Below are 230,686 nucleotides of genomic sequence, written 5' to 3' on the forward strand. Positions count from 1 at the left end.
ATCCGCCATTACAGAGCAAATGGCAGCAAGTTCTCAGGAAATCAATGCTTCAATAGAAGATTTTGCAGGGTTAACAAGGGAAACTGCAGTGGCTTCAAAGCAAGTGGCACAATCAACCGATCAACAGGCGAAATCCATGGAGGACATCTCCTTCTCAACCTCCTCGATGGTAAAGCTCGCTAATGACCTGGAAACATCCGTTGAACAGTTGAACAGTTTAACGCGTAATATCTTGAAACACTATTCTATTACTATATTAAGAAAGGGATTTTGCATTTTTGCAAAATCCCTTTTTATTTACTTAGTTGATTTTAGTTTCAAATCACCTTCATAAGGTATATGTTCAACTGTTATCATTATTTCTTTTCCATCTATATCTTTACCCATTCGTTTATAAGTGAATTTATTTTCATTAAGCTCTGTAAGTTCAAGAACTGCGCCATACTTATTTTCCCCTTGTGAAACATGGGCTCTTATCTTATTTCCATGAACAACATCGTAATAGCCGTAATCACCACGGCTTTCACCGGTTTTAGCATCAAAAAATTCATACTTATTTGTTTTATCATCATATTTTGCCAGTCCTAAATAATTCGAGTTATATCTTGATACATCATTTCCCTTTTCATCCAATGCCACTGTTCCTTGCCATGTGGTGCTAGATAAAATTTTGTCTCCATCAACGTCTGTATCTACTTCCCCTGTGTAAGTTTCCAAAGTTTTATCTGGATCAGTAAAGGAAAGTTCTGTTTCAGTATAAGGAATATGATCAACAAACACTTCTACGTCATTACCATTAGCATCTTTACCCATTCTTTTATAAGTAAACATATCCTTATTCAGTTCTGTTATTTCAACAACGGCTTGGTAACCCATTGATTCTGAAATTAACACTCGCATCTTCCCGTTGGTGATAAAGAAAGTTCCTTTATCACCACGACTTTTTTTTGTATTTTTATCAAAAAATTCATATCTCGATGCTTCATCGTCATATTTTGCTAGACCAATAAAGTTTGCATTCTCTTTTGTTAAGTCATTATTATTCTTATCATAAACTTTAGTTCCTTGCCAATTCGTGCTACTAAGAATTTTAGTCAATTCCTGTCCTGTGGTTAACTTATTTTCTTGTTTACTCTCTTTAGATGTTTGTTCATGCTTCTGTGCACTAACATTTTCTTGTGCGTTTGTGTTACATCCTGTTATGACCAATGTTAACCCAAGTAGTATAGATGATGAAATTTTTGCTTTTTTGTTCATTTTTTCGTCTCCTCATTATATTGTGGTTTTAATTTTGTAATGCAATCGACATTACAAATTAGAAGTATCAGCGATCTGGTTATTTTGCTCCTGCTGATAGTAAAATTTGTTCAATCTCTTTAAATCCTTTCTCACGGGCATGTTGTAAAGGGGTCACATTATTATTATCAGGAATGTTTACGTCTGCCCCATGATCTACTAGCAATTGCACTGTTTGCTGTTGTTTTCCATCACCATTATTCAAAATGATAGCTTCTAGCAAAGCTGTCCAACCGAGATCATTTACATGATTCACATCAATATCAGTTTTAGTAAGCAGTTCTTTAATAACTTCAACATATCCATGTTCCGAAGCAGGGATTAAAGCCGTTCCTCCATAACGGTTGGTTATAGACGGGTCCGCACCTGCTTCAATGGCAAGTTTAAGTATATCTACATAACCTTCAGCACCGGCATACAAGAAGGGGCTATTTTTCATGTCATCCTGAATGTTGACGTCTGCACCCGCTTCAATAAGGATTTTTGCAGTCTTTACATCATTGTTATAAGTCGCAATCATAGTGGCGGTTCGCCCTTCCGAGTCCTGTGTATTAATATCTGCACCCTGCTCAATCAAACTTCTTATTCTTTCCGTTTCTTTTCGTTCTACAGTTTGAATCAGTTGTACATCCATTCCCTTTCCTGTCTCCTTTTCTTGTTTATTTAGCTCTACTTCGTTATCTAAGGCACAGCCTTGAAGGATGATAAGGCATCCGATGACAATCGTTAACCGTCTCCACATGAAACACACCATCCTTTCTCACTTTTGTACATCTTCTGCCCCAAAAGGATTTTCCGTCATTTTGATGTACCAAAATGGCTTGTTCCAAAAAGCTTTTTGAGGTAGCATGAGGAATTTTTCTCCCTTTTATTTTTAGTTGCTTACTTATTCCGTCTTCATTATTTTAGTGCTTAATCTTAAACTCCCTCTAAACAATTTCTTAAAAAATGATTAACTTATTAATAAAATTTCTTAATGTTTATAAAAAAATCCCGCCACCTTCGTGACGGGTCATGAAACATACTATTTAAACATTAAAGCGATACCCTGCTCCCCAAACGGTTTCCAAAAATTTAGGATGTGCAGGATCTCTTTCAATTTTTTCACGTAGTTTCCTTATATGGACGGTGACAGTCGAAACATCTGCAGCCGATTCCAATCCCCAAATATTTTCATAAAGCTGTTCTTTGCTTAATACTTGATTCGGATGCATGACAAAAAACACTAACGTATCGAATTCCTTTGTAGTAAACGGGACCACCTCTCCGTTTATGTGAACTCGGCGTGCTGACTTATCTATTGAAATTCCATGAACATAAATTGAATTAGATTTGGGGTGACTTCCTGATAAACGTTCATAACGCGCTAAATGCGCTTTCACTCTTGCAACTAGTTCACTTGGACTAAAGGGCTTTGTAATATAATCATCTGCCCCTAGACCAAGCCCCCGAATTTTATCAATATCTTCCTTTTTGGCGGATACAAGCAATATAGGGATATTTTTGACAGCACGTATTTGTTTGCATATTTCAAATCCATTCAACCCTGGAAGCATGATGTCCAAAATGATTAAATGATAATTTCCTTGAAGGGCCTGTTGGAGACCTGCATCACCAGTATGTTGAATATCGACACTAAAATCATTAATTTCCAAATAGTCCCTTTGCAATTCAGCAATACTGACTTCGTCTTCAATAAGTAATATCTTTTTCACATTTCCTCACCTTTCTTTATGGAAAAGAAGACACTTGTACCTTTTCCTATCTCGCTAGTAGCCCAAATATCTCCTCCATGCTCGCCGATAATTTTTTTTGCAATCGCAAGTCCTAAACCACTTCCACCTGTCAGAGAATTTCTAGATTGCTCAGCACGATAAAAGCGGTTAAAAATATAAGGCAAAGCAGAAGTTTCTATTCCATAGCCATTATCTGTTACTTGTACGACTACATCATATAGTCCTTCATGCAGAGAAATGGAAATGTGTTTTTCATCTTTATTCATATACTTTACACAATTGCTGATTAGGTTGGCCAATACGCGTTTTAGTTTCTCTCTATCCGCTGTCACGTATATCGGTTTATCAAGCCGTTGAAGTTCAATCTGGATTCCTTGTTGAAGTAAATCCAGTTGAAGTTCATCTACGTAGTCTTTTAAATATTTATCTAGTCTGACCGTTTCAAAAGTGAATGGTTCCTTTTTTAAATCCAGCTTGGAAAATAAAAACAATTCATCTATCAATGAATCCATATCTCTTGCTTTTAGGTATACAGTCGATAAATACTTGTCCATTTTCTGTGGGGTGTTTGCTACTCCGTCTTTTATCCCCTCAACATATCCCATAATCGAAGTGATCGGTGTCTTCAAATCATGAGAAATATTAGAAAGAAGTTCTTTGCGATTTTCCTCATACTGAAGCTGAAGGTTTACGGACTCTTTTAACTTTTTTCTCATTTCCTCAAACGCCCTATTCAATTGTCCTATTTCATCATTCGAAGTCGCTTTGATTTCAAAGTTTAAATCTCCTGATTTTATACGCTCTGCGCCTTCTTTAAGTATTGAGATAGGTTTGATGATGCTTCTTGAAACTAAATAATTTAAAAGTCCAATAATCATTACAAACAGTAATAACAATAGCGCGAATAAAATGGGAAATGACTCGCGGGTCAGCTCAGCAAAGGAACTTGCCTTTCTCAATACAAAAATACTTCCTTCACTTTTATCAGAAAAATAAAAATCAAACTTCACATATGTGAAAAAAGTGTCTTTCATTTTGATTGTGTCCCGCGTATTGATGTTCGTTTCTTCGAACACCGGAAGTGATTGAACCAAGCCTAGCTTATCAAGTGTAGGGGAAGTATACTCAATGTTATTTCCTTTTCTAACGACAATCTTAATATCTCTATGTTCAATCTTCTCCAGCTGTTCTTCGTTCAGAAGCTGCTCTGGATTATTTTTTGCCAAAAGCTTTAAATCGAGAAACACACTTTCTTCTACTGCAGTCAAAGGTTTTTGGAGATAAGATTTTTTGTATAAATGCTCTATCGATTTTATATCACCTGTTATTGCAAAAGTAAGTAAAAATCCAGCTGCTAAAAATAAAGTGATGGAAATAAGAATTACGCCAACGTAGGACAACAGAAACCTCATTTTAATTGACAAATAATTTCACCCCATATTGATCTCTCGTTTACTCTTTTATAGAATAGTTCACCGTTTATTCGTTGTTCTTGCATGAAAAATGTTTCCCACGAATTTTACTTACAACTTAAAAAAACCATATCACACAAATCTTAAAATTTTCTAAAATACCTAGAAAAAATCTAATCTATTGTCGGTCTACAATTTTTTATTTAAAAACGTTCCAGTTGTTTTCTGCTGTACGGATAGCAGCTTTCAATTCAGTAATGCTGATTTCTTCGCCGCCAAGGTATTTTTCCATAAGTCTTCATTAACTTCTGCCATTCCCTCAGTAAAATTATAAAAGGGATTCGGGATGAGAGCATTCCGAACCCTATATTGTCTTTAGTTTTTTATTTAAAAAACGTTCCAGCTTGATTTCAGAAATCCGCTCCTTTCCGCCGACTGTCTGCCAAGCCGCATCAAAGCAAGCGTCTGTGGGGTCTCGGCTAGCCAGTTATTCGGCAGGAGTGTCGCAAATTTCTTCAATCTATTGAGGTTTCATCCCATATAAATGAGTAAAAAATCATGGCGTATAACAAAGTCTACTTTTAAAATCACGGTTTAGGTTTATACCATTCGGGACCTCCCTACTATAGATAAATTCGAAGAAAAGCCAATTTACCTACAGTTTTTTACTAAAAAACAGAACAATTGATTGGAACAGAAGGTACGAAACTCATGCGGAAAAAGCGAGTCCAAGGGAGACCCCGCAGGTACAAAGGCGACGAGGGCTGCCCCCCCGCGGAAAGCGAGTGCCTGGAGTGGAAATCAACTATCAGATTTTAAACCTTAAAGAACGTTCCAGATTGATTTCAGAAACTCGATCCCTTTCCTCCGACTGTCTGCTAAGACTACTTGATGCAAGCGTCAGTAGGGACTCAGCTAGAAAGTTTTTTGTTAAAATATTTTTTAATTATACCTTTTATAATAATGATATTATTTATAAATTATCCAAGAATTAAATAAAGCTGCATTTCAGTATTTGATAAATAATAACTATCCCTTCATTTTGATGTATTTTCTTCACAAAGATACGAAATTAATTAAGCGAGAAACCATTATCACTCACACGGAAAAGACCATGTAGCTGCTTTTTAGTAGTTTACTATTTAGTCCAGTGTTTGTAATACATAGAGAAAAAGCGAACTTTCTCCTTAAGGAAAGTCCGCTTTTTACTTCTACAAATTTTTTAAGAAAGTTCACCTGTTCTTCTCATTCATTTGGTGAAACGATCATTTGGTCATCCAATCTAATATCGTCAATCGACCAAAACCAATTATTTTTCGCATTATGCATTCTCCATTGTAATTTCATAGAAGAAGCATCTTCAGGAACCTTAATCGATTTTACTTCATATTTATTCAAAACATGTCCATTTTTATTATCCGAATCAGCTTTATTGTCATAAACGAGAACTTGTTGTTTTTCCCCATTATCAAAGACAGCAGTTACTTCAGCTGTTTGCGTTCCTTCTTGTTTATAGTGAGATGCAAATCCTAAGTATAGATCTTTTGCACCATCAACTTTTACAGAAGGTGAAGTTAATGTACTATCAAAAAAGCCTTTTGATTATGGATTTAACCGCATACCATGCTTTTTCTGCATCAGCGAAAATACGATCGCGAGCTTAATGAATAATAGTTTGGTAGCTACTCAGTTTGAACCAAGACAATTTCGTCAATAATCGGAATCTCTCTTTTTAATAAAGATAAGAGAGTGTCATCAATTGTATTGTCGATTTCACAAATCGTTATTGCAGCACCATTTATTTTGGAACGTTCATTGGCCATACGGGCTATATTGAACCCTTTTTGATAAAGAATATCCGATAATTCGGCAATAACCCCTTTTTGGTCGGAATGGCGAATCACAAGTGTTGGCCGTTCCCCTGAAAATTTAAATGGATACTCATCGAATTCCTGAACCTCCACTTTACCTCCGCCTAAAGAGCTGGCCAAAATCTTAACAGTACTTGTGACCCCTGTCAATTCTACGAGAACGGTATTCGGATGATAGCTTCCAAGCACCCTTTTCGTGAATTCATATTGTAAGCCTTTTTCTTCAGCAATTTTTTTTGCATTTGGAATGCCATCATCCATGGTAGATAACCCAAGAACACCGGCTAATAGAGCCAGGTCTGTTCCATGGCCTTGATAGGTTTCGGCGAAAGAGCCCATTAGCGAGAACGTTGCATATAATGGATATTCGTTTAATACCTGGCGGGCAATATTCCCGATTCGGACAGCCCCGGCTGTATGAGAACTCGAAGGGCCAACCATTACGGGACCGATGATTTCATACGCGCTTTGGTATTTTGCCGGCCCACAGCCACTAGTTTTTCCGCTTAGAATCTGCTTCTTTAATTTTTGCCCGGTCGGAGTTCCGGCAAGACCGCCTATCCCGGTTTCTCTCAACGATTCGGGCATTTGCTGTCCGACTTCATGCATCACATGAATCACTTCATCCGGTGGAATGACGCTGGCTATCCCAGCTAAAGCCATATCTGCAGCAGCTTGGGCGGTAATTGCATGTAAACCGTTGCGGATGATGCACGGGATTTCCACCAACCCAGCAACTGGGTCACAAACCAACCCCAGTGAATTTTTCAAAGCAATTCCGACGGCATTTCCAACCTGCATTGGTGTTCCACCGGCAAGCTCTACTAGGGTGCCGGCTGCCATTGCGGTTGCTGAACCGATTTCAGCTTGGCACCCGCCGGCTGCCCCTGATATCGAAGCTTTATTTGCAACAACTAAGCCGAGGGCAGAGGCAGTGAATATTGACTGTACAATCTGCTCTCGGGTGAATTTCCCGCTGTCAAGTGCATGAACGAGGACAGCTGGCAAGATTCCCGCTGACCCAGCTGTTGGGGTCGCCACAATCCGCCCCATTGCAGCATTTACTTCTGATACCGCGAGCGCATTTGCTGCAGCATTCAATGTCCTTGGATTGACAAAGGAATTCCCGTTTTGGGCATACTGATAAAGACGGTTTCCATCCCCTCCCGTTAAACCAGTACGAGACATGACTGGACTCATTGTACCTCTGCGGACAGCCTCCTCCATAACAGTAAATTGTTCCGACATTTTTTCGATAATCGTCTCCCTGGGATAACCTTTCTGGTGTACCTCTGTTTTTATCATCAATTCCGAAATCGATGTTTTCTCCTGCTCTGCTCGTTCAATTAACTCTTTTAAATTAGTAAAAGACATGTGATCACTCCTGTACAAGAAGAAGGTCCCCACGCCGCAAGCATAAGAACCGTTCCCGTTTTTCTTTTGTTTACTTCTGTCCAAAATATTCTGCAACAACAGCTGCCATTGCTTTTGCCGCGATGATAAGGCTGTCTTCATTAATGACAAATTTAGGATGATGGTGAGGATAAACAGGACCATCCTCCGGCTTTGCTCCAACATAAAACATACTGCCGGGAATCTTTTGCAAATAGTAAGCAAAATCCTCTGACCCAGACATTGGCGGCGTTTCCACTAACGCTTTGATTTCAGGAATTTCGGCCTTTTTAATCCCATTTACAACCAGTTCTGTCATGGTTTTATCATTCACTAAAACAGGGTAATCATGTGAATATATTAAGTCATAGGTAATGTCAAATTCTTGAGCAAGCCCCGCCAAAATTCGCTTGAATTCCGTTTCCACTTTAGCACGAACTTCGCTGGACATGGTTCTAACATCTCCTTCAAGTTCCACGCTGTCCTTAATAACATTAAATGATCCCTTTCCATCAAACGAGCCAATCGTTACTGTCGCCATATCAAATGGATTGATTCGGCGACTGACAATCGTCTGGGCTGCTACAACAAAGTGGCTTGCTGCGACAATGCTGTCATTGCTTGTATGCGGCATCGAACCATGTCCGCCTTTTCCTTGGATTTTCACTTTGAAATACGAGCGTCCGGCCTGCATTTCTCCAGCACGATAAGAGACTTCCCCGGTCACCGATGGGGACATAAGGTGAATACCGAATATACTATCCACACCTTCTAAACATCCATCTTCAATCATGGCAATTGCTCCACCAGGAGGCGTTTCTTCCGCAGGCTGATGCAAGATAACAACGTTTCCTCTTAATTGGTCTTTTATTTCGATTAATGCTTCGGCCAAAATCATTAAATAGGCAGTGTGTCCATCATGACCGCATGCATGCATAACACCTGGATTACTCGATTTAAATGGTACATCTGCCTCTTCCGTAATTGGCAGACCATCAAAATCAGCACGCAGGGCAACTGTTTTACCTGCGAGTCCGCCTTCGATTGTCACAACCACTCCATATCCGCCAACATTTGTCCGTATTATTACATTTTTATCTTTATAAAAATCTGCAATGTATTGAGCAGTCTTTTCTTCTTTAAAAGATAATTCAGGATGTTGATGGAGATATCTGCGTATTTCAATCATTCTTTCTTTTTTCTCTTCAAGTTTTTGCAATAGTTGATCTAACATCATATTCCCTCCTATTATTTTTCTGTTTTAACGGTAAGTATAACTAGACCGCATATTACAACGGCTATTGCCAAGGTGATAAATACGATAGAAAACGATCCACCGGCCATAGAAATTAAAGCACCGAATGCCATTGGAGCAATAAAGCCCCCAAGCGTTCCACCCGTATTGACGACTCCAATGGATGACCCAATTACTTTCTCAGGTAAAATCTTGTGCGGCCAAGAGAAAATCCCCACAAAGATCGTGGTTAATAAAAATGTAAGCACATATAAGAAAGCAATGGAAAGGGCCAATGAATTTGAAAATACTAAACCAAGAAACAACAAGGATGAAATAACTGAACAGCACATTAGCAATAACTTTTCCTTGCCAGCAAAATATTTTGTTAATAATACACCTGCAAATATGGAGGCTAGCGTTCCTCCAATAGCGTTCACTGCCAGGATTATTCCAACCGTACTAATGGATAGTGAAAATTTTGTCTTTAAGAAAGTTGGCAGCCATGACATATTTCCATAAAAGGCTACATTCGCAAGCAGCATAGCAACGAATAAAATAATTACATTTCGATTGGAAATCACTGATTTAAAGCTAACTTGTTTCTTTTCAGTTTTCGTTTTGGCAGTTGGGTCGCTATTAGGTACCATAAAGGCAACCAAAAGTAACGAGATGGCAAACATTGTCCCCAGTGCATAGTAGGCATAATGCCAATTCAAGTCAATCAGCCGTGCCCCAATTACAAAAGCCAAAATTCCGCCAATTCCACTCGTTGACAAAATGAGCGATTGAACAAAAGTCCGTCTTTTTTTCGGGAAATTTTCGGCGATTCCTTTTGAACAGCTTGGAGGATAGCCTGCATGGCCAATACCAGCCAAGAAACGAATCAAAATAAACATCAATAAGCTTCCAGCAAGGCCAAATGCAAATGAAAATATTGTAATAAGCGAAAGCGAAAGCATTAGTACCTTTTTATATCCAATCTTATCTGCGAGCCATCCCCCAGGTATCTGCATTAACGAATAACCAAGGAAAAATAAACTCATTATCAAACCGGTTTGACTTGTTGTTAGATGGAATTGTTCTGCAATTGGGATAATTGCAGTCGAAATCATGTTTTTGTCCATGTAAATCATGGAATAACCAGCCATTAAAGCTGTAGTCAACAAAACTCCACGGGTATTTTTTTCCTTTGATACCGAAAGTTTTGCTTCGCTTTGCTTCTTAATCGTTCCTTGAGAAACAGACATAAAAGGCTACCTCCGAAATAATATTTATGTAATCGCTTTCTTGTCTTCATTATAAATATTTTAAGTATTGAAAACATTCCAATCATTGTCGAAAACATACCCCTTCATTTGCCCTTTTTCAATACTTGGCTTAACCGGACAACAAAAAAAGACCATTAAGTTTTAACCTAATGGCCTAATTTCAAAGAGATGAATGGCATTTAACGTCAAAGTGGATTGTAAAAAGAGCTCCGAGTCAATGTTTTCCTCATAGATTTGCAAATCTGGATAAGCTCGCTGCTTGAGATACGTAATGACCTCTTGGTCATAGATATACTGCTGATTGAGATTGAGCCAATTAAAGTAAAATGCACCGTTATTTCTATCGAGAATGTGTTTGCGAATTTGATAAGTGCCAGAAGGCAGCCCTGAAATCATGATTTTCTTTTCCTTGGTTAAGGAGCTCAAAAAGAAACTTTCGACAGAATAAGTGGGATTAACATAGGAATTGTTATAAATAGCTAATTGGTACCCTTGTTTCCCCTTCGTCAGTACAAAGTCCTCACCTTCAGCTAAAATCTCTAGTCCAATTTTTGCAATTAATTGCATGTTAAAAAACGCAGGACGCTTTATTTGATAATAATAGAGCAGGGCAATTCCATTCATTGAAATATTTTCATTATCCATATTACTTTTTTCTAATGAATGGGTATCAATCCAAAAACCCAAACCGGAAATCTCTTTTATAACATCAAGCATGTCTTTAAAAATGAGAGCTGATCGAAAAAAAGTTCCACTTAAATTTACTGTATTACCGTATAGTGTATTCCAGTTTGTCATGTAAATTGGTTTGCCAGCCAAGCCAGCTGATGAAAGGTTTGCTTTTAATTCAATACAAGATTTCTTTATATAATCTTTTACTCCCTTAAAGGAACTGTTATCCATATCGGTAAAGTCAACTTGTTCATTTGGATTGCAGCTAAAGCAAACCAGGTCAATTTGATCACTTTGCTTTAAAAATTCATTAACAGGGACTGATAATCCTTTTTCTAAGGAAAAAGGCACATGAACTCCGACTTTTGCGGTGGAAGCCCGCTTTTTCACAGTTTGAAAGTGTTGTTGATAAAAAGTCCTTGCTGTTTGATCCCACTCTGAGAAAACCAATTCAAATTGCCATTTCCCGACAAAGGCATCGTCAAAATAACTGACAGCGTGCTGTAAAAATTCATCTAACATCTTTATATAATCCGGGCAGCTTACGACTTCCTTTTCAATCTCCACACTAATGAATGGAATTAAACCCAGCCTTTGAAACTCGTTAAATAACGCATCGATCTTATAATACGGCCCTCCTATTTGCAAAAGCGGGTCGATTGTCGTAAATGTGGGGGAAAATAGGTTCGTGAAATAGGCATAATCAAAATGGAGCTGCTCCTGAATAAGCTTTAATTCTGCTTGGACCTCTTCATTTAAGGCATATTCCAGCTGTCCAATCACCAGTAAACGCTGGGCTTTATCCCGAACAAGAACAGGCTCTTGCGGCAGGTTGATATGTACCGCCGAAATTCCCGATTCTTTCACCGTAACATTTTGGTCCTTTTGCGAAATATACTTGCTCAATTCAATTAAAAAGTCCGGCGAATTCACCAAGGTATATTGTTCGCTTAAATTATTTACTTCCTGTAATGGTTCTTTTTTGTGAAGACCTCGATATTCGGCAGGTGTTTGATTGTACATTTCCTTAAAAGCCTTGTTAAAAGCTTTCACATTTGGAAAACCATTATTTAACGAGACTTTCATAATATTATGATCGGTATATAACAGCTCATGAACAGCTGATTTCAAACGGATTTGTTTTACATATTGTGAAAAACTAACACCAACAGCCTGCTTGAAATAACGAGACAAATAATATAGGGATAGATATTGCCGTTTGGCAATCTCTTCAAAAGACATCTGTTTGCGATAATTTTTTTCAATAAAAGAAAGAATATCCCTAATTCTTTCATCCTTTATTTCAATAAATCGATTCTGCCCGAGATGTGTGGTTTTGAAATTCCGAATAAGGAGTGTAACTAACTTGTAAATCTGGCTGTTGATTTCAAGTTCACTTCCATCCTGCTCTTGGTAATGTGCGATCAATATTTCAGCCATGAGTTGACGGATTTGATCAAAAAGAAGATATAACCCGTTATCCTCTTTGGATGAATGGCAGTCGAAATAACACACATGAATATCCGGATAAAGCTGCTCGATGGAACCAAGGGGAATTTGCAGCAATAGAACTACATTGTCTTCATGCCCCTTTACGGTATGGACATCATTAGAATTAATAAGCAGAAGATCATTTTCCGCCAAGTGAATGGAATCTTGATTGACCATAACCTCAATTTCTCCCCGGATCACGAAAAGAATTTCAATTCCTAAATGGATATGCTGTGAGTGATGGCGAATATTTTGCAAACTGATTTGGTAAGAATCTTCTATTACTGGTTCAGACATGAACATTCACCTTTTTTACTGGGATTTTACCACTGCCCATCAAGCTTTAGCAAATCAATATCAAATGCTATTTTTTAAATATGATGGTAAGAATGGTTTTCTAATATTTGTAAGAAAAAGCCACAACTCCCCGCTTATTGAATAAGCGGGGAGCTAAAAAACAGTCACATATAAAAGTATATGTAATAGGTTTTTCATAACCAGTGTTTTGGATACTGTCTTGTTTGAAATAAATTATTATAAATCATCGATATAAAAACTAATAATAAGGTTCCTATTACAATCGGAATCAGGAATCCCCAACCAGCTTGAGAATTGATTGAAACAAGGGCACTAGCTGCTGCGGGGGGGTGAACGGTTTTTGTAAAAGTCATTATAATTAATACAATAGCTAATACTAGACCGATAATGAATAGGCTTTTACCAAAGATGCTCCAAATGAAAAGGGCTGATGTTGTAGAGATTATATGTCCTCCAATAACATTACGGGGTTGTGACAAGAGACTTTTATGCGCACCAAAAACAATAACACAGCTCGCCCCAAGAGGAGCTAATGCCATTGGATATCCTAAATAGACAGCTATAAAACTAATAATGATAATGGCAATGAGTCCACCTATAGCTGAAACAAAGGAATCCATATAATCAATTCTGTCTTTTTCTCTAGCTTCGCCCTTCATTTTCTTAAAATATGCAGTTAAACCTGCGTTTTGTTGATTACTCCAACTTTTTTCAAGACTTTTTTCGAATTCCATAATTTATGTTTTCCTCACGTTTTCTAAGTAAGTCGACAAGTCGACAGGGTTTTTTATATATTGATATCTTACAGGAAAACAATGAATTTTTAAATATATATCTGAATTTTCATTGTTCGTTTCCCATAAAACAGTTAACAATCCCCCCTTAGTCTGTGAAACTTTCATTATAGTTTGTTATTTTATTGAGGATTTGCCGTTATTAAAGAATATAGATTAGTATCAAATGAAACATCATTTTGGTACATATAATTTCTCAATATCCCTTCTTTTTTGAAACCTAAATTTGTCAACAACTTATTGGATGCTTTATTTTCAATAAAAACAATTGCTCCAATACGCGTTAAGTCAAGCTCTTTAAAACCATAAGAAATCACCTTACTGACAGCTTCTGTTGCATAACCGTTACCCCAATAATTTGGTAAAAGTGCATAGCTCAGTTCTGCTCTCTTGTGTTCATGAGACCATTCTTGAAATCCAATTGTTCCGATAATGCCATCCTTCCCTTTCAATGCAATTCCCCATTTAATTCCATGTTTTTCATCGAAATTCTTTGAAAAATTCCTAATGATCTGCTTCACCTGTTCTGTATTTGTTAATGGAGTTTGCCCATAATATCGTAATACCGCTGGATTGGAAAAACATTTTAATATATCTAATGCATCACCTTCAACCAATTCTCTCAAGACCAACCGTTTAGTTTCTAATATAGGAAACATTTTTCCACTCCCTTTGCTAAAACTAGAGCTATTTCGTTCCAGAGGCGCACCTCAATTACACCCGTATGTACTACCCTGACACATATCAGATTTCCATTTTTAAAAAAGGTCAACCAGTATAAACCGGCTAACCTTATAATTAAGAACGCACCCATTTGCTTAAAAGAGCTTGATTATTATCTTGTTTCATTTATTAGGATTTGCTATTATGTTCCATAGTTATTATGACATTTCCCTTCTTGTGTCCTTTCTCTACATATCTATGGGCTTGAACTATTTCTTCAAACGCATAATATCTGTCAATGACCACTTTTAACTTCCCCGCTTCAACAAGTTCTTTGAGGAAGTTTAGAGCTTCGGGGGTTTCAGGTGAATTTTGACTCAATATCAGCTTCTTGCTGGTTGTCAATTTAGTCCATAACATTCGAACACCGGGTACCGGTACGGTGACATTTAGATAGGTTCCGTCCTTCTTCAGCGATTTCATACAAGCTGAAAACGGACTCTTGTTAACCGCTTCAAAGATAACATCATAGGTCTCACCATCTCTGGAAAAATCCTCTGAAGTGTAATCTATAACCTCATCGGCTCCAAGAGATTTTACCAATTCTAAATTCGCGGTACTGCAAACCCCTGTAACTTTTGCTCCGTAATACTTGGCAATCTGTACTGCATAACTTCCTACACTTCCTGAAGCACCATAGACAAGAACCTTTTGACCGCTCTGAATGTTAGCCTTTCTAAGATAAAACAATGCTGTACGTGCCCCAATTGGAATGGCTGCGGCTTCCTCAAAAGATAAATTATTGGGTTTAATGGATACTGGCCCGTCTTCATGCAGACACTTATACTCTGCATATGCACCATAACCCATTTGGGAAGCTGCAAAAACCTGGTCACCTTCCTTAAACAGCTTGACTTCTTTACCTACTGACTCAACTTCCCCAGATAACTCCAAGCCCAATATGGATTTTTTTGGACCACTAAAACCCATTATTATCCGGGCAGGCAGCCAAACAGAGAGGGGAACTGTAAAGCTCCGTGACCGAATATCCCCCATTGTTACGGTTGTCGCTTTTACTTTTACCAGTATTTCATTTTCCTTAGGAGTAGGTTTTTCTACCTCTTTCAGTTGAAGAACGTCGGGGGGACCGTACTTGGTGTACACGATTGCTTTCATTAATCCTCCTCCAATTCGTTATATTCACTTAATATCTACGAATCTTCAATAACTGTTCATGAACTCCCTCAGTTTAATAAAGAATAACCTAATTGCCAAATAATGACAATCCAAACTAAAAATGATGTTAAATGGAATTCTTGAATGTTATGTTATGTTATGCTTTTCACTTTCATTGCATTATTTCGGATCCTATCCAAAAAGCGGCCACCTTAAAAAAAATCTCCTTATACGCTTTTACATTAGCATACTCGCCTTCATTTATCTTCATGCCTCTAACAAGAAACTCAGCCACCTTAGGACGCGTAAACTCAAGTATTCCATCTTAACATCAGCAGGTATATCATCTTTTTCGTTTCACTGACAAGAGGATGCAAAAATAGTCCATCAACGGATTCCAATGCAGTTTTTTGCAAGTATTATTCACGGTCTCTTTTTTAAAAAAACGAAATAACGGCAAATGTTTCTCCTATTTCTCGATTATTTCATTAAGTGGATTCATAAGTTGTATATGGTTATGTTTGTTACCCTTTTTAATGTCATTTTTTGAAATTATACGAAATCATTATTGATTGAACTCACTCCATTCTATTAAAAAAGCTATATGTCCTTGTGAGGACATATAGCTTTTTATCATTTTTGGAATTGTAATTGATGCAGATTGGCAAAAATGCCCCCCTGCTTAAGTAAGTCATCGTGACCGCCCTCTTCAGCAATTCCTTCTTCCGTAACAACCACGATCTTATCAGCGTTTCGAATAGTTGCCAATCGATGTGCGATGATTAACGTAGTTCTATTTTCAGCTAGTTCAGTAAGAGCCTGCTGAATTATTCTTTCCGTCTCAGTATCGAGTGCAGAGGTTGCCTCATCGAGAATTAATATTGGCGGATTCTTCAAAAACATCCTTGCTATTGCAATTCGTTGTTTTTGTCCCCCCGATAATTTCAAGCCGCGTTCACCTATTTGAGTTTCATAACCCTCTGGAAGTCCTTCAATGAAAGTTTCTAAATGGGCTTTCCTTGCGGCTTCCAGAATTTGTTCATCCGATGCGTCAAGCATTCCGTACGCAATGTTCTCTTTTACAGTTCCTGTGAAAAGAAACACGTCCTGCTGGACAATGCCAATTTGTGAACGCAATGACTTTTTCGTCATCTCACGAATATCTATTCCATCAATGGAAATTGTACCGGCATTAACGTCATAAAAACGTGGAATCAATGAACATATGGTCGTTTTCCCTGCTCCTGAAGGCCCGACAAAAGCGATAGTTTCACCCGCATTAATAGTAAGATCAATACCTTTTAAAACCGGCTTTTTGTCTTCATAGTTAAAAGAAACGTCTTTAAAGGAAATATCACCTAAAAGGGTACTTACCGCTATTGCATCCTTTTTATCCACGACATCAGGTGCGACATCTAGAAGTTCCGTAAAACGTTTAAAGCCGGCCATTCCTTTTGGATAGAGTTCCATCAACGCACTGATTTTATCGATCGGCTTAAATAATACGTTAACGTATAAGACGAATGCAACCAGTTCACCATAAGATAGCTGCCCATGAAAAGTTAGCCAAGCTCCCATCACCAACACGGCAAGGGTCATAAACCTCGTCATCATGTAAATGCCTGAAAGGCTAAAGGACATTACCTTATATCCAAGAAGTTTCGCTTTACGGAATCTGCGATTATTCGTAGAAAATCTTTTCATTTCATATGTTTCATTAGTAAAGGATTGGACAACCCTCACGCCTGAGACACTATCTTCCACACGCGCATTTACATCTGCAACTTCTGTATACATTTTCTTCCAGGCTTTATTCATCTTTAAATTACTTATGACAATTAATAAAACGAGGAACGGTAAAATACAAACCGATATGAGTGCCAGTTTCACATTGATTGTCAACATAATCCAAAATGCGCCTATAAAAGTCATAAAGGCAATGAATAAATCTTCGGGACCATGGTGAGCAAGTTCACCAATATCGAACAGATCATTGGTTATGCGACTCATAATATGGCCGGTTTTCGTGTTATCAAAAAAACGAAAAGATTGTTTTTGCACATGCTCAAATAATTCTTCACGCATATCAGTCTCGATATTGATACCCAATTTGTGACCCCAATACCCCACGATAAACTGTAAGAAGGTACTAATTATATAAAGGAGGAACAAACCGACACTTACCGAAACAATTGCAGACCAATCGTCGCCAGGCAGCAGTGTATCTATAAACCACTGAACAGCTAGCGGAAATGCAAGTTCAAGTACAGCCACGACCACTGCACTGAAGAAATCAATAATGAATAACCGCTTATGCGGCAGGTAATATGAAGCAAAACGTCGAATCATCAAATTTTTCTCCTTTTTTACATATATTAAGGAGTATAATTCCATATTCAATATTCAGCAAGCATTTCAGAACCCCCATGTTCATATTATGGTAAAATCATCTATATACATCAGCCCAACCCGGCTCTTGCAATCTATTAAATTAAGGAGTGAATCCAGTGTAAAAAAATAACCATTCTTAATATCCATGAACTTTATTTTCGTAAAAGGATGGTATTCATGAAAAATACATCTTTTCGATGCCTTTGGATCGGTCAGGCGTTTGCAAATCTAGGGGATATATTTTATGTAGTCGGGTTGATTTCACTATTATATACCTTGACGGGATCTGCCTTTTATTTGAGTTTGCTTCCGTTCACTACAACGATTTTTCGGTTTATCAGCAGTTTACTTGCCCCCCTTGTCATCGACAGGTTTCCTTTAAAAAGAATCCTTGTACAATCTCAATGGTGGAAAACTATCTTACTCGTTTGCCTAGGAATCTATATAACAAGTTTCAATTATGGTTTTTCTGTAGCCGTCATTTTCTTCATTGCCTTGATTTCATTATTGGATGGAGTCGCTGCCCCGGTCAGCGCAGCTTTGGTTCCTCAATTAGTACCAATAGAAGAACGGATGAAAGCGAATGGTTTCTTGAATGTGATCACCCAGACCATCTTTGTAGCAGGATGGCCACTAGGTTCCGTCTTATTGATAAGTACCAACAGCAGTTTCATTATTTGGCTTACGGTCATGCTTTTTGCCGTTTCAACAATCTATACAATGAGAATCGAAATATCAGAACAAACGACGGACTCTGTTGCTCCGTCAAACTGGGGTTCGATTAAATCCGGATGGGTTGCGATTCGCCAAATCCCAACTATCCGTACCCTCATTTCCATTGATTTTATAACTACTTTAGCTTCAAGCGTGTGGGTGGCTGCTGTTATCTATATATATGTGGAACAGAACCTGCAACTTGGTGAGGAGTGGTGGGGATATATTAACACGAGCTACTTTGTCGGCATGATTTTCAGTGGGTTGATCGTCATCCGTTTTGCCAAGTTACTAGAAAAATATATTGGATTCTTCATCACTTTCGGGCTATTTCTCAGTTCACTGCTGATCCTGCTTTTTGGAACTACCAGTATTCCAGCTTTGGCTTTGCTGCTGGCATGCTTGTACGGCCTCCCAGAACAAATCCGCGAAGTGATCTACACCAAGCTATTCCAAGACCATGCTTCGGAAAAGACACTTGCAAAAATTTATGCCGTTTGGGGAGCTGTCATCAATCTTACATTTGCCGGCTCTGTCTTACTATTAGGCTATATAATGGAAACATACAGTGTCAAAACAACGTTCCAATTTTCTTCCACCCTGATTTTCCTTGCCTTTCTTTATGCAACTTTTAAAAGGAACGACTTACAAGGGAAAAAATCTGATCAATCACTGTCAAGTCAGTCATCTAATATTCCTAGATGATGCACTTCTTTCGATTCACCATAAAAAAGGAGCCTTGGTTTTCCATGGCTCCTTTTTTATGGTTTCAAGGCCCGTCGAACAATATTGTCTCTCTTTAAAATCTTGCTCGGTGTGATTGGCTTGCCCCTGATAAAAGTTGCACAACCAAACGAGGGAAAAAAATATATCACACTTCTTTTCACCGCCTGCACCCATTCATTCTATTTGATAATCCAGATATTCTTATCTATAAACACCCAATTCTGCGGGAATTCCAAACCAATCTGCCAATAAGTTGCACCTATCAGTTCATATGCATCAATCATTTCATATTTTGCGCTTATCGATCGAATATCTTCAAACCAAACGACATGGTTCGAATTCTCACTTCGATAAGAATAGGTAGGTGAAGCCGCTGAGGTGTCAAAAGTTATTTCAGCGCCAGTTGCAATGGCAAGATTTTGGGCATTTTTAGCTGATAAAGCTTTCGTCTCGTGGCTTGGTACTATCCAATCGTATCCATACATTGGAAATGCCGACTGCAGTTTATACTCAGGTATATTCGACAAAGCATAACGAAGAACCTCGCCCATCCACCAAAGTGGGGAAATGGGTTCAGGCGGTCCAGTTGGATACCCATAATCAATGGTCATCACGGCAACAAGGTCGGCTGCCTCTCCGATCCCCCGATAATCATGGCCGCCTACAATTCGATTATCAGGATTATCCGCTGTTTTTGCATGTACGTTCACATGCAGGATCAGTTCGTTCAACCCCTCCTTTAATTCTTTTAAAAAAAGCACATAATCGGAACGCCTGGCAGGTGGGATGAATTCGATGTCCATACTGACACCCCCATAGCCTTTCTCTTTAACGAAATTCAGCATACTATTGATTAAATTCGCTCTGTATACTGAACTAGCAAGGACATCACCCGCCAAATCAGCATCAAAATCACCACCTTGAAAGTTCCGGATCATCAATAGCGGCTTCACCCCGGTCTGCTCGCATTTCGCGATAAGTGGGAGATCATCACCATCAACGTATGCATTTCCTTCCTTTGTAAACGAATAAGCTACGATGGCTAAATAGGATAATTTATCACCATTCTCCTCAAGAGTTTCAAATACTACTCCACCTGAAGTCGGGAAGGCAAAACCCAGCGTAATCAATTGATTTTTGTAATGAGACGGAATCAATAGTTCCGTTCCGACTATTAGCGAGTTTGCAACGATTCCTGGATTTGCCTCCATGATTGCCGCTGCACTCGTTCCAAAACGACTGCCAATTCCAGTGAGGGTATCCTGACTTTTAATTATATACCTTCGATTCACCGCTTTTTCATCAGGTAAATACAATGCCAGGCCAGGGACCAAAGCTGTTGATTCCAATCCGTTGACTTCAATTATCCTCGATGGGTCAACTTTATTTTTCGTGGCAATTTCCCAAAGACTGTCACCTTTTTTCACAATAATGATCGTCATTCAAAACCCTCCAAACTCCCTCCAAAAAAGTTTATGTTATTCAGGTTATTGGATAGAACGAATTATCACATTTCCTAATGATGATATCCTGGTTTTTTAGACGTTATTTTAAATGGTATAAGGATAACTAAAAAAAGAGGCTGCCCAAAGGGACAACCCCACGCTATATGCCATCAGTTGATTTTTCGTTTCACATACTCCTATGCATCAAAGTAAATTCTTAATATCGTAGAACTTCCCATTCTCCAAATCTTCCGCTTCAAGAAGCTGTAAAAGTTTATCTGCCACAAATTCGGGGCTTCTTAACATGCCCTTCTCTTTATATTCATGAAATTTGTCTCGATTGGAAAAGTCCCGTTCTTCTGCAGACCGGATTGTTCCTTGCATCTCCGTATCCATTACACCTGGTGAAAAAGATATGAGGGACGTAGGGAAAGACGTTTTATCCTGTTCCAACCCTGCAACCCGTGTGAACATTTCTAGCCCCGCCTTAGTGCTGCAATAGGCTGCCCAGCCATGATAAGGTTTTTTTGCTGCACCTGAAGATATGTTGACCATTACCTTCTTTCTGTTCCAGTCCTTTGTCTGTTTAACGAATTCATCAGCCAATACGATAGGTGCCATGAAATTCACCCGCATGCTTGTTTCCAAATTTACCATACCAAGGTTTCCTACCGGCTTTATCGGTTCAATGACACCTGCATTATTAATGAAGTAAATGTCACTTGTTTCATCGACAGCAGCAAGAATTTCATTGACTAAGGAAGGTAACTTTTCAGTTTCATTCAAGTCCATCGAAATAAATGTAAGTTTCGTCCCGGATTGGTCAGCCATGTTCTGCATTTCAGGATGGGTTGTACGGGAAACTAAAATGCAATGATCACTTGTCTGCAAACATCCTTTGGCGATGGCAGCACCTAAACCTTTTGAAGCTCCTGTGATTATAAACGTTTTCACGGCCTTTCCCCCTTTTACGGATATAAACTATTGTACCAAAACGGAGTTCGGAATGGCCTCACCCCGAACCATGATTATAAAACAAGACTAGGTTATACTTTATGATTTTTTACTGTTTAATGAAATCAACATTGGATTGAAGAAATTTGCGACACTCCTGCATAATAACTGGCTAGCCGAGACGCCGGAGGCGCTGTCGGCTAGGAGTTTGGCAGACAGTCGGCGGAAAGGGAGCGGATTTGAAAACACCGGAAACCTTTTCAAAGAAAAAAACTGCAGTCAAACTCGCTTACTTCGAATTTGTCTACAGTCTGCGCGGCCCATATAGTAATGGTCCGCTTATTTTTAAAATTATAATATGGGTGATACCAGCCTTGCAATGGACTCTTTAAAACGAATCCATTTTGAACGCTTTTCAAAATCTTCAATTGTAAGTTGTCTGCATACTTCGACATCCTTATAAAAAATCCTTGTCAGTGTTTCGGCCATTCCTTCATCATAAATGAAGGCATTGACTTCAAAGTTCAGTTTAAAACTTCGGACATCAATGTTAGCTGTTCCCACCGAGGAGACCTCTTCATCCACCACGATCATCTTCGCATGAATAAAGCCGTTATCATAGATGTATATCTTTGCTCCCGCTCTTAATAACTGCCCTGCATTGAAAGTTGTTGCCCAATAAACGAAAAGGTGATCAGGTTTATTGGGAATCATGATTTTCACATCTAACCCTGATAAGCTGGCAATTCGGAGTGCATCCAATAAACTTGCATCCGGTATAAAGTAAGGTGTTTGAATGAGAATCGATTTCTTTGCTGAAGAAATTAATTTAATATAGCCATTTTTAATTTGTTCCCATTCAGAATCCGGCCCACTTGTCACTATTTGCATATCTATATTGCCTTGAGGTTTTACGATAGGGAAATAATGAGGCTGATAAGTTATATCATGGTGCTTTGATGCCTGATTCCAATCCAGGATAAAACGGGTTTGAATGGCTTTGACAGCCGCCCCCTTTATTCGAAGGTGTGTATCACGCCAAAAACCGAATTTTGGATTAAGTCCTAAATACTCATCTCCAACATTAAAGCCTCCAACATACCCTATTTCCCCATCTATGATGACGAGCTTTCGATGGTTACGGAAATTCAGCCGTAAGTTTATAAATTTTAATTTGGATGGAAAGAATGCCTCCACTCTTCCTCCAGCCTGCCTAAATTCCCTGAAGAAACGTTTAGTCATCCCTCTAGAACCCAGCTCGTCATAAAGCAGCCGAACTTTGACGCCTTCATTCGCCTTTTTAGTCAAAGCTTCAATGAATCGTTTACCCAGGCCGTCCCTTTGAATGATGTAGTATTGTATATGTATATGGTTTTCGGCCGCTTCAATATCTTTAAAAAGCTGGTCAAACTTATTTTTTCCTTCAGTAAAAATATCGACTTGATTATCTTCAGTAAGCACGGCATCATTGTTCCGGAGATGCATATAAATCAAATCACGGTAATTACTTGAAGAAGCATTTCGAAAAGGAAAATGATCCGTTGAAAGCTCTTCCATCTGTTTATCAAGGATTTCTTCAATCCCGATTTTCTTCTTGTCCTCCCATTGGAATAAGTGGGCGTGTCTTAAACTCGTACCAAAAAGAAGATATAAAATAAAACCGACTACAGGCAGAAAATATAACACCAATAACCAAGCCCAGGTCGTGCTCGCTTCCCTTCTTTCAAAAAATATGACAACCGTGGCAAATAAAATATTTAGAATGATGACGAGGCCGAGCAAAACCGATGTAACATGCGTAAATTCCATAGTATACCCTCACTCAATTTTTATCCCTTTAAGGATACCATGCAAATTCTTTATATCAAAGGATTTGCTTATCAGAAATGTAAACAGAGAATTCACAAAAATGGACCTCTTCCTGTAGAGGCCCATTTTAAAAAAATCCATCCACCCCTGACACTTAAAATTCTCAGATTGGTCAGGTCGTCTTATAATCATTGCCTTAAAAATTTCAATTCAACAATAACAATAAAATATAATTGCTTACCGGCTTTTCACTAATAAATTCACAGCTTCTTTCACTAGCTCTTCGGGATTCTTTTCTCCGGTTTCATTAGCCTCCCTGACGCATTCTACAAGATTGGAACTTACTATTACTCCAATTGTCCTATCGATGGCAGATCTAGTGGCAGATAACTGCGTTACTACATCTCTGCAATCTTTGTTTTCCTCCATCATTTTCAATATCCCACGAAGCTGTCCTTCAATTCGCTTCACTCTATTTTTAACTTGCTTATCATATTCCATGTGAGGCCTCCTACCCTGCCAATTACTTATGAATCCTATCCAGACATCCATCATAAAACCCATTCAGTTTGAAATGATTGCTTAATAAAAATCTTACAATTTATAATACATACCACTAAGGTATAATTGTCAAGTGCCAATATCCAATAATGATAGCTCCAATATGTAATGTCTATTTTTGTACAAGGAGACTTTGTGCAACTGCCTCAGAAAATTCGATCGTCATTTGGGGAACGTAGGTTTTTAACAAAGCATTGACGATAGGGGCTTTGGCTCCTTTTGCCGTAATCGCCAGACAGCCAGTCATTTTAGTCTGCCCAATTCCGCACTGTTCTGCTAAAAAATATCCATGTCCGCCAAATTTTTCATTTATTCCCTTTAATTTAAATGTTACCTTATCGGGTTCCATCCATTCCAATATATTCACTTCAAGTTTAATTTTCTTCTTCATTAATCCCAATTCGCTTTTAAACTCCCAAATAAGTGTCCCCTCATTTATCATCTCATGATTAATATATCCTGGGACAAGAGGTGCCCAACGATCTATGACACTGACAAATCCCCATACCGTTTTTATTGAAACAGGTAAAATGATACTATGCACACCTTCTGACAAAGCAGTTCCCCCCTAATCATTCTCCTTACATCTTTTTAATGTATGGCTGAACAATATTGATTAGAACGGTAAGATCAGATTTTTAACCCAATTTTCCCGGTGGTGCTGTTTTATATACAATAAACCATGAAAAGATTATAACAGCTCAGCACGTTATATAGTTATGGTTAATGAAAGATCTCCAACCATCAAAGAATCGCCCCTCGCAATAAAGGGACGATCCTTTTTTGTCGTTATACTTATTAATCTGACGCAAGTTCAACAGTATACATTTTCAATCTTGGATCTGGGTTAATCCAGGCGCTTTCAAACACGAAGACCACTTTATAATTTTTGTAATCGGTATAGGTGACATAATACATTCCTTCTTGCTCCACTTCACTTACAGGTTCACCAATCAATTCCTTCAACATGGATAATTGAATGGTTTGCAATTGCGGATCAAAATCATCAATGGCGGTAATCGTCTTTCTACCTGCTGATCCGTCATAGAAGAATCGAACATTATGTGACCAATAATTTGCCGCAACAGTACTTAAATCTTCCGGTGAACCCCAGGCTTTTTCCACTTTCTTCAACGAATCACCTACAGAGAATGGGCCACTGTTAATGGTTTGCTGGGATTCATAAGCTAAACCCATGATCTGCCGAATCAAAAGGTCTGGCGTGGATTGTGATGTTAATGAATCTGATGAAGCAAAAGCGGCCTGCCCACTAAACATGAGAATTGCGAGCATTAGAAATGTAACCCTTTGGATAAAACGATTCACTTGTTTCAAAGGTATCCTCCCTTTCCACCTGGAAATGACTAATTACATTATTTTAAATATCTTAACAAATATGAAAATTGCGTATGTCATTCCATTTGGTTTTACCTTTACTATTAATATTCATTGGAACTCCGGACACATACCAGTCATTCAGAAAAAACCTTTAAATAAATATAAAATCCGATTAAGCCAATTCAAGAGAGCCACATTTAATTAAATATTTATCCTGATTAAAACTGGTCCTAAAAAGGACTTAGTTAGCTTAACTTGATGTCGACGGTGCCTACTTTGTATGGGCACAAAAAAATGTTGACAGCGTTTTCTTATGAAGATAGTATAATTATTACAAGTTAACGATGGTGGAGATTTGGAGACTCATGCTTTAATAGGACCTTTTAAACAAAAAGGTTGCTATTTTGGTATGAGTTTTTTTATGTGTCATCATCAATACTTTACTTAATTAGGTTCAAAAATATCATATTAAGGAGGAATTGGATGTTCAAATTATTTAAGCCTGCTCTACCCGTTGAAAGATTACCTGAAGGAAAAATAGATTCTGAATATAAGAAACTCAGATTACAAGTTTTCATCGGTATCTTCATTGGTTATGCAGCGTATTATTTAATTCGTAAAAACTTTTCCATGGCGATGCCATATTTAAAGGAGGAGGGCTTTACAACTGGAGAGCTAGGTCTTGCATTATCAGCCATTTCGATTTCATATGGGATAAGTAAGTTTGTAATGGGAACTGTGTCAGACCGAAGCAATGCAAGGTATTTCTTGCCAGTAGGTTTGATACTTGCTGGAATCGTCAGCTTACTTATGGGTCTTGTTCCATTTTTCACATCATCCGTTACAATTATGTTTATCATGTTATTCATTAATGGATGGTTTCAAGGGATGGGATGGCCTCCATCAGGACGAGTACTTGTTCACTGGTTTAGTGTGAGTGAAAGAGGAGGGAAAACGGCAATATGGAATGTTGCCCACAACGTGGGTGGTGGCTTAATGGCACCATTGGCGATTGCAGGTGTCTCCATCTTTGCAACTTTAATGGGTTCTTCATATGCAGGTTATGAAGGGATTTTTATACTACCTGCTCTAGTTGCCATATTAATAGCAATCATTTCATTTATCTTAATACGTGATACACCACAATCAGTTGGATTACCACCGATAGAAGAGTATCGTAATGATTTTCCAAATAAAATGAAAAAAACATTTGAAACAGAATTGACTACAAAAGAGATATTATTTAAATATGTATTAAATAACAAATGGGTCTGGGCGATTGCGATTGCAAACATCTTTGTTTATTTCGTCCGATATGGGGTACTTGATTGGGCACCAACCTATTTAAGCGAAGAAAAAGGCTTCAACATGGATGAGTCCAGTACGGCTTATTTCTTATACGAATGGGCAGGCATTCCGGGAACTTTATTATGCGGTTATATCTCGGATAAAGTTTTTAAAGGACGTCGAGGACCGGCCGGGGTTGTCTTTATGCTAGGAGTATTAATCGCAGTCCTTGTATACTGGTTTAACCCTGCAGGCCACCCAATGATTGATATTATTTCCCTAATTGCGATTGGATTCTTAATATATGGACCTGTAATGTTAATAGGTCTGCAAGCACTGGATTTAGTTCCTAAAAAAGCTGCAGGCACTGCAGCAGGACTGACTGGCTTATTTGGATATTTAGGTGGATCTGTAGCGGCTAATGCTATTATGGGATATGTAGTTGACTTTGCAGGCTGGGATGCAGGTTTTACATTAATAACGATTTCTTGTGTTCTGGCAGTAGTGGTATTTGCATTTACTTGGAATGTTCGTGGACAGGAAGTAGTAAAGCGCTAAAACAGGCATATTATTGAGCTCAAGCTTCCCCATTCACCCTAGATATATTCTAAGGGGGATGGGGTTTCTATAATAGTTAAACCCCTCCATGATTAGATCAACAATAAATAACTGAATATTCAGTTATTTTAGTCCCCGCAAGCAGTTAACGGATGTTTGAGGGAAATTTCATTTTAGAATGTATATAATAAATGACTATGCCTTTATACCAACGGTCCTAAAGGCATAGTCATTACATCAAAAATCATATAGATTAATGTTTTCTACTAATATACTGGTTATTGCCGATCAAAAAGAGAAGCTCCCGCTATACCGGGCTTTGTCATCTCATAAGGATTTAGAATCAGATCCAATTCTTCTTCTGTCAACACATCATATTGTAAACAAAGTTCGCGAACTGATTTGCCTTTTAATATCGCTTCACGCGCAATACGTGAAACCACTTCGTACCCAAGGTGCGGATTGACTGCTGTAATCACTCCAACACTTTGTTCGACATAATCTTTTAAATGTTGCTCATTAGCTTCAATGCCTTCTAAACAATAATCTGTAAAGACATTGAAAGCATTGTTCATAATGCTGATTGATTGCAATAAATTGAATACAAGTACTGGCTCCATTACGTTCAACTCTAGTTGCCCTGCTTCTGATGCTAAGCAAATCGTATTATCGTTCCCGATCACTTGGAATGCGACTTGATTAATTAATTCTGGCATTACTGGATTTACTTTTCCTGGCATGATCGATGAACCTGGTTGACGAGCTGGAAGTGTGATTTCTCCTAATCCCGCTCTTGGTCCTGAAGCCATCAAACGTAAATCATTAGCAATTTTAGACATATTCATCATACATACTTTTAATGAAGCTGACACTTCAGTATATGCATCCGTATTTTGGGTTGCATCTACTAAATGTTCTGCTCCTACAAGCGGCAAGTTACTGATTTCAGCTAAATATTTAACAACATTTTCAATGTAACGCGGATCTGCGTTCAATCCCGTTCCCACTGCTGTTGCTCCCATATTCACTTCATATAAATGTTGACGTGATTGACTGATTCGTTTTATATCCCGATCCAACACGCGACTGTATGCCTCGAATTCTTGACCGAGGCGAATTGGCACTGCGTCCTGAAGATGTGTCCGTCCCATTTTGATAACATGATCAAATTGTTTTGCTTTATTCTTTAGAACCGCACTCATCTTGGTCATTGTTTGTAACAATTGCTCCAAAAGTCGTAGTGTTGATAAATGAATGGCAGTTGGAAATACGTCATTCGTTGATTGCGACATGTTAACATGGCTATTTGGACTAACATGTACATAATCACCTTTTTGGTGTCCCATAAGTTCTAACGCCCGGTTGGCAACGATTTCATTAATGTTCATATTCATCGATGTACCCGCGCCGCCTTGAATTGGATCAACGATGAAATATTCATGCCACTTTCCATCGATCACTTCATCAGAAGCTTTGACGATAGCGCTTCCAATACCATCATATAACCGTTTGGTATCCATATTTGCTAAAGCGGCTGCTTTTTTAATCATGGCTAGTGCACGAATCATTTCTTCATTGACTTTGTAACCTGTAATCGGAAAATTTTCTACAGCACGTAGAGTTTGTATTCCATAATAAACATCTGCTGGAATTTCCTTTTCCCCAAGAAAGTCTTTCTCGATTCGGTATGTTTTCTCTTCTATCAACATTTCCTCTTGCCCCTTTGTTTGTTCTATAATGTAATGTCCTCTGCAATCGGTGTTTCCATCATTTCCTTCACTTTTTTTGGATCCCGTGTCTTGGCTAATATCCACATCAACTTAGGAACGATGGCTTCTGTATTCATATTTCTAGAACGAATGATGACATTCTTGTTTACTTTTCGTCCCACTTCGTAAATATCCATATCTTCCCCTTCTTCTAAACATTGGGTAGTGATGACTACGGATATTCCACACTCGACCAACTCATGCAATTTCTCTAAAATATTTCTTCCTTGAAATGGAATACCGCCGCTTCCATAACTTTCAATTACGATTCCCCGATATTGATTTTTCAGGAAATCAAAGAATTCAGGCTTAATACCGGGATGCAGCTTAACCAAAGCAACATCAGTACATAGGGAAGCATCTAACTTAGCTTCCTTTTTCTTTGGTGAATGAACTGGCTTTAAATACTCAATTTTATCTTTGAATATGGAAGCAATATAAGGATAGTTAATACTTTCAAACGAATCATAGCTTTTCGTTCTCAATTTAATGGCCCTAGTACCCTGGATGACTCTACCATCAAAAACAACATATACTCCTCCAATATCTTCACAAGCAAACCGAATCGCATCAGAGATATTTCTTTTGGCATCTGTCTTTTTGAAGGCAATTGGGATTTGAGAACCTGTAATCACAATTGGTTTCCCTAAATCTTGTAACATATATGAGAGCGCAGCTGAAGTGTAAGCCATTGTATCTGTTCCATGGGTAATCACAAAGCCATCGTAATCATGGTAGTGCTCATGGATCGATTGTGCCATTTCTGTCCAATCTTCCGGCTGCATATTTGTACTATCAATATTCATCAAAGGCTTACTATCAATCTGACATAGTAAATCCAATCCCGGTAGGTGACCTAAAATTTCGTCAGCTTTCATCTCTGGAACCAGTCCATTTTCTCCTTCTAACGATGCAATTGTACCACCTGTTGTAAACAACATCAACTTCTTCATTTTTGAATTCAAGTTCTCCAATATACTACCCCCTATAAAGCCTCCTGTTTCACAATCATTCTAATCATCTCAGAAAAGGATATTTTAGTTGAAAATGTACATGTTACGCGTACACCACATGTTATTATAGTCATGTTTCAGAGTGAAATCAAGCTAAAGTTATTCATTACGCGTACACTAATTTCAAGTAAGATGTTATAATGGATTTATATAAAAGGAGAGTAACAATAATGATATTAAATAGATTAACTACATTAAGGAAGGCCAAAAGGTGGTCTTTGCAATATACCGCTGACAGACTCGGAATCGCCAAGAGTACCTATGCAGGTTACGAATCGGGCCATCGCCGCCCTTCATTAGAAACGATTAAACTATTAGCAGGCTTATATGATACATCCACCGATTACATTCTAGGTCGAGTGGATTATCCAGCCTTTCTGCCCAAAGATATTTCCACAGAGTCACCTCAAGTCATGGAATTAACGGATCTACCAAATATGGAGCTAGCTGTCGATGGAATCTCTCTTTCTGAAGAAGAAACGATTCAATTCATCGCTTTTATTAGAGCTAAACGAGAAGTGGAAATAAATCGCGATAAACAAAACGAAACATAGCAGACATTGCGCTTATGATTGGTATATGGGCAACGAACCGTATTTCATCAGCAGGTTCATTTTCACGATTTACCTGGCATGATTTATATTTAAAAATCTAACTTGCCTGAAAATTTTCAGTGTTTTTAAACAGTTAGGATAAGTCGGCCTGGTTTTGAATAATCGTTAAGTTCGCCCTGGTTTGACGATACCCATAATCATTTCTGGATGACAAGAGAATATGTAGTTATATTTTTACTTGTCTTAGTAGCTTTGGGAATTCTAATTCTGTCCCAAGACTAGAAATTTCAGTTTTATTTATTATATAGAAGAAAGTCAACTTATTAAATGTCATCGAACATCATTATTCTGTTTTCCACTATTACTTACTTCTATTGCCTTCAAGGGAAGATTGATTTAAGTTTAAACTCCGATTTTTCCTCTTGATTTATTGCAACGAAAGAAAAAACCATTGCAAAACTCATGGTTTTCCCCCGTATCTAAATGAAAATTAAGCCAAGAACAAGAAGCAACATGAAGAGGAAGTTAAGTCTTTATTTCATGTGCTTCTTATATTGGAATGCGAAATTTAATAATCTTTAAAGGAATGGAAAATTGCTCAATATAATGTCTCAACAGATATACTGCATCTCCATATATTAAGGCATCTCATCTTCTTTTTCCCGATTTTTGAAAGCTTCATGTGTGACAATATCCTCAATCTGCTCATACTGGCGGCTGTGTTCCTTCTCTTCGCTAATTCTATTATTGGGTAAATTTCCTGGATGTCCTTTTTCTTTGTGATTAAAATTTTTACCACGACTCATTACTCATTCTCTCCTTTCTTTTCATTGTTTGTATAGTTTCCCCCAGCACGAAAAAAATATGATTTAATTTCTCTTTTCGCTATTTTTTGCAGCACGATTCTTTTTTAGCCGAACTGCTTAGTGACAAAAAAAGAAAAGGTATGAGTCAACATAAAACGATCCTTCACTCCCGTTCTCGAGCGACTAACTTCTGAAGCGGCAAGAATTAATAAGCAATTCGGCCTTTTCACTCGAATCAGAATAATGAGCTCAAAAAGAACAGGAACCGCCGGATTATGACGCTTCCTGTTCTTTTTATTTAAGGGTTTCTCCACTACTTACATACCTTATAACAGTTTGATAACAGTAAAAGGGCTAGGAGGATACTACCACGGAAGGTCGCCACTTTCTTGAAATGTCTGCAATATGATGAGGTTCAGTTCTGCAACATCCTCCAATTAAACGTGCCCCAGTATGGTGCCATTCTTCAGATTTCAAATCGAGACTGTTACATGATTCTTGGCCATGCCATGTTTTAGTTTCTGGATTATATGATTCACCAGAATTCGGATAAACAATAATCGGTTTATGCGTGTTTGCACGCAACACCTGTATGGCCTCCGTGATACCTGTAACAGGAGCACAGTTGATGCCAATTGCTGCAATTTGCTTACTGTCCCCAAACAATCTCGTACACTCCTCCAGCAATGTACCGTCACTTATCGCTTTTTCATTTTTCAACGAAAAGGATAGCCAAGCATAGACTTCTGGATAATCTTTCAATAATGAATGTAATATTTTTGCCTCTTGCAGGGAAGGAATCGTTTCAAATGCTAAAATATCAGCTCCTGCTTCAATCAAAGCCGATATTCGTGAGCGATGAAATGCCGCTAAAGTTTCATCTGAAACTCCATAGTTTCCTACATACTCTGAACCATCTGCAAGATAAGCCCCATAAGGTCCAACTGATGCAGCAACCAATGGTTTAGGTCTAATCGTTTGATATTCTTCCTTCCAAAATTCATCTCTTGCTTTTCTTGCAAGTAAAACCGTTTTCCGGATTAGATCCAAAGCCTCTTTTTCTTGTATTCCTCGTAGGGCAAAACCTTCAACTGTTGCTTGGTAGCTTGCCGTTATCGCACAGTCAGCACCAGCACGAAAGTAGTCATAGTGAACCCGATAAATCACTTCTGGATTTTCAAGTAATACACGTGCAGACCACAGGGGATCGTCCAAATCACACCCATGCCTTTCAAGCTCTGTAGCTAAAGCTCCATCCAAAATCATGACTGAATGATCTCGTAAAATTGCGTCAATTGGGTTCATTTTATTCTTCATGATCTACTCCTCTTTTCTTTATAGTTTGTGTCAGATAATAACTTCCATAGCAAAATAAAATAAACGGAATGCCACAATATAGTGCAATTCTTTGTGTAGGATCAAATGCAATTCCGATGCAAGAAGCAAGACATAGCATAAAAGAAACGATTGGTACGAGTGGATATAATGGTGTATGATAAGCCAAATCATTTACTGAATTTCCATCTTTTATAAATCGTCTGCGAAATAGAAACTGTGACGCACTAATACTCATCCAAACTACAACCACGGCTAGTCCAGAAATGGATACAAGCACTATGTATACAGTATCCGGTGCAATGATACTCGAGAAAAGGGCTAAACCACCGCCCACCATACTGAAAATGACTGCATTTACCGGAACACCCCGTTTTGTCAATTTTGCAAATATTGGTGATATAGTTTTCTTATCTGCAAGTGACCAAAGCATCCTGGATGAGGCATATAGTCCTGAGTTTGCAGCAGACAAAATGGCAGTTAATATAACAAAGTTCATAATATCCGCTGCATATGGCACTCCGATCCGTTCCAGAACTGTAACAAAGGGGCTCTCTGATACACTTGCATCCGAAATAGGCAATAATGCGGATAATACAACGATGGTTCCTACAAAAAAGATAATCAATCTCCATAATGTCATACGGATTGCCTTTGGTATCGTTTTTTCTGGATTCACAGTTTCTCCAGCTGCAATTCCGATTAATTCAGTTCCAGAAAATGCGAAATTCACTGCGAGCATCGTCATTAGAATGGCAAAAGCGCCATTCGGAAATAAACCTGCACTTGTAAAATTGGAAAATAACGGAGCAGATTGTGAATTAATTATTGGAATAAAACCTACCATTGCCGCAGCTCCCAGAATAATAAATATCACAATAGCAAATACCTTTATAGACGCAAACCAGAATTCGGATTCAGCGAAAAACTTAACGGTCCACACATTTAATGCCAAGACCAAAATGGCAAATAGAGCACTCCATATCCAGACACTTATTGATGGAAACCATCTCTGCATCAACAATCCTGCAGCCGTGAATTCCGAACCTAGTGCAACAGTCCAAGTTAGCCAATACAACCAGGCTACTGTATACCCTGTCCCTGGTCCGATGTATTTGGCTGCGTAGCTATGAAACGCACCTGTCTCGGGCATATGTACTGCCAGTTCACCTAGACATAGCATGACTAGATAAACCACTAATGCTCCAATCAGATACGAAAGGATGGTGCCAAACGGGCCAGCCTGGTGAATCGTATAACCTGAACTTAAGAATAAACCAGTTCCAATCACCCCGCCAAGCGATAGCATTATTATATGCCGTGCTTGCATTTGCCTTTGAAAATCATGCTTCCTTTTGTTCTCCATTCTTACTCTCCTTAATCTTGCATCCAGAAAAAACGAAAACGCACTCTAAAAAGAGTGCGCTACTGACAAATAAACACGTACGGTCTTATCTATCAAGGTTTCACCCTCTGGAATTAGCACAGTGTCTTTTTAGACCTGTTGCTGAGGTTTCATTGGGCCAGTCCCTCCACCTCTCTGGATAAGAAATTATTTTTTTATAACTTTATCAATCTATGAAAAATTTGTCAAGTTTTGTTTCGGTTGTAAAGACTTTCTTAAAATACTAACAATCATGGCACTTCCAGAATTAAAATGAGATGATTTCTATTTTTGGAACTGTCGCTCACCGTATTAAAATTGATGATAAAGCTAACCCGGATATTTTTGGTTTAAAAAATGACGACATCTTAAAAGATGACGCCATTTTTTTCTTTTCCCTTAAGGACGTTCTATTTCAAATAATTCTCCTAGTTTTGTATAAGTATGACCCGCTAATCTTGCTACAGGTTTTAGCCCATTCTGGTCAATTCGCCCATTATGGTAAATATCTTGCTCTATATGATAGCAGACTATTTTCCCTATCAATAAATCACAACCAGGTGTATTCTTGGAACCTGCCAATGGTATCGCATGCTCTAATGTACATTCAAAGCGTACCTTCGCTTCTTTCAATCCAGGTACGGATACCTTATCACTAACAGCTGGCGTGAAATTAGTAAGACCCAATTCACTTTCGTCAGATGGGAGTTCCTTGGCCGTTCGATTTGCATCAGCAACATTATTTTCATCCGTGATATGAACAACGAATTCACCTGTTTGAATTGCATTTCGGGCTGTGTCCTTTGAAACTCCTTCTTTCCGTTGAACAGAAATGGAAATCATCGGAGGATTGGAACTGACTATGTTGAAAAAGCTGAACGGCGCTATATTGATCGTACCGGTTTCGGATTGTGTCGTAACCAGGGCTATAGGTCTCGGTATAATGCTTCCAGTCAAAAACTTATAATTTTCCCGTTCAGTCAGACTTTCAGGATTAACTGAAATCATCTTCATTCCCTCTTTCATTCTTATATAAAGTTCTTATGAAACCATGAACCTGCTGCCTCGACCTCTGAACGTGTTAACTGATGACCGTAATTTTCCCAGTGAACATCCACCTTAGCACCAGCTTGCAGTAAAAGTTGATTAAGTTCATCAGTTTCTTCTGCGGGGCAAATCGGATCGTTTTTACCTGCAGCAATAAATACAGGTATATCCGAAAGGGGCGGCAAAGCAATCCCACGTCTCGGCACCATTGGATGATGAAGAATCGCTCCCTTTAGTGCCGCTTCGAAATGGAACATCAAACTTGCGGCTATATTTGCACCATTAGAATAACCTAATGCTACCACTTTGTCACGATCGAAGTCATATTGGCCGGACGCTAATTCCAAGAAGTCATAAAGCTCCTTCGTACGGAAGATCAAATCTTCTTCATCAAAAACCCCTTCAGCTAAACGGCGGAAATAACGAGGCATTCCGTTTTCAAGTACATTTCCCCGTACGCTCAATACAGATGAACCCGGTGAAACCATTTCCGCTAACGGCAAGAGATCTGTTTCCGTTCCTCCAGTGCCATGTAAAAGCAAAAGTAAGGGTGCTTCCGGATTACTTCCTTGTTGAAAAATATGCTTCATCATTTATCCTCCTCTAGTACTCTCGGCAAAGCCGGCAGTAACGTTTTCTCCATGATCTCCCTTTTTTCTTCCAGCCATGGCGGCAGCATTAATTTACTACCCATCGTTTCCTTCGTTTCATCATGAGCAAAGCCAGGTGGATCTGTGGCAACTTCAAAGAGTATGCCTCCATCTTCCCGAAAATAAATGGCATCGAAGTATTGACGGTCTTTAAAGGGTGTCACACCATAGCCATGGTTTGCGATATGCTCTCTCCATTCTTGATGATCTTCATTATCGATTGCACGCCATGCAAGGTGATGGACAGTTCCCACTCCTATTTTCCCATTTGGCAAAACCGTTTTTTTAACATCTATCAAATTTCCGACGTCCGATGTGGATTTGAAGCGAATGTAATCGCCCTCTTCCCCAATCATTTGCAGGCCCATCACTTCCTCTAATAGATTCATCGTTTTGATCGGGTTTGACGTCAATAATACGGCACCGCCGAATCCCTTGACCGCCTTATCGGCTGGTACACCGCCGAATGACCACTCGCTATTTTTTCCTTCTTTACGCTCAACCAGCTCAAGTTGCAAACCATGTGGGTCTTGAAATTCCAAATATTCCTCACCGAAACGTGAAACCTTTTCAAAATTTATGTTAAATTTACCCAAACGCATTTCCCAAAAGCCCATTGACCCTTCCGGAACGGCATATATTGTAACCCCCACTTGTCCAGAGCCAATTGTCCCCCGGTATGCTCCTGGCCAAGGAAAGAAAGTGATGATAGAGCCCGGTGAACCTGATTCATCTCCGAAATATAAATGATAAGTGCCTGGATCATCGAAATTAACGGTTTTCTTCACCATACGCATTCCCAATACTCCAGCATAAAAATCCACATTTTCTTGAGGATTGCCTACAATTGCGGTTATATGATGTATTCCAGCATTTTGCTTTTTCATGCCGATTACTTCCTTTCCCGTTGATTAATTTGTTGATTTTGTATGCAGTGGTTTTAAATTCGATTCAATATCCTTTCTTTTCGGTTCTAAAAAAGGCGGCAGGGCAAGGTTCTCACCTAGGTGCTGCTCGGCTTCATCCACTGCAAAACCAGGCCCATCAGTAGCTAGTTCAAATAATATGCCATTCGGCTCCCTGAAATAGAGTGAACGAAAATAAAAGCGGTCCACATATCCCGAGTTCACGAATTTCGATTCACTGATTTTCTCTATCCATTTTCTCAATTCTTCTTCATTATTCACACGGAAGGCAACATGGTGTACTCCACCCCTCCCTAACCTTTCCCGAGGTATGTCATTCCTTTCTTCAATATGGAGTTCCGCTCCTGTTCCTCCCTCACCTGTCTCGTAAACGACAATCGGGTTTTGCCCCCTAATTGATGATGGGTATGTGCCTAATTTCCTAAATCCCAATACCTCGGTAAGAACACTTTTTGTTTGTTCAATATTGGGTACAGTAAGTTTTACTGGTCCTAATCCAAGGATGGAAAACTCTTGCGGTACCGGGCTTCCATCCCACGGTAATCCTCCTTGAACGCCGTTATTATCCTGATCGGAAACCAGAAGAAGCCTCTGCCCTTCAGGATCTTTAAAAGAAAGCACCTTCCTTTCAAAACGGCTCGATATTTCATCATGTTCAACATTAAATTCCACAAACCTTTTTTTCCAATATCCTAGCGCTTCATCATCTCTCACCCTTAAAGAAATTTCTGAAATGCTATTGTTTCCCTCATGAGTGCGGGCAGCATTGGGAATTTCAAAAAACGTTAATTCCGTCCCCGGTGAACCAATTTGATCTCCATAAAATAAGTGATACATACGAACATCATCTTGATTCACCGTTTTTTTGATTAATCGCATCCCTAAGACTTTTGTGTAGAATTCAAAGTTATTTCCCGCTTTTGCTGTAATAGCCGAAACATGATGTAATCCTTTTAATTCCATCCGTACCACTCCTATCTTTATAAATTTACCCTTACGTTGATGAATTAATCCGCAAATAATATCTCGAATTCAAAGTATTTAACCTAGCACAATACTTTTAATGCAAATATCTTGAATTAAAGATAAACGACAGTGATATATTTGTCAACCATTTTCATTCAAATAATTTCAGCCGTATTCAAATAAAAAAATCAGGTCAAAATAAATCGGAATATAGAAGAATGGGAGGTGTGATATATGGTTAAAGATTTTTTTAGCGCAATTGAAGATAGACGCTCTTATTATTCCCTTAGCAAGGAACGTGTTGTCCCTAATAAAAGGATTAAAGAAGTTATCGATCATGCCGTTCAATATTCCCCTTCAGCTTTCAACTCCCAAAGTGCAAGAGTGATTGTTTTAACTGGTCAAAGCCACGACCTATTATGGGATATCACGAAAGAAACATTAAAAAAAGCTGTCGGTGACAAAGATTTTGAAAAAACTGAAGAAAAAATGAAGTCATTTATAAATGGTTATGGTACGGTTTTATTCTTTGAAGACCAGGCAATTATAATTAGGCTTCAAGAACAATTCAAAACCTATTCCGAAAACTTTCCGATTTGGTCGAACCAATCGTCTGCCATTTTACAATTTGTCGTATGGACTTCCTTGGAAATTGAGGGTTTTGGTGCAAGTCTTCAGCATTATAATCCTTTAATCGATGATGAAGTGAGAAAGACATGGGATATATCACGCGATTGGAAACTCATCGCACAGATGCCTTTCGGAAAACCCACTGCAGAACCTGGCGATAAAGACTTCTCACCACTTGAAGAACGAGTGAAGTATTATCAATAATACAATGGGGGCTGGTTCTACATACCGAGCCAGCCCTTTCATTTATTTCACTTTAGTAATCCGGAAATGATGCAAAAAATTTTGAAAATACCAATGACGCAAAGCCTATATATTCCAAAACCGGCATGATTTTGATATCCTCACTGGCGTTCAACATGTACATTTCACCCCCCCCTAGTAACCTATTGAATTGGTGAAGAACGCCCTGGTAGCCATTCTTTCAAATAATATGGGAGTACACCGGAATATTTTTTAGCAGCATGTCCACTTTTTATTAGGCTATATGTCTTATCTTTACATGTTAAATGCTTCATTACCGGATAAATCATTTCCTGTGGGACCAATCGATCATTCTTACTCGCTATTACCAAAACACTAGCATCAATTTTCGATAGCTTAGCTTTTTTTCCCCTTACCTTAAATCCCCCATTAACCAAGCTATTTTTTATCAAAAGGTCTTTGGTTAATTGTTTTGCGGCTGCTCCGGATAATGGTACATGCCCATTAACCCAAGCATTGAAGCGGCGCCAATTTTGAACATATTCATCATCATCCGCTTGATTCAATAAAGATAAATATGGTGATATATAGATAGGAGATGTAATTAACCGGATTCCATATTTAACTGCACTGGCTGGGATCGTTTGATAAATATCAATCGTATCGTTAAAATCCGCGGTACCTTCTTTTAACGCTTCCTGCCATTGATCAAAAAATTCTGAGGCACTGAAATCTACCGGTGTAGCGGAGAGGATCAAATTCTTGATTGGCTCGTCTGCAATGGCAGCATATATTGCGGCTATTGTACCGCCGAGGCAAAATCCCATGACTGTAATTTCTGATGCTCCAGAGTGGCGTAATGCACGCTGTACTCCTTTTTGAATATAATCGACGATATAATCTTCGATCGATATTTCACCATCTTCAAAGCCCGGACTTCCAAAATCAAGCAAATACACATCAAAACCTTCATTACCAAAAGATTCTATTAAACTATTCCCGGGGGACAAATCAAGAATCAAAGGAGTATTGATTAGTGAATATATAACAAAAACCGGCACATCATATTTTTTTTGTGCTGATGGATAATACCAAAGTGTTGATTTGTTTTTTTTCCACACCGCTATTTTCGGCGTCAGTCCCATTTCAGGCATTGGCTGATTGGGAATATCCATAAAATTTTTCCATTTAGATATGGATTCGGATTGATTTTTCGGCACTTTCCGCTTAGACATTTGAATTACCCTGTCCAAGTGAATCGAACTCAGGTAACTGCGAGCTTAACAATAATGAGTTATTTATAAAATCCGATAATCTTTTTTTACGCCCTTCCATTTCATTGGATTCCCGACTTGACTTCTTTTTCTTACTGCGCGATGAAAAAGCATTGCGTTTATTACTAACTGAAGAATTACCTCTGACGTTCCCGCCCCTATCCTCTACAAGTGTTGAGACCAGCTCTTCTAACCTATCAATTTTTTCTTCGAGCTGGATGACTAATTTCGCTACACTCGCTACATCTTTTTTTGTTGGATAATTCATGATGATGGACATTCTTTCTGAGGCTTCCTGCATTCTATTTATTCTTGGAATCTGCAATCGGGCATTGTCGCTTACTGCTTCTATTAACTCACGATTATTTAGCAAATCCTGAATTTTACCATTAAGCTGTCGCTCTTTTTGTGCGCCTAGTAATTTAAGCCCTTTATAAAAATTTGATTTTCCCGCCATATATTTCTTCCTTCCTTCCTCTTCCGTTTACACTAATGCCGATATTCCACCGTCTATGATCAAAATATGACCAACCATATAGTCAGAAGCCTGTGAGGCTAAAAATACGGCGGCACCCTTTAAATCATCCTCTTCGCCAAACCTGCCAGCCGGAGTTTTACCTAATATGTCATAGTTAGACTTTTCAAGAATTTTCTTTGTGATTTTAGTCGGGAAAAATCCAGGTGCAATTGCATTGACTTGGATCCCGTATCTAGCAAGTTTAACTCCTAAATCCTTGGTCATTGTAATGATGGCACCCTTACTGGTGTTATAAGCTATCGTATCCAATAGCTCAGGAAACGTCCCGCCAAGACCTGTCACCGATGCAATATTTATGATTTTCCCGGAATTTTGCTGCTTCATGACCTTCGCTACTGCCTGTGAAAACAGGAATGTACCTGTAACATTAACATTCAATACTTTTTCCCACTTATCCTTGGGAAGATCCAAAAGCGGACCTGACCAGGACGTACCGCTATTATTGACAAGAATATCAATTGTGCCGAATTGAGCAACCGTTTCCTGGACGACATGGTCAATGGCACTCTCATCCGTGATATCGCATTCAAAGGCAACGGCATTAACACCCATCGCTTGCAAGTCTTCACATACCTCCTTACATACAGGAAGATTTCGTGAAGCAATGACTATATTTGCACCAGCCTCCCCCAACGCCATGGCGATCTGTTTGCCCAGTCCTCTGCCGCCGCCGGTAATGATAGCCGTTTTATTAGTCAAATCGAACATATTATTCAATGTAGTCAACTTTTCAGCCCTTCCTTAATGAAGTATTATTTATATAAAACCGTCTATATCATTATAGAAAAGCCTATCCAATATTGTGCTTAAAATAGCCTAATGCCTCTGCCTTTTGTTTCAACAACATGTATCCTTTATATCAATAATACCATTACGTTCGAATGCTTCGGTGGCTGGCGGAAATTTGCCCTACCAGGAACTAATTCTGCTTAGCGGTAGAATATTTGTTCGATTAGCTACTTATTCACGCCGTTTGCCGGACTAATCGACTGAGTGAGCAAAATCGGATACTTAACCTGTTTAATCGTTTACACTATAGAATAGTAAGGAGGTTAAAAAAATGACGATACATCACTTTCATTTAACCGCGGAATGGCCCGGCGGCAGAAATGATATCGGCACGATTCATTCAGGGAATCTTCAAACACAGATAAGTATTCCTACTGATATGGAGGGACCAGGGATCGGCACTAATCCCGATGAAATGCTGCTTGGGGCGGCATCGACCTGCTATATCATTACCTTTGCTGCCATGTTAGAGCGAGCCCATATAGAAAAGCTGAGCTTGACCATGCAGTCGGAAGCGTTAGTGGATGTTACGAATGGTGTATTCACCTACAAGAAAATCATTCATCGCCCTGCACTCATATTAGTACCGGGTACTTCTGAAAAAGTGGTTGAAAAAGCGAGGAAACTTGCTGAAAAAGCTGAAACTTCATGTATGATTTCTAAAGCGATCAAAGGTAATGTAGCGGTGGAATTGATTGCGACAATTTCCATAGCATAGTACCCCGAACAGAAAAAGTGCCTAACCCCATATCGGTTTAGGCACTTTTTGAACTATTGAATGGCGTTCACTTTATTTTCAACCTCGCGGCACACTTCATCAGCCGTTAAACCATTTGCCTCAATGATAGACGCTTTTAATGAAGTATCGCTTATACCCATCATATTACTTTCCAAACCTGTTACCACACAACAATCCACGTTTTTTGCGTCAGCTTCTTGTTTAATCTCCACAACATCAAAACCTTTTTCACGAAGTGCTTCCTGAATATTCGTTAATGATTCTTCAACACCGATTTTTGACATCAACACACACCTCCTCTACCCTCTAACCTGTCCTTTTAACCTGCAATATATGTATAGGATGCAAAGGAAATAGGGAAAGTAATATCGAGGTGATAAACATGAATGGAAAAAACAAGAAAGATGCTTCACAAACTCGTTTAGGTTCTTCTCAGGTAGAGGGGCAAGGTACCACTACGAAAGAAACTGGTTCCTTCACTCAACCCTCTTCTCATAAAAAGCAAAAGCGTACATGATAAAAGAGAATCCTAAACCACCATGGAATACGCAAAAAAACGCTTGGTTTAATCGCCAAGCGTTTTCCTCTGCATGATCCTGTGCTATTTTACTTTGAAGATCGGGGACTTGTCTTATATATTTTGCTTCCTGATTTCCCTTTGGATCTTTAGATCATTCAATTGATCTTCATCAATTTTTTTTGAATCCATTTTTGCTTTATCGGCTCCACCTGGGTTTATATCACTTGCCCTTAAATTATTATTGAGAGCTGCTTGCTCGTTCCATTTGGTCATCATGATCTCCTCCTCAGTCCTTTATCCTTCCCAAACCTAAGAATATTCATGAATACACCCCATCATTTATTGCAAAGATAGGAATGGAGGTGGTTTTATTGGAACCAAACAAACCCGGTAATAAGAATATACCGGATTTTAAAGAGTTGAACGACCGTATCATCAGAGAATCATCACAGAGTCCCCGTTTAGTGATTAAAACAAATTTGGATGCAAAGAATGTAAAGGATGAGAATCCTTATGCCGATCGGATTAACAGTGAAGGATTTTCTGATTTTTTTGAGGAATAAAACAAACCACTTTGTACAATTTGGACGTTGATTTCCACTCCAGGCACTCGCTTTCCGCGGGCGGTCCGGGAGCCTCCTCGGCGCCTTTGCGCCTGCGAGGTCTCCCCTGGACGCGCTTTTCCCGCAGGAGTCTCGCACCTTCAGTTCCAATCAACTTTGTTTTAAAATTTAGATAAAATCCCTTTTGTCTACAAAATGAAACCGGCTTAATAAGCCGGTTAATCTTAAAAATATTTTTTCTTCCAAAAAATGAATGCCGTCGTGCCCGCCAATGTGATGGCAATTAATAATGTAAATATGAAAGCAAACCGATTATGTTCAAATGGCAATTCCACATTCATTCCGTAAAAACTTGCCACCATCGTCGGTAGCGTTAAAATAATGGTCACTGAGGTTAGAAACTTCATGGCATTATTGACATTATTGGAAATGATCGAAGCGAATGCATCCATCATGCCGCTAAGAATGGATAGATACACTTCTGCCATTTCGATTGCCTGAGCATTTTCGATGATTACATCCTCAAGTAATTCTTTATCTTCTTCATACATTTTCAAATAATTAAAACGGAGGATCTTATCAAGCACTACCCGATTGGATTTCAATGATGTCGTAAAATAAACCAGGCTTTTTTCCAAAGCAAGGAAAGTATATAATTCTTTATTTTTCATGGACTGATGCAATTCACGTTCTGCTTCATTAGTCATCTTGTTAATCTGTTTCAGGTAACGTAAATAATAGGATGAAATCTCAAATAATAATTGTAAGGCAAACCTTGTTTTCTTATTGGTGAAAAATCCTTTGATCTTATTGTTTTTGAAATTCGCCAATATCGGTGTTTCTTTCAAAGATACCGTAATGAAACAGTCTTTGGTAAAGATCATACCTATGGGAATCGTTTCAAAGATCGGTAAGTCGGCTTCGTCCCTGGTCAAATATGGGAAGTCGACAATAATTAAAACATTATCATCCTCTTTTTCGATTCGAGGCCTTTCCTCATCATCCAGCGGATCTTTCATGAAATTGATCGGTAAATTCAAAGTCGTGCATATATAATCTATTTCAGCTTCAGTGGGCGCGACAATGTTCACCCAGGAACCTTTTGTCATTTCCTCGATATTGTTTAGGTGACGGTTTTCATCCGTCTTATACATTTCAATCATTTCTTGACCTCCTCTTCTATAGAGAAAGCCTTATTTACCTTCTTCGAGCAGATACTCAGGGAGAATAACAGTCTCGACTTCTAGCATCATATTGGCTTCCTCTTGCTTTCTGGGTTCAGGATCATAAGAACTGCTGCTCACTCGTATCCACTTCCTTTCGATTCTTTAATCTTAATCCTTATTCATTTAAAGCACAATAAAGAATTTAATACCTTGAATTCCTGTTTTGAATTCGCAATTTTCTGATATCCCAAGATTGAAAAAGATAATAAAAACTACCACAAAAAAAACGCTTGGGTCCCCCCAAGCGAGTCTGATTATTTTATACATGCTTAACATTATTATAATAGTGAACACCATACATGGCGCCTTCATCTACCATTTTATTGTCTTCATGATCATATGGATCAGGGTGACCTGCCTTTTCAATTACAGGATCCAGCTCTGAAGCCGTCCTATTCCAAAAGCCTACTGTTTTTGCTTTAGCATTGGACCATATGTCCTTCACTTTTCCTCTGTTCGTTTTATTCGATAAGAATGAGACTCCGGCAACTCCGACTCCTAGTAATACCACGTTTCTTCCTAATGCCATCATTACCTTCCCCCTTATTTATTGGCTTGCTATATATATACCCTACGCAAGTTATTATAAACCTTTATTTATATGGTGGAATTTGATAAAAGAAATTAGGTTTCATTATTTCATTGTTATATGGCTTATGAAAAACGTGTGTTGTGGCTGGAGACACCGGTGGAATTAACCAGGTCCAGTCCCCCGTTACTTTCCGGTCACAAGAGAGTTCTTTTTCTTCGAATTTCTTGAATTGTTTAGCTGCTGTATGGTGATCAACAATGCTGACTCCGTGTTTTTTAAACGAATGAAGGACTGCTTCATTCAGTTCGATAAGGGCTCGATCTTTCCATAAACTCGAATCACGTTTAATATCCAAGCCCATCCTCTCCCCGATTGCCGGTAACATATTGTAGCGTTCTTCATCAGCAAGGTTCCTGGCACCAATTTCCGTACCCATGTACCACCCATTAAATGGTGCAGCTGAGTAAGTAATACCGCCAATTTCCAGCCTCATACCAGATATGATTGGAACTGCATACCATTTAATTTGAAGATCTTTGAACCAAGTCAGTTCTGGGTGGGTGATTTGAACTTCTTTAACGAGGCATTCAGGTATATCATGAAAACTAGGGGTTTTTCCGTCCAATTGGAATACAAGGGGTAAAATATCGAAATGTCCGAATTTCCCTTCCCATCCTAATGCCATACATTGCTTGGTGAATTCTATTGAACTTGAATCGCCGATTACGCCATGTTCCGTCTCATATCCTGCATACCGAATAAGCTGATGATTCCAAATATCCACTTTTCGATCATGATCTTCCTGTTTGAAAATTGTAATCACAGGCCTGATGCTCCCATTATTCGTAGCATATTCGATATGATCAAAGAGAGCCGATACAATTTCTTCTTCGCTTTGAATCATCCTTTTATCAATCACCCTCAGCGACTCCCAAAAGAAGCGCCCAATGCATCGATTGCTATTACGCCAAGCTAATTTAGCACCATAAACCAATTCTTCATATGTATGTTCATATATGCCTGTTTCATTTATTTCCTTTTTAATTTGTTCGATCCTGCCATTTATGTCCTCTTCAGTTTTCAATAATTCCGGGTAACTTGTCCTGATAAAGGATACGGCCTCTTGCAGTAAATCACTCATCTTTCCCACGGATCCTTCCATTACAAAACTTTAACTTCAATATTAAAATAACATATTTTTCATGGTATCTCTAAAAAACACAATTTTTTAAAGCGCATTTTTAAAAAAATGTGGCAATTCCGAGGCAGATACTTTTCATAATACTTAAAGTAAGCTCATAAATTTCTTATACTATAACATCTCTAGTAACTAAATAATTATCGGTAAAGTTGTTACATATGAGGTAAATGCATTATAATATATTAATAATGAGGTGATATGATGAATAATACGACACTTTGTCCACGATTTGAAAAAGGAATGCAAATCTTGAGTAAACGCTGGACTGGATTGATTGTCAATCAATTACTTAATGGCCCTCAACGGTTTTGTAATATTGAATCTGCATTCCCGATAAGCGGCAGGATTCTTTCTGAACGTTTAAAGGACTTGGAAATTGAAGGTATTGTTAAAAGGGACGTATATCCAGAGACACCGGTCAGGATTGAATATTCTTTAACTGAAAAAGGCAAGGCTCTCGCGCCGGTAATGAACGAAATTCAAAATTGGGCACAAGAATGGCTCGAACCGATACAGAATCAATGATATAAGCATTAAAGAAAGGGAGGAAGGTCTGCCAGCTGCGGACCTCCTCCTTTTTTGTTTAAGCGCCAGCGACTAGTGGTATATTTTTTACATATAGAATAACACTAGGTTTATTCCTAATTTATGGGCGGTGAATTCATGAAACAAGCAGATTGCATTATTATTGGTGGAGGTATAGCCGGTATTCAGGCAGCCATCCAGCTCGGAAGATATAAACATAATATTATCGTCATTGATTCTTCTCAAGGGCGCTCTTCCATTGCCAAGGCTTACCATAACATTCTTGGATGGCCGGAAGGGGTTAGCGGCAAACAATTAAGGACGCTTGGCAGACAGCACGCTGAAAAATTCGGTGTCGAATTCTTGGATGATACAGTGACATCTCTTGAAAAAAAGCAGGACAAGTTTTTTATCCAAACAAAAAATAACAGGGAATATCAAGCAAAAATGATTTTTCTTGGTACCGGCATAACCGATAACATTCCTCCAATCAAAAACATTTATCCAACCCTTGGGACATCCACATATATATGCCCTGACTGTGATGGGTATGAGATCATGGGTAAGCAAACTGTTGTCCTTGGAGGCGGAAATACGGGTGCGGTCATGGCGCTTACTCTATTATATTGGTCAAAAGATATCATTTACGTAAATCATTTGAAATCTAAAATTGATGATGTGTATAGGGAAAAGTTAAAGGAAAATCAGATTCCCGTAATCGAAGAGGAAGTTTGTGAGGTTCATGTTGATGCCAAACAGCAGTTAAAAGCCATACAATTAGTATCTGGTAAAATTATCGAAGCTGAAAAGGCATTCACGGCGTTTAAAGGGAACAAACTTAATAATGACCTAACATTACAATTAGGTGTGCAAGTCAATGAAAACAATCATGTCGTGATTCATCCCCGGACTAAAGAAACGAATATTAAAGGGGTCTGGGCAGGCGGCGACCTCGTTGCCCATTCCGAACAAGTCACCATTTCAATGGGGGATGGGACCCAAGCAGCGATTTGGATTCATAAGAGGCTGTTGGGACAGCCACTACCATATGATTGACAGACTAATTGAAATTTAAAAGGCGACCTGTTCACCAGGCCGCCCTTACATTGGTATTTATAAACTTTTCCACGTTAGCCTTCGATTCATATCTAAATTCGCTTCCTTCCCTTAAAAACTTTAACCAAAATGAGAATGACCGCGATGATAAGCAAAATATGTATAAAGCCTGCAGCCACTTTAAAAACTAAACCAAGAACCCATAATAATATTATTAATCCAATGATTGTCCAAATCATGATAATCCCCCTTTCTTCCCTTCTTTAAAAGATTTTTATTAATAAGAAGTTAAAACAATATTTTCTGCTTACATTTAAATTACCCATATCTTTCTGTACCAAACCCTTACCTAATTTTTTTACATAAAACTGTAAATGCTGTAAATGATAATAAAGAAATAAGGAATCTTCCATATTGAAAACATTCACCATAAGGAAGAGACTTTCAGGTTTTAAAGGTTCTACAGCTCTTAATAAGACAGAAAAAAAACAAAAGAAGGAGTCGATCATTCATGAAAAAGTTTTTAGTCATCTGTTTGACAGCCTGTTCCCTATTTTTAGTCAACCTGAATCACCCGGCTGCAGAGGAAAATAAAGCAAAACCGGAAAGTGTACAATTTACTGACGCTCAAAAATCGGAAATCGCTAAGATCCAAAAGCAGATACTCGCTGACAAAAAGAAATTGATCGAAAAATATGTCGAGTATGGTGCGCTTTCGAAAGAAGAAGCCGATAAAATGGTTTCACATTTTGAAAAACATTATAAAATGATGGAAGAACATAATTTCCAAATACCGCCGCACCGCCCACATACACGACACATGCAAAAATAGTTGTAAGTTTTTTTCATATAGCCTGATAATCCGACCTGATGAAAAGGTCGGATTTTTTTCATTACTTTCGTCCTTGATAAATAAACATTCCGCGTTTACCATTTACTAAAGGATTTATATTTCTCTTTAGCGAAATACATAACTATGAGAAATGAAAGGGTGAAAAGGATGAACAAAATAGGTATTACAGCAAGAGACTTATTTCACTTGAAATCAGTGACCGATCCAAAGCTATCACCGGATGGCAGCATGGCGGTTTATGTCCAAACCAGAATAGATGAAAAAACGGAAAAATATATTTCCAATCTGTTTATGTTCAGCCTGATTACGAATGAAACAAAGCAATGGACGTTTGGGGATAACCGTGATACATCACCAGCCTGGTCCCCCGACGGAAAGCATATCGCATTTATATCAGACAGATCAGGTAAAAAACAAGTCCACATTATTGGGAGCATTGGAGGGGAAGCACAACAGCTCACCCATTTCGTTAACGGTGTATCAAAGCCTATTTGGTCTCCTTGCTCCACCAAGCTGCTGCTTTCTACCGGGTTAAAGGAGGGCGAAAACCTTAATACGGTTAAGGAAAATGATCTATCCAAAGAAGTTAATAGGTATGACCGGATTAAGTATAAATGGGATGGGAGAGGCTATTTTGATCAGTTATATCAGCAGCTGGTTATAGTGGAAATTTATAAGGGAGAATCCACATTGCTAACGGAAAACAATATTGATCATTATCCCAATGCATGGTCCCCAGACGGTCAGCATATTGCATACATAAGCGGGGATGCAGAAAGAAGTGATGATGAACTTTTTTCCGATATTTTCATCATGGACCTTGAAACGAAATCTTTAGAGAAGATAACGGATGGTACAGGTTTCTTTAGGGATCCGAAATGGTCTCCAAATGGGGAATATCTATCTTTCATTGGCCATAATAAAGAATTCGCCGGTGCCACCTTTTCGAATATCTGGTTATATTCCATTTTTGATCATACGACACAGTGTTTGACAGATGGATGGGACGTCCAAATTGGAGATTCCGCAATTGGGGATTTCCAAATCGGAGCCGTCGACCCAGGTATTTTATGGACAAATGATAGCCAAGGATTTTACTTTTTAATAAGCGATTACGGAAATACCGGAGTATATTATGGTTCGATTGAAGGAGCTATGTATCCATCAATCCTTGACCCGCAGCATATATATGGTCTGACTATTGATCCCGAAAGCCACCGTGCTGTCGTGGCCATCAGTACACCTGTTCATCCCGGCGATCTCTTTGCTTATAACCTTACCAATGGCGATAAGGAACAAATCAGTTTTGTTAATGAGGAATTTTTGAAGGATAAACATTTGTCCATGGCTGAACCCATTACTTTTCCATCTGTTGATGGACTTACCATCCACGGCTGGATCATGAGACCGACCGATTTTAATGGTAATCAAAAATATCCACTCATTTTAGAAATCCACGGCGGTCCGCATATGATGTATGCCAATACCTATGTACATGAATTCCAGACACTGGCTAATGAAGGGTATACTGTATTGTTCACTAACCCGCGGGGGAGTGTAGGATATGGCCAAGACTTCGTAAATGCCTGCCGAGGCGATTATGGAGGCATGGATTATAAGGACTTAATGGCTGGAGTGGATCACGTTTTAGCTACGTATGATTTTATAGAGCATGAAGATTTAGGGGTATCCGGAGGAAGTTATGGAGGGTTCATGACAAATTGGATCATCGGACATACTAACCGCTTCAAAGCCGCTGTGACTCAGCGTTGCATTAGTAACTGGCTAAGTTTTTATGGGGTCAGCGACATTGGCTATTATTTTACAGAGTGGGAAGTAGGCGGTGATATCGTTAACTCTGCTGAAAAATTATGGCAGCACTCTCCTTTAAAATATGTTTCCAATGTGAATACCCCTTTACTTTTACTTCACGGTGAAAAGGATTTCCGCTGTCCCATTGAACAGAGCGAGCAATTTTTTGTCGCTTTAAAACGGCAAAATAAAGAAGCGTTACTTGTTTCCTTCCCAGATGAAACTCATGAGGTATCCCGAAGCGGATCTCCAAAAATGCGCCTGCAACATGTTGAGGAAATCAAAGGATGGTTCAATAAGTATCTTTAAAAACAAAAACTCTGTTAGCAAAAGCTAACAGAGTTTTTGTTTTTAGTGTTGAATTTGGTCTCTGTCCTCGGAAATTGAACTTAAAGCATTTCCCGCCATTGAATTTGTCTGATGGTGTACAGCAAGATCACCTAATGCCACGACTCCGACCAGCTTGTCATTCTCAATGATAGGGAGCCTTCTGATTTGTTCGGTAGCCATTAACTCCTCAGCTTCATCCACTGACATATCAGGTGTGCCTGTTACAAGGTTGGTGGAAATGACATCTGTAATTCTAGTCGAATTCGGCTTTTTCTCGGCAACACAGCGAATGACGATATCCCTGTCTGTAATGACACCAATTAAATGGTTATTCTCCAATACAGGAATAACACCAACATCATCATTCTTCATTTTGACTGCTGCTTCATATATATTATCTTCAGCAGTGCAACAGTCCACGTCTGTTGTCATGATATCTCTTATTTTAGCCACGAATATCCCTCCATTTTTCATAAGTTGCTTGTTTATTTTTGACTTCTGAAGAGAAATTATTCATGAAACACGTTCACGCTTCATTCCACATATTTCCCATGATCCGGTTTAGCTAATGAATCGAATTCCTTTGCCAGCTTTGATAAACCCATTTCCAGTTCTTGCCCTTCAACTGGATACCCGTGACCCGTTATGGCAACAGCAGGCTTCAGACTTTCCAATGACTTTACCGATTCTTTGGCAGCCTCCCAATCGGTTGTCAAATACCGCGGCGGTCCTGATATTTCTTTCTCCTGAGTGATAACCTTGTATAGGGAATCTTGCCTGACATTCACAAAAGCATCTCCAGCAATCAAACTTCGGTCACTTTCGCGGAAAAGTGAAATATGTCCTTTTGAATGGCCAGGGGTGTGAACCCATTTCCAATCGCGTAGCCCGGGAACACTATGATCATCAGGCAATGGCTGAACTTTTTCATCAAGGTTGATCCCCTCATTCGGAAATATCCATGAAATTTTTGCTACCATCCCCCCTTCAACAGTTGGATCCGGTTCGGGATAATTTTCCTGTCCCGTTAAATAAGGCATTTCTTTAATGTGGGCATAAACAGGAGCCTTCCAATACTCCATTAACTCAATCAGTGCACCAACATGATCGAAATGTCCATGTGTCAAAATAATGGCAGCAGGCGGATTTTGCGGTCCGTAGATTTCTTCAGCAGTTTTCTTTATTACCTCTGCTGAACGCGGCATCCCAGCATCTATCAATACCCATTTTTCATCTTTGGGTGACCCTACAAAAATTACATTAACGATTTGGGCGGACAGACAATATATATCCTCATTTATTACCTGTATATCTCCACTGGAAACTGAAGTCATTGGCATCAATTTTTCATTCAAATGATTATCTTCCATTTATCATCCTCCTAATTTTGAACATACTGTTTTAAAAAGGATACCCTGTACAAGTAAATAAAAAACAACCTATAATTTATATAGGCTGTTTCTCAGTATACATCCCTCCGGGTAAACACTGTAAAAGATACAATTAAAGCAAGAGCCCACCAAACGAGCAGGGTAATGACAGAGGATAATAAAGTCATCCCCTCTATCGGTGGAGCCGTACCACTAATATAAGCAGTCAACTTCAAATTCACCATAAAGAAATATTTCGCTGATTCCCATGATGACACCATATTGTTCAATATAGCCCCGGAAATCAATGCAGCCAGCATGATGCCCATGCCTGCAGGGGTGCTTCTCACTAAAACCGAAAGCATGAAAGAAAGGGTCCCTACAACCACCGCCACCAGCCAGACAAGTCCTAAATCCATCAATAGGAATTTCCATTGTTCAACTAACCTAACTTGACTGACATCCACATCAGCGCCCTTCAATTCGAATCCGGTTATTACGGGGGCGTCCCATCCTTGATACCCGAAAACGATTCCTGATAAAAGGTAAGACAATAAGGCGGTCATCGCCACGATAATCGAAACCGATAATAATAATGTTACATATTTGCTCAATAAGATTTTCCAGCGCTCCACTGGCCTTGTCAGCAGAAGCTTGATCGTGCCTTGCCCATTTTCGGAAGAAACCATATCACTAGCCACAATCATGATCAACAGCGGAATGAACAAATCAATTGCATTTTCCAAAAACATGCGTGTAAAAGTGGCTGCGCCTGGCTCTGAGGGGTTGATATCATGATCAAGATAATATTGCTGCTGCTTCAGACTTACTTGCAGCTGTTCACGCCACTCATCCAGCATCCTATTCGAACCCAATCGATTTTGAGTATCAATGATTTGCTGCTGAAGCGCTGCACGCCAATCATCAGTTCCCAGCTTCTCCCGCTGCTCTTCCACTTGTTTGTATTGGGCATATGTAAACATCAGCACTAAAATTCCTACGATGATACCGATTATGATTAGCCGTTTCTTTGCCAACAACTTCATCATTTCATTTTGAACCAAGTTATTCAATGCCTGCACCTCCGACACCGGTAACTTGCAAAAACAACTCTTCCAATCCCGGGAGCTTTCGATTCATTTCATGCACCCTCACCCCTGCTTGATTAAGTGCAGCATTCCATTCGGGTGTTTTGAGTTCATCATAAGCTGTAATGATAAATTTTTGATCCAGGGTAATATCGGTGAAGCTGCTAAGAATTTCCGCTCCCTTTTGAATAGGTTCCACACGCCAAATTATTCGCTCCTGCGTGGATAATAAGTTTTCCACTGTATCCGTTTTGATAATTTCCCCACCTTTAATAATTGCGACCCGGTCACAAAGTTGCTGTATTTCACCTAATAAGTGTGAAGAAACCAGAACACTCATGCCTTCTTCTTCAGCCAACTTTCTGATGAATTGTCGCATTTCACGGATTCCGGCAGGATCTAGACCGTTAGTCGGTTCATCCAAAATTAACAACTTAGGGCTGTTCAGCATTGCCTGTGCGATTCCTAAACGCTGCCTCATACCTAACGAATAGGTCTTCACTTTATCGTGAATTCTCGCTTGCAGACCGACGAGTTCAACAACCTCGATCATTCTTGTTTCGTCAACTTCAGGTAACATTCTTGCAAAGTGGAGCAAATTATTCCACCCGCTCAAAAATGGATATAACTCTGGGTTTTCAACAATGCAGCCCATTTGCTTCATTGCCTTCGTAAATTCCTGACGAACATCATACCCGCATATATGGATGGAACCCGAGGTTGGCTTAATCAAACCGACCAACATACGGATCGTCGTCGTCTTACCTGCTCCATTCGGTCCTAAAAAGCCGAAAACCTCACCTTCATTCAACTCAAAATCTATTCCCTTAATAATCTCCCTTTTGCCAATCTTTTTTTTCAAGTCCCTAACAGACAATGTCACCTGTTTCATCGTTCCACATCCTCCCATTTTATTAGAGGAGCAACTCTATCAGCAATTAAACGATACCCCTTTTTATTAGGATGAAATTTATCTGAATACAAATACTCATTTACAGACAATTGGAATAAATCAAATGTTGGAACGAAAATTGCATTTTCATAAAGAGCAACAACTTCTGCCGTTTCATTATTCCAGTCCCGTACGATGCGGTTCGTATCAAAGTCTTCATCCAAATCTATAAATGGATTATATAGGCCAAGCAACAAAATGGTAGCTGTATCATTAACTTTATTGATATCTTTAAAAATTTCATGTAAATTTCCCAAGAAATTCTTTTGTGATACAGATACAGCTTCACGATCATATTCAAGCAGGGTCTGCCCTTTTTGAAATAAATCGTTACCCCCGATTGTAACTAAAATAACATCAGCTGCCTGGATTTGGCGCTTCACTTCCGGTTGTTTCACTTGCTGTACCAATTCTTTAGACACTTGTCCATTAATTCCGAGGTTATGAATGATTGGTTTTCTATTATATTCACTCTTCAAATCTTCAACAACAAGTCCAACGTAGCCTTTGCCTGTTTCATCACCTGTGCCACGTGTCAATGAATCACCAATCGCCACTACGGTAAAATCATCAGGAAGATCATTTTTAATGGTGGTTTCTTCAATTGCTTCCGTATCGGAAGTTCCTTTTACATAATGGTCAATAATCGCCCATCCAAGGCAAAATAAAAAAAACAGTCCGATAAGAGCTGATACGATGGTAGTAGCCAACACTTTTGGTTTGCTCAAAAACACTCATCCTTCCATTCATTCTCTATCTTCCATTAAATCATATTTTTTCCAAAAACGAAAAACTGATTGATGTGGTTAAAATTACCAAATTTCCTTACCCCAATCGTTAACAACATTTCTTTTATAAACTGCGCTCTTCTCCTTTTTCAATAAAAAAGGCAGAAAGGGATTAAATGAGTCCCATTCCGCCTTTTTTGAATTACTGTTTAATCGTTTCTTGACCTCATGGAATTCCCTATGATTTTGTCAGCTCTTTTTGACCAATAGGTTGCAGGCAATGGCCCGGAAATATTTTGCCAAACACTGAAGATGGCACACGGGACGTCCGCAAGGGATAACATTGACTTCTGACAATTAACCTGTCATTTAAGCATGTTTAAGCTATTTATCATTAAAGGAGCCGTTCCCAAAAACCTGTACATGTACAAGTAAAAAAAGACCTTTTCACCGTGGAAGGTAAAGAGGTCTCTCGCTTTGAATAAGAAAAAATTTCCAAAAGATATTTTCCATCATTTTTCTAATATTCCTATGGATTTTCCCATTACTTTTAATTTTTTATCTAACCTCATGAGCCATATTGTAAGCAGCATCCCAATCAGCGTGAGTAAACCATAAAATAAATAGACCGCATATATACCTGATTTATCCAAGATTATCCCGCCGCTGAAGGTACTGAACCAGTTCCCCAATCCATTGCCAATGGCGGAATAAAGCGTTATTGCTGTTACTGTTATACGTGCAGGGACAACTTCCCTGATATATTGTAAAGCTGCTGGAATGAATAAGCCAAGTGAAAACCCTTGAATGATCGAAGTCACATATACGGTAGCCAAAGTGGGTTCTGTGAAGTACAAAACCCAGCGGACCAACGAAGCCGTTCCAGCCAATAAGGTAATTGGCAGCAGGCCTATTTTATAAATCCAAGTACCTGCCATTCTCATAAAGGGTATTTCCGATAATACAGCTAAAAGGAACGCAATGCCAATGCCTGTATATGTTCCGCCTCTTGCCTCTACAAACAAACCATAGTATACATTATTTGCAAGATTGGGACCAAAAAGCAAGAACGTTATAGCAAGAAAGATAAGAAAACGTTTCATAGTAATCAATTCTTTCATTCCACCGAAAAGTTTCACCTTTCCCCCAGGTGGCTCTTCGGGCAAACGAAGAGCAAGACAAGCCGCGATCAACAGACCGAAGAAAAAGGCATAAAATATAACGGAAGGGCCCATGAAGGATTCAGATAACTTTCCCATTACAAAAACGGCCACACCGTAACCAAGAGATCCGAATAAACGGATTTTCCCATAATTCGATTTGATTTTTGTTGTATATTGAAGAGTGATGCTATCTGAAACTGGTATTATCGCACTTTGAAAGATAGCCAAAGCGATTGCGACGGATACTATAAGTAAATAGTGCTCGAACAGCAAGTATCCTAAACCAAATACACCAGCAAGCAACGATGTCATTGCAAGTATTTTGGCTGGTTTCCCACTCCAATCACAGACAATTCCCCAAAAAGGTTGAAAAACGATCATCACTATCGGTCCAACAGACATGATCGTACCTATTTCAATACCGGACAAACCTGCCTCATTGGCCAAATAAACGCTTAATAGCGGTGTTAAACTTCCCACTGCAAAAAAAGAAAAAAGGTAAAATACCTTCAAGCTAATAATATTGACGTGCTTTTGTTTTTCCAAATCCAGTTCCCCCATGCAGACATCTTCTACAAAGTGTTGATTTTTTTCATTACTTCCTATTTAGTCATTTTAAACAGGAAGCACGATTTTAAAGATTGTACCTTTATTGACCTCACTCTCAACAAAGACATTCCCCAAATGGCTTTCTATAATTTTAAAGCTGATCATTAGACCTAACCCATTACCAGATTTTTTCGTTGTGAAAAATGGTTCTCCTAGTCTCTTAAGCTGTTCTGGCGGCATTCCAATTCCTGTGTCGATAATGGATATATGCACTTTATCCTCTTTAAGTTCAGTGATGACTTTTATGAACCCACCATCAGGCATAGCTTCCATTCCATTTTTTATGAAGTTCAATATGACTTGTTTTAATCGATTCTCATCACAACGAACGAGGATCTCTTCTACATTACAATCCGAAATCAGTGTGATGTTCCTCTTCCTGGCTTCAAACTCCGTCAAAGATACAACGTTTTGAACGATCGGCACAAGATTCTTCGTTTCCAATATCAAGGCCTGTGGTTTGGCCAATTGTAAGAACTCTTCAACTATCTCATTCACACGATTGATTTCGTCCATGATTATTTCTAGATATTCTTGTTTATTTTCGTCCGTTTCATCCAATTGTAAAAATTCCGTATACCCTTTCATGGAGGTGAGCGGATTCCGTATTTCATGTGCCACCCCAGCAGCAAGCTGACCGACAGCGGCTAATTTATCCTGCCGATGGAGCATCTCTTCCGATTGTTTACGCTCAGTTATGTCATATCTAAGTGCCAAAAACTGAAATGGCTTTCCTTCTTCGCTGAAAAAAGGAACAATTGTTGTATCGACCCAATAAAAACTACCGTCTTTCGCCTTGTTTCTAATTTCACCTTTCCACACTTTCCGTTCATGGACGGTCTTCCACATTTGTTCAAAGAATTCCTTTGAGTGGTATCCAGAATTAACTATCTTATGGGTATGTCCTATCAATTCACCTCTTCCATAACCGGAAACCTCCGAGAACTTTTCATTCACTTCGATTATGACTCCTTTATAATCGGTAATCGCCACAATCAAGGATTGGTTGATTGCATAATGCATATCTTCCAGTTCCTTGATTGACCCCTTTAAGGCATTTTCTGCTATTTTACGACTGGAAATATCCGAACGGATGGAAATATATTGATATGGTTTACCCTTTTTCATAAAAGGAACGATAGTTGTATCCACCCAATAAACATTACCATCTTTAGCTCGATTGCATATTTCACCATTCCATGTTTTTCCTTGGGTGATCGTCAGCCATAAGTCAGTGAAAAATTCTTTTCCATGATAACCAGAATTGATGATGGAATGATTTTTCCCTATTAGTTCATGTTTTTCATATTGTGATATTTCCAGGAATTTTTCGTTAACGTATGTAATGATTCCTTTTGCATCCGTGATGGCGACAATTGCCGATTGATCTAAAGCATAACGGATATCGCTCACAGTATTATCACTTTTTGCCAACCGCCGGCCTACGATCGTACTTGAAGCTATCAAGCTGGCAAGGATGAATAATGAAACAAAGCATGTAAGATAAAGCATAAATGGAGTGAGTGGAACAAATTCACCCGTTTCACTTTTCGCGTTCATGGGCAATACTCTCAAAAAAAGATAATAGCCTTCAATGATTGCCCCACTCATCATGAGTGTACTGACTGGTTTTAGCGAAGATTGACTTAATTTATTAAAATAAAATAATATTGCAAGCGCTGCTACGAATAAAATAAAGATACTGAAAAGCGTACTAAAGACCGACAATGGGCTAAAGTGCAAAGAGTGGTTTAATGAAGATGTTCCCATTATATAGTTAGATAATATGGCCATCGTAAACATAAAGCCGCAAAAAACGATTTGCAGCACTTTTGTTTTATACGATATGGCTAATAACCCAACCCCTGCGAGAGCAATCGCCAATGCTAACGAAAAAATTATTGTAGAAAATTTGTATGCTGCCAATCCTGAATTATCGAGGGTGAATATGATCACAAAATTAAGTGTCCAAATAGCCACTCCCATAGAGCAGCTGCACCCTATATACACCAGACGTTTATATTTCTCTATCGTCAATAATGTTGTCAGTAAATCCAACGCCGTATAACACGCCATTATTATCAAAAGTACTGCAATCATAAAGAGGACAGGATTTGATGCCACTATTGAATGTTCCATTTTTTTACTCTATCACCTCAACCGTTCTATTCTCCTATATTGTAATGGAAATCCATAGTACCTCAAAGGTTTTTTATTTCCTAACTCCTATATATTTTACACACTTATTCTTTTGGTGCACCCCTATCTCAAGAAAATGCAGATTTCTTTCATAAAATCAATAAAATGAGAAATACTATTGTTTTGTATGGAGTAGAATAGGAATACATGTAATGACAAGCTTTCACAAATCCCTGCTTCATCATTGCGGGACATTATCAATAAAAATAATTATTCAGGAATATATTAATCAAGAATGTTAATTACTTTATTTAATTATACCTATACGTTTATAATTAAATAGAACTTATATATAGAGAGAAGGAGTGGGGGGCATGATTATGTCAGACCTAGCGGGTGCAAGTACAACAGAAATTATGCAAAAGAAGACCCAGCATAAAAAATTAACACTGAGACAAATATTACAGAGAGGTCTATTAATTACAATCGGTGCGGTTTTGATGGCTGTCGGCCTCGAGATTTTTTTAGTGCCGAATAACGTAATCGACGGGGGCATAACGGGTATATCGATTATGTTATCTTACATCACTGGATGGAAGCTCGGTATCTTTCTTTTCATTTTGAATCTTCCTTTCTTTTTTATCGGTTATAAACAGATCGGAAAAACCTTCGCATTATCTACTCTTTATGGAATTTTAGTCCTTTCCATTACCACTACATTGCTTCATCATGTACCAGCTTTCACTCAAGATATCCTCCTAGCGTCCGCTTTCGGCGGAATGATTCTTGGCATTGGTGTTGGAATGGTCATTCGATATGGCGGCTCATTGGATGGTACAGAAATACTTGCCATACTCGCCAGCAAGAAGCTTCCTTTTTCCGTTGGGGAGATCGTCATGTTTTTTAATTTATTCATCCTTGGCAGTGCGGGCTTCGTTTTCTCGTGGGATCGTGCCATGTATTCGATCATAGCTTACTTCGTGGCATATAAAACGATGGATATCGTCATCGCAGGTTTGGACGAATCCAAATTTGTTTGGATAATCAGTGATGAATTTGATGATATCGGCCAAGCCATTATGAATCGCCTTGGACGGGGCGTAACCTTTTTAGCTGGCGAAGGTGCTTATTCTGGTGATGATAAAAAAGTCATCTTTTGTGTAATAAACAGGCTTGAGGAAGCTAAACTTAAAGAGATAGTCAAAAGCTTCGATCCATCTGCATTTCTTGCCGTAGGGGATATCGCGGAAGTTCGAGGCGGTCGATTCAAGAAAAAAGATATCCACTGATCATTCACTTGCTTTTTGCCGCATCCGATTGGCAAAAAGATAAAAAAAGCTGAAGGGGGAATCCCCTTCAGCTTTTTTTATACAGCCTTAATAGTTTCTTGGATTGTTGATTGCTTGAAGCATTCTGGTGCCGGGTTTCATCTCGCTGCTACATAGCGGACAAACGTGTTCATCATTACTTGTAAAGTTATCGCGAATCCAACCTTTGCAATCTTCTGATGTACATTCCCACACCTTTGTTTCTTCAGGAATGATTTCTTCCGTATTATTTCTTCTATACATGTATCTCACTCCTTAGAATTGAATTGACTCCGTCCTGAATAACAGATCACAAGCCATAAAGATAAAAGAAGAATAGATGGCGTTTAATCTAAATTGTGAGTAAATACCCATTCGCAAATCTAAGTTTTGATAATTGTCCTTTCATCCAAACTTTTTGAATGGGAAGAACTTGAGATTACGACATGAATTTTTAATATCTCTTTATCCATTATACCATATATATGCTTTATATATTTGAGTAAAGATTCTAAATAAGAAATGATTCCTTTAATGTCTGTTCTAATCCAGAAAATAAAACACAGTCCCTGACTTACCCTTCAAGATAATAGAGACTGCGCTGTTTAAGAATCCATTCCATATGGTTCTTCCTGCTCATTCGGTGAACATTTCAAAGCGAATTGAGCATGAGAGTAATTTTTAGTGCCAAAACCTAAAACAATGAAAGCCCTGCCTCTCTCCCATCCATACGGTTCCTAGACCGTGCCTGCGAGAATCAGATAAAAGCTTGTAAGTACATGTTTATTAATTAAAACCGTCCGTAATTCCAATTGGGTACATTAAATTCCAAAAGATAAATGGTACATAGAAGTAAGTTAATGAAGAACAGAAATGGATCGAGGAAAATACTTGGTGATTACATGTATTTCTTTTTTCTAGATGTGTTTAACTTGTTTCTACTTCATCATGAAAATGATGAAAAATTATTTTATTAATAAAAATGTTACTTTAAATTACCCTCCAGTGCATTCTTTTCATAACACTGAAATTTAATAATACCATACATATTTTTATATGTAAAGCATTAATCGAGAATGAAACCACTCCGGCATACTTCTTTCTTAAAATAAAAAATAAAGAGGCTATGATTCACCTCTTTTATTTAAACGCATTATACTCATTTTCAATTTTTGGAAGTTCCCTAACTTCCTCAACTAATTGACTTCCACACATTGGGCAATCATAGTTTTCCGAGGCAAAGTCTTTTCTCATCCAACCATTGCAATCTGCTGATCCGCACGCATATACTATCGTATCTTCCATAACGATTTCTGGTTCCTCTGAATTCTTTTTACCAAAATACATGAGCAACCTCCTCTTTTTATATATAGACTCTGATTATAAAGGCGCGAAATTTCACCTTTTTATCATTCCTAGTATACGCATTAATCCAAATTCTTATTTATTCAATGAAGAAATTAACAAAAAAACCTTAACACCTTTCGTTTTCCAACCCTGCTTTAACCAAGATCGCTTTAATCATGAAGTAGGAAATATGCTCAGGCAGTACTTCTTTTAGTGGTTTCAATTTTTCAGAATCCAATTGTTTCGCAGTTTCCAAAACAAGATCATACTCTTTATCCAAGAATATCTCTTCCCATTTGATTTCCAAGTGTTCTTCTGCACACTTTAATAAATGATTTTCAATTGAAATGGAAGACAGCCCTCTCAATGTCCCAATTTCCTTGATTGATTTGCCTTCCTGATATAAGCGATAGCTTTCTAAGTGAGATGGTTTAGTAGCTCGCTTTACCGTTTCCTTTGTAACCATAGTATTCGTTTCTAATTCAGGATGTGCCTGTACATACTGGGAAATCCCCTGTAAGAACATGGATCCGAAGCGTTCAAATTTCTGCATGCCTACACCTTTAACTTCCAGGAATTCCTCTTCCGTCCTCGGCAGTTTGAGGGCCATATCTTTTAAAGATGCATCGGAAAAAATAATGAATGGAGGTACATTTTCCTTACTTGCCAATTCTTTTCTTAACTGTCTCAACTCTTCGAACAACCCATGATCCGCACTGATGCTGCTTACTTTTTTTATTTCCTTACGCAGAACTTTTTTCTGTCCCAATAGCACTTCCCTGCCAGCATTGGTAACCTTAAGGACCGGAAACTGCCCGCCCGTCATTTCGATGTACTGTTTCGCAGTCAGGAAATCAATGAAATCACCTACATCCTTCGCAGATTGATCATTGATGATTCCATAGGTTGAAAGCTTCTGGAATCCGAACTCTTCAATTTTCTTATTGCGTGATCCCGTAAGCACTTGGGAGATCATCGTTTTACCGAATCGCTCACCCATCCGTAACATACATGAAAGGACCATCTGTGCCTGTGTAGTCACTTCAACAGAGTCACGTTTGTCTGTACAATTTTCGCAATGACCGCAATCTTCAGGGTTTTCTTCTCCAAAGTATCGCAGAATGAAGGCTTGCAAGCACCCCTCGGTAAAACAATAATCCTTCATTCTGTTCAATTTCTTCAATTCCTGGGATTGCCACTCCTGCGAGGGATTTGATTGATCAATCAAGAAACGCTGTATCTGCATATCCTGAGGGGAATATAAGAGGATACATTCACTATCCAAACCATCCCTCCCTGCACGGCCCGCTTCCTGATAATAACTCTCCATGTTCTTTGGGGTTTGGTAATGGATGACGTATCTAACATTAGACTTATCGATTCCCATCCCAAAGGCAGAAGTCGCTACCATCAAAGGAACGTCATCACGAATGAATTGGTCTTGCTGTTCCGAACGGTCTTGTTCATTCATACCAGCATGGTATCGACCTGTTTTGAATCCGGCTTTAATAAGCTTGGCATACAAGGAATCGACTTCTTTCCTAGTGGCTGCATATATGATACCCGATTCATTTTTATTTTTCTCTAAATAGCGCATTAAAAACCGGCCGCGATTTTCTTCTTTCACAACGGAAAAGAACAGGTTATCTCTGGAAAATCCCGTTGATATTGTATGCTGCTTTGATATTCCGAGCGACTGACATATATCATCGGTCACATTCGGTGTGGCCGTTGCCGTTAATGCCAGGACAGTCGGAGCTGATGGCATGTTTTTCAATAAGGTTTTGATCTTTAAATAGCTTGGTCTGAAGTCATGTCCCCATTGAGATATACAGTGAGCCTCATCAATGGCAACCAACGAAATTTCCACATTAAATAGATCCTGTTGAAATGCAGGATTTTCCAATCGCTCAGGTGCCACATAAACCAACTTATATCTACCGTGCTTAATATCATTCATTCTATTGGATGATTCTAACCCAGAAATGGAGCTATTAAGAAATGTGGCATCAATCCCATTTTGTTCGAGGGCATCTACTTGGTCCTTCATCAAGGAAATAAGTGGGGATATCACGAGTGTTACACCTGGTAACAGAAGGGCTGGAATTTGGTAACATATTGATTTACCACCGCCAGTAGGCATGATTCCCGCTGTGTTTATTCCTCCCAATACCTGTCCGATAATCTGTTCCTGACCTTTTCGGAATGACTCATAACCAAAGTATTCTTGTAAATAATCACGTGCTTTTTTCATCAAATTACTACTCCTCCTCTTTACCTTGTAAGGATTTATAAGGATCTATTTCTTTCATTGTACCTGCTTTTCCCGTGAACCAAAAGTAAAAGCAGACACATTATGTCTGTGTCTGCTTTTTTCTATATATAAACATGTTTTGCATGGTTTAATTAATTCAGGATTTGAACTTTAACGTTTTTAACGCCCCAATTCACGGCATCTTTTTCGTTAGGTACAAAAATGTCCACTCTATTCCCTTTGATGGCACTGCCTGTATCAGCTGCCGTCGCGTAGCCATAACCCTCTACATAAACTTTAGATCCAAGCGGAATGACTGATGGATCGACGGAAATCACTTTTGCATCAGGATTAGCTTTCAAGTTAACTCCTGTGGCTGTTGTTCCGCTGCAGCCTTGACAATCAGCCGTATAGGCAGTTGCTCTGACAGTGATCTCTTTTTCGATTCCTGCTTGATCGTTGGACTCATTTGTGTCTGCTTTTTCTGATGATTCTGCTGGTTCCGATTGTTCTACTGGCTTTGTTTGTTCAACTGGTTCCGATTGTTCTACTGGCTTTGTTTGTTCAACTGGTTCCGATTGTTCTACTGGCTTTGTTTGTTCTGTTTTTTCTGCTTGTTCTACTGGTGCAGATTGCTCTGATTTCTGCGCAGGCCCTACACTTGCAGCTTCGACTTTGTTAGCTGCAGGTTTAATGACCATGTCTTGACCAGGATGGATTGTATCTGAATTTAAACCGTTCCAAGATTTAATATCATTTACTGCTACATCATATTTGTCTGCAATTTCCGATAATGTGTCCCCTGACTTTACTTTATAATGCTCTTCTTGAGAAATATGTATGGTTTCTCCGGCATAAATCATGTCTGAAGACAAATCGTTCCAAGACTTAATATCTTCTATTGATACTTTATAAGTTTGAGATATCCCCCATAATGTGTCTCCATCTTTCACTTTGACATCTTCTGCTTGTACCGGAATTGTGAATGCACCGGATATTGCAGCCGCTGCCGCTAACGATAAGATTGATTTTTTCATATGTTGTTACCTCCTTGTGAGCTACTTTATAAGCTACGAGTTAAATCTTAACATAGTTTTTTCCTATACAAAGAACAAACAGATAAAGAATAGATGACAAACATCACAGTAAGATAACGGGACTATAACAATAATTTATAATATTCTGAAAAAACATCATTTTCCAGAAAATTTCCTTTCCAGACCAGGGGAGTCATATTATGCATTACCCAGGCATAAAAATTAAAGGCTATATCTTTACAAAGGAGGTATTTTTGTGACTCGCGAAAAGACATTTACCTTAGTTAAGTCATATAAACCTTTCCATAGTAAATTCGATCCTTGCCCGCCTATTGGGAGAAAGTACTTCAGGACACCTCCTAATTTGTATATTACTTTTCAACCGCCGAATTTGGAGCAGTTCACACCGGAGGAAGCTTTGAAATCCGGTACACTTTGGAAATTCTTTTATGATTTTTATGATAATCCATATCGGGAAAGGGAGACATAAATGAATAAGAAACTGGATGATGAATATTATCAGTTGCTTGAACAAATACAAGCTGCGGATTTCGTACTTGTCGAGTTGACTCTTTATTTGGATACACATCCTAACGATCAGCAAGCATTACAGCAATTCAATCAATTTCATGAATACTCCAAACAATTGAAATCGGTTTTTGAGCCTAAATATGGTCCATTATTGGGTTTTGGAAACAGTCCAGGCGGTGAAAATAAATGGGAATGGGGCCAAGGCCCTTGGCCATGGCAGGTATAAGGAGAGATATCTATGTGGGTTTATGAAAAGAAGCTGCAATATCCAGTTAAAGTAAGAGACTGTAATCCTCAATTGGCAAAATATTTAATAGAACAATACGGGGGTGCTGATGGCGAGTTGGCTGCAGCACTCCGATACTTAAATCAACGATATACAATTCCTGATAAAGTGATTGGCCTGCTTACGGATATCGGAACCGAAGAATTTGCCCATCTGGAAATGATCGCCACGATGATTTATAAGCTTACAAAAGACGCCACCCCTCAGCAGATGGCTGCAGCAGGCCTAGGTGACCATTATGCCAATCATGATAGTGCCCTTTTTTATCATGACGCAGCAGGAAATCCATTTACTGCCACATATATCCAAGCCAAAGGCGACCCTATTGCAGATTTATATGAAGACATCGCCGCTGAAGAGAAGGCCAGAGCAACCTATCAGTGGTTGATCGACATCTCGGATGATCCTGATATCAATGATTCACTCAGGTTTTTGCGTGAGAGGGAAATTATCCATTCGATGAGGTTCAGGGAAGCTGTGGAGATTTTAAAAGAAGAAAAAGGTAAAAAGAAGTTTTATTAATGAAATTCACAAAAAAGCAGCGGAGAAAATTTAAAGATATATTAGATACAGGAGTATGGATAGTAAGGAATGATATTCCTACTGTCTTACATTCCATCTATGCTTATTAATCAGCTTTGTGTGTTCAGAAAACCATTCTAAGCGATTTTCAAACTTTCTAATGATGATTGATAAGCTAATTTTGTCTAAGGCTAACTCTAACTCATCATCTATCTATTTTTTTATATAAAGAATTCCATAATTGCGTAAACCTGTAAACCTTTTAACCTATAAACGTTGATATAGTAGGTTTTTTATAGGTTTACCTTTAAGTTATTAGAAGTAAATTCAGCGCATTGGTATTCCCTGACTTTCTTTGAGTGTGGGGTGTTGAGAAAGTATCTTGCTGAAAAGATCGAGACTTATCTTTTTATTCAGCTACCAAGCCAAGTGAGTATCCAAATGTTTTAAAAATTTCTGCTGGAGTTTTGTCACCGAATCTGAAATTTATGGGAATAATAAACTCTATCATCAATTAAAAAAAGAACTTCGAATAAGAAAAACATAGGGAGATTTTAGTCTTCCTATGTTTTCATTCATATTATTTATCTGTTTGTTTTTGCTTCTTTTTCAAATACTCCGCACGTATTTTTTCAAGTTGCTGCTTTTTATCAAATTTGGCAGGCTTCTGTTTTTCATGAAACTTTGTCACAGCTACCTGACCTTTGTAATCCAATTGATATTTTCCCACTTTGTTCACCTACTTTTCTTGTCTTTAAAGAGAATCTATTCAACAAATATAATATACCTTATTTTACTGAAGTAAACCTTTATTGTTTTTTTGCAAAGTCTTTTTACTACTTGTTTTAAAAAAATCTACATCCCCAATATTTTTCTCCAAAAAATCACCCCTTGTTATTAACTTTTCTACTTATATCTGCCTTAATCCAAATATTACCTTATTCAATTAACCTACCCCTATAGTTTAATTACATTTCTTCACAATCTTATAACGACATTAACATAAATATCCATTTTTTTGTTTAGGAGTCTTATTCCATTAAATGGCCCGATTGCGGAACAAAAAATTCCTGCATATCAAATACAGGAATTTTAATCAAACTTTATTGTAAATTATCTAATTTTTTTACAAATTATCAGACTTTATTTTAAATCAACACCTGTAACGATAATTACTTGATAATTATCGTTACAGGCTTTTATTATCAAGCGAAAACGGGCTCTATATATTTTTAATTAAAACCCGCTGCCTTTTTCATTTACGGTCTGAAGAATATGTCCATCCATCTTCCTGGTAAATCTTTTCTTCCTTCATCAGTTTACCGAGAGCACGCTTGAACGCTCCCTTGCTTAAACCGAAGTGAAACTTGATATCATCAGGTGGCGTTTTGTCGCCATAAGGCATTGCACCGCCGCGATTCATTAAATAAGTGAAAATGACATCAGCATCTTCCCCCATTAAATCTTGTTTAAAGGGGATTAAAGAAACGTTAAGCGTTCCATCTTCTTTACTATCAATGACGCGCCCTTCAACTAATTCACCAAGACGGGGCTCTTCCTTGCGTTCACTTTCGTGTATGAAACAGCTGTATCCTTCTTGTGAAATAAAGAAAGACCCAACCATAAGCAAACGATAGACATTTCCCTTAATACTGGTGTTTCGGACTCCTTTTAAAGGAGCTGTCACTGCAATCTCCTGAATTACATCTTCCGTTGCAAGTTTACCAAACAGGCGGTCATTACGATCTGTCTTAAGGGATACATATAGACGATCACCAACCTCAGGCCATAAACGATCAATATTCGGAAGGTCGTCAAGGGATACAAGAATATCTTTAGAAAGACCGATGTCCACAAAAACACCCAGTTTCCTTTTCACATTGACAACTTCCGCCCAGCCATACTGATCAATCTGAATTTCGGGTATCTTCATTGTCGCTGTTAGCCTTGCTTGTTTGTCATGGTAGATGAACACAGTTACTTCATCCCCAAGCTCAAGTTCCGTTCCTTCACTCATTTCATTATGATGAAGTAAGACATCTTCTGAACCATCCGTTAAAAACCATCCGAAATCAGCCTTACGTTCCACTTCTAACTCTACAGCCATGCCGGCCTGAATTTTTTGCATGTATAAAAATCCTCCTGTAACTTACCTTTACCTACAATTGTACCCAATTATTTATTTTTCCAACATATTTGAATTTATCATTTTTTTGTTGTTCTGTATACCTATTACGGTTTTTTATTTTTTAGCCTTCGTATTCTTCATGAGATGCCTGCGGGATCAGAATCTGCCCTTGTTTACCGTTACTTAACATTGGCTCGGTTTATACGGTTTAACTAAATAATCCTTAGCTCCCAAGGAAATTCCCTTCTCCCTGTCGTCAAGTGCGGTCGAAACAAAAACGGGAATCTCATTCAAGTCAGTGGATCCCTTTAATTCCCTGAGGATCGTCCAGCCGTCCATCTTCCCTCTTCAAGAAGGATATCCAGTACAATGGCATCCGGAGGTGAGGTTTTTAGCTTTTGAAATGCCTTTCTACCACTTTTGAAATAGCTGACGTGGAAGCAACTGTCCATCAATTCATATTTTAGCAGTTCCGCCAAGTTAATATCATCTTCAATGATCATAATTTCATGGCTCAGTTTACTTGACTGTCCATCATTGTTCAGCCCCACTTCTTTCAGGGTTACTCTAGGTAAGGATCTGGTAAATGTAATTCCATGTCCATTATTGGAAACCACAGTAACATTTCCGCCGTGTGACTTTATGATTTCATCAACAATGGCTAATTCAAGGCCCGTTCCACCAATCCGCCTGCGATCTGAATTATCGACCCTATAAAATTTCTAGAATAAATGCGGCAATGATTCTTTTGGGATATCTAAACCCTCATCATGGATATCTATGGAAAGCATATCGTCCCAGCTATATACACGGACAGAGATCCTGCCCCCATCCGGAGAATATTTGATAGCATTGCTTAACAGGTTGGAAAAGGCTTGTTCGATTTTTAAGCGATTCCCTAAAATCATCAAATCCTTAGTTTCGATATGGAGGCGAATATCATGCTGTGCTGTATTTATTTCGGAAATGTTCAATTACCTTTTGAATTAATGGAATGATATCCACATATTTTTTTTCATATATCTGTTTACCGGACTCCATTTTTTGAACATCCAGGAAATCATGGATAAGTGCGGTAAGCCTTTTTGCTTCATTTGATTGAATGCAGAAAACGGAATATCTCTTGAGCCGGAATGGCCTGTCCTACATCCAGCTCTAGCCAATCAGAAAGTTTGTTTTTAATATTTCCCAAATAAGCTATTTTTTCATATTTACAAGATTCACCTTATTATCACTTAACCCTTTCTTCCTTAAATGATACTATGGTTATCCTATTCCTATCTATTTTACCAATGACTTTTTAACTACTCAACTCGATTAAACCTTCATTAATTAGGTCTAAAGTATATAATTTCAGGAATATTTTACATCATATAGGTAAGTCTATAAATAGAATATTGCCATCTTGCACAATTTATTTAAAATTTGTCATAAAGTTTACTAATTTACCTGACTAATCATCTAAACCCGCAATTTCAAACTCAGGTATTTCGGTGATATAATTTAATGATCAATTGAAAGGAAAAAGAAATCATCTATGACAAAAAAATTGTATTACACTTCAGCCAAGACTTCCGAATGGAATACCAAAATCCGAGAGACCTTTGAAGAAAATGGCTTTTACTACATCACCCTTGAAGAAACTGCTTTTTATCCCGAAGGGGGCGGCCAGCCTGCAGATACAGGTAAAATGGAAGGAATCACCGTTCTTGACGTTATAAAAGGCAATGATGGACAGATTCTTCATAAGACGGAGAGACGGCCAGATTCAGAGATCGTTCACTGTGCACTTGATTGGTCCCGCCGCTTCGATCATATGCAACAGCATAGTGGCCAGCATTTACTCTCTGCTGTCTGCAGGGAACTGTTCGACTCTAATACGGTCAGTTTTCACCTTGGAAAAGAATATTTAACGATCGATATCATGTCAGGATTTCAATGGACTGAAGTACATACGGCTGCTGCTGAAAAGCTAGTTAATCAATATATCATCGAGAATCGCGAAATACTTATCTATTACGTGACTAACGAGCAATTACAGACACTTCCTGTCGTCAAAATGCCTAAAGTTTCAGAGAATATCCGTATAGTTGAGATAGAAGGGATTGAATATAACCCTTGCGGTGGAACCCATGTAGGGCGTACCGGTGAGATTGGCTTAATAAAAATTTTCAAAGCTGAGAAGCAGAAAGAACATACCCGTCTCTATTTTAAGTGCGGCTTCAGGGCATTGGACGATTATTCCGAAAGCCTAGGCATTCTTTCAGCATTATCGAATAAGTTCAATACCGGACGTACAGAGATACTGAATAGGGTGGAAAAACTGGAAAATGACTATAAGCAGCTGCTATCGGCAAACGAAAACTTAAAACTTGAAAATGCAAACTTTCTTGCTGACTCCCTGCTTGCAGAAAATGCCTGGGGATTCATCTCTCATATTTTCGAAGATAGCTCAATGAAAGAACTGCTTTACCTTGCAAGTACGATTGTAAAAAAGGAAAAGGTTACCGTATTATTAGCATCACGTAAGGAGCAAAAGGTCATCCTTTCACACAGTGGGGACATCCCCTTTCATTGCGGACAATATTTTAAAGCGGAACTCAGTTCGTATAATGGGAAAGGCGGAGGGAACGAACAGACTGCACAAGCAGGTTTTGCGTCACAAAATGACTTAATCGCATTTTTCCAATACACAGTTGAAAATTTAGGCCATCATCATGGTGCATAGAACTTCTGCGAAATAGTCTATGCTCACTCGTAATGAATTGGAATTTATTTTTTACGGAAATAAGAGGTTTCATCCTATATAACCCAGGAAAATTCATGGAGTATTACCAAGTCTTGTTTTAATATATGATAATCTTTCCCTCGAAAAAATGGTAAAAGGGATTGAGACCATTCTGAACCTCATTTTGTCGAGAAACTGGAGAGAGGACAAATTAAGTCCTCTCTCTTTTTATTCTTCTATTTTCAATTTCGCTAATCCGTGTTCTTCAATATGAAGATGATATTTTTCTTCGAGTTCCATGATACGTTTAAACGCTTCCTCATGATTGTATTCATGGTTTTCCGACTCCTCCGCGAACTCTTTTCTAGCCATATGATAGGCAAGCTTATCCCTGAACACTCCTTCTTCATACTTATCTATGACTTCATGAAGTTGATCCTCCAACTCCCTGCTCAAATCATAAATTTCATATTCCTTCACAAACTGTACACCCTCCATGCCGAAATCTTTGGCAAAGGAATTGAGATACTGTTCCATCTCACTGAATTCTTTATTATCTTCAGTATCGGAAGCAACCCAATATCCGTACTGTACCATTTTGAATAATGTTTCATACTGTTTCTTGGTAAAATTGATTTTCATTGTCCATACTCCTTTTCCCGTTTCTTTACAACAAAAAGAATAAACCGCAAAGGAGCAAAAGTCCAATGCGGTTTATTCTCAATCCAATATTTCCGTTACAGAAAAATAAGCTGCTTTTTCCGTATCTACGACATAATGGCAATCGCCTTTAACTAAATTATAATAACGGTGCTTTTGAATATTTGAAATCATTTGAGTTGAGTCATCGCCTTCTACCTCATGCTCTATTTCTTTGCCACCCGGAAAATAAAAACCAACTTTCAATTTCATCTTTCTCATCCTTCCCTTCATCTGGTTGAATCACTCTTTTAATTCTTATCCTTTCTCATGCAGTTATAAACATAAATTAAATGCTTATTCCCTTTTTCCATGATATTCTAAGGAAAAATACGAAAACCAGAAGGTGTTTTTATGAAGATAAGGAAAGCTGTGGAAGAAGATGTAAATGGAATAGCAAATGTACATATAAACAGCTGGAAAACGACTTATAAAGGAATCCTTCCGGATCAATATTTGTTTTCCTTGAATCCGGAAGCCAAAAAGAAAAACTGGCTAAGAAATTTAAAGATGCTGCATAATGCCACCTTTGTAGCGGAAAACGCCAATGGAGAAATCATCGGTTTCGCTGCCGGCGGACCTGAACAAACGAATGATCCGCATATTCAAGGTGAAGTATATGCCATTTATTTTTTAAAGGAATACCAAAGACAGGGATTCGGCCGAAAAATGATAAAAGCGGTCATCCATGAGCTTATGAAAATGGAACATAGGAATTTAATAATCTGGGCATTAAAGGATAATCCTTCATGCGGTTTTTACAGAGCCATTGGCGGTCAAGTGATAGCTGAAAAAACCGTTAAAATGGCAGGCATCGAGCTCATCGAAGTCGGTTACGGGTGGAAAAATATTAAGGATATCCTTTTGCATCTGTGAGCATATCCCAGAGGATGGTTACATTCCCCCCGTCCCCCCTCATGCCTCTATAAGGAAAGCATTTTTCTCATTACCTAAAAAATAAAGCCGGTGCAATGGCCTTGTCATTGTTACGTACAGCAGTTTGATATCAAGCTCATTTCCATGGCAATATGCTTCCTCCAGGGATATTGCAAATACGACATCGAATTCGAGACCTTTGGCTTGATAGGAAGGAACAATCAACGTTTTATCTTTAGGGATGTTTCCCGCTTCATCTATTAAATGAAAACCTTCATGAATTCCACTTAGTTTCTCGTTTGCCAGTTTGCAATCTTTCATCGTTTTGGCAATAATGGCAAACGTTTTAAAACCTTCTCCTTTAAGGCTTGTGATAAGTTCGATAAGCCCTACTTCCCAACCTTCCTTTTCAATGGAAATGAATTCTGGATCCTTGCCATGACGGACTACAGGTTCAACTTCCGGGAAATCGTATGTTAACAACTGAAGTATTTTATTAGCTCTTTTCATTATTTCAACAGTTGTTCTGTAGCTTTTTTGTAATTCAGTATACGTCGCCCGAGGGAAAATACGACTGTGAACCTCTTCCCAAGTTTGAAGTCCGCGGTATGAATGGATGCCTTGTGCAAGATCGCCTACAAGTGTAAACATATCAGTATCAACTGCCGTCTTGAGTGCCTGTAACTGCATGAAGCTATAATCCTGTGCCTCATCAATGACGACATTTTTTGCTTTGTTTTCTTTATCGACACCAAAAAGCCGCTCCTGAAGATATAATAATGCTCCTAAGTCCTCCATCTCATAACTTTTAGCTGAAAATAATTTATGATTATACTCACATAAAACTCTGGCATCTTCGACATTTAGTTTACCGTTGCTGTAAGAGGCGAGACGTTCTGGATCTTGGTATAATTCCTGATAGTAATCCAGGAGATCTTTACTTTTGAATTGCTTAAAATAGCCTTTTACAGAAGAACGGATCGCCTTTTTGATCTGTCCTATCCTTTCCTCTTTTTTATCGAGGCATTTTGTAACAAATTCCTTACGTATGACTGGATCGATATTTTTATAGAGAGCTTTTTCAATTTTGGCATCATAAAGGTCAACAACACGTTCAAGCATTGTTTTCTTTTTCAATTTCACTTCATTTTGTAAAATGGCCTTCAGTTTGTCCAGCCTGCTGTATAACGGTAAATACCAATAATCCTCTTCCAGTAACCTAATGAACTTCTTTTTGGAATAGAGGCGATATTTATCACAATAAAAATCAGCATTCGGATGAAATCCACTGAAAATATCCTTTACATATTCGTCCAATATATATTTAAAGACAGGGGAGCCCTTCAGTCCTGATATCCAGACGGCTGATTTAATTTCTTCATCATCCTTTTCCAGCAATCGAGTTAATTTATCATCCGCTACAAGCTTCACTTGCTTTCCTATCGCTGCCTGAACATACTCGGAAAATGTGAATTGTTTTACTTTTTCAACACCCAATTCAGGTAAAGCTTCAGATATGTAATCAATGAAAACCCGGCTAGGAGCAAGAATCATTAATTGTCGCGGATCGAACAAGTCTTTATAGTGATAAATGAAATAAGAGATCCTATGTAAAGCAATTGTAGTTTTACCACTGCCAGCTGCACCTTGGACAATGATCGGTTTATTCAAATCTGCACGAATGATTTTATTTTGTTCTTCCTGGATCGTAGTAATGATATCCGTCAATCGATTGCTGGAACTTTTAGATAGGGATTCCTGCAACAATTCATCCGTTGTTGTCAAATCAATGTCCCTTATCTCCTCCAAGACACCTTCTTCTATCATAAGCTGTCTTTTTAAAGTGATGTTCCCGCTGAATGTTTCCCCTTCCGCTTCATACTCAATTTCACCAATCCGTCCCTCGTAATAAAGGTTTGCAATCGGTGATCGCCAATCGACGATGATCTGTTCCTGGCTTTCCCTCTGATAAAGCGATGTTTTTCCGAAATAAAGGACTTCGCCACTATCACTGTCATTCCTTTCATAGTCCACTCTTGCAAAGTAGGGCTTTTTACTTGCTTTGCGTAAACTTTCAAGTTCGGTTTTCGACATCTCAAAAAAGTTGGCCGTCGTCAGCAACTGAGAATATAAGCCTGATTCAGACCAATCGGCATCACCAAAAGCTTCTTGCATATTCCGCTGAAATTGATCTTTGCTTGTTTCTGATGTTTTGATGACTACATCCATATAACGTTTCGTAAAATCCAGCCGCTGTCGTTCCTGTTCAAAATCAGGGTGATTTCCCAATAAAACCACTTCCCCTTCCTTGTTTATTTATCAAACTAAAAAAATGCCGATGCTAAGACGAAATGGACATTTATACTACCAGAAAAGTCAATGGTTGACAAATCTGGAGACATAGAATTATATAGTTGAAAGTTACCTTTCCTGTTATTTCATATTTAAAGAATAAACCATAAATTCCAGATTGGATTTGACTATAATATTTCGGCTTATGAAAGAGCATTCAAAACGCTTTCAAGAGGAAAATATTATTTCCAGAAATACCGAAGATGAATATATAATATTTACATCTTGGAAAATGTCATTACAATCCTGGGAGTAGGAAGTTTATTTTTATTTCATCAGTGGATATCACTTTTACCGATGGCATGATGTTAATGGCAATTATACTATTCTCTTTATTCATAATGATATGCAGTGAGCTTATTGTATATCAAAAAGATGTCAAACCCATCAAACAGGCCATGGAACAAATGAACCCTTCCCTGCTCTACCTACAAACCGCCTATAAGACTGCACAAAAGTTTCCGTTGTTAGCATTCAGGCGAACCCTGATCGTGCATTACTTAAGGGCAACCAGACCTAACGAGTTACTTCTTATTATATTTATATATTGGGAAAAGCTGAATTCAGGCACTTTGGTGCTATTGGATTGATCGTTTGTGTATTTATGTCTGTGATGCACGCTTTAATTGACTTTTTCTTATCCGTGAAAGCCGTCCGCCCTATAATGATCGAACTATCCATGTGGGCAGAAACCTTGTACGGGAAAATGGAAAACTACAAAGTAATGTTTTTATAGGCATAAAACAAAACTACGGGCAAGATCAATTTTCCTGACTTTTTTCCTATACTATTATTCAGTTTGTTTTTAATAGTGATTCTAGATGAAAGAGCCGCATCCTTTTAGGCGGAGTTTTCCGTAACATCGGGACTATTTTCTTCATTATCATACTTATCGTTATTGGAGGAGTATATCTTCTTACCGATCATATCCTAGCACCCATCCCTACTCTAAAAAAGGCATATCAACTTTTCAAAATGGGAAATTTCATGCTCTCGATCATTCATCTTAATCTTTTATTTGAAAAAGTTGGGATACTGGGTCATCTTTATTTGATCGTATTCCTTTTCAGTTAGCTGCCCTGTTTTTAAAGGTACCTTTCTTCTACAATTGACATCAATTCTTAACATAAATTACGCTAATTTAATGTTTTATTGGAAACTCACATTATATACTTAAATTACAATTAAATAATTTTTAAAGAAAGTGGGTACTGTCATGGAAATAAATGAAAGACAGCCAATGCTATCCCCTAAATTAATCCATGAACTTGAAATTTTATCATCCAAAACAAATATGCCTATCTCCGAATTATTAGAAATATCTGTAGTATCGCTGCTAGAAAAAGTGAATAATACCAAAGAACTAAATGTTGGACTTAATAATAAGGAAATGATTTTAAGAAATAAAATCATCATTAATCAAAATAAAGAGGTTTTGAATAACCAAAGCACTTGACCATATAGGTTAAGTGCTTTTTGGTTCCTAGCTGCCACTTATTTAATGCATAAATATTCTATCGTGGTTTCTAGTGAAATATAAATCCCTTAATATGCCCGCCAAGAAAGTAATCATCAAAATTCCCTGCATTCTTTAACAAATCATAACGGTTTGAATGTGTATTTTCGCATAAAAAAAAGCAGCTATTAAACTGCTTCAGTTTGTAGACAAAAAGGTTTCGAAATGGTTCGAATTGCACCAAGGTTGATCTTGATGAATAGTATCATGTTTAAGCATCCTTATCACCATCACCCATTTTAATCCAAAAAGACTGTAGGTAAAAGGAGTTCTATCTCCACACTCGCTTTCCAATCAAACGTTAGAATTTTTACAAACCCTTAAAAAACTGTAGACAAACTTGATTTTCCAAGTTTGTCTACAGTCTGAAACAGCTATTATACTGCTTAACAATTAATCATGGTTTATTTGATGTCACGTATGTACCTGCAATGAAATCATGTATCGCTCTATGATCTTTCCTTATGCCGACCATGAATGCACTAACAATAAACCCTATCCCTAATGTAATGGCATAAACCAAAGCAGCAACTAGATACCTCAATAGCATTGTGCCTATGCCTAATTTTTTGCCGTCCATCCTTACTATGCGTATTCCCATAATCCTTTTACCCAATGTATAGCCATACCATAATATCGGGACAATCATCATGTAAAGAAAGTTGAAAAACGTTGAAAAGTTTTCATTTTCCCAATCTCCGGTAATCAACCCGAAAATTATCGCTAATGGTAAAGATACTATTATGCCATCCAAAAATCCTGCAAAAAAACGTTTCCAAAAGCCTACTGAATCGCTCATATATAATCCTCCTGTTGCGTTAGTTACAGTTACCTATATTACCAATTATAAGGTTGTTGCGTAATAAGTCTTTATACCTATATTTTTCTTCAACAAGAAATACTACTTACATTTTTGGAGACAATTTATAAACAAAATTAAATGCTGGTGTAATTTTTGCTTATAAACGTTTGTTTTTGCTAATCTGCCTTTAATTTTCCTAAGAAATAAGATACAATTTAACGAACGGCATTTAAAAAAATTATTGAACATAAACTGCTGTTTGTGTGAATCAGCGTAAAACTAATGAAACAAAGTGTTGGACACGTTGAAACAAAAGTATTTTGGAGGAATGTAAATAAATGATTACAGTAAATAATGTTGGTTTACGTTATGGAGATCGTAAACTGTTTGAAGATGTTAATATAAAATTCACGCCTGGTAACTGCTATGGCCTGATAGGTGCGAATGGTGCGGGTAAATCCACTTTCTTAAAAATCCTTTCCGGTGAAATTGAAGCTCAATCCGGTGATGTCCATATGGGACCTGGCGAACGCCTTGCCGTTCTAAAACAAGATCACTTCGCTTATGAAGAGGAAGAAGTCCTTAAAGTTGTCATTATGGGACATGAAAGATTATATGAAGTCATGCAAGAAAAAGATGCCATCTATATGAAGGAAAACTTCACGGACGAAGACGGAATGAAAGCGGCCGAACTTGAAGGTGAATTTGCCGAATTAAACGGCTGGGAAGCTGAACCTGAAGCTTCAATCCTCTTAAAAGGTCTTGGCATTGCAGAAGACCTGCATACAAAGAAAATGGCTGAATTGAACGGTGGCGACAAAGTTAAAGTATTGCTTGCACAGGCATTATTCGGTAAACCGGATGTTCTTTTACTGGATGAGCCTACCAACCACTTAGACTTAAAAGCAATCAAATGGCTGGAAGAATTCTTAATCAACTTTGAAAACACGGTTATCGTAGTTTCCCATGACCGTTACTTCCTTAACAAAGTTTGTACACATATCGCGGATCTTGATTTCGGTAAAATCAAAGTTTATATCGGTAACTATGACTTCTGGTATGAATCAAGCCAGCTTGCCCTTAAACTGACTCAAGATGCCAATAAGAAAAAAGAAGAAAAAATCAAAGAGCTTCAAAATTTCATAGCTCGATTCAGTGCCAATGCATCCAAATCGAGTCAGGCGACATCCCGTAAGAAATTATTGGACAAAATCAGCTTGGATGACATACAGCCATCTTCGCGCCGCTATCCTTATGTCGGCTTTACACCTGATCGTGAAATCGGGAACGACCTGCTTCGTGTAGATGGAATCTCGAAAACGATCGATGGGGTAAAAATATTGGATAACGTTAGCTTCACGATGAATAAAGGCGACAAGATTGCATTTGTCGGTAAAGATGAGATCGCTAAAACAACAATGTTCAAAATCTTGGCAGGTGAAATTGAACCGGATAGCGGCTCATTCAAATGGGGCGTTACGACCTCTCAGGCATACTTCCCTAAGGATAATGCTGAATTCTTTGAAGGTGTCGATTTAACTCTTGTCGATTGGCTCCGCCAATATTCTCCTAATGACCAGAGCGAAAGTTTCCTGCGCGGTTTCTTGGGCAGAATGTTATTCTCTGGTGATGAAGTCACGAAAAAGGCAAGTGTACTTTCAGGGGGCGAAAAAGTCCGCTGTATGCTTTCCAAAATGATGTTAAGCGGTTCGAACGTCCTAATGCTTGATGAACCTACTAACCATCTGGACTTAGAGTCGATTACGGCATTGAACAACGGTTTGATCAGCTTTAAAGGATCCATGATCTTCTCTTCTCATGATCATCAGTTCATCCAAACTATAGCGAACCGAATCATTGAACTTACACCAAAAGGTACAGTCGATAAGCAAATGAGTTATGATGAGTACCTTGAAAATAGCGAATTGCAAAAACAAGTGGCTGAAATGTACAAATAATACATTTATGAAAGCACATCCTGATTGGATGTGCTTTTTTCGTTCCCGATACTTGCTATTTGCATTTATTTCATACTATTAATGCATTGAAGGTATAAAAAACACATTGCAATAAATATAATAATATTCCCCGTAAGATGATCACTGAATAATTTCATCGATAAAAAGGTATATTGGTAAGGAAGGAGTGAGTTTAAATTGGATGGTCATACAGTGAAAAATATTTTTGATGATACAGGATACCTTTTTTTATATGATAAATTCAGTTATCAATTTTATGTATCCGGATTGTTCGACTTAGTGGATCAAGAAAAAATAATCTCGGATTTTTTAAATACTTATGGCTTCGATGATAAAAATCCTCTCTTTTTTGACGACTTTTCCTTTTACTTTAATTGTTTTCATTATTCCCAACAAAAACAAAAGATGATAAATTACTTAAAAACCGAGTATGACGAACATATTTGTTAAGTATAAAAGGCCCGGTGAATTAATCCGGCCTTTTTTTAAACGAGTACTATTCAAAAAAAGGTAAGAGCAAATAAGTGCTCTTACCTTTCTTCATTTTATTCTTCACTGTTACTCTTCCCTGCCTGCTGCCATATTCATGTTCGCTTCGATATTCTCCTGGTTGATGGTGGAAAATGGTGAATTTCGCTTTCCTGAGAAATTTTCAAGCAAGTCTTTGACATCAGTTCCTGAAGATGCCTTTAATGACTCCTGAAATGTTGACATTAAATCCATTACATATCCAGTCTCTAAAAAAAGAACTGACAACTTTCTCTATTACATTCTTTTTGCTCCTAAATATCTTTTCTTCCAATAACTATTATCCATAGAGGAAATGCTTACACCATTTGATGAGGAGCTGTGTATGAATTTATTACCACCTATATAAATACCAGCATGTGAGGCACCAGGTTTATAGGTTTCATAAAAGACCAAATCTCCAACTTGTGGTTTGGACACCTTTGTCCCCTTTTTATAGATTTCCGATACCGTTCTTGGTAAAGTGACATTTGCCCCTTTATCGAAAGCGTATTTTAGGAATCCGCTGCAATCAAAACCTTTTGGTGTAGTTCCACCCCATACATACCGTACATTCAAATGTTTTTTTGCTTCATTCACTATCGCAGAAGATTTATTGCTTAAATTAGCTACGTTGGATGTCTGCTTTTTTACCCCCAAAGCTTTATATGTATTCGGACCTACAATACCATCAGCTTTTAAGCCTTTACTTTTTTGGAACTTTACGACTGCACTTTTAGTAACGGTCCCAAAATATGTAGTTGTATTATAACTCTTAAAATATTCTTTTTTCTTTAGAACCTCTTGTAATTGTTTTACTTCTGTATGAGTCATTCCACTTTTTAATGTACGATCGCCCAATGCAGCATTACTAACCAACGGATTTGATAGTAACAATCCAGACACTACAAAAGATGCTATAATTTTTTTCATTTTCTCCCCCGATAAAATCTCTTTTTTTATAATTCTATCATCTTTAAGTGACACACATATTTACCTAATTTTACATTATCATTACAAATTTATACATAAAGTGTGCATTAAATACAAAATATCTAAAATATACCTAACGTTCCCGAAAAGTATTAAGACTATGGACTATGGTTCATTTCTGTACACTTCAAAGATGTGTTCGATTTTTGGAAAGTATACATCATCACTTTCTGTTAATCCAATAGTCCTCGGGATTGGCTTGTTTAATTCTTCGTTTGTTTCCGGTATACGCCGGCTCCATGTATTCCTGCCAATCCCGGTTTCACAATAGTGAGGTCACAATAAAATTTCCTGAATTTCACATATGGATATTCGGATGGGACAATACTTGATGGTGAAATAATCGTGACTGATCTACATGGTAAGCCTGATTTTGAAGCAATTATCTTTTTCTAATACTGGAAGAGTGATGAGACAACTGTCTATTCTTTATTTACATATAAACAAAGATAATGTAGTAGTTATAAGATTTTATAGCTCACAAACACCGTTCAAATAATTTTGAACGGTGAAGTTTCTATATATCAAATTTTTTATTTCAAGTCGGGGTAGCGTCAGGAAAATGCGGATTTACAACGTTAAGGAAATTACCATATTAAAAAGCCCAATTTCTCAACATTTATATTTGAGAAATTAGGCTTTTTTCGTTGCTCCGTAAAAGCGCCCTTTTATTGAATAAGAATTTTCTTCAAATCGAGACGGATTGGCATATAACGTTTTCGCATTCACGAACCCTGCGAGACTTAGAACGAAGTTCTTAGGCTCGCAGGGTTGTCGCCTGAATCTGGCTTCCCTGTTTCTTCTCCTGGCGACCAAGGGGCTCGGAGAGTCCCGCAGCGTGAATGCTGTGTTATATGACGTACCCGACTTCTTCGAGATACTTTCACACTGCTTTTCTGTTTCAATTTTTACTTCAGTAATGTATATTTCAGTAAAGGCTTTTTATAAAACGTCACTTACTTATTTGTTACCGAGTTGTTCCGCCAAACCGATTAGAAGTCCTTCGGTTCCACGAATGTAGCAGAGCCGATACGAGTCCTCGTACTGAACCACTTCGCCAACGAGCTGAGCACCATACTTAGTGAGTCTGGATACCATTTCGTCAATGTCTTCAACGGTGAACATGACGCGTAGATAACCGAGGGCATTTACAGGAGCAGTCCGGTGATCTGATATAGTAGGTGGGGTGAGAAATCGCGAAAGTTCAAGTCGGCTGTGGCCATCTGGGGTAACCATCATAGCAATCTCTACGCACTGAGAACCCAATCCGGTTACGCGACCAGCCCATTCACCTTCGACAGTGGCTCGCCCTTCGAGGTTCAGGCCAATCTCCTCGAAGAAAGAGATTGCGTCATCAAGGGATTCTACAACGATGCCGACATTGTCCATTCTTAGTAATTTGTTTTTTTCCATAGTTTTATCTCCTTATGTGTAAAAATTTATTATCTGATCATCTTCATAATTATTCTATTAAAAAGTTACAATTCCTTCCTAACAAAAAACACCTTGTCACAGTTCATGACAACAAAGAAAAGTCACAGTATGGGAAAATGTGAAATTGGGTTTTCGGGTATTTGTTAAGAACAACACTTCGTAAACCCTCTACTATTGGAATATTCGTGAACCTTATTTGGTGAATGCCATCATGTTCAAATAGTTTCTAAAAATTCGATACCGTAGTTGCTATTCGATAAAACAACTTCGACTTCCCCACAAAATATTCCTGCCCTGTACTCCATTAAATGGCCCTTTAATGGAATAAGGAACGATTATTGTTTCCCTTCCGTCAGCTTTCTATATAATGAAGCCCTAGAAACATTTGTAATTTCACAAATTTAGGACGGGGTTAAAAATATAGTTGTTTAATTTTTGATGTAAGATACTTCACTACACTAAAAAATATAAAGTCCTTTAAAAATCTAAGTTTTATGACTTTTAACGATTTAGGTCTTGATACTTGAAAAACGGTGCAACTTTTTTCAAAACTACAATATTTTCATTTGTGAAAATTAATAAACTATGTGTCTTAACGTGTGATTTCCTGAAATAGTACCGTAACCACTCAATAGAGATTAAAGAGCCGTCCAGCCGCCGTCAATAACCAATTCAGATCCTGTCATAAAGCGAGATTCATCAGAGGCTAGGAAAAGCGCACCATAGGCAATATCTTCTGGTTCACCGAAGTATGGAAGTTGTGTATATGTTTTATAGTAAGGGAGCGCGTCTTTCATCGTTGGTTCTGTCATCGGTGTGACAACGATTCCTGGGTGTAATGAATTGACGCGAATTTTATCTTTTCCATATTCAACAGCGGCTGATTTTGATAAGACACGAAGTGCGCCTTTTGCTGCTGTATATGGGCTTGTACCAGCCATACCGACAAGGCCGCCGATTGAAGAAATATTGATGATTGAACCGCCGCCTGCTTTTTTCATTTCAGGGATAATATATTTCATTCCGATTACGCAGCCATTTAAGTCAATATCCAAAATTTTATTCCATTCATCCATTTCCATGTTTGCAATTGTTTTTGGTGATGAAACGCCTGCATTATTAACAAGGACATCGACTTTTCCGTATAATTTTACTGCTTCCTCAATGACAGATTTCCATTCCTCTTCAGATGTAACATTATGTTTAATCGCGACAGCTTCGCCTCCATTTTCTTTAATTTCCTTTACGACTTGATTCAAGGGTTCTATTCGAACATCTGTAGCAATCACTTTTGCTCCTTCTTTTGCAAATAGTTTTCCTTCGGAAGCACCCATTCCCATCGCAGCTCCAGTAATGATCGCCACTTTTCCGCTTAATCGGCCCATATATAAACACCCTTTCATTATTTAAAATTAAACAAAAAATACTTTACTTACCAATCCATTTTTACAGAAAATACCAGAAGAGTATATTGTCAAAACATATTCGATTCGGTAGACCAGGTCGCATTCAAGTAATTGAAAATCCCTCCTGAGATGTAAAAGATTCAGGAGGGATTTCTTAATAAACCTTTTCGGGAGATATGCAAAAATCCCCAACTTGAAGCTTCCTCGAGAACAATTAACCTTTAACCTTTTTTTACAAGAGAATGACGATTTAGTACATATTTAACCGCACCAATATATTCGGTCAGTGCCCTTTGACTTACTGCAGCGGTTGGCACAACACCTTCAAATCCGTGATAACAACCAGGATACAGATGGAATTCAACATCAACACCAGCCCGACAAAGGCGGGTTACGTAATCGAGTGTTTCATCACGAAATGGATCTAATTGTCCTACACATGTATAGGTGTAAGGCAGACCTGATAAATCAGTTGCTCGCGCTGGGGCTGCATACTCGGATACATGATCTGTACCATTTTCACCATTTAAGTACATAGTCCAACCTTTTTGATTCAAATCATAATTCCACACCATATTACCTGTTATTTCTATACTAGATGGTGAATTATTACGATCATCTATCATTGGATATAATGGCATTTGGAAACATAATTCGGGACCTTTTCGATCTCTTGCAAGTAAAGTAAGTCCTGCAGTTAATCCGCCCCCAGCACTTGCCCCCGCTACTCCAATCCTAGAAGCATCAACCCCTAATTCAGATGCATGTTCAGAAAACCATTTCAGTACTGCATAACAATCTTCTAATCCTGCTGGGTAAGGATGTTCTGGAGCAAGACGATAATCTACGGAAACTACTATACAATTCGCTTCTGTCACAAACCGTTGGCACAAAACATCATCCCCTTCAGGAATACCAAGAACATAACCGCCCCCATGAATCCATAATAGGCCAGGTAAAACACCATTTTTTTTATTCGGTTCATATATTCGTATCCTAACGTCAGGTTGATCCCGTGGACCCGGCACCATTCTGTTAGAAATTGAAACAGACTCATCAATGGGGATTTCAATAGATTGCGAGATAAGCGCCATCCCCTGTCTTGTTACCTTAAGATTGTCCAAATCAAGCGGCGGAAATAATTCAAGTGCCTCTCTTAATTCAGGATCAATTCTATTTTTCATATATCCATACCCCCTAAATCAATATTTTTTCTATTTGAGCTTATTCAGAGAAATGCAATGTATACGATTACAATTCATTAAACTATTTACTTCTCCAAAAAAATTATGCTGTTAATCCACCATCGATTGTAATAATAGAACCATTCATATAACTAGCTTCTTCTGATGCCAAAAAGCAAACAACATTAGCTATTTCCTCAGGTGAAGCAGGTCTTCTAAGTGGACCATTCTGCTCAGGGTTATTTATATCCATATGTTTCGTCATATTTGTTTCGACACCGCCTGGACAAATAGCATTTATCCTTATCCCTTTTGATCCATATTCTACTGCGGCCGTTTTCGTTAGACCTACTACCCCATGCTTGGACGCGGAGTATCCGCCTAAATAAGCTGTGCTTTGGACGCCTGCTGTCGAAGCTGTATTGATGATCACCCCAGATTGTTGCTCCTCCATGACCTTTAATACATGTTTAAGTCCTAGAAAAGCACCTTTTAAATTCACTGCTATCACTCGATCAAACATTTCCTCGCTATAATCGGCTAATAGGGTTGGTTTACTTAGAACGCCAGCATTATTAAAAAACACATCTATTCTTCCATACAGATCCTTTACAGTGGAAACATATTTTTCTACATCAGAGTATTTCGATACATCTGCTTGAATAAAAATCCCTTCACTTCTACTATCCTTTATGAGACCAAGTGTTTCTTCTCCTCCTTTTTCATCTAAATCAACAACAACAACGCACATTCCCTTTTCTGCCAATTTCAAACTTACAGACCTGCCTATGCCATTTCCAGCTCCAGTAATTACCGCTACACCATTTTTTAAAGACATTTATATACTCCCTTTCTCCGATAAAACATCTTTAATAGACAAAGTAAATCCATTGTACCCCGAAGCAGCAACTTCATTACACTTGTGCTTATATGTGTCAAATCCCCCAAGATAAATGAGGAAACTCCGTGGTTTACCTGCAATATTTGCACCGGTGTACCAAGAATCAGTTTTCACATAAAGAGTCATTTCCGCAACCTCTCGGCAATGCTTGCTCCAAGCTTCTTCTGCCTCTACCGTTGGTTCGAAAATTTCCACATTATGTTCACGCAGGTAATCTAAACAATCGGTAATCCATTCAACATGCTGCTCAATCGCTGTTGGCATATTTACTAATACGGACGGACTCTCAGGCCCCGTAATCATAAAGAAGTTAGGGAAACCGGCAGTTGCAAGACCGAGATAAGTTCTTACCATAGAACCTTCTTTCCATTTTTCCTTAAGTGACACTCCATCTTTGCCACGTATATCAATTTTAAATAATGGTCCTGTCAGCCCGTCATAACCGGTAGCAAAAATAAGGATGTCGAGTTCATACTCCTTTTCCTTTGTTCGAAGCCCTTTTGGGGTAATCTCTACGATTGGCGCCTTCTTGACGTCAACTAACGTGACGTTTTCCCTATTATAGGTTTCATAATAATCGGTGTCCAAGATTGGACGTTTCGTGCCAAAATAATAATTTGGAAGCAGCTTTTCAGCGATTTCAGGGTTACGGACGATTTCTTTTATTTTCGACCTTATAAAATCAGCAGCGGTATGATTCGCCTCCTCATTAATAAAAAGATCGTTATAAGCGGATGTTAAAGCATAACCCCCTTCTTCCCAAGCCTTTTCATATACCTGATGACGTTTTTCCGGTGGATCCGAGAGAGCTGAGATGGTACGAATTTGGATTCCATTACCCGTTGGGGATTCGCGCATCTGTCTTTTAATCTCATTGAAGTTTTCTTTCGTTTGATTAATAAACTCTGGAGCATAAGGGTGGTTTCTGGCTGGTATTGTATATTGTGGGGTTCTCTGAAAAACAGTTAGGTGATCCGCTTCTTTTGCAATAACAGGGATTGCCTGTACACCACTTGAACCCGTGCCAATTACCCCAACCCGCTTTCCTTTAAAATCCACCTTTTCTTGAGGCCATTTGCCGGTATGATACCACTGTCCCTTAAAACTTTCTAAGCCATTAAATTTAGGTAGATTGGCAGCAGAAAGACATCCTGCGCCTGAAATGAAATACTTTGCAGTCACACTTGTACCATCATTCATTTGAACCTTCCATCTGTTACTTGTCTCATCGTAATGTACTGCAGAAATGCGTGTATTAAACTGAATGTCCCGACGCAAATCAAATTTATCTGCTACAAAGTTAAGATAACGTAAGATTTCCGGCTGTTCAGGAAATCTAGAAGTCCAAGTCCACTCTTGGTAAAGTTCTTTAGAGAAAGAATAGTTATAATAAATACTTTCGATGTCACAACGTGCTCCAGGATAACGGTTCCAATACCATACACCACCTACCCCGTCCCCGGCTTCATAGACACATGTAGAGAAGCCCGCCTCTCGTAAACTATGGAGCATATATAAACCAGAAAAACCAGCTCCTAGAACGACTGCATCCAAGTAATTCACTTGATTTGTTGACATCATTTACCTACCTCCCCAATTTTCAATCAAAATGAAAATAACATCTTACCTGTTTTGTTTGAAAAATTCCCCTCCTTACACCAAGACTATACCTTTTTGAAATGATTGAATATTCCGTATTTTTAGAGTATAATATCCCTAAAAAAGGGGAGGTTTTATGGTTTCTTACTCTACCATTCAAGAATCTATTCAGGGGCTTGGCTCTATTTCAAGTCACGAGGAGCAGCTTTTTAAAATATTAGAGATTTACATGGAACTCTTCCCTGTCCAAAATTCTTATTTGCTAAGATACTCTCCTCTAGGTCATCTTGCTGAAGGAGTAATTTTCCTCGATTCAACCGGGGGTGTACATATTGGTGAAATTCGTGATGATATTCGTTCTATTCCCATTATTTTTTCAGCTATTAGTGAAAAGAAAGCAAAATTTTGCAAAGGGCTTGAATATCTTAAACAAATGGGCACCAAATATACCATTCCATCCAACTTCAATTCCCTGTTAGTTGTTCCGATTTGCTTTGGTTCGTTTGTCTTCGGTTATATATGCAGCTCAGATTTTGAAGAAGGTACAATGATAGATGATCAACTGCTATCATCTTTTACCCTTTATGGGAAATTAGTTGGAAAAGTCACCGCTAATTGGAATAATGAAGAGGGAATGCAATTCCTAAGTCGGAGAGAATTAGAAGTAATGAGAAGGATATCATATGGAGAAAGCACAAAAGAAATGTCTGATCATATGAAAATTAGCGAATTAACGATTAATCAATATGTAAAGACAGCGGTTAAAAAGCTCGGCGCAAATAATCGTTCACATGCTATTGGAGAATTATTTAGAAAAGGAATTATTTCATAGCGTTAAATTGAAAGCGTTTTAATTAATCTATAAGAAGGGGTACCATCACATTCCCCTCAAGCTAATTGAGCAAAAATATGCCCAATTGAAGAACCACTGTTAAGTACTCACATACACTACAAGTTTTACAAGTAAAGTAACTTAAAAAACAAGTCTGATGACATCAGACTTGTTTTTATTAGGTATAATAAGAAAATTATTTCGAAAGGAATGAAACCGAAGGTTGATGACCACCAGCTGACCTCTCTACTTCATGAAAGAACTCTAATAAACTACCTTAACCTTCAGAGTGTTTGATACTAAAGCTCTTACGATATGGTTTTCCTTTATCTCAAAATGCTTGGACCTGACTTTCCCCTTTTGAAACATCCAGACCAATGACTTAATTTATACTTTATCTTCGCCTAAAATATTAAATTAGCCGGTATCTCCTTATGGCTCATTGTAATGTCATAGGTCCGCTTGTTAAACGGGATCGTTGTCCCAACTAGCCTGAAACATGTTTATACAAGGAGGGGATGAACAGTTTAGCTGACGGGATTAAGTCCTACGGGTACAACGTTCTACCCCGAATACCGTTATAATATGACCCTATAAAAAAAGTCAACCAGAATATCCGGCAAATCTTATATGACAAACGGGTGCAATAGTTTAAGAACCGAGCTATCTTTTAAGGCTTTCAATTTAGTAGTTATTTTGCACTTATTTTCCCTTTCAAAAGTGTGTTCAGAAAAGGGAGAGCTTTGTAACAAATAATATTCTATAAAATTAGGAACTTATTTATGAACCAAAATACCAGATAGCTAATAGTGTTTTTTAATTTAATCCAGCTTTCAGGCCAAATTATGGAATAATTCCTTCAAATAAAGTAACTTAATAACTAAATTATTATATTGGAAGCATACAGATAGCCAATAATTATTTTCATTAGAAAGGATTGAAATAGTATCGAATTAAGACATTTAGAATATTTTTTAATGGTCAGTAAAGAACTACATTTTACAAAAGCAGCTGAAAAATTAGGAATTTCGCAACCAACTTTAAGCCATCAAATTAAAATGCTTGAACAAGATGTAGGCTATGCACTTTTTAACCGTATTGGTAAGAGGATTGAACTTACTAAGGTGGGAGAAATCGTACAACAAGAAGCATTGAAGATTCAAAATTCCTTACAAAGTATATCTTCTCAAATTAAAGCACTTACAAAAGTAGAAGTCGGGGAATTGAAAATTGCTGTGTTACCAGGAGAAATAACTGATTTGGTATCCACTTTGTGTATTAAATTTAACCAATTGTATCCAAACATAAAAGTGTTTGTTCAAAGTACGGATCAAGTGGAAAAGGCTGTTTTAGAGAATCAAGCTGATTTTGGTATTGGTTTTGAATTCAATCGCTATGATATGTTGCTGGTGACGAAGTTGTATGATGAAGAATTTTACCTGATTAGTAATCAAAGTAATGGAGAGCAGAAGGTTTCATTTTCCGATGTTTTAGACAGTTCTCTTATTTTATTTCCAAATAACCATCAATGCAGAAAAATACTTGATAAAACGAGTCTTGAAGTGGGCAGGCAGTTAGAACCTATTGTCGAAACGTCTAGCATTGAATCTATCTTGAAGCTCGTTCGAAATGGGGTTGGCCGCAGTTTTGTTTCGCGTACATTATATGAATTTTATGATACAGAGGATTTATTTTTCCAACGTATTGAAAAACCATCTTTGACTAGATCTGTTTATCTCGTAATGAAAAAGAATTGTTTTATCAATTATGCAGCACGTAAGTATATTAAGTTATTATTATGTGAAATCGAAAGGCTGCGTTTTCATACAGAAAAAGATGAGATAGCTTCTTTGAAAAGTTCTATATTATAGTTTTTATCTATTATTATCATAGAAATGAATGAATAGATAAATGATAAATTCCTCTTTACAATGAATACAAGTTCATGAGGATGAGAACTATCAAATTGTAAAGGGGATTTTCAATTATGTTTCAAGAAGTAGCAGGTATTAAAATTCCAGATTCTCGATTGGCTAGAGAAGCAGCAGATCTTTTACGCGAGCATGGGGACGACTTGTTGTGGAATCATTCAAATCGTGTGTTTTTATTTGGTGCAGTCAACGGAAAAAAAATGAAGCATAATTATGATTTAGAGCTGCTATATGTTAGTGCATTATTTCATGATTTAGGCTTAACAAAAAAATTCAGTAGTCCAGATTTACGATTTGAAGTAGACGGTGCAAATGCAGCGAGAAGCTTTTTACAACAGTATCAAATTCCAGATGAGTTGATTCGTCTTGTATGGGATGCTATTGCGTTACATACGACACCTGGCGTTGCAGAACATAAAGAGTCTGAAGTGGCACTACTCTTTTCAGGTGTTGGTTTAGATGTGATGGGAGATGGCTTTGAACAATTCCCTGACGACTTGCGTGAAGAAATTATAAAAGCCTTCCCACGTAACAATTTCAAGAAGGACATTATTCCAGCGTTTTATGAGGGCTTTAAGCATAAGCCAGAAACTACTTTTGGCAATATGAAGGAAGATATTATTGAATACTTTAGACCGGAATATAAAAATAAAAATTTCTGTGATTGTATTTTGCATTCACCATGGACAGAATAGGGAACAAAGATGACAACGTAACAACGAATCGTGGTAGAAAGTTTGTACCAAAAGGAGATGTCAACTAAGGAAGCTACTAACTTAATTAATGATGGTATGGACTTTAAAAAAGATTGATTTTTTTGATGAATCCATGTAGATTCTTGATGAAAAATAAAGCACACGAAAGCCACAGAGGCGCAGTTATTATGACAACAAATCCTGGCTGCCTATTACAGATGAAATTTGGTATTGAACGTGAAGAACTCATCCAATCAATGCTTGCCCTTCATCTAATTGATCTTTTAGCTGAAGTTGCCGGATCGGGTTATTAAATTCCTTCATATGTTTGTTTTCTATTGGGCAAGGACTCCAGCCCAATAGAATTTTTAGTAAATAAGGGCTTATCATTTTTAAAACGTATTCCACACTTTTTGTTGAACATTGTATAACCGTATTTCACAGATGTTTCAACTCCCTCATAATGTTTTGAATAGCGCGCTCATCTACACCGCCATAGAAGGATATTTCAGCGTTTGCCGTTTTGATTTTGCAAATGCCAGTTAAGGATCAAGTAGATCGTAAAGATTTTTTATTTTCGGCATGTAATGTAACGGGGACAATCGTTAATTTTTGTTGCGGCATAGGAAAAGCACCTCCTTTGATTGATACAAGTATCGTACCAGGAGGTGCTACCGTATTTAATATGCGCTTTTTAATGGGGACTTACCTTTAACCGTTGTTTACGACCCACTATCTAACTGTTTACGCTTAAAGATATAAGTTGTCCTCTATCCTCCAAAACTCAGTTCGAGTGAGTGGCTAACTCTTATTCGGCGGGAATCCCACCCGATATATGTCAAAACCTATGCTCGATCGCTCTGACAGGCACCGGATGCTGATCCTAACTAGCAGCCGAATCTATGTGAAATTATCGAAACCAAATCCACCTATTCAATACTTTACCACACTAACTGGAAACTTCAGCTGAGTGGGGTCCTGACCTCAATTTTGTATTTTGTTTGGGAAGTATAATTTTCGCCTGCTAAAAGAAGAATATCTCCAAAATCTTCAAACTCAATCGCTCCTGGAGCAGCTTGGGTTTCAAACGTTATTCCGCCGTGTTGAATTAATTTTTCTCCGTGCATAAGTGGCACACCTTTCACAAAGTTTGCAGTGTAAATGACAACCGCAGGCTCTTCTGTATATACCTCTACTGTTATTTTCTGGTCAGGACTAATTAATTTGGTTGCAGTTTGATCAAGTCCTGAGCACGTAAGGAAGAATGGATGGTCGATTCCTTGAACCTTTTGAACTTCTGCGTCAATGGCTTCAAAGGTTGATTTTAATTTCTTTGGGATTCGAAAATCATAAGGCGTGCCAATTGTGCTTCGCTTTTCCCCAGTTACCGTGGTATCTTCATTTACTGGTGCAAATTCTTCAGAAAAGATTTGTAAGAAATGATCATCGATTGGATTGCTGGGATGCCCTGTTAAGTTAAAATAGACGTGATTGGTCGGATTAAAAATTGTGTCTTTATCACTATTTGCTTGATAGCTAACTGACAAAATATTTAAGTTGTCTAATGTATATGTCACACTTACTTTCAAATTCCCCGGAAAACCATTCTCGCCATCAGGTGAGTGGGTTGAAAAGATGATCGATGCACTTTCATCCGTCTCCTTCACTTCATATTCCCAGATTTTTTCATCGAATCCAGGGTTGCCACCGTGTAATGTATTCCCTAATTGATTTACAGATGTTTGGTAACGTGATTCACCAATTGAAAATTCGCCATTTTTTATTCTTCCAGCGACTCTTCCTATTGTTGCTCCATAATATGTTTCTTTTTTGTAATCCTCAATCGAGTCAAATCCCAATACGATATTATTACGACCCGTTTCCGTTAGGACGAACAGATTGACGATTCTTGCACCAAAGTTTGTAACTTCTATTCTTACTCCATGATCATTTTCTATAGTAAACAGAAAGACTTCATTTCCAAACGAGCTTTGTGATGCTTTCATTTTTTTCGGATCCTTCCCTATTAAATTCCTTCATATAAATAAAAGCTAAAACACCATGAATTGCAAAAAAAGTTCAGCAAAACATTTTTAATAGTTGAAAAGCCCGAAGTTGCAACTTCGGTCTTAAGAAAGGGAATCATATGAGTAAATCAACATGTTCATGATGTGTATGTGTAGAACATAATTACAGAAGTATTTTCCCTTATGACCCCCTGATTTAAAATGCATGCTTAACTCTCCGATTTGCGTATAGCTTCTTTGAATTCTGCTCCAAATCTCATAGGTCCAATTTAAGCACTTTTTCCCTTTGCTTGTCTACTTTCTCCAATTTTTTCAATTTCCTCCAAAGTATGACCTCGAGTTTCAGGAACGCATGTCCGGATAAATAAAACACCAAGTAAACAAATAGCACCAAAGATTGCAAAAACAGCTTCTTGAGACATCGAAGCGGTCATGATTGGAAATAGCAATCCAACCAAGAAAGAACCAATCCAGTTAAATGATGAAGCTAATCCTGACGCACGTCCGCGAATTACCAGCGGGAAAATTTCTCCAACTATAACCCAAGTTAAAGGAGCCCACGTGAATGAATAAAGTGCTACATAGATACTTAAAAAAACAACCATCATCATCGGATTTGCATTAGGAATTAATAAATTCAATATTGCCGGCAAAATAAAGGATAGCCCCATAATAGTTCCGCCTATTGTTAATAAAGTACGGCGATTAAATTTATCAGCAATCATAAGGAATATTAATGAACCTAGTACGAGAATAACCCCTTGAATAATTGGCCACATCAATACTGAGCTGGCTTCATGCCCTGTTGCTTTTTCCACAATCATAGGAATATAATAAAAAATTGCGTTTGCGCCCTGGAATTGTTGAAACGCAGCAACACCCACACCAGCAATTACTAAATAACGGTATTTATTACTTAAAAGTGTACCCCATGATGCTTTTTGATTTACCTTTGCTTCCTCTTTAACAGTTTCTTGAATTTGTGTTATTTCAGAATCAATTTGTTCTTTTTTAGAGCGAATATAGCCCAACACCTTACGAGCTTCATCAATTTTATTGTTCTTAATTAAAAAACGTGGTGATTCGGGTAACCTTGACACTCCAATAAATAAGATCAAAGCAGGTACGGCAGCCAAACTAAGCATCAACCGCCATGCCATTGTTCCTGGTAAGTCTTTCAATAAATAAGCGACAATGTACGAAAGCAACATTCCAGAGACAATCATTGTTTGATTAATTCCTGACAGACGTCCACGTAAACGTGCAGGCGCCATTTCCGACATATAGGCTGGGACCAACGCAGAAGCAGCACCAACAGCCACCCCTAATAAAATCCGAGCAACAATCATAAAGAGGATCCCATTATGAGGGGATATTCCTGCCAAAATGGATCCAACAGCAAAAATGATAGAAGATATTAAAATCATTTTGCGCCGTCCTAAACGATCAGAAAGTTGTCCGGCCATGGCACCTCCAAAAATAGCTCCAAACATCAACGAAGAGGTAATCCAGCCAATAGCACCAGGGTTGTTTTGAAGGTTCCAATCATGTTGCAGAAAAGGCAAAGCACCCGTCATAACGCCGATATCATAACCGAAGAGAATGCCTCCAAAAGCCCCAAAAAAATAAATGAATCCACTTGAGATTTTCTTTTCATTAACCATTAAAATTCCCTCCTCAGGTTTTAAAATTATATTTTTAAAAAATCCCACTACTAAAAATATTGATTGCTTTTTAAGAAAATAATAATAGTGTTTTCAAACCACAAAAACATGCTAGTTTATTCATCCTAAAAATTATTTTTAGGATGAATTCTGTGTCGTTATTGTGCTATTAAAACGCTTTCATCTTTTTCCTGAAAACCACGAACACGCTTAAGAATAAAGGGATCATACTAATGGTTACTATTTTCATTCCTTCAACTTCTGGAGTACCTATTTTTTCCCTCCTAGGAAGCAGAGCCTCCTTGGAGGGGAGAGACATTACTTGATAACTACGTATTCCAAGCCAACAAGTTTTGCATACGTTATGATTTGGTCTGTTGTTAAATTCAATGAAACAACTGTATGGTGACCGCCACCATTCTCAAGCCAAGCTTTCACTCCATCTTGGAAGTTTGGCTTCACTTCCCAAAGTACCCGGGCCACTGGAAGGTTTGGTGCTGGAACAGTTGGCTCAAATGCAGAAACTTCATTAATCAAAAGTTTATAGTTTGTACCAAAGTCAGCCATGGAAACAACGACACCGTCTCCTGCTTTGCCGTCGAATACTAAACGTGCTGGATCTTCACGATCACCTATACCTAATGGAAATACGACAATTTTTGGTTTGTTACTTGCTAAAGATGGGTCGACTTCAAGCATATGTGATTGAAGGATTGATTCTTGTCCAGCAGCTAATTCATATGTGTAATCTTCCATAAAGCCAGTTGATTGGTTATGGCTCATCACTTTCAGTAAGCGATCAAGTGCTGCCGTCTTCCAATCTCCTTCACCCGCAAAGCCATATCCTTGTGCCATCAAACGTTGGACGGCAAGACCAGGAAGTTGTTTAATCCCATATAAATCTTCGAAGTTCGTTGTGAAGGCCGTGTAACCACCATCATCAAGGAAACGTTTAATCGCAATTTCATAGCTTACCTGTACCTTTACGCTTTTCTCCCAATCTTCCCTACTGTAGGTACCATAATCAAATTCATAAAGGCCTTCGTATTCCGCAAATAAAGCATCAATTTCTTCATCAGTAACCGCATTTACATATTGAACAAGGTCTCCGATTCCAAAATAGTCAACTGTCCACCCAAATAGGATTTGCGCTTCAACCTTATCCCCTTCGGTTACTCCAACGTTACGCATGTTGTCTCCAAAGCGAGCGACCTTAATGTTGAAGCTTTCGTTATAAGCAACCGCTACGTCCATCCATTGTGCAATTTGCTGTCGCACTTCAGGGCGTTCCCAATAACCTACAACAACTTTATTTTGTTTTTTCAAACGGGCATTGATAAAACCATATTCACGGTCACCATGAGCGGATTGGTTTAGGTTCATAAAGTCCATATCAATCGTTGCCCAAGGAATACTTTCATTGAATTGTGTAGCTAAATGAAGCAATGGTTTTTGTAATAATTTTGTTCCACGAATCCACATTTTTGCAGGTGAGAAAGTATGCATCCAAGTGATGACACCGGCAACTTCGTTACGATAGTTGACTTCTTTCATGATGCTTGTGATTTTATCTGCACTAACAGCTAAATCTTGCAATACAAGTGGATAAGGTAAAATACCGCTTTCATTTAATGCATCGGTTAACGTTTGTGCATGCGCCTTGACCTCCGCTAACGCTTCTTCCCCATATAGTTGTTGTGATCCTACGACAAACCAAAATTCCTTTTTTTCTGTTGTTAACATAATAATCCTCTTTTCTTAATTCTAATGGTTTGATAATTTGATAGAGTTAATCTTACTTTTGACCGTAATAAGCATATTTTCCATGTTTTCGTAAATAGTGTTTATCCAATATATTTTGTGGTAATTCTTTTGCAAAATGATTTAATTCCCGTGTAAATAAATTCATTTTCGAAACTTCATCCAATACCACACTATTCATTACGGCGGATTTTGCATCTTTGCCCCAAGTAAACGGACCATGACCATGAAGTAAGACACCAGGAACGGCTAAAATGTCTAACCCACGCTCTTCAAAAGTTTCGATGATTAACTTCCCAGTCTCCACTTCGTACCCACGATCAATCTCCTCTTGTGTTAGGTAGCGGGCACATGGGACGGATCCGTAAAATGTGTCTGCATGAGTGGTCCCCATCGCTGGAACATCAAGACCTGCTTGAGCCCAGATTGTCGACCAAGTTGAATGAGTATGCACAATGCCGCCGATTTCTTGGTAATACTTATAAAGTACTGCGTGAGTCGCTGTATCTGATGAAGGCCTCAACTCTCCTTCAACAATATTGCCATCTAAATCAACAACAACCATATCACTGGCTTTCATCGTTTCGTAATCAACACCACTAGGTTTAATAACAAATAAACCACTTTCACGATCAATGGCACTTGCATTTCCCCATGTATATTTCACGAGTCCATATTTAGGCAAGTCCAAATTTGCTTGAAATACCTCTTCTTTCAGTTGTTCTAACACATCAATCCCTCCAGTTTTCCACTCATAACATCAAATTGTCTACAGCGGCCTGCTCAATCACTAAACCCTTCCTGTATCTTTCAATAAATGCTTCAAATCCTTTAACATCTACTTGATCAGGATAAATTTCTTGCCCATCAACCTCTTCGAATACTTTTTTGTCGAGGAAGTCTTCTAAACTTTCTTTTTGATCTTTATTCATCATGTAAGATGCAAGAATCGCCATTCCCCACGCGCCGCCTTCTCCTGCTGTTGACATAATTGATACTGGAGTATTCATTGCAGCGGCAACAATTTTTTGTCCAACAAGAGGGGTTTTAAATAAACCACCGTGAGCCAAAATACGATCAATTGCAACATTTTCTTCCTTTGTCAAAATACCCATTCCGATTTTCAAAGCACCGAAAGCAGTAAAAAGGTGAGTCCTCATGAAGTTTGCTAAATTGAAATGACTCTCAGGCGAGCGAACAAATAATGGTCGCCCTTTTTCTAATCCTGTGATATTTTCACCTGAGAAATAACCGTAGCTAAGCAAACCGCCACCATCTGGATCCGCTTCCAAAGCCTTATTCAACATTACTTCAAATAATTTATTTGTATCAATTTTTTGTCCCATTGCCTCAGAAAATTCACGGAACAATCCCAGCCAAGCATTGAGATCACTTGAACAGTTATTCGCGTGAACCATTCCAACTGGACTTCCGTTTGGTGTAGTTACCAAATCAATTTCTGGATATACTTTTGAAAGTTCTTTCTCTAGTACAATCATGGCAAAAACGGAAGTTCCTACTGAGACGTTTCCGGTACGTTTCCTCACACTATTCGTAGCAACCATTCCAGTTCCAGCATCGCCTTCTGGTGGGCAAATTGGGGTGCCTGGTTGTAAATTTCTTGATCTATCCAGGATTTTCGCTCCAATTTCGGTTAATTCACCCGCTTGCTCGCCTGAAATGTAGACTTTAGGAAGAATCTCTTTTAGCTTCCAAGGATAACCTTTTGTCTCAATTAAATCGTCAAACTGCTTGACCATTGATTCATTGTAATCTTGCGTTGATTCATCAATTGGGAACATGCCTGAAGCATCTCCAATGCCAATTGCTTTATTACCAGTCAATAACCAGTGAATGTATCCAGCCAAAGTCGTAATACAATCAATGCGAGGCAAATGTTTCTCTTCATTTAATATTGCTTGATAAAGGTGAGCAATACTCCATCGTTCAGGGATATTAAATTGAAATTGATTAGTTAATTCTTTTGCTGCAACACCAGTTGTTGAGTTACGCCAAGTTCGAAACGGAACAAGTAGCTCCCCTGTAGTGTCAAAAGCCATATACCCATGCATCATTGCAGAAAATCCAATAGAACCTATTTTTCGAATTGTAATTCCGTAATTCCGTTCAACTTCTTGCTTCATTTCACTATAAGCTGTTTGCAGACCAGTGATAATATCCACTAAGTTGTACGTCCAAATTCCATCTTCCAAGAGGTTCTCCCACTCATAACTTCCAGATGCGATTGTTTCATAACGATTATCAATCAACACCGCTTTAATACGTGTGGATCCAAATTCGATTCCAAGTGAAGTTTCTCCGTCGTTAATCGCTTGTTTAATTTTTAATCGATTCGTTTGCACGTTAATCCCCCTTCTGGCAGCGCTTTCAATAAAAGGAGGCGCTTAAATTTATTAACAACCATATTATATTTTTTGTACGTACATTTGTCAACAGTCAATATTATTTATACTTACAACTCTCGAGAAAAATCCTCCATCCTCACCTTGAAATTAGTAAATTAGTAATAAAGGAATTTATATGACATAAAACCTAAATGGTAAATAGGGAGAATTTATAACTTTTCAATAATTTATACAAAAAACTTAGGTGATTTGTTTTAATTCATTCAAAATTATGTTAAAATATGTCCGCACAAATATTTCAAGCAAATAAATTAGAATGCAAACAACTATGAAAGAAGTGAGGTTTAATGAAACCAAAGTATCAGGTAATCATTGATGATTTAAAAAATAAAATCCTTACAGGTGAATATAGTGTAGGGGAACAAATTCCTACTGAAACCGCCATGCAAGAAATGTACAACGTTAGCCGACACACTGTACGAAAGTCCATTTTAGAATTATCAAACGAGGGATTCTTAAGAAGTGAAAAAGGATCTGGTACATATGTTAGTAACCAATATCAATCAAAATCTGGTGGCAATTCCAAAAATAAAACGATCGGTGTAATCACGACCTACATTTCTGATTACATTTTCCCTTCTATTATCCGCGGAATTGAAAGAAGATTGAATGAAGATAATTATTCGTTACTATTAGCCAGTACAAATAATGATGTCGAACAAGAAAAAAAGGCCTTGGAAATGATGTTGTCATTTGGCGTGGATGGTTTGATAATTGAACCTACAAAAAGCAATCTATACAATCCCAACATCGCTTACTACCTATTGTTTAAGGAACAAGAGGTTCCATTCATCATGATCAACGCTTATTATGAAGAATTAGAGGTTCCTTTCTTTTGCCTAGATGATGTGCAGTCTAGCTATCTCGCAACCAAAGAATTGATTTCGAAAGGACACACCCAAATTGGAATCATTTCGAAAATGGATGATTTACAAGGAAAGTATCGAATGAAGGGATATATAAAAGCACTTGGAGAAGCCAAATTACGCTTTCAACCAGAGCATTTGCTTTCGTATACTACAGAAACTAAGCTAGACCTATACACGAACCTGAAAGGGTTCCTAAATGAAAATAGAGACGTGTTGACTGCCATTGTTTGCTATAACGACGAGGTAGGGTTGGAAGTGGCTAATGTATGCAGACAACTTGATATTTCTATTCCCGAACAATTATCAATTATTGGCCAGGACAATTCTTATATTGCGAAAAATGCTAATATCAAACTAACGACATTGACACACCCACAAGAACAAATGGGACATGATGCAGCTGATTGGGTCATTAAGAAATTACAAGGAAAGAAGGATTTACCAAACGAAACCTATTATCAACCAGTGTTAATTGAAGGAGAAACTGTCAAAGAGTTAGAAATACAATAATCTTAGTGTGTGATCATTCACTTTATTAATGGAATTAAAGGTTTTTGGGAATGTTTGTCTAATTCTTATAGGTAACCAATCATACCTATGTGGAGGTAGTCAAATGATGATTTATCTTCCCCCTTTAGTTGTATAAAAAAAGAGCTGTTCATCACAGCTCTCTAAAGAACTAAACTTAAAGTCACCGGATCCTCGCGCAGTTCCCTCAACACCCGAATGGGAAACTAACTTATTTTTATAGAGATTACTTTTAATATTATATATTCTAACGAGGTTCATGGTCTTGAATATGACCTTCTTCCAATAATAAAAAATTCATATTTACTACAATTTGGTAAAATGATTTAGAGGATAAGGGTAGTTAATCATGAAAAAATATTTAGGGGTTATTTCGTTTGCTTTAATTATCTTGATTATTTGTTTCTTTCCTGGAAATATAATACAAGTAATTAATCCTGAAGTAACAACTTTTCGTGTAGTGATGATATGTGGATTTCGAGTGATAAATCGATTAAGAGAACCGATGTCGATATATCAGTTCTCTAGTGAAAATTTTTTTCTATATTCTCTTTTTGTTACATGAGAAGAAATTTATAGTGGAATCAAAAAAGATCAGTCCCTACTGAAACTTCCCATTATTCTTTCTTATCATTACTCTCTTGGTTATTCTTTTCTGAAATTCGTCTTTGTTTGGCTTTCGTCTCAGCATTCACATGGTTTGCATCATTTCGTTTATTTTTTTTAGAACCTCTTGCATCATTACTCATACTTATTCACCTCCTACGGCAGCTTATATACGTATGTTAGCTTACTCTTGCCTCCAAATTTTATACTCCTCACCTGGATGTGGGACATCGCTAACTAGCAAAAAGGCATCCCGTACAGACCGCGGACAACATTATTTCAATCACATAAAAAGAGCAAACCCGTTTAGAGTCCACTCTTGTATGATTTAAAAATATCCCCATCAAAACTTGTATCCTTTCGATGTTCAAATTCAAATTTAATTGCACCCTATTCACTACGTGATAACCAAAAGAGGTCCTCGTGCGGGTAGCACTACAGACTGTATAGAAAGGAAAGAACCCTTCTTTAAATAATTATTCCTATTTCATCCTCTTCATGAAAGAGTGTTTTTAAAAAAGCGCTTCCACCTTCTGATTGTGCTTCTAAAGGAACGTTAAAGAAATGTGATAACGTAGCTGAATTTAGAAGTTCTTCCTTGTTTCCTTGAGCATATACTTCTCCATTTTTTAATAGAAGTGTTTTATTGAATATAGGTAAGATTTCTTCAATATGGTGTGTAACGTAAATCAAAGTTAGCCCATTTGCTGAAATAAAGAACCTTCTTCGTAGTTCATCTGTTCGAATTTCCACATACAGTCTTCCTTTCGAAGGTTACATGTATAGACTGCACCATAAACCGGATTCTCTATAGTATCTTCAGTTGGTCTAAAAGGTTTCAGACGATACATTTTTAATATAGCTTTTTCTTTCTTTATTTCAATTCCATGTGGTTCTACTGCATGATGAAAAGTAGGTCTACCTGAACGGGAAATTTTTAACTGACTAATAATAGTCTTTCGTCCTTTAATTTCACCAATAGGAACCATATTTATCGTAGCATCCTCAGTAAATATATCGTTAAGCAAACTAAAGTCTCCTTGATCAAAAGCCCAAGCATAACGATTAAAAGTTGCTACAACTTCTTCCTCATCATAATTACTCTCTTCAGATTCATGAATAACTCTCCAGGGGGCTTCTAACTCACTAAGAATTTTTGGATTTTCTGTATTTGGAGTCCACCCTAAAGTACGACGTGCAGGTTTCCATTTACTTGTATACGGACTTGTGCCATACTGCCAGTCTAGGTCAAATCGTAGGTGAGCGATTTTCCAACCACTTTCAGTCAGTTTATACGTATTAACATAGTGTCCTCCAAACCAAAATGGATTCATTTGTCCATTATTCATATGAATAAATAAGCCTGTTAAATAATTGCTTTGCTGACTCAGTTCTTCCTTTATTGCTATATTTTCATTAGTTACTTAATGTCGAACAATATCTGGGGTCTCTTCTTTATTTAATAGGCCATCTATTATAGCTTATACACCTTCAAATTCCCCATACATGCTAAAGCTTGCTTTGGCATTAGGAAGTAGAAGTTCTCGTAAAGTTAAAGTATTCCCCTCTTCAAGGGCTTTTGAAAACTTAGAAAATACTTCGCTAATAGTAGCACGATTTATACTTGTATAGTTCACTACATTGTGAGTTATAAACATGAAAATAGAACCTCCATAAGGGAAATAATAAATAAACTTCTTTATTTAAGTTATAAAATTTTAGTTTTCTGAATCCAAAAATCATGTAGTCTACTTGTTACTTTGCCTCTTCCTTTTCCAAATTTATCGGAACCCTTATCAGGTCCAAATGCACATTTAAGAAATTCAATAATATATAATCTTCTCTCTGTAATACAATGGATATCCTTTTTATAAAACCACTGATCAATAGTATTATAGACACCTCGATTTATACCAAAGTTATCTTCACAGTATCTAAAGAAATGCAAATCAGTTTTATTGATAATTTTCTTTTGTAACTCATCCATATTAATACTCCTTAATACTATTTACTCGAATGTCAGGATAAATTCAGAAAAAGATAATCATAATTATCCTTTTCTAAACTCTGTGTCTACTCTATTTAGGAAAGAGTTTTAATCAGATGCCTTAAATGGATAGGAAGAAAAGTTATATAGAAACAACACTAAATTATGAAAAATAACCTTTCCCTTTTCCTAATATCTAACGTATCGATATTTCTCTTCTTAATGCTTATATCTTACTCATGCAAATCAACTATTTTAAGATAGCGCTCTCCACTATCATGAAGTTTTAATTTGTATTGTACAGAAGAACTTAGAACCTCTCCTTTTATAACTCTTTTCCATGTTGCTTTAATTTCAACTAACACTTGATTTTCACTCACCGTTTTAGTGTCAATACTTTCTATTTGATAGCGGCCATATTGTGTTTGAGCTGATAACTGTTCCATGAAATTAGTCCACTCTTCAAAATTTTTTACATCCTTACTTTCAGAGAAAATAAAAGGCTGTCCATCATTTACTAATAATTCTTTAATTCCTTCAGGATTAAAAGTTTCACGTAAATAAATCCATATATATTAAGGAGTGAATGCGATTTTCCTGGTATGAATCAGCAAATACTTTGTTAGGGGTATGCTCAGCAGGAGTTTTATTTATGATTTTAAAAAGAGCTGAGTTATCTTCAGTGAACGTTACCAGCGTCTGATAATGAATGATTGCTCCCCCTATTTGGTTATCTGCCTGAATTACTTGATATGTCACTTTCATTCTTACTTCAGCTAAATCCTCACTTAATGGATTATAGATAAACTCTGTAATAAAATGAGAATCTACTTCCTCAGGGATGTTTGCCACCCATTCAGCCGCAGAGTTTCTTCAATCAGCTAACAAGTATGAAGAAGCATGTAGAATCTTTATATCATCACTTAAAATTTCTAATTGTCTGCTTACATTTTTATTTTTCCCTTCAAAGTAAGCAAACCAACGATGTGCAATATCACGTGCAGCATGTTCTCTAATTTTTTCTCGAGAAGAAATATCCATTTGATGACCCCTTTCTTAACATAAGGTTGGTACAATATAAGGCAATTTTAACTAGTTATTGGTTAGATAAGTTAAAAGCCTCTGCTAATAACTCAATTGACTTCATTCGATTATGGGCTCCAGAAATATTAGGTAATATGGTTATTTCATTCGTGTCATAAAGCTGAGCTAGTTTTTCAATTTGATTTTTCACATTCTTTGCATCCCCAACAAGTACACGATTTCGATTTCTCGAAATACGTTCTATTTCATGTGGACTATACTGATAGTCCATCGCTGTTTGAATAGATGGATAAGAAGTTGGTGTTTGTAATGACTCAGCTTTGAGAAGCCACAAATCAAAAGCCTTAGCAATCTCTTCTGCCTCTTCATTTGTTTCAGCCACAACGGCAAATACCCCGATCATTACTTTAGGTTTTTCAAATAAAGAAGATGGTTTAAAGTTCTCTCGATAATGTTTAACTGCGGTTAAGCCATCTCCAAATGGATTAATAAAGTGTGCGAATGTAAATGCAGTGCCATTCTCGGAAGCGATCCTTGCACTGCCTCCACCAGCTCCTAAAATCCACATTTCTGGTTTTGTATCAATAACAGGCGTAGCAGTCAATTCATTAAAACGATGGTCTGCTGAAAACTCATCTGTTAAAAAACTTTTTAAGTCTACTACTTGCTGCTCATATGGAAGAGGTCTTGATTTTTCTTCGTTTAAAGCATAGGTTACTAAACTGTTTGCTCCAGGTGCTCTCCCTAGCCCCAGGTCGATACGATTCGGATACAATGCTTCCAACATGCGAAAGTTTTCAGCTACTTTATACGAACTATAATGCGGAAGCATAACCCCTCCTGAACCAATTCGAATACGCTCAGTTGATGCTGCTAGATGCATCATCAACATTTCAGGATTGCTACCAGCAAGTGATAACATTTGGTGATGCTCAGATACCCAAAATCTTCCATAACCAAATTTATCAGCTTTCTTTGCTAATTCAGTTGTTTGAATTAACGCTTCACGTGCATTACTTCCTTCATCTATTGGAGAATAATCCAGTATGTTTAATGAAATCATTATTTTCCACTCCCTTTTTGACTAATATTAATTGCTTTACTTTTTGTTGATATGGTTGCATTCAAAAAAAAGCTTATTTTTATCTATATTTAAATGTCAGCATAATCAATATAAAGATGATTATTGAAGCAATATTCTATTCAATCTTTCTTGACGCTTCCCCTGTAAGTGAAAGACTGTTACATCACAATTACCTATTTAGTTAACAAAATTAACTGCATGCGCGTTGAATTGTTTTTTATAAAAATATTTAGATAATGGTAATTCGTTTTACTATCTACTGCTAGGGATTAGTAATAAAAAGTATAATTCTCTCCTTTAATTGCATGCGCATGCATTGATTAATTTTCACTATAAAAAGTCAAATAGATAAAGCTCAAGAGGAAGTTAATTCTTAATTATCCCTTATTTTTACCGTGTAACCAGTAAGCAGTGATGAGATATAGTAAATTGCGTTAATACTCAAAATATGGCCTAAGGGTAAATAAGACCAATTCAATTGGAAAATAGAATAAAACCTCAGTGGTAATGCCTATGATTTCTGACCAAAATCATTATTTTTCAAAAATAGTTATGACTGCTTATTAAAACTATTTAAGATTTTCAAATTAACTTTAATGTCACTATTTTGACGCGTCTTTTCAATTCTTCTTCAAACGATTCTAATACTTCTTCAAAAAATTGTTCCCCTTTTTTAGTCATTGTTGTATAAACACCTCGTCTATCGTCTCCATATCCATGACGTCTAATTACTCCACAGCTTTTTGATTCCATTCTAACTGCAAGTCTAGACATAGCACTTTGGCTTAACCCAATCATATTTTGCAACTCTTGAAGGGGTAATTGTTTTTCAGGTGTTTCCGCAAGAAATAGTAATACATAAAATGCTTTTAAAGCAAGCTTATATTTCGTTTGAAGAAAATGTTCAAGTTCCTTTGAAACAGTATCATGAAATTGTGTGAAAGATAACCAACTTTTTATTAATTCTTCTTGTTTATTATTCATTTAAAAATCGCCTACCTTTTTTTAATCAATTTACTTGATCATATTCCATGAGGGTTTCAATAAATAGAAACTAGTTTAATAAGAGGGATTTTCCAAACTAATATTTCTAAAAAAGGATAATTTCAATACAATAGTTAAACCTGCTAATATTGCAAACAACATACCACTTAGTAACAGGCTTCCAGTTCCAAAGTGAGAAATAAACCAACCAGCTAAAGATGAGCCTATTGTTATTCCAAAATTAGAAAATGACATGTATAAACTGTTACCAAACTCAGGTGCATCAACTGTTTCTGTACTTAACCAGGTTTGACTAATTATCAAGCCTCCAGAATGCACCGTTCCCCATACAAAAATTAATACAATCATAGGTATTGTATACATACCAGCGAAGTTAATAAATCCGTACACGATAAGGTAGATAATTGGATATAACATAACTGTACGCAATAAATTTTTTTGCAGTAAATTACTGAACAAGAAATTACCTACTAGTCCAAACAACCCAAAAAGCATTAATAAAATACTTATCCAAGCTCCTTGCACATGACTAATTTGTGTCACATATTCAGCAAAATAGCTATAAACAGAAAACATAGTAGCAAAAACAAACATTACAGTTAACAAATTTAACCATACTGGTAGTTTACCTAAAATAGAAAATTGTTTTCCATAAGACAATTTCTCGTCGACTGGCATAGTCGGCATAAAAAAAGCAATTCCTAAGAAAGATACTGCACTCACTGATGCACAAAATAAGAAAGCAGTTTGTAAAGAAAATTGATCGGCTAACAAGGAAGTTACAGGTACGCCTAACACTAAGCCTAATGTAACTCCTGCGAACACTTTAGCACTTGCCTTTCCCTTCTGTTCAGAAGGAGCTAATTTTACAGCGACTGAAATAGCTAAAGAAATTAACAATGCAAGAAATAATGCTGGGATTATTCTAAATAAAAGAGTTAATCCAAAGCTTGAAGAATAAGCATTGACTGTATTTGCAATAGTTAGAATGAACATAATAAATAATAATGATCTTTTACGGTTAAAACCTGAAACAATTAACGTGACGAAAGGTCCGAAAAGCGCTACAACTAAAGCAAATATACTTACTAATATACCAGCTTGCGATGTTGTAATTTGAAATTTCTCTGTAATTTGTGGTAGTACACCTACAATACCCATCTCATTTGTTATGGCAGCAAAAACACTTAAAACTAAGATAAATATTACGACTCCATTTTTTTTCATTTTAAAACTCCTTCACATTTCTAAAGTTCGATAAATCAAAATTGAACGTAAATGAAATAATTTTATTAAAAAGAATAAAAGGTCCCTTAGTACGCACAGTATTTTACTTTAGCAACTTTTCATTTCTTCTCTCTTTTCTTCCTTTAACTAACTCCACTCATTACCCTAATCATCTGGTTCTTTGCTCACCCTCATATAGTTAATGTGCATGCGCATGCATTTATATAGATTTTTAATTATTTTTAAAATAGTCTTTGAAATCTCATTATTTAATTGAATTTAAAGCGTCTTTTATAAATTAATTTCCATTTTTCATAAAGTAACTTTTTGTTGAATAAGTACACTTGCAACATCCTGGCTTGGCGAGTAATTAGATATTCATTAGGGTCACCTTTTAATTCTACAGAAACATCTATTTTTCCAGTTGGTTTATCATTTAACAACGGACCAGGATGGATAATTGTATAATCAAGTAAAGATTGTTTCACATAGAAATCTAACACATGCTTTGCTACATCATAAGGTCTCATTTTCTCAATTGCCTCATCAGGATTTAAATATTAGTGGCACTTAATTGAACAAAATGCTCAATATTAAATTGTTCGGCAAGGTTTACAGCTTTTATTGCTCCCCACAAATCAAATATTATTGTCTTGTCAGCGCCAGTATTTCCACCTGAACCGGCTGTAAAAATTACAACATCCATGTCTTTAAAGGCATGAGTAATATCATTTTATATATATATATCTAGAAATATAGATGTATATTTTTAAAAAAAAGCACCTCCCTTTTATAATTCATTTTGAACATATTCAGTAAATTGACGAATGGTCTTCTCGTTTCGTCGATAATACGTCCACTGTCCTACTCGTTCAGATTCTAATAACCCAGCTTTTTGCATGGTTAATAAATAACCAGAGATCACAGACTGCGCCATTCCAGCCTTTGCTTGTATATCTCCAACACATACCCCAATTTTAAAATCAACATCTTCAGGAATATGACACTGTACCTCGAAATGCTCGGCGGGATTCTTTAGCCAATGTAAAATTTGATGACGTGTTTCGTTAGACAAAGCTTTGTATATTAATAAAGGTTCCATAGGTGTTATTATATCTATTTTTATAGATATGTCAATATAATGCTCATAATATCTTGATAACATGTTTTTTAAGCTGATTAAAAATCAAAATAGTTTTGAAAAGTGTGCTTTTACGAAAGGTTGCAACAATGCTATACCGCCAATTTCGGAAATTTTATACACTAAGAGAATTCCAACCTGAAAAGTCGATCTCCTCTACGTTAAGGAATCCGTTAGTGTAAGTACAATCCTTCACAAATTCTAATAATATAAAAATGAGCTACCTTAGTAGCCCTATATAAAAGAAACTTTTAACTGCAATTCTTCTGCTAAGATTTCAAAAAGGTCTCTTCTCTTTGGATACTATCATTTCTTAAGTACAATCTTGACCGAATTGTTCTAACATAGTCATTATTGGAATTAATTTCTCTCCCTTATCAGTAAGAGAATATTCAACCTTAGGGGGTACTTCAGGAAAAACCTCTCTTTTAATTAATCCATCTGCTTCTAGTTTTCTTAACTGTTTCGTTAATGAACCCTGTGAAATTTCATTTAAGATATTCTTAATTTCTCCAAAACAATATGCTTTATCTTTAAGAAACAATAAAATTAATAATTTCCAACGCCATGAAAGAATATGCTGTACATAAACAACCCCAATATGCTCCTCATATTCGTCGAATTTTTCTATCTCAAACCCCTTTTCACCTTCCTTTTTAGCTAAATCAATTCCTTCTCGTTGGCGCATTCGAATCGAATCAAATCACGTTCTAATTGATTAACTCCACCCATGACAGTCATTAAAAATTGGCTATATGGATTATTTTCTGATAAGTCTAACGTTAGAATCACCTTCACAGAACCGATTTACATAGTAAAGTTTAATAAGGAAAAGCATAAATACCCCCTAAATCACAAAAAGATTCAGGGGGTATTTTTATGCTAAGCGAAAATCTTCTCTTAGGAGATTTTTGACTTCTATACTTCCTGTTAGCCCACCATGCAGCGCTGGTCGTGCGCTGCATGGTGGGCTAACAGGTGCGTTAGTTGTATAAGACAAGAGCTCCCCGAAGATCCTATGCTTAGAAAATTCGGTGTTTTATTTTTCGTGCGTTTTCCCCAGTTTTTTCATCTAGACCACGATTAGAGCTGTTCAAAATAGCTATCAATCACCCGTTTGTAAAAGTACACTTTTACAGACTTTAAATATATTGCTACTAACATTTTGAATAGATCATTTAGGTCCTATGTAAAGAAGATGTTTAGACATTTTCTAGTCTGAACATCTTCTTTTCATTTTTCACATCAAAAGAGGCTAAGAAGGTCCAAACGTATGAACCTGAAGGCTCACTTCTTTGCAGATCCTGATGTTCCATAATCTTTAATAGTTAATTTTACATGGTAGTTGATCGGAATTTCACTAAATGTTTGGTCCCAATCCTTTTTGACCTTCTTCCATACTCTAGGATGCTCAATTCTCAATCGATTTCCGAAGCCAGCAACGTCGACTCGGTATTCTTTTTGCATTTTTTCTACTACATTCCTCACCAAGCGTTTCACTTCTTTTTCAGAAGCTTTTTCTGCTTTTTTTAGAAATTCATTTTTAAAAGGATTTCCCGAAACTACCCAATTTTCAGATAGCCTTCCCTCTGATTCAATGTTTACATCAAAAGAGATGTTGTTTCCTTTAACTCGAGGTTTAATACTGCTTTTCATAGATTCTATATCATACACAATCAGTTGACCAGTCTCTTTATCAAAGCTTTTCACTAAACCTCCTTTCCCCTTACCTGTTATCCATGTTACGCCCTCTAGTTCTTCCTCATTCAAAAAACCAGTCATTTTGTTTGTCTTCCCTTTAATTATGGCAGCTCCCGCAAATTTGACTTCTCCATTTACTGATATTACATTTTGCAAAAGAAAACTGGATTCTGATTTGATCTTGCCGTCCAATTTATTAAGCGACATAGGAGGCAAAATCCTCGTTGTTCGATATGCATTGTCTACAATACCAACCAGACGAAACGCTGGAATTTCTCCTGCTGCCTTTGTTTCTAGTGTGTTGCTTGCTCTTCCTTTACTAAAGAGCACAATACAGCTTGGTCTAATATCATTATCGCGAAAAACTTGATCAAGTAATTGTTCCAAATTAAACGATCGTGCAAGATCTTCACCTATAACAATCACTTTCATATGGTGACCGGTTATGGGTTGTTCACTTCTCAATGATAATTCACGAGCCATTTGAAGGACGGAATTTCCCGTTTCAGAAACATTAACATAAGATTTCTTTTGTGGTCCGGCTTGTTTAGTTGTTGAACTTGCTACTTGTGGAGTGATAAGTTGATAGGTTGAAGTAATCAGGTCTTTTCCCTCCTCTTGTTCATTTAACTCTTTCTCAATGTTGGACTTCTTGCCTTTATCGAATGCCACACCTATACCTAAACTTTGCTCTTCAATTTCATGACTGCTCCAACATCCTGTAAGAGACAAGAGCAAAAGAACGGACAGGGAAACGAAGAGAAACCGTACATTGTTATCTGTTTGCTTCATGATTTTTCCCCTTTACTTTTGAGATAATGAGTAGAAGTAGAGGCAGTAAGCCAAATAAAAACAATGCAACATTACCAATGAAATCCCCAAGTTTAAATGCATCATTGATATTTTTGGGAATCATAGCAATGAGGTAAATAATCGGAAGTAAGCCATACATAAATGGATGAATGCTCTTTTGGAAAAGTTGGGACAGACCCAAAGAAGCTGCATAGTAGCCAACGGTAAAGCAAGTAAACATTTTCATAATCCATATCACAAGTAACAAAGATTCAAACCGTTCAAAAATCAAACCAGAGACTTCATAACTGCGTATAAGATCAATCGTCGGCCATGTTCTCGTGACCACTACATCGACAGATAACGCGCCGATGACCATCACGGCGGTTATCACGTAAAAAATCAAGGGAATAAAAACTCCAACCAGGACGACTTTTACTGCTTTATTTGGTTGTTTCATAAATGGTAAAAGCAGCAACATGATTTCAGGACCTGTAAATGCGAGAGCCGTTGCTTTTACCCCTTTTAGTACTGGAATAGTTCCCAACCCTAATACCGGGCGTAAATTATCGATCTCAAATAATTTGAAGCCCATAAAGGCAACTAGTAAAAAAAGAATAACCGCAATTGGTAAGATAATTTCAAACAGACGTGCGATCGGATTTATGCCACCCCGGATTAGATAAAGACTTATCCACATAAATGGCATCATGATGGCCCAGGATGGGGTACCTTCTAACAAAAAGTAACTTGTTACTTCTGCTAAGGAACGGGTATGAAACCCAGCGATTGTTAAAAAATAACAAATGATAAGTAGACTAAGTAATTTACCCACCCATTTTCCTACAATTTCTTGGGTGTATTGATAAAAGGTTTTTTCAGGAAACTGTTGGCTTAATTTGACCATGATCACCCCTGCTATCATCGCAATCAGGCCACCTAAAATAACGGTTATCCAGATATCTGGTGTTTTCACCTTCTCCGCAGATGTTCTGGGCAAGGTGAGAATTCCGGTTCCAAGTATAAAATTGATAACGATTACCGTCGCTTGTGAAGTCGTAATTCGGTCTTTTGGACTAACTATCATCGCTGGTTCACTTCCTTTCATAAGGAGCTATCCTTTACGTGTGGGATCTTTCGTATTCATCATCTTCGGACGGCGTTTCATCATCATAAGTGGCATGCGAACCATCAGGTCTTTCCACTCACTTAAGCGATAAGGAACGGCTGGACTCAAATAGGGCACACCAAAGCTTTTTAATTTCACTAAATGACTGGTCATGAAAAGAATGAATAGAATGACCCCGTATAATCCTAATATGGCAGCACATAGCATAGCTGGAAAACGCAGAATCCGTAATGTAATCCCAATACTATAATGCGGAATAGAAAATGATGAAATAGCGGTTAAGGCTACTACAATCACCAAAACAGGGCTAACGATCCCGGCCTGTACAGCAGCTTCCCCAATGATTAAACCGCCGACAATTCCCATTGCGGGACCGATTGGCTTAGGTAAGCGGAGTCCTGCTTCTCTCAAAATTTCGATGGCTATTTCCATGAATAATGCTTCGATAAGTGCTGGAAACGGAACCCCGGACCTGGTTCCGATAATGGAGATGGCCAGTTTGGTCGGAATCAACCCTGAATGAAAGGAGATAAAAGCTATATACAAAGAGGGTGTAAAAAGGGCCAGAATAGCTGCGAGGTAACGAAGCATACGAATGAATGTGCCAGGAATCCACCTTTCATAATAATCTTCCGGTGATTGTAACATCATGCTTAAGGTAACCGGAACGATCAAAGCGAATGGCGTCCCATCTAACAAGATGGCCACTCGACCTTCCATCAAAGCAGCGATCACGCGATCAGGACGCTCTGTATTCTGTACCTGCGGAAAAGGACTAAGGTAATTATCTTCAATAAGTTGCTCTACATAACCTGATTCAGGAACACTATCAATATCGATTTTCTTAATTCGGCTTTCCACCTCTTGAACTAATTCGGGATCAACAATATCTTTTATGTAAGCGACAACTAAGTCTTTTTTTGAACGCTTTCCTACTTGGAATTTTACTAACGATAAATTCTCAATTTCACCACTACCCCTTAAAAAAGATGTATTATCACTCAATGATTCAGTGAAACCAACCCGTGGACCTCTGACTAATGCCTCTGATACTGGCTCTTCAATAGTCCTTGTTTTAAGTTTTGTTGTTCCAACGATTAGCGCATCCAATAATCCATCAATTAAAATGGCGGTAGAACCAGTTAATACTTTTAATGCTAACTCTTTAATAGAACTAACCTCTTCTATCTCACTAATAGATAACACTTGATTTTTTATAAATTCTTTTGAAATGCTTCCTTTGACGTAAGGTAGTTCTTGTTTATATTCAACTGTAAAATCCTCCATCAATGACTTCATAATATTTTTATCAATGAGTTCTTTGTCTGATAGTCCTTCTACAAAAACAATGGCAGCTTGAATACCGGTACGTCCTATAACAAACTCTCGAAAATGCACATCCCAATTATGACCAATTTCTTGTTTAATTGCTTCTAGATTTAAGACTAAGTCGTCTGTAAACTGATCTGTTGAATCTTGAGATTTAGATTCTTGTTTATCCTCATTTTTAGTAGCTTGTTTTTCTGTTTTTCGAACCTTTGATTTCCATCTTCTCATTCTCATCACACTTCCTCTGATGTACGGATCCAATTAAACAATCGTGAGATAACATACGGAATAAAAAATACAATAAAAGCTTGCATAAAAACTTGCCAGTCTGGAAGGTAGGAAACTATCGTTTTCCACATTTTCATCACCCTATTCATGCCCCATATCAACAGCTAACATCAGGAGCAAACCTATAAAAACTGTTATTATTTATTTAATAAAAAAGTTCATAGTCTCTCTGATAGCATTATTACCATGTCTGAAAAATTTAAACTAATCGGAATTAGGTAATCACGTTCTGGCGGGTGTCAGCTAAACCAGTACAATGAATGTTTATTTGAAATAATTCCTTCTTAGCCTTTTCCTTATTTTTAAGCGACCATATAATAATTCCGACCCAATAAATTGCTAAGAATATATAACTTGAAGTATCCATAAAATCACCTCTTATAACAATTTTCTTTAATCACTGTTTAACTATCATTCTTTCATTAATCTGCCCCGTTTTTTCAATATGAAAGGATCGCACCCTATAGATTAATTAACGAAGTGAATTAGTGGTCTTTTTTTTAAATCCTTTAATAGTTGTATAAATAGGATATAACAACAAGAAAAAGGTTGCCGCAGCAACCTCAATTATTGAAGTACAAGTCCTCTCTTTTCTATTTTTTGATAATGTAAAAGTTTATTTCTCATAAACAATAGGGACTAGATCCATCCCCACCCTTTGAGCTGCAATATATCGTCTGTAACCATCCTTAAGGATATCTTTGTATCCTTATTAATCGTAATGGGTTCATTCTAAGCAGCCTGTCCGTTTAACATGATTTAAGACTTGCTGTGTTTTTTCAACACTCGGATTCGAATTTAAAAAATCTTCCGTTACAACAATCTGATTTAGTAAAATAAACTCTTCTGTTTCTTCTGGTTTCATTTTTATTTTCACCCCTATCTGGAGTCTAATTATATACTTTATTCACCTGTTATAAGACAAAGTTAATCAAGCTGTTCTCACTTTCTTCGTCCTCCAACATTAAAGCAAGCAATCTATTTAACATCAGTCAGATTATCAGAAGCAAAAAAATTAAAGGATCAATGAGCTAAGCTCACTGATCCTTTATTAAATATGTATCCAACACGAGTACGTAACGATCTACCTTGCACTATTATGAATAGTTGATTACCTATTTATAATCTTTCGACCATAAATAAACAGTTCACCACCCATAATAATGGTTCGTTCGACCATATAAAATACCTGTACACCCGTATACAACCTTTCGGCTGTATAAGAACGTTAACTTTAATTGAATCGTTTGCTCAATGGAGTCTTCGGCACTCGATATGATCTTCGCTCGACCCTATATGATAAGTTGGGACCTTATGACAATAATATCTTCTAGAGATACGACTTTCATAAAACCTTTCTTTACCATATAAAATCTTCCTCTGATTGCATAAGATTATTTATTTCTAAATCACCTATATACAATCTTTGGCTGAATTATATAGATCCTTTTTAGGATCTATATAATTTCGGGCTCAACAGTTACGTACTCGCTACCTATATAATGAGCAAGTTCAGCCTAATATATACGGTGTTGTAAGGGATTATTTTTGTCTGTTATTTGTTTATTGTAGTGAAAGTATTATTATTGTAAGAATCATACTTTCAAAAGGCCGCCAATTGGCAGCCTTCTTATGGCGCTAACGCACCCGTTAGAAGGAATGATTCAATACTCAACTATATTTAGCCATTGACCAGCAGGTTTATCATTTATCTCAAATAAATTGACACCAAGCTCTTTTAATACTGCCGTTTCTCTAGCAGCACCACATGCGAATGCAAGGAAACTCTTCTTTCTTTTTATTGCGATGTCCCCTGTAACATTTTAAAAAGTCGGCTCATCTATTTATGAATATTTTCATTTTTGGTTATTAAGAATGCAGGCACATCCTACTGGACATCATTACACAACTGACCGATTTTCTCGACTTCCACAACGACCACATCCCCCGACTTGATCGGGCAGCTGCCAGATGGTGAACCCGTGGCCAAAATGTCACCGGGCTCAAGTGTCATCACCTGTGAAAGCCAGCTGATTAGAAACGGAATGCTTAGAGACATTTCATTGGTATTTCCGTCTTGGACAACGCGGCCGTTTAAAGTGGTCACAATCCGCAAATTAGTGGGATCTACCCCGGTAACGATGCACGGCCCCAAAGGTCCGAATGTATCAAATCCTTTGCCCCGCGTAAACTGAGGATCTTTTTTTGTAAGATCTCTTGCTGTGACGTCATTAAATATCGTGCAACCAAATACATAATCAAGCGCATCTTCTTCTTTGATGTTTTTTCCGCGCTTTCCAATGACCAGTGCTACTTCCCCTTCAAGCTCCACTTGATTGGATAGCTCGTTTGGAGGAAGGATAATTTTCTCCTTGTCTGCAATAAGCGAAGATAATGGCTTTAAAAATAGAAATGGTTCTACAAGGTTTGCCTCTCCCCCTGTTTCCTTTGCATGACCTGCATATGTCCAGCCGAAATTAACAACTTTCGAAGGTTTTACAGGTTCCAGAATTTTTACGTCACTATATTTCAGCTCTACCCCGTCATACTTTATTTCCTTGTTGACAAGTTCAGCAAAACTGCTAGAAAGTTGTAATATCATCTCATCCTCAACAATACCGTAATGTATTTTGCCCTGTTGATTCTGATAGCGAACTATTTTTTGTGTTTTTTGTAGCACATGCATGATGAATAAACTCCTTTGATGAGTAAGATATACTTACCTCAGATAATATAAAATTCGGCCCTCCTCATAATCGCAAACAAGCCCCCTGTTGTCATATTCTAATCCTCCATATCATATAAAATCAGCACTGCTATCAATCCATAATCCCTTTATTTCAAAGTAAAGGTTCAATCTCTCTCAATCAAAAATTGTGCACAGTGTAAAGTCAATAGTTCATTTAGTCTATAAGTGATTTCATCATCGATTATTTGTTTTCCGTGAAAGCTTTTTTCTGTAATGAAAACATATTGTTGAATAATATGAGCCTTCATATAAGATAAAATTGGTTTTAATTGCTGTTCTGCCATCAAGAAATGCTTAGATGTTCCTGCTGTTACAACTATTCCCACGACTTTGTTGCGAAAGGCATTAGCTGGTAACAGATCAAATATATTTTTCAACGTAGCAGGTATAGATGCTTGGAAAGTTGGTGTCCCTATTATAATAGCATCTGCTTTCAAGATTTTTTTGATGACCAAACTTGTACCCCCTTCATATTGAAGATAGTTTCTGCCGTCACTGAAATGAATATAATAATCTGCTAGATTTACTATTGTAAATTCTACTTCAGGGTAATCTCTATGAACTTGTTCCTCTATATATCATAATGCTGTGACGGTTTTTGAACCTACAACTGAACCCGATAACCCTAATACTTTCAATTTCTACACCCTCTTTAGTCGTTTAATACATATTGGATATTATGGATAAGATAAAAGTTAATTGAGATGATAAACAATCGCCATTTATATAAATAGTCGAGGTACTGTTCAATGTGCACTTTTTAGCTTAATAAATTGTTTGTATATAATTTGGAAATATTTAGTCAATCAAACTTAACTTTATTTACTTTCTATAGTAAAAGTTGAAATTGTGTCAATGAACACTCTAGCATGGTCGATTGCCTTTATTGCTGTTGGAGCAGAAAACGCAGCATCCATACTTTCTTTGTCCTTGAACCAAAACTCTACAATCCCATCAATTGGAAGTTCTTCGTGTGGTACAAATTTACCTGAAATACTTCTATTAATGACTAAATTTTGCGTATAGCCTAAGGCACCCGGAAGTGTATGTGGAACCATTTCTGCATGCACCTTACACCACTCGTATTCGAATTTTTCCGGACTAACGTCAGCTGGACGTCTCAAAATTTGCATCATCTTATAAATACCTTTTTCTTGTGCTGTAGGTATAACTATGTTTTGCTTTGTTACAACTGATTTTAATTTACCCAAGTCATCAGTATTATTTAATGCATTGATTGCATTAGAGCTTAAAGCTTTCTCTGCTGATGACTGGTCATCAAACCATATTTTAGAGAAGGCATCCACCTTTTCAGAGCTTCTAGGGTAGTCTTTGTTGCCAAGACCTGATGGTTGTGTAGATTCTACCACATAATTTTGTTCGTACTTTTGAAATCCACTCATCTGGGACATATTAACCTTATGGTCATTTAAGTGTTTACGGAAAGTGTCAAAGGAAACCCCATCTTTTTTATTAAATAAATCTATTCTTGCAATCATTGTTTACATCCTTTCTGTTTTTAAAGATCTCAACCGTTTAAAATATAAATAAGATAAAAAATAGGCCTGCTATTCACAGTACAGCATTAAGCTGCTAAACATTATCTCCACACCAATTTCTAGTTGTGAGCATCATGGCTAGTATGGGCTTTAAGTTATCGACTTAAACCTTAACTCTTTCAAATACGTTACCCTCGTTGTAAAAGAACTTCTCAAATTTCCACTTACCGTCAATCTTACGTAAGTTGCAATCATAAGTGGCACTAAAAAAATTACGGTTAATCGTTTCTTCTGTAATGTGAACTGGAGTGCGTCTAAATATTTTCATACCTGCAACATCCCCATACACTTCTATTTCATAGTCTCCAATTGCATGATGTGAAGAAACACGACCTGACCTAAAAGTGGAAATTGCAGTCATTAATTCTCTCTTATTATCGATTTTCCCAATAGGAACTAAATTTGCTTCTATTTTTTCTGTAAATATGTCTTTCATAAGACCGATATCATGATCAGTAGCCCAAGCATACTGTGTATAAGCATCTAATATTTGTTCCTCATCAGAACCTAACTCATCCGATTGTGGGAACACACGCCATGGTGAATCTAATTCGCTAATTATCTTGGGAAGTTTCATGTTTGGTGACCATCCAATGGTTCTGCGAGGTTCTTTCCAATGCTTAATAGCTGGGTTTGATCCTATTAACCAGTCCAGTTCAAATCGTAGATCAGCAATTTTCCAGCCTTCATCTGTAAATTCATATGAGTTCGTAAAGTAACCACCAAACCAAGCTTCTTGGTTATCTTCTTCTAATGTATCTGCTACAAAGCCAGTTAGATATGCTGATTGTTTCCCTATATTCCCTTGTGTAGCAGTATAGTTATTTGAAATAAAGTGTTTAACAATACTCTTCGAAACTATTGGGTTGGACAACCCTTTAATCACTTCCTGCTTACCTTCTAAATCACCAATATTACTAAAACTTAACTTCACATTATCGGACAATAAGCCTTCTATTGGTGAGATGTCTCCAGCTTCCATACCTGATGAAAATTGCGCGAAAACTTCTTCTATCGCAGCCCTTTTTATTTGTTTTTTCATGTTGTCTTACATCCTTTCTATTTGAATGCTTCATAGCTCAATATATTAATCACTACACCGTATCTAATGCACTGATCTTCAAATAACTCTCTGCGGTGTCCTGTAGAGAAATATTTATTTTTTTCTCTTCAGTTAAGTCACCATTAGTACCTCTAACAGTTAACCCTACAGTTAGATTCACCCTGTTCATTTCATCTACAGAGATTGTTAGATTATTTTTTAGTGTTTCATACGCAAAGGTATTCCATTCTTTCCAGATTGATTCATCAAGACACAATTCATAAATGTTCTGATATTGAAAACCTTTAACAAGAAATAAAAGTCTGTTAACGAAAGCTTTTAAACGATTATCCTTAAACGAGTCTTTGTAAGTGGTACTAGGATTTGGATGGATAGGCGTCTTTTGGATAATTCTAAATGTCGCCTCATTATAATTATCAAATACTACAATTACTTTGTATTCAATAATAGCTCCACTTAACGTTTCATCAGGATTGACTATTTGATAAGCTATCTTCATGGTTCCTTCAGCTGTTTTATCATCAAGATGTTTTAAATCTAAGCTTTTTATAAAATGAGAACCCGTCTCTTGCGGGAGATTCTCTAACCAAAGTTTAATTGAGTCTAGTCCGTCTGCGAGCAAATACCTTCCTGCATGTATCAATTTAATATCTTTTTCAAAGATCTTTAAGTGGCTCTCCATGTCATTGACATCACCTTCAAAAAAAGCAAACCATCGATGTGCAATCGTTCTTACAGCATGTTCCTTTATTTGGGCTGTAACTTCATCATTCATCATTTTCCCTGCTTTCTTTCACTATTCTTTAAGTCCAAATTCATTCGCTAGTAAGCTGATAGCTTTTTTTCTATTCTTAAATCCAACAATGTTAGGCAGTATAGTTATTTCGTTTGTGTCATATAAATCGGCTAACGCTTCAATATCCTCTTTAACTTTCTTAGGGTCACCCCAAACCACTCTGTTACGATTATGCGCTATTCGTTGCTGCTCATATATTCCATACTTTTGCTCTGCAGCTTCTGTCAATGTCGGATAATACACAGGAGGGTTAGCTGATTCGCTTCTTAGAAGCCACAAATCAAATGCTTTTACAAGTTCTTCTGCTTGTTTATTTGTTTCAGCAATTAATGCAAACACCGCAACCATAACTTTAGGTTTTTCAAGGATTGTTGAAGGTATAAAATTATTTCTATACTCTTTAACAGCTTCTAATCCATCACCAAAAGGATTAATAAAATGAGCAAAAGTAAATCCAGCTCCATTGCTTGCAGCTATTGATGAACTTCCTGTGCTGCTTCCCAAAATCCACATTTCCGGTTTTGTTTCGATTATAGGTGTAGCTACTAAACCATTAAATCTATGATTCGGGGGTAATTGATCCGTTAGAAGCCCTTTTAAATCTTCAATTTGCTGTTCGTAAGACAACGGTTGTGACTTTTCCTCATTTAAAGCAATAGTTACCAGACGATTTCCACCTGGTGCTCTCCCAAGTCCAAGATCTATACGATTTGGATACAATGCTTCTAGCAACTTTGCGTTTTCAGCAACTTTGTATGAGCTATAATGGGGAAGCATGACCCCGCCAGATCCAATCCGTATTTTCTTCGTCGAAGCAGCTAAGTGCATCATGAGCATTTCCGGATTACTACCTGCTAGACCTAAAAGTTGGTGATGCTCGGAAACCCAAAACCTTTTATACCCTAATTCTTCAGCAGTTTGGGCCAGCTTGGTTGTTTGCAACAACGCTTCTCTACCATTACTGCCTATATCAATTGGAGAATAATCTAATACATTTAATGAAAGCATTTTTTTTACCTCTTTTTTTAAAATTTCTGTGATCATTCATAGCTGAAATTGTCTTAAAAATGTACAGGATACACAGTTATTATCCTATTCAATTATGCATGTGCATGCATAATTGATACTGACAAACAGGTAATATTCTCCTGACCTGTTTGCGATAGATACGTCAAAAATTACTCGCTCGTATAGTACGCTTCTTCAAGCGTTACCTCAAATGTTTTTAACACATCATGAAAGAAAGCTTCCCCACTGTCTGTCATTGTTGTATAAACCCCTCGTTTGTCGTCACCGTAACCATATCTTCGAATGACACCACAATCTTTGGATTCCATTCTTGCAGCTAAACGTGACATAGCACTTTGACTTAATCCTACTTTGAGCTGCAACTCTTGAAGAGGAAGTTGCCTATTAGATGATTCAAACAGGAACAAAAGTACGTAAAATTCTTTCAAAGAAACTTTATGTTTTTCATGCAACTTTTGTTCAAGATCCTTAGAAACATTGTCATAGAAATACGTTAAGCCTATCCATTTATTGATCAGTTCGTTATTTTTTTCTGCCATATATATGCGCCTTTCGCTAAGATGTTAGTGCTAAAACGTATATGACGCTAAGCCCCTTTGCTATATTAAAGATTTAATAATTTAATACTTCAATGCAAGCGAAACTTCCTAAAAGGCATTTGCAAGGTTTATCTATCAGTTCAATTTAAGCGCTTCTTTTATATCGGTATCACCACTTTTAATAAAAATCGATTTATTCTTAAGACCTTCATTATCAATTGCTTGAATCAGTACAGATGCAACATCATTACGCGGAATTTGATAATTATTTGGGTGTTCTTCTAAAGAGAGTGATACCTTGATTTTGCCAGTTGCTTCTTCATTTAACAACGGACCTGGCTGTATAATTGTATAATTAAGCGATGACTGTCTAATGTAACGGTCTGATATGTGTTTTGCTACAGCGTATGGTCTAAACTCTTTTACTTCTGCATCTGGATCCGGACTATTTGTAGCACTTACTTGAATAAAATGCTTTATGCCTGATTTCTCAGCTATATCAACAGCTTTCATAGAACCCCATAAATCTACAAGAATTGTCTTATCGGCACCGGTTTTCCCTCCGGATCCTGCTGTAAAAATCACAGCTTCTACATCTGAGAAGGCGTGAGAGATATCCCCTTCTAAGTCGCCAATCACAACTTTATCAGCCCCAAGATCCTTGAGATCAAATGCTTGTTTTTCGTTTCGTACGAGTGCGACAGACGTGTGTTCTGTGTTTTTCAATTGTTGTATAACTTGTTTTCCAACTTGTCCATTCGCTCCAATTACCAAGATATTCATTGTATCCCTCCCTATAATGCATGCGCATGCATATATATATTTTATTATTTTTAGAAATAGTCTTTGAAATCTCATTATTTAATTGAATATAAAGCGTCTTTTATAAATTAATTTCCATTTTTCATAAAATAACTTTTTGTTGAATAAGCACAATTGCAACATCCTGGCTTGGCGAGTAATTAGATATTCATTAGGGTCACCTTTTAAGTCTACAGAAACATCTGTTTTCCAGTTGGTTTATCATTTAACAACGGACCAGGATAGATAATTGTATAATCAAGTGAAGATTGTTTCAAATAGAAATCTAACACATGCTTTGCTACAACATAAGGTCTCATTTTCTCAATTGCCTCATCAGGATTTAAATATTAGTGGCACTAAATTGAACAAAATGCTTAATAATAAATTGTTCGACAAGGTTTACAGCTTTTATTGCTCCCCACAAATCAAATATTATTGTCTTGTCAGCGCCAGTATTTCCACCTGAACCGGCTGTAAAAATTACAACATCCATGTCTTTAAAGGCATGAGTAATATCATTTTATATATATATCTAGAAATATAGATGTATATTTTTAAAAAAAAGCACCTCCCTTTTATAATTCATTTTGAACATATTCAGTAAATTGACGAATGGTCTTCTCGTTTCGTCGATAATACGTCCACTGTCCTACTCGTTCAGATTCTAATAACCCAGCTTTTTGCATGGTTAATAAATAACCAGAGATCACAGACTGCGCCATTCCAGCCTTTGCTTGTATATCTCCAACACATACCCCAATTTTAAAATCAACATCTTCAGGAATATGACACTGTACCTCGAAATGCTCGGCGGGATTCTTTAGCCAATGTAAAATTTGATGACGTGTTTCGTTAGACAAAGCTTTGTATATTAATAAAGGTTCCATAGGTGTTATTATATCTATTTTTATAGATATGTCAATATAATGCTCATAATATCTTGATAACATGTTTTTTAAGCTGATTAAAAATCAAAATAGTTTTGAAAAGTGTACTTTTACTAACACAATAAAATGACTTTTTTCGAATGCCCTTACAAAAATATCTAGAGATTTTTCACTTTTAGGCTAGGCAAATTAAATGATTGCCTGTTCCCATTTAATCTATTTGGAGAAGTTTTGGTCGGTGCTATGATCGTGCAAGAGCTGTTGCTGTTGTTATAGAAGTACGTGATTCTTAATTTAAAATCATTTTATTGTAATGTTCCGTATTCCATATATAATTATATATAGATAAATATTTTGAATATTTTAACAAAAATAAATTTCTTATTACCTTACCTAGCTATTATTTAATTTTCCTTTTTAAAGCGTTTACATAAGGAGGCACAAAAAGAGCATGGCAGGATTTAATCTTACAACTAATCAAAAAAGGGTACGTAAGTCTTGGGAAAATTTTATAAATGATGGTGTTGTCGATAATCAGCTTTCTCATTATATAACGCAGTCATGGATCTATAGTAAGCAGCAAAATATAGATCCGTTTATTTCTAGTCACCCTGTTGACTATAATAGTTATGAAAATTACGTAAACAATAACAATTTATTTTTGAGTACAGCTGACGAGACTATTGAACAACTTAAAAACTATTTAGAATCTTCTTCTTCTATTATTGAATACTTTAACTCAGATGCTATGTTGCTAAAAGTTTTTGGTGATCATTCACTTAGAAAGCGGCTAGAGATGATTGGTATCGCTCCTGGTGCAATAGCGAATCAACAATTAATCGGTACAAATGCTATTTCATTAGCCTTAGATCATGATCGGCCTATATTTGTCTCCGGTGCCGAACATTTTTGTGCACTTTTTCATGACATCAGTTGCTTTGCCATTCCTATACACAATAATAAAACTAACAAAATTATCGGTGTTCTAGATATTACTGGACCTCAAGAAATATTTACACCTCATACGTTTGGTTTAGTGCAGGCTAGTGTGTACGCTATTGAGGAAAGATTAGAGAAACATTATCTAAAACAAGAATCCACATTAATAGATTACTACATTAGCCAATTATCTCAAGGTGCTAATTCTATACTAGCTATTAATAAGGATGAACAAATCATCCGTTGTTCTGAACAAGCTCTTCTCCTTTTAGGGAAGAGTTTACAACAGGAGCCGACTAGAAATTTAGTTAAAGCTTTAGGATTGCTAAATCTCAAAAAATATATGAAAACGAATGAACCTGAAATTGAATTTTATGATACATTTCCAAATGGCCTGGAAATTCGTATTATTTTAAAACGCGTTTGGGATAACGGTGAGTTTATTGGTTGGATTTTAAAAATGTATCCTATAGGAAGAAAGGCAGACAAACTCATACAAAAAAAAGCTTCTTCTTTTGATGAATTAATTGGAAGCAGCCCATTTTTCCAAAAAGCAATTCAAAAAGCAAAACAAGTAGCTACAAGTCAACCCAATATATTGATTTTAGGCGAAACTGGTACAGGAAAAGAAATGTTTGCCAGAGCAATACACCAAAAGAGCGAAAGGAAAACAAAACCATTTGTAGCGGTTAATTGTGGTGCTATTCCAAAAGAATTAATTGGCAGTGAACTTTTTGGATTTGAAGATGGTGCTTTTTCAGGTGCTAAAAAAGGAGGACAAAAGGGAAAATTTGAGTTAGCCAACAAAGGGACAATTTTTCTCGATGAGGTCGGGGAACTACCATTAGAACATCAAGTTTATTTATTAAGGGTACTACAAGAAAAAGAGTTTTATCGTTTAGGTGGGAAAAATCCCATACCTACCGATGTGCGAGTGATCGCTGCTACAAATGTAGATCTCCTCGAAGCAGTAAGTAAAAAGCAATTTCGTGAAGATTTGTATTTTCGATTAAACGTTGTTAACTTAAGGCTCCCAACTTTAAGCGAACGCGGAAAAGATGATATTATCCAGCTCGTGAACTATTTTCTAACCCTATATAATCATCAAGAACAAAAAAATGTTTCATTAACCAAAGAAGTATTAGAGTATTTAGGTACTTATCCTTGGCGTGGAAATGTAAGAGAACTTGAAAATAATATCTATCGATTAGTTGTATTAGCTACTCAGGACACAATCGCTTTAGAGGGTGTTCTTGATATGTTAGATGATGATAAGCACACTGTAATGCCAACAGAAAATAAGGGTGGTTTACGTACTATCGATGAGATAGAACGAAAAGAAATTTTACGGGTTCTTCATTACTATAATGGAAATCTTACAAAAACAGCAAAAGAACTGCAAATTTCTCGTGCTACGCTATACCGTAAAATGGAAAAATACAGTATCACCAAAGGACAGGTTATCCAATAAAATAACTTGTCCATCAATTTTATGCCGGACTTTGAAGGTTGTTTAAGTCAAAAATCTTCCTAAACGATGGACAAGTTATTTCGCTTGATTTAGAAATTAAGCAACACCTGAACAGAATCAAACCTTCACATTTTACAGCATTCAAAAAACTTTCTCATTATCATAGAGGTGAGGAAATTGAACAATAACTGATTCAGAATATATTTGAAGATGCTCATGAATTAAATGTTTTATTTAATACAGCACTTTCAACTTGCCCTGTAACAGTATTAATGGAGGTCATATACGACCTCCATTAATACTGTTATGCTATTTAACACTTTAAATTTTTGAAAAATAGGCAGCGATTATGCTTACTAAAGTAACAACCCCAATAAAGGCCATTGCCATTGTTACACTTCCTGTTGTATCAATAATTATTCCTAAAATAGGTGCAATGACCAGACCTCCGATGTTTGAAATTGTGACAATAAAACCACCGGTCTGATAGGTTGCCTGAGGTTGGGATAATTCTGGAGCCCATGTCCAATAAGTTCCACCATAAAGAGATGCTGCAGTAAACATAATACAGAGGTAAATAGTCAAGATGCTATTGGGTACTGTAGGCAATAATAAAATCAAAGTACCTGCTAAAAGAGCTCCTATCACATTTGTTTGATATCTTTCGCTTTTGAATACTTTATCCGAAAGCATTCCTCCGATGGGTGCTGCTACTAATTTAAAGAAAAATGTGGTTCCTAAAATTGAAGATGCTACAACCAAACTTAAGCCTCTAGATTGCTCTAGATACAATGGTAAAGCATAAGTTAGTCCGTAGAGAGTTACTGCCGTACCGGCACCGTAAATGCCTGAAAACCAAACACGACGGTTTCTCATTACTTCTTTCATATTGCCCGGCTTTGGTAAATGATCGAACCTCGTTGATTTTTTATTTTCTGCAACAGGTGGAAGAAAATCATCCATGGATTTGACAAAAGGATAGGCCTTTTGAAAGTCTTTCACCGTAAAGAGAAATAGTAATACGCTAACGAAGCTTGGAACGAAAACCATCCATAAATTAGCCATTTGCCAGGTCATTCCACTTTGCAGGAGAATGGGCCCAATAAATGAAGCTAAAGTAAATCCGATACCGAGGAACCCCATTAATATACCCGTTGCAAGACCACGTTTATTTTTAGGGAACCAAAGTGATGCATGGGCAGCAAGAGTAGAATTCATTAACCCCCCTGTACATCCTTGAAGAAGCTTTAAAAAGAGAAGACCGCCAAAAGCTTGACCTACAACAGGCAGCAGCAAAGCTGAAAGAATATTTATAAGCATACCGATCAAAACAATCTTCTTAACGCCGATTCTTGCAGCCCAATTCCCTGCGAATATTGGGACCACAGTAAACGTAAACATAAAAGCTGTTGTTAAAAGTGAAAGCTTTGTCGCACTAATTCCCCAATCTTGTTGGATAATAGTTCCAAACACAGAGGTCATAGCTAAACTGATAAAAGATGTCATAAAGCATAGTAAGCTTACCACCAATACCCACCAACTGTATAATGGGGTTTTCTCTAATTGAATAATCAGTTCATGCTTGTCCGTGTATTCGGGAGTTGCCACTTGTAAATTATTATCCACACAATCACCCTTCTTTCAGCAAGTTAATCCAATGCATAATTCTTTAGGAACTTTTTTAACATTTTCATCCATTAATCTCGAACTTTCTTAAAAGGCGCCTAAAGGTTTTAATTTTAAATAATTTGCTTTATGAATTCCTAAACATCTCATCTTCATCTACCTAAGTTATTCAAATATCTGCCGCTATCGCCATTACCGTGTTAAAGTTTCTGACCGTCTTGTAATAAATGAAGTACCCATTCTTATCAGCTTTCCAAGCTTTAAACAAAGCTACGTTAGCATAAACGGCTTTTCTAAAACGTACTTTACATTATCAATCCACTTTACTACTTTTCATCACCCGAAACGGCTTCATTAGTACCTGCTTCATTTTTCAAATCAACAGCTATCACTTTAGCTCCTTCATTAGCAAATGCTTGAGCTTTCCCCATTCTTTGAGCAGCACTAGTATTAAAACTACTTGTGCAGTGAATCTTCTCATAATTCATAACTCTTTTTCTTAATTACTTGTTATTGTGCGGTATAACCACCATCAATAACTAAATGTGCCCCTGTAACAAACTTCGATTCATCTGACGCTAAGAACAATACGCCATATGCTACATCTTCTGGTTCACCCAGACTATTAATTGGATGTTTCTTTACCATTACTTTTTCATATGCTTCGAACCCGCCTTCACCTCTTGATGCAAATTCTTTAACGAGAGGCGTTAATATTGTACCTGGATGAACGGAGTTTACACGAATTTTGTCTTTTCCATATGTAACTGCATCTTTTTTAGTCATAATGGTCACGGCTCCTTTTGCAGCATGATATGGAGCAAGTTCATGAGATCCTACTAGTCCATAAATGGAAGAAAAATTAACAATGCTTCCTTTTTTATTTTTCTTCATATACGGAATGACATGCTTGGTTCCAAAGAATACCCCTTTTACATCTACCGCAAATACATTATCCCATTCTTGCTCTTCCACTTCATGAGTAGGCTTATCGATACCAAGAACCCCTGCATTGTTGATTAAAATGTCAATTTTCCCAAACGTTTCATATATATTTTTGAAAATGATTTCCACATCACTTTCCACAGCAACATTTAATTTCCAAAATTGTGCTTGTCCACCGTTCATTTGAATCTCTTCAGCAGTTTTTGTTCCTAATTCTTCATTAATATCTGTAACTGCTACTACTGCTCCTTCTTTAGCAAATAATTTTGCTACAGCCTGACCCATGCCAGTTGCAGCTCCTGTAATAATTACTACTTTATCTTGTAAACGACCCATTTTTATTTCCACCGCCTGATTTTTAAATTTAGGACTTTTTATTTCATGCATTTTCCTTTTCAATATGAAATTACAATTCAAATTCCCTTACAACTTTTTCAGTTAGTCGTACTGTGCCACAGGCCATATTCTCAGCTTTTTCTCTACTTTCAGTGGATGGCAATTACATTATAATCATGGCCAAGGTATGCCCAGGAAGGCTAATTGCACGAATTTCCTGCTCTCCATAAGGAATTATATATTTGATACCGCTTACAAAATAGTCTGAAGAAAAAGAAGTTATGAGCCTTCTTTCTTTCAGCCTCTAATTGGATAAAGTAGGTCAATTCTTTTTCTTGGACTAGGACTTCTGTATCTGTTTCCGCAAAAAGACACGCATTCCCTGCATGATTACAATGTAGATGGCTAGTGTCCAGATTCAACTGTTTTAAGCGTGATTCGAAAAAATTCTTCATCCGAAGGATTATACTCTGCTCCATCCTGCTATTCTTGAGGCCATTTTTCCTACCAGTTTCTCCAAATCGATGCATCAAAAAGTGTTTTACCATTCGGATAATCAAACGTAAGTAAAGGAGGGACATACGTACCATTCACATGGTTTCTCCTTGTTGTGATCATTTATCTTCCATCGGTTAGCAATGCATCTTTTTCTAATCCTAAAGCTCCGCATTAAAGTGCTTTTATTTAATTATTTTCCATATTATTAACTCCTTTCTCGTAAACCCAAAATGAAATCACTCACCTTTTATATTGCAAATAACGTGCCAACATAAAAAAACATTAAAAATGCTTATTAATATGGGATAAATAATTAAAAGGGATAAAGTTGAATAAACATAAGTTAGTATAGTACGTATCAATTTAATACAGTTGTTTAAAAACTGTCTCAAATAAGAAGGGAGTGTCCAGTATTGAAACATATTTTTGTCATTATTTCGACCTAAAAAAATTATTGTGTTAAGTAAAAAGGATTATTGCAGCTTGGTTTCGGATAAATGTGGCTTATCATTACTTGCTCGCCGCTATTTCCAAATCGTTCAACTGATGAACGGTCCAATGTAATCGTATGTATAATAAATATTAGATGCCGCAAGACATTCATTAATATAAGGTAACACTTTAAATCTCAGATTAAGTTACTGTCTAGATCTTTTAAAACCGTACGTAAAAATGCATACCTCAACTAAAAAATTAAGTGAGGTATGCATTGATAATACTAAATTATTTTATTAATATTTATTAAACATTCAAATTGCATAGCCGTTCCTACTAGATGAGGCACTTAAGGAGGTGTTGAGCATGTCCTATTGGAAAGGGACACGTTCGCAACTGCTTTAACCGAGCCACTGCTGACGAACCCACCCCTCAGTCCACTGCGATGCCTGGTGGATAACGCCGCTGAGTTCCTTAAAGTACCACTTTCCATTAATCTTGACGAACTGATCAACATAGTTTCCAGTTAAGATGACGGCGTCCTTTTGGGACCTGTCATTTTCACGAATAATGCTGCAGAGGCATAGCAGATAAAACTTGCCGGTAGCACTATTTCCATCCGAAGCCACATCGATTTCGGGTGCCAAAACGTAGTGCAAAGCCCAAACAATGTCCTTAGCCAAAGCAGTGAAATGTTTCTTCATCTCTTCATGACCAGTAGCCTCGCCCCCAACACCCGTTACGATCCAATGTCCATCATCGGTAAATAAAGAAGCAATCCCATCCGGATTATATTGGTTATCGCAGTAGCCTGCGTATTGGTACTTAAGCTGTTTGATTGCCTCGATATCCTCAAGCCGGGTCAGTCTTTGTTCCAGGCTGAGTTTTTCCCCTGTTAATGATTCGTTAAAATTTGACATTTTTGATGTTCCCTCCCTCTAATGATTTCCACTTTATTTACAATCAAAAAATTAGATTGTTTAGATTTAGAAGACTCGATGAGTTTCTGTCGTGAAAGTCGTTATTTCTTCTATAAAAATTTTTGCGTGGTTTATGGCCTTCAGCGCAGTTGGAGCAGAAAAGGAAGACTCCATACTATCTTTATCCTTGAACCAAAGTTCAACGATCCCGTCAACAGGCAGTTCTTCATATGAAACTGATTTACCACCGATACTTCGATCGATGACCAGGTTCTGCGTATAACCTAAAACACCCGGCAGTGTATCCGGAACCATTTCTGCATGAACTTTACACCATTCATGCTTAAATTTCTCAGGACTAACCCCTGAGGGACGCTTGAGAAGTTGGATCATCTTATAGAACCCCTTATCGCTTACTGTAGGTACCACTATATTCTGCTTAGTTACAACTGTTTGTAAGTCTGCAATAAATTGCTTTCCATCGTCAGCGAGTTCCTTCATAACATTTGATTTTAAAGCAGTCTCCATTGAAGACAGGTCATCAAACCAGAGCTTAGAAAAAGCGTCTATTTGATTATAGTTTCTAGGATAATCTTGGTCACCAAGCCCAGTGGGCTGTGTAGACTCACCCACATGATATTGTTCGTACCTATGCAATCCTGGAATCTTTACAACGATCTGACCATGAACCTCCAGATAATGATTTCTGAAAGTTTTGATAGAAAGTTCCTCTTTCTTTCGTAAAATACATATACTTGCGATCATATGGCACATCCTCTCTATAATTCTCAAAATATTTCATAAGAGAGGTACATAAAAAAAGCAACTCTCTTACCCTTCCTTCGCAGTTACTTTATACTCTTTTCCCATATCCTTTTTCTTCTGGGACTTTACAAATAAAATAAGAATAGCGGCAATAAAATAAACAATAGCTATAAATCCCATTCCACCGTTAAGTTCACTTCCTCCAGTTTGACTAGCTTTAGACATTAACGCACCTACAACTACCGGTCCTATAAATCCCCCTAAATTCCCTACAGCAGAAAAAACACCTGTTAATCCACCAAGTAAACCGGAAGGTATTAAATCCGATAATGATGAAAGATAAACGGCCGATGCCGATACTGCACCTGTTACTGCAATAGTAAGGAATAAGATGGTCAGCCAGAAGTTTACGGTAGAAACAACCAGCAAAAGTAGAATCGATACTCCTGACATGGTTTGAAGAATCGCTAACAGCCCTTTTCTATTTCTCCATTTATCATTTATTATTCCTACTGCAATCATTCCTACCGTAGCTGCTATCCATGGCAGCATAGAAATAAAACCAATCGCTGTATATCCTAAACTTGATGTTTTTTCTATAATGACGGGCATCCACATAAAAATACCGTAATTTCCAATTACCATCCCCAGCCAGGCCAATGTTGTCAAAATAAAACTTGAATTCAACGCTGCCTTCCAGTATGTTTTCTCTTTTACAACTTTTTCTTCTTTTGCCTCTCTATCTAATTCGGCTAGAAGATATAATCTTTCTTGTTCAGAAAACTTTTTACTTGTTGCCCACTTCGGATGGTCTGGCACCACAATATAAAAAACGATAGCAAAAATAACAGCTGGAATTCCTTGGAGGATAAACATCCATCTCCAGCCCGGAAGTTCCGCCCAGTTAAGGGAGGCGACCATATATCCGGAGACAGGGGACATCACTAAGGGAGCCAGTGCTTGATAAAGCATGAAAGTACTGGTTGCACGCCCCCGCTCTCTTGCAGGAAACCAGTTATTAACCAGAACATACATTGTAGGAAGCATTCCGCCTTCGGCTACTCCCAGTAAAAAACGCATAATGATAAATATAGTAATATTATTTGCAAAGCCTTGCAGAGAGGAAAACACACCTAACAGTATACCTAGAATTAAAATGTTTCGTTTCGCACTTTTATGACTGGCCAAGTGACCTGCAGGAACTTGTAAAATCATATAACCAATAAAGAAAATTCCTGTTATAAAACCGCTTACCGATGAAGTGACAGCAAATGATTCTTCAATTCCAGATAAAGCGAATGAAATATTTGTTCGATCCAAATAAGCAAACATATACATCACTAACATCATTGGCGCTATTACCTGCCAACGATAACTTTTTAATATCCCTGTGCCTATTGAATTTTCATTTTCTATTTGCATCAAATTTAACCTCCTAATACAAGCACTTTAATAGCATTTTGCATTAACATAAAGGTAAGTAGCAAATTAGCATGAGTGTTCAGTTTTCGCGCAGTATCTTTGAAACCGATTGAGTCCACAATTTGATTAATTTCGTTATCAGGAAGTTTTGTGGAATATTATTCATAATCATCAGGTATAATAGATTAATTTCCCAATCTATTTTTCTAGTTCATTTACATTCTCAGGCGACAGTTTAGCAATATCCACTGTTTGCTCAACAGGCACTAGTCCAAATACTTCTTCTTTGCGCAAACAATAAGAAATATCCTCAAACAGCCTTTTTACGGAAGCGCTTTCAAGACATAATATATTTCCCCCAGGTTCAATATTTGCCTTTTCATATTCTCCAGTGAGCTATTGAAATAAAATTCTATAATACATTAATCAATAGTAAGTTTTATATACTACTGACTATTCTTTAATGGGCATTAATGTCTCTCTCCCCGTAGCCCATCTTTTTCCTAAGTCATTGTCTTTTTTCTTGGGTAACACTTCTTTCCAAGCCATACTATATTGTCTTGCAGATTCAATAGAAGTTCCTAAATCTCTCGCTGCTTGCAATGGCCAAAAGGGATTTCTTAACAACTCTCTAGCAATAAATACTAAGTCTGCTCTATCATTTCTTAATATTTCTTCTGCTTGAACTCCATTTAATATAAGACCAACTGCACCTGTTGGTATACCTGAAGCTCTCTTAATTTGTTCAGCTAACGGAACCTGGTATCCTGGATATGATTCAACTTTATTTGGAATAATAGCTCCTGAACTAACATCAATCAGATCTACTCCCTGTTCCTTCATTTTCTTAGAGTAGTAAATATAATCTTCTATTGTATTGCCGTCCTTATGATATTCATTTGCAGAGATACGTACAAACAATGGTCCATCCCAAACACTTTTTACTTCATGTATTAATTCTCTTAAGAAACGATACCTATTTTCTCGTACACCTCCATATTCATCAGTCCTTTTATTTGACAATGGAGATAAGAATTGATGTATCAAATATCCATGTGCGCCGTGTAATTCAATTACATCAAACCCTGCTTCTTTAGCTCTCAATGCTCCTTTCTTAAAGTCATTAATGATTCTCTGAATATCCATAGCAGACATTTCTTGAGGTACCTTCATCCCCTCTTGTGGAAATGAGATTGGAGATGCTGAAATAATAGGTCCAGGTACTATTGCCTTTCTGCCAGCATGAGCTAGCTGAATCCCAATTTTCGCATCATTCTCGTGTACTGCCTTAACTATTTCTTTCAATCCCGATACATGCTTATCATTCCAAATGCCTAAATCTGTTACCGAGATTCTCCCTTGAGAGTCAACTGAAGTAGATTCCAAGAAAATCAGTCCTACTTGACCTAGCGAGCGACTCACATAGTGATGAATATGAAAGTCATTAACTTTTCCATCCTCATTCATTGATGAATGCATACACATCGGTGACATTACAATCCGATTTTTAAGTATCAAATTTTTGATTTGATAAGAAGTGAACAACTTACTCATTTTTTCCCATCCTTTCGAATATCTTTAAAAATAGAGTTGAGAATACACTTTTGCGAATTCTTACGCTTTCACCTCCTTAAAATATTAAATTTTGAATTTTCTGAAATTTATTACGAAAAATATAATAATTTTCCTCTATTATAGATGAGACTTTTTTCATTTCTGATGTTTAAATGTTTGTCAAAATATATAACAATTAACAACATGAGACCAACTGGTCATAAAGATTAACACCTAACACAGTGTTTAAAGATACTATTGATCCAACTGACAAACCAAAATTACTACCATTCATTTTTGAATGTTACAGCGCAAGCAATTTTCCCTATAACTGCAATTTTCTGTAAAACATTTTTTTATATTTTTTGACGTTTAAAACTTCGGGTTTGACAAAACAACCACAAGTAAAAACAAATCTGCTAAAATGGTATTTCTTTAAAAAACAGATTCGAAAGTTGTGGCCATATTTTTTTCTAGTATTAACTTACATAAATCCCCCCTTTCAATTTTCAGTGTTGAACCGATCACCAACTTAGTGTTGAAATAAATGTGAGAAAAGAATTTGCATTATGTTTTAATCCGAATTATTCAGTGAAACTCTCTGAATAATTCGGATGATATTCTATTGAACAATATTCAAATAATTCCCTTTTAACTCTTAGACCAGTTTATTTTAATTTCTCAACTAAAATGAGACATGACCCCTCTAAGAACTATATTTTTAATCTGCGTGAATTCTTCCATTGTGTAAGCCGTTCCTTCCCTGCCAATTCCGCTTTTCTTATATCCACCGAATGCGCTGCAATCTGGTCTGTAACAATTTCCACCGTTTATGGAAACCATTCCAGCTTCAATTCGATTTGCGGCTTCCATAGCTTTATAAATATCCTTCGTAAATACTGCTCCACCTAATCCAAAAGAAGAACTGTTTGTAATCTCTATAGCTTCATCGATACCTTCAAAAGGTATTAGACAAAATACAGGGCCAAATATTTCTTCATCTTTTGCTATATCCATATGTTTACTAGCTTCTAAAACTGTTGGTTCAACAAAAGCATCCTTCCTCTTTCCGCCCAGAAGTAGCTTAGCACCATTAGAAACAGCGTTGTTTATTTGACTTTCAATGTGTTCTGCGGCTTTAACATTAATAACTGGACCAATATCACTATTATTATCTAGTGGATCTCCGTATTTTTTAATAGATACAACTTCAATTAATTTCTCTTTAAACTCATTAAATCGTGATTTTTCTACTAAAATTCTTTTAGTAGATACACATACTTGACCATTTCCATATAACCTTCCCATTACTGCATGCTCTAAAGCTAAATCAATATCAGCATCTTCAAAAACCGTAAAGGCATCATTTCCACTTAGTTCTAAGAAAGTCCTTGTAATATTTTTGGAAGCATTCCGAGAAATGATTTCTCCTACTCTACTACTCCCTGTAAAACTAATTGCGTTAACTTGAGGACTCTTTGACAAATAATCTCCAACTACTTCACCATATCCTGTTACAACTTGCAGAACATTGCCTGGGACTCCAGCCTCTAACAGCATTTCAGCCATGCGAATACAAGTAAGAGAATCATCCTCTGGTGGTTTTACGATTATTGCATTTCCTGAGGCTAAAGCAGCTCCGACCTTCTGTGCGAAAAGTTCTGCTGGAAAATTAAATGCTAAGATACCAACAATAACTCCTAACGGTTCCCGTTTTGTTAAAAGAAAATCACTTTCTAAGCCAGGTTGAATGTCTAGTGGAATAGTTTGTCCAAATAATCTTTTTGATTCTTCAGCAAATCCTTCAAAAATCCTTGCAGCTGTCGCAAGTTCATTTTGTGCATGAGCAAGAGGTTTACCGCTTTCTACACATAGTAGCTGTGCTAATTCTTCAGAATTGCTTCTTAAATTTCCCACAAATTTTTTAATAATATCTACTCTTTTATAGGTAGGAGTAGTGGACCAAATCTTAGCTCCTTCTAAAGAGGCCTCAATTGCTTCTTGTGCATCTTCAATTGTCCCAGCAGGAATTGTGTCAATTACTTCCATAGTAGCCATGTTTAACGTTTCAATTACGATGTTATTAGATGCATCTTTCTTTTGACCGTTTATTAACATTTTCATATTAAAAATCCGCCCTTTTCATTAAATTTTGCATTATTTCATAAGCTCGCTCTTAAAACATTAATTTATTCCCAACGGTTAAGTACACTTACTCCAGCTGAACTAAAATCTCCCATGGACATTAAAATTTCCCCAGCTTCTTTAAGCCCTACAGTGTTTGTGATCAGTGCTCCTGGCTTTAAAATATTACTCTCAACCATACGTAACATATCTGGATAGCGAGAAATTGGCATATTAGCAGAGCCAATTACTGAAAGCTCACTAAGGACGATATTATCAATTGGTAGTGCGATCATACCTTTTTCTTCTTTTGAAGTTAGCCCAACTTGTAAAAGACGTCCTCTTTTTCTTAAGCTACTGATTGCATTTTGACAAGTCAATGCTATCCCTAAAGCATCAACCGCGACATGTACCCCACCCTTTGTAATTTCCTTAATTTCATTTACTGCATCCTTTTCTTTTCCATTTATAACAACAGACGCCCCCAATGATTTAGCTAGTTTAAGAGCTTCGTTATTAATATCAACCGCAATTACTTTTGCTCCAATAGCCGATGCTATGTGGATTGCTGAAAGTCCAAGACCTCCACAACCATGAACTGCAACCCATTCGCCTGGACTTACGCGAGCTTGATCGATAATTCCATGAAAAGCAGTCATAAATCTGCAGCCTAGTCCAGCTGCCTCTTCAAATGTAATGCTATCAGCTAAATGTATAAGATTCCGATCTGCATCTGGGATATGAACATAGCGACCATATCCACCCCAATAATTCGTTCCAGCAAATACTACGTTATCACATACATTGCTATAACCACTTTGACAATAATCGCATGTGCCATCTCCATGTGCATGAGGAACAAGAATTCTATCACCTTTTTTAAATTTCGTAACATTTTTACCTACCTCTTCAATTACACCTGAAAACTCATGGCCCATAACATGTGGAAGTTCTAAGTTTAATCCAATCCAATCCCAGTCTCCCTTCCATAGATGCCAATCGCTTCGACAAATCCCATTAGCCTCTACTCTCACAATTACACCGTTTTCAGTCAGTTCCGGATCTGGCAGGTTCAAAATTTCTAAATCTTTACTAAATTCTGTTAATGTTAATGCTTTCATTATCTTTTCTCCCTTCATTTCACTAAATTGAATTACGAAAATTAATGTAATATGATTTTGTATTTATTAAACAATTTGATGTGTTTGCACAATAAAAGTAGTAATTTCTCCGATAAAAGTTCTCGCATGAGCCATTGTTTTTTGTCCAGCTTCAGAAGCAAATGCAGACTCTAAACTTTTGGTATCCTGGAACCAAAGTTCAACGACGCCATCAATTGATTCATCTTCATAATTTACCGACCTGACTCTTTCAATATCTCGTTCCAAAACATAGTTCTGTTTATACCCTGCAACACCAGGCATTGCTTTCACAAGTTGAGAATGAACTTCTGCCCATTCACGTTCGAACGTCTCGATATCTATATCTGATCGACGTTTGAGAAGTGACATTCTTTTAATGAGCGGCTTGTCATTGGCAACTGGTATTACTTCATTTGGCTTCAATGAAATTAATTGCATACCTCCTATGAAGTTCTGTTCATCTTTGGCAAGTGTATTAACGGTGTCGGCTGTAAAGCTGCGTTTCATAGACGACAAATCATCAAACCAAAGTTGAGAAAAACCATGAACAGAAAGAGAACTTCTAGGAAAGTTAATGCCCAATTGTTCAGAATCAATCACATGATTCTGCTGATACCTTTGTAACTCTGGGATCTTTGCGGCAATTGGACCATGGACTTCAAGCCAATGCTTTCGGAATTCCTCGGAATTAAGTTTTTCTGACTTCCGCAAAATACCCATTCTTACGATCATATTGTTTCCCCCTCACCATATTTCAGCTAACCTTCAATGTTTTCGTGAATTTATTGCGCCGTATATCCACCGTCAATTACCAACTCACTACCTGTCACAAACTTGGATTCGTCTGATGCCAAATAAAGAGCACCATAAGCAATATCTTCAGGTTTTCCGAGTTCTGGCCAAGGAGTTTTCTTCTTTAAAGGATGACCGTCATCCGTCACTAAATCATTACTCATAGGTGTTTCAATAACACCAGGGTGTATAGAATTCACTCTAATATAGCTTTTGCTTAATTCAACTGCAGCAGCTTTACTCATCAACCTTACTGCTCCTTTCGAAGCGTGATAGGCTATAGAGCCTTCACTACCTACTAAGCCATAAATAGAGGAAATGTTTATAATTGATCCACCACCTGATTTTTTCAATAGCGGTACAGAATATTTCATACCAAGGAAGGTTCCTTGAGTATTTACAGATTGAATTTGTTCAAACTCTTTTAAAGAAGCGACTTCTAATCCATTCCTTGAAAGAATACCAGCATTATTGACCAATATATCTAGTTTTCCGAATTTCTCTATTGCAGTGGCAACAACATGTTCCCACTCTTTTTCTGAAGAGACATTTTGTTTGATAGCAACGACTTCTCCACCGAGATCTTTTATTTCACTCTCAGTTCTACTAAGACCTGTTTCATCTACATCAGTTATAATTACTTTTGCTCCATGCTTAGAAAATAGCTTAGCTTCTGCTTTTCCTTGTCCACTGGCAGCACCTGTTATAATAGCTACTTTATTTTCTAATCGCTTCATTAGGGTTTCTCCTTTCTTCCAAACTGCAATCTTGTAATTTTACGGTATTAACAAGTCAATATCCAAAGGGCTTTTCATGATACAGGGTAAACGCTTTCAGAAACTTCTTTGGATTACTACATATTTATGAAAATTCTGTATGTTGCTGTTGCCTCATAGGAAATTTTTTTGACTTCTAAGAGTATCTATACATCGGAATGCTTTGTCCTTGTTCACTGATCTATCGCTATATGCTTAATACCCATCTATATTCTTAAAGAAGGAGAAGACATTTTTCTTTTCATTAATAGAACAATTTCTCCTTCTGAAACTAGTTCTTTACGTTGGTTGTAGACATAAACACTACGGGTTAACACGCCTCTATCTTTTTTTGAAGTTTCTTTCTTTTCTTTAACAACAAATTTTGAATAAATTGTATCTCCTGGAATTACTCCTTTTTTAAAGGTCCAATTAATCTCCAAAAGACCAAGAGCTGTGTTATTAACATTCCCCATCATTGCTTGTAACCCCGTAACTACTGAAACAGATAATAGTCCATGGGCCACCCTTGTTTTAAAAGGGGTTTCTTTAGCAAATTCCTCATCAATATGTAGTGCATTGAAATCACCAGACAGACCTGTGAATTGAACAACATCAGTTTCTGTAATTGTTCGACGCGGAGAAATCATTTCATCACCTAGAGAAAAGTCATCAAAGTAGAGTTCCATTTATTTCGCTCCTTTTAGAATAATGGTTTTCAATAATAGTACTGATAAATTAAATTGTTAATTCCTTACACAAAGTAATATAATTATCAATTTACTAATTTATCATTTATTTACATATAGGTTAATTCTGAATGTATACGCACAGGGGTATACATTGACTTGTGATTATATTCTTAACATGTATTTGAAATCCAACAAGTTATCGCCCTGTCCAAACAGGATCTCTTTTTTCTTTGAATGCTGTAAGCCCTTCTTTGTAATCCTTTGTTCGACTTAATACAACAACTTGATCGCGCAAATATGTCAAAGACTTCTCATACTCCATGTCCTGAATCATATACATTGCTTCTCGTCCGTAACTAAGGGCTACAGGGTTTTTTGTTGTTAATTTCTCTGCAAAGTTATATACCTTTTCTTCAAAGTCTTCGTCGGTAAATACCTCATTAATTAATCCTATTTCTTTTGCCTTAGCTGCCTTTATACGATCACCGGTATACATTAATTCTAGAGTTTTTTTGTAACCAATAGCTTTTACCAACGGGGCACTAATCATCATCCCCCATAAACCTACATTTATTTCTGGGGCACCAAATTGAGCAGACTCTGTTGCATATGCAAGATCACATGAAGCTGCCAATCCCAATCCCCCAGCTAATGCATATCCATTTATTGCAGCAATAACAGGTTTATTTAATTTATGTAAAGCAATTAAACAATTCTTATATTTTGTAACATGATTTTTAAATTCAATGACACTATCTTCGTCACTATCCATCCCACCAAGATCTGCACCAGAACAAAAGGATTTTTCCCCTGCTCCAGTTAAAACTACAACTTTTACTTCATCATCCTTTGATAGCTCCTCACAAATACGCACAAATTCAAGCATCATTGCTCCGGAGAGTGCATTATGAACTTTTGGACGGTTTAATGTTACGGTGGCTACGCCATTACGCATTTCCAAAATAATGTCATTATTTTTAGACAATAAGATCACTCCTTAATCTAATCTTCAATATTTGTATAATTTCATAATGTGTTTCACCTTGAAAATAACAACTATTTACAAGGTGAAACTGTTTTCTCTTACATTAGAGTTTTGAATGAATTAAATAATTATTAATAAAATTGGTGGTCGTATTTCCTAATTTGTACTCAGGATGATTAATAATTTTTTTCAAAATAGGAATATTAGATTTAATACCTTCGATCTCATATCCTTCTAATGCATCAATTAAATTATTAATTGCCTCGTTTCTATCTCTTCCTTTTACAATCAATTTTCCAATCATCGGATCGTAAAATGGTGTTACTACTGACCCTTCTTCTACTGCCAATTCGTGACGGATATTTTCACTGTAAGGCAACTTAAATTTAACGATTTTACCTGGGGACGGGAAAAAAGTGTCAGGATCTTCAGCATAAATTCTAACTTCAATAGCATGCCCGTTTAATTCAATATCTGATTGACTAAATTCAAGAAACTCTCCATTTGCTATTTTAATTTGCTGCTCTACTAGATCCAATCCTGTTATTTCCTCAGTGACAGGATGCTCAACTTGCAACCTAGTATTCACTTCTAAGAAATAGTAATTTTTTTCTTCATCCATTATGAACTCAACGGTCCCTGCATTGCTATAACCAATTGCTTTAGCAGCTTTAACGGCCGCTTCACCCATTTCTCTTCTAGTTTGATTATCAATAAATGCAGAAGGCGCCTCTTCAACTACCTTTTGGTGACGTCTTTGAATTGAACATTCCCTTTCCCCAAGAAAAATAGTGTTCCCTTCATTATCGGCTAGAATTTGAATTTCGATATGTCGTGGATTTCCAATTAATTTTTCTAAAAACATAGCACCATCGCCAAAAAAATCAGCTGCGCGTTTTTGACTTCCACTAAAAGCCTTCTGTAGTTCATCATTATTATTAATTACTTGCATTCCAATTCCGCCCCCCCCAGCGGATGCCTTAAGCATAAGAGGATATCCAAGCTCATTCGCTTTTACTTCCGCCTCTTCTAAAGCAAACAGAGGCGTACTATTTCCCGGAACAATAGGAACTCCTGCTGCTTCCATTGCCCTTCTTGCTTCAATTTTGCTACCCATTTTTTCAATCACATCTGTAGATGGACCAATAAAAACCATCCCATTATCTTTGCATACTTTAGCAAAGGAGCTATTTTCCGACAAAAAACCATACCCTGGATGAATTGCATCCACATTTGCCTTTTTTGCTACTTCAACAATTTTATTTACATTTAAGTAGCTTTCATTAACCCTTGGTCCACCAACCAGATAAGATTCATCAGCTAGTTTGACATGAGGTGCTTCTGCGTCAGCTTCTGAGTAGATTGCAACAGCCTTTATACCCATTAAATGACAAGTCCGAATGATTCGTGAAGCAATTTCGCCACGGTTTGCAATTAAGATTTTTTTAAACATAGCGCTCACCTTTCTATATCATGGATTATTTTAGCTTTAAAATTACATCTCCATCACTAATAAAATCGCCCTCATTTACAATAATTTCTTCTACTTCACCTTCACTAGTGGCAGTAATAGGTATTTCCATTTTCATTGATTCTAAAATAACAACCTCTTGATTAGCACTAACCTTATCTCCTTTATTCACAACAATTTTCCATACACTTCCTGACATATTTGATAAAACTTCCATATTATCACCTCGTAAATTATTAAAATATCGATTGAATTTTTTCTTGTTTATTAACAAACCATTCTTTCAATTTAAACTTTTTTACCTTTCCATTTGAGGTCATAGGAAGATCCGTGTCTTGGATAAATTTAATATATTTTGGGACTTTAAATTTGGCCAAATGATTTGAAGTGTAGTCAAATACTTCTTTCTCACTTAATGAAACTTTTGACTCAAGTACAATCCAAGCCAACCCTACTTCCCCCATTACCTCATCAGGTACACCAATTACATATGCTTGATTAATCTTTTCATGACTGGTAAGTACATCTTCTATTTCTTTAGGTGCCACATTCTCTGCACCTATTCGATATATTTCTTTTATTCTTCCTGTCAAAGAAATGTATCCAGATTTATCAATGACAGCTAAATCTCCAGTTTTAAACCAGCCTTGTTCGTCTAAGGATCTCGCTGTTTCCTCGTGTTTCTTATAATATCCACTTGTGACCAACGGGCCTTTACATACCAGTTCACCTTCTATTCCGAAGGATTGATATTCACCAGTATCTATATCTTTGACTTTAAAATGAATACTATTACCATTCAAATCACTTAATCCGACATGACCGCCTGGAATAGCTCGGCCAACGTATTTGTTGAGATAAGAAATATCATCAGTTGGGTGAGTTTGTAAAACTCCAGCTGCACATTCTGTCATCCCGTAACCAGTGATTAATTCTTCAATGTTTAATACTTCTTTTATGTCTTTCCACATTTTTGTAGATACCTCAGCACCTGCACAATACATTGCTTTTAAACTAGAAAGATTACGGTTTTTTTCCCTCTGTGCTTCTAATAACCTTAAGCTAATTGTTGGTACGCAAAGAATATCATTAGCTTTATGTTCCTCAATCATATCTAATGCATGAGATTCATTAAAATCAATTTGGGGAATTAATGCCCCTCCGACCATACTTACAGCAATGAAGCCTTCAATGTAACCAAAGCAATGATAAAAAGGTATCGGTATAAAGATTTTCCTACCCTCTTGAAAACCACGATTAATACAACTACCTAGTGCACTGCGCCATATCATATCATGTGTAATAAGAGCACCTTTTGGGAAAGAAGTTGTTCCAGATGTATACATAATATCTGTAACATCATTTACCTCTCCCTTTTGTACACTATTTACTGTCTCTTCTACATGAGCCTTCTCTGTAGAGGATAATAAATCATAAAAATCTATTGTACCTGGATATTTTTTCCCCTCTGGCGAATAAACAATTATTTTCCTAAGATTCGGAAATTCTTCAGATTGTTCCCCCTTGAAAACCTCAGGACATAATTCTTGTAACATTGAAACATAGCTTAATTTATTCCATACATCTAAGGTAATAATATAAGAAGAATCTGACTGGTTAATTAAATATTTAAATTCTTCTTTTTTCAAACGATAATTTAATGGGACTAGAATGCCTCCAGCAGCAGCCACACCAAATTTTGAAAGTATAAATTCTGGGTGATTCGGAAAAATTAATGCAACGTGCTCATGACCTTGTAACCCCAGGTTAATTAATCCTGCCGCCAATTGCTTGCTTTTTTCCTTTACATCGGAGTAGGTCCAAGTCTTTTTCTGACTAATAATGTAATCATTATCTTTATATATTTCAGCCATGCGGAAGAAAAATTCATGAACAGGTTCAGGAGTCCATTCTTTACTTTTCTCCTCAAATGTTTGTTTTCTATTTATAAGAGAATCCATTTTTATCCCCCCCCCAATTAATTCTTTTTTATTGGTATAGCTTAACCCCTTCTAACCACTGTTTTCTTTTCAGCAATTCCTTCTAAGACATTTCTGTTCTCACAATAAAGTTCGTATCGATTTATAAGATCTTTCCGTAGTCGATCACCCGGGACAACATCATCAATAAACAATTGTGAAGCAGGGCTCCATACGTTGATATCACTATTAAACTTTTCACGTTGATCTAAAATGAATTTCTGACGTTCTTCAGGATTTTCAATTGACTGAATTTTATTAAAGTACATAGCATTAACAGCTGCTTCAGCACCCATTATAGCCGGCTGAGCTTGCGGAAGTGCTATGCACGCGTCTGGTTGCATAGACGCCCCTGACATTACCACATATCCAGCACCGTAAGCTTTTCTTATAATTACTGAAATTCGTGGAACGGTCGCATTAGCAACTGTTGATAGCATTCTTGCACCTCTACGAATAATTGCTTCTTTTTCTACCTTACTTCCGACCATAAAGCCCGGTAGATCAACCAAAAATAGTAAAGGGATATTATATGCATCACACAAGGAAACGAAATGAGCAGCTTTTTCGGCTGATTCCGGGAAAATAACCCCACCTTTAGCTTTAGATTGATTGGCTACAATTCCAACCGCTCTTCCGCCGATTCTACAAAAACCAGTGATCATCTCTTTAGCATATAGTTCTTTAAACTCAAAGAAAGAATCAGCATCCACAATACGGTAAATCACTTCATACATATCCATTGGAACACGTTGATTTTCTGGGACAATCTCTTCAATACTTTTACCTGGGACCGGCTCAATGGCTTCTTTTAAAGGCACTGTATCTCCCCAATTTTGAGGCATATATTCCAAATATTGTTTCGTGGCATCTAAAGCTTCCTGTTCAGTTTCAACTAACATATCACCTAATCCACTAACTTGGTTATGCATTCGGGCGCCGCCCATCTCTTCCATTGTTACCTTTTCTCCCGTTGCCATTTCTGCCATTCGTGGAGAACCTAGATAAACACTTGCGTTTTTATCTACCATAACAACAAAATCACATAATGCTGGAAGGTAGGCACTACCTGCGGGCGAAGCACCAAAAACAAGTGAAACTTGTGGAACAACCCCCGAGATTCGCGCCGTATTATAAAAGATTTTGCCTGCATGTCTTCGATCAATAAATGTATCAAATTGCTCATTTAAGCGAGCGCCCGCTGAATCAATCATATATATTAGAGGGATTTTTCTTTTTTCCGCAAGTTCCTGCATTCGCATAATTTTTTCTATGGTCTTGGTACCCCAAGTTCCGGCTTTTACAGTTAGATCGTTAGCAATGATCGCAACAGAACGGCCATTTATTTTAGCAACAAGGGTAACTACGGCATCACCAGGTAAAAACTGTTCATCATTACAACGAGCAAATACTCCATCTTCAATCTCCATACTGTCCTTATCAACTAAATATTCAATTCTATCACGAACAAACATCTTTCCTTGTGCTTTTAATTTCTCATAGTAGGGACGATTTGATGACGTTTTTATTTCTTTTAATTTCTCATATACTTTACCGTCTATTGACGAAATTTTTGTTTCTTTCGAATTTTCAAATATTTTATCATCTATTTTTTCCATATTAAATGCCTCCTGATACTTCTTAATTGAGTAGTTCACTAGATCCAAACAGACCTCTTAACTTAGTCGACTTGTATTTTCAGAATTTATTACTTCTCTCAGGTTAAACTAAGATATTATGTCTATAAGAGGATAGGGTTCTTCCTTTAGCCACCTTGCTTGGAAGTTCGCGACCGAGTATTTTTTCTGCTTCTCTAGTTACCTCGACAAGTTTTTCCAAGTCAATACCGGTTTCAATCCCTAGCTCATGACACATATGAACCAGGTCTTCTGTAGCGATGTTTCCAGCAGCACCCTTAAATCCACCGAATGGGCACCCTCCTAATCCACCTACCGAAGCATCAAAATAGCTAACTCCCATTTTCAATCCAATAAAGGCATTTACTAATCCCATACCTCGAGTGTCATGTAAATGCAAATTAATCTTTTTATCTGGCCATCTATCTTGGACTTGTCCGACAAGATTCTCGACAGAAACCGGATTGGCCCACCCGACTGTATCCCCAAGAAGGATATATTCTGGATCAACACCATCATCATTGGCTTTTTTTATTGCTCGGTCGATTAATTTAATTACATGCTTTGGATCAACGTCCCCTTCATAGTTACAACCAAAGGCTGTCATTACAGCAAGTGTGCTGACTGGAACATTAAACTCTCCCAGAACAGCAATACGATCTTTCATTTCTTCAAAGGTTTCTTCTATCGAACGATTTGTGTTCTTTTTTGAAAACGTTTCGCTTGCAGTTATGCTAATTACGCCTTCCAAATCAAATTTACCTGTAGCTTGAGCTCTCTCAATTCCTTTAGAATTAAGGTATACGCATTGGTACTCTGTACCTGGGCGTCTTTTAAATCCTGCAGCCACCAACTCTGCATCAGCCATTTCTGGAACCCATTTAGGACTCACAAATGAAGTAACTTCAATCACAGGAAGGTTACATTCGGACAGTAAATCAACTAATCGAATCTTATCCTCAGTAGCTACAGGCGTCTTTTCAATCTGCATGCCCTCACGAGGCCCTACTTCACGTATCTTTACTTTTTTAGGAAACGGCAATTATATTCCCTCCTATGTAATCTATTCGTTGATCTATGTCATGCTTTTAATGGAAATTCAATTCAATTCAAGCGATGCAGTTACTACCTCTTTTTGCTTTAAAGCCTTTAATACAATGTTGAAATATCAATATTAATATTAAATATTTTTCATTATGACCTTATAAATTATTTAGATACTGTTAGCTATTTTAAGTTGACTACAATGTTTCTTGGATTACGCGCAGTCAAAAACTCTACTGGCTCGAGATTGCTCACATTTCGTTCAATATGCGGCAAAAATGTAGGGACTCTAAGGAAATCGCCAGGGTTAAGTTCTTCATAGGTTTCATAATTTTCACCATATAAGATTTGAGTTGTGCCGCTAATAATGAATCCCGCTGTCTCCGCCTCTCCATGATGGTGTGCTCCAGAATCCTTGGACGGTTCCCCAGTTACACGTCCAATCCAAAGATTTGGTGCCTGAACAGCGGTTTTCCGAGGCATGTTTTTCGTTTGATTAGTTAAATCATTTAAGTCTGATGCTCTTACGATTGAAACCCCTTCCCCATCTTTAATATCTTTTGGAATTTCAACCTCTTCGTTTTCATCTACATTTACTACCTGGTAGTCCGGAGCCATTGTTGTAACAATATCAAGTGATTTAGTGCTGCTTGCATTTTTATAGATGTACGTGTGATAAGGTGGTATATAAATGAAATCACCCTCACTCAACTCTACAGAATTCCCGAAGTTTTCCCCGTAAAAAAAGATCCCATTCCCTTTTAATACATAATGAACAGTATCGGATTGTTCATGGTGTTGCGCACTAGATTTAGCATCGGGCTCAAATGCCGTATGGCCCATCCATATTTTTTCTCCAACAACACCCGTTTTTATCGAAATGTTCAAATGTTTTGTTTTTTCAACTGTTAAGTCCTTCCTTCTTTTAACCCCGAGTTTACTGTTATCTATTTTATGATCCAACATATTTTCACCTCGTTAAAGTTATAATAATTCTAAAATAAAACTAAGAATATTAGGTTAACCTTTTATTAAAGGACATTTTCCGCAACAATTTGGTTTTTGATGCCTCCAATTTCAGGAATATGTACTTCTACGACATCTCCTTTTTTTAATAACATTGGCGGGTTTTGTTTCAAACCTATGCCTGATGGTGTCCCCGTGAGAATAATGTCTCCAGGCATTATTGTCATTGCTTTTGAAATGTCAGCAATAATTCTATTTATAGGAAAGATCATAAGGCTTGTATTACTAGATTGAACAGTTTTACCATTGACTTTACAATAAATATCCAAGCTTTGAACATCAGTTATTTCATCTTTTGTTACGAGCCACGGACCTAAAGGACAAGACTTATCCATGCTTTTCCCCATAAACCATTGACCACCATGAGATTGCTGAACATCCCTTGCAGATAAATCATTCGCACACATATATCCGAAAATATAATCGGAAGCTTCTTCCTCCAAAATATGTTTTCCTTCACGTCCAATGACAACAGCAAGCTCTGCTTCATAATCTAATTGATTGGTGAAGTTTTCAGGATAAGGAATGTCTTCATAAGGACCAGCTACAGTGCTTGTCGCTTTTGTGAAAATCGTCGGTTTATCCGGGAGATTAATATCTTGACGGGTACGTTCATTAAAATGCTCTAGGTAGTTCCATCCCACACAAATAACGTTTCTTTCCAATTTAGTTATTGGTGATAATAAATTCTCACTTTTTAACACCTTTTGTTCAGGGTTAGAATTTAAGATCTTGTTAATTCTCTCTATTCCTTCACTACCTGCTTTAATTATTGATAAGACGTCGGGAAATTGGGCACTAACATCAATCACTTTTTTATCTTGGATTACACCAACACTAATTTGATTTTCCTTAAGGTAAGAAATTATCTTCATTTAGAAACATACAGCCCCCTTTTCTTCTAACACATATTTTTTGCAGGTCCCTTTATCATTTCTTCTGTTTTTATAAGGTTGTAATTCTCCGTGTCTCACTCACAGCAAACTCATCTAAGAAGAAAGCTTGTTGTTTCATCCTTAAAATTTCGAGCATTGTGCTTCAAAATATTTTTTCTGCTATCGCATTACATTTTTGCAATAAAGCCCTATAAATCTCTTTACGTTCTGCCTTGGAAAGGTTAATGTGATTGTCATTTTCCTTATACGATGACCCCTCGAGGCCATTCTTACTGGCAGCCTCTCCAAATCGAAGCATCAAAAACATTTTGCCATCCCGATGATCAATAACGTAAATGAAGGAGGGATATGCGTACCATCCATGTTGTTTCTCCTTGTTGTAAACATCTAATTGTCCAGCAGCTAGCAATGCATCGTTATATAACCGTAAAGCACCGCATTGAAGTGCTTTTATTTAATTATTTGCCATCCTATTTACTCCTTTCTCGTAAACCCAAAATGAATTCACTAACCTTTCATAATGCAATTAACGTGCCAACATCAAAAATGCTTACTAAAAAGGGATAAAATAATTAAAAGGGATAAAATTGAATAAACATAAGTTAGATAGAATGTATCAATTTAATACGATTGTTTAAAAGTTGTCTCAATTAAGAACGGATTGACCAGTATTAAAACATATTTATGTCATTTCTTACCTGAAAATAAAGTCTAGTGTTACGTGAAAGGGATTACTGCTAAAAAGAAAACAAATGAAAACACCTTTACGTAACGGACTGGCTATCGATAAATCAAAAAAAATCAACCAATAAAAAACTGGCTAATCTTAATTTATGCACCCGTTAAGTGCATAGCTACTTACAGTATTTGATATGACCTATAGACCGGGTCCCCATTTTCCAATTTTCAGAAATCCATTTTCACAGTAAAATCAAATCTTCCAGCTCAAGTTGAACTATCTTTTTCTGGAGAAGGATAAAGCGAGAAACATCAACTAATTTCGTCTGGTATGAAAGCAGAACCTTCATAGCTATCTATTTTCCATAAGGAGAGGGTTCTGGAAGGTGTACCCTTAGTTAGTTCGTGAAAAACTTGGTGTACGTAACTGCACTTTAAAAATCAGTTCCGTTCCCTTTGCATTTGTAAGCTTTTTATCAATTGGTTCCAATACCATACAAATAACAAAAGTTAAGATAAAAAAATACCCAAAAAAAATTGTTTCATACTTACGCCTATTACAATTATTTTGGTTTTTTAACCTCATTTCATTTTTCTTTTCCAAAAATAAAAACACCGCGGGAAACGGTGTTTAACTCGGATCGTTAAGTTCGGGTTAAAGCCCTGAGTAGTCAAATTAATTATTGTCACAAGAGGGGCACCCCGAAGTCTTAAGAGGTTTTAACAGCAATAACATCATTTACCTTGCCGTATCTTTATGAAAGGCCTTCGAAGCTTTGTTAAAGTAGGTATTATCTAATTCGAAACCAATAAAGTTCCGATTTAGATTTATAGCAGCTTGTCCTGTTGACCCTGAACCCATAAAACAATCTAATACTGTTTCACCTCTATTAGAATGTGTTGCAATTATTTTTTCGAGAACAGCAACTGGCTTTTGATAAGGGTGAAATCTCACTTTTCCACTAACTATAGGTGCTTCATAAGAAGCCTTATCATAATAAGAATTAAAAGTTCTTCTAGTCCCTTTAGTATAGGAAATAAAATATTCTCTTGAGTTTGACAAATAATTTACTTTTGCATTAATGGGGACCGCATTCGTTTTCTCCCAAATTCCCATTCTTTGTTGTTTCAACTTCAGCTTATCTGCAACTTTTGATATATCTCTCATTTAAAAATATCGTAAAAAATGACCATTGTTCTACCTGGAACTAGTACTCTTTTGAATTCTTATCGCTTCGCTGATTAAAAATCCACTATTATTTTACTAATTTTCTTTTTATTCCCACCAAAAACAGAAGCTGATAAATTACTTAAAAACCGAGTATGACGAACATATTTGTTAAGTATAAAAGGCGATAATTTTGATCCTGCCTTTTATTTAAACGAGTTCAATGTTTGATCATTTTTTTACAATACAATAAATTGACGGCTTCAATACATGATGCGATTCTTCATTAAGAAGGATCGCTTTTTCTTTGCGCATAATCTTAAGGGAGAGCGGGTTTCAAACACCGATTGATAGTTGGAATTTAAAGACTAACGACTCATTTACAAACTATTCAGTTAAATACATAATTAGGAATATTATGAAGAAGGAGGGATTATATGTATAGAAAATCACTAACAGTACTATTAGCTGCGGGTATGGTTCTATCAACTGGTACAGTATTTGCACAAACAAACGGAGCAACAAATGCCCAGTCTGACACAGCTTTTGATAACAAAGTTATCAAAAAAATTAGTGCGGACAATATGTATAATACGATTGCCTATCTATCAGAGCAACCGAGGGCTGCTGGTACACAAGGGGAGCTCCGTGCAGTCAAATACATAGAAAGTCAGTTTAAGATTCTTGGTTTTGAAACAAAGGTTCAGCCTTTTCCCATCTATGATACGGTGCAAAATGTAAAAGTGAAAATTGGTGACAGTGATTTAGGAGGAACACCGCGTGCCATTAGCGGCAGTATCAGCGGGAAGGTAACGGCCGAACTTGTTAATGTTGGTAAAGCAAAGCCAGAGGAAATTGGAGAAAATGTATCTGGGAAAATTGCACTAGTTGAACGTGGGGACATTACCTTTGTTGAAAAGGTTCAGAATGTCCTAAATAAAGGAGCGGTTGGCGTTTTAATGTACAACAACTCACCATCAGGAAATAATTTCGGACAAGTATCAGCGGGGCAAAATATACCTGCTGTAGCCATTACCCAAGCCCAAGGGTTAGAGTTGGTCGAACAGCTTAAAACTAAACAAATCACTTCCACTCTGGAAGTGGGTAAAGCTGAAAGAATCGAAAAGACATCCTACAATGTCATCGCTTCCCTAAAACCAAAAGCCAATAAGGATAATGGCCAAATCGTGACTGTTGGAGCCCATCATGATTCAGTCCCGGGCGGCCCTGGTGCAAACGATGATGCTTCGGGTGTATCAGCTGTGCTGGAACTGGCAAGGATCCTGGCCAAAACGCCAATTGACACTGAAATTCGCTTCCTCACGTTCGGATCTGAGGAAAGAGGGCTCGTTGGATCATCCTTCTATGCAGATTCCCTTCCCAAAGAGGATGTAGACCGCATGGTGGCTCACTTCCAAATGGATATGATAGGCGGACGTGATGCTGGCGAGGATAATCCTGCAGGTGGTTTGATTATGTATACCATTGATGGAATGAAAAACCTTGTGACGGACCTGGGTTCCTCAGCAGGGGCCAGAACGATGGATGTTGCGATTCCTTATGGACAGCTGGGCAGGAGTGACCACCAACCATTCCATGAGCTTGGCATTCCATCCGCTTTGTTTATCCATTCCCCTGTAGAGCCTTGGTATCACCAGCCTACAGATACACTGGATAAGATATCGAAAGAAAAATTGCAGCAATCAGCTGAAATTGTCGGTGCCAGTGTGTATCAAATTGCCCGTCCGGAAACTCCGGCATTAACAAATGCACGTGTAGCTCCTGGCACGGTAGACTATGATTTTGATGACCGTCCGGTAGATTAAATACTTCATTGTACAGAATTACGAGATTAATAATGGATCTTGGAGAAAATCAGGAGGGTATCTGAGTAGTTTACAGATGCTCTCTTCTTTTTATCGGCCAGCGCCTCGTGCTTAATTTTTTCACTATTTCTAAGCTCTAAGTCTAATGAAAATCCTATATGAAATTTTCATTGCCCATTAAAGGGCCCTTAATTTGAATAACATCTATTTCTTTAACTGCATAAATAATGCAGGATCTAATTAGTATTTAAGTCTTTCTCCAAATTTTTAATTTATAACCAGCTCTTTCTTGCTAGCATCTACTAAACCAAGCCAACAAGAAGAAGCAACAGATTGTATATCTGTTGCTTCTTCTTGTATGACCCTATTGCTCTTAATGGTCAAATCTTCAATATTATTTATGTTATTTAAATATTTATTTGTCTTTTGCACCAGCTTTTATTTTATGTGATGAACAGTATGATTTACCTTTTACTCTTCCTTGCTTGCTGCCATATTCATGTTCGCTTCGACATTCTCCTGATTGATGGTGGTAAATGGTAAATTCCGCTTTCCTGAGAAATTCTCCAGCAAGTCTTTGACATCAATTCCCGAAGATGCCTTTAATGACTCCTGCAATGTTGCCATTAAATCCGTTGCATACCCAGTCACTTTATTAGCCCCGCCATTCACACCGCTTCCACCTGTATCCACTACAGTGATCTTGTCAATATTACTAAGCGGGCTTGCCACTTGTTTTGCATATTCCGGCAGCATTTTCAAAATCATGTCCATTACGGCCGCTTGACCGAACTGTTCAAAAGCTTCAGCGATCTTCTGCTTCGCTTCTGCCTCTGCTACCCCTTTTAACCGGATAATTTCCGCTTCTGTCGTACCTTGTGCCCTTTGTGCGTCCGCTTTAGCAAGACCGTCCATACGAACACGTTCCGCTTCCGCTTTTGCCATGGCTTCAATTTTATACTTATCGGCATCCGCTTCTGTAATCTGTTTCATCTTGTTAGCGGAGGCTGCCTGCTCTACTGCATAACGGTCGGCATCCGCCTTTTTCTTCACTTCTGAATCATATTGCTTTTCACGGCGAAGGATTTCTTTTTCCTCCAGCTCAATTTGCTTCTGCCGCTCGATGATCCTGATTTGCATTTCCTGTTCTGTTACATCCTGTTTAGATCTGGCCGTTTCAAGATCGTAAGCTTGGTCAGCTCGTGCTTTGGCAATATCCTGTTCGCGACGGAATTCCGCAACCTTCAGCTTGTTGATTTTCTCGGCTTCGGCTATTTCAGTTGCCCTTTCAAGTTCGGCACGCTGTGCTTCCTTCGAAGCTTCGGCACGCTTGATTCGCGTTTCTTTCTCTGCTTCAGCGGTAGCTATATCGGCATCCCTCTTCACTTGTGCAATTCTTGGCTTACCAAGGGATTCAAGATATCCATTTTTGTCACGAACATCTTTTATTGTGAATGATACGATGATGAGTCCCATCTTTGCCTTATGAATAATTAGTTTATTGATTATTGTTACAAAGCGTTATTATAACAGGATTATACTTTCTTGATTCTTCAATATTATAGTTTTGGCATATATAATATAAACTTTTATTTTGAACTCTAGTAGTAAGCTTCGGAAATCCTTCTAGTTGTTGTCTAGATGTGAAATTACTAATTGAAATATTATTTATTTTTTTGATACTGCTAGCAAAAGGCTTAGAACATATAAAATCAATTGAAAACTATAAAGAGGAATTGTTACCCTATATTTCACCGTTTGGATGGGAACACAAAATTTAGGTGAATGTTAGTTTGACTCCTTTCATTCCCCAGCAACAAATGCTTCCCGCCCATTAAGAATATAGGTAAGACACTGTGAGAATTATACGGCTGTCGCAGTTCTATAACAATAAAGTTATTTAAAAAGATAGAATTTACTTGGATTTCATTTCTATCTTTTAGATTTTTCTAGATATAATAAATATAAGAATAAAAGCCGATTTTCATCGCAGAAAGTCGGCTTTTTCTACAATCTCATCTCTATCTTAATATATATCCCTTAGCGTACAGAGGTATTTGGCTATATTTATGTCGAAAGCTACTTAGCGTACAAAATTCCCGAAAAGTTGGCGGTATCCCTATAAGCATATTCAACAAATGGATGGATTTAGTTCAATAGTATTTAAACAACTTTTTTATCAATGTTGATGGAATGAAAAGGATAGAATAATATAATTAAAATAACTTTAAAGAGCCTTACTACATATGTAGTAAGGCTCTTATTCTTTTACGCCAAAATTGAACGATATTATTATCTTAATACACCGTGAACTTCCATCATCCCAATGCCTTTTTCTTTATAAAGTAATGCGTTGGTTCTTACTTAAATATCACAAATAAATTCAAATAGAATTTCTTCCCTCCATTTCAATCAATAATGTATTCATTTTATTAAAATATATAATTTTAGATATCGAGGGATAGTATGTCAATGTCAAGATAATTATTAAGGAGGAACAAAAATGAATGTAGAGTTATTCATGAATGATGCAACTGATAATTTTTCTACTGCTAGTGGTAAGGAGACTCATTATAATGATACTTGGCTTGGAGCAAAGAATATGATACACTCCCCATCATCAATAGATAGTGATGGAAATGCAGATGGATTTATGCGAATTAATGGTGAAGGATCTGGAAGCTTTATAAATTCTTCTTTAGAAAAAAGATATACGATTAGAGAAGAAGAGTTTGGTTCACTTCTTTTAAATCAGTCAAACAGCAAAGTATATAAATTAGATCCTGAGAATACCTGACTAAAAAACATCACTGTATTTGGTTTTAAAATCAAAACCTTCTTCAAACTTATTGCGGGCATCCTCTAGTAATTTCTTATGCTCGGATCTAGCATAATTTCTTTGATGACATTGAGGGTTATGGTTAATCTCTGAGAACAGTGTTTCATACTGGTTTTTGTTGAAGTTTTTGTAATATGGCTCTATACAATATTCATAAGCAATATCCGCATATGCAAAATGGCCACTATGGTAATAATGACTAATCATTAAATCATAAAATTCCTTTAATACATTGTACTTCAATCCCAATTCAGATAAGAACTTCACATCCTCTTTCCCAAAGCGATAATAATGTATATATGGCTGATTAAAATACATATGAGCTTCCCCATGAAATTTGTTATCTAATTTTTCAAAATGGTCATAAACAGATTCAGATAGAAAATGGGATTTAACAATTAATTTATCATGACTTTTTATTCTGTTTTCAAGTAATTCTTTTGTGTGAACCTTAAATAACTTATATATATTAGGATATTTTGAAAGGAAATCTACTAACTTATTTAATATGTTAAGGTTTTCATCTAAAAACTCACTAAAAAAGCTATTTTCCTTTTCAATAAATTTTTCTAATAACATTTGATTTTTCTCAAATATTATTAGTAAGACTTTATAGTTTATTTCTCTATTTTTCATTTCAAGTTCATTATCATTTTTAAAAACTGATTTCCATAAGTGTTTAAAAATATATTCCGTTAATTCAGCATTAAAATGCTCTAAGAATTTTGACTCAATATATGAAGTTAATCTGTCATCATTTGGAAATTCATCTTTAATTCTTGCTACTTCCTCCATAAAAGGTACGAAGATTTTTTTAGTAAAAATCGGGCTTTTCGTCAATAATCCATCTAACATATTTCTCATATGTGATTTAACTAAATCTTCGTGGGGTTCATAAAGTATATCCAGTGAATTTAACACTGGGTGTGCAGAAAGGTTTCTGTCCTTTTTCAAAGCTAATATATGCGTGTAAACATCATTTTCTAAAATTTTTGCTTCCTTAAAAGACTTTTCAACCAATTCATTCTCCCAGTCAGGCGAAACCGGATTATCTTCTTTATCTTGATTTAAATCAGACAATATTTTTTTAGCCTTTTCATCACTGTGTATATCTCTCAAATCATAAAGCTTATAAATTAGGTCACAAACCACTACTGAGTATAGCATTACTACCGATGATCTAAAATTTTTGTTATTATATGAGCTCATAACTTCCTTAAAGTATGCTTTAGTTTTATGATGGTAGATTTTTTCTATTTGTTCTGGTATTGAATATGGCAAATTAGCCACTACCTCTCCAATGGTTTATTATTAGGATTTTACTTGATTATAATTTTTCTTGATTTTCTTTGTTATAGAATAATATAAAACTTAATTTACTTGCTTCTTTTTTTCTTGTTGAAATTGATAAGAGCTTATTACAAAGAATGTAAAGGTTTTAGCTGCATTTACTGCCAATTCCACGTGATGTTTAGATGGTTTATACTCACGTGCATGTGAATCACTTGCTTTTGTTCGGAGTTGGCCAAACTCCAATGACTATACTATTGAGTCCCGTCAAAATTTGCTTTAAAGAATCATTCATGCCTTTAGTGGAAGATCAAAATTCATCTGCTTCTTTACCCGATTATACAAATTACTTATATCACCAGTATTTTTTCCCTTTTCCCTATTGTTTTCTCTTCTACAGATAGCAATACTTCTTCAACTAAACTTCTAGCATTTGTAATAGCGCCATCGTAGTCATTATTTAGTATTTTATTATCACACTTTAAAATTTGTTGATTTAAAAACTCTGTTGATAATACATTTAATTTTTCTTCTTTTATAATAATCTGGGCTGCTTGTAAGTCTTTAAGTTTATATTTATTCTCTTCCCTTAAGATTTCATATTTATCAAATTTAAGATACTTGTTCCAATGCTCAATTATAAGATCCTGAGTGCTATATTCTTTCTCATGATTTTCAAAGTACAAACTTTCATCAAGAGAATAGTTTATAAATTCTAAAAATCGCTCTTGTGCAAGGATTTCTCTTAGCTTGTCTTCAGTGTACTGCCACCTAGAAGGGAAGCCTCTTCCGTATGTGTCATTAAAACCAAACTCATTAAAAAAATCTACCAATGTATATCCACTTCTATAAAATGATAAATCATTGTCTCCCGATATAGTCTCTGCTATTACTTTTATTGTTTTTTCACGCAACTCCATAAGTTCACCTCTAAATTTTACTTCGTATGGAATATTATACAATATTCGTGATATTAGATATAATAATTGGAATCTTTGCCTGATAAGAAAAAATGGGATTTAGTAAGATATATAGAATCCCTTGTTCCTCCAAGTATTGAATAACAGGAGTATGGTAATGCCCTGTAGATTCTAAAATGACCATAGGCATCTGCCCTGTCACCTCTTCAACCTCTTTTAAAAAGTCTAAAAAATGATCTAACTCCTCTTTGATATGTTTTATTGAAAAATCTCTTGCCATACGGTTTAGATTGATCTAAAAATGCCTGAACTTGACTCTCTCCTCTTACCGCATCCAGACCAACAACTGGATTCATTGTTTTTTCCTCCTCTACTTACTAACCAGTACCCCCTAGTCCTCCATGTAATGTCATAGCTTCGCTTGTTATACGAGATCTACGTCCCAACCAGCCTCAAACATGTTTCTAAAGTAGGGGGCGGACAGTTTAGTTCACGGGATCAAGTCCCACACACCCGTACGTCCTACCCTGGCTACTGATATAATAGATTCTATTAAAAAAAGGTCAACCAGTAAAATAAACTGTACCCTATAGAGTAGACACTAAAAAAAGGTCTGCTCTGTAGGGTACTTTTATGTATAATGAAAAAAACGGGAGAATCGGAGAACAATTAAATGCCAAAAAAGCTCTTTACTGAGAAAGAAATAGAAATACTATCTAATAATCCATATGTTAAATATCTATAAGTTCAAAGGGTGTTACATATACAGACGAATTTAAGAGGATTTTTATAGCTGAAAATGAAAATGGTAAGTTGCCAATGCAGATTTTCGAGGAGAATGGTTTTAATATTGAAGTCATAGGTATTGTCAGAGTACAAAGGGCAGCCTCCAGATGGCGTACTGCTTATAAAAAATCAGGAGTATTGGGACTTAGGGATACGCGTAGTGATAATTCGGGGAGACCAACTCAGAAGGAGCTTTCTCTAGAAGAATAGAATGCTAGATTAGAAGCACAAAATCAATTGTTGAGAGCTGAGAATGAGTTACTAAAAAAGTTAGACATGATGGAAAGGGGGATGAAGAAAAACGAGTAAAAGTCTCTGCTGAACAGAGTTTTCTTTTAATACGTTCAGTAATAGAAAAGTATCTACTTAAAAATATGGTGAGTTTCTTATGCGAAATTGCGGGAGTTTCTCGCTCTGGTTTTTATAACTACTTTTCTTCACAAGCTCAGGAAAGAAGAGAGCGAAGAGAAGAAAAAGACTTGATACTTAAGGAAAATATTTTAAATGCTTTTCATTTTAAACGCCGCAAAAAAGGTGCACGCCAGATTAAGATGACGTTAGAAGGACAGTTTCGAATTACATATAACTTGAAGCGAATCCGAAGGATTATGAGGAAATACAAGATTGTTTGTCCTATTAGAAGAACCAACCCTTATCAGAAGATGTTGAAAGCCACTCAAGAACACACCATTCTGCCGAACTTATTAAACCGAGAGTTTAAACAAGCAATTCCAGGAAAAGTATTACTTACTGATATTACATATTTATATTATGACAATAGACAAAAGGCTTATTTATCCACGATTAAAGATAGTTCAACGAATGAAATACTTGCCTATAATGTGTCTAGCCGAATTACATTAGATTTAGCTACAGATACATTAGTAAAGTTAACGAAGAATAAACGAGTAAAGTTTGCCGAAGGGGCCTTTATTCACTCTGATCAAGGAGTACACTATACTAGTCCCACTTTTCAGAAACACGTAAAAAAACTAGGACTTGGACAATCCATGTCTAGAAGAGGAAACTGTTGGGATAACGCTCCCCTAGAGTCCTTCTTTGGTCATTTCAAAGATGAAGCCTATATTAAACCTTGTAATACTATAGAAGAACTTAAAAAGGAAATAAGAAGTTATATGACGTACTATAACAATTTCAGATATCAATGGAACTTAAAGAAGATGACTCCTGTTCAATACAGAAATCACCTTCTCCAAGTGGCATAACCTTTTTTTAAAATGTCCTTTACATAGGGTACAGTTTAAAAACTGGCTAACCTTATAATACGAACGCCCCAGTTAGTTCCATAAAGAAAAGGATTACCACAGCAATCCCCTTGTAAACTCAATAATCCGTTACTGAAGCAGAGCAGAATTAGTTGTGAGCAGTGTTTCGTCTATACCAATCCTCTAATGACATGTCTCCAAAGTATCCCTCAAAGTCCAATCTTAAAGGAGCAACCAATTCAAGAGCATTTCCGTCTGGGTCATCAAAATAAATAGCTGCGTGAGCTTGTGGATTGTTATCAAGAACTAAAGGTTGTTGTTCTTCAGTTAAGTCAAAGGTTGTACGAATTTCGATTCCTTTACTATTTAACCAATCTTTTGCTGATGTCATGTCCTCTATATCTATTTGTAAAGCTACATGTCGTATTGAAGGATGGTACGGAATTTCTACATGGTTTGTTTTCCAAAGACCAAGCCAACTTTTACCTTTCTCAATCCAGAAGAAAGCTAATTTATCATTTTGATATGCAATTTCTAAATCTAACTTTTTATAAAATTTTATTGAGTTTTCAAGATTACTTACAGGTAAATGTGCCTCGTAAAGACCCTTTATCTTTGCTCGTCCCACCTCGTTATGATATCTATAAATTCCTTATATTTACTTTATCATACCAATATTTGGATTCTCCAGATATAAGCCTGAATCAAGCTACATTTATAATCGTAGTTTTTGAGTTAAATCAGAATTTTTTTGAACTATTCTGCCCCGTTAGTTGCATAAGAAAAAACCAAAATCAATGATTGATTTTGGTTTGCCATTTTTATAAACATTTAAACTTTTTTATAAAGGCTTCAATAGATAATGGTCCATGTTAATAAACAAATTTTAATTTTAGTTACTACCTAATAATACATCAACTGTTACAAATTCATAGCCTTCTGCTCTTAATTGGTCAATCATTTGGGGAAGTGCCTTCACTGTTCCTTCTAATTTAGGATTTTGGAAATTGTGCTGCAAGACAATTCCACCGGGTGATTTATCCCTATTCAAAATTGTCATAATTTCCTCTGCGGATGTACCACTCCAATCGAGTGTATCTACTGACCAAAGAATATTTTTAAATCCTAGTTTTTCAAATACAAGGGCATCTGCAGGTGTAAAGTCGCCATATGGAGGCCTAATTAATGTAGCTTTTACTCCTGTTACTTTTTCAATTATTTCGTTAGTAGATTTAAGTTGTTGAATAACCTGGGACGTATATAGTTTGGAAAGTTCCGGATGATCCCAAGAGTGATTTGCAATGGTATGTCCCTCGTCTACCATTCGTTTTGCCAATTGTGGAAAATAGGAAACTTGCTCCCCAACAACGAAAAATGTGGCAGGAACACCTTTTTCTTTTAATATATCTAAAATTTGAGGTGTAATAAGTTTGTCAGGACCGTCATCAAAAGTTAATGCAATTTGCTTTTTGGTTGTTTGGGCTTTTTCGTAAGCGATAGGCTTATTCGCTTCTGGCGTGTTGGTCTGAATAAAGGTTCTGTAAATCTTTGGATCATAGGTAACTGTCATTCCCAATTTCTGTGCAGTCACTAATAACGGAACATATGGCCGGCCATCAATTGTGGTTGTTGTCGTAGCCAGGTACTCACGGATCCATTTGTTTTTTCCCTTATCGTAATAGTCCATATATGCTTTATCTAATGGCAGGGCAACAATATTATTTCTCTCAATAGCGATAGATTGATATTTTTCATTCCGGTCAACAGTAGCACCTGTATGCTTGAAAAATATATCTGGTACCATCAAACGGCCATTTTGCATATAATAGCTCGTCTTAATAAGCTTTCCATCGACAGAAATAGAAGCGTATGATACTGTTTCGGCTTTGGCTGGCGCTACACCAAAAAGGCCTGATACGATGAAGGAAATCAGATTTGGTTCATACCATGTTGGCTTTAGTATCTCAAAATCTTTGTGGTCTTCCAAAACAACGTATAATCGTGTTATCATTTCATCTAATTGTTCTGGTACAAACCTTAAAGACCATACTACAGATGAAAAGATAACCATTCCAACATAGATAGAATAATGCAACCAAAAATCATCGGGAACATTATTATCAAAATATCCTTCAATTTGTCCAATTGAAAATGGAACACTTAATTCTCTTTGAAATAATGCTACTTTTACATAGTCATGAAGTGGGTCTCCCCAATCAAAATTATTAAAATCCATTACGCCAGCGTATTGCTTATCCTTCACAATGATATTTTCTAGATGATAATCATCATGCTGAAAGTGATTTGAGCGATTTTTTATATGCTGCTTATTCTTCTCAATAATGGGTACCGCTAGCAAAACGCGGATTTACAACGTTAAGGATATTCCAGTAATAAAAATCCCAATCTCTCAGTGATATAAATGAGAAATTGAGATTTAATTATTATAGTGATAGGTAAGCTTTTGAAGTTATTGTTGCTTTGTAAAAAAAGTTTGATTAAAAATGCTCGATAAACGCTGATTTATCGCTGTACTAATAAATCCGTTTTGAAAAAAGATTGATGAAAATGGATTCTTTTCTTGGGAATCGGTGTGCAATTTTTATAAAAAAGTTCGATCAAAATATTTTATAAACCCTGATATATCAATGTTTTCTTTATATCTATCCTTCTAAAACGATTTATATTTTTTCAAAACAGTTAAACTTTATTTTAAATTAACACATGAAGGTATTTTGGAAATATATCCGATGATATAGTGTATAAAGGATTTCCCTTGCTAATTAAATATGTAAGGTTTAGCTGTAAACAGTTCAGATGAGTTATTTTCATTTGAATTATAGGATATTTGGGTAAAGGTCTACTGTATTGTTAAGAACTTTATTTCTTCATCCTAATTCCATTACATTTGAAAATCCTTCGCTGTTCCAGTTAAGAACTTTTTATAGTTAATCAATTATTTTAATCTTGTCAGGGGTATTTATTTATAATTAATGGTTATTTATTTTTGGTTGAGTTTTTAACATGATCGTTTATTACAGAAGCAATTTTCATGAAGTTTATAAAATCTTCTGTCGAAAATTGATTGAGTCTACTCAACATTTTCCCATATTCTAATTGATCAAGTTCTTTGTGATATTTATAAACTTGTTTTCCCTTATCTGATAACTCTACGATGACTTCTCGACTATTAGTTGGATTTCTATACTTTATAACCAAACCTTTTTTTAATAATTTATCCACCATCTGAGAAATAGCACCTTTAGTTTTGTTAGTAAGCTTTGCAAGGTGAGAAGGACTAACTTTATTTTTTTCCCCTATTAAATTAATGGTATGTACCTCAACCATATATAATTCATCTTCCGTTCCATATTTACGAGGTATGCTTTCATATGCACTCGTACTACGAGAGACTTCATAAATAGATTCTATTAGTTCATTAAAAGCTTCTTCTCTTGTCTTCATACATTTCATCCTATCACTTTAGTTATTTACCCCTCAGTATACTATACCTATTTATTTTTATTTGAACATGAACAATATATCAACATATCTAAACATTAACATCGAACTGCTTTAAGGGCCCATATTGAAATTGACACCCTATAGTTTAGGTGCTAAACTATTCAACGGAAATTAATTAATTATTTAGAAAGGATAAGTTAAAGGTATGTCTCTTAAACAATTTAGTATCTTAATATTGCTAGCTAGCCTTTTTGGTGCATCATTTTTATTCATGAAAATAGCCTCACCTTCATTAGGTCCTTTATTTCTTATTGAAAGCCGTGTATGTATTGCAGCGATCTCACTAATCATTTTTGCAAAGTTACTAAAACAAAAGATAGAAATCAAACATAAATGGAAAGAGTTAATGGTTTTAGGTGCAATTAATGCAGCCATTCCATTTGTTTTAATTGCTTACGCTGAATTAACCCTTTCTGCATCACTTGCTGCAATTATTAATTCTACAACGCCTTTGTTTTCAGTAATCATATCTATTTTATGGCTTAAAGAAGGTAAAAATATGCGAACTCTTTTTGGAATTATTATGGGGTGCATAGGAGTAGGAATTTTGGTTGGTTGGAGCCCTATTCAATTAGATGTAAAGGTTATATTATCAATAGGAGCGATCTTTTTAGCAGCTTTATTTTATGGAATAGGAGGCGTATATAGTAAAGTCGCTTTTGAAAATATGAAGTCTTTTGATTTAGCTATTGGACAGCAATTAGGAGCCAGTATTGTTTTACTGCCTTTTGCAATCAGTGATATTCCTAATGAGTTACCAAGTATAACTGTTACTATTTCTGTTTTAGGATTAGCCATATTTTCTACAAGTATTGCTTATCTCCTCTATTTCTATCTGATAAAGAATATAGGACCAACTAAAACCGTTAGCGTAACCTTATTAGTACCAATATTCGGTATAATCTGGGGTGCTTTATTTTTAAATGAACGAACTACCTTAAGCACTTATATAGGCTTAATTTTAATATTGATAAGTATATTCTTAGTATCTAATACGAAACAGAAAATATCTAATATATCAGAACAAGTAGTTAAATTTAAAAACTCTTCTTATATAAAATAAGAACTAAAAGTACAAAAAGAGTTCTTAAAAGAGTGCCCTTTTTAAGGATTCGGTGCAAAAATTCAGCTGACTTGAAACTAATCTTTAAAGTCAATTTAATAAGTTAAATATATTAATCTACAATGATATCAAATGTTTTTTATTTAGAAAAGGGGGATTGTATATGCGTATTTTAGTATTAGGAGCTGGAGGAGTCGGCGGTTATTTTGGCGGTCGTTTAGTTGAAAAAGGAGAAGACGTTACTTTTCTCGTACGTAGTAGACGAAAACAACAGATTAAGAAAAATGGTTTAGTCATCCGTAGCGTAAACGGAGATTTCTCTTTTACACCTAAAATAATAACAAAAACGGATACTGTAGCTCCATTTGATGTAGTGTTATTTTCAACAAAAGCTTATCACATAGAAGAAGCAATAAACGATTTGAAACCATTTATAGGCGAGAAAACGGTTATTATACCACTATTAAATGGTATAGTTCATCTATCCCCATTAAAACAGGCATTTGGTAGCGATAAGGTTATTGGAGGTTTGTGTTTTATTGAAACAACATTAAATGAGGATGGAGATATTGTTCAAACAAGCGTTGCTGACCGACTTGTATTTGGTGAAATAGAACAGCCGGATACAGATCGGATAAAGCAGATTGCTGATACATTTAGTGGTACAAAAGCAAATTTTGTTTTGAGTGATCATATTGCGCAAGACATGTATCACAAATATTTAATTATTGCTGTTGTATCTGGCGTGACTACACTTATGCGTGCACCAATGGGACCAATTCGTGAAAGCGATGGGGGACAAGCCTTTATTCAACATTTACTCGAAGAAATAACACAGATTATGAAAGCAAGTGGGTCTCCGATTGCTGATAATATTGTAGAAAAACATATGCAGACGATCGAGGAACTTTCCTATGATATGAAATCCTCTATGCTACGTGATATGGAAAAAGGCTTGTCCATCGAAGGAGAGCATTTACAAGGATATTTATTAAAATTAGCAAAAGAGTTCGGTGTAGATGCATCATTGTTGAAAGTCGTTTATCAAAATTTAAAAGTATATGAAAAGATGCTGTAAGAAATAATCTAAAGTAGCTTATTTCATTATCAAGACTAAAGGTGAAAATTTATTGATTTTAAAAGGTCCTCAAATATTAGATATGTATAATATATGCCCTTGACTTTGAACCTTGCAGGGTCGTGTTTCTCCTGGATAGGGAGCAGGTTACCTTAGCTCCAACACCTATCAAGGTTACACGACCCTATGTGAAAAAACATTTTGAACCTAGATATTTTTTTCTGGCAATTGGCATCTTAATCGCAGTGGTTTCACCAATATTTCTATTGATTACTCCCCAAGCAATAGCAGATGCAGTTCATTATAAAACAGGGATTTGGCAAGTCTTTGTACCAGGAGTGAATTTTGTTGTTTATGGTATGGTTGTTCTTTTTTAGTATTAGCAGCTCTTGTTCTCTTTTTTTTTAGATATTAAGAAAGTTTCTATAATTCTATGTAGTTTTTTGATGTTGTTGAGTATATCTTCCTTTTATGTAGCTTCTCAATCTTATAAATCATTATCAAAAGATTCAATTTCATATTCTACCCTTTTATCTCTGAAAGAATATACTTATTCATGGGAAGATGCGGAGAATATTAATTATTATGAAGGAAATGATGATGAATTTTCAGAATACGTATTCTTTTTTAATGATGGAAATAGCTTAAGTTTAAGTGAAAATGGATATATTAAGAAATTAAAATTCATGATAATTATTAAAGCTGAAGATTTAAATATAAAAATGGAGAATATTGATAAGGATTAATCTAATCATTTAAACTACTGGATAAGGGTTAGGAATTACATAAATGGGTTATTGAAATCCTTATCTCCTTTAGTGAACTATCCTGCCTGTTAGCACAATAAGCAATACTTATCAATAATGCATAAAAATTAGCCTCTATACGGGGTACCGCCAACAAAATGCGGATTTCGCTAAGGAAATTTCATTACTAAAAAGCCCAATTTCTTTGTATTAAAATGTAAATTGGGCTTTTTAATATTTGAATTTCCTTAACGTTGTAAATCCGCATTTTCCTGACGCTACCCCATTGCCATCAAGTTAAAGTTTTGTAGTACCCCCAGAATGAAATTTTGGACTTTCTTGTAACTTATAAGCTCAATTTATCGTTTTTTTTGGGGGGACCTATTTTCTTAGCTTGATGGGCATGGTACCCCCAAAAGTAAAAATTGATATGGATGAAGTGAGAACAGTTGCAAATAACTTAACTAAAGAAAAACAAGTCGATAAGGTACAATCACCTAAAGTCTTTTCAGTGAAGGGTGTTCAAGAAATAGCTAGAAAAATTAAAGAACAAGAGCAGAATAACGACAAAGATAAGAAACGCTCTCAAACTCTTTCAAGATAATTGATTCCAAAAAACGATAGCCGTATTTTACGTCTATCGTTTTAATTTAATATCAAAGTAAAGGAGTGTTTATCTGAGGAAAGTTATAATGTTGTAATTAACTTTCCGTCAGAAAAGTACCCGGAGACAGCTGAGCATATAGAAGATGCCATTGCTGATGGAAGTTCCAATATTTGTACCATTGATAGAAATGGAGCAGACGAGAATCGTGATGAATCTTTGGAAAATATTCAAACTAGAATGGGATATGATCGTGATGAATACCCAATGGCCATGTGTGAAGAAGGGGGAGCGGGAGCAGATATTGAGTATATAACCCCATCAGACAATCGTGGTGCTGGCTCGTGGGTATCTCATCTTTTAAGTGACTATCCCGATGGTACAAAGGTTTTATTCGTTGTAGAGTGAATTCAGTAGAAAAGTTATGAGAGTCTTGCTACATTAGATTAAGGCTCTTTATTAAAAAAATCTGATGACTGTATTCCTCTTTTATTTTTTACTAAGCTACCACTTGTTCAAACACACAAAAAAAGCACTCCTCTTGAGTGCCATTTTTCAATTTAGTGGTCGGAACTGGCCTTTAACCGTTCAGACTAATAAGCTGCTACATAGTAGAATAATATAGAGATAAGGAATGTGAAAGATAAGGTAAACCAAAAAGTGTTCTTCGTATAATCTTCCTTATTTAATTTAATTTTTTGTAGTATAGAAATGAAATTTAGACATAAAATAATACACCATACTGGTGTAGTTAAAAATCCAAAAAAGTCTAAGAATATGTTCATAGAAGCAACCCCTTATATAACAAAGATAAAGAAAGGATAGCATAACTATCCTTTCTAAGCAAAATTAGGTGTTACCGAAGGTGAAACTATATTCAACATAGATTTCATCTCCAGATTGTAACCACTTGCTTGGAATATCCACAGAAACCGGCCCGATTGACGCACTTAAACCTGAAATATTGGTATATGTATGGAAATAAGTTGTTTGTACGTAAGCAGGTTCTCCTTTTTTGGATTTACCCACCCGCACTTCTCTACTCATATTAATATTTTGATAGTCGCCGCCACCTAATGATACAGTCACATATTGACCGTAGGCTTTCGGGCTTTTCATACTCAATTTTTTGTCATCAAAAGTCCAAGTTGTACCGCCTTTGCCGTCAGCAATCTCTTTTCCTTGATCCCAAAAACCTGAAAATGTGTCAGCTTTAGCAACAGCTTCCTCACTCCAAGCGGACCCTAAAATATCGGTCTTAGTGCTTAATGGTGTATCATTCCAATGAGCATTTGAAACGAATGAGTATTTATACTGAGTACTAGTGGAACCAAGATAAATCACTTGTTGGGTTAGCTCCAAATCGCCCTTAATTTTTGTTTTAATTCCGTCTTTCGGCAAAGCAGCCATTAAAGAGATTCCAGAATTTTGTTTCACTTTTGACGGATAAACATTCTCGATTTCTAAAGACTCTCCTGTTGCTTCATTGTAGGTTTTTAGATCTTCAATCTTTTTTTGCGTTATGAGTTCTTCATTCTCTTCAGTGTATTCCGTTTTTGTACCATCGAGTGAAACATAATAAGACTTCTCTTCCACTTCTACTTCATCAACGACCTTACCGCCTTGGCTGGCCATATAGACCTTTTCTTTCTTCGACATATCATCCAAGTTTTCTTCTTCCAAGCCAATGGCATCTAGTACACTATCCAATTGATTTTCAGATAATAACTCAGCATTTTCCACAGGCTTAACTCTACCATCTTTCTCATAGTTGATAACATTCGTGTCAGCATACGCACCGTTCGGTAATAAAGCGGTTGTCAATAAAAATAAAAATGCTAGTATAAAGATATTTCTCTTTTTCTTCACTTGTTTTCCCCCTTTTCTTATAGCAATATAAGAGTATCATTGTTAACTAACAAAAAATACCACTATAATAAAATAATGTAAAAATATGTATAATTACCTAGATTATTCTCAGTTATTTCGTCCTAATAGGGGTACCGTCACATGCCCATCAAGCTAAGTTTAAACAATACCTTCAAAAATGAAAAAACGCTATGCTTATCGTAAGAAGTTTACGAGAAAGGATGGTGTTTTTTTATGAATCCTATCGTCTCCAGTGAACTGACACTTTTTGCGAAAGAATTACAACGCTTTCTATCTCCATTAGTCCTACAAGAAACGGCCAAACAGATGGGCTTTGTACAGCGATCTAGTAAGTATCAAGCAGCTGAACTCATCGCCCTTTGCGTTTGGCTCAGCCAAGAAGTCGCTAGTACATCACTTACACAATTATGTAGTCGTTTAGAGGCTTCGACGGGTGTACTAATGAGCCCAGAAGGGTTGAATCAACGCTTTAATCCAGCAGCTGTCACATTCCTCCGAGAAGTCTTTACTTCGCTGTTAACACAAAAACTCTGTTTAAATCAATCACTTTCTTCAGACATGATTTCTACTTTCAAACGTATTCGGATTTTAGATGCGACTGTATTTCAGCTACCTGATTCCTTTGCTACAAATTATCAAGGCTCTGGAGGGAGTAGTAATACTGCAGGGGTGAAAATCCAATTGGAATACGATTTATTAAGTGGCCAATTTTTAAACGTACAACTAGGACCAGGAAAGAACAATGATAAAACATACGGTACAATTTGCCTTGAAACTGTTGAGAAAGGCGATTTATGCTTACGTGATCTTGGTTACTTTGATTTAGGAGACTTACAAGCCATTCATGATAAAGATGCTTACTATATCTCGAGATTAAAGCTTAATACACGTATTTATATCAAGAACCCTGAGCCAGAATTCTTCAACAATGGCACGATAAAAAAGCAAACAGAATACATCAAGCTTGATATGGCACAAATAATGTCCGGTCTAACCCCTGGTGAAACGATGGAAATCCCCGAGGCATACATTGGCCAAAATCAGAAGCTTCCAGCACGTGTTATTATCCATCGTTTAACCGATGATCAAACACAAACACGCCTTATAAACCAAGCAATACGAGAAAAGAAGAAAGGCATTGTCATGAAGGAGAAAAGTAAGCACTTGATGGGGATGAATGTCTATATCACGAATTCATCGCCAGAAGAAGTTCCCACTGATTATGTCCATTCCCTCTATTCCCTGTGTTGGCAGATTGAGATTTTATTTAAAACATGGAAGTCATTCTTTGAAATCGATGAATGCAAAACAATCAAAAAAGAACGCCTAGAGTGCCATTTATACGGCCAACTTATTGGCATTCTCCTCTGTTCTTCTACCATGTTTCAAATGCGACAGCTTTTGCTTGAAAAGAAAAATCAGGAGTTGAGTGAATACAAAGCGATTTATATGATTAAAGATTACTTTCCGTTATTGTTTCAAGCAATAGCAATTGGTTCAGAACAGCTTTTGAAAATTCTTCATCGCCTTTTTCAGCTACTCAAAAAGAACGGTCGAAAATGCCATAGGTATAAGAAGATGACTGTCTTTGATATTCTAGGGGGTGTGTATCAAACGACGGTGAAGGATAGACAAGCTGCCTAGCAAAAAATATCGCTTTTTTAAAGGTTTCTTTGACATGCCTAATTTCCCAGTACTGGGTAGTTTTGAATCAATATTATTTGGCTCTATTAATTTATGTTGTTAGCTTGATGGGCATGTGACGCTACCCCTATTTGAATTAATCGATAACATACGGGGAAAAAAAGTAAGATTAAAATCACTAAAAGATACATGGCTAGATTTATCAGAAGAGAATCCATACAGCCAATTCTTAATTACGGTAATGGCTGGTGTTAACCAATTAGAGCGAGATCTTATTCGTATGCGACAACGTGAAGGGATTGAGTTGGCTAAAAAAGAAGGAAAGTTTAAAGGTCGATTAAAGAAGTATCATAAAGATCACGCAGGAATGAATTATGCAGTTAAGCTATATAAAGAAGGAACTATGACTGTAAATCAAATTTGCGAAATTACAAATGTGTCTAGAGCTCCATTATATAGAAAGCTATCAGAAGAGAACAAATAGTCCTTCCTTACCCCATATTCCAGAAAAGGGCCATTAAGTCGAGCAAGATTAGGGTCAATGATGGTTATAACTTGAGTAGAATATAGCAAATAAAAAGGAAGAATCTACATTTTCCAAATTGCAATAAGCCTGCTTTTAAGGATGTCCATAAATGCCTTCATACACCCAAAATAGAGGGCTTTCGCCCCCATATAAAATTTCAGATTTCTACTCTATTAAACTTGGGGCATTAAGCAATCTGTTTTTATACCGCTTACCTTTTGCAACATTTCGCATATTCTTTTTAGTCCCTCTGTCAAAATGGATCTCGGACATGCCAAATTAACACGAATATAACCATCTGAATTGGCGACAAACATATTTCCTCCTTCTAGAAGCACCCCAGCGTTGTTGGCAAAATATAAAGGCAAATTTTCCTCGTCTGGTAGATACGCACTAATGTCCACCCATGCTAAGTAAGTGGCCTCGGGAATACTAAATACAGCTTTAGGTAAATGGTGCTCTAAATATTGCTTGGTAAATTCAAAGTTGCCATCCAAATAATCTTTTAATTGTTTCAGCCATTCATCACCATGCTCATATGCAGCCAGCGTTGCTGCAATGCTCAGCGGATTTTCAAAATCGTAGTGGCGTTCCTTCCATGCAGCTCTAATTTCATCTTTTGGAATAATGATATTAGAGAACATTAACCCAGCCATATTAAATGTTTTGCTTGCGGACATGGCAGTAATGATTCTATCTGTTTCTGGGAAAACCTTTGCCAAAGGAGTATGAACCATTCCATTACGAAGCAAGTCACAATGAATTTCATCGGAAATAATCGTTACATTATTTTCAAGGCAAATGTCGCCAAATTTCTTTAATTCTTCTGGTGTCCACACACGTCCTGATGGATTATGAGGATTACAGAAAATACATAAGGTGACTTTTTCATCTTTCGCTTTCTCCTCTAAATCATCGAAATCGATTGTATAATATCCCTCTTTGTTCACTAGATCAGAAGTTACCAGTTCAATATTATTAAATTCTGCAGCATACTTGAAATATGCATATGATGGGGTAACGATTAAAATCTTCTCGTCTGGTTTGCTAATATATTCAATCAACTCAAACAAGGCGGGAATAATACCATGCGAAAACACCAAGTGCTCTTGTTCGAAGTTCCAGTTATAATGCTCCTTCGTCCAATTCGAGAATGCACGATAATAGTTTGGATCAAATACTTTTGTATAGCCAAAAATCTGCTTATCCGCACGGTCTTTGATCGCTTGGATAACTTCAGGAGGTGTAGCAAACTCCATATCAGCTACCCACATACGAATAAATTCTTCATCTTTGTAAGGAAAAACCATGTCTTTTGTTGCTTTAAAAATATATTCCCTAAAGCCATCTGTATTCATGGCATTTGTGCCTCTACGTTCAATGATTTTGTCAAAATTGTATTTCATTTTTTCCACTCCTTATCAATACTAGTATTTTTCTCATTTTTTCAATAGAAGGAGGACCTTGAATCTCCCTTCAAAAAAGGCCTTCGCTTCGATATTTTCACCAAGATTCTAAGATCGGAGAAAGAATTAAAAGTACTCCAATAAAAGCAATTAGGATTAACGATGGTTTCCTATATTTTGCTAAAAATGGCACTTTACATACTAAATAAACAGGTATGATGCAGGCAACTAGAGCGATAATTGCTCCATAGTATTTTAAAAGTAGTAGTATCGGCAGATTCAATGCAACAACTGACCATGCAAGAAGGACCGCAAAAACAAGAATACCAACGGATAATACTCTTTTATTAATGCGCTCTTCTGGCATAAAACGGCTAAGGATATTAATGGCTATCCCCTGGCATGATTCCTTGAAACCTAGGAATATACCGAAGAAAGCAGTCATGACGGCAAAGATATTCAAGACAAAGCTAAAAACTTTAATCATGGCGCCATCATTTCCTTGTGCCGCCATCGCAAGCGCGGAAATGTTTTGCTCAGCTGCTATGGCAGCCTGTTCATGTGACATTGCAAGGTTGAAGGATATCGCATAAAAAAAGACCGAAAAGAACAGAACCCAGAAGGCGATTTTCATAGTCCGATGTGCTTTATAACGAGCCACCTCAATAGATTTATTATGCGAACGATAAGAAATAACCATTGGACTTAAACTTTGGACAAATATGATGGAAAATACAGTAAACGGCATCATGATAATGGTTTGCTTCACTATGTAACCAAGGTTCGGAAATGCCCCGATATTGGCAATATCCCAATGTTGAATCATAATAATTCCCAAAAGAACCACCACAGCTAACTTGACAAGTACCATGCCTGTAGAGATTTTAAAAAGTACCTTTTCGCCACGGGATGCTAATGCAACCAGAATACAGAGGAGCACTAATCCATAAAAGGGATTGGTTGATAATACCATATCAGTTACACCGAAGGAGTGTAAAAAGGAGGCACTATCATTTGTTATAGCTATTGAATATGAGAACAGTCCCACTACAATCATCAAAAAGTATAAGATTCCTAATAAGAATCCCCAGTTTTTTCCTAAATATTGGCCAATAACACTGGGATAATCCTCACATTTTGGTGATACTACCAATGTATTAATAAATAATTTTTGTAGCAAGTATAAAGCAGGGTACGCAATTGCTGACGATATTAAAAATACCCATATCCCAACCAAACCAACTTGGACAGGCAAAAATACAATCCCTGCACCGATTGCCATACCAATACTCATAATGATCCAGCCCCAATCGGTGCTGTCAAACTTTGTCGCTGCTTTCCATTCTGCTTCGGTCATATCTTCTCTTTTATTTTTTGCTAAGGTAAGTTCCTCTTCCGGTTTAACTATGCCCATTATGAATGAAGCCTCCTTCTTCCGGTTTGTAAAAAGGATTTTTTGGAAATTCCATTTTAAGGGTTCTAGTTTTTATCAATCTATTATTCTGTCAATCTTTAAATATTATCTCACCTAATAAAGCGCTTACAAAATAGGATGTAAATCAATGGAATCTACCTTTTCTACAAAGTTATAAAAGGTTTGTAATGATTAGGGAAACAGTAAAACCATCTTGACATCCTAGAGTTGGGCAATTTACTCAATTTCTACTAATGCACCTTTGGGTAAAGCAGCAACGTGAAACGCTGATCTTGTAAGGTAAGCGCCTTCAAAAACGCGAGTATAAACCCCATTCACTGTACCAAAATCCAAATATCCGCAAAACATTCACCTTATAATCAAGGAGCTTGAAAAGACTCAAACCTAATTATAGGAGGTCCTTTCATTTTCAAAAGGACTTGTCATAATTTCAACTGAATTTCGGGATCTTTTTTAAAGATATCTTGATAAATGAAAAGTTGATTTAACGCAAAGCTAATGAATAACTATATTTTAATTTAGCTTTCCTGGAAAAACAGCAATAGCTTCTATCTCACAAAGAACACCTTTTGGCAGCTCCTTAACCGCAACACAGCTTCTGGCTGGCTTTGATACAAAATACTTTGCATAAACTTCATTAAAGGCTGCAAAATCAGCCATATCTGTTAGGAAACACGTTGTCTTAAATACATGTTCAAATCCACTTCCTGCCTCTTCAAGGATCGCTCCTACATTACGGCAACTCTGTTCCGTCTGGTCTTTAATAGAATTACCTATCGTTCCATCTTGCGGATTTACTGGAATTTGACCGGATGTAAATACAAATCCATTCACAACAAAACCCTGTGAATATGGTCCAATTGCTCCTGGAGCTTGTGCTGTTTCTATTACTTTCATCATTACTTTCCCCTCCTGTATTGTGATAACTTTTTACAAAATGATTATCTCATCCAAAAAGAGGTTAGACAAAAGAGTATAGTTCTATTAAGATGAAACAAAGCGATTATTTTGTTTCCTCACAATAAACAAATGACCAAATAAATAACGCTTTTCTAAGAAAAATATAAAATCCTCTTTTTTTAAAGCGCTTTACATATTTTAAAGAAACAGTATAGAACATCAACCATTCTCTTTATTAGTCGTTAATCATTTAACCTGGAGATGATAGATATGAATAAAATTAATCAGGAAGTGGGAAAAAAAATCAAAGCCTTTCGCAAATCAAAAAATATGAGCGTTCAACAATTCGCCGATGTCATTAATAAAAGCAAGGGAACTGTTTCTAAATATGAAAGTGGAGATATCTCAATTGATGTAGTAACACTTTATCAGATTGCTGGTGCTTTGAATATTAGGGTGGAACAACTTCTTTATTATGATCTTAGACAAGCCTCCAGTTTGAATACCATTCCATCAACTTTCTTTAAAAATTCCAACCGACTTTTTTCATATTGCTATGATGGCAGAAGTAAAGAATTGATAAGGTGTGTAATGGACCTTTTACCTGAGCCAGATACAAACCGTTATAAAACCATGTTCTATATGAACGTTAGGAGTTTTGAAAGTTATCAAGAATGTGAAAATACATATTGGGGGTACACCGAGCACTACGATTCGATTACCACCATTATTTTAAAAAACCAGGCAACCCCGATCGAAAATATGACGATTAATATTTTGGCGTCTTTTTTGGAGACTGAAAAGAAATGGGGCTTAATGTCTGGGGTTTCTTTCCGTCCGTTTATGCCGATTTCCTTAAAAATGCTCTTTTCCAAAATTCCATTAGTTGAAAATCAAGAATTAATTAATGAACTTAAGATTTCCAAAGATGATATACGAATAATGAAAATATATAACATGCTAGCGATTACATAGAGGCCTGATTGCGGTCTATATCGGAAGGATTTTTAACGATTTAATATGATAGAGGTATAAGACAACTTTTTCAACTGAGAGTTGAGATTTTTAACAAAAAACAATATTACCATTGTTATAGGGGCATCAAGCGCATTTACTATGAAGTTTTTCTCTTGAATTATTGTCCCTAAAACGAATGAGGCCTTTTACTATAGCGTTGTAATCCCAGGTAAAAAGTCTGAATGAGTTAAGTAAGATGGATACTGTAGAAATTGAAGTGGAGAATAACTTTCAAACGATTATTCGCTCGGGAAAAGCTGAATTTAATCTAAATGGACTGGATCCTGAGAAATATCCACATCTTCCGATCATTGAAGAAGAAAATATTTTCAAACTTCCAACGGACCTTTTAAAGACCCTTATCCGCCAAACCGGCTTTGCAGTGTCCACGTCAGAAACACGCCCCATCTTAACAGGTGTAAACTTAAAGGTATTAGAGTAATTTTCATCAATTGTTTCTGGAGAAGGATTTCCTGAAATTTTGCATTCATACAATACCTTTACTGCATACCATTCCCATTCATTGGACATTTTTTTCCGAAGCCTTTTTTTCATGTTCCCCCTCCTAATGAAAGTCACCTTGTCTTATAAAATCTATTATATATTAAATTTCTTATGGAACTAACCTGCCCCGATAGTTTCATAAGAAACTTCTATGGCGGCGATCCTCGCCACCACCATCTACCACGAAAATCTAAACTCAAAATAGAGTCTAACCCATTAACCCCTTGACAATAATGGATGATAACAATACAACCAGGCTGAACTTTTTTTGGTGGATCTTAAGGAAGATACCCTGTATAAGAAACTGGTTGTGACAGTATGGAAGAACCATTTAGTGTACAGCTAGTACGTATACAAAAATTTTTGTAACAAATCCCCTGTCATATGTATTGTTAATCTTTTTTTGAGGTGATTTCTCCTATGGAAGCAATGATTGAACGGTGTGCTGGCCTAGATGTACACCAAGAAACAGTAGTAGCCTGTGTAATATTTGGTCCATTAGATAAAAAGCCAAAGACCTCTATTGAAACATTTTCAACTACAACAACGGGACTCCTCGCTTTAAGTGATTGGCTCGCTACCCTTCAGGTATCCGATGTTGTGATGGAAAGTACCGGAGTCTACTGGAAACCAATATGGAATATACTCGAAGGTTCTTTTCACCTTGTTCTGGCCAATGCCAGACATGTCAAAAATGTTCCAGGGCGTAAGACTGATGTGAAAGATGCCGAATGGCTTGCCAAGCTTCTAAGATGCGGACTTATTGAAAGCAATTTTGTTCCACCGGAGGATATTCGTGATTTACGAGATCTTACTCGTTATCGAAAAAAATTGATTCATCATCGCACCTCAGAGCAGAATCGCATTCACAAAATTCTTCAAGATGCTAATATCAAGCTAACATCCGTACTATCAGACATTTTTGGTGTATCGGGACGCCGTATCCTTGAAGCGATTCTAAACGGTGAAAAAATAGAGACCGATGGTCTTCGAAAAATGGTGGATTGGCGAACAAAAGCAAGTATTACTGACATTGCCAGTGCAATTAATGGTCGTATTCGCCGTCATCATCGTGATATGTTGCGTTACCATTGGGAGCATATGAGTTATTTAGAAAAAGCCATAGAAGAATTGGAAAAACAAATCGATCAACTCCTGTCCCCCTATCGTAAAGAAGTAGAATTATTGGATGGAATACCTGGTGTGAACAAAGCTGCCGCAGCTACTTTTATTGCAGAGATGGGCGTTGATATGTCCGTATTTAAGTCAGCTAAACATCTTGCCTCTTGGGCTGGTGTGAGTCCTGGAAATTACGAAAGTGCTGGTAAAAAAAACGAGTAAAACCACACAAGGTAACAAAGCTTTGAAAACGATGGCTGTAGAGTGTGTACTAGCGACATCAAGGCAAAATAATCGAATTGCTTCACATCGAAAAAGGATTACCAAAAGGCAGGGAAAAATGAAGGGACGAATCGCTTCTGCTCATTTACTACTAACGATTGCTTACAACATCTTAAAAACAGGGGAACCCTATCAAGAACTAGGCTCAAATTACCTTGAAGAAAAACAAAATAACAAAGAATTAAAAATGATCGAATACCTAAAAAAGAAAGGCTATACAATCAATCCATCTGAACAACAAACTGCATAACCAGTTAAATTAACGACATAGTACATTTACGTCCTTCAAAAAAATTAGAATATGGTGGGCTTATTTAAGTATGGCCTTTCACTAAAGTGTTTTCATACAAAAATGCTGCCTTAAAGACAGCTCCAATCTTCAGCTAACGCACCCGTTAGTTTAAGTAGATTTCTTCACAAACTTGTTCTCTTTAAACTTCATTTATTACAGGAATGCTGCCCCTTAGTTCCGTAATAAAAAGGTTACCGCAGCAACCTCCGTTAAGTTACTAAGCGAAAAAATTTAGAAAAATTTATTCACTAATCAATAATTCTGAGTATAGTTAGAGCAGTAATCAATGAATCCTAATCATAAATTACTATTGCGTGTCTTACGCTTACAAAAATGCATCGCGAACTAAACATTCCCGTTTTCAGGAGCGTTTCTTTTGGGCATTGTTAGCGGTTTTTGGAACATAAAGCTTCTCTCTTTGTCATTAATATTAAGCTCTTTTTCTTTCATAGATTTGAGGTGTTGAAAAAAGTGGAGATAAAAATTTTAGTTGTAAAACAAAATAAGAAAGGCAAATTTTATACAGTTAAATTTGAATTAAACCGAGATAATAACATCACTAAAAATTGGGCTACAATTGCAAGAAAAGGTAATAAATATATCTTTAATAGTGTGATTTACAAGATTGATCCGGAGAAAGCTGTGTTTTCTAAAAAAACGGTAAAATCACCTGACCCAGAGTTCTATTACAATGCGTCCTTGACAGAAGAGGTATTTAATTTAATATTAAAATCTCAAGATTTTACAAAGTACCGAGAAAAATACAATATAAATTTTGATTTAATTAAAGTATATGACAGTAAGCAAATAACAGAGCGAGAGGAGAACCTTAAGAATATTATTAAAGTAGCATTAGAAAGAGATGATTACATTGGTGCGATTTGCAATGCTGGAAAATATTATATCCCTTTGTTTAAAATGGATCCTGGTTGGCATATTCAATCATTTCTCCCCAATGGTGATGAGTATAATGATTATTTAAAATACATTGGTTTTGATAAAGAGGCTGAAATCATAAAACATTTAATTTGGGTCATAGATCGTTTAAATAATGCTTCAAAAAACGTGTATGCGGTTAAAAATGAAAGTTTTCTAGAAACTATAGTTACCAATACAGGAGTAGAAGAAGAGTTTGGTTCTTTGTTTGGCTGGGACTTACCAGAAGACACGATCTTTTATGATGAAATTTTCTATACGGAAACGATAACTAGGCTTGCAAAAGAAATGTTGGAGAATAATGAAGAAGAAATTATTGAAGCTGCTTTAGTCGGGAATCCAGATGTGTTGGATGAAAATATAAGTGAATATTACATTGCTGATAGTGTAATTTACGATGATGAATCTTATTTTGTCGATAAAATGTATGATTTTGCACTCAACAAAGCATCCTATATAGCAAAAATAAAACAAGATTTCTCTTCATATCTGGATCTTAACACGTTAGATAAGAAGGCTCGATCAAAAAAATCACGGCTTTAAACACGCGGCTAAGTTTAGGATTAGCGGCTAAAAGAATTGATGGCCAATCTGCGCGTTAATTACCTAACAAAATTAAAAACTTATTCTTCTAAGTTAAAAAGCATTGCTAACAGCAACGCTTTTTTTAATACTTGATATTATAGCCAACACCAATAACAAAGAGGGATAATTCTTCACACCCCTCTACTTTATATATTATTGAAATTCCATATCTTCTTAGCTATGCCCGCAAGATACACACTCCTTATATTTATCTCTTCGAAGGTCCATTTGTCTTCTTGGCAAATTTCTTTGGTTAACATTATGATGGATTGCTCATATTTTTTTTTCTTTTCAAGAAAAGGATAATTAGAAGCAGTAATATTTAATTCGCTCCCAAGCAGCGTAAGGTTCCCAATTCTATTAACAAACATTGAGTATTCAGAAGCTCTTGTCCCTAGTTCTTTTTGCCAAGAATTTTCAATGATTTTATTTCTTTTCCTTAGTAATTCCCTTGGCATAATATGTTCGATGTGAACATCACTCCGACCACTTATAGTTTTTTCTCTTGTGTTGTTTGTTAGAGCATTTTCTATCATTTCTAAGATATATTTCGTTTGTGCTGACCTTGTAAAATCCCGGTTCTGGAAGTTTAAATAGAATTCAGTATCAGATGGGGTTCTCCTCTTAAGATAATCAACAATATAAGAAACTGGCATTTCTTTATTGAACGATTCTAAAGCCAAATGATTGTAAATTCTATCAATGTCTCGTGTTGAAATATTACATATACTTCTTCGCAATGTAAAAACTTCAATAGCCTCCAAAATTGATATCAATTGCTCTTTATTAAGATTCTCGGAGAGACACTTAATTAGAAGGGGGTAGCTGGTAGTTGCTTCTATACGCACTAACGTATTTAGCCGATCATCCACCTCCTTTATGCCTAATAATCCATTATACAGCTTTAAATACATTTCAGATTTTAACCATATATCTTCAACTAAACTCAATAAATTATCATTTGAATCAATCAACTTTTGATATTTCGAATAAAGTTTAGGTATTGGGACTACACCATATTCAATAGAGAACAAATAATGTCTAAAGAAACGAACCTTATCGTGTCGGACCGACTCAATATCCTCAATATTTTCAATGATACTATCCCAAATATCAATGCATTCATCCAACATTGATTCATTGGCTGAAAATTTACTTAGTAAATAATTTTTAATCAAATCAACGGACGAAAGGGATAATCCGCGGTTATTTAGGGTCTCAAAAAGCCTGAACGCGTCATAATATGAATCAGTAACCATTAATACAAGATCCAATGACCCCAATAACTTTGTATAGATGTGCTGCCATTGCAGTTTACTATCCTGTAACTTTTCTAAAAAGAAATTATAAGCTTGAATGATTTTTTCATTTTTTATTTCTTCCCTTTTAATACTTTTTTCAACTAATTTTTTGAATAATTTGTTATCCTTCCTTCCTAATATTAGCTTGGCTTCAATTTCATCTATTGTAGAACTTTTTAAAAAGTAATTATTTATATAGGCCGCTCGATCCTTGTCAATTTTTTCTGCTAAATCACGAATTGCAGTTAAAAGTATTAGAATTGTTGTAATTCGTTGTTGTCCATCAACTACCTCAAAATACCCAAAACCTTTTTGCCGTTCTTGGCTTATGGTAATGATAAACCCCAGAAAATGTGTTTGGTCACCATCTAATCTGATTAAATCTTCCCATAGATCATTCCATTGATCTTTACCCCAATTATATGGCCTTTGATATAAAGGTATTCGAAAGACTTCATTAACACTCCCTAATAACTTTCCAATACTGAGTCTTTTTGTATCTATTGACATTTTCTCACCTCCAAGAACAACTTCTAATGTTCATTATAGTCATATATGAATATTTTTAAACGTAAAATAGTCAACTTCGACTAATTGCGTTTTTTTAATAACAATTTTGCTATGATGTTTCCACTTATATAAATAAAAAATTCTTTTTTTATAAACAGTATTAACGGGGGATTTATTATGATAAATTTGGGTGAAAAATTGAAAACTTTAAGATCAGCTAAAGGTATATCTAGTACCCAACTTGAACATTTATCAGGAATTAGTCAGTCCAATATTAGTAAAATAGAAAGGAATGCTATATCTCCAACTATAGAAACACTTCTAAAAATTTCTGAAGCGTTAGAAATTAGCATTATTGATATATTTGAGATTAACGATGATACGCCTAGCGATTTGGTTAATCTAATCAATACAGCAAAAAAGTTATCCTCTGATCAACGGCAAAAGGTTACTGAAATGATCCAATCTTTTTTGAAATAGCTATTGTAGAAAAGTGAGAGAAAATGTATAAATAAAAACACCGTAAATTGAAGTGAACCCAAAAAGTTAGACACTTTATTTGGTTAAGCAACCTTGAGGGCATGAACCCGGTAATCAACCGGGCTCATGCCTTTTAATTTCACCTTAATTCGTTGGTGATTGTAATAATAAATATAATCTTCTAGTTCTTGTTTAAAATGCTTCATGCTGTCGAACTTCTGTAAATAAAGCAATTCGGATTTTAATAAGCCAAAGAAGTTTTCCATGACAGCGTTGTCGAGACAATTTCCCTTCCGAGACAAGCTTTGTGTAATCGCATGTTTCTTCAAGGTATGTGAATATGGTTTCATTTGGTAATGACAGCCTTGATCCGAATGAAGGATGGGTGAATCTTCCGAATCCAATCGCATTATGGCTTGGTCTAACATCTTGGAGACTAAAGGGTAAATAGGACGTGATTCGATATTGTAGGCGATGATTTCTCCATTAAATAAATCAAGACTGGGCGATAAGTACAACTTCTCACCGTTTAGATGAAATTCCGTCACATCAGTGACCCATTTTTCATTTGGCTTTGTTGCCTTAAAATTTACGCTCGAGAATATTGGGTGCAATCTTTCCAACCTTACCTTTGTACGAACGGTATTTTTTCAAACGTACCAGACACTTTAACCCCAGCTCATTCATCAATCGAAGCACCGTTTTATGGTTAATCACAATGCCCCGATTATGTAATTCTAAGGTGATGCGTCGATATCCATATCTCCCTCTATTCGTCTGAAATATCTCTTCGATGACAGACTTTATCTCCACGTATTTATCCTGACGCTCGAAGGCGTTTCTCCAATAATAATAGGTGCTCCGTGCGATATTCGCGACAGAAGTAGCTTTAAATTAAATTCTCCCCTTAGTTCGTACACTACTTTCGCTTTTTCTTGCGTTCTTACGATTCTCTTTCCTGAACTAAGGCTTTCAACTTTTTTAAAAAGGCATTCTCCGCACGCAAACGCTCATTTTCAGCCTTTAATGCTTCTAATGATCCTTCTGCTAGTGGTTTCTTCGTTTCTTTTTTCATGGATGGACGCCCCTTTTTCTTTGGTTTAAGGGCGTCTACTCCTTCTGCTTCACATTGTTTTTGCCAAAGTAATAGGGTAGAAGGTGACGGAATATTGAAAACCGCAGCAGTTTCACGGAGAGACGTCCCCTGTAAGTTCATATAATCAAGTACTTTCAGTTTATCTTCTACCGTATAAGTTGTATAGCGTTTTACAAATGCACTCTCTCCATGAAATTGGTACTGTCGAATCCAAGTGTTTAATACTCCAGAGGTAACACCAATAGATTTAGCTATGCTTTCCTGTCCCTCTGTACCTTCAATATATCTTTGTACGGCTTGTATTTTCTGTTGTGCTGTAAATTTGGACAAAAAGAAACTGCACCTCCAATTGTTAGATGTGTCTAACAATTGGGGTGCAGTTCAAATTAGCGGTGTTTTTTTTTAGTTATACATACAAATAGCCCAAGTGTAATTAATTACGTTTCCTCTTCAATTAGAGAATCTAATAGTTGCATAACTAAACCTGTAATGCACCCCACAAATTACCAGAAAACAAAAAGGATCCCATAAGGCAGACTATAATGAGTATGGAATTTCATACTTAATACGTGAGTAAGCTATCAATTGATAAAACAAAATCACCTAAAAGTTCTACTCTTCACTCTGTTCTTTCTTCTTTATAAAACTTTATCCTCGTCATTCCTTTCTGATCAGCTGTTAACATCACAAGTTATCAGGTTAGTAAGTAGATAAGCAGGTTAATGATTGTTTTTGAGTTATAAAAAGTCTTTGTTAACTTTTTAAGTATTTAATTTCAATCCCCTATTCCCCCATTTTTAGCTAAATGTATGATTTATCCTTACTATTTCTTTGCTTTATTTCTTTAAAATGGAATCAATCCTGAAATAGTTTATTCTACAACCCTTTTTTTTTCTCCAGCTCTATATCATTTAATAGATACTCATAGAATGTATCCTTATCAAACTGTTTCAAGGTTTTCACTTGGGCTGCTAAGATGTGCATAAGAATCCATCTTGTTTTGTCGCTCAAATTATTTGAATAACATAAAGTTTGTTCTAATAAATTACGAAACAAATAATACTGAGCCGGTATGCTCAATTCCTCTACTTTGTTTATAAATTGATCTTTCCAATCATCTGCTGAATTACTAAAAGTCATTTTATTTTTCCCCCATCGATATTTTCTCTTAGCTGACTAAGGTCTATGAATTAAATTCTATTTTTATCTAAAAAACAAGGGATACTAGAAAAAGTCATTCAATTGAAAAGACCGATCTATTCCTCATGTAAGGAATTCTAAATTTGTCTATCCCACACTATGAGGCAGTCTCTCCACTCTAAGACTTGAAAGAACAAAGAAGTCTAGGTGGAGAATAACTAACCTTAAAAGTCCGGTTGAATTAAATACTAGTAGAGGCTGGAAGAAAACCCTCTAACAAAAGAGTTATTTTATATGTATTATACGCAAGATTCTTTTAACACTCTTCATCAGCGAAGCCAAATTGTATTATTTAGTAATTCCAACTTGGTCAATTTCAACATCTACAGTTGATTTAAATTTCAATTTGCATAAATGGTTTCTCTTTTTGAGCACTAATTTGGTGAATAAGTGTTTCTAGATACCATCTCCATTACCTCTGCCTCCCCAAGAAAACTCATTACCAATATGTATAGGAAATGCCAAGTATCTTAACAGTGATATTTGTTTCAGAATTCTAATCTGTCCTATTTGAATGAAATAAAACTGTATCTTTTCATCAGTTCAGATTTTGTTTAAATATAAATATACTCACTTGAAAGGAGAGGAGTATTAATCTCATAAATGGATTGACACTACAAAGAGGAAAAAGTAAATCATTTAAATGAATGGTGAACATTGTTTCACGTCAACTACTATTACTAGTTTAAGGTAGTTTTAGAAAGTAGAGTAAAGTCATTATTTAATTTTAAAGGATATATATATATGTGGTTTAAGAGAATGACAATTGAAAAGGAATCACCCGAGGAGCTTGGATACGAAAAAATCAAGTATAATTTGTCGGAGAGCTCAATCGCTGATCGTCGTTTCGCTGATTTAGATTTTACCTTTGAAAATCTCACCATCTTTTATGGGGATCATAGCGGCAAAAAAGAACTCCGGGAAATAATAGCCCAAGAACACTATAATATGGAGGCGGATCAGGTATTTATCACCAATGGTGCTTGTGCGGCATTGTTTATTATACACTCAACCCTTCTTAATCCGGGTGACCATATATTAGTAGTAAAACCTAACTATGCTACAAACATTGAAGTTCCAAGATCTTTGGGAATAACCACTAATTTACAGAACCTCAACTTTGAAAATAACTTTGAGGTTGATACGGATGAATTAAAAAGCTTAATGACACCGGAGACAAAGATAATAAGCATCACATATCCACATAATCCAACTGGAGTCATGATTTCCGAGGCTAAGCTGAACGAACTTATTGAAATTGCTGAAGAACACGGTTGCTATTTGGTAGTAGACGAAACCTATAGAGATTTAACCATTGGAGAGAAACTGCCAACTGCAGCCTCGCTCAGTTCGAAAGCAATCAGTGTTGAATCGCTATCAAAAGCTTATGGGCTGCCGGGAATCAGAATGGGTTGGCTTACTACACGAGATAAAGATTTAAAAGAGGCCTTTTTGGCAACTAAAGAGCAGATATCCATATGTAATTCGGTGTTTGATGAAGAAATTGCTTATCATGTCTTTAAGAATAGGGACAGGTTCTTGGAAAGTACAAGAGCGGATAATCTATTGAAATTCAACATAGTGAAACAATGGATGAACGAACAGGATTATATTGAGTGGGTTGAACCGCAGGGAGGAGTGATTTGCTTCCCAAGGATAAAATCTGATGTAAATATTGATACAAACGAGTTCTATAAGGTTTTATTTGAAAAGTATGGAACTTTGGTGGGTGCAGGCAGATGGTTCGAAATGAGTGATAGGCACTTTAGAATCGGGTATGCTTGGCCTACTGTGGAGCAGCTAAAAGGCGGATTAGAAAGTATCATTAAAACCATTGAAGGACTAAAAGAGTAAGTTATCACACGCATTCCATGCTAATTCGAGTTTCCATAAAATCATCAACTATGGAAACTCGATTTTGAACTATTTATTCAAATACTAAGTTGCATCCTTCAGATATGTTTTCCCCTATATTTAAACCTGATTCTTATCGAACGGAATGAGTCGAGGTTTAGATACATGAAAAGACAGCAATGCTTCCTTGATGAAGCGCTCGCAGCCTTTTTTGTCACCCGTTTTACTGAGAAAAAAATTAGGAATCCACTGCACGATACAGATACATCCATTGACCATTTACTTTGATATACGTTCATCGACGCACCAAGAGTCATTGCTTATAAGTACGCCGTACTCTTTCATCTAATTCCGATCTGTAATGATGAACCCGCGCATAATGTTGAGTGAGTCATCGATACGCCACGTGCTTCCATCGTCACCAGTAATTTACGAAAGCTCAAGTAGTACCGTAGATACCATCTCTCTGTTCACAAAATCATGTCAGGCTGATAATGTTTCCACTTAAATAAATTTTATTTTCCCATAACTAATCATCGGCCTTTTTTAAATTAATAGTAACAATGTGTCCATGATTTAGAGATTAATTGTAATTATCTTGGAGTTATTGTACCAGAACCCTTTTTTATAAGCCGCCAATCAATTTCAATATCTCCTCTTATTCTTTGAATAAGATTTAAAACTAATTTCTGTTCTTCAATATTAATACTCTGAAGAGCTGTTGCATTAAAGTGTTTCTCTTTTTTTTCTATCAGTTTATATATTTCTTTTCCTTTTACTGTAGGGAATAGTTTTTTTATTTTTCTATTCTCCTTATCACCTACTCTTTTTATAAATTCATTTATTTCTAACTTTTTTATAGCGCGAGCTGCTGTAGTTCTGTCCACTTTAATCACTTCAGCTATCTTTTCTTGAATTATTCCAGGGTGTTCACAGATTTGAATGAGATACAAGTACTGTCCCCTAGAAAGTTGAAAATCTTTATATACTATATTACTGAGTGCATCTAAACATCTTGCAATAACTTTAATCTCTTCAATAATTCTTTCCATAATTCTTCCCCACTTATTTTTTCAAAATAGATTTATATGGAGCGTAATCTAGTATTGCTCTCTCTTTATCCAAAATAAGTCATATAATAAGACATTATTAATGCTAAAAATCTATGAAACTCTGAGATTTATTTAATTTTGATGTCCCTTTTAACAACTTTTTAGTTTAGTGTTTTTTCATAATTTGATAATACTCTATCAAGCTTAACCCTTTATCGAATTGTTCTTTACTAGCTGTTAACAGAGGAACCTTTGAATAACTTCACTTTTGTTTCTACAGAAATAAAATAGTGCTCCCTGCTCTAAAGAAAAAATCTAAAATTCTATTCATAGCATCACCATCTGTTTTACCTGTATTAGGATTAATAATTTCATTTCTAATCATTAATCCTAACCCAGGAATACGCCAATGATTTTTTATTCTTTAGGTTTTTCTAATTCCAAATAAATTCTCTTCTTTGTTTTATCTCGAGAGTTGCTAAAGCATCTGACAAATAGGATGATCTTTGGCCATTGTATTTAAAATTTCTTTAAGATAATTTTAAATATCAATTATTTAAATGTTCGAAGGTATTCTGATACTTTTTGAAGCCCCTGTTCTAAAACTTCTGTTTTGCAGGCGTAACCGATTCGAACATGACTTTCTATATCAAAACAAGAACCAGGCGTGAGAAATGCACCGTTTGCTTTGAAGAGGCCAATACAAAAATCTTCTGAAGAAACAGGAAGATCATATTTAAGCATAGCAGTTGTACCAGCACGTGGTTTAACATAAGAAATTAAAGGTTCTTGTTCGACCCATGCGTCTAAAATAGTTAAATTTTCTTTAATTATTTTACGATTACGATCTAAAATTTTGTCATAATTCTTCAAAGCATGTACTGCCAAAATATCATCTAACATACCACAACTGATCGTTGTATAATCACGATGTCTAAAACACTCGTAAATTACTTCTTTTGGTCCGGCTATCCACCCAAGTCGTAAACCCGCTAATGAGAGCACTTTTGACATACTAGATGTACTTATACCTTTTTCGTATAAATCTACAATAGAAGGAACTACTAGATCGTCTTCTTGTAATAACCTACGATATACTTCATCACAAAGGATATAAGCATCATAAGAACGAGCAATCTCTACAATCTCTTCAAGCATTTCTTTTTCGATAATAGCGCCGGAGGGATTGTTGGGATTATTAATTATAATCATTTTTGTTTTTTCATTCACTAAGGATTTCAGCTCATTTAAATCCGGTAAATAATTATTTTCTTCTCGTAAAGGCAATAAGTCTACAGTTGCGCCAAATGATGTAGGAACTTCATATAATTGTTGATATGTTGGATGGACAGCAATTACATGATCGCCTGGTTGGATAAGAGTATAAAGTAATAAAAAGTTTGCACCAATGGCACCATTTGTTACTAGTACATTATCAGCATCAAGAGATTGATACTGATTTGCTACTAATGTTCTAAAGTCTGGAGAGCCCTCAATATGCCCATACGTTAATCTGTTCTTGCCCAAATCAACTAGAAATTTTTCTGGATCCGTTCCATCTATTGAGATTAATTCGTTTACTGTTATCGAATCTACACAAGTCTCTGCAATATTATACACAGCTTCCACTTCGTATTCATTCATCCATTGTTCAACTGCAAATGTTTTAATATTCATAATAAATCTCCTTTGTATATATATATTAAAGTGTTGTAATAAGACCAAGTTTCTTTTCAGTTGCTTGTTCTAAAAGATAGTTAGCTGTTAATAAATCTTGTAAAGATATTCCCGTACTATCAAAAATCGTAATATCTTCATTAGTAACACGACCGGCAACCTTACCTAAAATCACACTACCTATTTCTTCCTCAATTTGATTCGTTGCAATAAGTCCTTTTTTATACGGAATTTCAGTCTCACCGACACTAATGGCTTGACCCACATCGTCTACAAACACTCTTGAGTTAACAAAAAGGTTTTCATCAATTTCTTGCTTACCTTCCATATCTGCACCTATACACGATATATGCGTTCCTGGTTTCACCCATTCTTTTTTAATTATAGGTTTACGGGCTGGAGTTGCAGTGATAATGATATCAGCTTGTTCTGTTGCTTGTTGAATATCTTGTGTTGCTTCAAATGAAATGTTAATTCTTTGAAGCATTTGATTATAAAATTCTTCATCTATAACTTTATAAGGAGCAAGAAGTTCCAATAATTTATCCTTAATCGATTTACAAAAATCATTAGCATGTTCAAAAGAATTAGCGTTGTAAACAGTTACCTTTTTGATATTCTCCATACTCATCAAAGTAGCTATAATTTGGTAAGGTCCTAAATGTCCTGAACCAACCAAAACGAGATACTCTGAATCTTTTCTTGCCAAATATTTGGCTCCTATACCTCCAGCAGCTCCAGTGCGCATCATAGTAATAAACTCTCCACTCATGATACCTAGCGGCGCTCCTGTACGACTATCCAACACTAGAACTGTCCCTACAACGGCCGGAAGGTTTTTAGAAGGATTGTCCCCAAACCATGAAACTAATTTAAGACCAAAGATATTAGCACCTACTAATTCTCCTGACTTAATATCCATATCTGCTTTACCAGGTTTAAACTCATGAAATACCATCGGAAATAAAGAAGCCTCGTCTTTCTCCTTCAACGTATAAGCTCTTTCTACCAACTCTATTGCAGTTCTCATGTCTAATAAATCTTTAATATTTTCCTGATTTAAAACTCTAAATGGGAACAAAGTTATTTCCTCCTTTAATTTTTTTATCTTCAAAGTAGTTGCCACTACTAAGTTCCAATTAAATCTATCACAGTCTTAACAAAGTGAAAAATTGATTAATTTAATAGTATCTATTAAATAAACTTAGTGATTTAGTATCTCCAAAAATTAATTATAAAATTAAATAAAAAGAGGCCCAGCACATATTCTTATTAAATATGCATGGGCCTCTTTTTCCTTATAGTTATTTTTAGTTTTTATTCAACCTTTTATTTTCGATTGTAATGCATTAATGTAGCCTGTTAAAATAAGGATTTCCCACAACAAAAAGATTGCAAGAGATTCTAATTTATCCTAATTCAGTAATCAGCTATAAACGTATAGTTAGCTAATATATTATCAAGAAACAAGCCAACTCCCTAAATTACTATTAATAGTTGCAATTATCTTAATCCCCCTTTCAGTATATGAGTTTGATTTAACTTAAATCTATTTAACTATAAAGAGTTTTAAACCCTCTATATTGTAAGATGATCCTAATTTTAATTATACTTTTAATTTTCAATGTTAACCCAAGAATTTTGCCTTTATATTCATCTTCTGATAGTATGAATATCATCTAAATTGTGCCCGTAATAAATTTATCACAGGTTAAAATAGGGATAAAATTAATTAATTTAATGGTAACCATAGAAAAATTTAATAACTGTTAAATGCAAATTTTATATCTATTTTTTCAGGTATGAAAGGAAAAAGTATGGAGCTTAGAAACTTGAAAACTTTCCAGGTTGTTGCTCAACAACTGAATATGACAAAGGCAGCTAAAATTTTAGGATACACACAACCAACTATTACGTTACAAATTCAAGTATTAGAAAGAGAACTTGGTCATTCACTTTTTACTCGCATTGGAAAAAATACTTTTTTAACTCCCGCAGGTAAAAAGTTGCAAAAACATACAGATAAGTTGTTTAATGTTGTCGAGGAATTAGAAAGAGACCTGGAGGAATTGAATGGTCCATCTGGAAGACTATCTATTGCTGCATCTGAATACTACTGTAGTCACTACCTATCCATTTTGGTAAATGCCTATATTAACCTTCATCCACAAGTTAAATTAAAACTTATTCCTTCCAATAGTCTGGACGTTATTGAAAAAATCCTTAGTAATGAAGCAGATATAGGAATTATTGCTTGTGAATGTAACCATAAAGATATTGAAAGTCATGTTCTTGGTGAAGAAAGGGCAGTACTTGTAGTTGCTGCAGAAATATTTAAAGATAACACTAAAGAAAAAATATTAGAAAAATATCCTTTTCTAGCCTTTCATGGAAACTGTAGCTTTGATACGCTAATTAAACAATGCTTTTTTGAGATGGATTATAGACCGGCATCTATCATCGAATTCGGTGGAAGTGATGAAACCATTAGACGTGCTGTACTTAATCAAACAGGGATTGCTTTACTCGGAGAAAATGTCATTAAAGAAGAACTTGCCAACGGACTACTTGTTCCTTTACATTATTGTACTCAAACGATTGAAACATCTTTAATTTATTTAAAAACACGAACAGAAGGTGCTACTATTAATTCCTTTAGTGACTTATTAAAGGATGCTTGGGTAGCTACCATATAGTAAAGAATGTGCTTTGCTTTCTATTCATATTAAACAAAAAGTCCTCGAATAATATATTTGATGTTATTCAGGACTTTTTTTGTTTAATACTGTTTGAATATTCTTTAGTAAATGCTATCTTTTCAACAAATGATCCAAATTGGACTATTCGTCATAATTTAGTACAAGTCCTATGAATAAGTTTATTGCCGTCTCTAAAACATCCTCATCTAAGTCAAATTTGGGGTGATGATGTGGATAGGCGCTCTTTTCTCCTCCAGTTCCTACAAAAATAAAAGCTCCTTTTCTTTTTTCTAAATAACAAGAAAAGTCCTCCGATGCCATGGTAGGTTCTACGTGAACTAATACTTCTGTCCCAAACACTGTTTTGACTGTCTGCCCTACAAAACGGCTCATTTCTTTATCATTAATCACAGGAGATAATCCCCCGAACAATTCTAAATATCCATTCGCTCCAAAACTATTACAAATTCCTTCAATTACTTTCTTCATTTCGCTACAAATATAATGTCTTGTATCATTTGATAAAGTTCGTATTGCCCCATACATGGATACCTTTGTAGGAATGATATTGTAAGAAGTTCCTGCTTCTATTTTCCCAACAGATATAACAGCTGGATCCAGTGGATCAATTCTTCTACTGATAATAGATTGAAGTGCTCCTATAATATGACTTGATATATAAACAGAATCTACTGTTTCATGAGGTGAAGCACCATGTCCTCCTTTTCCTTCGATCGTAATACAAAAATCATCTACTGATGCCATCATCGCACCAGAGCATATTCCAATCTTCCCCTTCTGAAGGGGTTGCCACAAGTGAATTCCAAAAATTATATCGACTTCATTTAATACCCCTTGTCGTATTAAAGATTCAGCACCACTAGGAGACATTTCTTCTGAGGATTGAAAAATAAAAACGATATTTGGTTTTACTTCCCTTCTATGTTCGGACAACCACTTGGCTACCGCCAATAACACAGCCATATGTCCATCATGTCCACAAACATGAGAAACTCCAGGTTTTTGTGAAATATAACTTTTTTCACCCTCTTCTACAACAGGAAGTGCATCCATGTCGGCTCTAAGGGCAATAGTTGTGCTACCTTCTGTACCTTTAAGATATCCTACTATGCTCGGAGGTTCATAATCTAATATTTCGATATTCAACTTGTCCAAATGCTGTTTAATATATTTACGTGTTTCAAATTCTTCGCCAGATAATTCGGGATACTGATGAAAATATCGCCTATGTTCAATTGCCCATTTTGTTAATTTATTCAATTCAGCTGTGACCATTTTTATTCCCCCTAGTAACTGATTTAAATTCCAATTCGCATACAATAGAATACTCTTTATTGTTAAATTGTATATAAATCGTTGTAATACAACTAATTAAAAGGTTTTATGGTTGTAATTGAAGTTTTTTATAGTTAGTAAACATTTATCATTAAAATTAGAATTTATGGAAAATTAATAAATTTACTGTTTCATTTAATAAAACGAAAAAAAACAATACTATTAATTTATCAAATTGTAACTATAGGATTTTTCAATTTGTTAAATAAACAGAATAATTCTAATATTTTAATAACAGATGAAACAAAAGTAATGTTATGAATTTAAAGAGAGGGAGGAAATAACTTGGTTCAATTACAACAGAAAATAGAAGAGGTGAAGAGTGAAAAAACAAATAAAAGTAAAACAATCGACGTATTTGTTTTGCTGCTATTCGTACTATTGGTTGCCACTATACTGACCCACATTATTCCGGCAGGAGAGTATGAAAGGGTTGAACAAAACGGACGTGAAATAGTAGATGCAGGATCCTTTACCAGAATAGATCAATCACCCGTTCAATTCTTTAGTTTTTTCAAAGCCATACACACCGGAATGGTGGAAGCAGCCGATATCATCTTTTTTGTTTTTATTATTGGAGGTACATTCGGTGTCCTTACAGCTACCGGTACAATCGAGACTTTAATGGTAGTTATGTCAAGAAAGTTCGCTAACAAGGAGAAATGGTTAATTCCCGTTATGATGTTATTCTTTGCATTGGGAGGATCTCTTATGGGAATGGCTGAAGAAACCCTAGCCTATATTCCAATTCTTATTCCACTTGCCATCGCTCTAGGATTTGATGTATTTACTGGAACAGCCATCGTATTAATAGGAGCTTCGATTGGTTTTACAACGGCAGTCATGAACCCTTTTACCGTTGGCATTGCCCAAGGAATTGCTGGCCTTCCCCTTTTCTCTGGAATCACATATCGGATTTTATTGTTTATTGTGATGTATGTAGTAGGGGTTGGATTTGTTTACAAACATGCCATGAAAGTCAAGAAAGACCGTACTCTTGGGTATTTTGGGGATTATCAGGATATAAACTTAGAGCAAATACTGAACTCCCCTGTTATTTTTGAAAGAAGACATAAATGGGTTCTCTTTTGTTTTTTACTTAATTTCATTTTTTTAGCATTTGGTGTAATCAAATTTCACTGGTATATTACAGAAATTGCAGCTCTCTTTATTATACTAGCAATTCTCATAGGTCTTGTCGGCAGACTTTCAGCAGATCAAATCGTTCATTCATTTATGAAAGGTTCAGCTGGGTTAATTACAGGAGCCCTAGTTATTGGAGTATCTAGAGCAATATTAATCGTTCTTGAACAAGGACATATCATCGATACGATTTTACATCATACTTCCTCTGTCCTTCAACATGTTCCTTCAGTGTTTAGTGCTGTAGGAATGTTTATACTCCAAGCTCTTATTCACTTTGTAGTTCCATCTGGAAGTGGACAAGCTGCTTTAACTATGCCAATTATGGGACCATTGGCAGATTTAATTGGGGTTACTAGACAGACAACTGTACTTTCTTTTTCCATAGCGGATGGAATTGGGAATATTATTTTTCCAACATCAGGGTATTTCATGGCGGCTATAACCCTTGCAGGGATTCCTTGGATACGTTGGGCAAAATGGGTCTGGCCACTGATTCTAATACAATATGGAATAGGGATTATAGCTGTAATTATAGCTCATTTGATTAAGTACGGGCCATTTTAACACACCTAAGTTCAATTAATTCCTACTATTATATACAATAGTAGGAATTATCAAAATTATCAGCTTGATCCTAATAGGAATTGAACTTACTGTTTAGATACTATTCAAATAGATTAATAGTTTACTTTTATCTACTTCTAGTAATGTTTTAAATCAGTTTTCAACCGTTTCATAAGTTATTTCTACTGTTATAATATCCTCAAATTTTTATTTTCATTATGTATTCTTTTTTCTTTATCCAACTCTAAATAAATCATCTTAGTTATTGGATCTAAACGATGTATTACCCCTGTATACTCTCAGTTAACCCCCTCTTTTCCCCTACAGTAAACTTTGCAGGGGAAACAAATTCCATTGCAATGTGTAAAAATAATCCTTGTTCATTTTTATTTGAAAAGCTTTTTGTTCAGGTAAACTCAAAGCTGCCTTCCACTTTAGAATTCCTTTGTCACAGATTGTCATTTGAACATCTCCATCCACACCAGACAAGCGTTCTTAATTATTCATAGAAATTTTCACCTAACTTCCACATTTCATTTTTCTTTTCAAAATAAAAACACCGCGGCAAACGGTGTTTAAAACAAATCGTTATGTTCGGGGTTAAAGCCTTGAATAGTTCAATTAGTAATTGTCACATGAGGGGTACCCCGAAGTCTTCGGAGGTTTAAAGCGAAACAACATCATTTAGCTTCATGTATCTTTATGCAAAGCATTCGAAGCTTTGTTAAAGTAGGTGTCATCTAATTCGAAACCAATAAAGTTCCGATTTAGGTTTATTGCAGCCTGTCCTGTTGATCCTGAACCCATAAAACAATCTAATACTGTTTCACCTTCATTAGTATGAGTTGCAATGATTTTTTCGAGAACAGAAACCGGCTTTTGACAAGGGTGAAATCTCACTTTTCCACTAACTATAGGTGCTTCATAAATAGCCCTATCATAATAAGAATTAAACGTTCTTTTTGTCCCTTTAGTATAGGATATAAAAAATTCTCTTGAGTTTGACAAATAATTTACTTTTGCATTAATTGGGACCGGATTCGTTTTTTCCCAAATCCCTATTCTTTGTTGTTTCAACTTCTGCTTTTCTGCAACTATTGATATATCATCCATTTTAAAAATATCGTAAAAGATGACCATTGTTCCACCTGGAACTAGTACTCTTTTAAATTCTTGTAATAGGGAAAACCAGTTTAAACTATTCTCTTCTAAATCCCATTCACCAAATTCCATTGAAATAGAACCATATTTTTTTTGGTCACCGCCACCACTTTTAAAATTCGTCTTTCTAGAAATAAAATACGGCGGATCCGTACAGATTAAATGAATAGAATTACTATCTATCTTTTTAATTTCATTAAAGACATCTCCATTTATTAATTTCAATTCTCCTGCTGATTTACTTACAGTCATTTTATTTATCCCCAATCTCGAATTAATTCTCTTAGTTAGCTAAGGTGTTTGTATTAAATTCGATTTGTCTAATATAAAACAAGGGGATAAGTAAATTATTTTATAAATTAATGATTTCTCTCAAGAATTGTCCAAAACGAAAGAATACCGACTAAACTTTTCTCATTGTGTTTTTAACCGAATATGGAAAAAAAACCGGACTTTTTTTTACTGAGTCCATTATTCAAGAAATAGTTTAGTTTATGCCCATTTTAAAAACCAAAAAGGAATAGCCATAATTACAACTCCTAACTTCATATAAAACCTTAAAAACCAATAACCTTTATTTCGAAGCATATTTTCTTTATCTTTCTAATTTATAAAAAGATACCGTGCACCCACATCCAATACTATTAAAATCCGTGGGGTTTTGCATCTTTGACACTTATCGCTTCTGATTTGGCATAACGTTGAGCCACTTGTGCCTGGTTTATTAACTAAAAAAAACTGCATTTAGAGCATCAGCATACTCTAACGCTTATTTTCTCCCATCATTATTTCAACACCAGCGGTGAAGTAATAACATCAAAATTAAACAACTTTTTTTAACCCCTTCCTCACTCAGAACAGGGTTATGCAACTTATTCCCGCCTGATTAGTAGTTAAGAATGGTGTAAAGCTAAAACGGCTGCAAAATGCAGAGTGGGTAAAGGATTTTTCATCTTCATAATAAAATTTTAACCATTTCTTATCATTCTGAAGACAAGTTGCTATTAACCAGAAGCAAGATTTGAGTATTCTTTTTCTCCAATAAAAAGAAAAAATAGTCCGGCGTTAGAAAGATAAGTCAATCTCATTTTATTACTCCCTAAGATTGGCTATACAATTATGTAACAAGCCTTGAGAAACAAGATTATTGCAGCTACATACAATGTTTATCTAGATTCTTCACCTTTATTAATTAAATTTCACCCTATTATTAAAAGTCTACAAAAAAAGGGGAAAAACGATTTCCCCTTCTCAGTTAACAGCCTAAGGACTTCCTGTTTCCTTAGGCTCAATTTTTATAATATTTATATTGGTTCAATTTTATCATATCGAGTTATTACCTTCTTCATTAGTTTCTCTATCAATATCTCTTGGTTCAATACCTTCGTTCTATACACTTTTAGTTTTTGATCTCTTATTTTCAATTCTTCTAATAATTGCTCAATGGTTAGATTTCTTAGAGTTTCAAGTGAAGTGATATTCTTTTCGGTCATAATCTCCTGATTAATCTCATGAACCTCATTTAGGAGCTTATTATACCATTCATCTAAGTAATCTTTACGTTCTTTAATATTGTAAAGACTTTTTGTAGTAACATGTAAAAGAGAAGCAATTTTTTCTATTGCTTCCCCTTTAGTAATCTTACGATCGATATATATTCCGTTTTTCGCCTTTCTAATAAAGGTTCTCTTTGCACTTGCTGCACTTCGTGTTAATTCTTGTTTAGTAAAGCGTTTATTAGCCAACTAAATCACTCCATTTTGTATAAAATTAGTCATTTGTGTTACCGTAGGAGAAGGCATTTTTTTGTAATATTTAGATATATAAGACTTGGCTTTTTGATGGACCTCTTTTTCAATTTTCTTACATTCGCTTTCTAAGAGCTCAAACTTTTGAAATAATTCTATAAAAGTTTCATCCAAATCTCTCTTTATATCAGTAATTCTTATAGGCAACGACTTTTTTTCATGTAAATCCTTACTTTTTTTAAGCATATTTTCATTATGATGATGGAATACGACCCATCTTACAAGCTCCGCTTTATGTTCTAACAACATATCTAAGTCAGGACTATATTTCTTACACTTATAGCATTTCAGCGTATGATGAAAACATGTCACTTTAGAATGAGCATTGCAGTTATGAGTTTTCATTGGAAATCCTCTTGGAATTTCACCCTCCATTTGAGAGTCTTCTGTAGTAAATTCAAAATCTTCAAGGTCTAACATTAATTTATCTAAAAATAATTTTGCAGTTTCTTCATCTTGAATGGTATCTAAAATCATTGAGGTTACGTGCAAAGCTTTATTTTCATCGAGGACAAATGTAACATTTGAATCATCACATGCTGTCTCTACCGCATCTATTCCATATATACCCTCGTTTGCAATTTCATTAAAACTTTCTAATATATCGTTTGAAATTGTTAGTGTATAGGTATATTGGGACTGCAAATTGTCATGTCCCAGTTGTTCTTCAATTTCTTCATCGGTATTGCCTTTAATTTTCAAGTATGTAGCACACAATCTTCTTAGGTCATGTGCTGTTAAAAATCTGCCTCCTGGTAAATTCTCACCCCATATTTTCGTTTGTAAATTAACCAAATAATTTGTAACAGATGAACCATTGAAGGGAAATTGCCCGGAACTATCGGACAATAACCTTGTTTCTTTCAAGTCATCTCCTCCCCTATATACACTTGAACTCATTTCTATAGGGTAAATTGGAGCTACTTTTTGTAATTGGTCCACCCATTTTACAGCCTCTTTTGTTAATTTAATGCTATGGTTTTTCTTAGTTTTTGTCTTATGAAATTGTAAAAAGTTATCACCATAAGTGTTGGTTTTCAAACAATTGTACTTTAAAATACTTAATTCATGGACTCTTTTTCCAGTCTCCAACAAAAGTAATGAGGCTCGTCTGAGTCGAAAATAGTTTATTCTATTATCTTCATGATAGGGAGATTGATCATCATATAAAACTTCAATTAATCTCACTGCTTGTCTGAAATTAATGTGATTCCCGTATTGTGTATCGTAAGTTCCCATCCGAACATTGGGCAGCAAGCTTTTTTTATTTACATTTAACTGATGTTCATTGTTATAATAATCAAACCAGTTTCTAAATGATGAAACAATTCCGGTAAAATATTTTTTGCAAACATCATCTTTTAAATCAGATAATATATTTAAGATTTTTCCATCAAGAACATCCTGAATTGTATGAATACTATTAGGATTTAAATATTCGAAACATAATTTCCTTAAACGCTGTGATTGTGTATTCCAGTAATTCGGATTAATTTTTTCATAGGAAATTGTACGTTTTTCGCCTTTCCTTGTTACGTAATTCTGATAGCAATTGTTCTTTGATCTTTGGAGTAAAAAACCAAAAACATAATTCTTAATTTCACTAATTAATTCGCTATTCAGAGCATGCTGATTTTCTTCCCATGTTCTTTTTTCCAATTCATAAAAGTCCGTTTTACCCCTGAATTGTACAGGTTCAGTGAAAGCTGAATCCTTTGCTTTTGATAATAGGAAACTGAACAAAACTATATTTCTATGCGTTCTTTCCGTATTATTTTTATATTTTAAACCGAGGTCAAGTACTAGTTCCGGTGTAATGCTCGCATACCCTAAACCTTTTACTAAACCATAACCAGCTAGCCAATATCTTAAAGCAATTGAAAGAATACGTTTTTTATCTAAATTTATTTGCTTTTTGTCATTTTCATTTAACGGGAACCATTCTAAATAGTGCTTATCGAATAATTCAGAGATAATTTGAAAATTAGGTAAATTTTCAAAATCCAATCCAAATTGATTGTCAAATTGCATTGAATATTCAAGAGGGAATTTATACCTTTGTAAAAGAGCCAGTCTAGATAAATAACTCAGAATTAATCTTTCATGAACTGTTGTTTTTGAATTTACGAAATTCAGAACTGGAAATTGAATAATTTGATTAAAAGGAGTATCGAGAATAAACTTTATTCTATTGCGGTAGGATTTAGAAGCGATAGCGGCCCATTCCTCCTTTGTGAAATGGGCTTCTTTAAACATTTCAATAGCAACACTATTTATTCTAATAAAAAAACCATCATTATTACGTAACTGGTTAAAGTTAATCATTCTGAAGTGCCTCCTTAATATCCCTTCCTGACAATTTAAGTTTAACCATCTCCCATATCCCTTCCGGTTTGACACCTAAATCGGTTAATCTTTTTTGAATAAGGGCTATCGTCTTTATAGAATCTGCGGCAACAGGATTTTCATTCGTATAGTTTTTACTAGATTTAATTAAATTTTTGTGATGTACAAAATGCTTTGCAAGTTTAATAATTGCTTCTTCAATTTCTTCCTTCCGAAGGATAAAGTGATGGCAGCCCCAACACCGATAAAAGTTCTCACAACTTTCTTCTGTCATACACCATCCCATATCTCTTTTACGGCCATATTGCTTAAGAAAATTGGACAAATCTGTTTCTGATGTTAGAACATCAAAAAGCTTTTTATCCTCAATTGTAGAGTCAGCCCATAACTCTATTATTTTCAGATAGAATTTACCGGATAAAGTCTTTTTTTCGTATCCATCAATTATGGAATAAAGAAGTGTATTCCTGGAGACTCTACTTCTTAAATATTTATAAGTTATTTTTATATCATGATGTCCTAATATAAATTGAGTTGCTCTCGTATTACTTGTTCTAGCTTGAACTATGGTAGCAATATGATGACGAAAACCATGAGCACCGATTTTAAATAATTCTCCATCATTTTCTGCTTTGTAGTTTTCTAGATCTTGAATACCAGGAAGGATTTTTTCATGTAAAAACTTTCTAACTGTATAATCACTTAGAAAACCACTTTCAATTTGAAACAAATGAATATATGTTAAATTGTTCTTAGGATTATAAATTGGTTTAAAGCCGAGTTCTACGCACCTTTTTTGGAGTCTTCTGACAGCTTGAATTCCAATTTGATCAAAAAAAGGAAAGTGACCATGTATATTACCTGCTTTATCTCTATAATCAGATATTAATCCTAAAAGTCTATCATCATTTAACATGGGCTGTAAGCAATCATGTGACAGTGAAATGGCAAATTCAAAACGCACTGGACATGTACCAACAATTAACCAGAAATCCCTACAAAGTGCTTCTATTTCCGTCTTCGGAGAGTAATCGTAGCACTTAGAAATTATTATGTTTGCTAAGTTTTCTATCGGAAATGCAAGTCCATCGTTATTATCATTATGGTCCACAGATGCTTTATTAAGTGATGCCAATAATTTATTTGGACAGTCAATTACTTTTGGAAAGGAGGGGTAATCGTTTAAACCCCATTCAATAAATAATTTGGTTTCAATAACCTTGTTATATATAACAGAAGGATTCTTATATCTACAACTTAACCAATCTCTGTATTTTAAAAAATCATATTTGTTAAATTGCCTTAATTCTACTTCTTGTTCTACCAAAAACGACAAAAACGTGGCTAAAGAACTGTTTTTTTTTCTGATAGTGTTAGATGCATAGCCTTCATTTTTAAGGTGAATTTGAAAATCCTGAATTTCTCTTGTTAAAAACGGATATTTTTCTACGAGGTACATAGATTGTGACTGAGATTTTATTTTTGCTTTTATTGTATAACCAAGAGAGAATCTAATATTTTGTATCCCCTCTCTAGACGTTACCCCTCTGGTAAAAACCCAATCAATAATTTCATCCTGTAAATCTTTATCAGTAATGTTTTTGAAAGGCTTGCCATAAGAAATACAAATTCTACTTATTGTGTTAATAACTAAATTTGTTCGATTTGGTCTTAATTCCTTAATTTTTTCAATTTCTTCCTGAGTTATTAAACTATAATAAAGGGAATAATTGAAACAAAGAACGCCCATTTTATTAGTTTGTTTACTTAAGTACTTTATAAACTTTTTTCTATAATTAGGATCTTCCGTAAGTCTTCGTTCAAGTATCCAAGCGATTATATATGCATATTCTTTTGTATTTCCGCACAGAATAGTTTTCTTTTTTTCTAATGGTGTATTTAGCCAGTCGGTACCTGTTGGATACTCACGTCTTAATTTCTTGATAAGACCAGGTATTCTTCTCATCTCTGGTGTTTTAGAATTCATTTGAGGAAAATCTTTCATTTCTATCCAACTTGTATCCATAGATTAGTTACTCCTTCTACCATTAATAAAAGTTTTAGGCATGTCAGATACTCTGCTTTTTTCCCTATTTTGCTCCTCAACATTAGGTAAATAGTGAAGATAGACCTTTTTGGTCGTAGATTCAGATTGGTGTCCAAGGAAACGAGATACATCGCTAAGCGGTATACGCTTAATGCGAATTAAATAAGTGGCAAAAAAATGCCGAAATGAATGAGGAGAAAAATTCAAATAGTATTCTTCCTTATTTGATCCGGAGATTATAGTTCGATATTTTGAATATATTGTTCCTCCGCATATTGCTTTGCCTTTAGAATTATTTGAGTTGGAGTAAAACAAATAATCATGAGTCTGTTTTGAAGATTCCAACCATAATTGTCTTGCTGTAATATGTTCTAGTAATAAACTGGTAAACTCACTCTGTGAAAAAAGAAGTGGAATTGCTCGATTTGCACTTTTATTTTGACACTGGAAATTTTCTGTCTTTCTTTTTATTACATTACAGACCCAACAATTCATTTTTTTATCGAATGATATATCACCTTTAAATTCATTTAAAAGCCATTGTCTGGCCTTATTAACGTCCCAAAGATATAAATCTTTAGGTATTCCTTTAGATACAATCATTAGATTTCGTGCTTCTGACCTACGTAAGCCAAAACTAATCAGGACATAGAATAAAAGGTTCGTTTGGAAGTCACTAGAGCGGATCATTCCTCTGAAATAAACTATATCTTCTATAGTCATCACTTCCACTGAAAGTGGTTTAATGCCTCCTTTGTCATAATTCCTAATATTAGCATCCTCTAAAATTGCATGAGTATCAGCAATTAGTTTACGTGATTTCCTATTTGTTGTACCGGTTAAAACAGTCTCGAATTTCTTATATTTATATGGTATTGGCGAAAGATCCAAATTTACATATTCCTTAGTGTCATCCCTTAAAAACTCCATGAAACCGCATGCAGTTTGTACACAGCTTTTAATTGTTTCATATTCATAATCCTCAAATACTTCTTGTTCTAGAATTCCTTGATTATTTAGTCCGAGTGATGTTAATTTACCAAACAACACTGCCTTATCATGCAATGGTAATTTATCCCTTAAAGACCACTCAATTGCTTTATAAGGAACTGTTTTAATTTTTTTTAATAACCTTAAATAGCTTACAAATGCTTCAATCACTATTAATGTATTAACCTGTAACAAATCTAGTTTCCAAATCATTATAAAATCAAGAAATTTCCTAAGATCTTGTGCCATTCTTAGAACCGTGTTTATCGGGTTATTCATGTATTTCCCATTAAGTAAGTAGCTAGTCCCGTAATAATGTAACTCTTGGTTGGGTGTGTATATATGAATAATATTTAATTTGCTATTGAAATCAATGTAATGCATACCTGCTATTTTTAAAGAGGAATAGTGCTTTGCAAAAGCCCTTAACTGATCATCGGGGTCCAGCATATTTTTAATATCCCATAATTTAGTGTACATTCTGAATTCACCTACTTCCCAAAAATACAGTATTTATTGGTTACTATCTTGCATTTGTTACAAAATTACCATACCTAAAGGTTTTCCACAATAGGTTTAAGTAAAAAAACTGAATAGTAACAATATTCAATTCCTATTTATTTTTTTTGCTTATTTTTAAAAAAACCTTATAAACAAATAAAAAAACCTATCAAAGTTATAGGTCTTGATAAAAAGCAGCCATAAGATTCGTGCGAAATATTATTTTTTCAAAATAATTTAGGTTATTTGTTATAAATAAAAAAACATCCTAAAGTTAATAGTAGCACGTTTATAAAATATTATTATGTATAGATTTTCACTTAGGATTAAGTTCCTCGAACAAAATTCCGTCGATGCTCACCTCGTACCCAGTCATTGTACCCCCACACCAAAAAGTACGCTAACTTATACATTTGCAAGGTATCATACTTCAATAAACAATAAAGGAAAAAATGAATTAATAAAATAATTAGTGATTTTATGGCGAAAAAGAATTTTAAAAGATGTCATTAGATTTTAACTATTTATATTTAGCTAAGTCCTGCGAGGCTACCCTCTGAACTTCCTGGGAAAACTTTTCTCGGTTTTTATATATTTCCTCGACTGTCATCGACCCAAGGATGGAACAAAGATGTCCCTCCAATACTTCCCGGGCTTCCTGTTCACGGTCATCTTTGGATTTACCAAGGAATTGCTCTGCCGCTGTGGCGATATCGGTGATTGAACCGCCAATCTTGATTATCGATACACCATCAGCGATGAAAGGAACTCCCTGTTCTGTATATTATCTTTATAAATCATTGTACATAATTATAAAATCTTAAACGAATCGTTCATAATAAAGCATAAGTAGATAGAAAATCATTGTACATTATTAAAAAATGTACATAATATCCTTATCTTTTACCAGATAGCTTGTAATGCCTGATTTTTTACCCATCATTATCCCCCCACCTTCTTGCTTTATATATTTGTCAGCTTGGATTTCGTCATCAAATGGTCCAAGGATATCATATTTTTATCGGTTACCGTGGTTGAATGTATTAATCTTGCTGCGGCTCTTGCCAGAGATAGAAAATAACTGAATGATTGAATCCCTTATATCGGGAAAAAACAGTGTTAAAGTAAATCTATACTCATAAAGACTATTAATCTAGGAATTTTCTTAGGATATTAAAACTTTGTGGTACTTAAAATAAAGAAACATGGTTATCTATATATTAGGGAAATGTTCCGGATATTGCTATAAATCAGATATAAGGCCATTTTTACTGTTATCAAAAAATCAGCTGAATAAAGATTGCAGTTTTTGCTTCACTAATTTAAGTTAAGATTGTTGCCGCAGCTCATATTCCTAATAGTAAAAGCAAAGGACCACTTATGTTTGGTTTGTGGTGGTCCTCCTCATTTTTACTTATTAGCTGTTAATAACCTTATCAAGACCTAAATTTTAAAAACCTTAAAAATAAAGAAGAACACATATTAGTCATATATAATATGTGTTCTCGTTTTATTAAAATAAAAGCGCCCGATTCAAATCGTTGAACTTATTGAAAACTTTAAGTACATTTGTTCACAAACTTGTCCTTATCACACTTTACTGTAGTTAAATGAATTTAGAAACATTCTGTTAAATAAGTGCATTCATAGAATGAAAAACCCGGCTTCTTGACTACCGGGTAATTGAAACAGTAATTATTCATCATGTTTTATTCTGACATTCTTCCTTCTTTCACTAAATTAGAATATTTTTTATTGTTTGTGTTTTTTTCTTCAGCTACCTCAGTTTGTATCGTAGTTCCCTCAACATCAATATTTGGAAGAATTTTATCCATCCAGCTCGGTAAGTACCATGCTGCTTTTCCCATTAATGTCATTACAGCTGGTACTATTGCCAACCTTACAATAAAAGCATCAAAAACAATCCCAAAAGTTAACGCGAATCCCATTGATTTAATGATTGGATCGGGGGCAAGCATAAAGCCTGTGAACACAGAAACCATTATCAGACCTGCAGCTGTCACTACTCCTCCACTATCTTTTAGTCCTGCTAGTATAGCTTTTTTTGCATCTTTTGAATGTGTAAATTCTTCACGCATTCTGCTTACTAAGAAGACTTCGTAATCCATGGCTAAACCAAATAATATACCTATTACTATAACAGGTAAAAAAGCTAAGACAGGACTTTCAGTAGGAAAACCAAATAAGTTTATAAGATTTCCATCTTGAATTACAAATACAACAAACCCCAAAGTTGCTCCAAGTGAAAGTAAGAAACCTAAAACAGCTTTTAATGGGACAAGGATTGATCTAAATACTAAAACCAAAAGGACAAACGCAAATCCCACAATTAAACTAGCAAATAACGGTAATGCGTCGTTCACCTTTTCAGATATGTCTATATTAACAGCCGTTGAACCCGTAACTAACAAATCTAATTGATCTTTATTAGTCAGTTTATCTGATAATTCTCTTATAGAGTGTACCAAGTCGTTCGTTTTTATATCGTTAGGCCCGGTTTTTGGAGTAATTGATATCATGTAGATATTTCCTGATTTATTTGGAATTGGTGGACTTACACTGTCTACATTCGATAATTCACCTAATTCATCTATCACTTCATTGATTTTTTGTTGTATATCTCCACTATTTTTATCTGTTTTTGCCAATATTACTAAAGATGAGTGGTACCCAGGACCATATGCTTCAGATAGTAAATCATATGCTCTTCTTTCTGTTGTTTCTTCTGATTTTGTTCCATTATCAGGAAGACCGAGTTGCATATGAAAGAATGGGATACTTACAATTATAAGTACTAAAACCCCTAAAATAGTGACTGTCCAAGGTCTTTTGGTAACAATATCCCCCCATTTACTTGATTCATTTCTTTTCCTTTTATTCGTTAGTCTTTCTAAAAATTTATTTTTTCTAGAAGGACCAATTTTATCCCCCATAACCCCTAAAATAGCTGGAACAAAAATTACCCCAATAAAAATTGCAAATAAAACACAAATTGCTGCAGATATTCCCATCATAGTTAGAAATGGAATTTTTGCAACAGCTAATCCTAAAAGAGCAACAATAACTGTTAACCCAGCAAATACAACCGCACTACCAGCAGTTCCAGTTGCAATAGCTACTGCCTCCTGCAAACTATGCCCTTTTGAAAGTTCTTGCCGGAATCTTGAGATAATAAATAAAGCATAATCTATCCCAACAGCAAGTCCTAACATAGCGGCTAAAGAAAGCGCAAATGACGGAATATCCAAATAATTTGTTCCAATAAGGATTGCTAAAATTCCTATTCCTAAACCTACTACTGCTGTAATGATTGGCATACCAGCTGCCAAAAAGGATGTAAAAGTAATGGCGAGAATGACGAAAGCAATAACTACTCCAATTACTTCTGTTATTCCACCTATCTCTAATTCAGAAAAGGCAACTGTGCCTGCTAACTCTGTTTGGATACCTGCATCTCTTGTTTCCTCAATACTGTCCAGTATTATTTCCTTTGATTTCTCTGTTACTTTATTTGCTAGGACATCATATGTCACTACCGCATATCCAATTTGTTTATTTTTATTAAAATTACCTAGTTCTGCAGGTGTAGCAACAGAGACAACAGACTTATCCTTTTTAATCACATCAAGTGTCTGATTAATGACATCTACTACTTCTTTAGATTCTAAGGTTTGATTTTTGGGTGCTTTTAGAACTAGATTTACAGTACCAGGTGTTGGTTCTTTTGAAGTTTGAAACTCCTTTTCTAATATTTTTCCTGCTTGGGCAGATTCAGTACCCGGTATAGACATATCCTCACTAAAGGAAGGACCCAAACTTATTGCCGCGATAGTAATTATAATGAGAATACCTATCGTTCCACCTATAACTTTCTTATTTTGATTTACTGCCCATTTTCCTAGTTTATAAAGATAATTCGCCATTTTTAACTCCCTTCAAATCTTCATTAATTTCTTTACATTCTAATAATAATGGACTAAATAAAAAAAAGAATCGTACATATGGGCAAGCTCCATATGTACGATCGGGCAATTTATTTATACTAAACGGAATAAGCCATGATCAATTGCAATAGCAACAGCTTCTGCTCTAGAGTTAACACCAAGTTTATTGTAAATATTAGTTAAGTGCGCTTTAACAGTACGTTCAGCAATCCCCATATCAAAAGCAATTTCCCTGCTTTTAAAACCTTTAGCAACTGCCTGTAATATTAAAATTTCTTTCTCTGTTAAAGGAGCATTTTTAGTATTAGTATAATTATTAGATTTCTTTTCCTTGAATTTTAAAAGTTTTTCCATGAATTCAGGCTGTAATAGAGTTTCTCCTCTAATTGCAGATTCTAACGTTCTAAATAGGTTTTCTCTGCTTGTATCTTTTAATAAGAAACCCTTGGCTCCTAACTTTATTCCTGTCACCATTAATTCATCTTCATTATATGTTGTTAAAATAATAACCGGTATAGTAATACCTTGTTTATTCATTATTTTTAATGTATCTAATCCACTCATTACGGGCATATTTAAATCCAATAAAATAATATCTGGTTTTGTAACATCAATCATTTCCAAAGCAACTTTTCCATTATTTGCTTCACCTGTCACTTGAAACAAATCATTGGTCTCTAAGATTAATTTGATCCCTTCCCTAACGACTAAATGATCATCTACTATCAAAACTTTATATTTCAAAAGTATTTACCTCCCCTACTCAATAGGAACTGTTATATTTAATTTTGTGCCTTTTCCTTGAGTACTTTCAATTAATAATTTACCTCCTACTAAACTTACTCGTTCCTGCAAGCCTATAAGGCCATATTTACCTGTTTGTTTTCCAATATTTTTTGTATCAAAACCAATTCCGTTATCGGAAATTTCCATATATAACTGCCCATCTTTTTGTTCAATCTTTATTCGTACCTTATTTGCTTCTGAATGCTTCGCTATATTTGTTAGGGATTCACGGAGTATATATGTTCCATATTCCATTGATAAATTAGACAAAGAATGAACTGGATTTATTTTATGTTCTACATAGATAGCTGTTACTTCTTCAAATTTTCTTATTTCATCTAACACTGCGGAATGGAAATCAATTTCATCTAATGACTCAGTTCTTAAATTATCAATTACTGTTCTAGCATCCTTTAATGTATCTCTTGCCTGTTGCATTGATCTAAAAATAATTTCATTCGATCTAGTAATATTCCCATTTCTTATATGAACGTTAACAGCTTCTAATTGCATAATCAGTCCCGCTAGACCTTGAGCTAGTGTGTCGTGTAAGTCTCTAGCCATTCGTTGTCTTTCATTCAATAAAGTTAGTTCCTCAACTTTTTGGTATGCCAGTTCTAACTGTTGTAAATAAAACTCCATACGCAATCTTGCACTAACTTGTCTGTTATAAATAATCGTATAGAATATGATTATAACTAAAATGACGAAAAATATGGAAATAAAAATAGGAAGCTCACTCGCCCCATAATTCATAACAATAGCAATACAATATAAACCATAAGATAATATAAAGAAAATTGTAACTTTAATATTATTTTTAAGAATAACAATGCTTTGTGCTATTAAAACTGGCAGTAAACCAATTAATACAACGGGAGACCCTTTAGGCAATATTAAAGCAGAAGCAAACAATACACAGTCCTGTATAACAAAGTAAAACCAAATATTACTTTTATAAAATACACGGGAGAATAAATATAATAAGGCATGTACTATTAAAATGAAACTAAAAAACAAACTAGGTAAAAATAAGGGTTGTTGTATATTTTGCAGTACTAATGCTCCTATATATACAAAGATAATCCAAAAAAAAATAGGCATTTGCGAAAATATTATTTCTTCTTTTGGTTTTTCGGTTGGTTCATGATATAGCGTTTTATTTAAATTTAATTTCTCCATCTACCCTCCACCACCTTACTACCATTTTATACTATTCAATTCTTTTATTAACTGTCCGTTAGTACATGCCCAAAAGGGCAATAGACTCTTTATTATAGTCCCTTAACTACATTGTAAATATTTATGTACAAAACATATGCCAATTTAAAGTATTCCCTTAGTAAGTTTATATTCTTTTATTAGCTTCAGTTTTTGCTTAAGGAGATTAGTGATAATTAACTTGATTGACTGTTTTTTCAGTTCTAATGGATGATTCCAGCTCAATGGTACTTACTTTCGTTGTTCGCTATTGATTTCTTAACCATGACACAAATTCCACTAAGTCCTCAAATCGTACATTTATGTATTCCTTTTCTATTCCTTGCAGAACTCGAAATAGTGTTTCAAAGCATAGCAATATGTTTTTTGAGTGTTGTAGCTTTTTTTACAGTATCCAAAGACTCAAGGTATTTTAATACTGGTAATATCGGACGACCTTCTTTATTTAATAACATATACCGTTTTTTATTGCCTTCGATGATTACTTCTTGAACCCTCAATTTTGTCCTCCCCCTCTTTTATAAGTCTCTATACAATTAGACATGCCTTTGTCATCATCTCCCACTTAAATGGAGTTGATATCTTTCAAATTATTGAGTCAGTCTTAGCCATGAACAACCTTCGACACGGAAATTTATTTGGGGAAAGTATTGGAAAAAAAGAGCTATGCGATTCATATGTGGAAATCTGATGTATTTGGAGAGTGTATATAGAAGAAACACGTTACAAATAAGTTTACGTTAGATATATTTTTATTTTTTTGGAATGGCTGCCTAAAGGAACATTATGCAAGCTTGCACACCCCTGGCTTATGTAATTGCAGATGCACGATTCATTCTCGTTGACGTGAATCAAGAATACCTTTTAAACAGCCAGCTGTCGTTTTTGGACCAGCGGCAAGCTGCCTAGTTTTCTTTGAATAAGTATATTAAATAGCGGATGTATTTCTCGGCCTTAATCTCATTTATAAATCCCTTATTTTTATTTATGTAGCAAGGTTATCGCTATTACATTTATCTACTTTTTAGAATAGACCGGGTAACCAACAAACTTGAAATCTTTCCCCACACTTTCAACAGTTACATCTGTTAACTCTACTGCCTCTCCCATTTTTTTAATTCCCGTTCCTTCTAGGAAGGTCGGGGCTTGCTGCCCGCCAATTAATTTAGGAGCAATATAGAGCACGGCTTTATCAATCAATTGACTTTCAAAAAATGCAGCATTAATGTCCCCTCCCCCTTCAATTAATAAAGAAGAGACAAGGTTCTCACCTAGTATGGTTACAACTTCGTTTGGGTTTACTTGGTTCGCTCCATTCGTATGAAAAATCTTGATTCCTAAAGACTCTAGTGCTGCTTTCTTTTCTTGGTTATAGTTCAGGCTGGTGAAAATCCATGTTTCAGCTTGTTTATCTGTAATTAGCTTTGAATCCAAAGGTATTTTTAAGGAAGAATCCATCACCACTCGAATAGGATTACGTCCATTAGGAATTCGGGTTGTCAGTTCTGGATTATCTTTAATCACGGTAACAACCCCAACGAGTATAGCCATATGTTCATTTCTAAGTTGTTGGACGTCCTTCCTTGCTTGTTCAGAAGTAATCCATTTGCTATCAGAAGAATGAGTGGCTATTCTTCCATCTAAAGTTATTCCGGATTTTAATGTTACAAATGGCTTTTTTTGAACAATAAACTTATTAAATACTTCATTCATTTGTTGAGATTTCTCCATACCGATCCCGATCACGACTTCTATCCCGACGTCTTGAAGTATCTTGGCCTTTCATTGCTCGCGCATTTTTTAAAGCTACATCCATATAAAATTCATCATTAGTCATTTGGACAAGTCCCCTCTTCCTCTAAGTGACCGGAACGTTTTATTTTTGTCTGAAGATAGTTCTCGTTAAATTCTGAAATATCCCCCCATAACGGCTGTCTGCCTGACACCTTCAAACCAGCATTTTTCAATGCTTCTAGCTTTTTGGGGTTATTGGTCATGAGTGTAACCGGTTCAGATCTTAGTGCTTTCAGTACTTTAATTGCATCACCATAATTTCTGGAATCATCAACAAACCCTAGTTTTTCATTGGCATCAACCGTATCGTAGCCATTTTCCTGAAGAATATAAGCCATTGCCTTACTAAATAACCCGATTCCTCTTCCTTCATGGTTAGCTAAATAAAACAAAGCACCTGTTCCATGCTCCACAATCATTTTCATGGAGTGTTTCAATTGATATCCACAATCACATCGCTTACTGCCAAATATATCGCCAGTATGACAAATGGAATGCATTCTGATAATGGCATCATCCCCATACGAAAAGTCACCATATACTAAAACACTTGATTGCTGCAGTTCAGCTAAGTTGGCAGAAGATAATTTTTCAATTATTCTCTCATAATTTTCTGTTACTTCGTCACAATTCAACCAACAATACCATTGGAAAACCACTGTCTCACCAGATAAATTAACGGGCAATCGAATAGGCCCAACTAAATAAATTGCGCTCTTATCCGTTTTAATTAATTGAATTTTGTTTTCCAGAACAGAAAGAACTTTTGAATCAAATTTTGTTTGTGTCATAAATACTGCTCCCTTTTTTACTTAGTTTGTATTTTGATGATGTTTTTTATTATTTTTTATTGTTCTGTTAAATTAAAGGTTGAGGATAGGCAGTATTGATTCAAAACCTAACTCCTGGCTGGCATCGTAACAGAATTTGCTGGGTTCCCAAAACCGCTGAAATTTCCCCGTGCGCTCTTACCTCTCTATTTAAGGCCATCGATACCCCAAAATAAATAAACTGCAAAATCTTTAGGGCAGAATAATTGGCTCCCCCAATTGACCCTTGATGCAGAAGTGTTATCAGCAACAACATCGGGTAGTTGAAACTGAAAATTCTCATACCGGCTGTATTTTTTTCCAAAACCTACTCGCCAGTTATAAACATCCTCAATCGTAATTACTTTTATAAAACCATCTTTATTTATTAAAAAAACCTAAATCTAGTTGGGAATACTCACCCTTATCAATGATTGATAAGAAGACCAACTACATCTTAGAAAATTCCTATTGATAAATAAAGAAAGAACTGCCATAAAGACAGCTCCGACTTTCAAATAAAGTACTTTTAGCCTTTCTATTCATTCAATTTCAACAGTTCAGCAATAATATCTGAACTACCTGACATGAACAAAATAATTGCGAACGATAAAAAGAATAATAACAAACTTAACTGACCAGGTGCATTTTTCCATAGTGCTCTCGCAATAAGAGTGGCAAAACAGATAAGTGATGGGTTAACATCGGGTGAAAAAACTGCAATGCAATTTCCATAGAAGTACATTAAAAGAAGCAATTTTGATAACCATAAACATAAAAAATCCAGATTTAAGATGAACTTGACTCATAAAAACACTAGTATTTTATTCGAAAATAAACAAATAAAGGAGCTTTTTATTGTGAATCAATAATCAGTATAATGTAAACTAACACATCAGTATCACCTATTTAGAATAAAATCACAAAATATCTAAAACATCTTATTCTTTTCCCTTTTTTCTTGCTTTAGCAATCATAAAGGTTAATTCATCACGATTAATTAATCGAATATTGTTTGCATCCTCCAGTTTAACTGCAGCTGGTGTAAAATATATAGCGTTTTGCCTGAACAGCTATCTTCTTTCCTTTTCGACGTAAGGTTAGGTCCGTACCGAAATCACCAGTACCCTGTGTGACCACTGCACTATATCCGTGAGATTCGAAAAGTGGACCCAGAAAATTTTCAAACTGAAATCCGTCCATTTTGTCGACTCATATATTTCTCTAGGATTGTTAGAGGATACTGAAGACTCTGAAATAGCTATTGAGGGAATTATTGAAGATATTGAAGTTAAGTCAGAATTACAAACTCCGGCAATACAATGTAAATATCATGAAACAATTGAAAACTTCACTTTAAGTTGTATTTATAAGCCAGTGTTACAAATGATGGATCATTTCCATGAAAACCAAGACCCTAAAATTCAATTTAGATTATCCGCTCATTTTCCAAATGAGAAAATAGGAACAACATCCTTTTTAACCCATATGGAGATAAATGAAACACTTCCGTCCAAAGATAAGTGCTTAAAGAAATTCATAGACAAACTAAAGAATAAAGTTAACATGATTGAATTCACTGATAGGTTTACCTTAGAATTTGGTCCGTCATTAGATGAACTGATAGTTAAAGTCCAAAAAGCTCTAGTATCAAATGGAAAATGATATAGATACATTAATATATTCTAATTCAATTCAAATATTAGAGATTTATCTATACCGGATTTAATTAAAAATATATAAATCTAAAAATACAAAAAATCAGTTTTCTTGAAAAGAAAGACTAGTAAAAATAAATTTCTAGACCTCTTGTCAAATTAATTTGGACGAGTTTCTTCTATATATAGTATCTTATTAAAGTCTTTTTCATAATCCTTAACCAACTGAAAAAAGTCGTCTTTTTAACGCCTAATTCCGCCATGGCTTTAACGGCTGTCTTCTCTCCTGCTTTCCAAAGATTATAAACTTCTATAAACTCTTCAGTTATTTGAGCTTTCGGTCGGCCGAAGGGCACACCGTTTTGCAAAGCTCATCTACCCCTTCTCGCTGACGTTTTCTAATACGGTCCCGTTCCTCTTCTGCCATCCAAAAAGAATCTGTAAAACTAGATCTGCAATGAAAGTCCCTAAACTATCCTGAAATAAAGTTGTTTCCAACAAAGGCATATCCATAATAACGATATCTACTTGTATATTTTTCGTGATGTCATTCCATTCTTGTAGAATTTCTTCTTTGTTTCGTCCAAAACGATCGAGTGAATGAATATACAGGACATCACCTTTCCGGATCATCCGTTTTAATAGTTGATATTCTTCTCGGTCAAAATTCTCCCCACTTTGTTTATCCATAAAGATATCTCGTTCATCAAGCCCCTTTTCTTTTTCATGGCCTGAAGTTGTCTTCCTTCATTTTTGATTTTTGCTGCTAACTCTTATGTATCCGATTATCCATTTTTCACTCCTATTCTACTTTTATCTCTCTTATTCCATCAAAAACGTGCGTAAAAGTGTATGTTAAATAAAGAACGTTCGTAAAGTATTTTAAAACTTTAACGAACGTTAAAACAAGACTCTATGGGCTTTTCTTTTTACAAAAGTGTACTTTTACCAATGGGATTAAGTTAAGGTTGAAGCTACTTTTATATTGAATGTTATGGGAGTGATGTATATGAATTGATTAGGAAGGAGTGACTAACTTTATCATTCTCCAAATTTATGTCTATCAACCATCGGTACCCTTTTTTGATGCACATGCTAGGCACACTGAAAAAGAACAGCTTCTCATATATATAAGTAGAAGAAGTCTGTCAAAAATCAGTGGTAATTCTTTGATTTATTATTTAAATTAGTACGTAAAAATCGATAAACCAAAGATTTTGTAAGCCTTCTCATTTTTTACAGAAAATCTCTTTACTTAATACTCCTAACATAATCATCCGTTTCATTATAAGAATTTATCTGATTCTTATTTCCTCGATTTTTCATATAGTAGAAGAGATAGCATAAAATAATAAAAGGTACTCCACAATACAGAGCAATTCTTTGGCTCGCATCAAAAGCAAGACCTATACAAGAAGCAAGACACAAAACACAAGCAGCAATGGGTACAAAAGGATAAAGTGGTGTACGGAATTTTAAATTTTTAATATCTCCACCCATTTTCAAAAAATGTTTACGGAACTTATATTGTGATAAAACAATCCCTATCCAAACTACAACTACTGCAAATCCTGATATAGCCACAAGTACTACATAAACTGTATCAGGTGCAAATACACTAGATAATAGAGATAAACAAGCTACTGCCATACTTACAGCTAAAGCATGCAATGGTACTCCATTTGACGTTACCTTTCCAAAAAATGAACTTATCATTTTTTCATTTGAAAGAGACCATAACATACGAGTAGATGCATATAGACCAGAGTTTGCTACTGAGAGTAAAGCTGTAATAATAACAAAGTTCATAATATCAGCTGCATAAGAAATTCCGATGTTGTCAAAAACCATCACAAATGGACTTTCAATGACTCCTGCTTCTTTCCAAGAGATTAACCCTGATAACACAAAAATTGCACCAACAAAGAAAAACATTGTTCGCCAAATTACATTTCTAATAGATCTAGGAACGTCTTTTTCTGGATTTTCACTTTCTCCAGCAGCAATGCCAATAAGTTCTGTTCCTGAAAAGGCAAAATTAACAGAAATCATAGCCATAAAAACTGGAAGCAGACCATTTGGGAAAAGACCTCCATCTACAGTGAAATTAGAAAGCATGGGGGCAGAGGCTCTATCATCCATTGGAATAAATCCAAGCATTGCAGATCCTCCAAGCGCAATAAATAAGATAATAGTAATTATTTTGATACCTGAAAACCAAAATTCGGTTTCTGCAAATATTTTTACTGAAAAGGAATTAAGTAAAAATATTAGAATCGCAAAGACGGCGCTCCACAGCCAAACAGAAGTGTGAGGAAACCACCTCTGCATTAATAGTCCAGAGGCAGTAAATTCGGAACCTACCGTTACCACCCAAGTAAGCCAGTACATTAAACCAATAGTAAATCCAGTAGCAGGACCGATATATTTGGTAGCGTAAGTTTGAAATGAACCTGTTACTGGCATAGCAACAGTTAGTTCGCCCAGGCATAACATGACAAGGTACATGATTAATCCGCCTACTAAGTAAGCGAGAATAGTACCTCCTGGTCCAGCTTGGCTAATTGTATATCCACTGCTCAGAAAAAGACCCGTTCCAATTACACCACCTAGCGAAATCATGAACAAATGCCTACTTTTCATTGAACGTTTCAACTGGTTTTCATTGGTATTATTTGTGTTAGGCATCTAGTCTCCTCCTCGTTATTTACTCTCTGCAAGTACTTATTTTAATAGACAACAATATACAAAGTTTATATTCTTACAGAAAAATCAGAATATTTAACTTACAGACTGACCTGCACAGGTCAGCCCTTATGTTATCATATTGTTTTATTATTAACTTTAAAACAAACAACCTTTGGTTCAGTCATTTCTTGAAGTGCAAACTTAATTCCTTCACGACCTAAACCAGAACTTTTTACACCTCCGAAAGGCATCGCATCAATGCGATAATCTGAGCTATCATTTACCATAACTCCACCTACATCAAGTTTACGTATGGCTCTCAATGCCTTATCTAAATCACGAGTGAATATACCTGCTTGCAATCCGAAATCTACACTATTAGATTTTGAAATAGCTGTATCAAGATCAGGAACATTATAAATGGTAACAACTGGGCCAAAAACCTCTTCAGTTGCCAATTTACAATCTTCTGGTACATTAACTAAAACAGTAGGTTGATAAAAAGTTCCTTCACGTTTTCCACCACAAAGCAACTTTGCACCTTTCTCAACAGCTTCATTTACCCAACTTTCAACACGTTTTGCTTCTTTTTCGGAGATCATTGGTCCCATATCTGTTTCTTCTAATAATTTATCGCCTACTCGATATTGTTGAGTACGATCAATAAATTTACCAATAAAGTCATGATAAATACCTTCTTGAACATATATTCTCTGTACCCCTAAGCAATTTTGTCCTGCTGCCCAAAAGGCTCCAGAAACAGTTGATTTCACAGCTTCTTCTAAATCAGCATCTTTCAATACAATAACTGGTGAGTTTGATCCAAGCTCCATACATATCTTTTTCAAGCCTGCTTTTTGAATAATTGCTTTGCCAGTGGCAAGTCCTCCTGTAAAAGAAATCATTCGTATAGCTGAATGAGTAATTAGACTATCTCCCATGTCACTAGGATAACCGGTAATGACGGATAAAACTTTCGGTGGCAAACCGGCTTTTTCAAAAGCTTCTGCCAATAAGAGAGCACTTAATGGTGTTACAGTTGCTGGTTTTACAATAATAGCGTTCCCAGCAGCAATAGCAGGACCCACTTTATGTGCAACAAGATTTAAGGGATCGTTAAAAGGTGTTATAGCTACAATAATTCCAATAGGAAAACGATAATAGTAACCTATGCGATCTTCGCTTCCTGGCATTTGATCAAACGAAATGGTTTCTCCATTAATTCTCCTTGCTTCTTCAGCACTTATACGAAGTGTTTCAATACAACGTAGTACTTCTTTTCTTGCTTCTTTAATTGTTTTACTTCCCTCACGAGCAATAGTAGTTGCATATCTTTCCTTATTTTCAAAGATCCAGTCCGCGGCACGATGAAGAATAGCAATTCTTTCATGTGTTGACATATCTGCTGCTATTTTTACTCCTTTTTTTGCTTCTTCAATAGTATAAATGACGTCTCTTTCATTAGCAGCAGGAACCGTTGTGATTAAACTATGATCCTGTGGATCCAAGACTTCAATGCTTTTATCACGAGATACCCATTCCCCAGCAAGAAACATCTTATTTTTATTTATTAAATTGTCAGTAAACATCATACAAAATCACCTCATGATAAGTAATTTTTAACTAATAGCTTTAAGAATGAAACGAATTATAATTATAATTGATCACGGTTAATGTTGATTAAATCAATAAGAATCGAGAATCCTGTTTCTTTACGTCCAGCTCCCGCTCCAATTAAGGTAATTGGGCCAGCTAAATCACAATCATAAGTAATAGCATTTTGTGCACCTAAAACTCCAGCTAGAGGATCTGTAAGAGGGATAGCTTCAGGTCCTACCTTTGCAATGACTTTATCACCATCCTTTATACATTTAGCAATTAACTTCCATCTCTTACCTTCTGATTTTGCCCACTCAATGTCCTTGTCTGTAAGATGACTAATCCCTTCACATTCTACTTCTTCTCGTTTCATTGGAATACCCATTACAATGTTAGCAAGAATGGTAGCTTTATATTGAGCATCATATCCCTCAACGTCGCTAATAGGATCTGCCTCTGCATAACCAAGAGCTTGTGCCTCTGACAATGCATCTTGATAACTCAATCCTTCTTCCATTTTAGTTAGGATATAATTAGTTGTTCCATTCAAAATCCCTCGTATTTCAAAAATGCTATTCCCTGCCAATGAACTCAGTGGCATTCTTAATGCTGGGGTTCCACTCATAACTGTTCCTTCAAAGCCCCAACGAACATCATTTTTTTTTGCTAATTCAGCTAACTCTTGATAAGCCAGAGAAACCGGACCTTTATTACTCATTACTACGTTCTTTTTGCTTTCAAATGCTGCTTTACAATGATCAATGGCAGGTTGTCCTGTTTTTACATCAGTAAAGGTAATTTCAACAACAGTGTCTGCATTACTCTCACGTATTGTTTGAAAACTATCCCACCCTCTTTCCAAGCTAGGAGTCTCAGGGTAACTATCTAATTTTCCTGTTTCCTTTACAGCTTGTAACGCTAAAGAAAGATCCAACCCCTTGGGATCATAAATGGAACCTTTCATAACATCAGAAATAGCAACGATTTTTGCATCAAAGTTAAACCCACTACGTAGTGACTCACTTTTATCTTGTAAAATTTCAGCTAACCCTTGACCAACTACACCAAATCCAAGTAATGCTATCTTATGTGTCATATTTCAATACCTCTTCCATTAGTAATATTTTATGCTTTCAACTTCAGCTAACAGGGTAATTGGATTCTAAGTAAGAAAAAGCTTGCTCTAAATCTGCTATAAGATCTTCTGTATCTTCGATACCTACAGAGATACGAACTAAACCTTCTGGTATACCAAGGGCTTTACGCTCTTCAATAGTACATTCAACATGGCTAGTCGTTCTTGCAGGCCCATATATAGTTTCAACGGCTCCAAGGTTTCCAGCTTTGTTTGCATATTTTAATTTTGATAATAAAATTTTGATTGCCTTCATTTCATCTTTTAATACAAAACTTAATATCCCACCGAACCCTCTCATTTGTTTCTTTGCGATATCATGATGTGAATGCGCTTCCAATCCCGGGTAATAAACTGCGTCAACAAGCTTATTCTTTTGAAGATACTTTGCAATTTCCATTGCACTTTTTTCTTGTTGCCGTACACGAAGCTTTAACGTTTTCATCCCTCTTAAAATAAGGTAGGCTGACCATGGGTCCATAGTTGCTCCATTAATTTCACGATAATGATAGACTTTTTTCATTAAGTTTTCAGAGCCACATACTATGCCACCTAATGCATCTGCATGTCCACTTAAGAATTTAGTTGCACTATGGATTACAATATCAACTCCTAATTGAATAGGATTTTGATTAATTGGAGTAGCAAACGTATTATCTATGATAACTAATGCACCCACTGATTTTCCGACTCTTGCTATCCTCTCAATATCAGTAACTTTCATAGTAGGGTTAGTAGGAGACTCTAAATATAGCACTTTACACCCTTTTACCACTTCAGCTTCAATTTCCTTATGGTTTCCGGTATTACATAATGTCACATCCACATCAAGATTGGGCAAGAATTCAGTAAAAATTTTATTGGTTCCTCCATAAGTATCTTTAACTGATACAACCCTATCTCCTGGTCTTAGAAATGTATATAATGTACTACTAATAGCAGCCATTCCTGATGAAAAACCTACAGCTTTCTCTGCCCCCTCGAGTATCCTTACTTTTTCTTCCAGAGCTTGAACAGTTGGATTTGCCATTCGATTATAGGTATAACCAGGTTTATTTCCAAGGGCAACCTCTTGCCATTCGTCTACGTCATCGTAATTGTAGGCTACACTAAGAACTACAGGAACTTGGGTTGCATTATAAGCAAGAGATTCTTTTTCTCCTGCCCATACCGCTTTTGTTCCATCTTGCACATCTTTAAAGTTATTCTCACTCATATTTTTCTCACCTCTCTAATTTTATTTTGTATATAATATATTGTATATTTTATACTCCAAAAAAATCCCCCTTCTACATTACAGTTTTTACCTAATGTTTACTTTGGTTTATTTCTTAACATTAAAGTATCTAATACAAATAGTTTAAAAAACTTAAAACAAATGCAAAAAATATACTTTATATTGTATATTGTATATAGTACAGAATAATCAGAAAATATTTTACATATCGAATTATACAATTAACTTATCTATTTTTCAATGCTTTATTATTTTATTCTTAATAATTCTTTAAACGGCCTTATTTCTAAGGCTATATGCTATATCAACTTGAATAACTAAAAACAACATTTCATATATAAAAATGGAAGTAGGAGTCGGTTTATATCTTGAATATAATAATAAATAATAGAGATATTGAAGTCTTTAAAAGATGGTGCTAATATAAAAGACAAGAATTTCTATTTATATATTGTATACTATATATAATTTATTTTTTGGCTTAGGAGGAAACACTATCAAAAATAGATATCAATCATTAAAAGATCTCGTATATGATTATATAACTGAAAGAATTCAGAACGGAACTTTACTTCCTAAGCATAAGATAAATGAATCGGTATTATGCGAAAAATTAGGAGTAAGTAGAACTCCTGTAAGGGAAGCTTTGATACAACTAGCTTCAGACAATTTGCTCGAGTATCTTCCTAGAAAAGGATTTATTGTAAAAGAAATTGATACCAAAAAAAAGCTAGATGTTTTTCGAATTGTTAGTGTATTGGATTCTTTAGCAGCCTCATTATCTTTAGAGCATATTACAGAAAGTGATATTGAAACTATGGAAGATTTGGTTAAGAAAATTGAATATTCAATTTCAACAAAAAACTACTTAGATTATCAAAAATACCAAAATCAATTCCATAAAGTATATATTGATAAATGCAATAATCCTACATTAATCGATCTTCTTGATTCTTTACAAAATAGTTTTGTTAGACAAATTTATTTAAGTAATAATGAAGAAAAGCTTTTTACCGTATTAGAGCAAATGAATGAAGATCATAAAGAAATTATCAATTATTTTATAAAAAGAGATAAAGAGAATTTAGAGCAAATTATTAAGAATAAACATTGGGAAATAACTCATTTAGATATGATTTAATTCAGTTAACATTAGCAACTTATAGGAAATAAAATACGAAAAAGCCCTTTTTTCTTCTATTAAGGGCTTTTTCTTGTCGTACTTTTACGAACAGTAGCAACATTGCTATACCACCCATTTCAGAAACTTTACACGCTAAGAGAATTCCAACCTGAAAAGTCGATCTCCTCTACGTGAACTGCACCCCAATTGTTAGACACAACTAACAATTGGAGGTGCAGTTTTTTTATGGCGAGATTTTCTTCAGAAGAAAAAATACAGGCAGTAAGACAATATATAGATGGTAATGAGGGAGGACAAACCATTGCTAAATCTATTGGTGTTCATCCGAGTTTACTCCATCAGTGGATTAAACAATTTGAACTTTTTGGTGATGATGCTTTTGAAAAACGCTATACACCCTACCCTGCACAGTTTAAACTAGATGTACTCAATTATATGAACGAACAAGGGACGTCTATCAGGAAAACAGCAGCGATTTTTAATATTCCATCTTATGAAACGCTTCGAAAATGGAAAGTTGCTTATGAAACAGAAGGATTTGATGCCCTACAATCAAAGAAAAAGGGGCGTCCATCCATGAAAAATAAAAATAATAAGACATCAAATTCTCAATTACCCGATGAAGGATCAATAGAGGCTTTACAGGCGGAGAATGAACGTTTACGTATGGAGAATGCCTATTTAAAAAAGTTGAATGCCTTAGTTCAAAACAAGGAAAAATCACCAAACAAGACAAAGCACAAGTAGTCTATGAATTAAGGAATGCATTCTCGGTGAAAGCACTTATACAGCTCGCAGACATTCCGCGTAGCACGTATTACTATTGGGTGAAAAACTTCGGTCGTCCTGATCTAGATGCAGAACTGAAAGTATTGATTAAATCTGTTTTCGATGAACATGAAGGTCGTTTTGGTTACCGTCGTATTCGTGATGAACTTAGAAATCGAGGACACAAAGTAAACCACAAAAAGGTGCAACGTATCATGAAAGAACTAGGGCTAAAATGTCTTGTCCGTATGAAAAAATATCGCTCTTACAAAGGATCTGTGGGCAAGATTGCACTAAATATTTTAAATCGCAATTTCAAAGCTGAACAACCAAATGAGAAATGGGTTACGGATATTACAGAGTTTAAATTATTTGGAGAAAAGCTATATTTATCGCCGATATTGGACTTATTTAATGGAGAAATCATTACGTATACAATCGGTTCAAGACCAACCTACTCACTCATTTCAACGATGTTAGATCAAGCTTTTGAACGTTTAACAGACGACGATACTCTCCTTATTCATTCAGATCAAGGCTGGCATTATCAAATGAAACAATTCCGTGATGCCCTTAGGGAACGTGGCATTACGCAAAGTATGTCTCGCAAAGGGAATTGTTACGATAACGCTGTTATGGAAAATTTCTTTGGTATCATGAAATCGGAACTTCTTTATCTAAAAGAATTTGAAAGTGTGGAACACTTTAAACAAGAACTAGCAAAATATATAGAATACTATAATCACAAACGAATCAAGGCAAAATTAAAAGGCATGAGCCCGGTACAATACCGAACGCATGCCCAACAGGCTGCCTAACGATATAACCTGTCTAACTTTAGGGGGTCAGTTCAACGTTAAGGAATCGACTTTTTTACTTCTTCTTATAGAACTAAGACTTAACAATATGGATTCCCCTTTCATTAATAAACCATTACAAATTCCCAATAAGTTATCTACAAAAAAATTCTTCAAAGGAATCATGTTACCTTCTTTAAGTGGGTTGCACCGATAGTTGCATGAAGAAAAAGCTGCCTTTAAGACAGCTTCGATCTTCAGTTAACGCTCTCGTTAGTTCACAAGGAACCAATCTTGTTAGATTCACTATTACAGTTTTATTTTATCTTTTCTTGAACTTCACTCCCGTATTTCTCTCCTACTAAACAGCTAATTGAATCAATCTCATATTCCTCACGGATAGTTGCTTCTTTAGTTCCACTTCCATTTTCCAAAGCTTGCAGAAAATTTCGGTCATCATACCGAGGGACGAATAAAACCTCTCCTGAGAAAAAAGCAACTTCCTCGCACCACGTCTCCAATTATCATAATTCCTACACCTGAACCTTTTTGACCGGAATACCTATATATAAGAGATTAATTGTCCTTAAAAATAATGAACACAGTAAGGTAGTTTAAAACTTGTTACAGAATTACATTCTCCCCCCTCTTTTTTGTTGTCCGTTGAGTAGAAATAAAATTTAATACATGTCGTTTTCCAGGTGCTGCCTGAATAGCTCCTTTTACGGAAGCAGTGAGTGCTCCACTTGCATTTGCAAAAGTAAGTAATCGTTGATGATTTTCACTCACTCTTTCACATAGATTTTCATTAGATATTTCTAGTGACACTAGTTCGGATAAGAAACCTCCCATAAATGCATCACCTGCCCCTGTTGTATCCGAAACAGTTACTTTAAATCCTTTGTCTTCATATTCCTCTCCATTTTTCAAATAAATATTTGCGCCATCGCTTCCTTTTGTATATACGACTACTTTCACGCTACCGACAAAAAGGGAGTTTATCGCTTCTTTTTCCTTATTAATATTTGTTATAAAATATAATTCTTCATCGGATACTTTCACAATATCAGCTAGAGGCAAGAATTTTAGTATGGTACGCCGACAGCTTTCTTCATCAGGCCATAAAGGCAGCCGGACATTAGGGTCAAAACTTACAATTCCACCTATTTTTTTAAATCTGTCTATCACTTTTATATGAGTTTGTTTCATTGGACTTTCAACTAAATCCACTGAGCAAAAGTGAAGAAGATCTCCTTGATTAAACCACTCTGACTTCACCTCATCTGGTGAAAGTAATAAATCAGCTGTATTCTTTCGATAAAAATTAAAACTTCTTTCTCCGAAATTATCTACAGATACAAATGCTAATCCAGTTTCTCCTTCATCGCTTCGAATAATATAGGAAGTGTCTACATCATTTCCTTGAAGCACGTCCATTAAATAATCACCAAAATTATCATTAGCTATCTTGGTTAGCATGATGGAATTCCCACCATATTTTGCAATTGCAATCGCAACGTTCATAGGAGCTCCACCGGCAACACGTTTAAAACCAGTAACCTCTTTTAAAGATTTTTCTTTTTGAATAGGAATAAAATCAATTAATGTCTCGCCAATACAAAAAACCTTTTTCAATGTATTCACCCCTAAACAAGGAACAAGTGTCTAGACACTTGTTCCTTGTTATTTTATTTCCAGATGTCTTGTAGGTTCCAATAGGTTATTTCCTTGACTTGTACATCACCCTTCTCAGTAAATAACTCAATTCCTAGTCTATCTTCATTCGGATAGATACGACTTGTCATGGTCGTTTGTCCATCATTCACAAAGACTTCAATGGAAGATCGATCAATAAATACACGTAGGGAAAGCTCTTTATTTTTCTCAAGTATTGTGTTTCTAACACCATTTTCCACTTTTCCTGACTTGGAACAATCAAGTGTTAGTTGGTGTTTATCTAAGTGATACGTTAATACTGTTTCTTCTTGGTTAACTCCACGAATCTTTAGACCTACAGATTGAGCACTACAATTAGTTAAGTCAAACACTGCTTTCACTTCAAGTAAATCCTCTTTTGTTTCTATCAAATAGCTTTCAGAAATGGATTGATTTGTACACTCAATGTGTTCAGAATCTCGTAATAAGATTAATTCCTCAACAGGATTCATTAAAATCTTGTTATGATCCCCTAGCGTTATTTCGCGTGGTAATGTTAAGGCACCACACCATCCATCTGCTTTTGTTGGCATGTTTGACTCCCACATATCCATCCAACCAATCGCAATTCGACGACCTTTATCATCTAATAATGTTTGAACTGCATAAAAGTCATGTCCATTATCCAGTTCAGTAAATGATCCATGAACAAACTCGTTTGTTTCGTAATTATAATCTCCAACCAAATAACCTGTTTGGAATAGATTATTATATAAATCTCCATTTGATTTAATACCTTGAGGAGAGATCATTAGAATATATTTTCCATCTAATTCAAAGAAGTCCGGGCATTCCCACATATATCCAAGGGAGCCATCACTTTGTGCAAGAACGCCAATGTATTCCCAATTCAGTAGATCAGAAGAACGGTATAAAATAACTCTTCCGACATTCTCCTTTGTCGAATTTCCTAAAACCATGTACCAGGCATCATTGTGTTTCCACACCTTTGGATCACGGAAGTGATGTGCACTATCTACTGGTGGTTTAGCAATAACCGGATTTTCTCCAACTTTCTCAAATGATATGCCATCCGTACTGACCGCAATATTTTGATTTTGATAGAAGAGATCTTTTTCCTTGTCTGTATAGTGATGTCCTGTATAGATTAGGGTTAGTTCACCATTATTATCAACGGCACTTCCTGAGAAACATCCATCTGTATCACAAGCATCCCCAGGAGCTAAAGCAACAGGCAAATGCTCCCAATGAACGAGATCTTTACTTTTTACATGGCCCCAATGCATAGGTCCCCAATTTGCATCATATGGATGGAATTGATAAAATGCATGATATTCCCCTTTATACTGCGCGAAACCGTTCGGGTCATTCATCCAGTTAGCTGGAGCCATGATATGGTAACCTAATCGATAACGATTATTTATTTTTTTCTTGGCATTCTTAAGTGCCTCTTCAGCTTGCTTAATTCTATTAATTGTTAACATCTTAACATCCTCCTATATTATCTTTCGTAACCTTTCCACATTGCCATTTAAGCCTTTTCTTTTTTTAGAACCTTTTAAAGTAAAGATTGAAATAATGGTAAAACAAAAAACCATGATTCCCATGATGAGATAGGTATTACGAAATCCTACACTGTCATAAAATCCACCTGCAAGTGGTGAAAGAATAGATGCACCTACCTGAGATGCAAACTGGAAACCAACTAGATAAAGCACAGAAGATAGACGGGTATCGAAATTCGCTGCTAAATATTTAAAAATAGCAATTAGCATAATAGGCAATTCTAGAGCATGAATTAATTTCATCGAAGAAATTCCGATTGGCCCAACAACAATTCCAGAACCGATGATTCGGAAGGCCATTAAAAATCCTGCTAGAATTAAACTATTCTTAACACCAAACTTATTTACGATAAACGGAGCAAGAAACATCATTCCGGCCTCTAAAAATACTTGGAACGAGTTTAGATATCCGAATACTTGATTGCCTAACGATTCAGTCGGAAATAATGAGGCGTAATAAAGAGGGAATTGCTGATCATAAACACTGTAGACGCATGTCACCCCAATAATGTACATCATGAAAAACCAGAAATCTTTTAATAAAAAAAGTTGTCCAACGTCTTTTAATTTAATAGAATCGGCTCTATTCATCTCTTGATCCGTCATTTCTATTTTCACAGACATAATAATGGCCACTAATATGATTGCTGAAACAGATGCAACCCAGAAATTGATATTTGGATTAATATTAAACAGCTGTCCTGCAAAAAATGTAGCTGCCGCCCACCCTAGAGATCCCCACATTCTCGATTTTCCATATTCGAAATCATATTTACGGCTAATCTTCTCAATATATGATTCAATCGCTCCAATACCAGCTAGAAAAGCAACTGCTAAATAGATTCCTCCAACAATCGCGCCCCAAAAGACATTGTATTTTAATAATGGTCCATAAATGAAAATATAAAATGGTCCTACAAATACGAGTAGCAAACTAATGAAAGATAATATTTTTTTCTTTAAACCTATTTTGTCAGATAAATAACCATATAGTGGCTGCATACATAAGGCGAAGATAGCGTTTACAGAAAAGATTATACCTGTAGCTGACCCACTTAAATTTATTTCTTGTCCTAACCAAATGGAAAATAAAGAGTAACTTGAAGACCAAGTAAAAAAGAAAAAGAAAAAATAAGCACTTAACTTCCAATACAGATTTTTTGAAACTTCCAATTTAATTGCTCCTTTTACTAGACATGTGAAAAGAAATGAATAACTAGTTATCGATATGAAAAAGAAGAATCAGCAATGTGAATTTAAGTCCATACATGGTTGTTAATGGTGACACACTCTCTATTTAATGCCTGTACCTGAACCACCAATCCCCTCTAAAATATAACGTTGAGCCACAATATAGATAATAATCAATGGAACGGTGGATATCGTCAGAACAGCCATGACTTGGTTAGTATAAACCGGATCTGTACTATTAATTGCTGTAATCGCTACTTGGATCGGAAATTTCGACTTGTCTGTCAAGACCATCAGAGGCCAGATGTAGTCATTCCAACTTCCGATAAAAGCCAATGTCCCAACAGTGGCTACGGCTGGTTTAGACATCGGTAGCATGATCCGCCAGAATACTTGCCATGTATTTGCCCCATCCAATTTAGCCGATTCAATAATCTCTTTTGGAATAGCCATAAAAAAGTTCCGGAACAAATAGATATTGAATGCCCCTGCCAACGCTGGCAAAATAACCGCAAGACGTGTATCCACTAATCCAATGCTATGAATAATGGTAAATTGAGAGATTAAGATGGTTTCAAATGGCACGATCAAAATAGCCAATAAAAGACCAAACAGCACTTTTTTCCCACTAAAATTAAGTTTAGCAAATGCATAGCCCGCCATCCCATTGATAATTATAGAACCAACTGCTACACACAAACCATAAAACAAACTGTTGCCGATATAACTCAGTAAATGAAATCGTAACAGAACTTGCTTGTAGGATACAAACCAGTCTGATGGATGAAATGATGGCAGGAAAGCCTTAATGTTGCTCATATCGTTATAAATTTCCGCTTCTGGTTTCATCGAGGATGCGACCATCCAAAACAGCGGAAAAATAAATAGCACTGCGAGCAAAACCAGGCAAATGTATTCTAAAATTGTTAGAGGCCCGAATTTCCGTCTCATCAATCTTCATCCTCCTTCACCAGTTTACGCTGCGTAATCGTAACCAATCCGATAATCGTCCCAAACAAGAGAGCAATTGAACTGGCATAACCAACCATACGGTCCGTAAAACCAGTTTGATAAATATAATAGACAACCGTCATGGTGGAATTCACTGGTCCGCCTTGCGTCATAACCATTGGTTGAACCAACAGCTTGAATGCGCCAATTAATGTGGTAATAAATATAAAAATTGAAGTTGGTTTCAACAAAGGTAACGTAATGTATATAAAACGTTGCCATTTATTTATTCCGTCTAACTGTGCCGCCTCATAAACATCACCGGGGATATTCTGCAGTCCTGCTAGAAAAATCAGCATCTGAAAGCCAGCTCCTTGCCAAGCTGAAACCACAACAATTGTAAATATCGCCTGCTTAGGACTTGTCAAAAACGGTTGCGCTGAAATGCCGAAGTATGTGAGTACGTTATTAATAATCCCTTCATTTGGATTCAACAAATACAACCATAGAACAGAGATAACGACAAGTGACATGACAACTGGACTAAAGTAAGCTACTTTAAAAAACGTGTTTGCTTTACGTTGTTTATTTAACAGGAGGGCCAGCCCAAGAGCTGCCCCTATCTGTAACGGAATCACCCAAACGACAAATTCCAGTGTGTTCACCAAGCTTTTCAGAAAAATTGGGTCTTGGAATAGATTGATGAAATTGTCCAATCCGACAAATTTACGCATATCTGGTGTCAATAAATAGTAATCCGTAAACGAATAATAGACTGACATAATAGACGGAATAACAAGGAACATCGATAAAAGTAACAACGCCGGTCCCAAAAACGTATATGCAACTACATTTTCTTTCCACCGAATTTTATTCTTGGTTCTTTCCTCTGGTCTCAGAAATGTATAGACATTCCTATTTTCTTTCCATCCAATTTTACTCATAGCTCCTCCTTCTAATTGGCCTTATCGATAGCTGATTGCATTTCTTTCGCATGTGTATCCAATACTTTTTGGATATCTTTATTTTGATCATAGAAGCTGATGTCATCGATTGTTTGTTGGAAAGCACGCGTTACTTGCGGATAAGCCGGTGTAACGGGACGTGCGTGTCCTGTTTCTTTCAATTGTTTCAAGAAGACATTCATTTGATCTGAGAACTCTTTTGCCATCACTTTTTCAGAAGAGTATCGGACTGGCAGTGCTGCAATCGTACGGCTCAGTTCCACATTCGAATCTTTGTTTGTCATCCAGTCAACTAATTTTGCAGCCCATTCTTTATTTTCGGACGTTTGTGTCATCGCAAATTGCCAACTACCTGAAGGAGAAACTAGTTTCTTTGTCTTTGGTGATACAGGATATGGCATAACGCCATAATCTACCTTTTGGTAGTTTGTTTTCATATCAGTTACTGTCCATACTCCACTAAACTTCATTGGATATTTTTCCGTTTCAAACGCTTGTTTGACTGGTGTTCGTGTCGTATAACCTTCTTTCAACATTGTTTGAATAAAAGTCAACGCTTCAACAGTAGGTTTTTTATTGAAGACACCTTCTGCCTTCTTTCCATCTTTCGAGATGATATCCCCATCAGCTGACCAGACAAACGGAGTTAGCGCATACGTCAACATTTCGTCTTTTGACTGTAATTGCATATCAATAGCTGGTTTGTCGTATTTATCTTTCAACGTTTTACAAAGAGCAAGGAATTGGTCCCACGTCCATGGATTATCAACTGTTGGCAGCGTATTCAAATCGACGCCCGCCTCTTGTAACATTCTTTTATTGTAGTAAATCCCAACAGATGATTCACTAACACCAATTGCATACAACTTGTCTTTATACGTTCCTTGTTGCTTAATACTTGACAGCAAATCCTCTTGATCTTTTACATACTCATCCAATGGTGCAATGACACCAGATTTCGCGTAAGCAGCTGTATTTGGACCGTCCAAAGTAATAACATCCGGCAACGTGCTGGTTGTAAGGGCCGCGTTTACTTTGTCTTCATAACCACCGCCATTTCCGCTACGTGGAATAAATTCAATTTTAGCTTTGATATTGTCAGGAGCATACTTCTTATTGAAGGCTTCTACCCGTTTTTTATACACTTTTCCTTCTTCATTTTCATCAGATATGTGTACCCACATCGTAATCGTCTTTTTACCATCACTATTTACGCTTTCGCTTTTGCTGCATCCCACCGCAGCAAACATCAGTAATAAAGATATACTTACTAGCAGCCATTTCTTCATACCTCTCACTTCCCCCTCATATGTCTTTCGTCTAAAAAAACTTATAAAAGCGCTTTCAATAGTAGTTTATGTCAACCGGTTACATATGTCAATCGGTTGACAGCTTTTTTTTGAAAAATCAGACATTACCTTTCGGGTTATTTGTCTCTAACCCTTGCACATATTAGTACTTTTCTCTAAAATAGGTGCGTGATCAGACTAATCTGAAATTATTTTATTATAGGGTTTTCCTAGTAGGTGACAGATTATGATATGCTATTAAACAGTTTATTAATGGATTTTTCATTTTTATAACCTTCGCTCTTTATACAATATTGATGCCAATGTTTAATATCTCTGTGAACCAACTGAAAAAATCTCAGTATCCAATCAATGGACATGAAAACTTTATTCAAATGAGTAGTTAAAAAAGTTAAATAATAATGGATGTTTCTTAATAAGGTAGGAGGACATGAAATGAAGCCTAACATTCACGATGTGGCAAAAATAGCCGGTGTTTCATCAACAACAGTTTCCCGTGTATTAAATAACCGCGGTTACATAAGTGAAAAAACAAAAGAAAAGGTTTATAAAGCGATGGAAGAGATTAATTATTTTCCAAACGATTTAGCCCGTTCTTTATTTAATAAACGAACTAATTTAATAGGACTAATTATCCCAAATTCAAGTAACCCATTTTTCGGTGAACTTACCTTTCATATTGAAAGTATCTGTGCTTCATTAGGCTATAAATTGTTACTTTGTAACAGCTTAAACCGTATAGATAAAGAAGAAAAATATTTAGAAATGCTCATACGTAATCAGGTAGATGGAGTAGTCGTTGTGACATATAACCGAGGTATACTAAATTATGAGAAGCAGAATCTTTCTGTCGTAGCAATTGACCACTACTTATCGAAAAACATCCCTGTTGTTGGCTCTGACAATTATAGCGGAGGAAAAAAAGCTACTGAATTATTAATAAAGAAAGGTTGTCAGCATATTGTTCATATAAATGGACCAATTGAACTGCAAACACCAGCAAACTTAAGAAGAAAAGCGTATGAGGATGTTATGAAGGAACATGGTAGACTTCCAAATACATATGAAGTTTCACCTCTTCAAAGTCATCAAGAAGTAATCTCTAAGCTTTTTGATGAACATCCAGAAGTAGATGGTATCTTTGCAAGTGATGATTTAATCGCGGCATCTGTTATAACTGAATCTAAAAAACGCGGAAAAGATATACCAACGCAATTAAAAGTTGTCGGTTATGATGGAACAGAAGCAGTTCAAGTTTTACTGCCAGAATTGACAACCATACAACAACCAATTGATTTAATTGCCAAGACAGCCATTGATATTTTATTAAAAGAAATTAAAGGTGAATTTAACGATTTTCCGTTGGAGACATATCTGCCTGTTAAACTTTTAGAAGGTGGAACGACTTAATTTATTGTCTTTGTATGATGTTTTTTAGTGTGGGAATTTTGTGATAACTCCAATTAATCTCTCTTTTATTTTTAACGAGACTTAAAATCCCCTTTAAATGGAGAATATTTACTAACTCCTGTGAAGCCCATAGAGTGCATTAACTCCATGGGCTCTTCTTGTTTATAAAACTTTTCATTCTTTGCTGATTGATCGACTGTTAACTTTGG

General features: G+C 36.1%; 196 protein-coding genes, 18 pseudogenes and 1 riboswitch (1 of these 215 only partly in view). Of the genes and pseudogenes, 49 read left to right on the plus strand and 165 right to left on the minus strand.

The window, feature by feature from the left end; translation table 11 throughout:
• A protein-coding gene (locus NYE63_RS15290) for a HAMP domain-containing methyl-accepting chemotaxis protein (RefSeq protein WP_342601743.1) crosses the window boundary here: on the plus strand, positions 1-334 show its end. Its footprint begins 1,517 nt before the window's first position; 334 of the gene's 1,851 nt are visible here — the last part of the coding sequence; its start codon lies beyond the left edge, outside the window; the stop codon is at positions 332-334.
• Here the strand turns inward: NYE63_RS15290 and NYE63_RS15295 are convergent.
• From NYE63_RS15295 to NYE63_RS15365, 15 genes and pseudogenes are all read right to left on the minus strand, one after another.
• Positions 298-1,257 (minus strand): DUF4822 domain-containing protein, encoded by a 960-nt coding sequence (locus NYE63_RS15295; protein WP_342601744.1) that lies wholly within the window; start codon positions 1,255-1,257, stop codon positions 298-300. The two genes, NYE63_RS15290 and NYE63_RS15295, sit on opposite strands and share 37 nt — an antisense overlap.
• A 79-nt stretch (positions 1,258-1,336) precedes the next feature.
• On the minus strand, positions 1,337-2,038 hold the full coding sequence (locus NYE63_RS15300) for an ankyrin repeat domain-containing protein (protein ID WP_342601745.1): 702 nt from the start codon (positions 2,036-2,038) through the stop codon (positions 1,337-1,339).
• Positions 2,039-2,324: 286 nt separating this feature from the next.
• Complete coding sequence (locus tag NYE63_RS15305; protein WP_342601746.1) at positions 2,325-3,011, minus strand: response regulator transcription factor; 687 nt, start codon at positions 3,009-3,011, stop codon at positions 2,325-2,327.
• On the minus strand, positions 3,008-4,456 hold the full coding sequence (locus NYE63_RS15310; RefSeq protein ID WP_342601747.1) for a HAMP domain-containing sensor histidine kinase: 1,449 nt from the start codon (positions 4,454-4,456) through the stop codon (positions 3,008-3,010). The genes NYE63_RS15305 and NYE63_RS15310 overlap by 4 nt, the downstream gene beginning before the upstream one ends.
• A 1,233-nt stretch (positions 4,457-5,689) precedes the next feature.
• The gene (locus tag NYE63_RS15315) at positions 5,690-5,842 is read right to left on the minus strand and encodes a hypothetical protein (protein WP_342601748.1); all 153 of its coding nucleotides are present in this window, start codon (positions 5,840-5,842) and stop codon (positions 5,690-5,692) included.
• Between the two features lie 284 nt (positions 5,843-6,126).
• Positions 6,127-6,828 carry an L-serine ammonia-lyase, iron-sulfur-dependent subunit beta gene (sdaAB, locus tag NYE63_RS15320; RefSeq protein ID WP_342605778.1) on the minus strand — a complete coding sequence of 234 codons (702 nt, stop codon included), beginning with the start codon at positions 6,826-6,828 and terminating at the stop codon, positions 6,127-6,129.
• A pseudogene (gene sdaAA, locus NYE63_RS15325) lies at positions 6,826-7,689 on the minus strand (L-serine ammonia-lyase, iron-sulfur-dependent, subunit alpha); the annotation flags it as partial. The gene sdaAB and the pseudogene sdaAA, both read right to left, overlap by 3 nt.
• Before the next feature lie 70 nt (positions 7,690-7,759).
• Positions 7,760-8,941 (minus strand): amidohydrolase, encoded by a 1,182-nt coding sequence (locus NYE63_RS15330; RefSeq protein WP_342601749.1) that lies wholly within the window; start codon positions 8,939-8,941, stop codon positions 7,760-7,762.
• 14 nt (positions 8,942-8,955) lie between these two features.
• Positions 8,956-10,191, minus strand: a complete 1,236-nt coding sequence (locus NYE63_RS15335) for an MFS transporter (RefSeq protein WP_342601750.1) — start codon at positions 10,189-10,191, stop codon at positions 8,956-8,958.
• Positions 10,192-10,353: 162 nt separating this feature from the next.
• Positions 10,354-12,672, minus strand: coding sequence for a helix-turn-helix domain-containing protein (locus NYE63_RS15340; protein WP_342601751.1), 2,319 nt, complete (start codon positions 12,670-12,672; stop codon positions 10,354-10,356).
• A gap of 194 nt (positions 12,673-12,866) precedes the next feature.
• Positions 12,867-13,427: an HPP family protein gene (locus tag NYE63_RS15345; RefSeq protein ID WP_283896393.1), complete on the minus strand. Its 561-nt coding sequence runs from the start codon at positions 13,425-13,427 to the stop codon at positions 12,867-12,869.
• Between the two features lie 182 nt (positions 13,428-13,609).
• The gene (locus tag NYE63_RS15350) at positions 13,610-14,146 is read right to left on the minus strand and encodes a GNAT family N-acetyltransferase (RefSeq protein WP_342601752.1); all 537 of its coding nucleotides are present in this window, start codon (positions 14,144-14,146) and stop codon (positions 13,610-13,612) included.
• Positions 14,147-14,339: 193 nt separating this feature from the next.
• Entirely contained in the window at positions 14,340-15,326 is a 987-nt protein-coding gene (locus tag NYE63_RS15355; protein ID WP_342601753.1) for an NAD(P)-dependent alcohol dehydrogenase, read from the minus strand.
• Between the two features lie 318 nt (positions 15,327-15,644).
• Positions 15,645-15,745 (minus strand): annotated as a pseudogene (locus NYE63_RS15360) (hypothetical protein); the annotation flags it as partial.
• A 214-nt stretch (positions 15,746-15,959) separates the two neighbouring features.
• On the minus strand, positions 15,960-17,675 hold the full coding sequence (locus NYE63_RS15365) for an ABC transporter ATP-binding protein (RefSeq protein ID WP_342601754.1): 1,716 nt from the start codon (positions 17,673-17,675) through the stop codon (positions 15,960-15,962).
• Between the two features lie 219 nt (positions 17,676-17,894).
• On the opposite strand from NYE63_RS15365, the gene NYE63_RS15370 reads away from it, so the two are divergent.
• The gene (locus NYE63_RS15370; RefSeq protein WP_342601755.1) at positions 17,895-19,136 is read left to right on the plus strand and encodes an MFS transporter; all 1,242 of its coding nucleotides are present in this window, start codon (positions 17,895-17,897) and stop codon (positions 19,134-19,136) included.
• 200 nt (positions 19,137-19,336) lie between these two features.
• Here NYE63_RS15370 and NYE63_RS15375 read toward each other — a convergent pair whose 3' ends face one another.
• From NYE63_RS15375 to NYE63_RS15400, 6 genes are all read right to left on the minus strand, one after another.
• Positions 19,337-20,599, minus strand: a complete 1,263-nt coding sequence (locus NYE63_RS15375) for a glycosyl hydrolase family 18 protein (RefSeq protein WP_342601756.1) — start codon at positions 20,597-20,599, stop codon at positions 19,337-19,339.
• 207 nt (positions 20,600-20,806) lie between these two features.
• A complete protein-coding gene (locus NYE63_RS15380) occupies positions 20,807-21,556 on the minus strand; it encodes a (S)-benzoin forming benzil reductase (RefSeq protein WP_342601757.1) in 750 nt (249 codons plus the stop codon).
• Positions 21,557-21,907: 351 nt separating this feature from the next.
• On the minus strand, positions 21,908-23,365 hold the full coding sequence (gene cls, locus NYE63_RS15385; RefSeq protein ID WP_342601758.1) for a cardiolipin synthase: 1,458 nt from the start codon (positions 23,363-23,365) through the stop codon (positions 21,908-21,910).
• Positions 23,366-23,602: 237 nt separating this feature from the next.
• Positions 23,603-23,866 carry a metal-sensitive transcriptional regulator gene (locus tag NYE63_RS15390; RefSeq protein ID WP_283896419.1) on the minus strand — a complete coding sequence of 88 codons (264 nt, stop codon included), beginning with the start codon at positions 23,864-23,866 and terminating at the stop codon, positions 23,603-23,605.
• Positions 23,867-24,038: 172 nt separating this feature from the next.
• On the minus strand, positions 24,039-24,482 hold the full coding sequence (locus NYE63_RS15395) for an SRPBCC family protein (protein ID WP_342601759.1): 444 nt from the start codon (positions 24,480-24,482) through the stop codon (positions 24,039-24,041).
• A gap of 242 nt (positions 24,483-24,724) precedes the next feature.
• Positions 24,725-25,252 (minus strand): DUF4309 domain-containing protein, encoded by a 528-nt coding sequence (locus NYE63_RS15400; RefSeq protein ID WP_342605779.1) that lies wholly within the window; start codon positions 25,250-25,252, stop codon positions 24,725-24,727.
• Positions 25,253-25,747: 495 nt separating this feature from the next.
• Between NYE63_RS15400 and glpT the strand changes: the two genes are divergently transcribed.
• Positions 25,748-27,109 (plus strand): glycerol-3-phosphate transporter, encoded by a 1,362-nt coding sequence (glpT, locus tag NYE63_RS15405; RefSeq protein WP_342601760.1) that lies wholly within the window; start codon positions 25,748-25,750, stop codon positions 27,107-27,109.
• Between the two features lie 278 nt (positions 27,110-27,387).
• On the opposite strand, the gene aspA is transcribed toward glpT, so the two are convergent.
• Together aspA and NYE63_RS15415 are read right to left on the minus strand one after the other, a co-directional pair.
• Positions 27,388-28,818, minus strand: coding sequence for an aspartate ammonia-lyase (gene aspA, locus NYE63_RS15410; RefSeq protein WP_342601761.1), 1,431 nt, complete (start codon positions 28,816-28,818; stop codon positions 27,388-27,390).
• 23 nt (positions 28,819-28,841) lie between these two features.
• Complete coding sequence (locus NYE63_RS15415; protein ID WP_342605780.1) at positions 28,842-29,831, minus strand: asparaginase; 990 nt, start codon at positions 29,829-29,831, stop codon at positions 28,842-28,844.
• Positions 29,832-30,061: 230 nt separating this feature from the next.
• Here NYE63_RS15415 and NYE63_RS15420 point away from each other — a divergent pair, with 230 nt between their 5' ends.
• Complete coding sequence (locus tag NYE63_RS15420; RefSeq protein ID WP_063234502.1) at positions 30,062-30,445, plus strand: helix-turn-helix transcriptional regulator; 384 nt, start codon at positions 30,062-30,064, stop codon at positions 30,443-30,445.
• Between the two features lie 638 nt (positions 30,446-31,083).
• On the opposite strand, the gene NYE63_RS15425 is transcribed toward NYE63_RS15420, so the two are convergent.
• The 7 genes from NYE63_RS15425 to NYE63_RS15455 all read right to left on the minus strand — a co-directional run bounded on the left by NYE63_RS15425 (position 31,084) and on the right by NYE63_RS15455 (position 37,556).
• Positions 31,084-31,251 (minus strand): hypothetical protein, encoded by a 168-nt coding sequence (locus NYE63_RS15425; protein WP_162878727.1) that lies wholly within the window; start codon positions 31,249-31,251, stop codon positions 31,084-31,086.
• A gap of 354 nt (positions 31,252-31,605) precedes the next feature.
• On the minus strand, positions 31,606-32,568 hold the full coding sequence (gene mmuM / locus NYE63_RS15430) for a homocysteine S-methyltransferase (protein WP_342601762.1): 963 nt from the start codon (positions 32,566-32,568) through the stop codon (positions 31,606-31,608).
• Complete coding sequence (gene mmuP / locus NYE63_RS15435; protein WP_342601763.1) at positions 32,558-33,952, minus strand: S-methylmethionine permease; 1,395 nt, start codon at positions 33,950-33,952, stop codon at positions 32,558-32,560. The genes mmuM and mmuP overlap by 11 nt, the downstream gene beginning before the upstream one ends.
• A gap of 82 nt (positions 33,953-34,034) precedes the next feature.
• Positions 34,035-34,137: riboswitch (SAM riboswitch) on the minus strand.
• Positions 34,138-34,369: 232 nt separating this feature from the next.
• A complete protein-coding gene (locus NYE63_RS15440) occupies positions 34,370-34,978 on the minus strand; it encodes a flavin reductase family protein (RefSeq protein WP_342601764.1) in 609 nt (202 codons plus the stop codon).
• Between the two features lie 20 nt (positions 34,979-34,998).
• The gene (locus NYE63_RS15445; protein WP_342601765.1) at positions 34,999-35,607 is read right to left on the minus strand and encodes an alpha/beta hydrolase; all 609 of its coding nucleotides are present in this window, start codon (positions 35,605-35,607) and stop codon (positions 34,999-35,001) included.
• Positions 35,607-36,554 carry a ring-cleaving dioxygenase gene (locus NYE63_RS15450; RefSeq protein ID WP_342601766.1) on the minus strand — a complete coding sequence of 316 codons (948 nt, stop codon included), beginning with the start codon at positions 36,552-36,554 and terminating at the stop codon, positions 35,607-35,609. The genes NYE63_RS15445 and NYE63_RS15450 overlap by 1 nt, the downstream gene beginning before the upstream one ends.
• 24 nt (positions 36,555-36,578) lie before the next feature.
• Entirely contained in the window at positions 36,579-37,556 is a 978-nt protein-coding gene (locus tag NYE63_RS15455) for a ring-cleaving dioxygenase (protein ID WP_342601767.1), read from the minus strand.
• 237 nt (positions 37,557-37,793) lie between these two features.
• On the opposite strand from NYE63_RS15455, the gene NYE63_RS15460 reads away from it, so the two are divergent.
• Positions 37,794-38,393: a nitroreductase family protein gene (locus NYE63_RS15460; RefSeq protein WP_342601768.1), complete on the plus strand. Its 600-nt coding sequence runs from the start codon at positions 37,794-37,796 to the stop codon at positions 38,391-38,393.
• A 182-nt stretch (positions 38,394-38,575) separates the two neighbouring features.
• Here the strand turns inward: NYE63_RS15460 and NYE63_RS15465 are convergent, their stop codons facing one another.
• Genes NYE63_RS15465 through NYE63_RS15475 form a run of 3 tightly spaced genes read right to left on the minus strand, consistent with a single transcriptional unit; the run spans position 38,576 to position 40,913 of the window.
• On the minus strand, positions 38,576-39,628 hold the full coding sequence (locus NYE63_RS15465) for an alpha/beta fold hydrolase (protein ID WP_342601769.1): 1,053 nt from the start codon (positions 39,626-39,628) through the stop codon (positions 38,576-38,578).
• Positions 39,621-40,124: a hypothetical protein gene (locus NYE63_RS15470; RefSeq protein WP_342601770.1), complete on the minus strand. Its 504-nt coding sequence runs from the start codon at positions 40,122-40,124 to the stop codon at positions 39,621-39,623. The genes NYE63_RS15465 and NYE63_RS15470 overlap by 8 nt, the downstream gene beginning before the upstream one ends.
• Before the next feature lie 27 nt (positions 40,125-40,151).
• Entirely contained in the window at positions 40,152-40,913 is a 762-nt protein-coding gene (locus NYE63_RS15475) for an SDR family oxidoreductase (RefSeq protein WP_342605781.1), read from the minus strand.
• A 352-nt stretch (positions 40,914-41,265) separates the two neighbouring features.
• Between NYE63_RS15475 and NYE63_RS15480 the strand changes: the two genes are divergently transcribed.
• Positions 41,266-41,712, plus strand: a complete 447-nt coding sequence (locus NYE63_RS15480; RefSeq protein ID WP_342601771.1) for an OsmC family protein — start codon at positions 41,266-41,268, stop codon at positions 41,710-41,712.
• A 53-nt stretch (positions 41,713-41,765) separates the two neighbouring features.
• On the opposite strand, the gene NYE63_RS15485 is transcribed toward NYE63_RS15480, so the two are convergent.
• Complete coding sequence (locus NYE63_RS15485; RefSeq protein WP_342601772.1) at positions 41,766-42,017, minus strand: YkuS family protein; 252 nt, start codon at positions 42,015-42,017, stop codon at positions 41,766-41,768.
• Between the two features lie 98 nt (positions 42,018-42,115).
• Here NYE63_RS15485 and NYE63_RS15490 point away from each other — a divergent pair, with 98 nt between their 5' ends.
• Positions 42,116-42,250, plus strand: a complete 135-nt coding sequence (locus NYE63_RS15490; RefSeq protein ID WP_094246662.1) for a YuzL family protein — start codon at positions 42,116-42,118, stop codon at positions 42,248-42,250.
• Between the two features lie 114 nt (positions 42,251-42,364).
• Here the strand turns inward: NYE63_RS15490 and NYE63_RS15495 are convergent, their stop codons facing one another.
• A complete protein-coding gene (locus tag NYE63_RS15495; protein ID WP_342601773.1) occupies positions 42,365-42,529 on the minus strand; it encodes a hypothetical protein in 165 nt (54 codons plus the stop codon).
• A gap of 80 nt (positions 42,530-42,609) precedes the next feature.
• Here NYE63_RS15495 and NYE63_RS15500 point away from each other — a divergent pair, with 80 nt between their 5' ends.
• Complete coding sequence (locus NYE63_RS15500; RefSeq protein ID WP_342601774.1) at positions 42,610-42,816, plus strand: hypothetical protein; 207 nt, start codon at positions 42,610-42,612, stop codon at positions 42,814-42,816.
• 224 nt (positions 42,817-43,040) lie between these two features.
• On the opposite strand, the gene NYE63_RS15505 is transcribed toward NYE63_RS15500, so the two are convergent.
• The 3 genes from NYE63_RS15505 to NYE63_RS15515 form a co-directional block, all read right to left on the minus strand.
• Positions 43,041-43,979, minus strand: a complete 939-nt coding sequence (locus NYE63_RS15505) for a magnesium transporter CorA family protein (RefSeq protein ID WP_342601775.1) — start codon at positions 43,977-43,979, stop codon at positions 43,041-43,043.
• A gap of 322 nt (positions 43,980-44,301) precedes the next feature.
• The gene (locus tag NYE63_RS15510) at positions 44,302-44,574 is read right to left on the minus strand and encodes a hypothetical protein (RefSeq protein ID WP_342601776.1); all 273 of its coding nucleotides are present in this window, start codon (positions 44,572-44,574) and stop codon (positions 44,302-44,304) included.
• 61 nt (positions 44,575-44,635) lie between these two features.
• A complete protein-coding gene (locus NYE63_RS15515; RefSeq protein WP_342601777.1) occupies positions 44,636-45,715 on the minus strand; it encodes a nitric oxide synthase oxygenase in 1,080 nt (359 codons plus the stop codon).
• 261 nt (positions 45,716-45,976) lie between these two features.
• Here NYE63_RS15515 and NYE63_RS15520 point away from each other — a divergent pair, with 261 nt between their 5' ends.
• Positions 45,977-46,300 (plus strand): winged helix-turn-helix transcriptional regulator, encoded by a 324-nt coding sequence (locus NYE63_RS15520; RefSeq protein WP_048678030.1) that lies wholly within the window; start codon positions 45,977-45,979, stop codon positions 46,298-46,300.
• Between the two features lie 138 nt (positions 46,301-46,438).
• Positions 46,439-47,356 (plus strand): NAD(P)/FAD-dependent oxidoreductase, encoded by a 918-nt coding sequence (locus NYE63_RS15525; RefSeq protein WP_342601778.1) that lies wholly within the window; start codon positions 46,439-46,441, stop codon positions 47,354-47,356.
• 92 nt (positions 47,357-47,448) lie between these two features.
• On the opposite strand, the gene NYE63_RS15530 is transcribed toward NYE63_RS15525, so the two are convergent.
• Positions 47,449-47,595: a lmo0937 family membrane protein gene (locus NYE63_RS15530; RefSeq protein ID WP_342601779.1), complete on the minus strand. Its 147-nt coding sequence runs from the start codon at positions 47,593-47,595 to the stop codon at positions 47,449-47,451.
• 272 nt (positions 47,596-47,867) lie between these two features.
• On the opposite strand from NYE63_RS15530, the gene NYE63_RS15535 reads away from it, so the two are divergent.
• Positions 47,868-48,188, plus strand: a complete 321-nt coding sequence (locus NYE63_RS15535) for a YckD family protein (protein WP_342601780.1) — start codon at positions 47,868-47,870, stop codon at positions 48,186-48,188.
• Positions 48,189-48,356: 168 nt separating this feature from the next.
• Positions 48,357-50,330: a S9 family peptidase gene (locus NYE63_RS15540; RefSeq protein WP_342601781.1), complete on the plus strand. Its 1,974-nt coding sequence runs from the start codon at positions 48,357-48,359 to the stop codon at positions 50,328-50,330.
• Positions 50,331-50,372: 42 nt separating this feature from the next.
• On the opposite strand, the gene NYE63_RS15545 is transcribed toward NYE63_RS15540, so the two are convergent.
• The 7 genes from NYE63_RS15545 to NYE63_RS15575 all read right to left on the minus strand — a co-directional run bounded on the left by NYE63_RS15545 (position 50,373) and on the right by NYE63_RS15575 (position 58,400).
• Positions 50,373-50,804 (minus strand): CBS domain-containing protein, encoded by a 432-nt coding sequence (locus tag NYE63_RS15545; RefSeq protein ID WP_342601782.1) that lies wholly within the window; start codon positions 50,802-50,804, stop codon positions 50,373-50,375.
• A gap of 80 nt (positions 50,805-50,884) precedes the next feature.
• Positions 50,885-51,721, minus strand: coding sequence for an MBL fold metallo-hydrolase (locus NYE63_RS15550; protein WP_342601783.1), 837 nt, complete (start codon positions 51,719-51,721; stop codon positions 50,885-50,887).
• Between the two features lie 92 nt (positions 51,722-51,813).
• Positions 51,814-52,794 carry an ABC transporter permease gene (locus NYE63_RS15555; RefSeq protein WP_342601784.1) on the minus strand — a complete coding sequence of 327 codons (981 nt, stop codon included), beginning with the start codon at positions 52,792-52,794 and terminating at the stop codon, positions 51,814-51,816.
• A complete protein-coding gene (locus tag NYE63_RS15560) occupies positions 52,787-53,701 on the minus strand; it encodes an ABC transporter ATP-binding protein (protein ID WP_342601785.1) in 915 nt (304 codons plus the stop codon). Before NYE63_RS15560 ends, NYE63_RS15555 begins: the two co-directional genes overlap by 8 nt.
• Positions 53,698-54,489 carry an SGNH/GDSL hydrolase family protein gene (locus NYE63_RS15565; RefSeq protein WP_342601786.1) on the minus strand — a complete coding sequence of 264 codons (792 nt, stop codon included), beginning with the start codon at positions 54,487-54,489 and terminating at the stop codon, positions 53,698-53,700. Before NYE63_RS15565 ends, NYE63_RS15560 begins: the two co-directional genes overlap by 4 nt.
• A 512-nt stretch (positions 54,490-55,001) precedes the next feature.
• Entirely contained in the window at positions 55,002-56,213 is a 1,212-nt protein-coding gene (locus NYE63_RS15570) for an MFS transporter (protein WP_342601787.1), read from the minus strand.
• Between the two features lie 54 nt (positions 56,214-56,267).
• Positions 56,268-58,400, minus strand: coding sequence for a PAS domain S-box protein (locus tag NYE63_RS15575; RefSeq protein WP_342601788.1), 2,133 nt, complete (start codon positions 58,398-58,400; stop codon positions 56,268-56,270).
• A gap of 380 nt (positions 58,401-58,780) precedes the next feature.
• Between NYE63_RS15575 and NYE63_RS15580 the strand changes: the two genes are divergently transcribed.
• Positions 58,781-59,689 carry a YitT family protein gene (locus tag NYE63_RS15580; protein ID WP_342601789.1) on the plus strand — a complete coding sequence of 303 codons (909 nt, stop codon included), beginning with the start codon at positions 58,781-58,783 and terminating at the stop codon, positions 59,687-59,689.
• Positions 59,690-59,776: 87 nt separating this feature from the next.
• Here NYE63_RS15580 and NYE63_RS15585 read toward each other — a convergent pair whose 3' ends face one another.
• The 4 genes from NYE63_RS15585 to NYE63_RS15600 all read right to left on the minus strand — a co-directional run bounded on the left by NYE63_RS15585 (position 59,777) and on the right by NYE63_RS15600 (position 64,345).
• The gene (locus NYE63_RS15585; protein WP_034307294.1) at positions 59,777-59,971 is read right to left on the minus strand and encodes a cold-shock protein; all 195 of its coding nucleotides are present in this window, start codon (positions 59,969-59,971) and stop codon (positions 59,777-59,779) included.
• Positions 59,972-60,847: 876 nt separating this feature from the next.
• Positions 60,848-61,054, minus strand: a complete 207-nt coding sequence (locus NYE63_RS15590; RefSeq protein ID WP_061463486.1) for a cold-inducible protein YdjO-related protein — start codon at positions 61,052-61,054, stop codon at positions 60,848-60,850.
• Between the two features lie 127 nt (positions 61,055-61,181).
• On the minus strand, positions 61,182-63,311 hold the full coding sequence (recQ, locus tag NYE63_RS15595; protein ID WP_342601790.1) for a DNA helicase RecQ: 2,130 nt from the start codon (positions 63,309-63,311) through the stop codon (positions 61,182-61,184).
• 149 nt (positions 63,312-63,460) lie between these two features.
• Complete coding sequence (locus tag NYE63_RS15600) at positions 63,461-64,345, minus strand: LysM peptidoglycan-binding domain-containing protein (protein ID WP_342601791.1); 885 nt, start codon at positions 64,343-64,345, stop codon at positions 63,461-63,463.
• Between the two features lie 256 nt (positions 64,346-64,601).
• On the opposite strand from NYE63_RS15600, the gene NYE63_RS15605 reads away from it, so the two are divergent.
• From NYE63_RS15605 to cotJC, 3 genes are read left to right on the plus strand one after another with little or no spacing between them, the layout of a single operon-like run.
• Positions 64,602-64,835, plus strand: coding sequence for a spore coat associated protein CotJA (locus NYE63_RS15605; RefSeq protein WP_342601792.1), 234 nt, complete (start codon positions 64,602-64,604; stop codon positions 64,833-64,835).
• Positions 64,836-65,102, plus strand: a complete 267-nt coding sequence (locus NYE63_RS15610; RefSeq protein WP_063234474.1) for a spore coat protein CotJB — start codon at positions 64,836-64,838, stop codon at positions 65,100-65,102.
• Positions 65,103-65,114: 12 nt separating this feature from the next.
• Positions 65,115-65,684: a spore coat protein CotJC gene (cotJC, locus tag NYE63_RS15615; protein ID WP_342601793.1), complete on the plus strand. Its 570-nt coding sequence runs from the start codon at positions 65,115-65,117 to the stop codon at positions 65,682-65,684.
• A gap of 580 nt (positions 65,685-66,264) precedes the next feature.
• On the opposite strand, the gene NYE63_RS15620 is transcribed toward cotJC, so the two are convergent.
• The 3 genes and pseudogenes from NYE63_RS15620 to NYE63_RS15630 form a co-directional block, all read right to left on the minus strand.
• Positions 66,265-66,414: a hypothetical protein gene (locus NYE63_RS15620; protein ID WP_342601794.1), complete on the minus strand. Its 150-nt coding sequence runs from the start codon at positions 66,412-66,414 to the stop codon at positions 66,265-66,267.
• Between the two features lie 525 nt (positions 66,415-66,939).
• Positions 66,940-67,812 carry a S1-like domain-containing RNA-binding protein gene (locus NYE63_RS15625; protein WP_342601795.1) on the minus strand — a complete coding sequence of 291 codons (873 nt, stop codon included), beginning with the start codon at positions 67,810-67,812 and terminating at the stop codon, positions 66,940-66,942.
• Between the two features lie 308 nt (positions 67,813-68,120).
• Positions 68,121-68,720, minus strand: a pseudogene (locus NYE63_RS15630) (ATP-binding protein).
• 629 nt (positions 68,721-69,349) lie between these two features.
• On the opposite strand from NYE63_RS15630, the gene NYE63_RS15635 reads away from it, so the two are divergent.
• The gene (locus NYE63_RS15635; protein ID WP_342601796.1) at positions 69,350-70,540 is read left to right on the plus strand and encodes a hydrolase; all 1,191 of its coding nucleotides are present in this window, start codon (positions 69,350-69,352) and stop codon (positions 70,538-70,540) included.
• A 228-nt stretch (positions 70,541-70,768) separates the two neighbouring features.
• On the opposite strand, the gene NYE63_RS15640 is transcribed toward NYE63_RS15635, so the two are convergent.
• Positions 70,769-71,182, minus strand: a complete 414-nt coding sequence (locus tag NYE63_RS15640; protein ID WP_342601797.1) for a hypothetical protein — start codon at positions 71,180-71,182, stop codon at positions 70,769-70,771.
• Positions 71,183-71,260: 78 nt separating this feature from the next.
• Positions 71,261-71,452: a hypothetical protein gene (locus NYE63_RS15645; protein WP_063234469.1), complete on the minus strand. Its 192-nt coding sequence runs from the start codon at positions 71,450-71,452 to the stop codon at positions 71,261-71,263.
• Between the two features lie 141 nt (positions 71,453-71,593).
• Between NYE63_RS15645 and NYE63_RS15650 the strand changes: the two genes are divergently transcribed.
• Positions 71,594-72,115 carry a GNAT family N-acetyltransferase gene (locus NYE63_RS15650; RefSeq protein WP_342601798.1) on the plus strand — a complete coding sequence of 174 codons (522 nt, stop codon included), beginning with the start codon at positions 71,594-71,596 and terminating at the stop codon, positions 72,113-72,115.
• A gap of 39 nt (positions 72,116-72,154) precedes the next feature.
• Here the strand turns inward: NYE63_RS15650 and NYE63_RS15655 are convergent, their stop codons facing one another.
• Positions 72,155-74,413, minus strand: coding sequence for a UvrD-helicase domain-containing protein (locus tag NYE63_RS15655; protein ID WP_342601799.1), 2,259 nt, complete (start codon positions 74,411-74,413; stop codon positions 72,155-72,157).
• Positions 74,414-75,683: 1,270 nt separating this feature from the next.
• Between NYE63_RS15655 and NYE63_RS15660 the strand changes: the two genes are divergently transcribed.
• Positions 75,684-75,923 carry a hypothetical protein gene (locus NYE63_RS15660; RefSeq protein ID WP_063234466.1) on the plus strand — a complete coding sequence of 80 codons (240 nt, stop codon included), beginning with the start codon at positions 75,684-75,686 and terminating at the stop codon, positions 75,921-75,923.
• Between the two features lie 457 nt (positions 75,924-76,380).
• Here the strand turns inward: NYE63_RS15660 and NYE63_RS15665 are convergent, their stop codons facing one another.
• The gene (locus tag NYE63_RS15665) at positions 76,381-76,782 is read right to left on the minus strand and encodes an RDD family protein (protein WP_342601800.1); all 402 of its coding nucleotides are present in this window, start codon (positions 76,780-76,782) and stop codon (positions 76,381-76,383) included.
• Between the two features lie 341 nt (positions 76,783-77,123).
• Between NYE63_RS15665 and NYE63_RS15670 the strand changes: the two genes are divergently transcribed.
• Positions 77,124-78,743 carry an ATP-binding cassette domain-containing protein gene (locus tag NYE63_RS15670; protein ID WP_342601801.1) on the plus strand — a complete coding sequence of 540 codons (1,620 nt, stop codon included), beginning with the start codon at positions 77,124-77,126 and terminating at the stop codon, positions 78,741-78,743.
• Between the two features lie 579 nt (positions 78,744-79,322).
• Here the strand turns inward: NYE63_RS15670 and NYE63_RS15675 are convergent.
• The 8 genes and pseudogenes from NYE63_RS15675 to NYE63_RS15710 form a co-directional block, all read right to left on the minus strand.
• Positions 79,323-79,499 (minus strand): annotated as a pseudogene (locus NYE63_RS15675) (flotillin family protein); the annotation flags it as partial.
• Positions 79,500-79,529: 30 nt separating this feature from the next.
• Positions 79,530-80,204, minus strand: coding sequence for an NlpC/P60 family protein (locus NYE63_RS15680; RefSeq protein ID WP_342601802.1), 675 nt, complete (start codon positions 80,202-80,204; stop codon positions 79,530-79,532).
• A 1,020-nt stretch (positions 80,205-81,224) separates the two neighbouring features.
• Complete coding sequence (locus NYE63_RS15685; protein WP_053474663.1) at positions 81,225-81,677, minus strand: VOC family protein; 453 nt, start codon at positions 81,675-81,677, stop codon at positions 81,225-81,227.
• 356 nt (positions 81,678-82,033) lie between these two features.
• Positions 82,034-82,099, minus strand: a complete 66-nt coding sequence (locus NYE63_RS15690; protein WP_342605782.1) for a hypothetical protein — start codon at positions 82,097-82,099, stop codon at positions 82,034-82,036.
• Between the two features lie 237 nt (positions 82,100-82,336).
• Positions 82,337-83,083 carry a glucose 1-dehydrogenase gene (locus tag NYE63_RS15695; RefSeq protein WP_342601803.1) on the minus strand — a complete coding sequence of 249 codons (747 nt, stop codon included), beginning with the start codon at positions 83,081-83,083 and terminating at the stop codon, positions 82,337-82,339.
• Positions 83,084-83,325: 242 nt separating this feature from the next.
• Positions 83,326-84,288, minus strand: a complete 963-nt coding sequence (locus NYE63_RS15700; protein ID WP_342601804.1) for an alpha/beta hydrolase — start codon at positions 84,286-84,288, stop codon at positions 83,326-83,328.
• A 103-nt stretch (positions 84,289-84,391) separates the two neighbouring features.
• Positions 84,392-85,126, minus strand: a complete 735-nt coding sequence (locus NYE63_RS15705; RefSeq protein ID WP_342601805.1) for an SDR family NAD(P)-dependent oxidoreductase — start codon at positions 85,124-85,126, stop codon at positions 84,392-84,394.
• Complete coding sequence (locus tag NYE63_RS15710) at positions 85,127-86,770, minus strand: NAD(P)/FAD-dependent oxidoreductase (protein WP_342601806.1); 1,644 nt, start codon at positions 86,768-86,770, stop codon at positions 85,127-85,129. It lies immediately after the preceding gene.
• 154 nt (positions 86,771-86,924) lie between these two features.
• Here NYE63_RS15710 and NYE63_RS15715 point away from each other — a divergent pair, with 154 nt between their 5' ends.
• The 4 genes from NYE63_RS15715 to NYE63_RS15730 all read left to right on the plus strand — a co-directional run bounded on the left by NYE63_RS15715 (position 86,925) and on the right by NYE63_RS15730 (position 90,560).
• The gene (locus tag NYE63_RS15715) at positions 86,925-87,620 is read left to right on the plus strand and encodes a helix-turn-helix transcriptional regulator (protein ID WP_342601807.1); all 696 of its coding nucleotides are present in this window, start codon (positions 86,925-86,927) and stop codon (positions 87,618-87,620) included.
• Between the two features lie 947 nt (positions 87,621-88,567).
• Entirely contained in the window at positions 88,568-89,491 is a 924-nt protein-coding gene (locus NYE63_RS15720) for a LysR family transcriptional regulator (protein ID WP_342605783.1), read from the plus strand.
• 116 nt (positions 89,492-89,607) lie between these two features.
• Positions 89,608-90,246 carry an HD domain-containing protein gene (locus tag NYE63_RS15725; protein WP_342601808.1) on the plus strand — a complete coding sequence of 213 codons (639 nt, stop codon included), beginning with the start codon at positions 89,608-89,610 and terminating at the stop codon, positions 90,244-90,246.
• Between the two features lie 188 nt (positions 90,247-90,434).
• Positions 90,435-90,560: a hypothetical protein gene (locus NYE63_RS15730; protein WP_342601809.1), complete on the plus strand. Its 126-nt coding sequence runs from the start codon at positions 90,435-90,437 to the stop codon at positions 90,558-90,560.
• A gap of 648 nt (positions 90,561-91,208) precedes the next feature.
• Here the strand turns inward: NYE63_RS15730 and NYE63_RS15735 are convergent.
• The 5 genes from NYE63_RS15735 to NYE63_RS15755 form a co-directional block, all read right to left on the minus strand.
• Complete coding sequence (locus NYE63_RS15735; RefSeq protein WP_342601810.1) at positions 91,209-92,252, minus strand: aldose epimerase family protein; 1,044 nt, start codon at positions 92,250-92,252, stop codon at positions 91,209-91,211.
• Positions 92,253-92,542: 290 nt separating this feature from the next.
• Entirely contained in the window at positions 92,543-93,937 is a 1,395-nt protein-coding gene (locus NYE63_RS15740; protein WP_342601811.1) for a sugar porter family MFS transporter, read from the minus strand.
• A gap of 318 nt (positions 93,938-94,255) precedes the next feature.
• Positions 94,256-95,680 (minus strand): L-arabinose isomerase, encoded by a 1,425-nt coding sequence (gene araA, locus NYE63_RS15745; protein WP_342601812.1) that lies wholly within the window; start codon positions 95,678-95,680, stop codon positions 94,256-94,258.
• A gap of 52 nt (positions 95,681-95,732) precedes the next feature.
• Positions 95,733-96,428, minus strand: a complete 696-nt coding sequence (locus NYE63_RS15750; RefSeq protein ID WP_342601813.1) for an L-ribulose-5-phosphate 4-epimerase — start codon at positions 96,426-96,428, stop codon at positions 95,733-95,735.
• A 22-nt stretch (positions 96,429-96,450) separates the two neighbouring features.
• Positions 96,451-98,061: an FGGY-family carbohydrate kinase gene (locus tag NYE63_RS15755; protein ID WP_342601814.1), complete on the minus strand. Its 1,611-nt coding sequence runs from the start codon at positions 98,059-98,061 to the stop codon at positions 96,451-96,453.
• 350 nt (positions 98,062-98,411) lie between these two features.
• Between NYE63_RS15755 and NYE63_RS15760 the strand changes: the two genes are divergently transcribed.
• Complete coding sequence (locus tag NYE63_RS15760) at positions 98,412-99,503, plus strand: GntR family transcriptional regulator (RefSeq protein ID WP_342601815.1); 1,092 nt, start codon at positions 98,412-98,414, stop codon at positions 99,501-99,503.
• A 635-nt stretch (positions 99,504-100,138) separates the two neighbouring features.
• Here NYE63_RS15760 and NYE63_RS15765 read toward each other — a convergent pair.
• The 29 genes and pseudogenes from NYE63_RS15765 to NYE63_RS15905 form a co-directional block, all read right to left on the minus strand.
• The gene (locus NYE63_RS15765) at positions 100,139-100,270 is read right to left on the minus strand and encodes a hypothetical protein (protein ID WP_342601816.1); all 132 of its coding nucleotides are present in this window, start codon (positions 100,268-100,270) and stop codon (positions 100,139-100,141) included.
• Between the two features lie 325 nt (positions 100,271-100,595).
• Positions 100,596-100,820, minus strand: a complete 225-nt coding sequence (locus tag NYE63_RS15770; RefSeq protein WP_342601817.1) for a hypothetical protein — start codon at positions 100,818-100,820, stop codon at positions 100,596-100,598.
• A gap of 2 nt (positions 100,821-100,822) precedes the next feature.
• On the minus strand, positions 100,823-101,476 hold the full coding sequence (locus tag NYE63_RS15775; RefSeq protein ID WP_342601818.1) for a nuclear transport factor 2 family protein: 654 nt from the start codon (positions 101,474-101,476) through the stop codon (positions 100,823-100,825).
• A gap of 132 nt (positions 101,477-101,608) precedes the next feature.
• Positions 101,609-101,785, minus strand: a complete 177-nt coding sequence (locus NYE63_RS15780) for a hypothetical protein (RefSeq protein ID WP_342601819.1) — start codon at positions 101,783-101,785, stop codon at positions 101,609-101,611.
• A 50-nt stretch (positions 101,786-101,835) separates the two neighbouring features.
• The gene (locus NYE63_RS15785; RefSeq protein ID WP_342601820.1) at positions 101,836-102,114 is read right to left on the minus strand and encodes a hypothetical protein; all 279 of its coding nucleotides are present in this window, start codon (positions 102,112-102,114) and stop codon (positions 101,836-101,838) included.
• Positions 102,115-102,347: 233 nt separating this feature from the next.
• Complete coding sequence (locus NYE63_RS15790) at positions 102,348-102,560, minus strand: hypothetical protein (protein ID WP_342601821.1); 213 nt, start codon at positions 102,558-102,560, stop codon at positions 102,348-102,350.
• Positions 102,561-102,666: 106 nt separating this feature from the next.
• On the minus strand, positions 102,667-102,966 hold the full coding sequence (locus tag NYE63_RS15795; RefSeq protein WP_342601822.1) for a hypothetical protein: 300 nt from the start codon (positions 102,964-102,966) through the stop codon (positions 102,667-102,669).
• Positions 102,967-102,987: 21 nt separating this feature from the next.
• Positions 102,988-103,155: a hypothetical protein gene (locus tag NYE63_RS15800; RefSeq protein ID WP_342601823.1), complete on the minus strand. Its 168-nt coding sequence runs from the start codon at positions 103,153-103,155 to the stop codon at positions 102,988-102,990.
• A gap of 55 nt (positions 103,156-103,210) precedes the next feature.
• Positions 103,211-104,221: an LLM class flavin-dependent oxidoreductase gene (locus NYE63_RS15805; RefSeq protein ID WP_342601824.1), complete on the minus strand. Its 1,011-nt coding sequence runs from the start codon at positions 104,219-104,221 to the stop codon at positions 103,211-103,213.
• A gap of 603 nt (positions 104,222-104,824) precedes the next feature.
• Complete coding sequence (locus tag NYE63_RS15810) at positions 104,825-105,226, minus strand: MarR family transcriptional regulator (RefSeq protein ID WP_342601825.1); 402 nt, start codon at positions 105,224-105,226, stop codon at positions 104,825-104,827.
• A 75-nt stretch (positions 105,227-105,301) separates the two neighbouring features.
• Positions 105,302-106,474 carry an MFS transporter gene (locus NYE63_RS15815; RefSeq protein ID WP_342601826.1) on the minus strand — a complete coding sequence of 391 codons (1,173 nt, stop codon included), beginning with the start codon at positions 106,472-106,474 and terminating at the stop codon, positions 105,302-105,304.
• Positions 106,475-106,743: 269 nt separating this feature from the next.
• Positions 106,744-107,004 carry a hypothetical protein gene (locus NYE63_RS15820; protein ID WP_342601827.1) on the minus strand — a complete coding sequence of 87 codons (261 nt, stop codon included), beginning with the start codon at positions 107,002-107,004 and terminating at the stop codon, positions 106,744-106,746.
• Between the two features lie 23 nt (positions 107,005-107,027).
• Complete coding sequence (locus NYE63_RS15825; protein ID WP_342605784.1) at positions 107,028-107,201, minus strand: NAD(P)H-binding protein; 174 nt, start codon at positions 107,199-107,201, stop codon at positions 107,028-107,030.
• Between the two features lie 63 nt (positions 107,202-107,264).
• A complete protein-coding gene (locus NYE63_RS15830; protein ID WP_342605785.1) occupies positions 107,265-107,576 on the minus strand; it encodes a helix-turn-helix transcriptional regulator in 312 nt (103 codons plus the stop codon).
• A 352-nt stretch (positions 107,577-107,928) separates the two neighbouring features.
• Positions 107,929-108,216, minus strand: a complete 288-nt coding sequence (locus NYE63_RS15835) for a winged helix-turn-helix transcriptional regulator (protein ID WP_342605786.1) — start codon at positions 108,214-108,216, stop codon at positions 107,929-107,931.
• A pseudogene (locus tag NYE63_RS15840) lies at positions 108,202-108,395 on the minus strand (recombinase family protein); the annotation flags it as partial. The pseudogene NYE63_RS15840 and the gene NYE63_RS15835, both read right to left, overlap by 15 nt.
• Before the next feature lie 507 nt (positions 108,396-108,902).
• Complete coding sequence (locus tag NYE63_RS15845) at positions 108,903-110,108, minus strand: Ger(x)C family spore germination protein (protein ID WP_342601828.1); 1,206 nt, start codon at positions 110,106-110,108, stop codon at positions 108,903-108,905.
• A complete protein-coding gene (locus tag NYE63_RS15850) occupies positions 110,092-111,195 on the minus strand; it encodes a spore germination protein (protein ID WP_342605787.1) in 1,104 nt (367 codons plus the stop codon). Before NYE63_RS15850 ends, NYE63_RS15845 begins: the two co-directional genes overlap by 17 nt.
• A gap of 27 nt (positions 111,196-111,222) precedes the next feature.
• Positions 111,223-112,794, minus strand: coding sequence for a spore germination protein (locus tag NYE63_RS15855; protein ID WP_342601829.1), 1,572 nt, complete (start codon positions 112,792-112,794; stop codon positions 111,223-111,225).
• Positions 112,795-113,581: 787 nt separating this feature from the next.
• On the minus strand, positions 113,582-113,719 hold the full coding sequence (locus NYE63_RS15860) for a hypothetical protein (protein ID WP_342601830.1): 138 nt from the start codon (positions 113,717-113,719) through the stop codon (positions 113,582-113,584).
• A 1,023-nt stretch (positions 113,720-114,742) separates the two neighbouring features.
• Entirely contained in the window at positions 114,743-115,540 is a 798-nt protein-coding gene (locus NYE63_RS15865) for a fumarylacetoacetate hydrolase family protein (RefSeq protein WP_342601831.1), read from the minus strand.
• A gap of 167 nt (positions 115,541-115,707) precedes the next feature.
• A pseudogene (locus NYE63_RS15870) lies at positions 115,708-116,241 on the minus strand (NADPH-dependent FMN reductase).
• Positions 116,242-116,421: 180 nt separating this feature from the next.
• Positions 116,422-117,102: an EthD domain-containing protein gene (locus NYE63_RS15875; protein ID WP_342601832.1), complete on the minus strand. Its 681-nt coding sequence runs from the start codon at positions 117,100-117,102 to the stop codon at positions 116,422-116,424.
• Between the two features lie 163 nt (positions 117,103-117,265).
• On the minus strand, positions 117,266-118,204 hold the full coding sequence (locus tag NYE63_RS15880; protein ID WP_342601833.1) for a nuclear transport factor 2 family protein: 939 nt from the start codon (positions 118,202-118,204) through the stop codon (positions 117,266-117,268).
• 52 nt (positions 118,205-118,256) lie between these two features.
• Entirely contained in the window at positions 118,257-119,000 is a 744-nt protein-coding gene (locus NYE63_RS15885; protein WP_342601834.1) for a hypothetical protein, read from the minus strand.
• 21 nt (positions 119,001-119,021) lie between these two features.
• Positions 119,022-120,029: an LLM class flavin-dependent oxidoreductase gene (locus tag NYE63_RS15890; protein ID WP_342601835.1), complete on the minus strand. Its 1,008-nt coding sequence runs from the start codon at positions 120,027-120,029 to the stop codon at positions 119,022-119,024.
• A 170-nt stretch (positions 120,030-120,199) separates the two neighbouring features.
• The gene (locus NYE63_RS15895) at positions 120,200-120,589 is read right to left on the minus strand and encodes a MarR family transcriptional regulator (RefSeq protein ID WP_342601836.1); all 390 of its coding nucleotides are present in this window, start codon (positions 120,587-120,589) and stop codon (positions 120,200-120,202) included.
• A gap of 135 nt (positions 120,590-120,724) precedes the next feature.
• Entirely contained in the window at positions 120,725-121,372 is a 648-nt protein-coding gene (locus NYE63_RS15900) for an SDR family oxidoreductase (protein ID WP_342601837.1), read from the minus strand.
• A 596-nt stretch (positions 121,373-121,968) separates the two neighbouring features.
• Entirely contained in the window at positions 121,969-122,280 is a 312-nt protein-coding gene (locus tag NYE63_RS15905; RefSeq protein WP_342605785.1) for a helix-turn-helix transcriptional regulator, read from the minus strand.
• 451 nt (positions 122,281-122,731) lie between these two features.
• On the opposite strand from NYE63_RS15905, the gene NYE63_RS15910 reads away from it, so the two are divergent.
• Positions 122,732-124,690 (plus strand): sigma 54-interacting transcriptional regulator, encoded by a 1,959-nt coding sequence (locus NYE63_RS15910; RefSeq protein WP_342601838.1) that lies wholly within the window; start codon positions 122,732-122,734, stop codon positions 124,688-124,690.
• A 321-nt stretch (positions 124,691-125,011) separates the two neighbouring features.
• Here NYE63_RS15910 and NYE63_RS15915 read toward each other — a convergent pair whose 3' ends face one another.
• From NYE63_RS15915 to NYE63_RS16015, 21 genes and pseudogenes are all read right to left on the minus strand, one after another.
• A complete protein-coding gene (locus tag NYE63_RS15915) occupies positions 125,012-126,316 on the minus strand; it encodes an MFS transporter (RefSeq protein WP_342601839.1) in 1,305 nt (434 codons plus the stop codon).
• A gap of 326 nt (positions 126,317-126,642) precedes the next feature.
• Positions 126,643-126,804 carry a hypothetical protein gene (locus NYE63_RS15920; protein WP_342601840.1) on the minus strand — a complete coding sequence of 54 codons (162 nt, stop codon included), beginning with the start codon at positions 126,802-126,804 and terminating at the stop codon, positions 126,643-126,645.
• 22 nt (positions 126,805-126,826) lie between these two features.
• Positions 126,827-127,648, minus strand: a complete 822-nt coding sequence (locus NYE63_RS15925) for a glucose 1-dehydrogenase (RefSeq protein ID WP_342601841.1) — start codon at positions 127,646-127,648, stop codon at positions 126,827-126,829.
• 1,283 nt (positions 127,649-128,931) lie between these two features.
• Entirely contained in the window at positions 128,932-129,450 is a 519-nt protein-coding gene (locus NYE63_RS15930) for a nuclear transport factor 2 family protein (RefSeq protein ID WP_342601842.1), read from the minus strand.
• Between the two features lie 66 nt (positions 129,451-129,516).
• Positions 129,517-130,215, minus strand: a complete 699-nt coding sequence (locus NYE63_RS15935; RefSeq protein ID WP_342601843.1) for an EthD family reductase — start codon at positions 130,213-130,215, stop codon at positions 129,517-129,519.
• A gap of 66 nt (positions 130,216-130,281) precedes the next feature.
• Positions 130,282-131,637, minus strand: a complete 1,356-nt coding sequence (locus tag NYE63_RS15940) for an MFS transporter (RefSeq protein WP_342605788.1) — start codon at positions 131,635-131,637, stop codon at positions 130,282-130,284.
• A gap of 540 nt (positions 131,638-132,177) precedes the next feature.
• Positions 132,178-133,191 (minus strand): annotated as a pseudogene (gene namA, locus NYE63_RS15945) (NADPH dehydrogenase NamA); the annotation flags it as partial.
• A 681-nt stretch (positions 133,192-133,872) separates the two neighbouring features.
• On the minus strand, positions 133,873-135,315 hold the full coding sequence (locus NYE63_RS15950) for an aldehyde dehydrogenase family protein (protein WP_342601844.1): 1,443 nt from the start codon (positions 135,313-135,315) through the stop codon (positions 133,873-133,875).
• 65 nt (positions 135,316-135,380) lie between these two features.
• Positions 135,381-136,436: a zinc-dependent alcohol dehydrogenase family protein gene (locus NYE63_RS15955; RefSeq protein WP_342601845.1), complete on the minus strand. Its 1,056-nt coding sequence runs from the start codon at positions 136,434-136,436 to the stop codon at positions 135,381-135,383.
• A 66-nt stretch (positions 136,437-136,502) separates the two neighbouring features.
• Positions 136,503-137,189, minus strand: a complete 687-nt coding sequence (locus NYE63_RS15960; protein WP_342601846.1) for an EthD family reductase — start codon at positions 137,187-137,189, stop codon at positions 136,503-136,505.
• A 50-nt stretch (positions 137,190-137,239) separates the two neighbouring features.
• Entirely contained in the window at positions 137,240-137,986 is a 747-nt protein-coding gene (locus tag NYE63_RS15965; RefSeq protein WP_342601847.1) for a glucose 1-dehydrogenase, read from the minus strand.
• A gap of 245 nt (positions 137,987-138,231) precedes the next feature.
• Positions 138,232-138,693, minus strand: a complete 462-nt coding sequence (locus tag NYE63_RS15970; protein ID WP_342601848.1) for a MaoC/PaaZ C-terminal domain-containing protein — start codon at positions 138,691-138,693, stop codon at positions 138,232-138,234.
• Positions 138,694-138,892: 199 nt separating this feature from the next.
• Complete coding sequence (locus NYE63_RS15975) at positions 138,893-139,681, minus strand: enoyl-CoA hydratase/isomerase family protein (RefSeq protein WP_342601849.1); 789 nt, start codon at positions 139,679-139,681, stop codon at positions 138,893-138,895.
• 103 nt (positions 139,682-139,784) lie between these two features.
• Positions 139,785-141,134, minus strand: a complete 1,350-nt coding sequence (locus tag NYE63_RS15980) for an acetyl-CoA carboxylase biotin carboxylase subunit (RefSeq protein WP_342601850.1) — start codon at positions 141,132-141,134, stop codon at positions 139,785-139,787.
• A gap of 25 nt (positions 141,135-141,159) precedes the next feature.
• Complete coding sequence (locus NYE63_RS15985; RefSeq protein WP_342601851.1) at positions 141,160-141,369, minus strand: acetyl-CoA carboxylase biotin carboxyl carrier protein subunit; 210 nt, start codon at positions 141,367-141,369, stop codon at positions 141,160-141,162.
• 19 nt (positions 141,370-141,388) lie between these two features.
• Positions 141,389-143,113, minus strand: coding sequence for a class I adenylate-forming enzyme family protein (locus tag NYE63_RS15990; RefSeq protein WP_342601852.1), 1,725 nt, complete (start codon positions 143,111-143,113; stop codon positions 141,389-141,391).
• A 41-nt stretch (positions 143,114-143,154) separates the two neighbouring features.
• Positions 143,155-144,750: an acyl-CoA carboxylase subunit beta gene (locus tag NYE63_RS15995; RefSeq protein WP_342601853.1), complete on the minus strand. Its 1,596-nt coding sequence runs from the start codon at positions 144,748-144,750 to the stop codon at positions 143,155-143,157.
• A gap of 103 nt (positions 144,751-144,853) precedes the next feature.
• Positions 144,854-145,810 carry a hydroxymethylglutaryl-CoA lyase gene (locus tag NYE63_RS16000; RefSeq protein ID WP_342601854.1) on the minus strand — a complete coding sequence of 319 codons (957 nt, stop codon included), beginning with the start codon at positions 145,808-145,810 and terminating at the stop codon, positions 144,854-144,856.
• A gap of 185 nt (positions 145,811-145,995) precedes the next feature.
• Positions 145,996-146,778: a cupin domain-containing protein gene (locus tag NYE63_RS16005; RefSeq protein WP_342601855.1), complete on the minus strand. Its 783-nt coding sequence runs from the start codon at positions 146,776-146,778 to the stop codon at positions 145,996-145,998.
• Positions 146,779-146,843: 65 nt separating this feature from the next.
• Positions 146,844-147,713, minus strand: a complete 870-nt coding sequence (locus tag NYE63_RS16010; protein WP_342601856.1) for a fumarylacetoacetate hydrolase family protein — start codon at positions 147,711-147,713, stop codon at positions 146,844-146,846.
• A gap of 1,438 nt (positions 147,714-149,151) precedes the next feature.
• Positions 149,152-149,580 carry a site-specific DNA-methyltransferase gene (locus tag NYE63_RS16015; protein WP_342601857.1) on the minus strand — a complete coding sequence of 143 codons (429 nt, stop codon included), beginning with the start codon at positions 149,578-149,580 and terminating at the stop codon, positions 149,152-149,154.
• Between the two features lie 437 nt (positions 149,581-150,017).
• Here NYE63_RS16015 and NYE63_RS16020 point away from each other — a divergent pair, with 437 nt between their 5' ends.
• Positions 150,018-151,406: a M28 family peptidase gene (locus tag NYE63_RS16020; RefSeq protein WP_342601858.1), complete on the plus strand. Its 1,389-nt coding sequence runs from the start codon at positions 150,018-150,020 to the stop codon at positions 151,404-151,406.
• Positions 151,407-151,877: 471 nt separating this feature from the next.
• Here the strand turns inward: NYE63_RS16020 and NYE63_RS16025 are convergent.
• Positions 151,878-152,987 (minus strand): annotated as a pseudogene (locus NYE63_RS16025) (flotillin domain-containing protein); the annotation flags it as partial.
• A gap of 922 nt (positions 152,988-153,909) precedes the next feature.
• Here NYE63_RS16025 and NYE63_RS16030 point away from each other — a divergent pair.
• Positions 153,910-154,203 (plus strand): hypothetical protein, encoded by a 294-nt coding sequence (locus tag NYE63_RS16030; protein WP_342601859.1) that lies wholly within the window; start codon positions 153,910-153,912, stop codon positions 154,201-154,203.
• Here NYE63_RS16030 and NYE63_RS16035 read toward each other — a convergent pair whose 3' ends face one another.
• The 3 genes from NYE63_RS16035 to NYE63_RS16045 all read right to left on the minus strand — a co-directional run bounded on the left by NYE63_RS16035 (position 154,204) and on the right by NYE63_RS16045 (position 156,811).
• The gene (locus NYE63_RS16035) at positions 154,204-155,535 is read right to left on the minus strand and encodes a hypothetical protein (RefSeq protein ID WP_342601860.1); all 1,332 of its coding nucleotides are present in this window, start codon (positions 155,533-155,535) and stop codon (positions 154,204-154,206) included.
• A 350-nt stretch (positions 155,536-155,885) separates the two neighbouring features.
• Positions 155,886-156,455: a hypothetical protein gene (locus NYE63_RS16040; protein ID WP_342601861.1), complete on the minus strand. Its 570-nt coding sequence runs from the start codon at positions 156,453-156,455 to the stop codon at positions 155,886-155,888.
• 206 nt (positions 156,456-156,661) lie between these two features.
• On the minus strand, positions 156,662-156,811 hold the full coding sequence (locus tag NYE63_RS16045) for a hypothetical protein (RefSeq protein WP_342601862.1): 150 nt from the start codon (positions 156,809-156,811) through the stop codon (positions 156,662-156,664).
• Between the two features lie 317 nt (positions 156,812-157,128).
• Here NYE63_RS16045 and NYE63_RS16050 point away from each other — a divergent pair.
• A pseudogene (locus NYE63_RS16050) lies at positions 157,129-158,467 on the plus strand (IS3 family transposase).
• Positions 158,468-158,615: 148 nt separating this feature from the next.
• Here the strand turns inward: NYE63_RS16050 and NYE63_RS16055 are convergent.
• From NYE63_RS16055 to NYE63_RS16070, 4 genes and pseudogenes are all read right to left on the minus strand, one after another.
• Positions 158,616-159,095, minus strand: a complete 480-nt coding sequence (locus NYE63_RS16055) for a VOC family protein (protein ID WP_342601863.1) — start codon at positions 159,093-159,095, stop codon at positions 158,616-158,618.
• A gap of 264 nt (positions 159,096-159,359) precedes the next feature.
• Positions 159,360-160,289 carry a polysaccharide deacetylase family protein gene (locus tag NYE63_RS16060; protein WP_342605789.1) on the minus strand — a complete coding sequence of 310 codons (930 nt, stop codon included), beginning with the start codon at positions 160,287-160,289 and terminating at the stop codon, positions 159,360-159,362.
• 105 nt (positions 160,290-160,394) lie between these two features.
• Positions 160,395-160,808 (minus strand): annotated as a pseudogene (locus tag NYE63_RS16065) (phosphotransferase); the annotation flags it as partial.
• A gap of 656 nt (positions 160,809-161,464) precedes the next feature.
• Positions 161,465-161,932: a MarR family transcriptional regulator gene (locus NYE63_RS16070; protein ID WP_342601864.1), complete on the minus strand. Its 468-nt coding sequence runs from the start codon at positions 161,930-161,932 to the stop codon at positions 161,465-161,467.
• 205 nt (positions 161,933-162,137) lie between these two features.
• On the opposite strand from NYE63_RS16070, the gene NYE63_RS16075 reads away from it, so the two are divergent.
• The 5 genes from NYE63_RS16075 to NYE63_RS16095 all read left to right on the plus strand — a co-directional run bounded on the left by NYE63_RS16075 (position 162,138) and on the right by NYE63_RS16095 (position 165,891).
• Positions 162,138-163,055: an EamA family transporter gene (locus NYE63_RS16075; protein ID WP_342601865.1), complete on the plus strand. Its 918-nt coding sequence runs from the start codon at positions 162,138-162,140 to the stop codon at positions 163,053-163,055.
• A gap of 163 nt (positions 163,056-163,218) precedes the next feature.
• Positions 163,219-164,133 carry a 2-dehydropantoate 2-reductase gene (gene panE / locus NYE63_RS16080; protein WP_342601866.1) on the plus strand — a complete coding sequence of 305 codons (915 nt, stop codon included), beginning with the start codon at positions 163,219-163,221 and terminating at the stop codon, positions 164,131-164,133.
• A 446-nt stretch (positions 164,134-164,579) separates the two neighbouring features.
• A complete protein-coding gene (locus NYE63_RS16085) occupies positions 164,580-164,879 on the plus strand; it encodes a hypothetical protein (protein WP_342601867.1) in 300 nt (99 codons plus the stop codon).
• Between the two features lie 394 nt (positions 164,880-165,273).
• A complete protein-coding gene (locus NYE63_RS16090) occupies positions 165,274-165,483 on the plus strand; it encodes a hypothetical protein (protein WP_142303872.1) in 210 nt (69 codons plus the stop codon).
• Between the two features lie 51 nt (positions 165,484-165,534).
• Positions 165,535-165,891 (plus strand): NucA/NucB deoxyribonuclease domain-containing protein, encoded by a 357-nt coding sequence (locus NYE63_RS16095; RefSeq protein WP_342605790.1) that lies wholly within the window; start codon positions 165,535-165,537, stop codon positions 165,889-165,891.
• A gap of 441 nt (positions 165,892-166,332) precedes the next feature.
• On the opposite strand, the gene NYE63_RS16100 is transcribed toward NYE63_RS16095, so the two are convergent.
• Entirely contained in the window at positions 166,333-167,352 is a 1,020-nt protein-coding gene (locus NYE63_RS16100) for a hypothetical protein (protein ID WP_342601868.1), read from the minus strand.
• Between the two features lie 234 nt (positions 167,353-167,586).
• Between NYE63_RS16100 and NYE63_RS16105 the strand changes: the two genes are divergently transcribed.
• Together NYE63_RS16105 and NYE63_RS16110 are read left to right on the plus strand one after the other, a co-directional pair.
• On the plus strand, positions 167,587-169,017 hold the full coding sequence (locus NYE63_RS16105) for an IS4 family transposase (RefSeq protein WP_342601869.1): 1,431 nt from the start codon (positions 167,587-167,589) through the stop codon (positions 169,015-169,017).
• A 127-nt stretch (positions 169,018-169,144) separates the two neighbouring features.
• A pseudogene (locus tag NYE63_RS16110) lies at positions 169,145-169,501 on the plus strand (recombinase family protein); the annotation flags it as partial.
• Positions 169,502-169,716: 215 nt separating this feature from the next.
• On the opposite strand, the gene NYE63_RS16115 reads toward NYE63_RS16110, so the two are convergent.
• From NYE63_RS16115 to NYE63_RS16125, 3 genes are all read right to left on the minus strand, one after another.
• Positions 169,717-170,949, minus strand: a complete 1,233-nt coding sequence (locus NYE63_RS16115; protein ID WP_342601870.1) for a MalY/PatB family protein — start codon at positions 170,947-170,949, stop codon at positions 169,717-169,719.
• Between the two features lie 97 nt (positions 170,950-171,046).
• Positions 171,047-172,363, minus strand: a complete 1,317-nt coding sequence (locus NYE63_RS16120; protein ID WP_342601871.1) for an aromatic amino acid transport family protein — start codon at positions 172,361-172,363, stop codon at positions 171,047-171,049.
• 534 nt (positions 172,364-172,897) lie between these two features.
• Entirely contained in the window at positions 172,898-173,281 is a 384-nt protein-coding gene (locus NYE63_RS16125; RefSeq protein WP_342605791.1) for a RidA family protein, read from the minus strand.
• A 273-nt stretch (positions 173,282-173,554) separates the two neighbouring features.
• Between NYE63_RS16125 and NYE63_RS16130 the strand changes: the two genes are divergently transcribed.
• The 5 genes and pseudogenes from NYE63_RS16130 (at position 173,555) to NYE63_RS16150 (ending at position 177,977) form a co-directional block, all read left to right on the plus strand.
• A complete protein-coding gene (locus NYE63_RS16130; RefSeq protein WP_342601872.1) occupies positions 173,555-174,259 on the plus strand; it encodes a helix-turn-helix transcriptional regulator in 705 nt (234 codons plus the stop codon).
• A 223-nt stretch (positions 174,260-174,482) separates the two neighbouring features.
• Positions 174,483-174,731, plus strand: a pseudogene (locus NYE63_RS16135) (DNA polymerase III subunit beta); the annotation flags it as partial.
• 494 nt (positions 174,732-175,225) lie between these two features.
• Positions 175,226-176,146 carry an IS110 family transposase gene (locus NYE63_RS16140; RefSeq protein ID WP_342601873.1) on the plus strand — a complete coding sequence of 307 codons (921 nt, stop codon included), beginning with the start codon at positions 175,226-175,228 and terminating at the stop codon, positions 176,144-176,146.
• Positions 176,124-176,456: a hypothetical protein gene (locus NYE63_RS16145; RefSeq protein ID WP_342601874.1), complete on the plus strand. Its 333-nt coding sequence runs from the start codon at positions 176,124-176,126 to the stop codon at positions 176,454-176,456. Before NYE63_RS16140 ends, NYE63_RS16145 begins: the two co-directional genes overlap by 23 nt.
• Before the next feature lie 513 nt (positions 176,457-176,969).
• The gene (locus NYE63_RS16150; RefSeq protein ID WP_342601875.1) at positions 176,970-177,977 is read left to right on the plus strand and encodes a hypothetical protein; all 1,008 of its coding nucleotides are present in this window, start codon (positions 176,970-176,972) and stop codon (positions 177,975-177,977) included.
• Between the two features lie 188 nt (positions 177,978-178,165).
• Here the strand turns inward: NYE63_RS16150 and NYE63_RS16155 are convergent, their stop codons facing one another.
• Positions 178,166-179,830 carry a DUF262 domain-containing HNH endonuclease family protein gene (locus NYE63_RS16155; protein WP_342601876.1) on the minus strand — a complete coding sequence of 555 codons (1,665 nt, stop codon included), beginning with the start codon at positions 179,828-179,830 and terminating at the stop codon, positions 178,166-178,168.
• Positions 179,831-180,007: 177 nt separating this feature from the next.
• Here NYE63_RS16155 and NYE63_RS16160 point away from each other — a divergent pair, with 177 nt between their 5' ends.
• Positions 180,008-180,310: a helix-turn-helix transcriptional regulator gene (locus NYE63_RS16160; protein WP_342601877.1), complete on the plus strand. Its 303-nt coding sequence runs from the start codon at positions 180,008-180,010 to the stop codon at positions 180,308-180,310.
• A gap of 83 nt (positions 180,311-180,393) precedes the next feature.
• On the opposite strand, the pseudogene NYE63_RS16165 reads toward NYE63_RS16160, so the two are convergent.
• Together NYE63_RS16165 and NYE63_RS16170 are read right to left on the minus strand one after the other, a co-directional pair.
• A pseudogene (locus NYE63_RS16165) lies at positions 180,394-181,736 on the minus strand (IS3 family transposase).
• Positions 181,737-182,282: 546 nt separating this feature from the next.
• Positions 182,283-182,546: a hypothetical protein gene (locus NYE63_RS16170; protein WP_342601878.1), complete on the minus strand. Its 264-nt coding sequence runs from the start codon at positions 182,544-182,546 to the stop codon at positions 182,283-182,285.
• Between the two features lie 819 nt (positions 182,547-183,365).
• Between NYE63_RS16170 and NYE63_RS16175 the strand changes: the two genes are divergently transcribed.
• Positions 183,366-184,460, plus strand: a complete 1,095-nt coding sequence (locus NYE63_RS16175; RefSeq protein WP_342601879.1) for an aminotransferase class I/II-fold pyridoxal phosphate-dependent enzyme — start codon at positions 183,366-183,368, stop codon at positions 184,458-184,460.
• A 129-nt stretch (positions 184,461-184,589) separates the two neighbouring features.
• Here NYE63_RS16175 and NYE63_RS16180 read toward each other — a convergent pair.
• The 4 genes and pseudogenes from NYE63_RS16180 to NYE63_RS16195 all read right to left on the minus strand — a co-directional run.
• Positions 184,590-184,942, minus strand: a pseudogene (locus NYE63_RS16180) (DDE-type integrase/transposase/recombinase); the annotation flags it as partial.
• Positions 184,943-185,053: 111 nt separating this feature from the next.
• Complete coding sequence (locus NYE63_RS16185) at positions 185,054-185,512, minus strand: MarR family transcriptional regulator (protein WP_342601880.1); 459 nt, start codon at positions 185,510-185,512, stop codon at positions 185,054-185,056.
• A gap of 552 nt (positions 185,513-186,064) precedes the next feature.
• On the minus strand, positions 186,065-187,189 hold the full coding sequence (locus NYE63_RS16190; protein WP_342601881.1) for an aminotransferase: 1,125 nt from the start codon (positions 187,187-187,189) through the stop codon (positions 186,065-186,067).
• Positions 187,190-187,214: 25 nt separating this feature from the next.
• Complete coding sequence (locus NYE63_RS16195) at positions 187,215-188,270, minus strand: ornithine cyclodeaminase family protein (RefSeq protein WP_342601882.1); 1,056 nt, start codon at positions 188,268-188,270, stop codon at positions 187,215-187,217.
• A gap of 751 nt (positions 188,271-189,021) precedes the next feature.
• Between NYE63_RS16195 and NYE63_RS16200 the strand changes: the two genes are divergently transcribed.
• Positions 189,022-189,885, plus strand: coding sequence for a LysR family transcriptional regulator (locus NYE63_RS16200; RefSeq protein ID WP_342601883.1), 864 nt, complete (start codon positions 189,022-189,024; stop codon positions 189,883-189,885).
• A 144-nt stretch (positions 189,886-190,029) separates the two neighbouring features.
• On the opposite strand, the gene NYE63_RS16205 is transcribed toward NYE63_RS16200, so the two are convergent.
• Entirely contained in the window at positions 190,030-191,184 is a 1,155-nt protein-coding gene (locus tag NYE63_RS16205) for an amidohydrolase (protein ID WP_342601884.1), read from the minus strand.
• Positions 191,185-191,559: 375 nt separating this feature from the next.
• Between NYE63_RS16205 and NYE63_RS16210 the strand changes: the two genes are divergently transcribed.
• On the plus strand, positions 191,560-192,954 hold the full coding sequence (locus NYE63_RS16210; RefSeq protein WP_342605792.1) for an AbgT family transporter: 1,395 nt from the start codon (positions 191,560-191,562) through the stop codon (positions 192,952-192,954).
• A 690-nt stretch (positions 192,955-193,644) separates the two neighbouring features.
• Here the strand turns inward: NYE63_RS16210 and NYE63_RS16215 are convergent.
• The 13 genes and pseudogenes from NYE63_RS16215 to NYE63_RS16275 all read right to left on the minus strand — a co-directional run bounded on the left by NYE63_RS16215 (position 193,645) and on the right by NYE63_RS16275 (position 211,585).
• Complete coding sequence (locus NYE63_RS16215) at positions 193,645-194,367, minus strand: site-specific DNA-methyltransferase (protein ID WP_342601885.1); 723 nt, start codon at positions 194,365-194,367, stop codon at positions 193,645-193,647.
• A 1,052-nt stretch (positions 194,368-195,419) separates the two neighbouring features.
• Entirely contained in the window at positions 195,420-195,860 is a 441-nt protein-coding gene (locus NYE63_RS16220) for a hypothetical protein (protein ID WP_342601886.1), read from the minus strand.
• On the minus strand, positions 195,861-198,248 hold the full coding sequence (locus NYE63_RS16225; RefSeq protein WP_342601887.1) for a site-specific integrase: 2,388 nt from the start codon (positions 198,246-198,248) through the stop codon (positions 195,861-195,863). It lies immediately after the preceding gene.
• Positions 198,241-200,295 carry a hypothetical protein gene (locus tag NYE63_RS16230; protein ID WP_342601888.1) on the minus strand — a complete coding sequence of 685 codons (2,055 nt, stop codon included), beginning with the start codon at positions 200,293-200,295 and terminating at the stop codon, positions 198,241-198,243. Before NYE63_RS16230 ends, NYE63_RS16225 begins: the two co-directional genes overlap by 8 nt.
• A gap of 3 nt (positions 200,296-200,298) precedes the next feature.
• On the minus strand, positions 200,299-201,786 hold the full coding sequence (locus NYE63_RS16235) for a site-specific integrase (protein WP_342601889.1): 1,488 nt from the start codon (positions 201,784-201,786) through the stop codon (positions 200,299-200,301).
• A gap of 550 nt (positions 201,787-202,336) precedes the next feature.
• A pseudogene (locus NYE63_RS16240) lies at positions 202,337-202,591 on the minus strand (flotillin family protein); the annotation flags it as partial.
• 925 nt (positions 202,592-203,516) lie between these two features.
• A complete protein-coding gene (locus NYE63_RS16245; protein ID WP_342601890.1) occupies positions 203,517-205,751 on the minus strand; it encodes an MMPL family transporter in 2,235 nt (744 codons plus the stop codon).
• Between the two features lie 114 nt (positions 205,752-205,865).
• On the minus strand, positions 205,866-206,516 hold the full coding sequence (locus NYE63_RS16250) for a response regulator transcription factor (protein WP_342601891.1): 651 nt from the start codon (positions 206,514-206,516) through the stop codon (positions 205,866-205,868).
• A gap of 15 nt (positions 206,517-206,531) precedes the next feature.
• Entirely contained in the window at positions 206,532-207,740 is a 1,209-nt protein-coding gene (locus NYE63_RS16255; protein WP_342601892.1) for a sensor histidine kinase, read from the minus strand.
• A gap of 383 nt (positions 207,741-208,123) precedes the next feature.
• Complete coding sequence (locus tag NYE63_RS16260) at positions 208,124-208,279, minus strand: transposase (RefSeq protein WP_342601893.1); 156 nt, start codon at positions 208,277-208,279, stop codon at positions 208,124-208,126.
• 517 nt (positions 208,280-208,796) lie between these two features.
• Positions 208,797-209,555: pseudogene (gene ribD / locus NYE63_RS16265) on the minus strand (bifunctional diaminohydroxyphosphoribosylaminopyrimidine deaminase/5-amino-6-(5-phosphoribosylamino)uracil reductase RibD); the annotation flags it as partial.
• 53 nt (positions 209,556-209,608) lie between these two features.
• A complete protein-coding gene (locus NYE63_RS16270; protein ID WP_342601894.1) occupies positions 209,609-210,364 on the minus strand; it encodes a GTP cyclohydrolase II in 756 nt (251 codons plus the stop codon).
• A 1,047-nt stretch (positions 210,365-211,411) separates the two neighbouring features.
• Positions 211,412-211,585 (minus strand): restriction endonuclease, encoded by a 174-nt coding sequence (locus tag NYE63_RS16275; protein WP_342601895.1) that lies wholly within the window; start codon positions 211,583-211,585, stop codon positions 211,412-211,414.
• 27 nt (positions 211,586-211,612) lie between these two features.
• Between NYE63_RS16275 and NYE63_RS16280 the strand changes: the two genes are divergently transcribed.
• Positions 211,613-212,047 carry a hypothetical protein gene (locus NYE63_RS16280; RefSeq protein ID WP_342601896.1) on the plus strand — a complete coding sequence of 145 codons (435 nt, stop codon included), beginning with the start codon at positions 211,613-211,615 and terminating at the stop codon, positions 212,045-212,047.
• Positions 212,048-212,219: 172 nt separating this feature from the next.
• Here NYE63_RS16280 and NYE63_RS16285 read toward each other — a convergent pair.
• From NYE63_RS16285 to NYE63_RS16305, 5 genes and pseudogenes are all read right to left on the minus strand, one after another.
• Positions 212,220-212,829: pseudogene (locus NYE63_RS16285) on the minus strand (recombinase family protein).
• Positions 212,830-213,291: 462 nt separating this feature from the next.
• On the minus strand, positions 213,292-214,728 hold the full coding sequence (locus NYE63_RS16290; protein ID WP_342601897.1) for an amino acid permease: 1,437 nt from the start codon (positions 214,726-214,728) through the stop codon (positions 213,292-213,294).
• Positions 214,729-214,862: 134 nt separating this feature from the next.
• Positions 214,863-216,320: an aldehyde dehydrogenase family protein gene (locus NYE63_RS16295; RefSeq protein ID WP_342601898.1), complete on the minus strand. Its 1,458-nt coding sequence runs from the start codon at positions 216,318-216,320 to the stop codon at positions 214,863-214,865.
• A 62-nt stretch (positions 216,321-216,382) separates the two neighbouring features.
• Positions 216,383-217,423 carry a homoserine dehydrogenase gene (locus NYE63_RS16300; protein ID WP_342601899.1) on the minus strand — a complete coding sequence of 347 codons (1,041 nt, stop codon included), beginning with the start codon at positions 217,421-217,423 and terminating at the stop codon, positions 216,383-216,385.
• A 43-nt stretch (positions 217,424-217,466) separates the two neighbouring features.
• Entirely contained in the window at positions 217,467-218,678 is a 1,212-nt protein-coding gene (locus tag NYE63_RS16305) for a cystathionine gamma-synthase family protein (protein ID WP_342601900.1), read from the minus strand.
• Positions 218,679-219,150: 472 nt separating this feature from the next.
• Between NYE63_RS16305 and NYE63_RS16310 the strand changes: the two genes are divergently transcribed.
• Both NYE63_RS16310 and NYE63_RS16315 read left to right on the plus strand, forming a co-directional pair.
• Entirely contained in the window at positions 219,151-219,840 is a 690-nt protein-coding gene (locus NYE63_RS16310) for a GntR family transcriptional regulator (protein WP_342601901.1), read from the plus strand.
• Positions 219,841-220,068: 228 nt separating this feature from the next.
• A protein-coding gene (locus tag NYE63_RS16315) for an IS3 family transposase (protein ID WP_342601902.1) occupies positions 220,069-221,429 on the plus strand; the annotation gives its coding sequence in 2 pieces (ribosomal slippage) (positions 220,069-220,525 and positions 220,525-221,429; 1,362 coding nt in all).
• Positions 221,430-221,767: 338 nt separating this feature from the next.
• Here NYE63_RS16315 and NYE63_RS16320 read toward each other — a convergent pair.
• The 7 genes and pseudogenes from NYE63_RS16320 to NYE63_RS16350 all read right to left on the minus strand — a co-directional run.
• Positions 221,768-221,993 (minus strand): annotated as a pseudogene (locus tag NYE63_RS16320) (hypothetical protein); the annotation flags it as partial.
• A gap of 39 nt (positions 221,994-222,032) precedes the next feature.
• Positions 222,033-223,043 (minus strand): carbohydrate kinase, encoded by a 1,011-nt coding sequence (locus NYE63_RS16325; RefSeq protein ID WP_342601903.1) that lies wholly within the window; start codon positions 223,041-223,043, stop codon positions 222,033-222,035.
• 53 nt (positions 223,044-223,096) lie between these two features.
• A complete protein-coding gene (locus NYE63_RS16330) occupies positions 223,097-224,560 on the minus strand; it encodes a sucrose-6-phosphate hydrolase (RefSeq protein WP_342605793.1) in 1,464 nt (487 codons plus the stop codon).
• Positions 224,561-224,581: 21 nt separating this feature from the next.
• Positions 224,582-225,823, minus strand: coding sequence for an MFS transporter (locus NYE63_RS16335; protein ID WP_342601904.1), 1,242 nt, complete (start codon positions 225,821-225,823; stop codon positions 224,582-224,584).
• A 120-nt stretch (positions 225,824-225,943) separates the two neighbouring features.
• Positions 225,944-226,792 carry a carbohydrate ABC transporter permease gene (locus NYE63_RS16340; RefSeq protein ID WP_342605794.1) on the minus strand — a complete coding sequence of 283 codons (849 nt, stop codon included), beginning with the start codon at positions 226,790-226,792 and terminating at the stop codon, positions 225,944-225,946.
• Entirely contained in the window at positions 226,792-227,736 is a 945-nt protein-coding gene (locus tag NYE63_RS16345) for a sugar ABC transporter permease (RefSeq protein WP_289322260.1), read from the minus strand. Before NYE63_RS16345 ends, NYE63_RS16340 begins: the two co-directional genes overlap by 1 nt.
• Positions 227,737-227,747: 11 nt before the next feature.
• Positions 227,748-229,046 (minus strand): sugar ABC transporter substrate-binding protein, encoded by a 1,299-nt coding sequence (locus NYE63_RS16350; protein WP_342601905.1) that lies wholly within the window; start codon positions 229,044-229,046, stop codon positions 227,748-227,750.
• Between the two features lie 456 nt (positions 229,047-229,502).
• Between NYE63_RS16350 and NYE63_RS16355 the strand changes: the two genes are divergently transcribed.
• Positions 229,503-230,477: a LacI family DNA-binding transcriptional regulator gene (locus tag NYE63_RS16355; protein ID WP_342601906.1), complete on the plus strand. Its 975-nt coding sequence runs from the start codon at positions 229,503-229,505 to the stop codon at positions 230,475-230,477.
• The last annotated feature ends 209 nt before the right edge of the window (positions 230,478-230,686 follow it).

Source organism: Peribacillus sp. FSL E2-0159 (assembly GCF_038643155.1).
Taxonomy (GTDB): domain Bacteria; phylum Bacillota; class Bacilli; order Bacillales; family DSM-1321; genus Peribacillus; species Peribacillus simplex.

Bases quoted from the DNA above. Each gene is read 5' to 3' on its own strand.
- NYE63_RS15775 (WP_342601818.1), bottom strand. From the start codon at position 101,476: ATGAATAATGGACAAATGAATCCATTTTGGTTTGGAGGACACTATGTT.
- NYE63_RS16345 (WP_289322260.1), bottom strand. From the start codon at position 227,736: ATGAGTAAAATTGGATGGAAAGAAAATAGGAATGTCTATACATTTCTG.
- NYE63_RS15650 (WP_342601798.1), top strand. From the start codon at position 71,594: ATGAAGATAAGGAAAGCTGTGGAAGAAGATGTAAATGGAATAGCAAAT.
- NYE63_RS16085 (WP_342601867.1), top strand. From the start codon at position 164,580: ATGTTGTTGAGTATATCTTCCTTTTATGTAGCTTCTCAATCTTATAAA.
- NYE63_RS16160 (WP_342601877.1), top strand. From the start codon at position 180,008: ATGATAAATTTGGGTGAAAAATTGAAAACTTTAAGATCAGCTAAAGGT.
- NYE63_RS15660 (WP_063234466.1), top strand. From the start codon at position 75,684: ATGGAAATAAATGAAAGACAGCCAATGCTATCCCCTAAATTAATCCAT.
- NYE63_RS15455 (WP_342601767.1), bottom strand. From the start codon at position 37,556: ATGGAATTAAAAGGATTACATCATGTTTCGGCTATTACAGCAAAAGCG.
- NYE63_RS15875 (WP_342601832.1), bottom strand. From the start codon at position 117,102: ATGATTGCAAGAATAGATTTATTTAATAAAAAAGATGGGGTTTCCTTT.
- NYE63_RS15535 (WP_342601780.1), top strand. From the start codon at position 47,868: ATGAAAAAGTTTTTAGTCATCTGTTTGACAGCCTGTTCCCTATTTTTA.
- NYE63_RS15695 (WP_342601803.1), bottom strand. From the start codon at position 83,083: ATGGGCCGATTAAGCGGAAAAGTGGCGATCATTACTGGAGCTGCGATG.
- NYE63_RS16125 (WP_342605791.1), bottom strand. From the start codon at position 173,281: ATGAAAGTAATAGAAACAGCACAAGCTCCAGGAGCAATTGGACCATAT.
- NYE63_RS15965 (WP_342601847.1), bottom strand. From the start codon at position 137,986: ATGAAGCGATTAGAAAATAAAGTAGCTATTATAACAGGTGCTGCCAGT.
- NYE63_RS15510 (WP_342601776.1), bottom strand. From the start codon at position 44,574: ATGATGGCATTAGGAAGAAACGTGGTATTACTAGGAGTCGGAGTTGCC.
- NYE63_RS15765 (WP_342601816.1), bottom strand. From the start codon at position 100,270: ATGAGTAATGATGCAAGAGGTTCTAAAAAAAATAAACGAAATGATGCA.
- NYE63_RS15860 (WP_342601830.1), bottom strand. From the start codon at position 113,719: ATGAAACCAGAAGAAACAGAAGAGTTTATTTTACTAAATCAGATTGTT.
- NYE63_RS15625 (WP_342601795.1), bottom strand. From the start codon at position 67,812: ATGCAAAAAATTCAGGCCGGCATGGCTGTAGAGTTAGAAGTGGAACGT.
- NYE63_RS15500 (WP_342601774.1), top strand. From the start codon at position 42,610: ATGGAGGTGGTTTTATTGGAACCAAACAAACCCGGTAATAAGAATATA.
- NYE63_RS15970 (WP_342601848.1), bottom strand. From the start codon at position 138,693: ATGGAACTCTACTTTGATGACTTTTCTCTAGGTGATGAAATGATTTCT.
- NYE63_RS15515 (WP_342601777.1), bottom strand. From the start codon at position 45,715: ATGAGTGATTTACTGCAAGAGGCCGTATCCTTTATCAGGACAAGTTAC.
- NYE63_RS15900 (WP_342601837.1), bottom strand. From the start codon at position 121,372: ATGAATATCTTGGTAATTGGAGCGAATGGACAAGTTGGAAAACAAGTT.
- NYE63_RS16270 (WP_342601894.1), bottom strand. From the start codon at position 210,364: ATGACACAAACAAAATTTGATTCAAAAGTTCTTTCTGTTCTGGAAAAC.
- NYE63_RS16115 (WP_342601870.1), bottom strand. From the start codon at position 170,949: ATGAAATACAATTTTGACAAAATCATTGAACGTAGAGGCACAAATGCC.
- NYE63_RS15890 (WP_342601835.1), bottom strand. From the start codon at position 120,029: ATGCTTTCATTAAATGTATTAGATTATTCTCCAATTGATATAGGCAGT.
- NYE63_RS15345 (WP_283896393.1), bottom strand. From the start codon at position 13,427: ATGGAATTCGAAAAAAGTCTTGAAAAAAGTTGGAGTAATCAACAAAAC.
- NYE63_RS16170 (WP_342601878.1), bottom strand. From the start codon at position 182,546: ATGACTTTTAGTAATTCAGCAGATGATTGGAAAGATCAATTTATAAAC.
- NYE63_RS15600 (WP_342601791.1), bottom strand. From the start codon at position 64,345: ATGAAAAAATCAATCTTATCGTTAGCGGCAGCGGCTGCAATATCCGGT.
- NYE63_RS16020 (WP_342601858.1), top strand. From the start codon at position 150,018: ATGTATAGAAAATCACTAACAGTACTATTAGCTGCGGGTATGGTTCTA.
- NYE63_RS16290 (WP_342601897.1), bottom strand. From the start codon at position 214,728: ATGCCTAACACAAATAATACCAATGAAAACCAGTTGAAACGTTCAATG.
- NYE63_RS15865 (WP_342601831.1), bottom strand. From the start codon at position 115,540: ATGCATGTGCTACAAAAAACACAAAAAATAGTTCGCTATCAGAATCAA.
- NYE63_RS15935 (WP_342601843.1), bottom strand. From the start codon at position 130,215: ATGATCGCAAGTATATGTATTTTACGAAAGAAAGAGGAACTTTCTATC.
- NYE63_RS15425 (WP_162878727.1), bottom strand. From the start codon at position 31,251: ATGAGTCGTGGTAAAAATTTTAATCACAAAGAAAAAGGACATCCAGGA.
- NYE63_RS15560 (WP_342601785.1), bottom strand. From the start codon at position 53,701: ATGAAACAGGTGACATTGTCTGTTAGGGACTTGAAAAAAAAGATTGGC.
- NYE63_RS15570 (WP_342601787.1), bottom strand. From the start codon at position 56,213: ATGGGGGAACTGGATTTGGAAAAACAAAAGCACGTCAATATTATTAGC.
- NYE63_RS15420 (WP_063234502.1), top strand. From the start codon at position 30,062: ATGATATTAAATAGATTAACTACATTAAGGAAGGCCAAAAGGTGGTCT.
- NYE63_RS15495 (WP_342601773.1), bottom strand. From the start codon at position 42,529: ATGATGACCAAATGGAACGAGCAAGCAGCTCTCAATAATAATTTAAGG.
- NYE63_RS15685 (WP_053474663.1), bottom strand. From the start codon at position 81,677: ATGGAAAAAAACAAATTACTAAGAATGGACAATGTCGGCATCGTTGTA.
- NYE63_RS15790 (WP_342601821.1), bottom strand. From the start codon at position 102,560: ATGGAACAGTTATCAGCTCAAACACAATATGGCCGCTATCAAATAGAA.
- NYE63_RS15375 (WP_342601756.1), bottom strand. From the start codon at position 20,599: ATGACGATCATTATTGTGAAAAAAGGTGACAGTCTTTGGGAAATTGCC.
- NYE63_RS15725 (WP_342601808.1), top strand. From the start codon at position 89,608: ATGTTTCAAGAAGTAGCAGGTATTAAAATTCCAGATTCTCGATTGGCT.
- NYE63_RS15985 (WP_342601851.1), bottom strand. From the start codon at position 141,369: ATGGAAGTTTTATCAAATATGTCAGGAAGTGTATGGAAAATTGTTGTG.
- NYE63_RS15730 (WP_342601809.1), top strand. From the start codon at position 90,435: ATGACAACAAATCCTGGCTGCCTATTACAGATGAAATTTGGTATTGAA.
- NYE63_RS16010 (WP_342601856.1), bottom strand. From the start codon at position 147,713: ATGAAGATAATTTCTTACCTTAAGGAAAATCAAATTAGTGTTGGTGTA.
- NYE63_RS15295 (WP_342601744.1), bottom strand. From the start codon at position 1,257: ATGAACAAAAAAGCAAAAATTTCATCATCTATACTACTTGGGTTAACA.
- NYE63_RS15445 (WP_342601765.1), bottom strand. From the start codon at position 35,607: ATGAAGCATATTTTTCAACAAGGAAGTAATCCGGAAGCACCCTTACTT.
- NYE63_RS15740 (WP_342601811.1), bottom strand. From the start codon at position 93,937: ATGGTTAATGAAAAGAAAATCTCAAGTGGATTCATTTATTTTTTTGGG.
- NYE63_RS16015 (WP_342601857.1), bottom strand. From the start codon at position 149,580: ATGAGAGATATATCAAAAGTTGCAGATAAGCTGAAGTTGAAACAACAA.
- NYE63_RS15525 (WP_342601778.1), top strand. From the start codon at position 46,439: ATGAAACAAGCAGATTGCATTATTATTGGTGGAGGTATAGCCGGTATT.
- NYE63_RS15350 (WP_342601752.1), bottom strand. From the start codon at position 14,146: ATGTTTCCTATATTAGAAACTAAACGGTTGGTCTTGAGAGAATTGGTT.
- NYE63_RS15855 (WP_342601829.1), bottom strand. From the start codon at position 112,794: ATGAGAAGATGGAAATCAAAGGTTCGAAAAACAGAAAAACAAGCTACT.
- NYE63_RS15520 (WP_048678030.1), top strand. From the start codon at position 45,977: ATGAATAATACGACACTTTGTCCACGATTTGAAAAAGGAATGCAAATC.
- NYE63_RS16155 (WP_342601876.1), bottom strand. From the start codon at position 179,830: ATGTCAATAGATACAAAAAGACTCAGTATTGGAAAGTTATTAGGGAGT.
- NYE63_RS15980 (WP_342601850.1), bottom strand. From the start codon at position 141,134: ATGTTTAAAAAAATCTTAATTGCAAACCGTGGCGAAATTGCTTCACGA.
- NYE63_RS15880 (WP_342601833.1), bottom strand. From the start codon at position 118,204: ATGAAAAAACAAATAAAAAGGGCTGCGATAGAAGAAGTTTTCGCGCAA.
- glpT (WP_342601760.1), top strand. From the start codon at position 25,748: ATGTTCAAATTATTTAAGCCTGCTCTACCCGTTGAAAGATTACCTGAA.
- NYE63_RS15530 (WP_342601779.1), bottom strand. From the start codon at position 47,595: ATGATTTGGACAATCATTGGATTAATAATATTATTATGGGTTCTTGGT.
- NYE63_RS15300 (WP_342601745.1), bottom strand. From the start codon at position 2,038: ATGTGGAGACGGTTAACGATTGTCATCGGATGCCTTATCATCCTTCAA.
- NYE63_RS15335 (WP_342601750.1), bottom strand. From the start codon at position 10,191: ATGTCTGTTTCTCAAGGAACGATTAAGAAGCAAAGCGAAGCAAAACTT.
- NYE63_RS15390 (WP_283896419.1), bottom strand. From the start codon at position 23,866: ATGGAATATGATAAGCAAGTTAAAAATAGAGTGAAGCGAATTGAAGGA.
- NYE63_RS15960 (WP_342601846.1), bottom strand. From the start codon at position 137,189: ATGATCGTAAGAATGGGTATTTTGCGGAAGTCAGAAAAACTTAATTCC.
- cotJC (WP_342601793.1), top strand. From the start codon at position 65,115: ATGTGGGTTTATGAAAAGAAGCTGCAATATCCAGTTAAAGTAAGAGAC.
- NYE63_RS15340 (WP_342601751.1), bottom strand. From the start codon at position 12,672: ATGTCTGAACCAGTAATAGAAGATTCTTACCAAATCAGTTTGCAAAAT.
- NYE63_RS16130 (WP_342601872.1), top strand. From the start codon at position 173,555: ATGAATAAAATTAATCAGGAAGTGGGAAAAAAAATCAAAGCCTTTCGC.
- NYE63_RS15470 (WP_342601770.1), bottom strand. From the start codon at position 40,124: ATGGCGGGAAAATCAAATTTTTATAAAGGGCTTAAATTACTAGGCGCA.
- NYE63_RS16070 (WP_342601864.1), bottom strand. From the start codon at position 161,932: ATGAAGACAAGAGAAGAAGCTTTTAATGAACTAATAGAATCTATTTAT.
- NYE63_RS15490 (WP_094246662.1), top strand. From the start codon at position 42,116: ATGAATGGAAAAAACAAGAAAGATGCTTCACAAACTCGTTTAGGTTCT.
- NYE63_RS16350 (WP_342601905.1), bottom strand. From the start codon at position 229,046: ATGAAGAAATGGCTGCTAGTAAGTATATCTTTATTACTGATGTTTGCT.
- NYE63_RS16300 (WP_342601899.1), bottom strand. From the start codon at position 217,423: ATGACACATAAGATAGCATTACTTGGATTTGGTGTAGTTGGTCAAGGG.
- araA (WP_342601812.1), bottom strand. From the start codon at position 95,680: ATGTTAACAACAGAAAAAAAGGAATTTTGGTTTGTCGTAGGATCACAA.
- NYE63_RS15665 (WP_342601800.1), bottom strand. From the start codon at position 76,782: ATGAGCGATTCAGTAGGCTTTTGGAAACGTTTTTTTGCAGGATTTTTG.
- NYE63_RS15415 (WP_342605780.1), bottom strand. From the start codon at position 29,831: ATGAAGAAGTTGATGTTGTTTACAACAGGTGGTACAATTGCATCGTTA.
- NYE63_RS16355 (WP_342601906.1), top strand. From the start codon at position 229,503: ATGAAGCCTAACATTCACGATGTGGCAAAAATAGCCGGTGTTTCATCA.
- NYE63_RS16060 (WP_342605789.1), bottom strand. From the start codon at position 160,289: ATGCAAAATGGCCGTTTGATGGTACCAGATATATTTTTCAAGCATACA.
- NYE63_RS15885 (WP_342601834.1), bottom strand. From the start codon at position 119,000: ATGAATGATGAAGTTACAGCCCAAATAAAGGAACATGCTGTAAGAACG.
- NYE63_RS15910 (WP_342601838.1), top strand. From the start codon at position 122,732: ATGGCAGGATTTAATCTTACAACTAATCAAAAAAGGGTACGTAAGTCT.
- NYE63_RS15485 (WP_342601772.1), bottom strand. From the start codon at position 42,017: ATGTCAAAAATCGGTGTTGAAGAATCATTAACGAATATTCAGGAAGCA.
- NYE63_RS16120 (WP_342601871.1), bottom strand. From the start codon at position 172,363: ATGGGCATAGTTAAACCGGAAGAGGAACTTACCTTAGCAAAAAATAAA.
- NYE63_RS15930 (WP_342601842.1), bottom strand. From the start codon at position 129,450: ATGTCAAATTTTAACGAATCATTAACAGGGGAAAAACTCAGCCTGGAA.
- NYE63_RS16235 (WP_342601889.1), bottom strand. From the start codon at position 201,786: ATGTACACTAAATTATGGGATATTAAAAATATGCTGGACCCCGATGAT.
- NYE63_RS15365 (WP_342601754.1), bottom strand. From the start codon at position 17,675: ATGATTCGACGTTTTGCTTCATATTACCTGCCGCATAAGCGGTTATTC.
- NYE63_RS15705 (WP_342601805.1), bottom strand. From the start codon at position 85,126: ATGTCTTTAAAAAATGGTGTAGCGGTAATTACTGGAGCTGGAAATGGC.
- NYE63_RS16030 (WP_342601859.1), top strand. From the start codon at position 153,910: ATGAATGTAGAGTTATTCATGAATGATGCAACTGATAATTTTTCTACT.
- mmuM (WP_342601762.1), bottom strand. From the start codon at position 32,568: ATGAAGAATAAAATGAACCCAATTGACGCAATTTTACGAGATCATTCA.
- NYE63_RS15940 (WP_342605788.1), bottom strand. From the start codon at position 131,637: ATGCAAATAGAAAATGAAAATTCAATAGGCACAGGGATATTAAAAAGT.
- NYE63_RS15645 (WP_063234469.1), bottom strand. From the start codon at position 71,452: ATGAAATTGAAAGTTGGTTTTTATTTTCCGGGTGGCAAAGAAATAGAG.
- NYE63_RS15785 (WP_342601820.1), bottom strand. From the start codon at position 102,114: ATGGATGAGTTACAAAAGAAAATTATCAATAAAACTGATTTGCATTTC.
- NYE63_RS16140 (WP_342601873.1), top strand. From the start codon at position 175,226: ATGGAAGCAATGATTGAACGGTGTGCTGGCCTAGATGTACACCAAGAA.
- NYE63_RS16215 (WP_342601885.1), bottom strand. From the start codon at position 194,367: ATGACTGTAAGTAAATCAGCAGGAGAATTGAAATTAATAAATGGAGAT.
- NYE63_RS16185 (WP_342601880.1), bottom strand. From the start codon at position 185,512: ATGGAAAGAATTATTGAAGAGATTAAAGTTATTGCAAGATGTTTAGAT.
- NYE63_RS15800 (WP_342601823.1), bottom strand. From the start codon at position 103,155: ATGGATATTTCTTCTCGAGAAAAAATTAGAGAACATGCTGCACGTGAT.
- NYE63_RS16295 (WP_342601898.1), bottom strand. From the start codon at position 216,320: ATGATGTTTACTGACAATTTAATAAATAAAAATAAGATGTTTCTTGCT.
- NYE63_RS15550 (WP_342601783.1), bottom strand. From the start codon at position 51,721: ATGGAAGATAATCATTTGAATGAAAAATTGATGCCAATGACTTCAGTT.
- NYE63_RS15845 (WP_342601828.1), bottom strand. From the start codon at position 110,108: ATGAAGCAAACAGATAACAATGTACGGTTTCTCTTCGTTTCCCTGTCC.
- NYE63_RS15355 (WP_342601753.1), bottom strand. From the start codon at position 15,326: ATGAAAGCAATCGTGTACACCAAGTACGGTCCCCCCGACGTTCTTCAA.
- NYE63_RS15715 (WP_342601807.1), top strand. From the start codon at position 86,925: ATGGTTTCTTACTCTACCATTCAAGAATCTATTCAGGGGCTTGGCTCT.
- NYE63_RS15475 (WP_342605781.1), bottom strand. From the start codon at position 40,913: ATGTTCGATTTGACTAATAAAACGGCTATCATTACCGGCGGCGGCAGA.
- NYE63_RS15850 (WP_342605787.1), bottom strand. From the start codon at position 111,195: ATGATAGTTAGTCCAAAAGACCGAATTACGACTTCACAAGCGACGGTA.
- NYE63_RS15760 (WP_342601815.1), top strand. From the start codon at position 98,412: ATGAAACCAAAGTATCAGGTAATCATTGATGATTTAAAAAATAAAATC.
- NYE63_RS16275 (WP_342601895.1), bottom strand. From the start codon at position 211,585: ATGGACGGATTTCAGTTTGAAAATTTTCTGGGTCCACTTTTCGAATCT.
- NYE63_RS16190 (WP_342601881.1), bottom strand. From the start codon at position 187,189: ATGAATATTAAAACATTTGCAGTTGAACAATGGATGAATGAATACGAA.
- NYE63_RS15465 (WP_342601769.1), bottom strand. From the start codon at position 39,628: ATGTCTAAGCGGAAAGTGCCGAAAAATCAATCCGAATCCATATCTAAA.
- NYE63_RS15330 (WP_342601749.1), bottom strand. From the start codon at position 8,941: ATGTTAGATCAACTATTGCAAAAACTTGAAGAGAAAAAAGAAAGAATG.
- NYE63_RS15805 (WP_342601824.1), bottom strand. From the start codon at position 104,221: ATGATTTCATTAAACATACTGGATTATTCTCCAATAGATGAAGGAAGT.
- NYE63_RS15955 (WP_342601845.1), bottom strand. From the start codon at position 136,436: ATGAAAGCATTAACATTAACAGAATTTAGTAAAGATTTAGAAATTTTG.
- NYE63_RS15680 (WP_342601802.1), bottom strand. From the start codon at position 80,204: ATGAAAAAAATTATAGCATCTTTTGTAGTGTCTGGATTGTTACTATCA.
- NYE63_RS16005 (WP_342601855.1), bottom strand. From the start codon at position 146,778: ATGTTGGATCATAAAATAGATAACAGTAAACTCGGGGTTAAAAGAAGG.
- NYE63_RS15540 (WP_342601781.1), top strand. From the start codon at position 48,357: ATGAACAAAATAGGTATTACAGCAAGAGACTTATTTCACTTGAAATCA.
- NYE63_RS16255 (WP_342601892.1), bottom strand. From the start codon at position 207,740: ATGGAGAAATTAAATTTAAATAAAACGCTATATCATGAACCAACCGAA.
- NYE63_RS16040 (WP_342601861.1), bottom strand. From the start codon at position 156,455: ATGGAGTTGCGTGAAAAAACAATAAAAGTAATAGCAGAGACTATATCG.
- NYE63_RS15735 (WP_342601810.1), bottom strand. From the start codon at position 92,252: ATGAAAGCATCACAAAGCTCGTTTGGAAATGAAGTCTTTCTGTTTACT.
- NYE63_RS16245 (WP_342601890.1), bottom strand. From the start codon at position 205,751: ATGGCGAATTATCTTTATAAACTAGGAAAATGGGCAGTAAATCAAAAT.
- NYE63_RS15995 (WP_342601853.1), bottom strand. From the start codon at position 144,750: ATGGAAAAAATAGATGATAAAATATTTGAAAATTCGAAAGAAACAAAA.
- NYE63_RS15670 (WP_342601801.1), top strand. From the start codon at position 77,124: ATGATTACAGTAAATAATGTTGGTTTACGTTATGGAGATCGTAAACTG.
- NYE63_RS16305 (WP_342601900.1), bottom strand. From the start codon at position 218,678: ATGAGTGAGAATAACTTTAAAGATGTGCAAGATGGAACAAAAGCGGTA.
- NYE63_RS15635 (WP_342601796.1), top strand. From the start codon at position 69,350: ATGACAAAAAAATTGTATTACACTTCAGCCAAGACTTCCGAATGGAAT.
- NYE63_RS15585 (WP_034307294.1), bottom strand. From the start codon at position 59,971: ATGTATAGAAGAAATAATACGGAAGAAATCATTCCTGAAGAAACAAAG.
- NYE63_RS15505 (WP_342601775.1), bottom strand. From the start codon at position 43,979: ATGATTGAAATGTATAAGACGGATGAAAACCGTCACCTAAACAATATC.
- NYE63_RS16175 (WP_342601879.1), top strand. From the start codon at position 183,366: ATGACAATTGAAAAGGAATCACCCGAGGAGCTTGGATACGAAAAAATC.
- NYE63_RS16230 (WP_342601888.1), bottom strand. From the start codon at position 200,295: ATGGATACAAGTTGGATAGAAATGAAAGATTTTCCTCAAATGAATTCT.
- NYE63_RS15640 (WP_342601797.1), bottom strand. From the start codon at position 71,182: ATGAAAATCAATTTTACCAAGAAACAGTATGAAACATTATTCAAAATG.
- NYE63_RS15950 (WP_342601844.1), bottom strand. From the start codon at position 135,315: ATGAAAATGTTAATAAACGGTCAAAAGAAAGATGCATCTAATAACATC.
- NYE63_RS15810 (WP_342601825.1), bottom strand. From the start codon at position 105,226: ATGAATAATAAACAAGAAGAATTAATAAAAAGTTGGTTATCTTTCACA.
- NYE63_RS15480 (WP_342601771.1), top strand. From the start codon at position 41,266: ATGACGATACATCACTTTCATTTAACCGCGGAATGGCCCGGCGGCAGA.
- NYE63_RS15820 (WP_342601827.1), bottom strand. From the start codon at position 107,004: ATGAGACCTTATGATGTAGCAAAGCATGTGTTAGATTTCTATGTGAAA.
- NYE63_RS15580 (WP_342601789.1), top strand. From the start codon at position 58,781: ATGTCAGACCTAGCGGGTGCAAGTACAACAGAAATTATGCAAAAGAAG.
- NYE63_RS16225 (WP_342601887.1), bottom strand. From the start codon at position 198,248: ATGATTAACTTTAACCAGTTACGTAATAATGATGGTTTTTTTATTAGA.
- NYE63_RS15990 (WP_342601852.1), bottom strand. From the start codon at position 143,113: ATGGATTCTCTTATAAATAGAAAACAAACATTTGAGGAGAAAAGTAAA.
- NYE63_RS15905 (WP_342605785.1), bottom strand. From the start codon at position 122,280: ATGGAACCTTTATTAATATACAAAGCTTTGTCTAACGAAACACGTCAT.
- NYE63_RS15575 (WP_342601788.1), bottom strand. From the start codon at position 58,400: ATGGAACATTCAATAGTGGCATCAAATCCTGTCCTCTTTATGATTGCA.
- panE (WP_342601866.1), top strand. From the start codon at position 163,219: ATGCGTATTTTAGTATTAGGAGCTGGAGGAGTCGGCGGTTATTTTGGC.
- NYE63_RS15460 (WP_342601768.1), top strand. From the start codon at position 37,794: ATGGTTAAAGATTTTTTTAGCGCAATTGAAGATAGACGCTCTTATTAT.
- NYE63_RS15815 (WP_342601826.1), bottom strand. From the start codon at position 106,474: ATGAAAAAAAATGGAGTCGTAATATTTATCTTAGTTTTAAGTGTTTTT.
- NYE63_RS16205 (WP_342601884.1), bottom strand. From the start codon at position 191,184: ATGGTCACAGCTGAATTGAATAAATTAACAAAATGGGCAATTGAACAT.
- NYE63_RS16105 (WP_342601869.1), top strand. From the start codon at position 167,587: ATGAATCCTATCGTCTCCAGTGAACTGACACTTTTTGCGAAAGAATTA.
- NYE63_RS15610 (WP_063234474.1), top strand. From the start codon at position 64,836: ATGAATAAGAAACTGGATGATGAATATTATCAGTTGCTTGAACAAATA.
- NYE63_RS15700 (WP_342601804.1), bottom strand. From the start codon at position 84,288: ATGAAAAATAGAATTGATCCTGAATTAAGAGAGGCACTTGAATTATTT.
- NYE63_RS15780 (WP_342601819.1), bottom strand. From the start codon at position 101,785: ATGTTTATAACTCACAATGTAGTGAACTATACAAGTATAAATCGTGCT.
- NYE63_RS16045 (WP_342601862.1), bottom strand. From the start codon at position 156,811: ATGAATCCAGTTGTTGGTCTGGATGCGGTAAGAGGAGAGAGTCAAGTT.
- NYE63_RS15590 (WP_061463486.1), bottom strand. From the start codon at position 61,054: ATGTATTTTGGTAAAAAGAATTCAGAGGAACCAGAAATCGTTATGGAA.
- mmuP (WP_342601763.1), bottom strand. From the start codon at position 33,952: ATGGAGAACAAAAGGAAGCATGATTTTCAAAGGCAAATGCAAGCACGG.
- NYE63_RS15450 (WP_342601766.1), bottom strand. From the start codon at position 36,554: ATGAAAAAGCAAAATGCTGGAATACATCATATAACCGCAATTGTAGGC.
- NYE63_RS15895 (WP_342601836.1), bottom strand. From the start codon at position 120,589: ATGGCAGAAAAAAATAACGAACTGATCAATAAATGGATAGGCTTAACG.
- cls (WP_342601758.1), bottom strand. From the start codon at position 23,365: ATGGAATTTACGCATGTTACATCGGTTTTGCTCGGCCTCGTCATCATT.
- NYE63_RS15370 (WP_342601755.1), top strand. From the start codon at position 17,895: ATGAAAAATACATCTTTTCGATGCCTTTGGATCGGTCAGGCGTTTGCA.
- NYE63_RS15920 (WP_342601840.1), bottom strand. From the start codon at position 126,804: ATGAATTATGAGAAGATTCACTGCACAAGTAGTTTTAATACTAGTGCT.
- NYE63_RS15925 (WP_342601841.1), bottom strand. From the start codon at position 127,648: ATGCATGAAATAAAAAGTCCTAAATTTAAAAATCAGGCGGTGGAAATA.
- NYE63_RS16075 (WP_342601865.1), top strand. From the start codon at position 162,138: ATGTCTCTTAAACAATTTAGTATCTTAATATTGCTAGCTAGCCTTTTT.
- NYE63_RS15440 (WP_342601764.1), bottom strand. From the start codon at position 34,978: ATGATTTCAGTTAATCCTGAAAGTCTGACTGAACGGGAAAATTATAAG.
- NYE63_RS16340 (WP_342605794.1), bottom strand. From the start codon at position 226,792: ATGAGACGGAAATTCGGGCCTCTAACAATTTTAGAATACATTTGCCTG.
- aspA (WP_342601761.1), bottom strand. From the start codon at position 28,818: ATGTTGATAGAAGAGAAAACATACCGAATCGAGAAAGACTTTCTTGGG.
- NYE63_RS15830 (WP_342605785.1), bottom strand. From the start codon at position 107,576: ATGGAACCTTTATTAATATACAAAGCTTTGTCTAACGAAACACGTCAT.
- NYE63_RS15710 (WP_342601806.1), bottom strand. From the start codon at position 86,770: ATGATGTCAACAAATCAAGTGAATTACTTGGATGCAGTCGTTCTAGGA.